Genomic DNA, 226907 nt, shown 5'->3' with positions numbered 1-226907 from the left:
CGGCAGGTCGTCGAGGCGCTGTCGGAGTTCCTCGACGCGCCGCAACTCCCCCTGGGTGTGCGACAGCTCGCTGGTGACCTTCTGCGCGCGCACCTGGTCGTCCCACAGATTCGGGTCGGAGGCCTCGTGCTCGAGCTTCTCGATGCGACCGCGCAGGCCTTCGACGTCGAGCACGCGCTCCACCGTCGTCAGGGTGGAGTCGAGGGCAGCGAGGTCGGCTTGACGGTCAGGATCCACGGGAGTTCAGGTTACCCGTGGGCCGATTCGCGCCGGTTCTGGCGACTGGCGGCAACGAGGCCCGTCGGCGTTCTAGCATCGGATGCGTAACCAGCCGGCCTCGACGCGACAGCCCCTTGCGCGAGGCCGGGCAGCGACGAGGAAGCTTCGACAAAAGGTGTCCATGCGCCCCTACCATGTGGCGATCGTCGGCTCAGGGCCTTCGGGTTACTTTGCCGCGGCGTCGTTACTCAAGTTCGCCGATTCCCAAGACGACTCCGATGTGCGCGTCGACATGCTCGAGATGTTGCCGACCCCGTGGGGGCTGGTGCGCTCGGGTGTGGCGCCCGACCATCCGAAGATCAAGTCGATCAGCGCCCAGTTCGAGAAGACGGCGTTGGACCCGCGATTCCGCTTCTTCGGCAACGTCGCGGTCGGCGAGCATGTGCACCCCGCCGAGTTGGCCGAACACTACGACGCGGTGATCTACGCGGTCGGCGCGCAATCCGACCGGGCGCTGGGAATCCCCGGTGAAGACCTGCCCGGCAGCGTCGCCGCCGTCGATTTCGTCGGCTGGTACAACGCCCACCCGCACTTCGAGGAGATCGCACCGGACATCTCCAGCGGTCGCGCCGTCGTGATCGGCAACGGCAACGTCGCGCTGGACGTGGCGCGGATCCTGGTCACCGATCCCGACGTGCTGGGTGCGACGGACATCGCCGACCACGCATTGAAGTCACTGCACGACCGCGGAGTGGAGGAGGTGCTCGTCGTCGGAAGGCGGGGGCCGTTGCAGGCGCCGTTCACCACGCTCGAGTTGCGCGAGCTCGGGCACCTCGAGGGGCTCGGTGACGTCGACGTCATCATCGACCCCGCCGACTTCGCCGACATCACCGACGATGATCTCGAGGCGGCGGGCAAGACCGTGCGCAACAACATCAAGGTGTTGCGCGGCTACGCGGAGCAGACGCCGAAGAATGCCAAGCGGCGCATCGTCTTCCGCTTCCGCACCTCCCCGATCGAGATCAAGGGAGACGGTCGCGTCGAATCGATCGTGCTGGGCCGCAACGAGCTGGTCGAGGAGAACGGCCGCGTCGTCGCCAAGGACACCGGGGAACGCGAGGAGGTGGCGGCCCAGCTCGTGGTGCGCGCCGTCGGATATCGCGGTGTGCCGACGCCCGGGCTGCCGTTCGACGAGCGCAGCGGCACGATTCCGCACACCCACGGGCGCGTCGAAGGCAGCCGCAACGAGTACGTCGTCGGCTGGATCAAGCGTGGGCCCACCGGCGTCATCGGCAGCAACAAGAGCGATTCGCAGGAGACCGTGGACACGCTGATCGCCGACCTGGCCGAAGCCCAACTCGCCGACTTCGACGAGGACCATTCGCGGCGGCTGGCCGAATGGCTGGTCGAGCGGCAGCCGAAGGTCGTCACGGACGACCACTGGCGGCTGATCGACGAATACGAGCGGTCAGCGGGGGAACCGCACGGGCGGCCGCGGGTGAAGCTGACCACCGTCGCCGCGATGTTGAAGATCGGGCACGGCTGAGCGTCGGCGCGTTTTTGCGCGGAGGGTTGTGGTCGGCGCGAATCGACGACCCTGGGTGCAAACTTCAGGAGTAGGGCCGCGGCGCGGGCGGCGGCATTGCGCCCGGTGGTGGGGCCTGCGGCGCGAATCGCCAGTTGTCCGGGTTCTTCGGCGAGTAGACGACGGGAAAGAGTTGGCCCATCGTCGGCCAGTCGTCGACGTCCACCTCGAGCCGCTGGTACACGACATGCTCGTTGACCGTGGGGCCGTTGATGACACCGGTGATCGTGACGTACTGCGGTCCGGTGACGTCAGTCGGCCGCGGGCTGACGCCGGTGACCAGCAGTTGACCCGACGGCCAGTCAGTCGGTGTACCGCGACGGCGCATCAGCATCGGTCTGGCCAGTAGCACCAGCGCACCGACCAGCAGCAGTATCACCGCGAATTCCCACATCCCGTCATGGTAGGACGACAGGCATGGATACCGAGGCGGACGACCTCACGCTGGCACTCTCCCTTGCCGACGAAGCCGATGCTCGGACCACGGCCCGCTTCGGCGCGGTCGACCTCGTCGTCGAGACCAAACCCGACCTCACCCCGGCCACGGACGCCGACCTGGAGGTCGAATCGATGATCCGCGCCCGACTCGACCGGGAACGACCCGACGATTCGGTGTTCGGCGAGGAGTTCGGCGGCACCAAGGCGTTCGTGGGCAGACAGTGGGTCGTCGACCCGATCGACGGAACCAAGAACTTCGTCCGCGGGGTGCCGGTGTGGGCGACGCTGATCGCGTTGCTGCACGACGGTGTACCCGTGCTCGGCGTGGTGAGCGCGCCCGCGTTGCACCGGCGGTGGTGGGCGCTGACCGGACGCGGGGCGTTCGCGCAAATGTCCAGGCAGTCGGAGCGGCGGCTCAGCGTGTCGAAGGTCGCCGACCTCGGCTCGGCGAGCCTGGCGTTCTCCAGCCTCTCGGGGTGGGCCGACCGCGGCATCCGCGACCGGTTCGTCGCGCTGACCGACGCGGTGTGGCGGGTACGCGGTTACGGCGACTTCTACAACTACTGCCTGGTCGCAGAGGGCGCCGTCGACATCGCGATGGAGCCGGAAGTCTCGACCTGGGACCTGGCACCGCTCGACGTCCTGGTGCGCGAGGCCGGCGGCCGCTTCACCAACCTCGCAGGTGAGACCGGACCGCACGGCGGCAGCGCGGTGGCCACGAACGGGCTGCTGCACGACGCCGTGCTGCGCGGTCTGTCGGGACCGGAGCTGTGAGTTCGACAACAACTTACTTGAGAGTCAGTTCGGATACCTTACTCTGGAGTCAGTTCGACGAGTTCGAACGTCACAAATCAAAGCGAGGCAGTCGAAATGAGTAAAGCCCTGCCGTCGAAAAACGGATCCAAGCCCAAGCGAAGCGACAAAGAAAGCGCGGTCGGCCTGAAGAAGCACAAGCGTTCCGCGACCGATCTCGGCCTGGCGCTGGTCACTCCCCTGGTCGGCCAGGAGTTCCTCGACCGCTACAACCTGCGCGACCCGCTCAACCGCGGATTGAAGTACGGCGTCAAGCAGGTCTTCTCGTTCGCCGGTGCGGCCAGTCGACAGTTCAAGCGGGTATCGGGCAACCAGAGCGGACCGACGCGGCTGAAGAAGAGCGGTTCGGATTACTTCGACCTCACCCCCGACGACGAGCAGCAGATGATCGTCGAGACGGTCAGCGAGTTCGCCGAGGAAATCATCCGTCCCGCGGCGCGCGACGCCGACGAGTCCGCCGACTACCCGGTCGACCTCGTCGCGAAGGCATCCGAACTCGGCATCACCGCGATCAACGTGCCCGAGGATTTCGAGGGCATCGCCGCGCACCGCGCAGCCGTCACCAACGTGTTGGTCGCCGAGGCACTGGCGTACGGCGACATGGGGCTGGCGCTGCCGATCCTGGCCCCTGCCGGTGTCGCGTCGGCGCTGACGCACTGGGGCAGCGCCGATCAGCAGGCCACCTATCTGAAAGAGTTTGCGGGCGAGAATGTTCCGCAGTCCTGCGTGGCGATCGCCGAACCGCGAGCACTGTTCGATCCCACCGCCTTGAAGACCACCGCGGTCCGGACTCCGAGCGGTTACCGCCTCGACGGGGTCAAGTCGCTTGTGCCCGCCGCCGCCAATGCCGAACTGTTCATCGTCGGGGCGCAACTCAACGGCAAGCCGGCGCTTTTCATCGTCGAATCGTCGTCGAAGGGCCTGACCATCACGCCCGATCCCGGGATGGGCATCCGCGGAGCGGCGATCGGGCAGGTCGAGCTCGACGGCGTCACAGTGCCGCTGTCGGCACGCCTCGGCGAGGAGGAGGCGCCACCGATAGAGACAGACCGGATCTACTCGGAGGCACTCGCGCTGTCGCGGCTCGGCTGGGCGGCACTGGCCGTCGGCACCGCCCACGCGGTACTCGACTACGTCGTCCCATATGTCAAGGAGCGGCACGCATTCGGTGAACCGATCGCACACCGTCAGGCGGTCGCGTTCATGTGCGCCAACATGGCGATCGAGTTCGACGGTCTGCGCTTGATCACGTGGCGCGGCGCGTCACGGGCCGACCAGGGCCTGCCGTTCGCCCGCGAGGCGGCGCTCGCCAAACGGTTGGGCACCGACAAGGGCATGCAGATCGGCCTGGACGGCGTGCAGCTGCTCGGCGGCCACGGCTACACCAAGGAACATCCCGTCGAACGCTGGTATCGCGATCTGCGCGCCATCGGCGTCGCCGAGGGCGTTGTAGTCATCTGAGCGAAAGAGCAATCATGGCAATCAATCTGGAGCTGCCGCGCAAGCTCGAAGCGGTCATCGAGAAGGCTCATCAGGGGGCAGCGGAGATGTTGCGCCCGATCTCGCGCAAGTGGGATTTGCGTGAGCACGAGTACCCGGTAGAGCTGGACACCCTGGCTACGCTCTTCGAGGGGATTCAGGGCGCAAAGACCGTTGCGTTCGCAGGCGCCGAGGCCTTCGCGGGCGGTGACGAGCCCAGGAACGCCAACCACAACGGCGCGAACATGTCCGCCGTGCTCAACGTGATGGAGATCAGTTGGGGCGACGTGGCTTTGATGCTGTCGGTGCCGCGCCAGGGGCTCGGCAACGCGGCGATCTCGAGCGTCGCCACACCCGAACAGCTCGAGCGACTCGGCAAGGACGTGTGGGCGGCGATGGCGATCACCGAGCCGGACTTCGGCTCGGATTCGGCAGCGGTGTCGACGACGGCACGGCTGGACGGCGACGAGTACGTGATCAACGGCGAGAAGATCTTCGTCACGGCCGGCTCCCGGGCGACCCACATCGTGGTGTGGGCGACGCTGGACAAGTCGCTGGGCCGCGCCGCCATCAAGTCGTTCATCGTTCCGCGTGAACACCCCGGTGTGACGGTCGAGCGACTCGAGGACAAGCTCGGCATCAAGGCCTCCGACACCGCGGTGATCCGCTTCGACAATGCCCGCATCCCCAAAGACAACCTGTTGGGCAGCCCGGAGATTCACGTGGAGAAGGGTTTTGCGGGGGTCATGGAGACCTTCGACAACACCCGGCCCGTCGTCGCCGCGATGGCCGTCGGCATCGCCCGCGCCGCCCTCGAGGAGGTGCGCAAGATCCTCACCGAGGCCGGCATCGAGATCTCCTACGACAAGCCGTCGCACGCTCAGAGCGCGCCCGCGGCGGAGTTCCTGCGGATGGAATCCGATTGGGAGGCGGCGTATCTGCTGATGGTCCGCTCGGCGTGGCAGGCCGACAACGACATTCCGAACTCGAAGGAAGCGTCGATGGGTAAGGCGAAGGCTGGTCGGGTGGCCAGCGACATCACGCTGAAGGCGGTCGAACTGGCCGGCACCGTGGGGTACTCGGAGGTCACCCTGCTGGAGAAGTGGGCCCGCGACAGCAAGATCCTCGACATTTTCGAGGGCACGCAACAGATTCAGCTGCTGGTGGTGGCCCGTCGCCTGCTCGGCTTGTCGTCGACCGAGCTCAAGTAGCGCCGGGCCCGTTTGTGAATGTGACGACGGAAATCGCCGAAAAGCGTCGCTGGCGTCACAATCGGCGGGTCTAGAAGCCGTCGTGCACGACCACCCGGGTGCGGCCGGTAACGCCGCCGCCGATGATCGTGCGCAAGGTGTGCGGCTCGGGCACCGTGGCATCCTTCCTGATGCGCGACCAAGGCGTTGACTGCGCTCACGACGCCCATTGTTCACCTGGGCCCACGCGCCAGCCGGCGAACGCAAAAGTCCCCGGACGCGCGGCGCCCGGGGACTCTTGACGTGCCTTAAGAACCGAGATGCGAGATCAGGTCAGGCTTCATCTCCTGCAACTGCGCACCCCAGTACTCCCAGCTGTGCGTGCCGTACGGCGGGAAGTTGAACACCCCGTTGTTGCCGCCCGCGGCGATGTAGTTGTCGCGGAACGCGATGTTCGTCCGGATCGTCAGGCCCTCGAGGAACTCGGCCGGCAGGTTCGCACCACCGAGCTCGTTGGGCGTGCCGTTGCCGCAGTACACCCAGAGGCGGGTGCCGTTGGCCACGATCGTGGGGATCTGGACCATCGGGTCGTTGCGCTTCCACGCGCTGTTCGGGTCCTCAGTCCTGCCCCACATGTCGTTGGCGTCGAAACCGCCCGCGTCACCCATGGCCATGTTGATCAGGAACGGCCACTGACCCTCGGAGGGGTTGAGGAACGCTGACAGCGCCCCGGCGTAGATGAACTGGTCGGGATGGTAGACCGACAGGATGATCGCCGAGTTGCCCGACATCGACAGGCCCACCGCGGCGTTGCCCGTGGTCGACACGCCCCTGTTGGCGGAAAGCCACTGCGGCAGCTCGCTGGTCAGGAATGTCTCCCACTTGTAGGTCTGGCATCCGGCCTTGCCGCAGGCCGGTGCGTACCAGTCGGAGTAGAAGCTGGACTGGCCGCCCACGGGCAGGACCAGCGACAGCGGGGTCTCGTAGAACCACTCGAACGCCTGGGTCTCCAGGTCCCAGCCGTTGTAGTCGTCGCGAGCGCGCAGGCCGTCGAGCAGGTACACCGCCTTGGAGCCGGTGCCCTTCTGGAACTGCACCTTGATGTCGCGTCCCATCGACGGGGACGGCACCATCAGGTACTCGACCGGCAGGCCGGGCCGGGAGAACGCCCCAGCGGACGCTGACTGGCCGGCCAGGCTCACGAAACCCGGTAGCAGGGCCGCCGCGATGGCCGCCACCGCGAAGCGCCGCGCCCATGGGCCGCGAATCTTGTCAATCAAGCTCATACTGCAAGTCCATCCATCTTCCGGTTTGCCACTTTGGAGGCCGTTCCGTCTGCGATCGAGCGATCGCCATCGACACCGCAGCAATGGTTGCACTGCGCTGTCATGCCCGCTCGACTGAGCCCGGGGCCGTCGAGCGGACCGAGAAAATTTCAGTTGTCGCGTGTGCAGTAAAACACGATGATCAGCGCAGGAGAAACCCAGGGCCGTGTCGCGCGCCGGATTTTCCGAGCAAATCAGCACTGACGGAAGCGTCGAAAAGCCCTCGACCGGGCATCGATGTGCGGATCACGGCACCCGTAGGCTGCGGTCATGGCACCGGCCCGTTCGCCGCGATTGTCGGTCGACGACTGGATTCAGGCCGGATACGAGCTCCTCGCTGAGCAGGGCATCAAGGCGCTCAAGCTGGACGCTCTGTGCGAGCGCGTGGGCGCCACCAAGGGCAGCTTTTACTGGCACTTCCCGGATATGGCCGGTTATCGATCCGCGCTGGTCCGGGCGTGGGGCGAGGTGCGCGACGACGATCGGCGGCATTTCGCGGCGCTGAGCGACCTGCCGCCCAGGGAGCGGCTCTCGCGAATGATGGGTGCGCTGGTGGACGCCCGGCACCGCACGCTGGAACGGGCGATGCGGGAGTGGGCGCGCACCGACGAAGAGGTCGCCGCGGGGGTGCGGGCGTCGGACCGGCGCGTCCTCGAAGCCGTGCGCCAGGCATTCATCGAGGACGGCTTCGACCCCGAGGAGGCCGACCTGCGTGCGAACGCCACTTTCGCAGCGGGGATTGGCTTCTTACATCTGTCGGGTGCGAAAGCCAGCACGAAGGCCGCGGCGCGGCGGGAGCGGTTCCTCGACATCATGCTCGCGCGGTAGTTCGCGGCTTCTCGGCGCGGACGAGCGTCCGCTGGGGGTCGGAATCCGGCGGCGAGTCGGGTACAGACACGGTCACTCGGCGTTCCGACGGTCCGGCCGACGCGGCCTACCATACAAAAAAGTATGGTAGCGTTCGGACCATGACGGCCGCTCCGGCTCTCCCCCTTGTCGACGCCGATTTCGTCGGTCGGCTCGCCGAACGGGCACCGGAGGCCGAGCGGCTGCGCCAACTGCCCGAAGCGACGATCGATGAACTGACCGCGTCGGGCCTCACCGACCTGCTGGTGCCCGCGCGGTACGGCGGCATGCAGGCACCGCTGCCGGCGATCTTCGATCCGGTCCGGCGGATGGCACACGGCTGCCCGTCGAGCGCATGGACCATCGGCTTCTACGTCCTGCACAACTGGATCCTGGCGTTGTTCGACGAGCGGGCCCAGTCCGAGGCGTTCGCGACGCGCCCGTTTCTCGCGCCCGCTCCCCTGGCTCCGACCGGTCGAGGGCTGCCCGTGGACGGCGGAATACGGCTGAGCGGTCGCTGGTCGTGGGCCACCGGCGTGATGCACGGGAACTGGATCATGGTCGGTGCGCTCTGTGGTCCCGACGACGCGATCTTCCCGGCGCTCGCGCTGCTGCCCATCGAGGACGTCGCGATCGAGGATGTGTGGCACACCGACGGTATGCGCGCCACCGGCTCCAACGACGTCGTGATCAGCGAGGCGTTCGTCCCGGAACACCGGTTGGTCCGCGTCGTCGACATCTACACCGGTACCGCGCCCGGCGCGACGGTGCACGACGCCGACACCTACCGCTGGCCGATGGTGCCCGCCCTGGCGCTGTTGGCGGCGATGCCGGCGCTGGGTGGCGCCGAACGTGTCGCCGAGATCTACGCCGAGCGGTTGTCGCAACGGGTGCTGGCCTACGAGGGCGTCATACAGAAGGACAAGCCGATCGCGCAGGCCCGCCTCGGAGAGGCCGAGGTGCGCCTGCGGGCGCTGCGCGGTCTGTTGAACGACACCGTCGACGAGATCGAGACCGTGGTCGCCGCCGGCGATCCCGTGCCGAGGCCGGTGCGCGGAGCAGCCCGGATGGCCGCGGCGCACATCGTCCACGAGTCGCGCCACGTGATCGGGCTGTTGCTCGAGGCGTCGGGCGCCAGCGCACATTTCGTCGACAACCCGCTGCAACGGATCAAGCGCGACGTCGACGTCGTGGCCGGACATGTGGTCTTCGACTACGACACCAGTCGCGAACTCGCCGGAGCGCTGAGACTGGGTATGAAGGTGTCGCGAACCGCGATGGTGTGAAACGAAGGGGGAACCATGGCCGAGGACTTGCGCGATCAGGTCACCAAGATGTTCCAGAAGAACGTCATGAACCCCATGATGCGGCTCCTGCCGTTCCAGACATTGCTGGAGACGACGGGGCGCAAGAGCGGCCAACCGCGCCGCACTCCGCTGGGCGGGCGGCGAGTGGGCAACGAGTTCTGGTTCGTCTCCGAGTTCGGCGAGAACTCGCAATACGTCAAGAACATCCAGGCCGATCCCGCGGTCAGAGTTCGATTGAACGGCAAGTGGCACAAGGGAACCGCGCACATTGTCGCCGACGACGACGCGCGCGAGCGGTTGCGCAAGCTGCCGCAGTTCAACAGCTTCGGCGTGCGGACCTTCGGCACGAACCTGCTCACGATTCGGGTCGATCTCGAGGATTGACTCGCGTCGTAACTAAAACTAAAGTCAGTTTTAGTTCTTGGTCGTGGTCTTCCGCGGCCCCGCCGTCATCGTCGATGGAGCGAATCATGGAATCGTTTATCCACCTGCGCAAAGGCCGCACCCCCAAACGCCTGCACGCCGACCTCGACGGCCTCAAGGACGACGAACTCGGCCGCGGCGGATTCGTCGGCCGCACCGCCAACATCTATCGCCGCCACGACCCCACCGCGTACCGGGCATCGGGACCGCTGCGGCCGGTCGACGTGATGACCAGCGAGCTCAAACCCGGCGACGCCACCGATGCCGCGGGCGCGCCGCTGCTGTTGTTCAGCAACCCGGACTGCCGGATCTCGCTGAGCCGGCGCAGCGAGGAGATGCCGTTCTACGTGCGGCACGTCGACGGGGATCTGCTGTCGTTCGTGCACCGCGGTTCCGGTCGGCTCGAAACGGAGTTCGGACCGCTGCCCTATCGCGAGGGCGACTGGGTCTACGTGCCGAAGGCGACGACCTGGCGTCAGATTCCCGACGACGAAACCACGCTGCTGATGATCGAGGCCACCGCCGAGTTCCGCGTGCCGCCGCCGGGGCCGCTCGGCAGGCACTTCCCGTTCGACCCGTCACAGGTCACCGTGCCCGAACCGCAGCCCATCGACGATGACGGCAGAACCGAATACGAAGTCCGCCTGGTTCACGACGGCGGCCCGACATCGCTGTTCTACCAACATAATCCGATCGACGTCGAAGGATGGCGCGGCGACAACTTCCCGTTCACCTTCAACATCGCCGATTACAACGTCATCGCCAGCGAGAGCGTGCACCTGCCGCCGACCGTGCACCTGTTCATGCAGGCGACGGGTGTGGCGGTGATGAACTTCCTGCCCCGGCCCGCCGAGAGCGTTCCCGGTACCGAGCGTCCGCCGTGGTACCACCGCAACGTCGACTACGACGAGGTCTCCTTCTTCCACGGCGGCGACCTGTTCGGTATTCCGATGCCGCCCGGCTTGGTCAGCCACGCCCCCCAGGGTGTGCACCACGGCGCACCGGAGAAGGCCCGCGAGCGCGCGCGGCGCAAGTTCGACGAACAGGACCGCGTCGGTTGGTATGTCATCTCCGTCGACACGACCCGGCGGCTGACCCCGTCAGCCGAGGTGCTGGCCAACGATCTGGGGCAGCACGCGTGACGACGGCCGTGAAACACGAGTACGACCGCATTCCGTATCTCGTTGCCTACCAGAACACGTCGGGCGTCCGCGACGTGTACGGCGGGGTGGCTGAGCTGGTGGTGCTCGAAAGCCACCTGTTGCGGCCCAAAGACAAACCCTCAGACACCGTGCTGGTGTTCATGCACCCGATCGGCGGCGGCGCCTACCTGCCGATGATGAACGGGTTGGCCCGGGCGGGACACCACGTCATCTACTGCAACAGCCGATTCCGCGGCACCGACTCGGCGCTGCTGATGGAGAAGGTCGTCGAGGACCTCGGCGAATGCATCAAGGACGCCAAGAACCGCTGGGGCTATTCGAAGGTCGTGCTGGCCGGGTGGAGCGGCGGCGGGTCGCTGTCGGTGTTCTACCAGCAGCAGGCCCAGCACCCCACGATCACCGCGAGCCCGTCGGGCGACGGGCCGGATCTCACCAAGCTCGGCCTCATCCCCGCCGACGGGTTGATGCTGCTGGCCGCCCACATCAGTCGCCACGGCACCCTGACCGAGTGGCTCGACGCGTCGATCCTCGACGAGTCCGATCCGACCAGGCGCGATCCGGAACTGGATCTGTACAACCCGGACAACCCCAACCAGCCGCCTTACACCCAGGAGTTCCTCGACCGCTACCGGAAAGCGCAGATCGACCGCAACCGGCGAATCACCAAGTGGGTCAAGGACAAACTCGCCGAACTCAAAGCCGCGGGCCGGCCGGATGACGAGTTCGCGTTCGTCGTGCACGGCACCATGGCCGACCCCCGATGGCTGGACCCCGCCGTCGACCCCAACGAACGCACCCCGGGAACGTGCTACCTGGGTGACCCCCAGGTGGTGAACAACAGCCCGGTCGGGCTCGCTCGGTTCTGCACCCTGCGCAGCTGGCTGTCGCAATGGAGCTACGACGACGCCAACGGCGACGCGGTGGCGTGCGGTCCGGACATCGCGGTGCCGACCCTGGTGATCGGCAACCTCGCCGACGACGCGTGCACACCGAGCCACACCCGCAGGCTCTACGAGGCGATCGGGCATCATGACAAGGAGATGCACGAGATCCCGGGCGCGAACCACTATTACGCGGGCGCCGACCAGCGCGACAAGCTGCGCGAAGCGGTCGGGGTCGTCACCGACTGGCTGCACAGGCACGGCTTCTCGCGATGAGCGTCACGGGTCCGCTGGACGGCATCCGCGTCATCGAGGTCGGCACATTGATCTCGGGGCCGTTCGCCGGACGCCTGCTCGGCGACATGGGGGCCGAGGTGATCAAGATCGAGTCGCCGGGCGCCCCGGATCCCCTGCGCACGTGGGGCCAGGCCGAGCTCGACGGCCATCACTTCTTCTGGACCGTGCACGCGCGCAACAAGAAAGCCGTCACGCTGAACCTGCGGACCGACGGTGGCCGCGCCCTGTTCCTCGACCTCGTCGAGCGCTCCGACATCATCGTCGAGAACTTCCGGCCGGGCACGCTGGAGAAGTGGAACCTGGGTTACGACGTGCTGCGCGAACGCAATCGCGGGATCATCCTCGTGCGCGTCTCCGGTTACGGGCAGACCGGGCCCGAGGCGCACAAGGCGGGCTACGCCTCGGTCGCCGAGGCCGCCAGCGGCCTTCGCCACATGAACGGCTTCCCCGGCGGCCCGCCGCCCCGACTGGCGCTGTCGCTGGGCGACAGCCTCGCGGGCATGTTCGCCGCACAGGGCGCGCTCGCCGCGCTGTACCGCCGCTCGGTGAGCGGGGACGGTCAGGTCGTCGACGCGGCGCTCACCGAGGCCTGCCTGGCGGTCCAGGAATCCACCATCCCCGACTACGACGTCGGTGGCGTGGTGCGCGGTCCGTCGGGCACGCGGCTGGAGGGTATCGCACCGTCGAACATCTACCGCAGCGCCGACGGAAGCTGGGTGGTGATCGCGGCCAACCAGGACACCGTCTTCCGTCGACTGTGTGAAGCGATGGGCCGCCCCGAACTGGCCACCGACGACCGGTTCGCCAACCACGTTGCCCGCGGACGCAATCAGGACGAACTGGACAAGATCATCGGCGACTGGGCCGCAGCACACCAACCCGCCGACATCATCGAAACCCTCAGTGCCGCAGGCGTGATCGCCGGACCGATCAACACCGTCGCCGAGGTCGTGGAGGATCCGCAGCTGCGGGCGCGCGGGATGCTCGTCGAGCACTGGGACGATCGGGTCGGACGGCCCGTGCTGGGTCCCGGCGTCGTGCCGGTGCTCTCGGAGACACCCGGGACCGTGCGCTATGCCGGGCCGGCCGCACCCGGCCAACACAACGACGAGGTCTACTGCGGCCTGCTCGGCAAGAGTCCCGCCGAACTCGACGCGCTCAGGGCGGAGGGAGTGCTGTGAACGAACTACCCGAACACGTGCAGATACGGGACGTTTCGCTGCGTGACGGCCTGCAAATCGAGGATCCGATTTCGTTGTCGGCCAAGCTCGAACTGCTGGCCGCCGTCGCCGCCACGGGGGTGCGCGAGATGGAGGCGACGGCGTTCGTCTCGCCGTCGAAGGTGCCCGCCCTGGCCGACGCCGCCGATCTCGCCACGCATCTGCAGGAGTACCGCGATTCGCACGGCATCGAATTCTCCGCGCTGGTGGCCAGCCCGAACGGCGCCAAACGAGCGATCGCGGCGGGGCTGTCGTCGATCGAGTACGTGGTGTCGGCCGCCGACGGCCACAGCCGCGCCAATGTGGGCCGCACGTCGGCAGAGTCGACGGCGTTGATTCCGGAGATCATCGCGATCGCGCACGACAGCGGGGCCAGCGTCGAGGTCATCGTCGCGACCACATGGGACTGTCCGTTCGACGGGCCGACACCGCATCAGCGGGTCGTCGACGTGATGACGACGGCGTTGTCGAGCGAGGTTGACCGGCTGGCGATCGCCGACACCATCGGTACCGCCACCCCGCGGCGGGTGACCGAGACGATCGAGGCGCTGCGCCCGATGGTCGGCGAGATCCCGCTCGGCGCACACTTCCACAACACCCGCGGGGCCGGGCTGGCCAGTGCCTATGCGGCGGTCACGGCGGGCATCACCCGGCTGGACGCGTCTGTGGGCGGGCTCGGCGGTTGCCCGTTCGCACCCGGCGCGAGCGGCAACATCGCCACCGAGGACTTGGTGTATCTGTTGCGCGACAGCGGGATCGGCGTCGATGTGGACCTGGTCGCCGCGATCGAAGCGGCGGGTGTGGCGCAACGCCTGGTCGGACACGATCTTCCGAGTTCGCTGCTGCGCGCCGGCGACCGAATCCTGAACTGAGCGCACGTGCCCACCGGACCGTCGGCAACGCTGAGCGCCAAGGGCCGCCAGACCCGCGAGGCCATCGAAAAGGCCGCGCGGAAGCTGTTCGCCGAACGGGGTTTTCACGGTACGACGCTCGGCGACATCACCTCGGCGGCGGGTAAGTCCCCGGCTTCCTTCTACCGCTACTTCACGGACAAGGAAGACCTGCTGGCGGTGCTCGCGCAGTCGTTCCTGCGCGAGGTGGTGGCACCGTCCGGCGGGGCGCTGGACCTACCGGAATCACCGGAGGACGACGCGTTCTTCCGCAGCGTGGTCACCGGCTACTGGAACATGTTCAAACAGAACATCGGGATCATGATCGCGGTGGCGCAACTGGCCGCAACCCAACCCCGGTTCGCCGCGGTGCAGAACGAGTTTCGCCGGCTGGGGATGGACGTCGTCGCCGCGTCGGTGCGCCGAGCACAGGAGCAGGGCTACGGCGCCGAACTCAATCCCGAGCACACCGCGGCGGCCATCGCGCTGCTGTTCGAGAACTTCACCACCGTCTTCGTCGGAACATCGGGCCTCGGCATCGAGCTGACCGACGAGGATGCGATCGCGACGCTGTCGAGGATCTGGAAGAAGACGCTGTACGGTTTCTGAACCCCGGAAAGGAAATCAACGTGGATTTCGCTCTGCCCGACCATCTGCCCCAACTCCTCGCCGACATGGACGCCTTCATCGAGGCAGAGATCAAGCCGCTGGAACGCGAGAACATCCAGTTCTTCGACAAGCGTCGCGAACATGCCCGTACGGACTGGGACAACGACGGGATCCCTCGCCGGGAATGGGAGGACCTGCTCGACGAGATGCGCAGGCGCGCGGACGCGGCGGGCTGGCTGCGCTACGGGCTGCCGTCGCGGTTCGGTGGCCGCGACGGAAGCAACATCGACATGGCCGTCATCCGCGAACATCTCGCGCACAAGGGCCTCGGGCTGCACAACGACCTGCAGAACGAGTCGTCGATCGTCGGCAACTTCCCGCAGGTCATCATGATGGACCGGTTCGGCACCGACGCGCAGAAAGCCGAGTGGACCGAGGCGTTGATCACCGGCAAACGGTCGATGGCCTTCGGCCTCACCGAGCCCGCACACGGGTCGGACGCCACCTGGATGGAGACCACCGCGGTGCGCGACGGTGACGAGTGGATCATCAACGGCGCCAAACGATTCAACACCGGAGTGCACCGCGCCACCCACGATCTGGTGTTCGCCCGCACTTCCGGAGAAGCCGGACAGGCCCGCGGCATCACCGCGTTCCTGGTGCCCACCGACGCCCCCGGATTCACCGTGCCGTACTACTGGTGGTCGTTCAACATGCCGACCGACCACGGCGAGGTCGAACTGAAGGACGTCCGGGTGCCCGCCGACGCGGTGCTCGGTGAGATCGACCGCGGCCTGGAGGTGGGCCAAACGTTCCTGCACGAGAACAGGATTCGCCAGGCGGCCAGCAGCCTCGGCGCCGCGCAATACTGCATCGACCGCGCCGTGCAGTACGCGGGAGACCGCAAGGTCTTCGGCAAGCCGCTGGCCGTGAACCAGGCCGTGCAGTGGCCTCTGGTGGAGTTGCAGACCGAAGCGCAGATGGTGCGGCTGTTGGTGTATTACGCGGCAACGGAGTTGGACCGCAACCACCACATGGAGGTCTCGGACAAGGTGTCGATGGCCAACTATCGTGCCAACCGGCTGGTCTGTGATGCCGCCGACCGCGCAATGCAGGTGTTCGGCGGCGTCGGCTACAGCAGGCACGAACCGTTCGAACACATCTACCGCCATCACCGGCGGTACCGGATCACCGAGGGAGCCGAGGAGATTCAGATCCGGCGGGTGGCACAGCGGCTGTTCGGGTTCGGCAAGCGTTGAGCCGCGAACTCGCCGACGCTCTCACCGGCGTCCTCGCCCCGGTGCTCGGCGAGGGCGTCGCCGTCGAGAATCTGCACGCGCTGACCGGCGGGGCGAGCCGCACGACGTGGGCGTTCGACGCGGTCACCGACACCCGTCGCGCCCTGATTCTGCGCACGGGCCCGCCCGACGACGTCCACGCGAGCATGGAACTGGAAGCCGCCGTTCAGCAACGGGCGGCCGCCGCGGGGGCGCCGGTGCCCCACATCCTCACCGCCGACAACTCCCCTGCCGCACTGGGTAATCCGTATCTGATCTGCGACGCCATCGGCGGTGAGACGATCGTGCGCAGGATTTATCGCTCGCTGGACGATCCCGGCCGCGAGCGGTTGCTGGTCCAGTGCGCTCAGGCGCTTGCTGCCATCCACCGCGCGGACCACCAGGGGATTGAGGTGCCGCCGTCGGATCAGCTGTCCGAATGGCGGGCTCGCCTCGACGAAATGGGCGATACCACAGCGACATTCGAATGGGCATTCCGCTGGCTCGAGGGCAACCGCCCGCCGTCGTCGCAGCACGTGCTGGTGCACGGTGACTTCCGGATGGGCAACCTGATTGTCGACGACACTGGGCTGGCGGCGGTGCTGGACTGGGAGCTCGTCCACATCGGGGAGGTCTATGAGGACCTGGCCTGGTTCTGTATCCGGGCATGGCGTTTCGGCGCGCCGGAGGATCGCGGTGCCGGCGGTTTGGGCAGCGTCGAGGACTTCCTGGTCGCCTATGAATCGGCCGCGGGCGTGACGCTGGACCGGGAGGCGTTCCGGTGGTGGTTGACCGTGGCCACCCTGCGGTGGGGCGTCATCTGCAGATACCAGGCCGAACGTCACCTGTCGGGGCAGACGGAGTCGGTCGAGCTGGCCGCGATCGGACGGCGGGTCAGCGAAACCGAGTGGGACGTGTTGGATCTGCTCGAAGGAGGAGGACCGCGATGAGCTGGCTGTACGGCCGACCGACGGCGGCTGAACTCGTCGCCGCCGTCGCCGGCTTCCTCGAGAAGGACGTCCGCAACGCCACCGGATCCGCCGATGCGGGCCAGGTCAACTTCCACGCCCGCGTCGCGGCCAATGTGTTGCGCATCGTCGAACGCGAACTACTCGACACGTCTTCCGGCGAGGTCACCGAAGCCCTGCGCGAACTCGGTTACCGCGACGAACCCGAACTGGCCGCCGCGATCCGCTCAGGCGAGCTCGACGGCCGCGCCGCAGAGCTGTTGCCCGTGCTGCGGACAATCGTGCGGCACCGCCTTGACGTCAACCACCCCGGCTACTGATGCGATTTGTGAGTGAAAACGATCGCTGAGCGAACGGAATCACGCACAAATCGCTCAGGAGGGGCGGCGGCGAATTCGGGCGAGCCACGCCGGTTCGTCGACGAGACTTCCGGCCGCCAATCCGATGGCATCGGCCTGGGCGGGGTGAACGACGCCACGGTAGGTGGTCTCCCCCAGCGACTCCAGCAGCCAACCGTCGCCGAACGCGTCGCGGATGTCGGATTCGCTGACCTGCGGGCCGAATCCGCGGCCGCGGTCGGAAAGCGCGAGCACGTGGACCACGCCGCCCGGCCGGCACGCCGCACGCAGACTGGCTACGTATCTGGCGCGGTCGGTCTCATCGAAGATGTGGAACAGCGCGCTGTCGACGATGGTGTCGTAGGTGGCCTTCCCGAGATCCATGGCATCGGCGACCTCGAACCGCGCGTCGACACCCTTTGCCTCGGCGTTTTTGCGCGCATGATCGACCGCCGACGGTGCGTAGTCGACGCCGAGCACGTCGTAACCGAGTCCGGTGAGCAGGATCGTGTGCTCACCGGCGCCGCAGCCGACGTCGAGCACCGTGCCACGGATCAGGCCGGAGCGTTCCAGTTTGACGATCGCCGGCTGCGGCTCGCCGATCACCCATGGTGCGGTCCCGCTCTTGTAGGCGTCGTCGAATAGCGAGAGAGTAGGTGTCACATCCATGCCGCCAGTGTTCAACCTCAATCGGCGTTGAGGTCAAGGAGGATCACGTGACCGTTGCCCACGACACCGTCACCGACGTGGCGGATCGCTTGTTCGCGGCCATCGAGTCCGGCGACCGCGACACGATTTCGCGGCTGTGGCACGACGACATCGTGGTCTGGAAGGTGGCCGACCGCGACCGCGACAAGGACCGGGCACTTCGAGTCCTCCACTGGTTCATCGACACCACCTCCCAACGCCGATACGAGGTCATCGATCGACAGCTGTTCGACGGGGGGTTGGTCCAGCAGCACATCCTGCACGCGGCAGGACACAACGGCGGCGTCATCGCGATGCGCGTCGGCATCATCATCAAGCTGGGCGCCGACGGCCTGATCAGCCGGATCGACGAGTACTTCGACCCGGCGGAGATCGCTCCACTGCTCGAGCCCGCGTAACGATCCGGCGGCGACGCCGAACATTCAACCAGGAGACGACATGGTAAGTCTGAGTGAGCTTTTCAGTGATCCCGCTTCGACGGGAACATGGACGCTGGACCCGGCCCAGTCCACGATCACGGTGCGCAGCAAGTCGATGTGGGGCCTCGTGCCCGTCAAGGGCCGGTTCACCGAATTCGGCGGTGACGGCCAATTATCCGCGCCACAAACCGTTTCCGGGCATATCGAGATCAAAGCCGCGTCACTGCGTACCGGTATCCGTAAACGCGATGAACACCTGCACTCCGCCGATTTTTTTGGAGCAGAGACCCATCCGGAGATCAGCGTGCTCATCACCGGAGCCGACGCGATCGACGGCGACACCATCGACCTGCGAGCCGAACTGACGATCAAGGGCACGACCCGACCGCTGACACTGCGCACCAAGGTCACACCGGTCGGCGACGGCGGGATGCGGCTGGCCACCAAGGCAACCATCAGCCGGCGGGACTTCGGGGTCGACGGAAACCTCGTGGGCATGATCGGCGACAAGTCGACGATCTCCGGCGACCTGGTGTTCCGGCACACCCGCTAGCCGTACGATCACGGCATGGCCGACTCATCGCGTCCGTTGCGGGTCCTCGTCTACAGCGACAACCCAAGGACCCGCGAAGAGGTACAACTCGCGCTCGGTAAGCGGGTGCATCCGGAGTTGCCAGAGCTGACCTACGTCGAGGTGGCGACGGGCCCCATGGTCATTCGCCAGATGGATGAAGGCGGGTTCGATCTGGTGATCCTCGACGGCGAAGCCACCCCCGTCGGCGGGATGGGAATCGCCAAGCAGCTCAAGGACGAGATCGCCGACTGCCCGCCGATCCTGGTGCTCACCGGCCGGCCCGATGACGCGTGGCTGGCCCGCTGGTCGCGCGCGGAAGCCGCCGTTCCCCATCCGATCGATCCGATCCGGCTCGGCGACGCCGTGGCATCGCTGATGCGCACCCTGGTGCAATAGCCAGAAAACACGTAAACACCTGTCGCACTTGCCTATTGGAGGCATGACGACATAGCCACGCGTTGCCAATAGCGATACTAACCAAAAGGTGTGGCGCGCATCCCAAAGGGCGCTAGGGTGTGGGTAAGCTCACATCGAACAGCCCACGAGGGAGCGTTTGCTCGGTATGGATTTGTACACGCCAATCCTGGTGCTTGGCGCTATTGCGGCTGCGTTCGCGGTCGGCTCGGTTGCCATTGCTCTGCTGGTCGGCCCGCGTCGCTACAACCGGGCCAAGCTCGAGGCCTACGAATGCGGCATCGAGCCGGTGCCGCACGGAGGTGCGTCCGGTCAGCCGACCGGCCAGCGGTTTCCGATCAAGTACTACTTGACCGCGATGTTGTTCATCATCTTCGACATCGAGATCGTCTTCCTGTACCCGTGGGCCGTCGCGTTCGACAGTCTGGGGCTGTTTGCCCTGGTAGAGATGCTGCTGTTCATGGCCGCGGTGTTCGTGGCCTACGCCTACGTATGGCGACGGGGAGGTCTGGCATGGGACTAGAGGAGAAGCTGCCGGGCGGGATCCTACTGTCGACCGTCGAGAAGGTGGCGGGTTACATCCGCAAGGGCTCGTTGTGGCCTGCGACGTTCGGGTTGGCCTGCTGCGCGATCGAGATGATGGCCACGGCCGGCCCGCGATTCGACATCTCCCGGTTCGGCATGGAGCGGTTCTCGGCCACGCCCCGCCAGGCCGACCTGATGATCGTGGCGGGGCGGGTCAGCCAGAAGATGGCACCGGTGCTGCGCCAGATCTACGACCAGATGGCCGAGCCGAAGTGGGTTTTGGCGATGGGGGTGTGCGCATCCTCGGGCGGCATGTTCAACAACTACGCGATCGTCCAGGGGGTCGATCACGTCGTCCCGGTGGACATCTACCTGCCCGGTTGCCCACCGCGCCCGGAGATGCTGCTGCACGCGATCTTGAAGCTGCACGACAAGATCCAGGAGATGCCGCTCGGCGTGCACCGGGAAGAGGCGATCCGCGAGGCCGAGCAGGCCGCGCTGGCCGTCACCCCGACCATCGAGCTCAAAGGGCTGCTGCGATGACCAGCGACTCGGGGGAAGAGCAGTCGAAGATGGGCGCGACGAACGGCAACGGCACCGGCGCGGGCGCACCGAAGATCATCGGCGTGCGCCGGGGGATGTTCGGGGCCAAGGGGTCGGGCGACACCTCCGGCTACGGGCGCCTGGTGCGACCCGTGGCGCTGCCCGGCAGCTCCCCGCGTCCGTACGGCCGCTATTTCGACGAGGTCGTCGATCGCCTCGCCGAGGTGCTCGGCGACGACGGTTATGCGGCATCGATCGAGCGCGTCGTGGTCTACCGCGACGAGCTGACCCTCGAGGTGCAGCGTGACCAGCTGCCTGTCGTGGCCCGCACGCTACGAGACGATCCGCAGTTGCGTTTCGAGTTGTGTCTCGGGGTGAGTGGGGTGCACTACCCCGACAAAGTCGGGCGAGAACTGCACGCGGTGTATCCGCTGATGTCCATCACCCACAACCGGCGGATCCTGATCGAGGTCGCCGCACCGGACGCCGACCCGCACATCCCGTCGCTGTTCGAGGTCTATCCCACCACCGACTGGCACGAACGCGAGACCTACGACTTCTTCGGCATCATCTTCGACGGGCATCCCGCCCTGACCCGGATCGAGATGCCCGACGACTGGGTCGGGCACCCGCAGCGCAAGGACTACCCGTTGGGCGGCATCCCGGTGGAATACCACGGCGCCGAGATTCCTCCGCCCGATCAACGGAGGGCCTACAGCTGATGAGCATTTCGCACGTCCCGCCCACGCCGGGCGGCGCTTCGTCCTCGGGCGCGTCGGACAACGAGACGGTAGTCGTTGTCGGCGGCCAGGATTGGGACCAAGTGGTCAAGGCCGCCAAGGACGCGGCCGCCGCGCACGCAGGTGAACGCATCGTCGTGAACATGGGGCCGCAGCACCCATCGACTCACGGTGTGCTTCGCCTGGTCCTCGAGATCGAGGGTGAGACGGTCATCTCCGCTCGCTGCGGAATCGGCTACCTGCACACCGGGATCGAGAAGAACCTCGAGTTCCGCAACTGGACGCAGGGCGTCACGTTCGTCACGCGGATGGACTATCTGTCGCCGTTCTTCAACGAGACCGCCTACTGCCTGGGTGTCGAGAAGCTGCTGGGTGTCACCGACGCGATCCCCGAGCGCGCCAGCGTCATTCGCGTGATGATGATGGAACTGAACCGGATCTCCTCGCATCTTGTCGCGCTGGCGACCGGCGGGATGGAACTGGGCGCGATGAGCGCGATGTTCTACGGATTCCGTGAGCGCGAGCAGATCCTGTCGGTGTTCGAGACCGTGACGGGCCTGCGGATGAACAGCGCCTACGTCCGTCCGGGCGGGGTGGCGATGGACCTGCCCGACGAGGCCATCCCGCAGATCCGTGAGGTGCTCGACCTGATGCCCAAGCGGCTCAAGGACCTCGAGGACCTGCTCAACGAGAACTACATCTGGAAGGCCCGCACGGTCGGCGTCGGTTATCTCGATCTGACCGGGTGCATGGCGCTCGGGATCACCGGGCCCTGCCTGCGATCCACCGGGCTGCCGCACGACCTGCGCAAGGCCCAGCCGTATTGCGGCTACGAGACATACGACTTCGACGTGATCACCGATGAGGGCTGCGACTCCTACGGCCGGTATCTGATCCGGGTCAAGGAGATGCACGAATCGCTGAAAATCGTCGAGCAGTGCCTGGATCGCCTTCGGCCCGGACCCGTGATGATCGAGGACAAGAAACTGGGTTGGCCGGCCGACCTGAAGGTCGGCCCGGACGGGCTCGGCAACTCCCCCGAGCACATCGCCAGGATCATGGGTCACTCGATGGAGGGGCTGATCCACCACTTCAAACTCGTCACGGAGGGAATCCGGGTGCCCGCCGGGCAGGTCTACGTCGCGATCGAGTCCCCCCGAGGCGAACTCGGCGTACACATGGTGTCCGACGGCGGCACCCGCCCCTACCGCGTGCATTACCGGGATCCGTCGTTCAACAACCTGCAGGCCGTCGCCGCGATGTGTGAAGGCGGCATGGTCGCCGATCTGATCACTGCGGTGGCGTCGATCGACCCGGTGATGGGAGGCGTGGACCGATGAGCGCTTGCGCGACGAGGACGAGGGCACCGATGAGCGCTTGCGCGAAGAGGCGAGGGCACCGATGAGCGCTTGCGCGAAGAGGCGAGGGCACCGATGAGCGTATTCCTCGAGCTCGGTCAGCGACCCGAGGAACCCGGCCCGCCGATCAACGGGCCGGCGTCGTATTCGGACGACGTCGTGGCGCGGCTCAGCGCCGACGCCGAGCGGATCATCTCGCGCTACCCGCAATCGCGTTCGGCGTTGCTGCCGTTGCTGCACCTCGTGCAGTCAGAGGACGGATGCCTGACCCCCGCCGGTATCACGTTCTGCGCCAAGCAGTTGGGGTTGACCGACGCGGAGGTCACGGCGGTGGCGACGTTCTACTCGATGTACCGGCGAACCCCGACCGGCGAGTACCTCGTCGGGGTGTGCACCAACACGCTGTGCGCGGTGATGGGCGGCGACGCGATTCTCGAAGCGCTGCAGGAACATCTGGGTGTGCACGCCGGCGAGACGACGCCGGACGGACGCATCACCCTCGAGCATGTCGAGTGCAACGCCGCGTGTGATTACGCACCGGTGGTGATGGTCAACTGGGAGTTCTTCGACACCCAGACGACGTCGTCGGCGCGCGACCTGGTCGACGCGCTACGCGACGGTGACCCTCCCGAACCGACGCGGGGTACGCCGCTGTGCACGTTCCGCGAGACCGCGCGCACACTGGCGGGCCTGCCGGACCCGCGCTCGGGTGGCAACAAGGTCGGCGAGGCCACGCTGGCGGGCCTACGGGTGGCGCGCGAACGCGGTATGCAGGCGCCCGACGCCGACGCCCCGGCCGCTTCCACCGAGACGCTCGACGACGAAACGGCGGGTGTCGAGGCCACCAAGAACGCGTCCGCACCTGGCCCCTCGGCAACCATCCCGCCGAAGTCGAACACCGTCGAAACCGATCCAGACACAACGGATTCACGCGCATGACAGATCTGACACCCGTGTTCAGCCGGTTCTGGGACGAGCCCGAACCATGGTCGATGGACACCTACCGTCGTCACGGCGGCTACCGCGCCCTCGAGAAGGCGCTGGCGATGGAGCCGGACGAGGTCATCAACCTGGTGAAGGAGTCCGGTCTGCGGGGTCGCGGCGGCGCGGGCTTCCCCACCGGCACGAAGTGGTCGTTCATCCCGCAGAGCGACACCGGCGCCGGAGCCAAGCCGCACTACCTGGTGGTCAACGCCGACGAGTCGGAACCCGGTACGTGTAAAGACATTCCGTTGATGTTGACGACCCCGCACTTCCTCATCGAAGGGGCGATTATCGCGGCCTACGCGATCCGGGCGCATCACGCCTTCATCTACCTGCGCGGTGAGGTGGTGCCGGTGCTGCGCAGGCTGCACGCCGCGGTCGCCGAAGCGCACGAGGCCGGTTTCCTCGGCAACGACATTCAAGGGTCGGGCTTCGACCTGGAACTGATCGTGCACGCGGGGGCGGGCGCCTACATCTGCGGTGAGGAGACCGCGCTGCTGGACTCGCTCGAAGGCCGTCGCGGACAACCGAGGTTGCGGCCGCCATTCCCCGCCGTCGCGGGGCTTTACGCCTGCCCGACGGTGGTCAACAACGTCGAGTCCATCGCCAGCGTCCCGCCCATCCTGCTCAACGGCATCGACTGGTTCCGGTCGATGGGCTCGGAGAAGTCGCCGGGCTTCACGCTGTATTCGCTGTCGGGTCACGTCACCAACCCCGGACAGTACGAGGCGCCGCTGGGCATCACGCTGCGCGAGTTGCTGGAGTATGCGGGCGGAGTCCGCGCCGGGCACCAGTTGAAGTTCTGGACACCCGGCGGGTCCTCCACTCCCCTGCTGACCGACGAACACCTCGACGTACCACTGGATTACGAGGGGATGGCCGGTGTGGGCACCATGCTCGGCACCAAGGCGCTGCAGATCTTCGACGAGACCACGTGTGTCGTGCGCGCGGTGCGCCGCTGGACCGACTTCTACGCCCACGAGTCGTGCGGCAAGTGCACACCGTGCCGCGAGGGCACCTACTGGCTGGCGCAGATCTACGAACGTCTCGAGACGGGCGCGGGCACGGAGGCCGACATCGACAAACTGCTCGACATCTCCGACAACATCTTCGGAAAGGCGTTCTGCGCGTTGGGGGACGGTGCGGCCGCCCCGATCATGTCGTCGATCAAGTTCTTCCGCGACGAGTACATCGCCCACCTCGACGGCGGGTGCCCGTTCGATCCGCACGCGTCCACGCTGATGGCGATGGAAGAGGTGGGCGTGTGATGGGGTGGCGAGCTAGGGGGATGATCCGATGACGCAGACGGCCGACACCGGGGCGGACACCGGCGTGGAGATGGTCCAGTTGTCCATCGACGGCGTCGATGTCAGTGTTCCGAAGGGCACGTTGGTGATTCGGGCCGCCGAACTGATCGGCATCCAGATCCCGCGGTTCTGCGATCATCCGCTGCTCGACCCGGTCGGGGCCTGCCGACAGTGCCTGGTCGAGGTCGAGGGTCAGCGCAAGCCGATGGCGTCGTGCACGACGACGTGCACCCCGGACATGGTGGTGCGCACGCAGTACACCTCGGCGGAGGCGGACAAGGCGCAGCAGGGCATCATGGAGTTCCTGCTGATCAACCATCCGCTGGACTGCCCGGTGTGCGACAAGGGCGGCGAGTGCCCGCTGCAGAACCAGGCGATGTCCAACGGCCGCGCCGAAACTCGCTTCGAAGACGTCAAGCGCACCTTCCCGAAGCCGATCAACATCTCCTCGCAAGTGCTGCTGGACCGCGAACGCTGTGTGCTGTGCGCGCGCTGCACCCGGTTCTCCGAGCAGATCGCCGGCGATCCGTTCATCGATCTGCTCGAGCGCGGTGCGCTGCAACAGGTCGGCATCGCGACCGGTGAACCGTTCGAGTCGTACTTCTCGGGAAACACCGTTCAGATCTGTCCGGTCGGCGCGCTAACCGGGGCGGCCTACCGCTTCCGGGCCCGGCCGTTCGATCTGGTGTCGAGTCCCAGCGTGTGCGAGCACTGCGCATCGGGATGCGCCCAGCGCACCGATCATCGGCGCGGAAAGGTCATGCGGCGCTTGGCCGGTGACGAACCTCAGGTCAACGAGGAGTGGAACTGCGACAAGGGTCGCTGGGCGTTCACCTACACCACGCAGGGCGACCGCATCACCACCCCGCTGATTCGCGACGAGGACGGCAAGTTGCGACCGACCTCGTGGTCAGAGGCCCTCGTGGTGGCAGGCAACGGGCTGGCGGCCGCGGCCGGAAGCGCGGGCGTGCTGGTGGGCGGCCGGATGACCGTCGAGGACGCCTACGCCTATTCCAAGTTCGCCCGGATCGTGCTCGACACCAACGACATCGACTTCCGGGCCCGGTCGCATAGCGCCGAGGAGGCCGAGTTCCTCGCCGCCCGTGTCGCGGGGCAGCCGATGACGGTGACCTACGCCGACCTGGAGAATGCGCCGGCGGTCCTGCTGGCCGGGTTCGAGCCGGAGGAGGAATCACCGATCGTGTTCCTGCGGCTGCGCAAGGCGGTGCGCAAGAAGGGGTTGCAGGTCGTCTCCGTCGCCCCCTTCGCCAGCCGCGCTTTGGTCAAGCTGCGCGGCCGCCTGGTCACCGCGGCCCCGGGGGACGAGGCCGGGGCCCTCGACGGGCTGGTCGACGACCCGCAGCTGCGGCTGCCGGGCGCGCTCATCATGATCGGTGAGCGTCTGGCCACATCGCCCGGAGCCCTCTCTGCGGCAAGCAGATTGGCCGAGGTGACGGGTGCCCGGCTGGCCTGGGTGCCGAGACGGGCGGGCGAACGAGGCGCGGCTGAGGCCGGTGCCTTGCCGAACCTGCTGCCCGGTGGCCGGCCGATCGCCGACAGCGCGGCCGTCGAGCAGACCGCGGCGGCATGGCACGTCAGCGCGCTGCCCACCGTGCCGGGCCGCGACACCACCGCGATTCTGGAGGCGGCGCGCAGCGGCGAACTGGGCGCCCTGCTCGTCGGCGGCGTCGAGGTCGACGACCTCCCCGATCCCGAAGCGGCGCTGGCCGCGATCGAGTCCACGCCGTTCGTCGTCAGCCTCGAGCTGCGGGAGAGCGCGGTCACGGCGGTCGCCGATGTCGTCTTCCCCATCGCGCCCGTGGTGGAGAAGGCCGGCTCGTTCCTGAACTGGGAGGGCCGACTTCGTCCGTTCCAGCCGTCACTGAAGACCAACGCCATCCCCGATCTGCGCGTCTTGAACTTCCTGGCCGACGAAATCGGCGTCGCATTGAACCTGCCGACCGCGGCGGCCGCCGGGGACGAGATGTCGCGCCTGGGCATGTGGGCGGGCCGACGTCCCGAGGCACCGAACGTCCCTGCGCCGAAGCGGACGCCGCCGGCCGAGGGACAAGCGGTGCTCGCGGGGTGGCGGATGCTGCTCGACGAGGGCCGGCTACAGGACGGCGAACCGCATCTGGCGGGCACCGCCCGGGTGCCGGTGGCGCGGCTCTCCGCCGCTACCGCAGCCGAAATCGGAGCTGCGGAGGGCGATCTGGTCACCGCGAGGACACCGCGTGGGACGATCACGCTGCCGTTGGCCATCACCGAGATGGACGACCGCGTGATCTGGCTTCCTCTGAATTCGGCGGGTTCGGCGGTGCACCGAAACCTCGGGGTGTCCACCGGTGACGTCGTGTCGATCGGACGGGCCGAACCGTGATCCATCCCGATCCCACCCTGTTCGGTCACGACCCGTGGTGGCTGATCCTGGCCAAGTCGCTCGCGATATTCGCGTTCCTGATGCTGTCGGTCCTCTCCGCGATCCTGATCGAGCGCAAACTGCTGGGCCGCATGCAGATGCGGTTCGGGCCCAACCGCGTCGGCCCCAAGGGACTTCTGCAGTCGCTGGTGGACGGTGTCAAGCTCGCGCTCAAGGAGGGTCTGGTTCCCGCCGGCGTCGACAAGTTCGTCTACCTTGCGGCACCGGTGATCTCCGCGGTGCCCGCCTTCATCGCGTTCGCCGTCATCCCGATGGGCGGCGAGGTTTCGATCTTCGGACACCGCACCGCGTTGCAGCTGACGGACATGCCCGTCGCGGTGCTGTACATCCTGGCGGCGACCTCCATCGGTGTGTACGGGATCGTGCTGGCCGGATGGGCTTCGGGGTCGACGTATCCGCTGCTGGGCGGGATTCGGTCGAGCGCGCAGGTGATTTCGTACGAGATCGCGATGGCGCTGTCGTTCGTGGCGGTCTTCATCTACGCGGGCTCGATGTCGACCTCCGGCATCGTGGCCGCACAGTACGGCACGTGGTTCATCTTCCTGCTGCTGCCGTCGTTCCTCGTCTACGTCATCTCGATGGTGGGCGAAACCAACCGCGCGCCTTTCGATCTGCCCGAGGCCGAGGGTGAGCTCGTCGGCGGGTTCCACACCGAGTACTCCTCGATCAAGTTCGCGATGTTCATGCTCGCCGAGTACGTCAACATGACCACGGTCTCCGCGCTGGCCACCACGATGTTCCTGGGTGGCTGGCATGCACCGTGGCCCATCAACATGTGGGATGGCGCGAACACCGGTTGGTGGCCCCTGCTGTGGTTCGTGGCCAAGGTGTGGGGCTTCATGTTCCTGTTCTTCTGGCTGCGCGCCACACTGCCGCGCATGCGCTACGACCAGTTCATGGCGCTGGGATGGAAGGTGCTCATCCCGTTCTCGTTGGCGTGGATCATGATCGTCGCCACGGCGCGCGCGCTCCGCAACGAGGGTTTCAGCCAGGTGACGACGACGCTGGCCTCGCTCGGCGCCATCGCGACACTGCTGGTCGCCGTGGCGTTGTGGCGGGCGGTGCGCCGACGCAACGTTCGCGCCATCCCGCGGCAGAAGCTGGATCCGGAGATCTTCCCCACCCCACCCCTGCCGAGCAGCACGGGCCAGACCGCAACCAAGGAGCCAGCCGATGCCTAAGTTCCTCGACGCGCTGAAGGGTTTCGGGGTCACCTTCGGCACCATGTTCAAGAAACCCATCACCGAGGAGTATCCGGAGAAGCCGGGGCCCGTCGCCAAGCGCTACCACGGCCGGCACCAACTGAACCGCTACCCCGACGGTCTGGAGAAGTGCATCGGCTGCGAACTGTGCGCTTGGGCCTGCCCCGCCGACGCCATCTATGTCGAGGGCGCCGACAACACCGAGGACGAACGGTATTCCCCCGGTGAGCGATACGGACGCGTCTACCAGATCAACTACCTGCGCTGCATCGGTTGCGGTCTGTGCATCGAGGCCTGCCCCACCCGGGCGTTGACGATGACCAACGAATACGAGATGGCCGACGACAACCGCGCCGACCTGATCTGGGGTAAGGACAAACTGTTGGCGCCGTTGCGGTCCGGCATGCTGCCGCCACCGCATCCGATGGCGCCGGGCACCACCGATGACGACTACTACCTGGGCAACATCGGGCCCGCCGAGCAAGAGACCCAGAAGGTCGCCGAGGACGTGCGATGAGGCTCGACCTGCTCGCGGCCATGGCCGCCGACAACCCCGGGCAGACCACGACCACCGAGGCCGTGCTGTTCTGGGTGTTGGGGATCGTGGCGGTACTCGGCGCGCTCGGGGTGATCGCCGCACCGAAAGCGGTGTACTCGGCGATGTTTCTGGCCACCACGATGATCGTGCTGGCCGTGTTCTACATCGCCCAGGGCGCACTGTTCCTCGGAGTCGTCCAGGTGGTGGTCTACACCGGCGCCGTCATGATGATTTTTCTGTTCGTGCTGATGCTCATCGGTGTCGACTCGTCGGACTCACTAGTGGAAACGATTCGCGGACAACGGGTTGCCGCTGTCGTTGTCGGTGTCGGCTTCGGCCTGCTGCTCATCGCGGGCATTGGCAACGTCTCCGTGGGCGGTTTCACCGGCTTGGCCCAGGCGAATGCGGGTGGCAACGTCGAGGGGTTGGCGGCGCTGATCTTCGTGCGCTACCTGTGGGCGTTCGAGTTGACCAGCGCGTTGCTGATCACCGCCGCACTCGGTGCGATGGTGTTGGCGCACCGGGAACGCTTCGGCCGCCGCAAGACCCAGCGCGAACTCGCCGAGGAACGGTTCAAACCGGGCGGCTATCCGACCACGCTGCCGAATCCCGGTGTCTTCGCGCGCAACAACGCCGTCGACATCGCCGCCCGGCTCCCTGACGGTTCCGGGTCCGACCTGTCCGTCAGCCCCATCCTGCAGAAGCGGACCGTCACCGTGACGAACGGCAGAGGAGGCGGGGAGTGAACCCCGACAACTATCTCTATCTGTCGGCGCTGTTGTTCACGATCGGCGCGGCTGGAGTGCTGTTGCGCCGCAACGCGATCGTGGTGTTCATGTGCGTCGAGCTGATGTTGAACGCGGCCAACCTCGCGTTCGTCTCGTTCTCCCGCATGCACGGCCACCTCGACGGCCAAGTGGTCGCGTTCTTCACCATGGTGGTCGCCGCCTGCGAGGTGGTGGTCGGTCTGGCGATCATCATGAGCATCTTCCGTGCCCGCCAGTCGGCTTCGGTCGACGACGCAAGCCTTCTGAAGAACTAGAGGCGCGATGACGATTCCAGTCTGGTTGACCATCGCGCTGCCGCTGGCCGGCGCGACGATCCTGCTCCTCGGGGGCCGACGGACCGACGCCTGGGGCCACCTGTTGGGCTGCGCCGCGGCCATCGGGGCGTTCGTCGTCGGAGTCGTGCTCTTCGTCGACATGCTGGGCCGCGACGCCGAACACCGCACGATCCACGAGGCATTGTTCTCCTGGGTTCCGGTCGGCGGGCTGCAGGTGGACTTCGGAATGCAACTCGACGCGCTTTCGATGTGTTTCGTGTTGCTGATCACCGGTGTCGGCTCGCTGATCCACATCTACTCGATCGGCTACATGGCCGAAGACCCCGGGCGGCGGCGGTTTTTCGCGTACCTGAACCTGTTCCTTTCGGCGATGCTGCTGCTCGTGCTCGCCGACAACTACCTCGGCCTCTACGTCGGCTGGGAGGGTGTCGGTCTGGCGTCCTACCTGTTGATCGGTTTCTGGGCGCACAAACCGTCGGCCGCGACGGCGGCCAAGAAGGCGTTCGTCGTCAACCGCGTCGGCGACATGGGCCTGGCCATCGCGATGATGGTGATGTTCGCCTACATCGGGTCCATCTCGTATGCGGGTGTCTTCGCCGCCGCGCCGGCCGCCGGCGAGGGCGTGCTGACCGCGATCGGGCTGCTGCTGCTGCTGGCCGCGTGCGGTAAGTCGGCGCAGGTGCCGCTGCAGTCCTGGCTGGGCGACGCGATGGAGGGTCCGACACCGGTGTCGGCGTTGATCCACGCCGCCACCATGGTGACCGCCGGGGTGTACCTGATCGTGCGCTCCGGACCGGTGTTCGATCTCGCGCCCACCGCACAACTGGGTGTCGTCATCGTCGGCGCCGTCACGCTGTTGTTCGGCGCGATCATCGGCTGCGCGAAGGACGACATCAAGAAAGCGCTTGCGGCGTCGACGATGTCGCAGATCGGGTACATGGTGCTGGCCGCCGGACTCGGCCCGGTCGGGTACGCGTTCGCGATCATGCACCTGCTCACCCACGGATTCTTCAAAGCCGGCCTGTTCCTGGGGGCCGGTTCGGTCATGCACGCGATGGACGACGAGGTCGACATGCGCCGCTACGGCGGCCTGCGGAAAGCGCTGCCGATCACGTTCGTCACCTTCGGCCTCGGCTACCTCGCGATCATCGGGGTGCCGCCGCTGGCCGGGTTCTTCTCCAAGGACGGGATCATCGAAGCCGCGCTCGGCGCGGGCGGCGTCAAAGGTCTGATCCTGGGCGGCGTGACGATCCTGGGCGCCGGTATCACCGCGTTCTACATGACCAGGGTGATGTTGATGACGTTCTTCGGCGAGAAGCGTTGGGCCGAACACGTACATCCGCACGAAGCCCCCGCGGTGATGACCTGGCCGATGATCCTTCTGGCCATCGGCTCCGTGGGCTCCGGGGCCGCGTTCGCGATCGGCGGCACACTGAAGCACTGGCTCGAACCGGTCGTCGGTGCGCATGAGGTACACCACGTCGCACCCGTCTGGGTGGTGACGACGGTGATCCTGGCCGTCGTCGCAGTCGGCATCCTCATCGCCTACCGCATGTACGGAACCAAGCCGGTGCCGGCGGAAGTCCCGGACGGTTCGGCGCTCACCGTCGCGGCACGCAGGGATCTGTACGGCGATGCGTTCAACGAGGCGGCGCTGATGCGGCCCGGCCAACTGCTGACCCGCGGTCTGGTCGAGATCGACGAGGAGGCGGTCGACGGCGCGGCCAGCGGGTTGGCCGGACTGGTCAGCCGCCTGTCGACGGGTCTGCGGCGTCTGCAGACGGGTTATGCCCGCTCCTATGCCCTTTCGATGCTCTCCGGTGCGGTTCTGGTGGTCGCGGCGATCCTGGCGGTGCAACTCTGGTGAACAACTTCCCCTGGCTCACGGTGCTGTGGGCGACGCCGACCGTCGGCGCCGCGCTGACGATCCTTCTGCCTGCCGCCCAGCGGGTGCTGGCCAAGTGGTTCGCGTTGGCCGTCTCGATCGCGGTCCTGGCGATCACCGCCGTTGTGGCGGTCGGCTTCCAACCCGGTGGCGAGCGGTACCAGTTCGTCGAATCCCACCGGTGGATCCCGTCATTCGGCACCGGTTACATCCTCGGCGTCGACGGCATCGCGCTGGCGATCATCGTGCTCACCGCGGTACTGGTGCCGCTGCTGATCATCGCGGGCTGGAACGACGCCGACGCCCAGACCGGCCTGCGCGGACGGTCGGTGCAGACCTACTTCGCGTTGACGCTGGCCGTCGAGGGCATGGTCCTCATGTCGCTGATGTCGCTGGACATCCTGCTGTTCTACGTGTTCTTCGAAGCGATGCTGATCCCGATGTACTTCCTCATCGGCGGCTTCGGCGGAAAGAACCGCGGCAAGGCGGCGGTGAAGTTCCTGCTGTACAACCTGTTCGGCGGGCTGATCATGCTGGCCGCGGTGATCGGACTGTACGTGGTGACCGCCACGAGCGACGCTTTCGCCGCGGGCACGTTCGACTTCCGCGAGATCGTCAACGCGGTGTCCAGCGGCGAGTTCGCCGTCGACCCCGCCGTGATGAACCTGCTGTTCCTCGGATTCATGTTCGCGTTCGCCGTCAAGGCGCCGCTGTGGCCGTTCCACCGGTGGCTGCCCGATGCTGCCGTCGAGGCCACCCCGGCCAGTGCGGTGCTGATGATGGCGGTCATGGACAAGGTCGGAACCTTCGGGATGCTGCGGTACTGCCTGCAGTTGTTCCCCGACGCGTCAACGTATTTCCAGCCGCTGGTGGTCACGCTGGCGGTGATCGGCATCGTCTACGGCGCGATCCTGGCCATCGGCCAGACCGACGTGATGCGGTTGATCGCCTATACCTCGATCTCGCACTTCGGCTTCATCATCCTTGGCATCTTCGTGATGACCAGCCAGGGCCAGTCCGGCTCGACGCTCTACATGATCAACCACGGACTGTCGACGGCCGCCCTGTTCCTGATCGCCGGATTCCTGGTGTCGCGCAGGGGCACCCGACTGATCCGGGCGTTCGGTGGCGTGCAGAAGGTGGCGCCGGTCATGGCGGGCACGTTCCTGGTCGCCGGGCTGGCAACGCTGTCGCTGCCCGGCCTGGCGCCGTTCATCAGCGAATTCCTGGTTCTCATCGGCACATTCACGCGTTACCCGGTGCTGGCGGTGTTCGCGGCCACCGCGCTGGTGCTGTCGGCGATCTACATCCTGTGGATGTACCAGCGGATGATGACCGGCGCCGTCACCGAGGGCAACGAGCGGGTGCGCGACCTGGTGCCGCGCGAACTCGTCGTCGTCGCACCGTTGATCGCGCTTCTGGTCGTGCTCGGGGTGTATCCGAAACCCGCTCTCGATGTCATCAATCCCGCGGTCGACCACACCCTGACGACCATCGACCAACCTGATCCCGTACCCAGAGTCGCGGAAGGGCCGAGACCATGACCCTCACCCCGCCGACCGTCGAATACGGTCTGGTCTGCCCGATGCTGATCGTGTTCGGGGTCGCCATCGCGGGGCTCCTCGTGGAGGCTTTCCTGCCGCGGCAGCACCGGTACGCGAGCCAGCTGGTGCTCTGCTTCGGTGGCCTGGCGGCCGCCCTGGTCGCCGTGGTGGTGCTCGCACGTGACCTGCACGGCACCATCGGGCGGTCGGCCGTGATGGGTGCGGTCGTCATCGACACCCCCGCACTGTTCCTGCAGGGCACCATCCTGCTCGTCGGTGTGCTCGGCGTCCTGCTGATCGCCGAGCGGCAGGTCGGTGCGGAGGTCGCCGTCGGTGCCCGGCGAGGCCTGGACGGATTCACCCCGCAGGCGTCGGCCGTGCCCGGCAGCGTCGACGAACAACTGGCCACCAAGGCCGGGGTGATCCAGACCGAGGTCTTCCCGCTGACGATGTTCGCCATCGGTGGGATGCTGCTGTTCCCGGCATCCGACGACCTGCTGACGATGTTCATCGCGCTGGAGATTCTGTCGCTTCCGCTGTACCTGTTGTGCGGTCTGGCTCGAAGGCGTCGCCTGCTGTCCCAAGAGGCCGCGCTGAAATACTTTCTGCTGGGCGCATTCTCGTCGGCGTTCTTCCTCTACGGCGTGGCCATGCTGTACGGATACGCCGGGACGCTGGATCTGGTCGGTATCGCCGAGGCCATCGCCGCCGGGTCGGGCAAGACATCGCTGGCGCTGATCGGTACCGGGCTGGTACTGGTGGGCGTGCTGTTCAAAGTCGGTGCCGTGCCGTTCCACAGCTGGGTCCCCGACGTGTATCAAGGTGCGCCGACCCCGATCACCGCGTTCATGTCGGCGGCGACGAAGATCGCAGCCTTCGGTGCGCTGCTGCGCGTGTTCTACGTGGCGCTGCCCGAACTGCGCGACGACTGGCGGCCGGTGCTGTGGGCGATCGCGATCCTGACGATGGTGGTAGGCACCGTGGCGGCGGTGACCCAGGCCGACGTCAAGCGGATGCTGGCGTATTCGGCGGTTTCGCACACCGGTTTCATCCTCACCGGTGTGATCGCCGCCAATGAGGCGGGGCTCTCCTCGACGCTGTTCTATCTGTTCGCGTACGGCTTCAGCAGCGTGGGGGCGTTCGCCGTGGTCGGCCTCGTGCGTGACGGGGCCGGCGAGGAGGACACCGCAATGGCCCGGTGGGCCGGGCTCGGGCGGCGTTACCCCATTGTGGGCGTGGTGTTTTCGCTGTTTCTCCTCGCGTTCGCCGGAATCCCGCTGACCAGTGGCTTCGTGGCGAAGTTCGCGGTCTTCAAGGCCGCCGGCGAGGGCGGGGCGATGCCGTTGGTGGTGGTCGGCGTCCTCGCAAGCGCGATCGCCGCGTACTTCTACGTGCGGGTGATCGTGTTGATGTTCTTCACCGATCCGCCCGAGAACGCCCCGACGGTGGTGGTGCCGAGCGTGCTCAGCACGACGGTCGTGACGGTCACCGCGGCGGTGACGTTCGCACTGGGCGCGCTGCCGCAACCGCTTCTGGATCTGGCCAACAACGCCGACCAGTTCCTGCGTTAGGTTGCCCGGGCCGCCTTTCCTGCTCGGCGGCCCCGGGCTACCGTCATCGCATGACCGATTCGCTCGTGCTCGTCGACGACCGTGGTCCCGTGCGGGTGCTGACCCTCAACCGGCCCGAGGCTCGAAACGCCTTGAGCCGCGGACTGATCAAGGCCACCTACAGCGCGCTGACCGAGGCCGACGCCGACGAGTCCGTCAACGCCGTCGTGCTCACCGGCACAGACCCCGCCTTCTGCGCGGGGGTTGACCTCAAAGAGGCGCAACGCGACGGCCTGGGCTATTTCGAGGAGTTCCGGTCGCAGAGTTGCATCGCCGCGACGGGCAACATGCGCACCCCGATCGTCGGCGCCATCAACGGCGCGACCTTCACTGGTGGGCTGGAGATGGCGCTCGGCTGCGATTTCCTGATCGCCTCCGAACGCGCCGTGTTCGCCGACACGCACGCCCGGGTCGGCATCCTGCCGGGAGGCGGTATGACCGCCCGGCTCCCCCAGGTGGTCGGGCTGGCCATGGCCCGGCGGCTGTCGATGACCGGTGAGGTCGTCGACGCGGCGCGCGCCGAGCGCATCGGCCTGGTCACCGAGGTCGTCGCCCACGACCGGCTGGTCGAGCGCGCCGTCGAGCTGGCCGCGCAGATTTCCGAGGTGCCTGCGTCGGTCATGCTCGGCCTGAAGGAGATCTACACGACGGGCGCGGCCGCGGTGATCGATCCCGCGCTGGCCGCCGAGGAGAAGATCGCGTTCGCCCAACACCGCGATTTCGCCGGCCTCGGCGACCGGTTCCAGGAGGTCTCGGAGCGCAACAAGCGCCAGATCGACAGCTGACGGGCAGGCCTCCCCCTGTGCCGCGCGACGGTGCGCGTCTGCTGACGACACGCGGGCGTTCTTCGGCGGTGTGCGCACGCTCGCGGGCGTCGACCGTGCGCACAGTGTCAATTTTTCGCGGCGTGGCGTGTGCAGACACGCACGCTGGCGGAAGAAAGTGCTAGCGCTGGCGGAAGAAAGTGCTAGCGCTGGCGCAGCAGGATGAATTCCACTGTGCGACTGCCGCCGAACTCGGGCCTTGGGCTCGTCGTCATCTCCACTTGCTTGCGCGCATGCATTGTGGTGGGGGTGTGCGGATCGAGCACCGACAGATAAACCCTGTGCTCGGCCAGGGACGTGACCGCACGCTCGAAGCTGCCGTCGTCGATCACCTCGACGTGCGTTGCCTCCGGCCCGTTCTGAAACAGCCAGCGCGGCGGATGCGGCAGGCTGTCGTAGGCCTCGACGACGGCCGCGGCGAACTCCATGTGGTCGCGCTGGTTGGGTGCGCCGGGCGACCACTCGCGGCCGCCGTAGATGCTGATCACCACATCCGGCTCCAGTTCGCTGATCGTCTCGACGATCCTGGCCCGCAGTTCCGGGCTGTTGCGGATCTCGCCGTCCGGGAACTCCCAGAACCGCACGCCGGCCACGCCGACGACCGCGGCCGACCGCAGCTGCTCGTGCTCCCGCAGCGGGCCGGCCTGTTCGAGCGCCACACCCGCGATGCCGGCTTCACCGCGACTGGCCAGCGCGTAATGGACCGTCCTGCCCTGGGACGTCCATTTCGCCACCGCCGCGGCGCACCCGTATTCGGGGTCGTCGGGATGCGGTACCAACACCAGCGCGGAACGCCAGTCGGAGGGGAATGCGTCGAACACGCCCTCTATGCCACCACACCGTGCACCACGATGGCGGTGGTCTGCTCAACCCAGTCGTCACCGAGCGGCTCGCCCGGCGACAGCAGCATCCGCAGCAGCGTCGCCCCACCGATCACCTCCACCAGCCGGTCCGGGTCGACATCGGGATAGACCTCGCCCCGCCGAACCGCGTCGGCCACCCGGTTGCGCACCGCCGCGAACACACCGGTGAACCGGTCCATGACGCGGACGTTGAGCTCGTCGTCGGCGACCATGTCGGCGATCAGACCGGGCAACGCCGCCCGCACGACCGGGGAGGCGAACACGTCTCGGGTGGCGGTGAGCATGGCGCGGATGTCGGCGGCGATATCCCCCGGCGGCGTGGCGATCGCGGTCGGCGCGGCGGGGAACGCCGCTTCGTGGACCAGTTCGGCCTTGCTCGACCACCGGCGGTAGAGCGCGGTCTTGGTGGTGCCCGCCCGCTCGGCCACCGCGGCGATCGTCAAATTCGAATATCCGATCTCCGCAAGGAGATCCGCCGTCGCGCGCAATATGGCAGCGTCGATGCGTGGATCCCGGGGTCGCCCGGCGCCCGGGGTCTTGTCAACCGATGACGCGTCTGGTTTCATAACGCTACCCACCGTATCGTAATTATCGGCGAAAGAAGAGACTGTGGCCAACGAACCGGCTGTCGAAGATGTCAGCCGCCTCGAACATTCAAGTCGCGATCTGTCCACCCTCCCCGGTGTGATGTCTCGGTGGCTGTCGACCGTCCTGCCGGGCGCGGCGGCACCGGAGATCACCGTGGAAAGTGGCGTCGACGCCAACGGGATGTCCTCGGAGACGATCATCCTGACGGGACGATGGTCGGCCGACGGGGAGCCGCAGGCCCAGAAGTGGGTGGCCCGGGTGGCGCCCACTCCCCAGGACGTGCCGGTGTTCTCCGAGTACCGCATGGATCACCAGTTCGACGTGATCCGGTTGGTGCAGGAGCACACCGACGTGCCGGTGCCGCAGGTGCGGTGGCTGGAGAACAGCGGCGACGTGCTCGGTACGCCGTTCTTCCTGATGGACTACGTCGACGGCCGGGTGCCGCCCGATGTCATGCCCTACACGTTCGGGGGGAACTGGTTCGCCGACTCCCCCGCCGAACAGCGCCGCGAACTGCAGGACGCCACCGTCGGCGTGATCGCCAAACTGCATTCGATTCCCGAACCCGAGAAGGTGTTCGGTTTCCTCGACGACGGATCCGATCGCAATGCATTGCGGCGCAACCTCAACTGGCTACAGGACTGGTATCAGTTCGCCGTCCCCGACATCGGCCGTTCGTCGCTGGTCGAGCGCGCCCTGGATTGGTTGGAGGCCAACTGGCCCGCCGACGCCGCGGGCAACGACCCCGTCCTGATCTGGGGGGACTCCCGCGTCGGCAACGTGCTGTACTCCGGCTACCAGCCGGTGGCCGTCTTGGACTGGGAGATGGCCACACTCGGGCCGCGCGAGATGGATGCGGCGTGGATGATCTTCGCCCACAATGTCTTCCAGGAGTTGGCCGGCCTTGCCGGATTGCCCGGGCTGCCCGACTTCATGCGTGAGGAGGACGTCAAGACCACCTATACGGCGCTGACCGGGGTCGGACTCGGCGACCTGCACTGGTTCTACGTCTATTCCGGCGTGATCTGGGCGTGTGTGTTCATGCGCACCAGCGCGCGACGGGTGCGGTTCGGCGAGATCGAGCAGCCCGAGGACGTCGAATCGCTGTTCTATCACGGTGCACTGCTGAAACGACTCATTGGAGATGACTCCTGATGCTCGGTCCCACCGACGAATTCCCGATTCACCAGATCCCCCAACCGATCGCGTGGCCGGGGTCGTCCGACCGCAACTTCTACGACCGGTCCTACTTCAACGCCCACGACCGCACCGGCGACATCTTCGTGATCACCGGGATCGGCTACTACCCGAACCTGGGCGTGAAGGACGCGTTCGTGTTGGTCAGGAGGGGCGACACCCAGACCGCGGTGCATCTGTCCGACGGCATCGACTCAGACCGACTCAACCAGCACGTGCTCGGCTACCGCGTCGAGGTCACCCAACCGCTACACAAGCTGCGCATCGTGCTCGAGGAGACCGAAGGCATCGCCGTCGACCTGACCTGGAACGGCCTGTTCGACCCCATCCAGGAGCAGCGCCACGTGCTACGCACCGGCACCCGAATCACGTTGGACGCCCAGCGGTTTGCGCAGGTCGGGTCCTGGAGCGGCACGATCGCGATCGACGGTGAAGAGATCACGGTGGACCCGGACGTGTGGATCGGCAGCCGCGACCGGTCGTGGGGTATCCGCCCGATCGGCGAGGCCGAGCCCGCAGGCCGACCCGCCGATCCCCCGTTCGAGGGGATGTGGTGGTTGTACGTGCCGATGGCCTTCGACGACTTCGGGATCTGCCTGATCATCCAGGAGGATCCGACCGGGTTCCGCAGCCTCAACGACTGCACCCGGATCTGGCGCGACGGCCGCGTCGAACAACTCGGCTGGCCGCGCGTGAAGATCCACTACACCTCGGGCACCCGAATCCCCTACGGCGCCACCATCGAAGCGACCACTCCGGACGGCGCGCCGGTGGTGTTCGAGGTCGAGTCGAAGCTGGCGGTACCGATCCACATCGGCGGTGGATACGGCGGCGACTCGGACTGGCTGCACGGCATGTGGAAGGGCGACAAATTCAGCGAACGCCTCACCTACGACATGACCGATCCGGCGGTCAACGGCCGCGCCATGTTCGGCGTCATCGACCACGTCGGCCGCGCCGAGTGCAAGGAAGGCGGCAATACCAGCGAGGGTTGGGGTTTGTTCGAACACGGTGCGCTCGGCCGCCATGACCCGTCGGGCTTCAACGACTGGCTCACCGTCGCCGACTGAGCGTGTCAGGCGGCCATGAACAGCGCCGCGGCGGCGACCGCCTCGACCAGAAAGTAGAACCAGTTCGGGTAGAACGACGTTCGTTGGTCGATGACCGCCGACACCACCCGACCGAAGGCCATCCCGGCCAGCGCGCCCCCGACCGTGATCACCGTGCCCGCGCGCAGCGCCCCGCCGTCGATGACCGCGTACGCCAGGACACAAGCGATGGCCACACCGAAGCCCCCGTACACCGCGCGCACCTCCGCGCGCGCCGCGGTGCCGCCGAGGGTGGTGCCGAACGGCCGGACAAGCGCCTCGGGCGCGGCCAGAGCGTAGGTTCCCATCCCGGCGAAGAACACCGCGATCATCACCACGACCACATCTGCCACGGTAGCCTCCCGTCAATCGATCAGGAGGCCAGCATGACCGCACACGCGGCTGACGCGCTTCCACAAACCTGCTGTCCGACGGTGTGGTTGTGGCCCGGCCAAGCCCTGTATGCCGGGCCGAGCCTCAAGCTCGCACCGCATTCCGGATCGGTGTGGTGTCTTGCGGTCGGTATCGGTGGACCGCTGACCGTCGAGCATCAACACAAGCGAGTCGACGCACGCAGCGTGCTCATTCCGCCGCGGCTCGCGCACCGACTGATCTGCCACGGCGCCGGTCTGGTCTCGTGCTACCTCGAGCCCATGTCGGATCGCGCCCGGAGTTGCCGCGCGAAGGTCGGCGAATGGCGCGGCGGCCTCGGGGCCGGGCAGGTCGACGAGGAGCGCCTGCAGTTCGTCCCGCGAGACGACGACGATGCGTCCCACTGGCTTGACGTAGCGGCACCCGCAGCCGACCGACGTATCGATCCTCGAATCGCTCGGGCTGCCAACAGGGTTCGCGAGGACCCGGCCGGATCGGTGGCGTCGTGCGACCTGGCCGCGGATGTGGGCCTTTCGGAGTCGCGGTTCCTTCACCTGTTCCGCGACGAGCTGGGCACCACTGTGCGCCGCTATCGGCTATGGCTGCGGTTGCTGGAGGCGGGCCGAGCGATCGCCGATGGCAAGAACCTGACCGACGCCGCGATGCAGACCGGCTTCTCCAGCCCGTCTCATCTGTCCGACCGCTTCAAGTCGACGTTCGGACTGTCCGCATCGACGCTCCTGGCCGCCGGTGTGGCGGTCAGGGTGCCGAATTAGCTTGCGCGATCAGGCGACCGGCGTCACCCGCACCGGTGCGCGGCCGAACACCATCGACTCCTCGATCCGGTCGAGGCGGTGGTCGATCGCGTCGAGCACATAGTTGTGCCGGACGTTCCACGGCCGGTGCGTGCCCGACTTCGGCAGCACATGCCCCGCGCGTTGTACGTAGCCGGCGTTGATGTTCCACGCCGGCTTCTCCGCCATGGGTTTGTCCCCGAGATGCGGGTATGCGTGCGTATACCCGTGAGAGTCCATGTAGGAGATCAGCTTTGCGAACGCCCGAGCGGTCAGGTCGGCACGCAACGTCCACGACGCGTTGATGTAGCCGACGCACCAGGCCAGGTTGGGCACGTCCTCGAGCATGTGCTCCTTGTAGACGAACCGGTCCTGCGGTTTGACCTCCTCGCCGTCGATGCTGATCAAAACACCGCCCAGCGCCTGCAATTGGATGCCGGTCGCGGTGATGATCACGTCGGCGTCGATGCGCTGTCCCGACTGCAGCACGACACCGGACGCATCGATGTGGTCGATCCGGTCGGTCACCACGTCGAGGCGGCCGGTGTTGATCGCGTCGTAGAAGTCGTTGTCGAGCATCGCGCACAACCGTTGGTCCCACGGGTCGTAACGCGGCTTGAAGTGCACGTCGACCGGATAGCCCTTGGGCAGATTGCGTTTGGCGTAATTGCGGATATAGCGCCTGCTGAGTTTGGGCGCCGCCTTGGCGAACGCGTAGATGAACACCGTGAAGATGGTGTTGTAGATGCGTGCACCCCAGTAACCGGCCCGGCCGGGCAGCACCTTGCGCAGCGCCTGCACGATGGGATTGATCCGCGGCCCCGACAGCATGTACGTGGGCGAGCGCTGCAGCATCGTCACGTGGCCGGCCTTCTCGGTCAGCGACGGGATCATGCTCACCGCCGTCGCGCCGCTGCCGATGACCACCATGCGTTTGCCGGTGTAGTCCAGCGACTCCGGCCAATGCTGCGGGTGTACGACCTCGCCGCCGAATTCGTCGAGGCCGGGGAATTCCGGACGGTAGGGCTCGTCGTAGTTGTAATAGCCGGTCCCGAAGAACAGGAAGCGACTGCGGTACGTCTTGGGTGCCCCGTCCTGTTCGGTGTGCACCGTCCACGTGTCGGTGGACGAGTCCCAGTCGGCCGACAGGACGCGGGTGTTGAACCGGATGTGTTCGTCGATGCCGTGCTTGCGGGCGGTCTGAACCAGGTAGTCGCGGATGTCGGGGCCGTCGGCCACGTTCTCCGGCCGCGTCCAGGGTTCGAACGGGTAGCTCAGCGTGAAGATGTCGCTGTCGGAGCGGATGCCCGGATAGCGGTGCAGATCCCAGGTGCCTCCGATGCGGGCCCGCCGCTCGAGCAGCGTGTAGGACGTGTGCGGGTTCTTCTCCTGCAGTCGGTATGCCGCGCCGATCCCCGAGATCCCCGCCCCGATGATCAGCACATCGGTGTAGTCGCCGTTCTGCTCATTGCCACTCATCCGCAACCTCCCTTGGTCCCGCTGAGTACCACCATAGGAGTCAAGCTGCCAGCGCGTCGACGATCTCGGCCAACGCGTCGATGGCGATGGGTCCGGGCTGGTATAGGCAGACGCGGTCGGACACCCCGGCCACGCGGTCGCGGATGTGGGCGGCGATCTCGGCCGGGGTGCCGCACGCGGCGATGGTGTGCAGAACCTCGTCGTCGATCAGGGTGCCCATCTCCTGCCAGCGGCCCTGTTTGGACAGCGCGTTGAGCTCTGGCTGCAGATCGCCCCAGCCGTGCACGTCGAGCACCGGACGGTAGGCCGGGGTGGAGCCGTAGAACGCCAACAGCCGACGGGTGGCGTCGTGGTCCGCGTCGTGCGTACCGACCGACACGATGATCTCGGGCACCAACGCGAAGTCGTCGAGGGACCGCCCCGCCTCCGACAGGCCGGCGCGCACCTGCGGCATCGTCGCCTCGTGCAGAAATCGCTTCGAGCCGAACGGCATGACCAGCAGGCCGTCGGCGACGGCTGCGGTCGCACGCGTCAGCCTCGGGCCGAGCGCACCGAGATAGATCGGCGGAGGACCGTACGGGTTCGGGCCGGGGTTGAACGTCGGGGTCATCAGCGTGTGCCGGAAGTACTCGCCGCGGAAGTCCAGACGTTCGCCGGTCTCCCACGCGGTGAACACCGCCCGCACCGAAGCGACCATCTCCTTCATGCGGGCGACCGGGCGGTCGAACGCCGCGCCGTATCGCTTCTCGACCTGCGCGCGCACCTGCGTTCCCAGTCCGAGTGTGAAGCGGCCCTCGGCGAGCACCTGATGGTCGTAGGCCTGGTGGGCGAGCTGAACAGGGTTGCGCGGAAACGCAATGGCGACGTTGGTCATCAGGTCCAGACCGCCCACCGTAGACGCCAACGTCAGCGGCGCGAACACGTCGTGCGGCCCTTCGAAGGTGAACACCCCGCTGGCGCCCGCGTCGCGCAGCAGTCGCGCCCGCTCGATCGCATCGGTTGGGCCGAACAACGCTGTCATGACCTTCACGGCGTGAGAGCCTAATCGCGTGGGGTTGCAAGGCAGTGCCGACGCGGTGGTGGTGGGCGCCGGGTTCGCCGGGTTGGCGGCGGCGCGCGAGTTGAATCGGCTCGGTCACGACGTCGTCGTCCTCGAAGGTCGCGACCGGGTCGGCGGACGGTCGGCGACGGCAACGATCGCCGGCGTACCCGTCGACCTCGGCGGCACCTTCATCGGACCGACGCAGGACGCCGTCGGAGAACTGGCAGCCGAATTGGGCTGTGCGACAGTGCCCACGTTCAGCGGTGGTAAGAACCTGATCCGGTGGCGGGGCCGAGTCCGCTCGTACCGCAGCACGATTCCCCGGTTGTCGATCATCGAACTGCTCGACGTGTCGCGCATCCAGTGGCGCTTCGAGCGGGCTTGTCGGCGGGTCGCCGTCGAAGCGCCCTGGACCGCCCCCCACGCCGACGCCCTGGACTCCCTGTCGCTCGACGGCTGGCTGAAGTCGGTGCACGCCAGCGCCGGAACACGGGACCTGATGGCGATCATGTCGAGGGTGACCTGGGGTTGTGAGCCCGACGCGGTGTCGATGCTGCACGCCGTGCGCTACGTCAGAGCCGCGGGCGGGCTTGACCGCATGCTCGACGTCGAGGGCGGTGCACAGCAGAGCCGCTTCCCGGGCGGCACCCAGCAGATCGCGATCCGGATGGCCGAGGAGCTGGGCCCGCGTGTCGTGCTCGACGCCCCGGTGCGCGGCATCGAACGCCACAGCGACGGCACGCTCACCGTGACATCCGATCGGGGCGCGGTGCGCACCAAGGCCGTCGTCGTCGCCATCCCTCCCGAACACCGCCAATCGATCGAGTTCTCACCCGAGCTGCCCGCCGAGTACGGCAAGCTCGCGCAGCACTGGCCCCAAGGCAACCTGAGCAAGGCCTACGCCGCCTACGACAAGCCGTTCTGGCGCGCCAAAGGGCTTTCGGGAGAGGCGCTTTCCGACGAGGGCCCGGTGTTCATCACGTTCGACGTCAGCCCCTCGGACTCGGCCGGCCCCGGCATCCTGCTGGGCTTTGTCGACGCCCGCTCGTTCGACGCGCTGCCGGCGGCGCAACGTCGGGAGCGCGCGCTTTCGGGTTTCGCGGGGCTGTTCGGCGACGCCGCACTCAGCCCGATCGACTATCTCGACTATTGCTGGGGCGCAGAGGATTTCGCGCCGGGAGGGCCGACGGCGGCCGTGCCACCCGGCTCGTGGACGACGTACGGTCCGTGGCTGCGCAAGCCGATCGACGGGATCTATTGGGCGGGAACCGAAACCGCTGACGCGTGGACGGGTTTCCTCGACGGCGCGGTCCGGTCCGGTCGGCGCGCGGCCGACGAGGTGCACCGCGCGCTCGCGGGTGACTAGGAGCTGATGCGGCGCTCGGCGGTCACCGACTCGACCAGCCCACGCAGGTGCCTGTTCACCTCGTCGGGGCGTTCCAGGATGGCGCAGTGACCGCCGGCCAACTCCACGAAATCGCGCAGGTTGGGCGCCGCCTCGGCGATCCGGCGAGACGACGTCAGCGGCAGCAGCCGGTCCTTCTGGCTGCCGATCACCAGCGTCGGCACGACCAGGTTGTGCAGCTCGATGTGCCGGGGACCGAGATGCTCGACGAGCGTACGGGCCCAGCCGCCGCGACCTACCGGCGAGGTCGCGGCGAACAGTTCGTGCACGAACGAGGCGATCGCCGGATCGGCGTCGCGGCCCACCGCCAGCATCGACACGAAGCGCTGATTCGGGCCGTGGATGGCGCGCGGCACGGGGAACGCGCCGAACGTCTTCAGGAAGGTTCCCGCGGTGCGAACCCGAACGTTGGCCAGCGGCGCGGGCACGGGCAGCAACTTGACGTTGCGCAACAGGTCGCCGGTGGTGGTGTTGATGAGCGCGACGCCGTCGGCGCGTTCGGTTACCCGCTCGGAGTAGCGCTCGGCCCAGGAGGTGATCGCGATGCCACCCATCGAATGGCCGGCGATGACCGCCCGTTCACCGGGGGCCAGCGTGGCTTCCAGGACGGAGTCGAGGTCGGCGGCCAGATGATCGAGGCTGTAGGCGCCGCGGCGGACCGGGACCGCGCTGCGGCCGTGGCCGCGGTGGTCGAATGCGATCACGCGGTAGTCGCGAGACAGGTCGGCGATCTGATGGGCCCACACCCGCAGCGCGCACGTGATGCCGTGCGCCAGGACGATCGGATAGCCGTCCTCGCGACCGAAGACCTCGGCGTGCAGGCGAATGCCGTCCCTCGAGCGCACCTCGACGGCGCGTCCGGATGGGAGGGACCGAGCGGGAGCGAAGGCCGAAACCCTCGACCGGCTGCGGGGACCACTGGTCATGTGCGCTCCGTTCGAACTCGGCAACGTTGCCGGATAAGTGAGCTTATCTAATAGTGTGCGCTTCCGGCGGCACCCCCCGCCGGGTTTTGGCGAGTATCGGTGCAGCGGCGGAGGCTCCGGCGTTCGAGTCGAGTTAAATGGCGGCATGCGCGCGATTCAGATTGCCAGCCTCGACGGACCTCAAGCCGCCAAGCTCGTCGACGTCGACGAGCCCGACGGCGACGGTGCTGTCGTCATCGATGTGCACGCGGCCGGGGTCGCGTTTCCCGATGTGTTGCAGTCGCGCGGGCTCTATCAGTACAAGCCCGAGATGCCCTATACACCCGGCGGTGAGGTCGCCGGCGTGGTGCGCAGTGCGCCCGACGGCGCACATGTGCAGGCGGGCGATCGCGTCGCGGCGCTGACGATGTTGTGCGGCGCGATGGCCGAGGTCGTCGCCCTGCCCGCCGAACGCGTCTTCAAGCTGCCCGACAACGTCTCCTTCGAGGCCGGCGCCGGGCTGCTCTTCAACGACCTCACGATGCACCACGCGCTGCGCACGCGGGGGCGGCTGGCCGAGGGCGAGACCGTGCTGGTGCACGGGGCGGCGGGCGGCATCGGAACCTCGACGCTGCGGTTGGCCCCGGCATGGGGTGCCTCTCGGGTGATCGCGGTGGTGAGTACCGAGGAGAAGGCCGCGGTGGCCAGGGCGGCGGGCGCAACCGACGTCGTACCGGTCGACGGGTTCAAGGACAAGGTGAAGGAGTTGACCGAGGGACGCGGGGTGGACATCGTCGTCGACCCGGTCGGCGGGGATCGGTTCACCGACTCGCTACGTTCGCTGGCCCCGGGGGGACGGCTGCTCGTGGTCGGGTTCACCGGCGGCGAGATTCCCACTGTGAAGGTGAACCGGCTGCTACTCAACAATGTCGACGCGGTCGGAGTGGGTTGGGGCGCTTGGACTTTCATTCATCCCAATTACCTCGCCGAGCAGTGGGCCGAACTCGAGCCGCTGCTGGCCTCGGGCAAGGTGTCCGCACCGCAACCGCAGGTGTTTGCGTTCGAGCGGGCCGCGGACGCGATTGCCGCGCTGGAGGATCGCTCGGCGAAGGGCAAGGTCGTCGTCGCCGTGCGGTGACGCGCGAATGCCTACAGGTACGGGTCGGCCCAGGCGCTGACGATGCGTGCCGCCCGCGCCGCCTGATCCTTTCCGGTCAGCAGGTGATCGGCGCCTTCGAGTGAGACGAAGCTACGCGGGTGACGCGCGGCCTGGAAGATCTCGCTGGCGTTGGCGATGCCGACGGTGTTGTCGGTCGGCGAATGCATCACCAGCAGCGCGCGGCGCAGGGTGTGTATGCGTTCGCGGAGGTCGGCGTCGCGGACGTCTTCGAGGAAGTGCCGCTTGAGCGTCAGCGCCTTGCCGCCGACGCGAAACTGCGCCTCCCCCTCTTCCTCGATGCGCTCGACGACCGCGTCGTAGATCCGCTCCACGTGCGCGGGCTCGTAGGGGGCCGCGACCGTCGCGACCGCCTTCACGGTCGGGCAGTCGTGGGCGGCGGCGATGACGGCCGAGCCGCCGAAGGAATGCCCGACCAGCAGGCGCACCTCGCGGCCTTCGGAGTTCATGAACTCCACGGCCCGCACGGTGTCGGCGACCTTGTGCGAGAACGACCCGTCACTCCAGTCGCCGTCCGAGTCGCCAAGCCCGAGGTTGTCGAACCGCAGCATGCCGATGCCCTCGGCGGCGAGTTGCTTGCAGATCCGACTGGCCGCCGGCGAGTCCTTGCCGAGCGTGAACCCGTGTGCGAACACACCCCAACCGCGCACGTCGCCGTCGGGCAGGTCGATCACGCCCGCGAGCGCGGGTCCGCTGGTGCTCGGGAAGCTGACGCGTTCACCCACGCGCGTCATCCTGTCACGCGGTCGACGGGCTCACTGCTGTTGCAGCAGGTCGCGTTTCACCTCGAGCCTGCGCAGCTTGCCCGACGAGGTACGCGGCAACGCGCCCGGCCGGACGAAGACCACCTCGCTGGGCACCACGCCGCATTCGGATGCGACGCGCTCGATGAGGTCGGCGCGGGACCGCGCCTCGTCGGGTCCTCGGAACTCGGCGACGATCGCGACACCCGGACGGATCGACCGCTCCCCCACGCCGACGGCCACCACGGCGCCTTCGCGCACACCGGCCGCGCCCGCGGCCACCCGCTCGACCTCTGCGGGAAAGATGTTGCGGCCGGCGACGGTGATCAGTTCCTTGGCGCGACCGCACACGACGAGGCTGCCGTCGACGAAGTAGCCGAGATCGCCTGTGGGGAACCAATCGTCGGGATTCAACGGTGCGTCGCCGCGGTATCCCGACATCATCGAGGTCCCGCGGATGTGTATCTCGCCGACCTCGTCGTCGTCGCGCGGTTCTAGGCGCACCGACATTCCGGGTATGGGTTCGCCGAGCAGTGCTTGACCATTGTCGTCGACGATCAGGCCGCGTCCTGGCTCGGGAACCGTTACCGCACAAGTGGATTCGGCCAAGCCGTAGGAGGGCGCGAGCGCACCGGCGGAGAATCCGAATCGGGCCATCTCCTCGGCGAACCGGGCGGTGAGCGCACAGTCGATGGGTTCGCCGCCGTTGAGCGCGAACCGCAGGTCAGAAAGGTCGACGTCGGTGACGCGTCGCGAGTACTTGCCGATCAAGCCGTAGGCCATGTTCGGCGCTGCGGTGATCGTGGCGCGACTCTCGGTGAGCCAGTTCAGCCACCGAAATGGCGACGCCTGAAACGCCGCGGTCGGCGCCTGCCAGACGTCGATGCCGGTCAACGCTCCGGCGAGCACGAAGCTCAGGCCCATGTCGTGATACAGCGGCAGCCAGGAACAGCCGACGTCGCCCTCTCCGACCCCGATCCGCGTGTTCAGGCCGTCGAGGTTGGCAAGCACCGCATCCGGCGATAGCTGCACGGCGCGCGGCACGCCCGTCGAACCGGCCGTGCCCTGCAGGATCGCGACGTCGGCCGCCCGATCGGGTCGCCGGAAGTTCGTCGATTTGGTCAGTGGAGCAACCGAATCCAAATCCTTGACCGTCGGGCCGCTCTCGACGAGGCCGAGTTGCTCCAGTTGCCGCCCCCTACTGAGCACGTGGCTGACGCCCATGCCCGCGAACCGGGCCACCGTCGATTGCGCCCACTTGTCGGCGTCGGCCCCTCGGACGGGGCCGGGCGCGATCGTCACCGGGACGCCGGCCTGGAAGGCGCCGAGGATGGCCGCGATGAGTTCGACGGTGGGCTCGTTGGCCAGGCCGAGTGCGGCGACCTCCTCGTTGAGCAGCCAGTCGGCGACGTTCTCCGAGCGGGCGTGCACCTCCGGCCAGGGGTGGCGGGTCCAGGTTCCGTCGTCGAAGACGTAGAGGCTGTTGTCAGTGCTGGTCAGCCGCTCGGCAAATGCCGTCGCCAACGTTTCCATGGACACCCTCGCACTGCTTACTCGCTCGAACGAGCGATCTTCGGTCTGGTCAATTCCGTCTAAGCTAACCGAAGCCAGTTTGCGAGCGGCGGCCGCCCGGTCAGCGGGTCAGACAGGCTTCCTCACCGTCGGGAGTACTTCAGGTAGAGATAGTCCCGGTGGTTCAGGACGTGGTCCAGCCGTAGCGCGGTCGGCGCGGAAAGCAGACCGTCTCCACCACCTGGGAGGCGGGCGCCGGCGAGCTTGGGCGCCAACGTCACACAGATCTCGTCGACGAGGTCCGCTCCCACGAGTTCGTCGAGCAACGTGGGGCCGCCTTCGCATAGGACCCGACCCAGTCCACGTTGTCGAAGCTCGATGACCATGGCCCTGACGTCCACGGTGTCGGTACCGGCGATCAATAGTTCCCAACGCTTCTCGCGATCCAATCCATGTTCGGATACCGCACGTGCGCTGGTCACCAGGATCGGACGTTGAGCAGGATCGGCCAGTAGCGAGTCCGGCAGTCGCCCGGATCGGCTCACCACGGCGATCCGGGCGGTGCTCCCGGTCGTCGTAGCTGATGGTTTCACGGGGCCATAGTTCTCGGCGCGTGCCGTTGCGGCGCCGACCAGGACGACATCGGCGAACCCGCGCAGGGCGACCAGCAGCCGTTGGTCGGTCGGGTCCGACAGCGACCCCACCCGCCCGCCGAACGCCGCCGCTCCGTCGGCACTGAAGATCATGTTGGCGCGCACCCCGATGGGTGCGGCGCGGTAGTAGTCGATCAGCTCGTCGAGGCCGGAGACCGCCCGCAGGGGAAGCTCTGCGCTCACGCCTCGTGTCCCGGTTCGATGTCGCGCACGTCGGCGAAGGTCACCCACTCGTCGAGGTCTTGGGGCGGCACACCGGCGACCGGTTCGAGCAGATGACCGACGTGGTCTCCGACGTCGAACCGACGGACCACTTCGCCGACGAACCATGCGGCGGCGTCGTCGAGAATCGGCATGTCTTCGGGGCCGGTGTGCCACGCGCACCGACCGAACTTGTTGGTGCGGTCGCCGGTTTCTCCGCCGAACAACTGCGCCAGTTCAAGGTGCTCGCGCGATACCAGATGTACCGCGAGGTGCGAGGCGGACTGCGCTATCCGGAAAGTCCGGTTGCGGCGGGACAAGCCGACCAGAAAGCGCGGCGGATCGATGCTCGTCTGGCTCGCGAAGCCCACCAGGCAGCCGGACCGCTCGTCGTCGGCATGGGTTGTGACGATGAACATCGGATAGTCCAACAGCGACACCATGTCTTCGAACGGCGACGCACCCGACTGCGCACTCACACAGGTCTCCCATCGGGTCGAAGCGCACCATGTCGGCGAAAAGCCGCGATGGTGGTCCGTCGGGCGCTGACGTCGGCTTCTCCCCGACAGAACCTACACCGGTACTTGCGTCCTCACCGGGTTGCGAGAGGGTGTGATTCGCGGGTTACGTCGACGGACGTTGGTGTCAGCCCGGGCATTTCAGCGCGTATCGGCCCACACGTCGGCGCGGTGCACCGGCAGACCGTGGCCCGGTAGCAGGTGCTCGACGGGCAGCGCCCGCATCCGCCGCTCACTGCGTGCCGCAGCGGTGTCGTCGACGGTCTCCGGGGTGAACCACGCGCGCCCGCCGGCACTGAGAACCGCGTCACCGGAGATCAGGGTCCGGCTGTCGGCATGCCAGAACGCGGTCGAGTCGTCGGTGTGGCCGGGCACGTGCAGCACCTCCCAGCTCGTGGCACCCGGTAGTGGCTGACCGTCGGCCAGCGGCTGAGCACTGCCCAGGGCGTCGCCGACCATCCCCTTGGCTCCGCCGTAACCGGCGATGCGAGCGCCGTCGACGAAGCCGCGCAGCCCGGTCAGGTCCAGCGGCTGGCTGATCAGGGTGGGCCAGATTTGGGCGACCTTGCTCAGCGCAGGGGTCCGAGGCTCCTGCGTGCCGTCGAGGTAGCCGAGAGTGACCTCGGGAAGATGCAGCGCCGCCCCGTACTCGGCGGCCAGTCGCGGCGCCCCGGCGACGTGGTCGCTGTGGCCGTGGGTGGCCACGACCGCACCGACGGTGCCTTCGTGGACCAGCAGCACACCCGCGACGTCGTCGGCGCTGCCGGGCATCCCCGCATCAACCACCACATAGGACTCTTCGCCACGGATCAGGTAGCAGTTGAAGATCCACCGGGAGAGGCGGATGACCCCGATATCGTCGAGCGGATCAATGACCAACGCCATCGCGGGCTCCTTCATTGCGAAACTTCAAGCAGTCTGCGGCGCTGGGCGAGGCGGCGGCAAGCACTCGTCGCATGAAGCACCGCCCGGGATCCCTGCACCGCTGATTACGATCACGGCATGAATGAACCCAAGCCTGCCTCTGCTGAAGCGTCGACGTCCATCGCGGCCGACCCGGCCGCGGTCTACGCGCTGATCACCGACCTTCCGACGCTGGCGTCGCTGGCTGAGGAAGCCGACCGGATGGAGTGGCGCAAGGGCGACCGCGTCGCTGTAGGCGCCGTCTTCAGGGGCCACAACAGCAACCGCGGCAAGGAGTGGACCACCACCTGCACCGTGACTGACGCGCAGCCGGGCCGGAGGTTTGGCTTCGACGTCAAGAGCTTCGTCATTCCGGTCGCACATTGGCGCTACGACATCACGCCCACCGACAGCGGCTGCACCGTCACCGAACGCACATGGGACAAACGGCCGGGGTGGTTCAAGACGATCGCGGGGATGGCGACCGGTGTGCGCGACCGCGAGACCGCCAACGCCGAACACATCAAGCTCACACTGAAGCGCCTCAAGGCGAAGGCCGAAGCGGCCGGCTGAGCGGTGTGATCTCGAGACCCGTTCGACATGCCAATGGAAACGGCCCCCGGAGTTTCCTCCGAGGGCCGTTCCACTTCGTAGCGGGGACAGGATTCGAACCTGCGACCTCTGGGTTATGAGCCCAGCGAGCTACCGAGCTGCTCCACCCCGCGTCGGGTGAACGCCACGTTACCGAAGGCTCTCGCGCAGTTCCAAATCGGGCGGTCACCAATGGCGGTGAGACCCGTCACGCCTGCGGTCGCGCGGCCGTCCGCACGGCGCGAGCGACCGAAAATGTACGCACTTTCGCGGCGTGTCGCCGTGCAGACGCGGTCGCTCGCGGCAGTGGCGGCTCAGCTCGGGGCAGTGGTGGCTTAGCTCGCGGCAGTGGCGGCCTCAGCTCGCGGACTGGTACTTCTCCATCGCGTCGTCGAGGCGTTGCAGCGCCTCGCCGTACTCGGCGAAGTTACCGCCCTGCTGGGCCTGACGCAGCCCGTCGAGCGCCGCGTTGACCTCTTGCAGCGCAGCGGCTTTCGCGCCCGACAGCTGGACCGGTCCACCCGGCGGCACCGCCGCGGGCGGCGGCGACTCCGGTGCCCGGCCCTGCTGGTTGGCCGGGGTGCGGGCCGGCGGTTCACCGTCGGCCGGCGGCTGGGCGGCGGGCTGCTGTCCGCCGGTGCCCGCGATCGGCGCGGGGCCGGTGGCGGTGGCGTCCGCGCCGGGTCCGAACAACTCGGTGAGCGCATCGCGCACCGTCGGGCCGTAACCGACCTTGTCGTTGTACATCATCGCCACACGGATCAGGCGCGGGTACGACGACGCGGCATCGCTGGCCCCGGGCGAGGCGTACACCGGTGCGACATAGAGCAATCCGCCCTCGGCGACCGGCAACGTCAGCAGGTTGCCCCACCGGATGCGGTTCTGGTTGTCGCGCCCGATCACACCGAGGTCCTGGGACACCGCGGTATCGGTGCTGATCGCGTTGAACGCCAGCTTGGGACCGTTGACCTGACCCGGAATGGTCAATACGGTGATCTTGCCGTAGGTCTCGGGGTCGGAACTGGCACTCATGAAGGCGGCCAGGAAGTCGCGCCGGAACCGGTTCATCGCACTGGTCAACTGGAACGACGCCGCACGGTCGTTTTCCGCGAGGTCTTTGGCCACGATGTAGTACGGCGGCTGATAGCTGCTCGCGGTCGGGTTGGGATCCAGCGGAACGTCCCAGAAGTCCGATGTCGAGAAGAACGTCACCGGATCGTCGACGTGGTACTTGGCCAGCAGCGCGCGCTGCACCTTGAACAGGTCTTCGGGATAGCGAAGATGCTCCTGCAGTTCGGCGGAGATCTCGCTCTTGGGCTTGACCGTACCCGGGAACACCTTCATCCATGCCTGCAGCACCGGATCCTGCTCGTCCTGCGCGTACAGCGACACCGTGCCGTCGTAGGCGTCGACGGTCGCCTTGACCGAGTTTCGGATGTAGGACACCTGCTTGTCGGGCTGCAACCGGTTGAGCGCCACTTCGTTGGAGTCGACGGTGGCCGAGGACAGCGTGGTCAACTCCGAGTACGGATAGTTGTCCAGCGTGGTGTAGCCGTCGACGATCCAGACGATCCGCTCGTTGACGATCGCCGGGTAGACGGTGGTGTCGGTGGTCAGCCACGGCGCCACCGCCTCGACCCGCTTGGCCGGGTCGCGGTTGAACAGCAGCTTGCTGTTCTCCCCGATGACGTTGGAGAACAGGAAGTTTCGTTCGGCGAACTTTGCGGCGAAGACGCTGCGCGTCAGCCAGTTGCCGATCGGAACGCCGCCCTCACCGGTGTAGGTGTAGTTGCGGGTCTCGACGTTGTTCTCGTAGTCGTATTCGCGCGGGGCGCCGTTTTCGCCGACGATGGCGTAGTCGGCCGGGGTGTTGGCGATGACCGGGCCGTAGTAGATGCGGGGTTGGGCCAGCGGGGCGGGCCCGGGCGAGATCACCTCACCGTTCGCGCCGACCACGCTGGACAGGAACTCCGGATATCCGCCGTTCTGGTTGGGGTCGTTGGCCACCCCGCGCACGGTGTTGGCCGGCGAAGCGATGAACCCGTTGCCGTGGGTGTAGACCGAGTGGCGGTTGATCCAGTCGCGCTGGTTGTCGATCAGCCGGTCGGGATTGAGTTCGCGCGCGGCGACGACATAGTCGCGCAAGTTGCCGTCGTCATCCCGGTACCGGTCCATGTTCAGTTGGTCGGGGAAGTAGTAGAAGTTCTTGCCCTGCTGGAACTGGGTGAATGCCGGGCTGACGATGTTGGGGTCGAGCACGCGGATGTTCGACGTCGTGGCGCGGTCAGCGGCCACCTGGGCTGCGGTCGCGGGGGCGTTACCCGGATAGTCGCGATAGCTCACCACGTCGTCGGTGAGCCCGTAGGCCTGTCTGGTCGCGGTGATGCTTCGGCTGATGTATTCGCTTTCCTTCTGCGCCGCATTGGGTTTGACGCTGAACTGCTCGACGACGAGCGGCCAGCCCGCGCCGACCACCAGCGACGAGAGCAGCAACAGCACCACGCCGATCGCCGGGATCCGCAGGTCGCGCAGCACGATCGCCGAGAACACCGCGGCCGCGCAGATCACGGCGATCGCCATCAGGATCAGCTTGGCGGGCAGCACCGCGTTGATGTCGGTGTAGCCCGCGCCGGTGAACGGCTTGCCGCCGCGGGTGTGGCTCAGCAGTTCGTAACGGTCCAGCCAGTACGCGATCGCTTTGAGCAGCATGAGGATGCCGACCAGGGTGATCAGCTGGATGCGCGCCGCACGGCTCAACGCACCGGCGCGCCCGGACAGCCGGATCCCGCCGAACAGGTAGTGGCCCAACAGGTTTCCGATGAAGGCCAGGAACGTCGCTACGAACAGGTAGTTCAGGACGAGCCGGTAGAACGGCAGGTCGAACGCGTAGAAGCCCAGATCCTTGCCGAATTGCGGGTCGGTGATCCCGAAGCTGTTGCCGTGCAGGAACAACTGGACGGTCTCCCACTGCCCGAGCGCGAACAGCCCGACGAACAGGCCGATGAGCGCGGGGACCCCGAAGCCGACGAGGCGCAGCCGCGCCATCACCGCGGTGCGGTAGGCCGCGACCGGGTCGTTGGGGCCGTTGGTCGGCACGAACACCGGCCGGGTCCGGTAGGCCAGCGCCAACCCCGCGAACAGGATCGAACCGATCAGCAGCGACACGACCAGAAACAACAGGATCTGCGTGAACAGCACCGTGGTGAAGACCGAGCGGTAGCCGAGTTCGCCGAACCACAGCCAGTCGACGTAGGTGTCGATCAGCCGCGGGCCGATCAACAACAGGAGCACGATCACGGCTCCCAGCGCGATGAGGATTCGGCTACGTCGTGTCAGCTTCGGCATTCGTGCCGCGGGCCGCATACCCACTCGTTGACTCCAGTTTCATTCGGCTACGTCGTGCTCGACGTGGCCCCAACTCTACGCAACGGCTTTTCGCCGGTGACCTAACAATGGGGGCGTTCGCCACCGGCGGACAAGGTCTTCAACGCGTCGACGGCCTGCGGCAGGGTTTCGACCTTGACCAGTTCCATACCGTCCTGCGGCGCCGTCTTGGCTTCTTCGCAGTTGTCGGCGGGCACCAGGAAGATGGTGGCGCCCTCCTCGCGCGCGCTAAGCATCTTGTGGGTGATGCCGCCGATCGAGCCGACCTCGCCGTCGCCGCTGATGGTTCCGCTGCCCGCGACGAACTTCCCGCCGTTGAGGTCGCCGGTGGTCAGCTTGTCGACCACCGCCAGCGAGAACATCAGCCCCGCGGACGGCCCGCCGATTTTCTCGAGGTTGAACTCGATCGAGAACGGCGCCCAGGGCGCGTCGAGGACGCCGATGCCGAGGAAACCCTGGTCGCGGTCGGGGTGCTTGCCCAGCGTGATGGTGGCGACGCCCGACGGTGCGTCCTTGCGCCGGTAGTCCAACCTCACGGTGTCCCCCGGTTTGGTGTCCTTCAAGAGGGCCTGGAACTCCTCGAGTTTGGTGACCGGCGTGCCGTTGACGGCGTCGATCGCGTCACCGTCGCGCAGCTTTCCCGCCGACGGGCCCGGGTCGTTGACGTTTTCCACCGTCACCGCCATCGGGAACTCCAGGAAATGCAGCGCGGCGTACTCGGCACTGCGTTCGGAGTTGCGGAAATCGGTGGTGTTGGCCTCGTCGACCTCTTCGCGGGTCTTGTCCGGCGGATAGACCAGGTCGCGCGGGACCAGCTGCTCGCGGCCCGACAGCCACAGCACCATCGCCTCGCCCAGCCTGAGCTGGTCGCGTTGCGACACCGTCGTCATGTTCAGATGTCCCGACGTCGGGTAGACGTCGGTGCCCTCGATCTCGACGACCGGCTTACCGTCGAACTCGCCGAGCGTGTTGAACGTCGGGCCCGGGCCCAGGGAGACGAATGGCACAATCACCGCCGACACCAGCACGCCGAACACCAGAATCGGCACGAGCGCGACGAGCAATGTCAAAGTCCGCCTGTTCACGCCGCCCAATCTAAAGGTTGCCCCGCGGGCGACCGTGCCCACGACGTCGCTCGCCGGGCGGTCACACCGGCGCGAGCGCTGCCGTCGCGCAGAAAAGGCGGTCCAGGGTCGGTTCGCTGTCAGCGTGAGACGCCCACCCACGAGACCCCATCCTGGTGAGTACCGTTGAGGGCATGGCTGACGTGCCTTTCGGCTTCTCCGCCGGCGACGACCCCGAGCGCGACAAGCGCAAGAAAGATCCCGACTCCGGATCCGGGGGCCCCGGCGACCCGTTCGGCATGGGCTTTCAAGGCGGCTCCGAATTCGACATGTCCCAGCTGGGGCAGATATTCAGCAAGCTCGGCGAGATGTTCAGCGGCGCCGGCAGCGCGATGGCCGGCGGGAAACACTCCGGACCCGTGAACTACGACCTGGCGCGCCAGTTGGCGTCGAGCCAGATCGGTTTCGTCGCACCCGTGCCGGAGAAGACGACTGAGGCGATCGACGGCGCCGTGCGCCTGGCCGAGACATGGCTCGACGGCGTGACAGCACTGCCCGCGGGAACCAGCAAGGCGGTCGCGTGGACGCCCACGGACTGGATCGACAACACCCTCGAGACGTGGAAGCGGCTGTGCGACCCGGTCGCCGAACAGATCTCGACGGTGTGGGTGTCGGCGCTCCCGGAGGAGGCGCGCACCATGGCCGGTCCGCTGCTGTCGATGATGACGCAGATGGGCGGCATGGCGTTCGGCTCGCAGCTCGGCCAGGCGCTGGGCAAACTGTCGCGAGAAGTGTTGACCTCCACCGACATCGGATTGCCGTTGGGCCCCAAGGGCGTGGCCGCGCTGATGCCCGAGGCGGTCGAGTCGCTGTCGGAGGGCCTCGAGCAACCGCGTAGCGAGATTCTGACCTTCCTGGCCGCCCGGGAGGCCGCCCACCACCGCCTGTTCAGTCACGTGCCGTGGCTTTCCAGCCAGCTGCTCAACGCGGTCGAGGCGTTCGCCCGCGGCATGAAGATCGACATGAGCGGCATCGAGGAACTGGCTTCCGGCCTCAACCCCGCCGCGCTGACCGACCCGGCCCAGATGGAGCAGCTGCTCAACCAGGGCATCTTCGAGCCGAAGGCGACGCCGGAGCAGACCGCGGCGCTCGAGCGGCTGGAAACGCTGCTCGCGCTGATCGAGGGTTGGGTGCAGACCGTCGTCTCCGACGCGCTCGGCGACCGCATCCCCGGCACCTCGGCGCTGGCGGAGATGCTGCGCAGGCGCCGCGCCACCGGCGGACCGGCCGAGCAGACGTTCGCGACGCTGGTCGGACTGGAACTGCGTCCACGCAAGATGCGCGAGGCCGCGGCGCTGTGGGAACGGTTGACCGAGGCGGTCGGGTCCGACCGCCGCGACGCGGTGTGGCAGCACCCCGACCTGCTGCCCAGCGCCAAGGACCTCGACGAACCGGCCGGGTTCATCGACCGGATGATCGGCGGCGACACCAGCGGCATGGACAGCGCCATCGAGGAGGCGATCGCCGACCTCGAGAAGGACATCCAGAAGCCGGACGACGACGACCGGTAGCGCTTCAGCCGGTGCCCCTGTGGATAACCGCGGGTGACCGGCGCGCGGCGTGGCACGCTCGATCGATGACGCGCTATGCGTTGAGCGCCGCGACGCCGGTGCTGATGCGACCGGACGGGGCTGTGCAGGTGGGCTGGGACCCGCGGCGCGCGGTCGTGATCCGTCCACCGGCGGGGATGTCGGCGGCCACGCTGGCCGACATGCTGCGCCGTCTGCAGACCGGCGCGCGACTGGCCGACCTCGCGGCGCTCGCCCCCGACGGCGCGCCCGTCGAGAACCTGCTGACGTCCCTGGTCGACGCCGGTGTGGTCACGACCGCCCCGCGACGGCGTGGCCGTTCGGCTGCGGTGCGCATCCACGGGCGCGGCCCGCTGTCGGATCTGCTCGCCTCGGCGCTGCGCTGTTCGGGTGCGCGCCTGACTCACAGCACCCGTACCGACACCGGTGCGCCGTCGGAGCCGACCGACCTCGTGGTGCTCGCCGACTACCTGGTGGCCGACCCGCGTATGGTGCGCGAGCTCCATGCCGTCGGCGTCGCCCACCTGCCGGTGCGCGTGCGCGACGGTGTCGGCCTGGTCGGGCCGCTGGTCCTGCCGGGGGTGACGAGCTGTTTGGCCTGCGCGGACCTGCACCGTAGCGACCGTGACGCGGCGTGGCCGGCACTCGCGGCCCAACTGCGCCACACCGTGGGCAGCGCAGACCGGGCCACGGTGCTGGCGACCGCGGCGCTGGCCCTCAACCAGGTCGACCGGGTCGTTCGCGCGGTGCGTGGCGGCGCCGACGTCGCCGGCTCCTCCGAACCGCCGCCGACGCTGGACACCACATTGGAGTTCGACGTCAACGTGGGTTCGGTGGTGGCACGGCGATGGTCGCGGCATCCTCGCTGCGCATGTTGACATCGGCCGTTGGCAAGTCGTTGCGCTGCGGGCAACCGCGTCATGGATGATGGTCTGGTGAGTGAGATCAAGCGGGGTCGGGCCGCGCGCAACGCCAAGCTCGCGAGCTTGCCGGTCGGGATGGCCGGCCGGGCAGCCTTGGGCTTCGGCAAACGGTTGACCGGACGGTCGAAAGACGAGGTCAACGCCGAACTGATGGACAAGGCCGCTCAACAGCTTTTCACCGTGCTCGGTGAGCTCAAGGGCGGGGCGATGAAGGTCGGTCAGGCGCTGTCGGTGATGGAGGCCGCGATCCCCGAGCAGTACGGCAAGCCGTACCGCGAGGCGCTGACCAAGCTTCAACGGGAGGCTCCGCCGCTGCCCGCGGCCAAGGTGCACAGGGTGCTCAACGCCCAATTGGGTACGAAGTGGCGGGAGCGGTTCGCGTCCTTCGACGACAAGCCCGTGGCGTCGGCCAGCATCGGTCAGGTCCACAAGGCGGTGTGGTCGGACGGTCGCGAGGTCGCGGTCAAGATCCAGTACCCGGGCGCCGACGAGGCGCTGCGCGCCGACCTGAAGACGATGCAGCGCATGGTGGGCGTGCTCAAGCAACTGTCCCCCGGCGCCGACGTCGACAGTGTGGTCAAAGAACTCATCGAGCGCACCGAGATGGAACTCGACTACCGGCTGGAGGCCGACAACCAGCGCGCGTTCGCCAAGGCCTACGAAGGCCATCCGCGCTTCGTGGTTCCCCGCATCGTGGCCAGCGCTCCCAAGGTCGTGATCCAGGAGTGGATCGAGGGCGTGCCGATGTCGGTGATCATCCGAGAGGGCACTCAGGAACAACGAGACCTGATGGGTACCAGGCTTTTCGAGCTGACCTACGATGCGCCTCGCCGGCTTGAGATGATGCACGGTGACACTCATCCGGGCAATTTCATGCTGCTGCCCGGCGACAAGATGGGTGTCATCGACTTCGGCGCGGTCGCCCCGATGCCCGGCGGTATCCCGATCGAGATCGGGTTGGCGACGCGGTATGCGCTCAACGACGACTACGACAACCTGCTCACCACCATGCAGAACATCGGCTTCATCCAGAAGGGCGAGCAGGTCTCCAAGCGCGAAATGGACGACATGATGCGCCAGTACGTCGAACCGCTCGAGGTGGAGGTCTTCCACTACAACCGCAAGTGGTTGCAGCGGATCACCACCGCGAACATGCGGCCCGAGCGCGCCGCCGGCCAGATCAAGGCCGCCCGGCAGATGGACATTCCGGCCAAGCTCGCCATCCCGATGCGGGTGATCGCGTCCAACGTCGCGATCGCGTGCCAACTCGATGCGCATGTTCCGGCGAGAAGCCTTGCCACCGAGCTGATCCCGGGCTTCGCCGACGAAGCCGCCTGAGAAACAGCACGTTTGGCGGGAAAAACCGGCAGCCGTCTATGCGGCTGCCGGGTTCCCGATGCCGTTCTTGCGCGGCCGGCCCCGTGGACGCTTGCGCGCGATGACGGTGCCCCGTTCGAGGATCTCGCCGCCCCAAACACCCCACGGCTCTTGCCGTTCCAGCGCTGCGGCCAGGCACTCACGCCGGATCGGGCACTGCACGCACAGCGCCTTGGCGCGTTCGAGTTCGACGGGATTCTCGGCGAACCACATATCGGGATCGCCCCTGTGACACGGCACCGCCAGCTTCGTCTTGTCTCGGCATGTCCCGAGTGACATGTCCAGTCCTTCCCTGGTCGTGGGTTTCGAAATCTCTTCCCTGTGGATCCGGGACCAGGGCTTTGGAGTGGTGTCCAAAAGACCAAGGCCACGGATCCGACTGCGGGTCCGTGGCCTTTTCGGCGAAATCGTGGGCTTACCTAGGTGGTGCCCCGATCGACGGACGACACAGTCGCGGCGGCGCGGCGCTTGCGCTGCGGGGTGATGGCAGCGGCGGCACCGGCGGCGTGCGCGGCGGCGAACGCGGGATGCGCCGCGGCGGCGGCGACATGGAGGGTCCGCGTCATACCAGCAACGGCTACGCCGGTGAATGCGTAGTTGCTACCCATGATGTCGGTCCCTCCTTTCGCGCAAAAGACACCCAAACAGTGTGATGTTGAGGCTAAGCGTAACAGCGGCGGCTGACAATTGATTTTTGACCAGCAGGTTTGGCGCGATCTTTACGACGTTTGGCCGTGAGGTCGCCGGCCTAGCGGCTTCGGCTCTTGACCATGGCGAGCACATCGGCGCCGTACTGCTCGAGCTTGCGCGCCCCGATGCCCGGGATCGCGACCAGCGCGGCGTCGTCGGTGGGCAGGGTCTCGGCGATCGCGATCAGCGTGTTGTCGGTGAACACCACATACGCCGGCACGCTCATCTCCTTGGAGGTGCGCAACCGCCAGTCCTTGAGGTCGCTGAGCAATTGCTCGTCGATGTCCGACGGGCAGGTTTCGCAGCGGCGCAACATGATTGCCGCCGGTGCGGTCAGCGCGCTGTTGCACACGCGACAGCGGGGGGTCGCGCCGCGGGGACGGCGGGGCTTGGTCGGTGTGTCGCTGGTGTTCGACGACTGCGGCGCGATGCCGTTGAGGAACCGCGACGGTTTGCGGCTCTGCCGTCCACCCGGAGCGCGGGCGAGCGCCCAACTGAGCGCCAAATGCACACGCGCCCTGGTGATTCCGACGTAGAGCAACCGCCGTTCCTCTTCGACCGCCTCGCTGTCGGGACCGTGCGCAAGGGCGTGGGAGATGGGCAGCGTGCCGTCGGCGAGGCCGACCAGGAACACCGCGTCCCACTCCAGCCCCTTCGCCGCGTGCAGTGAGGCCAGCGTGACGCCCTGCACGACCGGAGGGTGGCGCGCGTCGGCGCGCTGGCGCAGTTCGACGAGCAGTGCGCGCAGATCGAGGGTGGGGCGCAGCGCGACTTCCTCGTCGACGAGTTCGGCCAGCGACGTCAGCGCTTCCCACCGTTCCCTCGCTTTGGTGCCCGGCGGCGGCTCGGTGGTCAGCCCGAGTGGCTCGAGCACCGCACGCACCACCTCGGGCAGAGCTCTGTCGACGTCCGGTTCGGCACTGCGTTCGGCCGCGCGCTGCAACGCCACCAGCGCCTGGCGGATCTCCTGGCGGCTGAAGAAACCCTCGCCGCCGCGCACCTGGAACGGGACGCCGGCTTCGGTGAGCGCCTCCTCGTAGACCTCCGACTGGGCGTTGATGCGGTAGAGCACCGCGATCTCGGCCGGTTCGGTGCCGGATTCGAGAAGCCGTTTGATGTTCTTGGCCACCGCCTTGGCCTCGGCGACCTCGTCGGGGTACTCGGCGAACCGGGGCGCGGGGCCGGGATCGCGCTGACCGACCAGATGCAACTTGCTGCCCGCCATCCGGCCGCGCGCACCGGCGATGACCCGGTTGGCCAGCGACACCACCTGCGGGGTCGAGCGGTAGTCGCGTTCCAGGCGGACCACCGCCGCGTCGGGGAAGCGCCGGGAGAAGTCGAGCAGGTAGCGGGGGGTGGCGCCGGTGAAGGAGTAGATGGTCTGGTTGGCGTCGCCGACGACGGTGAGGTCGTCGCGCTCCCCGAGCCAGGCGTCGAGCACGCGCTGTTGCAGGGGCGTCACGTCCTGGTATTCGTCGACGACGAAGCAGCGGTAGCGGTCGCGGAACTCCTGCCCCACCGCGGCGTCGTTCTCGATGGCCGCGGCGGTGTGCAGCAGCAGATCGTCGAAGTCGAGCAGTGTGGTGCCGTCACTGCGGGCCTTGAGCGCCTCGTAGCCGGTGTAGACGGCCGCGACCTTCGCCGCGTCGAACGGGATGTCGCGGCCGACCTGTGCGACCGCGGCCGGATAGTCCTCGGGACTGATCAGCGATGCCTTGGCCCACTCGATCTCGCCCGCGAGGTCGCGCACGTCGTCGGTGCCGGTCGACAGGCGGGCCCGGTTGGCGGCTTGGGCCACCACCGCGAATTTGGTGTCGAGAAGTTCCCACGTGGTGTTGCCGACGACGCGGGGCCAGAAGTACGACAGCTGGCGACGCGCGGCGGCGTGAAACGTCATCGCCTGCACCGAACCGGTGCCGACACCGCCGAACGCCGCGTCGAGCGCACGCAACCGGGCGCGCATCTCACCGGCCGCGCGCTGGGTGAAGGTGACCGCGAGGACCTGCCCGGGCGCGACGTGGCCGGCCGCGACCAGGTGCGCGATGCGGCGGGTGATCGTGCGGGTCTTACCGGTGCCCGCGCCGGCGAGCACGCACACCGGCCCGCGCGGGGCGAGCACCGCCTCGCGCTGTTCGTCGTCGAGGTCGTCGACGGCGTCCGGGCGGCTGCCCACCGAAGCGACCTCTACCGACATGCGGTCCATCTTGGCAGGGGCCGGTGACAAATGACCGGTACGGCGTCGGGCATGTTCGGTCCATCCGATACGTTGAACGCCTTATGAGCGCAGCACAGACTCCCGTGATCATGTACACCACCACCTGGTGTGGCTACTGCGTGCGTCTGAAGAAGGCGCTGCAGGCCGAGGGCATCGAGTTCACCGAGGTCGACATCGAGAAGGATGCCGCGGCCGCGGAGTTCGTCGCCACGGCCAACGGGGGCAACCAGACCGTGCCGACGCTGAAGCTGCCCGACGGTTCGACGTTGACGAATCCGACCGCGCGCGAGGTCAAGGCCAAGCTGGCGGGTTAGTCCGGGGTTAGTCCAGCGCGGCCCAGGACTCGATGATCTCGCGCGCGATCGAGATCGATCCCGGAAGCAGCAGCCGTGACGGCGAGTCGCTGCTCCAGTCGCCGTGGTCGAGGGCCTCGCGGATCTCGGCCCGGGTGAACCAGGCGGCCTCGGCGATCTCACCGTCGTTGAACGCAAACTGCTGATCGGGATCGCCGATCGCGTGGAAGCCCACCATCAGCGACCGCGGGAACGGCCAGGGCTGGCTGCCCAGGTAGGTGACGTCGGTGACGGTCAGCCCGATCTCCTCGGCGATCTCGCGCACGACGCAACTCTCGAAGGACTCACCGGCCTCGACGAAACCGGCCAGGATCGAGAACAGCCGCTCCGGCCAGACCGTTTGACGGGCCAGCACGGCGCGGTCGTGTCCGTCGTGTACGAGGCAGATGACCGCGGGGTCGATGCGGGGATACTCCTCGTGGCCGTTGAGGGGGTTGACCCTCGCCCACCCGCCCTTGACGGGCTTGGTCGGTGAACCGTCGAGCGGGCTGAACCGGGCACTGTCGTGCCAGTTGAGCAGCGCGGTCGCGGTGGCGACGAGTTGTGCGCTGACGTCGTCGAACACCTGACCGGCCCGGCGCAGGTCGAGCACCTCGGTCTCGGTGTGCGGGTCCTCCGGCCCCTCGAGGGCAGCGCGGATCGCCCACACATGCCGACCGTCGTTGAGCCTGCCCAGGAAGACTGCGTTCTCCGGCGGGCGGTCGCCGAGCTTGGCCGCGTCGCCGAGCACCACGCTGCCCTCGGCGATCAACACCTGGTGGCGGCGGTCGACGCGCAGCACCAGCGCGTCGGGCCATCCGGCCAGAGCGGCGTCGATGTCGGTGCGCAGGGCATCGGCGCGGTCGGCGCCGACGCGGGACAGCAGCGGCACGTTGCGGAGGCGAAACCGGGTCATCGTTCGGTTGTCACTCGGCGTCCGCATTGCGGATGTAGAGCAGCCGATCGCCGGACTCGACCGTGTCCACCTCCGGTGAGTCGACGCGCAGCAGCTCCCCTCCACGGACGACGCCGAGGACGATGTCGTGTAGGTGGCGCGGGGAGCCGCCCACCTCCTTGGGCGTCACCTCCCGTTCGGCGATCGCGAAGCCGGCGTCCGGCGTGAGCAGGTCTTCCATGATCTGCACGACGCTGGGGGTCTGGGTGGCGATGCCGAGCAGTCGGCCCGCGGTCTCCGAGGACACCACGGTCGAGTCGGCGCCCGACTGCCGCAGCAGGTGCTGGTTGTCGGACTCGCGGGCCGCGGCGATGATCTTGGCGTTGGGCGCGAGCTCACGCGCGGTCAATGTGACGAGCACGGCGCTGGCGTCGTCGTCGGTGGCGACGATGATCGACTTCGCGTGCTGGGCGCTGGCCAGGCGCAGGATGTCGGCCTTGGTGGCGTCGCCGTGGACGGTGACCAGCCCGGCGCTGCGGGCGCGTTCGAGCGCGCCGGCGTTCTCGTCGACGACGACGATGTCGGCGGGGGCGACCTCGTCGCCGACCATCGCGGCGACCGCCGTCCTGCCCTTGGTGCCATAGCCGATGACGACGGTGTGGTTGCGCACTCTGCTCCTCCATCGCTGGATCTTCAATGCCGCGCGCGACTGGCTGGTCAGCGTCTCGACTGTGGTGCCGATGAGGACGATCAGGAAGGCGACGCGCAGCGGGGTGACCACCAGGACGTTGATCAACCGGGCTTCGGGCGTGAACGGGGTGATGTCGCCGTAGCCGGTGGTCGACAGCGAGACGGTCGCGTAGTACAGGCAGTCCAGAAACGACAGCTGGTTGTCCTGCACGTCGCGGTAGCCGTCGCGGTCCAGGTACACGATGAACACGGCCGCCATCAGCGCCAGCGTCGCGTAGATGACACGGCGGATGATCCGCTGGGTCGGGCTGACGAACGGTTCGGGAATCCGCAGGATGTCGACGAGCCGCGAGTCGGGCTGTGTAGTCAGGTCCTGTTCGATCGCGGCGAGCCGGCGCCGCAGCCTACCTTTTGCCACGAGGACCCGTTACCGGTCCCGCAGGGGTGTGCACGCCACAATGTAATCATGACCTCTCCCCCGCCCGAACTGCAGCAAATGGCCAGCCCGTCGCGCGCCTACCGGATGGCGGCCGGCCTGCTGGGTATCGGGACGCTGCACTTCGTGGCGCCCAAGCCGTTCGACGGCATCATTCCCGCCGAGCTGCCCGGCAGTCCGCGGTTCTACACCTACGCCTCGGGTGTCGCTGAGCTCGGGGTGGCGGGGTTGCTGCTGGTGCCGGGGACGCGACGTTTGGGTGCGTTGGCCGCGGTGGCACTGTTTGTCGCGGTGTTCCCCGGCAACGTCAACATGGTGCGGTTGTGGTGGGACAAGCCGTGGCCGATGCGGTTGATCGCGATCGCCCGCCTGCCGCTGCAGATTCCGATGATCGTCCAGGCCGTCAAGGTGTACCGCGAGTCTTAGGCCGCCTCCAGCAGGTCGGCGAGTTCGTCGACGTCGGGCAGCGGGTCAGGGGTGATGGTGACGCCGCTGCGCACGTAGTGAAACGCCGCCCGCACCGACTCGACGGGGCATCCGTGCAGGGCGGCCCACGCCACCCGGTACACCGCGAGCTGAATCGCGTTGTGCTGCATGGCTTCCGCAGTACTCGGAGGCTCGCCCGTCTTCCAATCGACCACGATGGCCCCGCCGTCGTCGTCGGCGAACACGGCGTCGATGCGTCCCCGGATCACCCGTCCGCCGATCACCATGTCGAACGGCACCTCGACGTCGATCGGGGTGCGCGCGGCCCACGGCGACACCGCGAACGCCGCCTGCAACTCAGCGAGTTCCTCGGCCACCGCGGTGTGATGGTCGACCGCACCGGGCAGATCGTCGAGGTCGAACAGGCGATCGGCGTGATAGAAGCGCTGCACCCAGTCGTGAAACGCCGTGCCCAGCAACGCATGTGGATCCGGACGCGTCGGCAGCCTGCGGCGCAGCCGCTGTGAGACGCCTTCGGGGTCTTTGCCGAGCTCCACCAGGGTGCTGACCGATACCTGAAGAGGCAGCGGTGGCGCCGACGGTTCGACCACCCGGGTGCGTTCGGCGATGAGCGCGTCGACGTCGGCCTCCCATCCTTCTCCGGACTCGACGGGTTCGTCGTCGCGGGCACCCGACATCGCCGCGGCCACAAGCGTTGCCCCGCGAGCCACATCGCCGCGACGCGCACCGGCAGGATCGGCGGGCCAGACGGCTTCGACCACCTTGTCCCGCAGCGGGTTCGGCTCGCCATCGGGTGGAGCGGGTGCCCACTGTTCGATCACGCCGCAGGGCTCACCCTCTTCGGCGGACTTGCCGATGATGCCTTTGAGCTCACAGAGGAACTCCGATGGCCCACGGGCCTTGCTTTCGGATGCTCCCCAGTGGTGCCCCGACAAGAACAGGGTGTCCTCGGCGCGGGTGAGCGCCACGTAGAGCAAGCGGCGTTCCTCGTCGATGCGGCGTTGTTCGAGGTTTCTCTTGTGCTCGCCGATCACGTCGGACAACCGCTTGCGGTCGTTGACGTCGCTGGTGTCGAGCACCGGGACGCCGTGCTCGGAGAGCGTGGCCCGGTCGCCGCGCAGCAGCGGAGGGAGGTCTCCCGCGTCGGTCAGCCAGGTGCGGGTGGTACCGGTCGAGGGGAAGACGCGACCGCTGAGGTGCGGAACGGCGACCACCTGCCATTCGAGTCCCTTTGCCGCGTGGACGGTCATGATCTGCACCCGGTCGGCCGCGACGGACCCCACGGCGGGAGCCAGGCCGTTCTCCACCTCTTCGGCGGCGTCGAGGTAGGCCAGCAGGCTGGTGACACCGGCGCCCGGGCGGCCGGCGAAATCGGCCACCACATCGGCGAACGCGTCGAGATGTTCGGTGCCCGACCAGCCCGCCGAGACGGGGCGGCGCGCGCGCACCTCGGTGTCGATGCCGAGCACGCGGCGCACCTCGGCGACAAGCTCGGGAAGCGGGTGTGACAGATGAGCCCGCAATGCGGTCAGCTCGCGGCCCAGTGCGACGATCCGCGCGTATCCCGTCGGCGAATAGGCCTCGGGCGCACCGGGGTCGGTGACCGCCTCGGCGATGCACGCGGTGTCGGCGTCGGGGGCCGCCTGGGCGGCAATGCGTTCGGCGGCCTCGGCGGGGGCGTCGGCTCGCCCGCTGTCGTCGAGCTGCACCGCGCGCCTCCACAGCGCGGTGATGTCGCGCCCGCTCAGTCGCCAGCGTGGCCCCGTGAGGACCCGCATGGCCGCGCTGCCCGCGGTCGGGTCGGCCATCATCCGCAACATCGCGACCACGTCGGCGACCTCGGGCACGCCGAGAAGGCCGGCCAGCCCCACGACTTCGACCGGCACACCGCGGGCCGTGAGCGCTTCAGCCATCGGCGCGGCGTCGGCGTTACGGCGCACCAGCACGGCCGTCGTCGGCGCCGGCACCCCGTCTTCGCGGGACCGCTCATAGATGTCGGCGATATGGCCTGCGAGCCACTCACGTTCGGCGGCAACGTCATTCAGCAGGGCACATCGGATTGTGCCCGGCGGGGCGTCCGGCCTGGGCAGCAGTGAACGCACCGCCACCGAACGACGCCGCGCCTGTGCCGACACCGCGTTGGCCAGATACAGCGTGCGGGGCGGATTGCGCCAGCTCGTACGCAGCTCCAAGGTGGGCGCCGGCGTGCCGTCCGAACGGGGGAAGTCGGTGGCAAAGCGCGGCAGGTTGGTGGCCGACGCACCGCGCCACCCGTAGATCGACTGGATGGGATCGCCCACCGCGGTCAGCGCGAGGTCGTCGTCGGCTCCCCCGCCGAACAACGACGACAAGGCGACGCGCTGCGCATGCCCGGTGTCCTGGTACTCGTCGAGCAACACCACCCGATACCGCTGGCGCAGTTGCTCACCGACATTCGGGAAGTTTTCGGCCAGCCGGGCGGCCGAGGCCATCTGCATACCGAAGTCCATCACTTTCTCGGCCCGCATCCGCTGATGAAGGGCGTCGATCAGCGGGACCAGCTCGGTGCGCTCGGTCTGGGTGGCCAGCAGCCGCAGCAGCCACTGGCTGGGGCCGCGGTCGCGTTGGTAGGGGCCGGCGGGCAGCGTGTGCACCAACCGCTCGAGCTCGACATGCGTGTCGCGCAACTGGTCGGTGTCGACGAGGTGCTCGGCGAGTTGACCCGCCAGCCGCAGCACCATCGAGGTGACCGCCGCCGGCGTCTTCTCGGTGTGCAGTTCGGGGTGCTCGCACACGACACGGAAGGCCAACTGCCACAGCTCGGTTTCGCTCAGCAGCCGGGTCTCGGACTCGACGGGCAGCAGCAGGCCGTACTCGCGCAGTAGGTTGCCGGCGAACGCGTGATACGTGCTGACGGTCGGTGGCTCGTCGATGGTGGCGCCGCCGTCGTGGGGGTATCTCCCGCCGGCAAGGGAGAGGCCGGCGCCCTCGAGTCGGGCGAGGCGGGTGCGGACCCTGCGCAGCAGCTGTCCGGCTGCCTTGCGGGTGAAGGTGAGGCCGAGAACCTCACCGGGGCGAGCGAACCCGTTGGCGACCAGCCACACCACCCGCGCCGCCATGGTCTCGGTCTTGCCGGCACCGGCGCCGGCGATGACCACGAGCGGTCCGGGCGGGGCCGCGATCACGGCGGCCTGCTCCTCGGTCGGCGCGAAAAGGCCGAGGGCCGCGGCGAGTTCGTGCGGGCTGTAGCGCGGGGTCATGGCTGTCCTCCAGTCGCGGCCTGGGCGGGACACATGGCCCGCACCGGGCAGTGGCCGCATCCGTCATTGATCCGCGCGACGAACTCCGGACCCTGGGTGGCTGCCGCCGCCGCGCGCACGGTGTCACGCCACTGGTCGCGCTTCTCGGGTGTCAGCGCGTCCTGTGTGCGCTCGGTCGGACCCGATGCGCAGGTTTTGCCGAGGTAGACCAATCGGCCGCCCCCCGGTGAGTCTCCTTGCGCGAGCAGACCTTCCGCGATGGCCAGCTGATACATCGCCAGCTGGGCGTGGTTTTGCGCATCGTCCTTGGTGACCGGGCTCTTGCCGGTTTTGAGGTCGACCACGACCAGCCGCCCCTCGCTGTCGCGTTCGAGGCGGTCGACACGTCCACGTACGCGTACGTCGAGCCCGTCGTCGCCGCCGTCGACCACGACACCGTCGACACCGATCTCGCTGCCCACCTCGGTGAGCTGGCCGCGGGTCTGCGCACGCCACCGCTCAAACGTCGCCAACATCTCCCGCTGCCGACCGAGTTCGTTGTCGGCATACCAGCGCGACTCGAACGGCAGATTGGGCCAGATCTTCTCGAGCTCGTTGATCATCTGGCTCTCGGTGCGCCCCGGGTCGGCGACGAGCGCATGCACCAGCGAGCCGACCGCCGAGCGCACGTCGCGACCGTCGGCGCCGCCGTGCCGCTCCAGCAGCCAGCGCAACGGACAGTCGGTGAGCATCTGCAGCGTCGACGGCGACAGCGTCACGGTGTGGTTGCCGACGTTCCACAGCGGGTCCTCACTGGACAGCGGAGTCATCGACTGCCACTGCGACGGGTCGGCTCCGGGCACGCCGGCCGCCGCCAACCGCGCCAACAGCGTTGCCGCACATGCCCTTACTGTGTCGTCGACCGCGCCGTCGGACGCGCACACCACGGCGCGCAGCCGTCCGACCAGCGCCGCGGGGGCCAGCACGCGCGGTGCGCTGACCGGCTCGGTCATGTCGGAACCGTCGTCTTGGGAGCGCGTGCTCAACTCGTAGCAGAACGCCGACGGGAGCAGCGACTCGTCGCCGCTGCTGTCGACCGCCGTCACCAGCAGGCGGCTGCGGGCACGCCCCATCGCGGCGATCAGCAACCGGCGTTCCTCGGCCAACAGCGGCGCCCGGGTCGACACGCTTTCTGCGTCCTGGGTGACGCCGTCGAGCAGGTCGACGAGCTGCTGGGTGGCCAATACGCCGCCACGCGGAACGGTGTTCGGCCACAGGCCTTCCTGCACGCCGGCGATGACGACGAACTCCCACTCGCGGCCCATCGCGGCGTGGGCGCTGAGCACGGCGACCGCGTCGTCGTCGGCGCGCTCGTCGCGGGCGGGCGACCCGAGATTCGCGACGTGGTCGATCAACCCGCGCAGCGTCGCGCCCGCGGTGCGGTTCACGTACTGCTCGGCGACGTCGAAGAGCGCGGTGACGGCGTCGAGGTCCCGGTCGGCCTGCGCACCGGATACGCCGCCGCGTTCGCTCGCGGCCAGCCAACGTCGTTGCAGCCCGGAACGCTGCCAGGCCTGCCACAGCGTGTAGCGCGGATCGCCCCCCGTCTCGGCACTGCGACGGGCGGCCGCCAGCACCTTGCGCACGCGGTCCACGGGCCGGCCAAGGCTCTCCGGCAATCCGTCGACGCCGTGCTCCAACGCCTCGACCAGCAGATCGCTGAAACCGCGCGGCGGTTGCGAGCCGTCGATCCGTCGTAGGGCGCGCCGCAGTTGACGCAGCGACACCGGATCGACGCGGCCGATCGGTCCCGTCACCAACGACGCCGCCTGGTCGGCGTCGAGACCGTGCGATGTCGCCGCCAAGACGGTGAGAAGGGCCCGCACGCCCGGCTGGTCGCCGAGCGGTGTCGCAGGCGATGGGCTATCCACCGGGACTCCGGCCGCGGCCAGCGTGCGCGCCAACGCCGCGCCCAGGCGGGGCACCGAACGCACGATGACAGCCATCTGCGACCACGGGACGCCGTCGACGAGGTGCGCCCGGCGCAGCGCGTCGGTGATCATCGCCGACTCCGCATGCGGCGAGGCGGCGATGCGCACGGCCACGGTGCCGTCGGGGCCGGGCGCACCGGTCAGCACGCGCCCCTGCTCGGCGCCGGGCAGCCGTCGTGCAACCTCGGTGATGGCTCCGGCGATCGCCGGTGCGCAGCGGTGTGACTCGGTCAGCACGATCGCCGGCTCCTCGCCGCGCAGCAGCGCCGGGTCGGCACCGCGGTAGCCGAAAACCGCCTGATTGGGATCACCTGCGAACACCGTGGTTTCGGCACCCTGAGCCAGCACCCGAACCAGGAGCGCGGCCTGCGGGTCGAGTTGCTGTGCGTCGTCGACGAGGAGGATCTTGATGCGTCCACGTTCGGCGGCCAGCAGCTCACCGTCGGTGGCCAACGCCTCCAGCGCCGCTCCCACCAGTTCGGCCGCGCCCAGTGCCGGGATGGTGGCCTGTGGAGCCGCCATTCCGACAGCCGAACGCAACAGCATGATCTGCTCATAGGCCTGGGCGAACTGGCCGGCCGCCAGCCACTCCGTCCTACCCGAGCGCCGCCCGATGCGTTGCAGTTCAAGGGGATCGACACCGCGTTCGGCGCACCGGGCCAGCAGGTCTCGCAGCTCGTTGGCAAAGCCGACCGTGCTCAACGCCGGGCGCAGATGGTGCGGCCACGCGGTCGCCGCGCGGTCGCCGTCCTCGACGTCGCCGGCGAGCAGTTCGCGGATGATTCCGTCTTGTTCGGCGCTGGTGATCAACCGCGGCGGCGGATCGCCGTTGCGCTGAGCGGCCAGCCGCAGCACCGCGAACGCATACGAGTGCACAGTGCGCACCAGCGGTTCGCGAACGACTGCGCGGGCACCGGCCTGCAAGAGCGTCGAGGTGATGCGGGCCCGCGCCTGCGCGCCGAGTCGAGCCGAACCAGTCAGCAGCAGAACCGATTCCGGATCGATGCCGGCGGCGATGTGCGCGACCGCCGTCTGGATCAGTAGCGAGCTCTTGCCGGTGCCGGGCCCTCCGATCACACGGAAAGCGCCGCGCGTGCCGGGATCGGTGAGCGCGCTCGGCGTGAGGTCGGTGTGCGGTGCGGACATGTGGGAATGACACCACGGGGGTCCGACACGTGGCCCTCACCCGAGGCTGGCAGCATCACAGCCGTGACCGAACCCCTGCACGTTCACCGTTACGGGCCGGCCGGGCCCGCACAGGTGTTGGCGATCCACGGGCTGACCGGGCACGGCCAGCGGTGGCAGACGCTGGCGACCCGCCACCTGCCCGAGTACGCGATCGTCGCACCGGACCTCATCGGGCACGGCCGCTCGTCGTGGGCGGCGCCGTGGTCGATCGACTCGAACACCACGGCGCTGGCCGCGCTGCTCGAGCGTCCCGCGGTGGTGGTCGGCCACTCCTTCGGCGGTGCGGTGGCGCTGAATCTGGCTGCCGCCCGGCCAGAGCTGGTGTCGCGGATGGTCCTGCTGGACCCGGCCGTCGGCTTGGACGGCGAGTGGATGCGCCAGATCGCCGACGACATGTTCGCCTCCCCCGATTACACCGACCGCGCCGAGGCGCGCGCCGAGAAGGCCAACGGGTCGTGGGGTGAGGTCGCATCGGCCGAGTTGGATCGCGAGCTCGACGAGCATCTGATCGATCTGCCGTCCGGGCGGGTCGGCTGGCGGATCAGCATCCCGGCGATGATGGCGTACTGGAGCGAGCTCGCGCGCCCGGTCACGGTGCCTCCCAAGGGGATTCCCACGACACTGGTGCGGGCCGCCCGCACCAGGCCGCCGTATGCGACCGACGAGATCGTCAGCACCCTCGCGCAGCGACTCGGCGCGGACTTCGGGCTCTTGGAGTGGGACTGCGACCACATGGTCGCCCAGGCCCGGCCCGCCGAGACCGCGGCGCTGATCCGCGAGCACCTCGAGTCCTAGCGATGGCGGCGGTCACCGACGAGCAGGTGGAGGCCGTGCGCGCACTGGTCGCTTCGATACCGCCGGGCCGGGTGTCGACGTACGGTGACATCGCCGATGCCGCCGGGCTTTCCAGTCCCCGCATCGTCGGCTGGATCATGCGCACCGACTCGTCAGACCTGCCGTGGCACCGGGTGATCACGGCGTCAGGGAAACCGGCTGCGCACCTGGCGACGCGCCAACTCGAGCGGCTCCGGGCCGAAGGCGTTCTCGCGCACGACGGTCGGATCCGGCTCGCCGAGGTGCGACACCGGTTCTAGCGCCGCGAGTGTGGGGTTGATGCACATCTGAGCGCCGAAAATGTGCGGGTAACCCACGTTCGCGCCACAGACTAGAGCACGAGGCGGACCAGCGCCGCCGTCCGCGCGAGACCGGGGAACGCGGCCGCCGTCGACCGCGGATGTAGGGCGTGCACGGCGATGCGGAACATCAACGCGCGCAACAACATCTGCGACCACTCCGGCAGCGGGCCCCAGCGTTCGATCAGTCCGTCGTCGGCCTCGCCCCAGGACAGCGCGTCGACCACGACGACGCCGGCTGCCCATGACGCCGGCCGCCAGTACGGGATGATGTCGGTGATCCCGGGTGCGGCGGTGCCCGCGAAAAGCACTGTGCCGTAGAGGTCGCCGTGGACCAGCTGGCTGGGGCTCTTCGTCGGCTTACGCAGGGTGGCAAGCTGATTGAGCAACTCGATCGAGCGCTGCCCGTCGGCCGACCCCGGGGACACCTTGGCGCCCGGCGGCAACGAGTGCAGCGGCCGTTCCTCCCAGGCTGCGCGGTCGGCCGCGATGAACACGTCGACATCGGCCCACGGCGCCACCGGTGGCTGCGTCAGGAATCTCGGGCGTTCGAGTTTGGCCGTCGCCTCATGCAGTCGCACCGCGGCCGAGACCACCTCGTCGTGGCGCGGTTCGGGAGTTCCCGCGACGAAGGTGTCGGCACGCCACCCGGCCACCACATAGCGCCCATCGGTCGACCGCACCGGACGCGCCAGGCGCACCCCGTCGACGAACAGCGTCTCGCGGACCTTGGCCGACCATGCCGCGCGCGCGTGGTCGGCGACCATCGACACCACCACTTCCCCGCAGCGCCAGCCGCCCTCCCAGCCCGGCCCGAGCGCAACGGGTTGCACACCGGACAGGCCGAACGCGGCCAGCACATGATCCGGTGGCCGTTCGACAGTCACCACCTCAGCGTAAGCGGAGTTTCGGCAAACCAGCCGTTAGTACATGACCATGTCGGGTTCGAGTTGTTTACCCCACGCGACGATTCCGCCCTGCACATGCATCGCGTCGGAGAACCCGGCGTTCTTCGCGATCGCCAACACCTCGGCTGAGCGCACACCGGTCTTGCAGTAGAACACCGGCGTCCGGTCGGTCGGCAACTTGGCCAGCGCCTCGCCGGATTCGAAGGCGCCCTTGGGGATCAGCTCCGCGCCTTGGATGCGGTTGATGTCCCACTCGACCTGTTCGCGTACGTCGATCAGGGCCAACGGCTTGCCCGAATCGATAAGCTCCTTGAGCTCACGGGGGGTGAGGGTCGAGTCGGCCGCGGCCTCGGCGGCGGCGTCGGACACCACGCCGCAGAATTCCTCGTAGTCGATCAGTTCGGTGATCTTCGGGGTCGACGGGTCCTTGCGGATCTTGATCGTGCGATAGGTCATGTCGAGTGCGTCGTAAACCATCAGGCGGCCCAGCAGCGTTTCGCCGATGCCGGTGATCAGCTTGATGGCCTCGGTGCCCATCACCGATGCCACCGACGCACAGAGGATCCCGAGCACGCCGCCCTCCGCGCACGACGGCACCATTCCCGGTGGCGGCGGTTCGGGGTACAGGTCTCGGTAGTTCAGACCCAACCCGTCGGGGGCGTCCTCCCAGAACACCGAGATCTGGCCCTCGAAGCGGTAGATCGACCCCCACACATAGGGCTTGTGGGCCAGCACGGCGGCGTCGTTGACGAGGTAGCGCGTCGCGAAGTTGTCGGTGCCGTCCAGGATCAGGTCGTACTGCTCGAACAGCTCGACCGCATTCTCGGGTTCGAGCCGGAACTGGTGCAGGTTGACCGTCACCAGTGGGTTGATGTCGAGAATCGAGTCACGCGCGCTCTCGGCCTTCGACCGGCCGATGTCGGATTGGCCGTGGATGATCTGGCGCTGCAGGTTGGACTCGTCGACCACGTCGAACTCGACGATCCCGATCGTGCCGACGCCTGCGGCGGCCAGGTACAGCAGCGTCGGGGAACCCAGCCCGCCGGCGCCGATGACCAGGACACGGGCGTTCTTCAGCCGCTTCTGCCCGTCCAGGCCGAGGTCGGGAATGATGAGGTGACGGCTGTAGCGCGCCACTTCCTCGCGGGTGAGTTCGGCCGCCGGTTCTACCAGCGGCGGCAACGGTGTCGACACCGTGTTTCTCCTTGATCCACCTGATTCGACGTCTATGACCATCACAGCAGTTACGACATTCAACAGCAACGAGCGACGATCGCTTCCCGCACGTTCGGTGGTCGGTCAGCGTGTACGAGCGACCGCTCTGGTACGTCCAGGCACGGCGTGTTGCCGCACAAACACGGCCGCTCGCGGAATCAAGGAAGCGACTCAGGCGATCGGGTACGGCCAGGGGTTGGGTTTGCAGATGTGGTTGTCGGGCTGCACCGACTGCGGGTCGAAGCGCGCTGCGTCGTTGTTGTTGGTGGAAAAAGTCTGCTGCATCATGACCGGTGCCAGTTGGTCGTTGCCCCCGCAGGGCTCGTGCCGTTGGTAGCCGATCGCGTGGCCGACCTCGTGGTTGATCAGGTACTGCCGATACGACCCGACGTCGCCTTGGAAGGGCACCGCACCACGCACCCACCGCGCCTCGTTGATGAACACGCGCGGCTGCCCGTCGCGGTAGGCCGGGTTGTAGCAGGACGCCTCCAGCTGGATGTCGTAGCCGCAGCCCTCGCGCACGGTCATCGGCGTGCTCAGCGACACCCGGAAGTCCGGTTCGATTCCCGACGTCCCGTCGATACGGGTGAAGGCGAACTGCGGGTTGTGGGTCCAGCTCTTGGGGTTGGCCAGCGTTTCGGTGACCATGCGGGCGAACGCCTCGTCGCCGCCGAATGTCGTGGTGTCGATGCCGTCCTCGACCTCGACCGTGTAGGTGAACACCTTCGCGGTGCCCTGGCCGACCTGCGAGGTGGCTCCCGGCACGACGTGCCACGTCTTGGCGCCGGCCTCGGTGAACGGGCCGCCCTGGGGCAGGATTCCGGTCGGCAGGTTCGCGTCGAACTGCGTCAACCCCTTGGGCGGCGCCCCGATGATCGCCGTGCTGGCCACGCCGATGGTCGGTGGGCCCTGCACCGGGCCCTCGGCCTGTTTCGGTGCCGGCGCGCCGGTGCCGGTGATGGTCTGGTAGACGACGACCCCGGTCAACACCATGAGGACGGGCAACGCGTAGGCCCGCCAGCCGTAGGTGGACACGAAGCGACCGAGCCACGACTGCTTGCGGAAGCCACGGTGCTCGTCGCGATTGGACCTCACCCGTCCCGAGCTCTCCGCGAGGGGATCGCGCTGGGCACGCAACGGCTCGCGCCATTCGTTGCGCAGCGCGGGCACGCGAACACCCCCGCCGTGTTCGGGACCCATCTGTCCTCCTCGCGTACGGGAGTCGTAGGTCACCGCAACAGGATGACACAGGCCGACGTCCTCTTACTTTCGGCGCGCCATCGACCGCCCCGAGCGCTGTGATCCGCGCCTCACCAGCATGCTTTATCAACGGTAGTAAGGTCATTGCGATAACCGGTGCCCGACGACGCAGATGAAGGATGTGATGAGCGATCTCGCCAACACCGCCGCGAAGAGAGGCGCGCAGCCGGGCGGCGAAGTGTTGAATCGGCGCGGCGGCAGACTGCCGCGCGATGAGCGCCGAGGGCAGCTACTGGTCGCTGCCAGCGAGGTTTTCGTCGACCGCGGCTACCACGCGGCGGGCATGGACGAGATCGCCGAGCGCGCTGGAGTCAGCAAACCCGTTCTCTACCAACATTTCTCGTCCAAGTTGGAACTTTACCTGGCGGTGCTGGCCAAGCATGTGGAGAACCTCGTCTCCGGTGTGCGTCAGGCGCTGCGCACGACAACCGACAACCGGCAGCGGTTGCGCGCCGCGGTCCAGGCGTTCTTCGACTTCATCGAGCACGACGGCCAGGGTTACCGCTTGATCTTCGAGAACGACTACGTCAACGAACCGCAGGTCGCCGCGCAGGTGAAGGTGGCCACCGAGGCGTGCACCGACGCGGTGTTCGACCTGATCAGCCGCGACTCCGGACTGGAAGCGCACCGCGCCAGGATGATCGCGGTCGGCCTGGTCGCCATCAGCGTCGACTCCGCGCGCTACTGGCTCAACAACGACCGTCCTATCTCCAAGGACGACGCGGTCGAGGGCACGGTCCAGTTCGCTTGGGGCGGACTGTCACACGTGCCGCTTACCCGGTCTTAGACCCGATCCCGACCCCGAAGCCGACACGCCGGACATCGGCCGCGCCGATCTCCACGTAGGCGATCTTGGATGTCTGCACGAGGAAGCGCCGGCCCTTCTCGTCGGTCAGAGCCAGCACACCCGAATCCTTGGCCAGCGCATCGGTGAACAACTGCTCCACCTCGCTGGGTGTCTGCGCGCTGTTGAAGCTCAGCTCGCGCGGGCTGTCCGTGACACCGATCTTGACCTCCACGCCGTGGGCCCCTTTCGTCTTTGCGAAGAACTTGAGCCAAGGCTAGTGGACGACCCGCCGGTCGCATCGCGCCGGTAGTTCGCGGTCAGCGAAGCACCGAGACCAACGGCGACCGAACCGAGTCCGGACCGTAACCAACACACCAGCTGGTGGACCTCATCTGTCACTTCTGTCTCGATAGCATCAGGCGCGGCAAGAACTTCTACGCTCAAGACGACCCCGGGAAAACCCACATGAACAGGTCTTACACCGCGCAGTCACCGTATTCGCTGGCCCCCACGGAGCGGATTCCCAGCTACTCCGATTATCCGGAGCCGCCGGCCGAAGACTTCGACTACGAGTACCCCGGTTCTGCCGAGTTCGACGACTACGACGACTACGAGCAGCAATACGACGAGGAGAGCATCGACCGGCGCTGGATGTGGGTCGCCGGTATCGCAGGGGTGATCCTGTTCATCGCGATCGGCACCACCGGCATCATCCTCGGCGGCGGCGACAGCGGTTCGGTTTCAGCCACCGCGACGTCGGACGCACCGGTGCCGTCGAGCGCGCCCGCCACCACTGCACCGAGTGCGGGCACGGCGGCGCCCGTCGTTCCCTCGCTGCCGCCGGAGACGGTCACGACGGTCACCCCCAGCGCCGAGACGACGCCACCGCCCGCGCCGAGCACGACAGCGCAGGCAGCCGTTCCGCCGCCCGCGCCGCCGTCACCGCGCACCGTCACCTACCGGGTGACCGGTAACCGCCAGCTGCTCGACCTGGTGACCGTCATCTACACCGACGGCCAGGGCGCACTGCGGACCGACGTCAACGTCGCGCTGCCGTGGGTCAAGCAGGTGGTCCTCGACCCCGGTGTGGAGTTGAAATCGGTCACCGCCACCAGCGTCGCCGGTCAGCTGAACTGCAGCATCCTCGACGCCGCGGGCACCTTGATCGCCGCGCAGAACAACAACTCGATGATCGCCACCTGCACCCAGTAGGTCAGGCGGCCGCGTCAGGCGAGGCCCAGCTCCTCCATCCGAGATGCGTGCGTTCGCTGCAGCCGGTCGAAGAACTCGGTCATCTGCGTGAGGCTTTCGCCGCTGGCCAGCACCAGGTCGACGAGTTCGTCGTGATCGGCCATGACGAACTGGGCCTGGGTGATGGCCTCACCGAGAAGCCGCCGCGACCACAGCGCGAGCCGGTGGCGCTGCCTGTCGCTGGCCGTCACCGCCGCGCGCACCTCTGCGACGACGAACTGGGAGTGGCCGGTCTCCGACAGCACCGCGCGCACGACGTCGGCGACCTCATCGGGCAGGGTGTGGGCGATCTCGAGGTAGAAGTCGGCAGCCAGGGCGTCGCCGACATAGGTCTTGACCAGTGCCTCGAGCCAGGTGCTCGGGGTGGTCAGCCGGTGGTAATTCTCAAGCGCCGACGCATATTTCGTCATCGCGGGCACGACGTCGACCCCGCGGCGCTCGAGCGCGTCGCGCAGCACCTCGTAGTGGTTCATCTCGGCGGCCGCCATGATCGCCATGTTGATGCGCCCGCGAAGGTTCGGGGCCATGCGCGCTTCGTCGGTGAGGCGGTAGAACGCCGCCACCTCGCCATAGGCCAGCAGCGCGAAAAGTTCGTTGACGCCGGGATGGTCGGCCGACGCACCCGTGGTCGCCGAGTCGGTTTGCCCGGGTGCCGGAGGCGTCGTGTTCATGGGCCCAACAATAAACGGCCACGGCGGGTCGCCCGTCGGGCGAGCACCGCCAGGTATGATGGGTCCGGGCGGTGGCAGTTTCACGGCTTTCGCAAGGTATTTTGCAAAGCCCGCCGCGACCCGAAGAAATGTGCGTGCACGCAGTCGGTCCGCCTACCTCAGTGCAGGGCCTTGGTCTTCACAGGCCATCTCTTGTCGAACTCGTGCGCGCGTGGAAGCCATGAGGACGACAATTGAAAGGCCTCGTTTTCGCGTATGACGCATCTCAACCCCACATTTGCTGAACTGGGAGTTCGCGACGAAATCGTCCGCGCCCTCGCCGAGGACGGCAAACAGCATCCCTTCGCAATCCAAGAGCTGACCATGCCGATGGCATTGGCCGGCGACGACCTGATCGGCCAGGCCCGTACGGGTATGGGCAAGACGCTGGCGTTCGGTGTGCCCCTGCTCCAGCGGATCACCACCGACCCCGACCGCCCCCTGACGGGCGTCCCGCGGGCCTTGGTCGTCGTGCCCACCCGCGAACTGTGCCTGCAGGTGTACGGCGACCTGGCGGCCGCCGCGAAGTACCTCACCGTCGGTGATCGCAAGCTGTCGGTCACGTCGATCTACGGCGGTCGGCCCTACGAGGGGCAGATCGAGGCGCTCGAGAAGGGTGTCGACGTGGTCGTCGGCACGCCGGGGCGACTGCTCGACCTGGCCCAGCAGGGGCACCTGAAGCTGGGCGGACTGTCCATGCTGGTGCTCGACGAGGCCGACGAGATGCTCGACCTGGGCTTTTTGCCCGACATCGAGCGGATTCTGCGCCAGATCCCCGACAGCAGGCAGTCGATGCTGTTCTCGGCCACGATGCCGGACCCGATCATCACGTTGGCCCGTACCTTCATGAACCAGCCGACGCACATCCGGGCCGAGGCCCCGCATTCGGCGGCCACCCACGACACCACCGAGCAGTTCGCGTACCGCGCGCATGCCCTGGACAAGGTGGAGATGGTCGCCCGCATCCTTCAGGCCGAGGGTCGTGGCGCGACGATGATCTTCACCCGTACCAAGCGCACCGCGCAGAAGGTCTCCGACGAACTCGCCGAGCGCGGGTTCAAGGTCGGCGCCGTGCACGGTGACCTCGGGCAGGGCGCGCGCGAGAAGGCGCTCAAGGCGTTCCGCACGGGCGAGATCGACGTCCTGGTCGCCACCGACGTCGCCGCGCGCGGCATCGACATCGACGACGTCACCCACGTGATCAACTACCAGATTCCCGAGGACGAGCAGGCCTATGTGCACCGCATCGGTCGCACCGGGCGGGCCGGCAAGACCGGTGTCGCGGTGACCCTCGTCGACTGGGACGAACTGGCGCGCTGGACGATGATCGACAAGGCGCTGAACCTCGGCTGCCCCGATCCCGCCGAGACGTATTCCAGCTCACCGCACCTTTACTCCGAGCTGGGCATCCCCGCCGAGGCCACCGGCACCGTCGGCGAACCGGTCAAGGTGCAGAGCAGCCGGCGCGCCCCCGCGGAGAAGTCGGCCGACCGCCCCGCGCGCAACCGGACGCGTCGCCGCACCCGCGGCGGCAAAACGGTCACCGGGCATCCGGAGGCGTCCACGGTGTCGTCCGATCAGGAGTCGGGCGAGACGGGCGAGGGATCCGGCGACACGGCTCCGGCCAAACGCAGGCGTCGCCGCCGGCCGCGCAAGGCCGCGGCCAGCACCGGCTAGCCCGGCACCTCCCCCGCGATGGTCAAACCCGAACGCCGCACCCGCACCGATGTGATGGTGGCGCTGGCGATTGGCGTCGTAGTCGTGGTGACGGCCGCGTTGGTGTGGTGGACCAGCGACGCGCGGGCGACGATCAGCAGGCCCGCCGCCGACCCGGTTCCGGCCCTGACTCCGGCCAAGGCGGTTCCGCAGTCGCTGCGGCAGGTGTGGAGCGCACCCAGCGCAGCCACCACTTTGCCGCTGGTCGTCGGCGGTGCGGCGGTGACCGGCGACGGCCGGGCCGTACAGGGGCGCGATCCGGCGACGGGGACCACGCTGTGGAGTTATGAGCGTGACCTCGACCTGTGCGGGGTCAGCTACGTCTACCAGTACGCGGTCGCCGTCTACCCCGACACACGCGGATGCGGTCAGGTCAGCACCATCGACGCCAAGACCGGCATGCGCGGTCCGGCGCGTTCGTCCTACGCCGACCCCTCGGTGCACCTGTCGTCGGACGGCACCGCGGTGCTCTCGGCGGGTGAGAACCGGCTGGAGTTGTGGCGTTCCGACATGGTCCGGATGCTCAGCTACGGCGCCCTGGACGCCCGTATCAAGCCGGATGTGCCCTCGCTGCCGCTGTGCCGCTTGGTGTCGGCGCAGGCGAGTTCGAGCGCGGTGTCGGTGCTCGAGGACTGCCCGCGGCAGCCCGAACTGCGGCTGACCCTGCTGCGGCCCTCCGATGAGGAGGACACCCCGGAGTTGAGGTACGTCCCGCAACCGGGCGTCGCGACGGATTCGGGCGCGCGGGTGGTGGCCGTCGCCGACACTATGACCGCGGTCTATGTGCCCACGCCCCAGCCTGTGGTCAACATCGTCGACGAGACGGGCGCGACGATCGCCAGCACCGGGGTGGCAAGTCCGCCGTCGCCGCAGGCAACGATGTCGCGGGCGGGCGACCTGATCACCTGGTGGACCGGCGACAGCGTAATGGTGTTCTCCGCCAACGGATTTGACTATCGCTACACCGTCACACCCGAGGGCCGGAACAAGCCGCTGGGGCCGGGGACGATCATGGCGGGGCGGTTGCTGGTCCCGGTCACCGACGGCTACGACGTGTTCGACCCCGCGACGGGGCGGGGCGAACGCCACATACCGCTGACACGGCCGCCGAGCGCCGCGCCGGTGGTGCCCGCGGTGGCCGGCTCGATGGTGCTCGAGCAGCGCGGCGACGAGTTGGTGGCGCTCGGCGGCTGAGCCGCCAATCCAACGTGGGCGGGACGTGATCTGGGTGTTCTAACAGTCGCTCACCGACTGTTTGAGCACCGAAATCCCTAGATCTCGGGGGCGAACGTCGGCATCGGCTTGCCGTTCTTCCAGTGCTTGAGCAGCGCCTTGGCCAGATCGCGGTAGGCACCGGCGCCCTTGTTCTTGCGGCTGGCCAGCACCGACGCGCCCGAGGCGCTGGCTTCGGCGAACCGGACGGTGCGCGGGATCGGCGGCGCCAGCACCGCCAGGTCGTAGCGGTCGGCGACGTCGAGCAGCACGTCGCGGCTGTGGGTCGTACGCGAGTCGTACAACGTCGGCAACGCGCCCAGCAGCTTGAGGTCGGGGTTCGTGATCGCCTGGACATCGGCGATGGTGCGCAGGAACTGCCCGACGCCGCGGTGCGCCAACGTCTCGCACTGCAGCGGCACGATCACCTCGTCGGCGGCGGTCAACCCGTTGAGGGTGAGCACGCCGAGCGACGGCGGACAGTCGACGATCACGACGTCGTAGTCGGCCCTGCCCGATGAGGACGATGCCGCATCTCGGCCCGATGTCGCCGGCGTTCCGGTTCCGACACCCAGCTTGCCCAGCGCCCTTTTGAGCGCGTACTCGCGCCCGGCGCGCATCAACAGCATGGCCTCGGCGCCCGCCAGGTCGATGTTGGAGGGCAGCAGAGTCATCCCCTCGGGCGTCTCCAGCAGGGCAACGTCGGGTTCGACCTCGCCGAGCAGCACCTCGTGGATCGACACCGCCAACTTGTCCGGGTCATGGCCCAGGGAGAACGTCAACGACCCCTGCGGGTCGAGGTCCACCAGCAGGACCCGCTTACCCGTCTCCTGAATCGCCGCACCCAACGACGCCACCGTCGTCGTCTTGGCTACCCCACCCTTTTGATTGGCGACCGCAAGTACTCGCGTCACGGTGCCCATCGTTGCATGGCCGGGCACGCCGCGACCGACCGTGCGGCAGAATCAGTGAGCGTGGCCCTAATGGAGCACCGTCTGATCCTGCTTCGTCACGGCGAGACGGAGTGGTCGAAGAGCGGTCGGCACACCAGCCACACAGACCTCGAACTGACTGCGACCGGCGTGGAACGCGCCAAGAGGGCCGCCGAGGCGCTGGCCGAACTCGAACTGGACAACCCGCTGGTGGTGTGCAGCCCACTGCGGCGCGCGGTGCAGACAGCCGAATTGGCCGGGCTGACCATCGACGACGTGTCGCCGCTCCTGCGGGAGTGGGACTACGGCCGCTACGAGGGGCTGACGACGCCCGAGATCCGCGAGACCGTGCCCGACTGGCTGATCTGGACGCACGGCGCCGACGACGGCGAGAGCGTGGAGACCGTCGCGCAGCGCGCCGACAGCGCCCTGGAGTTGGCGTCGACCCACATGGCGTCGCGCGACGTCGTGTTCGTGGGACATGCGCACTTCTCCCGCTCGATGATCGCGCGGTGGGTCGAACTGCCGGTGTCCAGCGGGATCCGCTTCGCGATGGCGCCCGCGTCCCTGGCCGTCCTCGGCTTCGAGCACGCGATACGTCAGATCATCGCCCAGGGACTCACCGGCCATCAGGATCCGTGTAAACCACGGTGACTCGCGAACCCTCCTTCGTCCTGGCCTCCCGCGGCGCCGTCGTCGCGGAGGGAGTGCACACCGCGTTTCCGAAGGTCGCCGACGCCCGGGCGGCGCTGGCATCGCACAGCGCCCCGATCATCGTGGGGGCGTTGCCTTTCGACATGACCAAACCGGCGGCGCTGATCCGACCGCAGAGCATCCAGTTCCTCGATGCGCTGCCGGACTGGCCGCTGCGTCCGATGCCCGGGGTGCAGATCGCCGAGGGGTTGCCGGATCCCGATGAGCACCGTGCGCGGGTCGCCACCGTCGTCGACCGGCTCACCAGCCCGTCGAGCGGACTGCACAAGGTGGTGCTCGCAAGAGCCCTTCGGCTCGCCGCCGACGGACCGCTGGACGCGCGCACCGTCCTGCACCGGCTCGTCAGCGCCGATCCCGCGGCCAACGGGTACCTCGCGGACCTGACCGCCGCGGGCGGGGGCTACTCGGGGAGCGTGCTGGTGGGCGCGAGCCCGGAGCTGCTGGTGGCCCGCCGCGGCGAGCAGGTGGTGTGCGCACCGTTCGCGGGCTCGGCGCCCCGCTCCCCCGACCCCGACACCGACGAGGCCAACGGCGCCGCGCTGGCCGCGTCGGCGAAGAACCTCCGCGAGCACCAATTCGTGGTCGATACGATCCGCGACGCACTCGACCCGCTGTGCGCTGAGCTCGAGGTGGCCGCCGAACCGGGGCTTCGCAAGACCGACTCGGTGTGGCACCTGGCCACCCGGATCACCGGTAAGCTCCGCGAAAGGTCGACCACCGCACTGGATTTGGCCATCGCACTGCACCCGACGCCGGCGGTCGGAGGGGTGCCCACCGCCGATGCGGCCGATTTGATCGCCGAACTCGAAGGCGACCGCGGCTTCTACGCCGGTGCCGTCGGCTGGTGCGACCAACGCGGCGACGGCCGATGGGTGGTGTCGATCCGCTGCGCTCAGCTGTCGGCGGACCGTCGTACGGCCGAGGCGTATTCGGGCGGCGGCATCGTCGCCGAATCGGATCCGGACGACGAAGTCGCCGAGACCACAACAAAATTCACGACGATCCTCACCGCCCTGGGCGTCACGACGTGAGCCAGCTGATCCGCAGGGTGCGCCCGGGCGACGAACGCGAATTGACCGCGATGGTCCACGAACTCGCGGAGTTCGAACACGCCGCGCACGAGTGCACGGTCACCGAAGAGCAGATGCGCCAGGCGCTTTTCGCCGAGCCGGCCGTCGTTTTCGGCCATATCGTCGAGGTCGACGGGCAGGCCGCCGCCTGCGCGCTGTGGTTCATCAACTTCTCTACGTGGGACGGTGTCGGCGGGATCTACCTCGAAGACCTGTACGTGCGCCCGCAGTTTCGCAGACGTGGACTGGCTCGGAAGTTGTTGGCCACCTTGGCCCGCGAGTGTTCGACGCACGGTTACACCCGACTGTCGTGGGCTGTCCTGGACTGGAATGTCAACGCGATCGCGCTCTACGACGCCGTCGGCGGCAAGCCGCAGACGGAGTGGATCACCTATCGGGTCTCGGGTCCCGAATTATCGGCGCTGGCCGCGGAGTCGCCATGAGCTCCAACCCATTCCAGGGTCGAGGGACTGAACAGCAGGATCAGCGTCACCACCGCCACCACGCCGATCGGCGCGGCGTACCACCACTGATGCGAACCGACCCCCATGTAGTAGACGACCGGTAGCAGCAGCAGTTGGGCGAACACGGCGATGCCGCGCCCCCACCGCCTGCCCGTCCACAGCGCCCACGCCGCGGCCAGCACACCCGCACCCATGATCGCGAACCACAGCGCGGTGCCGTACTTGTTCAGCCCGGACTCCTCGGCCCGGCCGAACCCGCTCACCACGTAGACGAACGCCGCGACCACGGCGGCCGCACCCTCCAGGGCGACGAGGACAGCGGCTTGGCGCACCGTCGTCGGAGATGGAACGATCACGCCCTCGAGCGTAGAGGGGTGCGCAGAACCCGTTCAGTAGGCTCGGACCCCGTGCGCGCCGTGCTGATCGTGAACCCGAATGCGACGTCGACGACCCCGGCCGGCCGTGATCTGTTGGCCCATGCGCTGGAGAGCCGGGTGAAACTGACCGTCGCGCACACCGATCACCGCGGACATGCCATCGAGATCGCCCGCGAATCGGCGCGCGACGGCGTCGACGTGCTGATCGTGCACGGCGGCGACGGCACGGTGAACGAAGTGGTCAACGGCATTCTCGAGGTCGGCGGGCCCGGCGCCGCCGCGCCTGCGGTCGGCGTGGTGCCTGGAGGCTCGGCCAACGTGTTCGCACGCGCCCTCGGCATCAGCCCCGACCCCATCGAGGCGACCAATCAGCTGATCGACCTGCTCTCGGAGTACCGCCGCCGCAAGACGTGGCGCCGCATCGGGTTGATGGACTGCGGTGAGCGCTGGGGCGTGTTCACGGCCGGCATGGGCGTGGACGGCGACGTGGTGGCCGCCGTCGAGGCGCAGCGCGCCAAGGGACGCGCGGTGACGGCATCCCGCTACGTGCGCGTCGCCATCCGCGAGGTGCTGGCCAGCACCCGCAAGGAACCGTCGCTGACGGTGCACCTGCCCGACCGCGAACCGGTCGGCGGCGTCCACTTCGCGTTCGTGTCCAACGCCAGCCCCTGGACGTACGCCAACGCCAGGCCGGTGTGGACCAACCCGATGACGACATTCGAGACCGGTCTGGGTGTTTTCGCCACGACCAGCATGAACGTGTGGGGCAACCTGATGCTGGTGCGGCGGATGCTGTCCAAGAAGGCCCGCATCCAGGCCAAGCATCTTCTCCGCGACGACGACCTGCCGTGGTTGCAGGTGACCAGCGAGGCGCCGGTCGCTTGCCAGATCGACGGCGACTATGTCGGATTACGTGATTCGATGATGTTCACCGCGGTCCCCGACGCGCTGGGCGTGTTGGCGCCCGCACCTGTAGAGGTCTCTGACCTGCGGTGACGGACTAGCGGAGTAGAATTTCGAGCGCAGTTGGATCGAGTCTAGTACAGACGAGTGGGTGGCGTGCGAAGCCACCCGGCTAGTGACATTGCGCACTTGTTAACTCGCGAGTATTGACATCTGTCCAGCCTGTGAAAGCATCGAAGCAACGTTGCAGAAACATTCAATGTGCACGCGTTAAACAGCCGAAGAATATGCCGTGCGCCGTGCTGCGCACAGGTGACGTATCTGACGAGGAGTTTGATCTAATGGATTGGCGCCACAAGGCGGTCTGTCGCGATGAGGATCCGGAACTGTTCTTCCCGGTGGGAAACAGCGGCCCGGCGCTCGCTCAGATCGCTGACGCGAAGCTCGTCTGTAACCGTTGCCCCGTCACCACGGAGTGCCTGACCTGGGCTTTGGAGTCCGGACAGGACGCCGGCGTCTGGGGCGGCATGAGCGAGGACGAGCGTCGCGCACTCAAGCGTCGCAATGCTCGCACCAAGGCTCGCAGCGGAGTCTGAGCCCTACCCGAGCCAAACATTTACGGCCCCGACATACGTCGGGGCCGTATCTTTCTGCAAATGCAATAGCGGCCGATTTGCGACGCGAATAGCCGATTTGCGAATTGCGAAGATTGCTACTGTGCGAGTCGGCGTTGCCGGCCCAGCGGCACCCGCAGCACCACATCGGTTCCGCCGGCCCGTCCCTCACGCATGCCCAGCGACCCGTCCAGTTCGGCCGACACCAGCGTGCGCACGATCTGCAGACCGAGCCGGTCGGACTTCTCCAGGCTGAACCCGTCGGGCAGACCCCGGCCGTCGTCGTGAACGACCACATCGAGCCACCGGGCCGAGCGCTCTGCCCGGATGGTGACACTGCCCTCGCGCACGCCGGGGTCGAAGGCGTGCTCGATGGCGTTCTGCACCAGCTCGGTGATCACCATGATCAGCGCGGTGGCGCGGTCGGCGTCGAGCACACCGAGATCGCCCACACGATAGATGCGGATCGGGCTGTCAACGGCGGCGACATCGTTCATCATCGGCAGGATCCGGTCGACGACCTCGTCGAGGTTGACCTCCTCGTCGACCGACATCGACAGCGCATCGTGGACCAACGCGATCGATGACACCCGCCGCACCGATTCCATCAGCGCTTCGCGGCCTTCGTCGTTGTTGGTGCGCCGGGCCTGCAGGCGCAGCAGAGCCGCGACGGTCTGCAGGTTGTTCTTCACGCGATGGTGGATCTCGCGGATCGTGGCGTCCTTCGACAGCAGGGCGCGGTCGCGGCGCTTGACCTCCGTGACGTCGCGGATCAGCACCGCTGCCCCCACCGGTTTGCCGTGCACGACCAGCGGCAGCGTGCGCATCAGCACGGCTGCACCACCCGCGTCGACCTCCATGCGCATGCTCGATCCGCCGGCCAGCGAGTCGCGCACGTGGTTGGCCAGTTCCTGCGCCTCGAACGGGTCGCCGATGAGCGGGCGCGTGACGGTGACCAGGTTGTGGCCGCCGAGCTCGGCGGCCAGGCCCATCCGGTGATAGGCGGAGATCGCGTTGGGGCTCGCGAAGGTGACCACCCCGGCCTCGTCGAGCCGGATGAACCCGTCGCCGACGCGGGGGCTCGAGCGCGACATCGCGATGTCTCCCACGTTCGGGAAGGTGCCCTCCGAGAGCATGTGCAAGAGATCGCCGGCGCAGTCGAGGTAGGCGGACTCCAGCGGGCTGGCCTTCCTGGACTCCAACGCGGTCTGATGCGTCAGCACCGCGACCACCTCGTCCTTGTACCGCACAGGAACCGCTTCCACGTTGAGTCCCGGCGAAACCTGTTGACCCGCACCGTCTCCCACGACGATTTCACCGGCCGTGAACGCCGTGGTGACCAGTGGCATCGCGTCGGCGTCGGCCAGCGTGGCGACCGCGTCGGCCAGCAGCACCGTCGGCGCCGTGTTGGGCCGCACCTGCGCCACGCAGACCAGGGCGCCGTCGTCACGGCGCACCCACATCAGGTAGTCGGCGAAGGACAGGTCGGCGAGCAGCTGCCATTCGCCGACGACCGCATGGAGATGGTCGACCGCGTTGCCGGGCAGCACGGTGTGCTCGGCGAGCAGGTCACCGAGGGTGGACATCGGGGGCTACTTCCGGCGGCCGTTCACGACGGGCGGATCAGCTGATCACCGCGATGAGGTCGCCGGCCTGGATCACGTCGCCGACCGAGACGCTGACCTTGCTCACGGTGCCCGCCACCTCGGCCAGCACCGGAATCTCCATCTTCATCGACTCCAGCAGCACCAGGGTGTCCCCCTCGCCGATCTGATCGCCCTCGCTCACCACGACCTCGAGCACACTGGCCACGATCTCAGCGCGAACGTCCTCGGCCATCATCACCCCATTACTCTTTCGCTGCTGTATGCGTTTCGGCCTACATCGAACCACACGACCGGCTTGTCAGCGCTGTCGCCGGGCCATGAGACAATGGTCGTCAACGCGCCCGCCGAGTACGGGCCGGACAATCCCCAGAGCATTCGGAGGTAGATCATGGCCAAGCGTGGCCGTAAGAAGCGTGACCGCAAGCACACCAAGGCCAACCACGGTAAGCGGCCCAACGCCGGTTCGAAATCGGTGCGCTGACGCGCCCAGGCGTGATCCCCGGCGCTAACCGCGCCGGATGATGGTGGTGCGGCTGATCTCGATGCGCAGCCGCTCGCGCAGGCTCTCCGGCGCTCTTTCACCGCCGCACTTCTTGGCGATCAGCTGCTTGACCCGTTCCTCGACGCCGTAGTGGCGCAGGCAGGCGGGGCACTCCTCCAGATGATGGCGCAACTTGTCGCGGGTTTCGGGGGTGCATTCACCGTCGAGCAGCGTCCACACCTCGGCGATCACCGCCGCACATTCGGGATGCTCGGGGTCGATGGGACCGACGGGGGGCTGCCATCGCTCTTCGTCAGAGAACGAGCTCACGACGAGACCTCCTCGGGCGTGTCCATCTGCTGTCCCCGAATGAACCCACGGTCGCGGGCCACACCGGCCAGCAGCTCGCGCAGCTGGCGCCTGCCCCGGTGCAGCCGGGACATCACCGTGCCTATCGGCGTGTCCATGATCTCGGCGATCTCCTTGTATGGGAAGCCCTCGACGTCGGCGTAGTAGACCGCCATCCGAAAGTCCTCGGGCAGCGCCTGCAGTGCTTCCTTGATCTCGTTGTCCGGCAGCAACTCGAGCGCCTCGACCTCGGCCGAGCGCAGTCCGGTCGAGGAATGCTCGGCGTTGGCCGCGAGCTGCCAGTCGGTGATCTCCTCCGTGGGGTACTCCGCCGGCTGACGCTGCTTTTTGCGGTAGCTGTTGATGTACGTGTTGGTGAGGATGCGGTACAGCCAGGCCTTGAGGTTGGTGCCCTCGCGGAACGAGCGGAAGCCGGCGTACGCCTTGACCATGGTTTCCTGCAACAGGTCCTCGGCGTCGGCGGGGTTGCGCGTCATCCGCAGCGCGCCGCCGTACAGCTGGTCGAGCAGCGGAATCGCGTCACGCTCGAAGCGCGCGGTGAGTTCGGCGTCGGTCTCCTGCGGTTCAGGAGCCGCCGAATCTGTTGACCCGTCGGAGTCGGTCATGGTGGGGAACACCGTCCCTTCTGTCGCGGTGCCAGCGTACAAACCCGGTAGATCGACCGGCAGCACTGGAAAGTCCGTAGCCAGCGTTGGCACCTGACCCCCTTCGCTCATCCTAGAGGTTGAGACCGACATGTTTTTGGCCGCGGATTCTCGTCGCGATGCAGCCACCGTCAACAACAGCGGCACCAGGCTCGATTGTTCCCCGAATCCCGACGTGAGAGCGCCGCTCGCGCCCGTCTCCCGCGAAATGGCATTCCAGCAGGAAAAGTTCGAGTGCGGACCTGCCGGAATGCCATTTCGCGGCGGTTAGGGTGAGGTCATGTCGCTCAACGGGAAGACCATGTTCATCTCCGGCGCGAGCCGCGGCATCGGCCTGGCGATCGCCAAGCGCGCCGCGGCCGACGGCGCCAACATCGCGTTGATCGCGAAGACCGCCGAACCCCATCCCAAGCTGCCCGGCACGGTGTACACCGCGGCCAAGGAGCTGGAGGACGCCGGCGGTCAGGCGCTGCCGATCGTCGGCGATGTCCGGGACGGCGACTCGGTGGACGCGGCGGTCGCCAAGACCGTCGAACAGTTCGGCGGCATCGACATCTGCGTCAACAACGCCTCGGCGATCAACCTCGGCTCGATCGAGGAGGTCCCCCTGAAGCGGTTCGACCTGATGAACGGCATCCAGGTCCGCGGTACCTACGCGGTGTCACAGGCCTGCATCCCGCACATGAAGGGCCGCGACAATCCGCACATCCTGACGCTGTCGCCGCCGATCCGGCTGGAGTCGCAGTGGCTCAAGCCGACGGCGTACATGATGGCGAAGTTCGGTATGACGTTGTGCGCGTTGGGAATCGCCGAGGAGATGCGGGCCGCCGGTATCGCGTCGAACACGCTGTGGCCCCGCACGATGGTGGCGACCGCGGCCGTGCAGAACCTGTTGGGCGGGGACGAGGCGATGGGGCGCGCGCGGAAGCCCGACGTCTACGCCGACGCCGCATACGTGATCCTCAACAAGCCCGCCCGCGAGTACACCGGGCAGACCCTGCTGTGCGAGGACGTCCTTGTGGAGTCCGGGGTGACCGACCTGTCGGTGTACGACTGCGTTCCGGGTGCGGAACTGGGCGTCGACCTGTGGGTGGACACCCCCAACCCGCCGGGATACGCGGGCCCCTGATCAGGTGACTACGCACGGGCGGCCGAACCGGGCCTGGACGCCCGTGGTGAACAGTGCCCGCAGCATCGGGCCCGCGGGGGTGACGCCGGCTGCGGCGACGAGATCGTCGCGCAGGTAAGTGATCTCGGCGGCGCACAGCGGCCAGGGGTCGTGTTCGTTGGGCACCCACCAGGTGCGGCCGGCCTTGCGGGTGTGCGCACCCCAGCGCGCGGTCAGCCACACCTCCAGCGGTCGGCGTCACTTCGTCGCCGACGCGCACGCTGACCACGCTGCGCAATCCGCGGTGCGGCCACCGCCGCTCGCTGGTGTAGGTGATGATGTCCGCCGTCCTGTCGATGCGCATCTTCGCCCAGGTGTAGGGAATGCCGAGGGTCAGGCGCAGGGTGGGCACGACCGCCAACCGCGCGGTCTCCAGCGAACGGAACACCACTCCGTGACGGCCGGACTCGTCGATCGAATACAGCCGGACATTCGTCTCGGCGAAGGTGCCGAGGTACGGCAGCGGAATCACCCGCCCGATCGTCGTATCACGCATCTGAAAGGGCACCAGGCCGACATAGGTGAAGCCGTCGCTGAAGACATCGGGGCGGGTGCCCGCCGGGTACAGCGACGTGACCGCATCGGGTCGCACCGGCCAGTGCACGAAAGTAAGGTCGCACCAACGTTGTTCGGAGAAGACCGGCCGCGGCACCGCTTCGGGCACGACGGGATACCCCGCGAGTGCGTCAGCGCCCGATGGTCGTGGATACATATGCCCGTCAGGCGAACTCGATGATGCCGCGGATGTTGCGTCCTTCGCGCATGTCGCGGAACGCGTCGTTGATCTGATCGAGCCGGTACCGACGCGTGATCAACTCATCGAGCATCAGGCTGCCGTTTCGGTACATCGATAACAGCATCGGCATGCTGGCACGCGGGTTCATCCCGCCGTACAACAGTCCCTTCAGTGTCTTACAAGACTGAATGAAGTCCACCAGCAGCAGCGGCACGATGTTCACGTCGAGCTTCGGGATTGCGGTCATCAGACACGTTCCACCCTTGCGGGTCAACATCATCGCGGGCGCCAGCAGCTCGGCCGGCAGCACACTCGGGGTCAAAACCACCCGATCCGCCATTACACCTGCTGTCAATTCGCGGACCATCGGGATGGCCTCCTCGGCGGAGGTCGCCGTCTCAGTGGCGCCGAAGAACTTGGCCGTATCTCTTTTGAAGCCCACGGGATCCACTGCGACGACGGAAACCGCACCGGCCGCCCGGGCTCCCTGCACAGCGTTGATGCCCACTCCCCCAGCGCCGATGATGACGACGGTGTCGCCGGGTTGCGTGCCCACACCGACCGTCGCCGAGCCCCAACCGGTCGTCACACCGCAGGACACCAGCGACGCTGCTTCCAGAGGGATCGACTCGTCGATCTTTATGACCGATTCCTCGGCCAGGACGGCGTATTCGGCGAACGTGCCGAGTTGCGTCATCGCCGTCAGGTCTTCCTCACCGACGTGGCGGCGGGATGTGCCGTCGGTGACCATGCCCTTGTCGAACATCATGGCGCCGTTGTCACACAAGTAGGTCATTCCCGACACGCACCACCGGCAGGCGCCGCAAGCGGGGATGAAGGAGGTCGCCACACGATCGCCGGGCTGCACCGTCCGCACGCCGGGACCAACCTCCACGACCACGCCGGCGCCTTCGTGCCCGCCGACCATGGGGAAGAAGTCGGGCACCACGCCGCCGGTCGCTTCGACGATCGCGACGAGCTGGTCGGACATCACCCCGTCGCCAGTCGAGTAGTGGTCGTCCGAATGACAGACTCCCGCGACCGCCATCTGCACCAACACCTCACCGTCACGCGGAGGGTCCAGCGTGATCTCCTCGATCTCCCACTCACGCCCGACGCCGCGCAGAACTGCGCCTCGGCACTTCATTTCCCGGCCCGCTTTGCTGAGAGACCGAACTGCGGGTCGCCGGACATCACCGGTTCCGAGGAGGCCTCGGCCCTCGGCTTACCGGTCTCTGGCTGCATCACATTGGCCAGGTGCTCAGCGTTGTCGATCGGGTCGTACCGCACGGCGGGCTCGATGGTGGTCATACGGGCTCCTTCCACGAGCGAAATCCACTCCGAATTGAGCGTCCCACCAGCAGAGCGCTGCGGGACGCGTATTGGCGTACGTCAGTCGTCGGTATTCGCCATCTCAATGAACCGCGGGTCGCACACGATGCGTCAGGGAACGCAGAGTTCGATGCCCAACAGGTTCGCCGGCCAGAACACCGCCGTCACCATGAACGCGCCGATGTCGGACCCGGCCGGTATCCGCGTGCGCAGCGCAGTGTCGATCAGCTGCACCTGCTCGGCGTCGAAGAAGGCCCATATCAGCCCGATCACCAGATACGGGATCGACAGCCACATGCCGGCCTCGATCATCGCCTCGACGCTGACCCGTCGACTGAGCAGCCGGCGAAGCCCCGTCATACCAGCGCCTTGTGCATACGGACCCGGCGGCGCACGTCGGCGAGCAGCACGTAGCTGCCGCCCTGGCGCAGGAACACCGGCATGAACCTGTTGACGAAAGCGACTGTGAGGAAGAGCCATTCGAACAGGAACTGGTGAAACCCGCTCCACCGCAAGCCCATCTGCTCACGGAACACCGGGGCGAGGAATCCGGTTGTCAGGAACTTCAGCAACGGCCGGAACGGCAGTCCCAGTAGCGGGTTGATCATGCGCAGATTGAGCATGTGCATCAGGTGGTCACGTACCCGGTCGTCGATCTTGACCCGCTCGCACGCGGTTCGCCAGTAGTCGTCGAACTCGGCGCGCGACGGCGGCCACTGGTCTTCGGTGACCTGCAGCGTGGTGCCCAGTGGCCATGCAGAGCGGTAGAACTGCTCGGCCTGCTGCGGTGTCATCTCACCGCGCAGCAGCTGATAGGTGTCCTCCAGCCCGACGAAAAGGCAAGCCGCCACCCACATCTGCAGGTCGCGATCGAAGGCGTTGTACCGCACGGGGCTCTCGGCGGTCGACTTGACGTGGCGGTGCGCGGTGTTGACCGCCTCCCGGAAGGCCGCGCGGTCATCGGGAGTCCCCAGCACCGAGACCGCGAGGTACTGGAACGTCGTGCGCGCCCGCTTCCACGGGTGTTTGAGCAGGTTCCCCGAATCGACCTTGCTCTCGGCGACGCCGTAACCGACCTCCGGCCAGGACAGTTGCATGACGACGTTGGCGGCGCCGCCGGCGAATGCCCAGAAGTCCATCGCGTCCCCGGCGGTCACGTCGGCCTCGGGGTCCCATCGGGCGGTGCGTCGTCGAACGGAGATGCGGTAGCGGTCGGTCATCCGACACACACCGCCGAGAAGACCAGCGCCGGCCAGAATGCGACCGAACCGACCGCCTGGATCAGCCAGGTCAGTCCGCTGCCGTCCAACCGGTCCAGGCGCAAGGCGGTCCAGCCTATGCCGACGACGACGTAGGGTGCGGCGAGGATGAGCCCGGTGCCGATCCATTCGGCGAGGGTCATCTCGAAGCTGAGAAGCTTCCTCACCGCACTGACCACACTCGACCCCCTCACTCGACCTACCCGCACTATGTTAATGCCCATTCCGAGCTGATCAGGCAAATGCGGTGAAACCGAGCATAGGCTGTGAGTGTCGGCGCCGGCTCAGGAGAGCATCGAACGCACGCTGTCGGCGAACGCGGCGGTGGTGAAGCAGGTGGGTTCGGCGAACTCTTCCAGGGTGAGGGCGTCGGACCAGTCGGCGTCGGCGGCCGCCCGCAGCAGCGGCTTGCTCATTGCGACGGCGTGCGGCGGGAGTGCGGCGATGCGCGAACACCATTCGTCGGCGACCCCGAGCAGACGGTCGTGTTCGACGACCTCCTGCACCAGGCCCAGCCGCAGCGCCTCGCGGGCGTCGATGTGTTCGCCACGCAGGTAGTAGGCGAGTGTCGCCTGGTAACCCAGGCGCCGGGTCAGGGCCCAACTGGTGCCGACCTCGGGGATCAATCCCAGCTTGGCGAATGCGGGCACCACGACGGCGCGTTCGCTGGCGATCACGAGGTCGCAGGTCAGCGCCCAGGCCAACCCGACGCCTGCCGCTGCTCCGTTGAGCGCGGCGACGAAGATCGTGTCGGATCCGGCGATCAGCCGCGCGATGCCGCCGAACTCGCGGCGAATCCAACGCCAGATATCGGCCGCGCCCTCCGGTGCGTCGAGTCGGTCGATCGCGGCGTCCATCATGCGTAGGTCGCCTCCGGCGCTGAAGCCGGGGTCCGCGCCGGTGAGCACGACCGAACGGATTCCCGGGTCGGCGTCGAGGTCGGCCAGCGCCCGTCGCAGCTGGCGCACCAACGGCGCGGACAGCACGTTGAGCCGTCGTGGCTCGTCGAGCGTGACGACGGCCCTGTCCCCTCGGTGCTCGACGCGCACCCGATGCGGCGCGTCGGGCTCGTCGCCGCTGGCCACCATGGTCCGGTACAACGAATCGGTCATGACGGGTCCTCCTCGGTGTCGTTGGTGCGCAACGCCTTCCACGCGGCATCGGCGAAAGTCTTGATTGTTTGCGGTGGTATCCGCCTGGCCGCCCCGGCAATCCAGTACCGGCTGTACTCCTGGGCGGGGCCGAGCCACAACGCTGCGGTCACCCCGGCGCGCATCGGCTGCAGCGCGCCGTAGCCGTGATGCGGACGCCACCAGTCGCGGATGGTCGCGAAGAAGATCTCGTTGTGCGATCGCAGTTCGGCACTGTCGAGCCTGGGACCGAGCAGTAGGCCGGCCTCGCCGCGATGCGCCGAAACCCACCGCAGGTGATGGGTGACACCGCCGCGAATGCCGCCCTCGGCGGTGTCGTGTGCGCGCAGCATGGTGAGGAAGCCGGCCTGGTACTCGGCGAGCACCTCGGCGAAGACGGCGGTGGCGAGCGAAAACTTGTCGGGGAAATGGTGATACAGCGCGCCGACACTCACCTCGGCTTCGCGGCGAACCTCGTCGAGGGTGGCCGAGAGAGCGCCGTCGGCCGCGAACCGGCGGCGCGCGACGGCGAGCAATCGGCTCCGCGCATCGGGCCGCGTACGCGAGGGCACGAGGATTACTCTAATCGAACCGAGGAATCCTCTGTCAAGGGTCAGTGGGCCTAAAAGAGGATGCCCCGCCCCACCGCCTCCCGCACGACGGGCAGCGCGGCCCCCGCCAGGGCGTCGGCGTCGACACCGTGAACGGTTGCGAGCAGGTCGATCAGCGTTCCCAGCGGCACCTCGCCGCGGCATCCGGCCAACAGCGCTCGGCCGATCTCGTCGATGCCGATGACCGCTCCGGGCCCACCGGGGCGACGCACGGCCGCACCGACGACCTGCCAGCCGTCGGGCCCCGGAAGCGACTGCTCCTCGAGGAAGACGGGCGCCGTCGACAACCTCGCGGCAAGCAACTGCTCGTCGGTGGTGTCGTGCAGGTACTCCCGGCGCGCGAAGAACGCGTCGACCTCATCACCGGTGAGGGCTTCGTCCGCGCCGGTGATCTCCTCGAGGATGTGCTCAGGCGCGCGACGCTCACCGGATCGTGGTGCGCGCAAAGCGATCACACCCATGCCGATACCGGCGATGCCCTCGTCGGCAAACCAGTCGAGCCACTGCCCTCCGCGGCGCGCCGCCCCCTCCCGGTCCTCCCCGGCGTCGGCGGTCCACAGCGACACATAGCTGACCGGGTCGGCGAGTTCGCGCTGCACCACCCACGCGTGCAACCCGGTGCCCGCCAACCAACCTCGAACCCGGTTGCGCCAGTCGTCGCGACGAACGATCCAGTTGGCCATGACCAGCGCCGTGCCCCCGGGCTCCAGATGGTCACAGACTTGCTCGATCAGATTGCGACATAGGGCGTCTCCCGCAAGACCCGAGTCGCGGTAGAGGTAGTCGCAGCCACCCGCGCCCACCACGAACGGCGGATTGGAGACGATGAGGTCAAAGCGCTCACCGGCGACCGGCTCAAACAAGCTGCCGCGCCGCAGATCCCAAGACATGTCGTTGAGGCGCGCGGTCGCCGCCGCGAGCGCGAGTGCACGCTCGTTGGTGTCGGTGGCCACGATGTGCGCGCAGTGCCCGTTTAGGTGCAGGGCTTGCACACCGCACCCTGTGCCAAGGTCGAGCGCGCGGGCGACCGGCGGGCGCACGACCGCGCGGGCCAGCGAGACCGACGCACCGCCGATGCCCAGGACGTGGTCCCGGCGCACCGGCCCCGAACGCATCGAGGCGTCCAGGTCGGAGACGACGAAGAAGTCGTTGGCGCCGTCGCTGTGGGGCCGGATGTCCAGTGCGGCGCGCGCGGTGCCGTCGGCCGCCCACCCCAGCACGGCGTTGGCCACCAACGCGTCGATGTCGACGGAGCCGAACGCGTGGGTGACGCGTTCGGCGGGTTCGGCCGAACCCAGCAGGAACAGACGCACCAGTACCGCCAGCCGTCGCTGCTGTGCTGTCCCGCTGTGCAGGACGCGATCGGTGGCCCGCAGCGCCGGCCACCACGCTCCCCTGGCGAACGCGGCATCAGCGTCGTCGCCGAGTAGAACGGCCACCCCGTCGGTGCTGTACCCCGCGCTGCGCAGGTCGGCGGCCAGCCCGTCGATGACGGCGGCGGAGTGCAGCGGCCCGGACGAATCCGGCCGCGTCAAAGCAGGGTGCCTTGTTCGGCCGAGGGTTCGACGGGCTCGATCAACTCCGGGCCGTTGTTGCGGACGCTGTTGACCAACCGGGACACCTCGCGGATCTCGATGCGGTCGAGGTCTCCGTGGCCGCGCAACAGTCCCTCGTCGATCGGCGCGTCGGGGTCCAACCAGCGGTCCCAGTCGCGCTCGCTGACGGTCAGCGGCATGCGGTCGTGGATCTCGGCCAGCGGACCGGCGGCGTCGGTGGTGATGATCGTGCAGCTGAGCAGCGGGTTGGCGTCCTTGGGCGCGTCTTTCGGCCGCCACGTCGACCACAACCCCGCCATGAACAGCGGCTCACCGTCGCCCGCGTACATGAAGAAGGGCGTCTTGGCGCCTCGCTCGCCCTGCCACTCATACCAGCCGTCCATCGGAACCAGGCAGCGCTTGTTCTTGGCCGAGTGACGGAAGGCCGGCGACGTGGTCAGCTTGTCCGAGCGCGCGTTGATCAGCAACGGCCCCTTGGTCTCGGGGCTGCCGTCCTCTTTAGCCTTCACCCACGGCGGCACCAGGCCCCAGCGCATCGACCGCAGCCGCCGGGTGGCTTCGTCGTCGGGTTCGCTGTGGCGCTTGACCAGGGTGCTGACGGTCGTGGTCGGGGCGACGTTGTAATTCGGCGCCGACGCATCTTTACCGCCGGCAGAGGCCGCCGTCGTCTCGTCGATCGCCTTGATCTTCTCGGCCAGTAGCGCCGGGTCCGTGGTCACCGCGAAACGTCCACACATGAATCCCATGGTGGCACGGCGAGCCGACAGGGGAAGATGGAGCAGTGAGCGCGCCCGGACCCCACCAACGCCAGGCCTGGCCTGCACCGTCGACGACAACTCCGGTGCATGCCACTGTCACCGTTCCCGGCTCGAAATCTCAGACGAACCGGGCGCTGGTGTTGGCGGCGCTGGCCACGGCCAACGGCGATTCGACGATCCGCGGGGCGTTGCGCAGCCGCGACACCGACCTGATGATCGGGGCGCTGACCGCGCTCGGCGTGACGGTCGAGGGTCACGCCGACGACCTGTCCGTCAGCGGCCGGATCGCGCCGAGCGACGGGGCGCGCATCGACTGCGGACTGGCCGGCACGGTGTTGCGGTTCGTGCCGCCGGTGGCCGCCCTGGGCACCGCCACGGTCATGTTCGACGGTGACGAACAGGCCCGCGCCCGTCCCATCGCGCCCCTCCTCGGCGCGTTGCGCGGCCTCGGGGTCGACATCGACGGCGATGGGCTTCCCTTCGCTGTGCGGGGCGCCGGATCGGTCGCCGGCGGAACCGTGGAGATCGATGCCTCGGCGTCGTCCCAGTTCGTTTCGGGGCTGCTGCTGTCGGGAGCGGGGTTCCGCGACGGGCTGACCGTCGTGCACACCGGCGGCTCGGTGCCCTCGGCACCGCATGTGGCGATGACGGTCGCGATGCTGCGCGACGCCGGAGTCGACGTCGACGACAGCCGGGACAACCGATGGCAGGTGTCGCCGGGGCCGGTGGCTGCCCGGCATTGGGACATCGAGCCCGACCTGTCCAACGCGGTCCCGTTCCTGGCGGCGGCGGTGGTCAGCGGGGGCAGCGTGCGGTTGATGGGCTGGCCGCGGGTGAGCACGCAGCCGGCCCACACGATCGTCTCGATCCTGGAGAAGTTGGGATCCGTTGTACAACATGGCGATACATACCTCGAAGTGAGTGGCGCCGAGGTGTACGGCGGTATCGACGTCGATCTGCACGAGGTCGGTGAGCTCACGCCCGCCGTCGCTGCGCTGGCAGCGCTGGCCTCCCCCGACTCGGTGTCGAAGCTGTCGGGTATCGCGCATCTGCGTGGACACGAGACGGACCGGCTCGCGGCACTGTCGGCGGAGATCAACGGTCTCGGCGGTCAGTGCGAGGAGACCGAGGACGGACTGGTGATCACGGCCCGACCGCTGCACGGCGGGCTGTGGCGGTCGTATGCCGACCACCGGATGGCCACTGCGGGCGCGATCGTGGGGCTTCGGGTGCCGGACGTCGCGGTGGAGGACATCGACACCACCGCCAAGACGTTGCCCGGCTTCCCGCAGTTGTGGGCCGACATGCTCGCGGGGCAGACGACGGAGGTCGACCCCGCTTGAGCCGACGCGAGTACGACGAGTCCGATGTCCGGGTGCGGCCCGGCCGAGGCTCGCGGCCGCGGACCAAGATTCGTCCTGAGCACGCCGACGCGCAAGAAGCGATGGTGGTGACAGTCGACCGGGGGCGGTGGGGGTGCGCGCTCGGCGGGGACCCCGGCCGCCGCGTGGTCGCGATGCGTGCCCGAGAGCTGGGACGCACCCCGATCGTCGTCGGCGACGAGGTCGGCATCGTCGGTGACCTGTCGGGTCGGCCCGACACCCTGGCCCGCATCGTGCGCCGCGGCGATCGACGAACCGTGTTGCGCCGCACCGCCGATGACACCGATCCGACGGAGCGGGTGGTGGTCGCCAACGCCGACCAGCTGTTGATCGTCGTCGCGCTGGCCGATCCGCCGCCGCGCACAGGGTTGGTCGAGCGCGCGCTGATCGCCGCCTACGCCGGCGGGCTGGAACCGATCCTGTGCCTGACCAAGACGGATCTGGCGCCGCCGCAGCCGTTTGCGGCGCAGTTCGCCGACCTCGATCTGACGATCACCACGGCTGGCCGCGACGATCCGCTCGACGCCGTGGCCCCGATGCTGGCGGGACGGGTCACCGTACTGCTCGGCCATTCGGGGGTCGGCAAGTCAACGTTGGTGAATCGTCTTGTCCCCCAGGCTGAACGGGCTACCGGCGAGGTGACCGATATCGGGAAGGGCAGACATACGTCGACCCAGTCGGTGGCACTGCCGCTGGAGCTGGGCGGGTGGGTGATCGATACGCCCGGTATCCGGTCGTTCGGACTGGCGCACATCGAACCCGACGATGTGCTGCTGGCGTTTTCGGATCTGGCCGAGGCGATCAAGGACTGCCCCCGCGGATGCGGGCACATGGGTCCGCCCGCCGATCCGGAGTGTGCGCTGGACACGCTGAGCGGCGCCGCGGTCGACCGCGTCGCCGCGGCGCGCAGGTTGCTGGCCGCGCTCCACGAATCGGCGGCCTACTAACTCTCTCTCTGCGCGAGCGTGCGCGTCTGCACACGACACGCCGACGAAAATCGCCACTTTACGCACGCTCGCACTCGACGACAGTGCGCAATGCAAGTCGCTCCGGCTCACGCCACAACCGAACATGCCACTCTCAGAGGCTTCCCCATCGGGCTCCCGAGTCGGCCGCCCGAGTCGGCCTTAGCCGCGGACGCACGTTCACCGCGCCGCGAGCGTGCACAAACTCACGAAAAACAGCGGTGTGTCGTGTGCAGACTCGCACGCTCGCGCCAAATGGGAGTTACGCCGCGCGCTGAATTCGGGCCTGTTCGCGGCTGGCGCGCTTCTCGCGACGACGTGCCCGCACGGCCGCGATCGACGACTTGAGACCACGCCGCTGGGCCGGCTCCAGTTCGGCGAACATCCGCTCGCTGCGCGTCTCCGGCGCATCGTCGGCGGTGTCGCGCAGATACTTGTCCGGCAGCGACAGCTTGGCGATGGTCCGCCACGTCTTGCCGTACTGCACCAGGAACGAACCGGTCGTGTAGGGCAGGTCGTATTTGTCGCACACCTGTCGCACCCGCACCGAGATCTCGTGCAGCCGGTTACTCGGAAGGTCCGGATACAGATGGTGCTCGATCTGGTGGCACAGGTTGCCGCTCATGAACCGCAGCACCGGGCCGTTCTCGAAGTTGGCGCTGCCGAGCATCTGGCGCAGATACCACTGGCCCTTGCTCTCACCGGCCATGTCGGTCTTGGTGAATTTCTCTGCGCCGTCAGGGAAGTGGCCGCAGAAGATGACCGCATTCGACCAGACATTGCGGATCACGTTCGCGACCGCGTTGGCCGTCAGCGTCGACCGGAACGTCGCCGCGGGCGACAGCGAGGTCAATGCGGGGTAGGCGACGTAGTCCTTGACCACCTGCGCGCCCGCCTTCGCGGCGAACTCCCGCGCCCGGGTCTTGCTCTCGTCGCGATTGTCCCTGCCCTTGAAGATCTTGCCCAGCTCCACGTGCTGCAGACCGACGCCCCACTCGAAGCCAAGCGCGAGAATCGTGTTGTAGAGCAGGTTTCCGAGGTTGAACGGCTTCCACTTCGTGTCGCGGGTAACCCGCAACAGCCCGTAGCCCACGTCGTCGTCCATGCCCAGAATGTTGGTGTACTTGTGATGCATGAAGTTGTGGGTGAAGCGCCAGTGCTTGGACGAGCCACTCATGTCCCACTCCCATGTCGAGGAGTGAATCTCAGGATCGTTCATCCAATCCCACTGGCCGTGCATGACGTTGTGGCCGATCTCCATGTTCTCGATGATCTTGGCCACGCCCAGGGTGACGGTTCCGGCCCACCATGCCGAGCGGCGTGAACTCGCGGCCAGCATCAGGCGGCCGGCGACCTCCAGCGCACGCTGGGCGGCGATAGTGCGGCGGATGTAGCGCGCATCGCGCTCACCACGGGAGTCTTCGATGTCCTGCCGGATCGCGTCCAGTTCCACAGCCAGACTCCCGATGTCCGCGTCGGTCAGATGCGCGAATTCGGGAACGTCGGTTATTGCCATCGTCAAGCCTCCTCTCGCATGCCTACGCTACCGTAACCTACGTACCCGTAGGTTACCAGCCAGTAAACCTCAGACATCGAGCACACAATCGCCGGATGCCGCAGAGACACACGTCTGCACCCGGCTGCCCGGCTCGTGCTCGACACCGGTGCGCAGGTCGCGGACATGTCCCTCGACGAGCCCCACCACACATGACTGGCAGATACCCATCCGGCAGCCGAACGGCATCTGCACACCGACCTGCTCCCCGGCCTCCATCAGCGGCGTCGCGGCGTCCACCGTGGCCGTCTTGCCGCTGCGCGCGAACTCGACGGTGCCGCCCTGCCCGTGCACGGCTGCCTTGGACACCGCGAAACGCTCGAGGTGCAGGCGTTCGGCGAGGCCGGCCGTCGACCAGCAGCGCTGGGCGGCATCGAGCATGCCCTCGGGGCCGCACGCCCAGGTCTGTCGTTCGCGCCAGTCGGGGACCTCGTCGTCCAGGCGCGACAGGTCCAGGCGGCCCTGACTGCGCGTCGCGCGGGTCCGCAATCGATAACCGTCGTGCGCACGGGCCAGGTCGGCGAGTTCCGAGGCGAACATGACATCGGATTCCGTTGGCGCGGAATGCAAGTGGACGATATCGGTGATCTGCTCACGCCGAGCCAGCGTCCGCAGCATCGACATCACCGGCGTGATACCGGAGCCGCCGGTGAGGAACAGCACCTTGGGCGGAGCCGGGTCGGGCATCACGAAGTTGCCCTGCGGCGCAGCCAACCGCACGATCGTGCCCGGCGCCAGTCCGTCCACCAGGTGCGTCGACAAGAACCCTTCGGGCATTGCCTTGACCGTGATGGTGATGGTTCGGGCGGTGCGCGACGGTGGTGAGGTCAGGGAATACGACCGCCAGCGCCAACGACCGTCGATCTGCACGCCGATCCCGATGTACTGGCCGGGCCGGTAATCGAACGAGAAGCCCCATCCCGGCTTGATCACCAGCGTCGCGGAGTCCTCGGTCTCGCGCCGGACGCCGAGCACCCGGCCGCGCAGCTCGCGCGCCGACCACAACGGGTTGGCGAGTTTGAGGTAGTCGTCGGGCAGCAACGGCGTGGTGATTCGCCCCACGATGGTCCGCAGCGCGTGTAAGCCCGGATTCCTGATCCCGGCGACCGTAGGCCGCACCGTGTCGACGACGTTGGCCGACACCTTGATGGAGTTCTTGGCCATGAACCTACGGTACCGTAACCTACGGTCCCGTATCCAGCCGGGATCACGGCCGATGCGCGGATCAGAGCAGTTCGAGCAGGAACGGCAGTTCCTGCGGCGCGTACCAGGCCAGGTCGTGGTCCTGGGCATCCCCGACGACGAATTCGGCATCCTCGTCGCCGAGATCCGCCTCGTCGACGGCCTCGATCGCCGCCAACACCGCGGACTCGGCGTCGGCATTGTCGACATACGCGGCGATGACGTCCTCGAAGGCGACCGGACCGGCCAGCCGCACCACCGCGTCGTCGAGATCGGGGCGCGGCGTCACGCCGTCGACCTCGGCCTCCACCACCACGCGCCGCGGCGGCAGCTCCCCCACTCCCTCACCGGCGAGCAGTCGCAGCGATGCCAGCGCGGCTTCCCGGCGTGCGACCTCGGCGAGTTCTTCGTCGTCGCCCTCGGCGTAGGACTCGCGCAGGGCCGGCGTCAGCGCGAACGCCGTACCGCTGCGGGCATGCAGCACCCGGTCGGCCACGAGCTGCTGCAGCACGGTCAGGGTCGCGGGGATGTAGACGCGCACCAGGCGAGATTAGTCGTCAGGCGATTTCTCGCTCGCCGGATCCTTTTCCACCGAGATGACGAAGTCGTCGCCGTGCTCGGTGACACCCTGGATGACCGCGGTGTCGACGGCCTCCCTCGCATACTGCCTGCGGACCATCAGCGGGTCCCGACGCAGGTCCTTGACCAGCCCCACCGCCATGCCGACCATCACGACGACGAACGGCAGCGCCGCGATGATCGTGATGGTCTGCAACCCGGTCAGCGCGTCCTGTCCGCCGACCAGCAGCATCACCGCGGCCACGGCACCGGTGGCCACCCCCCAGAAGATCACGGTGGCTCTACCGGGTCTGATCGTGCCGCGTTCGGACAGCGATCCCATCACCACCGACGCCGCGTCCGCGCCGGAGACGAAGAAGATTCCCACCAGCAGCATCACCAGCACACTGGCGATCGCCGCGATCGGATACTGGTCGAGCAGGCCGAACAGCTGGGCCTCGATGCTGCCCTCACCGGCGAGGTCGGTGCCCTCCTCCTGCACGCGGATCGCCGAACCGCCGAACACCGCGAACCACACCAGCGACACCAGGCTGGGCACCAGCAACACGCCGGTGACGAACTGACGGATGGTGCGGCCCCGCGAGATCCGCGCGATGAACATGCCGACGAACGGCGTCCACGACACCCACCACGCCCAGTAGAAGATCGTCCACGACTGCAACCACTCGTTGACGTCGGCGCCTTCGGCGCCGGTGCGCGCGGACATCATCGCGAAGTCGGCCATGTAACTGCCCAGCGATGTCGGCAACAGGTTGAGGATGAAAACCGTTGGCCCGACGACGAATACGAAGCACGCGAGCACCATCGCCAGCACCATGTTGATGTTGGACAACCACTGGATGCCGCGCGCAACCCCGGAGACCGCCGACAGCACGAACGCCATCGTGAGCACCGTGATGATGACGATGAGGATGGTGTTGCCGGTTTCTCCGATACCGCCGACGATCTGCAGACCGCTGCGGATCTGCAGCGCACCCAACCCGAGTGAGGCGGCCGAGCCGAACAGCGTGGCGAAGATCGCCAGCATGTCGATGACCTTGCCCCACGGGCCGTTGGCGCGCGAGCCCAGCAGCGGTTCGAACGCCGCGCTGATCAGCTGCAACCGACCCTTGCGGTAGACGCCGTAGGCGATCGCCAGCCCGACCACCGCGTAGATCGCCCACGGGTGCAGCGACCAGTGGAACAGCGTGGTGGCCATTGCGGTCTGCACGGCCTCGGGGTTGCCCGGTTCGCCGGTACCCGGAGGCGGTGTCGCGAAGTGCGAAAGCGGTTCGGCCACCCCGAAGAACATCAGCCCGATCCCCATGCCGGCGCTGAACATCATCGCGACCCACGACACCCCGTGGAACTCGGGTTCCTCGTCGTCGCGACCCAGTGGGATCGCGCCGAAGCGGCCGATCGCGAGCCACAGAATGAAGACCACGAAACCGGAGGCCGTCAACACGAACAGCCACCCGGTGTTGTCCATCACCCATGTCAGCGCACTACCGGAGGCCGAGGCCAGCGACTCCGTACTGACGAAGCCCCACGCCAGGAAGGCGATGGCGATGACGGCGGTGACCCCGAAGACGATCCAATCCACCCCGCGCGACCGGGTGATGGCGTCATCTCCTGGCGGCAGATCCAGCGCCGGGTGGGGCACGACGGAATCAGTCGGCGATTCGAGCGCGCGCCGCGTCGCGGTCCTGGCTTTTCCTGGCGTCTCGTTCTCTGCGCTCGTCGTCATGGTGACCCAATTCGACCCCGCTGGCGGCGAGAGAGTCAATCCCGCAAACGCATAGACGGTGTTATTGGGCCGCCTCTAGCAGTTCTTCCAGCGATTCGCGCAGCAGGCTCGGCAAAACATCGACGTCGCTCATGGCGTCGCGGTCGGCATTGATGCCGAAGTAGACCATGCCGTTGTAGGAGGTCACCCCCAGGGCCAGCACCTGGTTGCTCAACAGCGGCGGCACCGCGTAGGTCTCCAGCAGTTTGGTGCCCGCGATGTACATCTGATGCTGCGCGCCCGGCACGTTGGTGATCAGCAGGTTGAACTGGCGCGCCGAGAACGTGGTCGCCACCCGGATGCCCATGGCGTGCAAGGTCGGCGGAGCGAACCCCGACAAAGTCACGATGGTTCGCGCGTCGACCAGGCTCGAGGCGGTGGACGCCGACTCCGTGGCGTGCGCGATCTGCGAGAGCCGCACCACCGGGTTGCCCTCCCCGACGGGAAGGTCGACGAGGAACGGCGTCACCTCGCTGATGGCCTGGCCCGGGCCGGTCGCGTCGAGTTCGGCATCCGGATACACCGACATGGGCGCCATTGCCCGCACCCGCGCCGTGGACGTCACCGGTTCACCGCGCGACATCAGCCAATTGCGCAACGCACCGGCCACCACGGCCAGCACCACGTCGTTGACGTCGCAGTCGTAGCGGGCGCGCACGGTTCGGAAGTCCTCGAGTTGCCCGCAGGCGACCGTGAACCGCCGGTTGCGCGACACGGTGGTGTTCAGCGGGCTGTTCGGCGCGGTGCCGCGCGCCACGGTGCGGGCCACTTCGAGGGCCCGCCGGCCCATGTCGACCAACTGGCCCGCGTTGGTCGCGACGTCGACGACGGCGGATCGGACCGCACCGATCTGCTCGGCGGGCCGCATGATCCACTCGCCGAGCGCACCGAGCAGCAACTGGCGATCGCTGGGCTCGCGCAACGGGATCCAGATGTCTTCGCCGAACTCCGGCGGCTTCTGGGTGCGGTCGGCGATGACGTGGCCGATCTCCAGGGCCGTCATTCCGTTCACCAGCGCCTGATGCGACTTCGTATAGATCGCCAGGCGGTTCTTGGCCAGGCCTTCGATCAGGTACATCTCCCACAGCGGCCGCGACCGGTCCAGTGGCCGCGACCCCAGCCGTGCGATGAGTTCGTGCAACTGGGCGTCGCTACCCGGAGACGGCAGTGCGGAGCGACGGATGTGATAGGTGATGTCGAAGTCGCGGTCGTCCACCCACACCGGACGCGCCAGGCCCAGCGTCACCTCGCGGACCTTCTGCCGGTAGCGGGGTATCTGCGGCAGCCGCTGTTCGACGGTGGCCAGCAGGGCTTCGTAGCTCAGGCCGCCGCGGGGTTTGCGAAGGATCGACAGCGAACCCACGTACATCGGCGTCGACGTGTTCTCCAGGTGGTAGAACGACGCGTCCGCCGTCGACAACCGGGTGACCATCGCGACGTCGTCCCTCCCCTGTACTGCCGCGGCCCGACCGCGTGCGTCGAAGTCCCCGTCACGCTATAGGCAAACCCTGCGGATGCGCATCACGGGTGCCTATCGCTGTCTGTGGGCCACCGCGGGCCGTGCGATCATGGTGGTGTCTGCCACTCTCCAGCAGACGGGTTCTGTCTCGTCGAGTAGCTGGAGAACGCGTTGTGACATCATTCTGCACCCGTGCCGAGGCTGCGCTGGTGGCGCCCGTGATCGACTGTGAACCGCCACCCCTCGGTGCCGTCGCCTGTCCACCACCGTCGCCGAAAGCGTTGCGCCGCCGAATATCCGGCAGGCCTGGCGCCTCACCGGGCGAGCGGCACCCACAACGGCCGGTGCCGATCCCCGGGGAGCCGGCCCCGCCGCGCGCCGCGGTCGTATTCGCCGATGCGGCGTTGCGGCGCGTGCTCGAGGTGATCGACCGGCGTCGCCCCGTGGCGCAGTTGCGCCCGCTGTTGGCGCCGGGGCCGATCGAAACCGTGCTCGCGATGACCCGGCATCCGCAGTCGACCGTTGCCACCCTGCGCCGGGTGAGGGTGCGCGTCACCGATGACGAGGCCGCGGAGGTATTCGGCACTTACAGTCGCGGACAGCGCATCCGCGCGATCGCGGCGCGCATCGCGTTCGACGGACGACGCTGGCGGGTGGTCGCGTTGCAGATCGGTTGAGCGCTAGCCTGCTCGGCGTGCAGGGAAACTCGATCAGCGTGCAGCGTCTCATCAAGGCGCCCCCGGCCCCAATTTTCGCGTTGCTCGCCGACGCCGCCAGGCATCCGGCTTTCGACGGCTCGGGCACTGTCGCGCACGCCCCCGGTGAGAAGTCCCAACCTCTTTGTGCCGGTGCGACATTCGGCATGGCGATGCGCGGAAGGCCGGAGTCACTGTTCGTTCCGTACCGGACCACCAACACCGTCGTCGAATTCGAACCCGACCGCCGCATCGCGTGGAAGACGACGATGGGGCCCCTCGGGCTGATCGGCGGGCGCATCTGGCGCTACGAACTCGAACCGATCTCCGAGGGCACGCTGGTGCGCGAAACCTGGGACGTATCCGAGGACCGGCAACGCCTGCTGCTCAAGAGGGGCGGTACACCCAAGCAGGCCGAGGACGGGATGCGGGCCACGCTGGGCCGGATCGCCGCCCTCGTCGAGACCTGACGCCAGAGCTAACGCCTGCGCATGGCCTTCTGCTCGCGGGCCTGCTGGCGCGCGGCTTCTCGCCGTTGCTTGCGGGTGCCGCCGCTGGAGGCCGCAGGACGTGGCGCGCCGCTGCCGTTGCCGGACCGCTGCACCTCGGCCGAGCCGTCCTCCGACGGCCCGGTGTAGGTCAGGGGACGCGATTCGTCGTCGATTCCCTTGGCGCGCAGGCCGGTTCCGGTGGGCCGTTCCTTGGTCGCCACACCACCCTGCGCCTGCGCGGCGGCGGCCTCGGCGAACTCGCTCAGACCCGCCGGTGCTGCGATCGGGGCGACGGCGGGCTGCGGCGCGGGTTCGACCGCGACGTTGAACAGGAATCCGACCGATTCCTCCTTGAGTCCCTCGAGCATGCCGATGAACATGTCGTAGCCCTCGCGCTGGTATTCGACCAGTGGATCGCGCTGTGCCATCGCGCGCAGGCCGATGCCCTCCTTGAGGTAGTCCATCTCGTAGAGATGTTCGCGCCACTTGCGGTCCAGCACGTTGAGCAGCACGTTGCGTTCGAGCTGGCGCATCGCGCCCTCGCCCGCGATCTCCTCGATCTGCTTCTCCCGCTCGGCGTAGGCGCGGTCGGCGTCGGCGATCAACGCCTCGAGCAGCTCCTCGCGAGTCAACTCGCCGGGCTCACCGATGGCGTCGGAGTCGATCAGGTCGTGGTGGTCGATGCCGACGGGGTAGAGCTGCCGCAGCGCGGTCCAGAGCTGTTCGAGATCCCAGTCCTCGGAGTAACCCTCGGCGGTGGCGCCGTCGATGTAGGCGGTGATCACGTCGACGAGCATGTTGCGGGCCTGTTCGGCGAGGTTCTCGCCCTCGAGGATGCGCCTGCGCTCCTCGTAGATGACCACGCGCTGCTTGTTCATCACCTCGTCGTACTTGAGGACGTTCTTGCGGACCTCGAAGTTCTGCTGCTCGACCTGCGTCTGCGCGCTCTTGATGGCGCGGGTGACCATCTTCGCCTCGATCGGCACGTCGTCGGGCAGGTTGAGACGGGTCAGCAACGCCTCAAGGGTGGCGCCGTTGAACCGTCGCATCAGCTCGTCGCCCAGCGACAGGTAGAACCGGGATTCGCCGGGGTCACCCTGACGCCCGGAGCGGCCGCGCAGCTGGTTGTCGATACGGCGGGATTCGTGCCGTTCGGTGCCCAGCACGTACAGGCCGCCCGCGGCGATCACGTCCTCGGCCTCGCGCGCGCACTCGGCCTTGACCGCCGACAGCGTCTCGTGCCAGGCCTTCTCGTACTCCTCGGGCGTCTCCACCGGGTCCAGGCCACGTTCGCGCAACCGCTTGTCGGTGAGGAAGTCCGGGTTTCCGCCGAGCACGATGTCGGTACCGCGGCCCGCCATGTTCGTCGCGACGGTGATCGCGCCCAGCCGGCCGGCCTCGGCGATGATGGAGGCCTCCTGCTCGTGGTACTTCGCGTTGAGCACGTTGTGCGGGATGCGGCGCTTGGTGAACTGGCGCGACAGGTACTCCGAACGCTCCACGCTGGTGGTGCCGATCAGGACGGGCTGGCCCTTTTCGTAGCGCTCGGCGACGTCGTCGACGACCGCGATGTACTTGGCCTCTTCGGTCTTGTAGATCAGGTCGGACTGATCGGCGCGGATCATCGGTTTGTTGGTCGGGATGGGCACCACGCCGAGCTTGTAGATCTCGTGCAGCTCGGCCGCCTCGGTCTGCGCGGTGCCGGTCATGCCGGCCAGCTTGTCGTAGAGGCGGAAGTAGTTCTGCAGCGTGATCGTGGCCAGCGTCTGGTTCTCGGCCTTGATCTCGACGCGCTCCTTGGCCTCGATGGCCTGGTGCATGCCCTCGTTGTAGCGACGGCCCACCAGCACGCGACCGGTGAACTCGTCGACGATGAGCACGTCACCGTCGCGCACGATGTAGTCCTTGTCGCGCTGGAACAGTTCCTTGGCCTTCAGGGCGTTGTTCAGGTAGCTGACCAGCGGCGAGTTGGCCGCCTCGTAGAGGTTGTCGATGCCCAGCTGATCCTCGACGAACTCGACGCCGAGTTCGTGCACGCCGACGGTGCGCTTGCGGATGTCGACCTCGTAGTGGACGTCTTTCTCCATCAGCGGCACGATCCGCGCGAACTCGGTGTACCACTGCGACGCGCCGTCGGCGGGGCCGGAGATGATCAGCGGGGTGCGGGCCTCGTCGATGAGGATCGAGTCGACCTCGTCGACGATCGCGAAGTTGTGCCCGCGCTGGACCAGGTCGGCCAGGGAGTGCGCCATGTTGTCGCGCAGGTAGTCGAAGCCGAACTCGTTGTTGGTGCCGTACGTGATGTCGGCGGCGTAGGCGGTGCGGCGCTGGTCCGGGGTCATCTGCGCGAGGATCACGTCGACCTCCAGGCCGAGGAACCGGTGCACACGGCCCATCCACTCGGCGTCGCGCCTGGCCAGGTAGTCGTTGACGGTGACGATGTGCACGCCCTTGCCGGACAGCGCGTTGAGGTAGGCCGGGAGCACACCGGTCAGCGTCTTGCCTTCACCGGTCTTCATCTCCGCCACGTTGCCGAAGTGCAGCGCCGCGCCGCCCATCAGCTGCACCTTGAACGGCTTCTGGTCCAACACCCGCCAAGCCGCCTCGCGCGCGACGGCGAACGCCTCGGGCAGCAGGTCGTCGAGGCTTTCGCCGCCCTCCACGCGCTTTTTGAACTCGTCGGTCTTGGCCCGCAGTTCAGCGTCGGTCAGCTTCTCGACGTCGCCTGCCAGGGAGTCGACGTAGTCGGCCACCCCCTTGAGGCGTTTGACCATCCGGCCCTCGCCGAGACGCAGCAACTTTTGCAGCACGCTAGTTCCCCTATGGGTTTGGAAGTCTTGAGCTGAACCCATGGTAGGCGACATGCGCCCCGACCCGGCCCCGCTACGTCAGGCCAGGCGAAATAGTGGTCGGTCCGGCTCAGGCGAGCCGAATCAGGCCCCGGTTCAGGCGAGCCGAATCAAGCCCCCGGCTCAGGCGAGCCGAATCAAGCCGTAGTCGTAGGCGTGCCTGCGGTAGACCACGGACGGCAGGTCGCTCTCCTTGTCGTGGAAGAGAAAGAAGTCGTGGCCGACCAGTTCCATCTGCGACAGCGCGTCGTCGACGGTCATCGGTGTGGCCGGATGCTCCTTGATCCGCACGATGCGTCCTGGCTCGTGCTCGTCGAGCGCGGCCCCGTCGTGTTCGGGCGGGCTGGCGGTCAGCGGCTCAGGCGGTGCGGTGACCGCGGTGGCCTTGGCAACCGAGACCGGGGTCTTGTCGCCGTAGTGGATCTTGCGCCGGTCGCGCGCGCGACGCAGCCGTTCGGCAAGCTTGTCCACCGCGGATTCCATCGCGCCGTAGAAGCTGTCGGCACAGGCTTCGGCGCGGACCACCGGGCCGCGTCCGCGGGCGGTGATCTCCACGTGTTGACAGTTCTTGCGTTGACGACGGTTGCGCTCGTGGTCGAGCTCGACGTCGAACAGATAGATCGTGCGGTCGAATCGTTCCAGGCGTGACAGTTTCTCTGCGACGTACTTGCGGAAGTGGTCGGGGATCTCGACGTTGCGGCCGGTGACCGCGACTTCGGCGCGCGGTCGGGGTTCGGACGTTTCGTCCTCGATCACCATCGTTCGGGAGTCCAGGGATTGGCTTGACATGCTTGGCAACTCGTTTCTTCGGCGTCCGCACGCGTCAGCGTGCCCGGTTGTCGTGGATCCGCACCGACGGGGCTTGCATGTCTCGCCGCTCGCCGGTGCAAGGTGTCGTCTACTCACCTCCTACCGCGTCGGCGATGCTGGCGCTTCGATCTTCAGCGCCGGCCGTGAGTCATTCACGGGTGTTGAAGCCGACGGTAGCCGCGTTCACCCGGTAGTGCCAGTGAAACCGGGTACCTGTTTCCAGTTCTTCACCTCGGTCTGATATGTCGGGCCTGACACCTGGGCTCACGGCGCCGGTCACGCGTTTGCCACAACCAGCACGGCCGCCACGCGCGCCCCAATGGTGTGCAGCACGCGAACCGACTCAGCGGCTGTGGCGCCGGTGGTGACGACGTCGTCGACGACGAGCACTTCGCCCGCGACGGGCCGCACGAGCCGGAGCCGGCCGCCGATGTTGCGCTGCCGGTCGGCGCTGGACAGTCCCACCGAATCCGCCACGAACGCGCGCGTACGCAGCGCTTGGACGACGGCCACCGCCGGGAGGCCGGCCGCGGCGGTACGGGCCATCCGGGTCACCGGGTCACCCCCGCGCCGCCGGGCCGACCACCGGCGGGTGGGTGCGGGGACGACCGTCAGCGGGGTGTCCACCAGGCCCCAGGTGAGCAGGTGCAGCAGGCCGGTCCGCAGCGCGCCGGCGAGTGGCCCCAGCAGATCGGCCCGGCCATGTTCTTTGACCGCGATGACGGCGGCCCGCCGCGGCCCCGCGTAACGGCCCAGGGAGTACACCGGAACGCCGGGGTCCGCTCGCGGCGAGACGATGTGCGGGTCGTCGGCCCTGACGGTCAGCGTCGCCGCGCACGCCGCGCACCACCGCGTCGACGGCGCGCCGCAACCGCCGCACTGTAGCGGGAGAACGAGATCGAGCACGCCGACAGTGTGGCGGTGATCGGTGACACCGGGACGGGTACTCGGTGTCCATGCAGGACCAACGGGAGTCGTTGATCGTCGATTGCCTGGTGAGCGCGTTCGCCGATCTGATGAAGGCCGATCCGGATGCGTTCCGGACGAAGTTCCGCAAGATGGCGGCCGAACCCTTCGCCTTCTTCCGCGGCAGCGCCTGCGTCTTCTACGGTGACGTCGCCGCGCGTGAGGACCGTTGGGTCGACGAGCGCACCAGCCGGGTGTGGATTCAAGGCGATCTGCACACCGAGAACTTCGGCACCTACATGGACGGCGCGGGCCAGCTGATCTTCGACGTCAACGACTTCGACGAGGCCTACATCGGGCACTTCACGTGGGACCTGCAGCGGTTCGCCGCCAGCGTCGCGCTGATGTGCTGGCAGAAGGCTCTGTCGGATCACGAAATCAGCAGGCTGATCGACACTTTCACGCGTGCCTACGTCGATCAGGTGCGCTGGTTCCTCCACGCCGACGATGACGCGAGCTTTTCGTTGAATCTCGACACGGCGCGCGGCGCCGTCCTGTCCGCCTTGCCGAGCGCCCGGTTGTCGACCAGGGCCGAGATGTTGAACCGCCTCACCACGGTGGACGACTGGGACAGACGCTTCCGGGACGCCGCGGGCGTGAGACGACTCGAGGACTCCGAACGCGACAAAGTCGAGGCCGCCTTCGCCAATTACCTTGAGACCATTCCGAAAACCAAACGGTTCCAGGGGATCACCTACGACATCAAGGATGTGATCGGCAAGACGGGGCACGGTATCGGCAGCGCGGGCCTGCCGACCTACACCGTGCTGATCGAGGGATTCAACCAGGCGCTGGACAACGACGCCGTGCTCTCGATGAAGCAGGGCAATATCGCCGCGCCCAGCCGCGTCGTCGACGATGGAAGCCTGAGTCGGCACTTCACGCACCACGGCCACCGAACAGCGGTGTCTCAACGCGCACTGCAGGCGCACGCCGATCCGCTGCTCGGCTACACCGACATCGACGACGTCGGGTTCGTCGTCAGCGAGATATCCCCGTATGCGGCCGATCTCGACTGGAGCGAGTTGACCGAACCGGACGAGTTGGCCGAGGTGATCGAACAGTTGGGCCGGGCGGTGGCAAAGGTGCACTGCGTCGGGGATGCCGACAGTGACCAGAAGGTGGTCGAGTTCCAAACGGAGGAGGCGATCGACGCGGTCATCGGTGACCATGTCGACGAGTTCTCGGCCGATCTCGTGGAGTTCGGGCTCGAGTACGCCGGCATCGTGCGCGACGATCACCGCCATTTCGTCGAAGCGTTTCGCGAAGGTCGCATTCCCGGCGTCACGTCAACCTGACCTGCTCAGCTCAGAATGATCGAATCTTCCCGCAGTTGAATTGGTTTCGACTCCAAAGCACGAGTTGCCGGTCCGTTGGCCACCGTGCCGTCGAGGTTGAACCTGCTGCCGTGGCAGGGACAGTTGATGGTGCCGCCCGCCACGTCGCGCACCGTGCACCCGGCGTGAGTGCAGGTGGCAGAAAATCCCTTGAAATCCCCTGGCGTCGGTTGCGTCAACACCGTCTGGTCGACGATGACACCTCCGCCGACCGGAACGTCGGCGACCTTTGCGAGGACCACAGCCGGTGCCGCCACGCCACCGGTCGTCGTCACGGCCGGCTCCTCGGCGGGCTGGGGATCCTTGCCATAGGTGCTGCAGGCGGCCAGCGCGCCCGTCGCGATACCGAGCCCGGCGCCCACGAGAAACTGTTTGCGTTGCATGGCGATTCCCTTCCTCAGAATCTCAGTCCGCTGGTCTGGAAGAACCACAGCGCCGAGGTGAGCCAGACATACACCAACCCGAAGAACACCAGTCCCCCGACGATGGGAAGCACCCAGCCGCGGAGCCCACCGCGCGTCAGCAGGATCATCTTGGTGACGAAGACCCCGTAGAAGAAGCAGCCGAACAGCGAATGGAACAGCACCCGGCTGTCCGTGTCGGCAGAGCCCAGCGCGTAGAGGCAGTGCACGGCCACCGGCACGGTCGCCAGCACCGCCAGCCGCCCCGACCATACATGGGCCGTCGCGATCCACGCCGGTGCGCGCCCCCCGGGTGTCAACCGGTACATCACGAACGCCGAGAACAACTGTAACAGCGCCAACAGAACCGCAAGGGTGGCCAGCCACGACTTCACCGCCGTCCCGCTGGAGAAGCCCGCCACATTGATCGAAAAGAATTGCGGCTCATGGACTCTGCCGAACACTCCGAGTGCCACGGCGACCAGTGCGCCCAGGCCGACAGCGATCAGGATTCCCGCCGTCCCGGTGTTGCGGGTGGCCATCACCTCAGAAGCGGAATCAGGCATCGCCGCCACCCACGCGAACAGCCCTGACCCGCTGCCCGTCGATGACCGCAGTCCCGTCGGTGGCGAGAACCGGTGCGGGACCGAGGGATCCGTCGCTGCGGCGCAGCACTCCGGTGACATCACCATCCGCGTCGACGATCCAGCTGCTCCGCACGCCCTCCCGCTCGTAGCGGTAGAGGCCCGCGGGTGCCTCGGCGGCCGGCGCGGTGAACACCCAGTTCTTCTCGCCGATGGTCAGCGACCCCACCATCGCATTGCCTTCGAGGTGGCCGTCGAGAACGCCGGTCTTGTCCTTGCTCGTCAGGTTCACGACACCGTCTGCGGCGGCGCCCCTCAGCCACACCTCCACCGAGTCGCCGTCACAGGCATATGCGATCGCCTGGTCGCCGTCGACCGAGATCTCCAACGTGATCTCGCCGGTCGCCGTCGGCACGGTTCCGAGGTAGTCGGCCCTGACCGGAAAGCCCGTCGCGGGCGGTTGCGGCGCGCTCGCCGGCGGCGGAGCGCTCGACGTGGCGACCGATTCGGTCGCCGGGACGGCCGCGGGCGCTGGTTCCTGAGAAACGTTGCCGAGCCACAGCGCGGCCGCCAGCGCGGCGACCGCGCCCAACGTGATCAACGGACCGCGAGTCCTCATCTTCACTCCTTGGCTGATAGCAAACGCCTGCGGGCGTCGTTCTGTCAGCACAACGGGTGACACCGGAGGTCGGTTCACATCGATTTCTCGCGAACGCAACACCAGGGTCGTGACGAGGGTGGTGTCCGCAACCCTGGTGTTGCTTTCGCGAGCCGGCTCTAGCCCGGCAACACGGGTTCGGCGCCCGGCACCAGCAGCGGGCGCACCTCGGCCCACGCCGGATCGTCCTCGGCCACCGAACCGGACAGTTGCACGACCCCGCGGGCATCGGCCACGTACACCGTCGACGGGTTGGCCGCCACGGTGGTGACCGGCATCAGCAGGTTGCGGCTCGGCCCGTCGGAGTTGACGCCGTCGAGGTTGACGTAAGAGACCGGATGCTGCGGATCGGTGCGGCTGACCACGATGTCGTCGCCGGTACGCCATGACAACGACACCACGGTGTTGCCAAGGCCGTACCCCAGCCGCCGCGGGTAGGTCAACGCATAGCCGCCGCCGGGGGTCTGCTCGACGCCGGCCAGGACCACCCGGCCCTCGATGACCATCGCCGCGCGCGTGCCGTCACGCGACAACTGCAATTCGGTGATCACGCCGGGAAACCTGCTCGACACCAGCGTGGAGTCGATCGGTATACGAGCCGGCTGGCCCGACGCGTCCTGGATGACACGCACGACGTTGTTGCCGTCGATCACCACCCAAACCGCGTTGTCGAGCGACCAACTCGGCCGCGACAGGCTTCGCGCATCCAACACCTGCGACGCCGCCCCGCCGAGCGCGCCCACCCACATCGACGACGCCATGTCCGGTGCACCCGGGCGCACCGTGACGATCGACGCCACCTCCTGACCCGTGCGGGACACCGCCGCCGACGTCTGGTTCGGCATCTGCCCGAACTGTCCGGGAACCCGCGGCGCGCGCAGGCCGTCGAGCGCGACGAGCGAACCGTCCACCAACGCGTGCAGGCCCGCCGCCACTCCCGAGGCCGCGCCCGGATCGGTGGCCGCCACGTCGGAGGTCTCCCAACCGTCGGTGAACCGGTCGTCGAGGGCGGCGCCGTCGGCGTTGATCACGTACGGCCCATTGACCCCCGCGCGTGACAATGTCCAGATGAGTTGTGCCGCAAGCAGTTGCCTGCTGTGCGGATCGGTGGTCGACAGGTTGTCCACATCGATTCTGGCCCCGCCATAGCCCCGGCCGACGCCCATCTTGCCGCCGTCGGCGCGCGTCACCGGGCCCCGCAGTTTCAGCGGCGGTTCGAGGAGATTGCGGACGGTCTTGGCCATCTCCGGTCGCGGTCCGGCGATCAGCTTGCTCACCAGTTCGGTGGCCAACTGGTCGGGATCGGACACCGCGACATAGCGCGGATCGGGCACCACGGTGCCGCCGGTGGGGTCGACGAAATACAGGGTGTTGCGCCGATAGGTGGCCTGGAACTGTTGCCAGTCGAGGAAGACGCCGTTGGGCAGCTTGTCGATGCGCCAACCGTCGGCGGTCTTGATCAGTTCGATCGGCCCCGGGTCGGGTAGCGCGCCCTCTCCCGTCTCGAACACACCCATGTCCGACAGCGACCCGAGGATGTCGGCGCGCATGGTCACCGACACCCGGTCGGGCCCGCGCGTCTCGACGAACACCACGTTGTCGATCAGCAATGCGCTGCCCGCATCATCCCAAGCCTGGGAGGCGGATTCGGTGAGGAACTGGCGTGCGGCCAGATGCCGGTTGGCGGGATCGGCGGTGGCTTTGAGGAATTCGCGCAGCAACACGTCCGGGTCCATGCCCGGAGTCGGCTCGGGCAGGCTGGGCGGGGCGGGCCGGTCGACGGTTCCGATGGCTTGCGGCGAGGACGAACTCGGCACGCCGGCGCAGCCGGTGAGAACCAACGCCAGCGCACTCAGTACGGCCAGCAGGGTTCTCACACGGACTCCTGCGCGGGTTCGCGATCGCGGCTGCGCGGCGGCACCTCGTCGGGCCCAACGGGTTTCAACGGCAACGGGCTGGTGGTCACCTTGTGCCCGCGCACGAGCGGCAGCGTGAGCCGGAAGCAGGCACCCTTACCCGGCTCCCCCCACGCCTCCAGCCTGCCCTGGTGCAGGCGGGCGTCCTCGATGCTGATCGCCAAACCGAGACCGGTGCCACCGGAACGACGCACCCGCGAGGGATCCGACCGCCAGAACCGGCTGAACACAAGTTTCTCCTCGCCGGGCCGCAGCCCGACCCCGTGGTCTCGGACGGTGACCGCGACGGTGTCGTCGTCGGCGGCCATCCGGATGCGGACGGGTTTGTGCTCGGCGTGGTCGATGGCGTTGGCGATCAGGTTGCGCAGGATGCGCTCCACGCGCCGCGGATCGACCTCGGCGATGACCTCCTCGGTGGGCATGTCGACAACCAGTTCGACGTCGGCGTCGGCCGCGAGGTGCCCGACGTTGTCCAACGCGCTTTGCACCGTCGACCGAAGATCCAGCGACTCGACCGACAGTTCGGCGACACCGGCGTCGTGGCGGGAGATCTCCAACAGATCGTTGAGCAGCGTCTCGAACCGGTCGAGTTCGCTGACCATCAACTCGGTGGACCGGCGCAGCGCGGGATCGAGATCCTCGCTGTGGTCGTAGATCAGGTCGGCGGCCATGCGCACTGTGGTCAGCGGGGTGCGCAGTTCGTGGCTGACGTCGGAGGTGAACCGGCGCTGCAGGTTGCCGAACTCCTCGAGCTGGGTGATCTGGCGGTGCAGGCTCTCGGCCATGTCGTTGAACGAGACGGCCAGGCGGGCCATGTCGTCCTCGCCGCGCACCGGCATGCGTTCGGTGAGGTGGCCTTCGGCGAACCGCTCGGCGATGCGCGACGCGGACCGCACCGGCAGCACGATCTGGCGCGCCACCAGCAAGGCGATCGCAGCGAGCAGACCGAGCAGCACCACGCCGCCGGTGGCCATCGTCCCGCGCACCAACGCGATCGTGGACTCCTCGTTGGTGAGCGGGAAGATCAGGTAGAGCTCGAGGTTCGTCACCGACGACGACGTCGGACTGCCCACGATCAGCGCGGGCCCGGAGAAGCCGTCGGTGTGCACGGTCGCGTACTGATAACTGACCTGGCCGGCCTTGACGAACTCCCGCAGCGTGTTGGGCACCTGCTGGACCGGGCCGGCCGCGGTCGCCGCGCGGGGTCCGTCGCCCGGCACCACCAGCACCGCGTCGTAGGTTCCCGCGAGGCCCGGTTCGGCATCGGCGCTGCGATCGATCAGCGTGTTGCGCGCCAGCTGCAGGCTGCTGTCCAGCGAGCGGGTCTCCTCACCGCCGACGATTCCGCTGACGGTGGTGCGTGCGCGATCGATCTGCTCGGTCGCCGCGCGCACCTTGACCTCGAGGATGCGATCGGTGATCTGGCTGGTCAGAACGAACCCGAGCACCAGGATCACGGCCAGCGACAGGCCCAACGTCAACGAGACGACGCGCAGCTGCAACGAGCGCCGCCACGCGAGGCTCAACGCCCGCCCCAACGCCCCCAGCCCGCGCACCAGCGGCGCCGAGCGCCGATGGATGCGTCGTCTGGAGCTGAAGATCACGGCGCCCGCCGAGCGGTCAACACGGCGACCGTCAAACGGTCGGGATCACGACCACGGCCGAGAGCCGTGCATGTCACGGCGGTCCGGCCTTGTACCCCACTCCTCGAACCGTGAGCACCACCTGCGGGTTTTCGGGATCCTTCTCGACCTTGGCCCGCAACCGTTGGACATGCACGTTCACCAAACGGGTGTCCGCGGGGTGGCGATAACCCCACACCTGTTCGAGCAGCACATCACGAGTAAACACCTGCCGCGGTTTGCGCGCCAACGCCACCAACAGGTCGAACTCCAGAGGGGTCAGCGAAATCTGTTCGCCCTGGCGGGTGACCTTGTGCGCGGGCACGTCGATGTCGACGTCGCCGATCGAGAGCATCTCGGCAGGCTCGTCCTCGTTGCGCCGCAGGCGGGCCCGCACCCGCGCGACGAGCTCTTTGGGTTTGAACGGTTTCATCACGTAGTCGTCGGCGCCGGACTCCAGGCCCAGTACGACGTCGACCGTGTCGGTCTTGGCGGTCAGCATGACGATCGGCACGCCGGAGTCCGCGCGGAGCACCCGGCACACGTCGATGCCGTTCATCCCGGGCAGCATCAGGTCGAGCAGGACCAGATCGGGCCGCAGCTCGCGGACCGCGGTCAGCGCTTGGGTGCCGTCACCGATGACCGCGGTGTCGAAGCCTTCGCCCCGCAGCACGATGGTGAGCATCTCGGCGAGCGACGGGTCATCGTCGACAACCAGAATCCTTTGCCTCATGGAGACCATGGTGTCACCGAATTGCGATAAACCCCGGCTACCACACGGCGCGTTTCGCGCTTTGACCGGCGAATCGTGCCGAACGGGGCTAGTGAGCGCCCAGTTCGGCGGCGAGCGCGGCCGGATCGACGTCGGGTCCGGCGACCTTCCAGCGTCCGCACCACTGCGATGCGGCCAGTGCGGCGTAGACGTCGGAGGTGCGTTGCTGCAGCCCGCCGTCGCGTTCGTAGGCGTCTTTGGCCCGGTCGACCTCGGTGTTGGCGCGCCGCTCGGCGCGCTGGGCCGCCAGTTCGATCGGGACGGCCAGCAGCACCTGGGCGTCCGGCCGCGGTAGCGCGAGGCGCTCGTACTCCAGTGCACGCACCCACTCGACGACCTCGCCGTCGGCGCCCTGATGAAGGCGCGCGGCGCTGTAGGCGGCGTTCGAGGCGACGTAGCGGTCCAGGATGACGACGTCGTAGGCGTCCTGCAGACGTTCGATCTCGGCTCGGGCGCGGGCACGGTCGAGCGCGAACAGCACCGCCATCGCGTACACGGAATCGGCGAGGTCGCCGTGGGATCCGTGCAGCGCCTCGGCGGCCAGGTCGGCCTCCACCGATCGGCCGTAACGCGGGAAGGCCAGGCTCGTCACCGTCCTGCCGTCGGCTTCGAACGCGGTTCGCAGACCGTTGGTCAGCGTGCGCTTACCGGCTCCGTCGACCCCCTCGATGACCATCAGCACGGCTGTGAGACTAGCGATGTCCGATCGCCGGCCGCGGCATCAGACGTCGTGTTCGGCCGGATCGGTGTTTCGCGAGATCGCCTCCAGACGTTCCAGATCGGCCGGGTGAAGGCCGGGTTGCTCCGCCATGGCGTCCATCAACAGTCGGATCTGGCGATCCAGCGCGGGTATCAACTCCCCGCGGCCCTCGCTGCGAGCGTGCTCGATGAGCATGCGGAGCACGCGCAGCACGGTGGCCACCACGTTGGGCTGGCCGACCGAGCTCTGGCGGATCTGGTCGAAGGCGTGCGCGACGTACTCCTCGTGCGACAGATCCCAGGGGCGAACGAGGATCCTGTCGTCGGGTCCGCAGACCGACTGCGGCGGCATGTCCGCCGTCAGCAGTTTGCGCATGAGGCTGCCGAGTCTCAGCACCACGTCGGCCGCGGTGGTCGGGTCGTTGATGGCGGGGCTGAGCGCACGCAGCGCGATGTCGACCAGTTGGCGGATCCCGAAGTCGACGTCCTGCTGCATGGTGCGGATGTCGGCCACTTCGACCGTCGACATCAGCCTGCGCTCGACGCGTTCGGCGTCGGGGGGAACCGGCCACAGCGTCATCAGCACCTCACCCTGGTGGATGTAGGCGCCGGTCCGGGTTTCGAGCCGCACCACGGTCGCGGGCGGGACCGCCGCCAGGATGTACCTGCTGGCCGACTGGGTGACCCAGCCGTCGCTGCCGGCGTGAACCGTCAGATGTTGTTCGGAGTCCGGTGTCGGCGGGTGTGGGGCCGGTGTCTCCATCCGCGTCTGCCGCGCCTGCTCGTCGATGACCTCGTCGGCCTCCGTGGCAATGGTGCGCACCACCTCCCCGACCTGCAGACCGTATGCCAATCGGTTGAGGTAGGCGATGATCAGCAGCACCGTCACCACCGCCAGTACGACCGCCGTCGTCATCGACACCCGCGGCGCATTCGACATCGGGTCCCCGCTGATATGGCGAAGGGTCAGCACACAGAAGACGAAGGTGCCCACCAGCAGGCCGATGACCAATTGGCTGAGCCGGTCGCGGATGAACGACCGCATCACACGTGGTGAGAACTGGCTGCTGGCCAATTGCAGGCTGACCACCGTGAGCGAGAACACCACCCCTGCGGTGGTGATGGTGGCGCCGGCGACGGTGCTCAGTAGCCATGTCGCCGCGTTGCTGTTCATTTCGAGGGTCAGCGGGAGTGAGGTGTTCACGCCCACGATGTCGTCGAGGTAGGCCGTCGCCTCCGCCAGGGCAATGCCGCCCAACAGGACCAGCGCGGGCAGCGCGAACAGACTTTCGCGAAAGTGGTAGAGCGCTGTGGAGATCCGCAGTGCCGAACGCGGAGCGGGACGGCGCATCATCCCGACGTTTCCGAGTGACGTTGCACCGCAACGGGTTCCAGGTTGTCGGCGACGGGGGTTTCGTAGGGCACGGCTAGCTCCGGTGCCCGATGAAAGGGTCGACCAGACGCTGTGCGTCCACATCCGGCCGTTGAGGTGAGGAACTGCTCGGGGTCACCATGAATCCTCCCGGGGTCAAAAGCACGTGTTTCACCGGATACCCGGCAGCGGCGGTGGGTACCACGTTTTCGATCATGCTCGGAAGTGTCGACGACCAGGCTGCGGGTAGTCCTCGAAAGCCAAGCCGAAACCGAACGCGAAGGGGATCCGTGATGTCTGACTGGCAGTCGTTTTTCGTTCCCGCCGTCCCCTTGCTCGACGGTGTCCTGCGCGGCACCGTCACCTTTCTCGCGCTGCTCGTCCTGATGCGGATCGTCGGCCAGCGCGAGTCCGGGGGCCTTGGCATCACCGACGTGCTAATCATCGTGCTGGTCGCCGAAGCCGCGGCGCCGGCGCTGTACACAGACGAGACGACACTCATCGACAGTTTCGTCGTGATCGTCACGATCCTGTTCTGGAGCGTGGCGGTCGATGCCATCGCGTACCGGTTTCCGTTGTTCGCCCGCGTCGTCAAGGCGCATCCCAAACCACTGATCCGTGACGGGAAGCTGAACCGCCATACCATGCGTCGCGAGTTCATGAGGCGCGACGAAATCGAGTCGCAGCTGCGACTGCATGGGATTTCCGACGTCGAAGGCGTACAGCGGGCTTATCTCGAACCCAACGGAATGATCAGCGTGCTGCGGCGGGACGGCGCCGAGAACGGACCCGTCGAGAAGCCCGAGGCGCTCTGATTTCTCTACCGGTCCGCCAGGCGGTCGGCGACGGCGATCACCCGTTGGGTCATGTGCTCGAGTGCGGCGTTGACGGCATCGTTGACGGGGGACTTGTTGTCCGGTCCGGTGATGTGGCTGACGCCGTACGGGTTTCCATCGGCGAACTTGAGCTCGTTGGTGTACCCGGGCGGAACGATGATGCCGCCGAAGTGCATCAGCGTCACGTAGAGGTTGATCAACGTGGTCTCCTGGCCACCGTGCGCGGTCTGCGACGACGTGAACCCGGCGTAGACCTTGTCGGCGAGCTTGCCCTGTGCCCACAGCCCACCCAGCGTGTCGATGAAGGTGCGGAAAGGCGCTGCGGGAGAACCGAATCGGGTCGGTGAGCCGAAAATCACCGCGTCGGCCCACACGATATCGTCCCCCGTCGCCGACGGAAGGTCCTTGGTGTCTTCGTAGTTGGCCGACCAGGCGGGGTTGTTCGCGAACGACTGGGGATCGCGGGTTTCGGCGACAGGGCGGAACCGGACCTCGGCGCCGGCCTTCTCCCCGGCCTCGGCAACGGTGCGCGCCATCGCGGTGCCGTGCCCCGTCGCGGAGTAGTAGATCACTGACAGTTTCACCATGATTGGCTCCTTCCGATCGATGTGTGATTGATGAGGGTTCCTCTTTCACCGCCGTCTAATCCACGGTGCTGCGCGCCGACGCAGCCGCTCGCGGGATCTCGCCCGACGACGTGAGGTCTCGGGCGAACCGGACCAAAAGCGTGGCGAGGTCCCGCCGGTCGCCTTCGGGCCAGTGCGCGAATGCGCGCGCGACGACATCGGTGCCCGCGACGTCCATGCGTTGACAGGTCCGGCGCCCCTTGGCGGTCGCGGTGAGCAGTGCGGCCCGTTGGTCGGCGGGATCCGGGCGCCGGCGGATCAGATCACGCTGTTCGAGCCTTCGAACCTGCAATGACATCGTGGACTTGTCCACGCCCTGCCAATGAGCGAGGTCGGAGATCCGCACCGGACCGCTGGAGACGATGGCGCGCAACAGATCCACGTCGATCGGCGAGAAATCCTGTCCGGCCCGTCCGAGCAGCGCGGCGCGCGCATCGGGGCGGTTGGACCACCGCGCGATCTGCCTGATCGCCTCGTACACGGCCCGGTCTTCGCCCTCTTCGTGTTTGGCCACCGCGTCCACACCTGCCTAATAGTTGGTATCTACCAACCAAACATACTATAGTTGGGTAGTACCAACCAACTAGATCAGATAGGAGAGTTTCATGACAGCGACGTTGAACAGAAACCCGCTGGAGTCGATGGTGCTGCGCGTGTACCCGACCTACGAGGAGGCGCAGCGTGTGGTGGATCGACTGTCGGACGAGGGCTTCCCCGTCGAACGTGTGCGCATCATCGGCCACGGCGTCGACAGCATCGAGCAGGTGACCGGCCGGATGACCAATGGCAAGGCCACGCTGACAGGCGCCGCGGCGGGGGCCGGATTCGGTCTACTGTTCGGGCTGCTTTTCAGCCTCTTCGTGCTCGTCCCGACCGGTGTGTTGCTGACGCTGCTGGGCAGCCTGTTGATCGGCGCCTTCTGGGGCGGTGTCTTCGGCTTCATCGCGCACTGGACCACCGGTGGCCGGCGTGACTTCTCGAGCATCTCGGGCCTCGTGGCCAAGAGTTACACGGTGCAGGTCGACGCCCCCTACTTCGACGAGGCCGTTCGCATCGCCGACGGGATCTGAACCGCTCGACGACCGGTTTGTGCCGAACCGCCGGGGGTAGCCCTTCGGCGGCGGCACCCCCTGATCTCGAAGCGATCTAGAGGAGAAAGGACACGAATATGACCCGATATGTCCTCGAGGCCACCGGTTGGGTGGTCACGTGACCAAACCACAGACCTTGATCAGCGCCGTGGCCCTGGCGGTGGGCGTGGGTGCGGTGATCGCGTCCCTGGTGGCCACCGACACCGACGTCGGCGCCGGCCTGACCTTCGGCTTCGGCGCGTTCATCGCGTTCTTCGCCCTGTTGTCGCTACTGGTGCGCAACCGGGCGCCCGACTACTTCGGACTGCTGGTGGTGGGCGTGATGACGTTCCTGCTGCCGTTCCTCGGCGAGGCGTTCGTCAGCGACCGCGGCGCCGCGTGGACCGCCTGGGTCGCGGGCTTCGTCGCGATGGTGCTCGGCGGCGTGGGTTGGCTGCGCTCGACACCACCGGCCGGTCTCGTCGCCCCTGGAGCGCACCCGGCGGATCCCGGTGGGCGCCGCCGCTTCTCCGGCTGGATCGGCAGGCTCGCCCTGGTCGTCGGCCTTGGGACCGCGGTACTGGCCGCAACGGTCGTGCGCTCCTCGACCGTCGGCATCATCGTCATCATCGGCCTGAGCGGCATGGCAGCGGTGATCGGGTTGTGGTCGCTGCTGGCCGTCGACCCGACGCGCGACTATCTGACGCTTGCCGTCGTGGGATTCGCGCTCTTCCTGTCACCGTGGGTGGTCAGGTTCTCCGGAGAGTCCGCGGGCTGGACGGCTTGGCTGTCCGGTGCGTTGCTGACCGCGCTCGGTGTCGCCGGCTACCTCACCGGTGAGTCGTCCGATGCCGCCGCCCCTGCAAGCCGCAACATCACCGAGGCCCGCTGACCGACGCCTCTGCCGCCAGCCCGGTCGGGGCCGCCTCGACAGCGTCCTGCGATACCGGCACCGGCTCGGGTATACACCAAGCAATGTCGACCGAAACGCCTCTGCTGCTGGTGCTCGACCTCATCGGCACGTTCGCGTTCGCTCTCAACGGTGCGCTGGTCGCGCTGCGCGCAACGCGTCTGGACATCTTCGGCGTCGTGACGGTCGGCATGCTCACCGGTCTGGGCGGTGGCGTCATCCGCGACATCCTCTTGGATTCGCTTCCGCCGGCGACCTTCGTCGACTGGCGCTACCTGGCCGTGGCAGCGGGCGGCGGCGCGATCGCGTTCGCGCTCAGCCCCGTTCTCGAGCGATTCACCATGCCCATCACCGTCGCCGATGCCGTGGGGTTGAGCGTGTTCGCGGTGCTTGCCGCGTACAAGGCGCTGAACCTCGACTTCGGCGTGCTGCAGGCGGTCGTCGTCGGCACCATCACCGCCGTGGGCGGCGGGACCATCCGCGATATGGCGATCGGGCAGGTACCCACGGTGTTCCGCAGCGAGCTCTACGCGATTCCGGCGATGATCGGCGCAGCCGCTGCTGCGCTGCTCTACGGCCTGGGCGTCCAAAACATCGCGGCGACCCTGGGCGCCGCGGCCGTGTGCTTCGTGATCCGCATGGTCGGGGTGCGGTTCGATATCAACGCCCCACGGCCCCCCTGGCAACGTTGACGCCGCCGCGAAGGACCTCGGCCCCTTATCGAAGGCGGGAGATCCGGCTAGCTTGGATACGGTGACACAGTCAGGGCGCGCAAACGGAGAGCGCAGACGCGAATCGTCCGCGGCATCGAGGCCGTCGAAGATCGAGGACCCCAAACCGTGGCGCACGGAGGGGCTGCCCAACCAGAGCGAGGACGACGGCGGGAACCGTCCGCGGCCGCGCTGGTGGATCGTGCTGATGTACCTCGGTCTCGGTTATCTGGCGGTATTCGGGCTGCTGTCATTCCAGGACTCGCTGGGCGGTCCGGTCACGGTGCCGTATACGGAGTTCACCACACAAGTGGAGCAGCGCAACGTCGCCGAGGTCTTCTCCCAGGGCGAGTCCATCCAGGGCACCCTGCGTGAGGCCAAACCCATTCCGGGTCAAGATGACTCGTCAAAGACCTACGAGCAGTTCACCACCGAACGTCCGACGTACGCCCAGGACGACTTGCTCACCCAGTTGGAGCAGGGCGGCGCCACGGTTTCGGCGGAACCGCTGAGCACCGACCGCGGGATCTTCTGGAACCTGCTGCTGTCCTTCGCCCCGATCCTGCTGCTGTTCGGGTTCTGGTTCTGGCTGTTCAAGCGCGCCCAGAAGATGGGGGCCGGCGGCGGCGGCGGACTGTTCGGCGTGAACTCGCGCAAGCGTGAGCCCGTCGACCCGGAAACGGTCCGGGCCACCTTCGATGACGTCGCAGGCATCGACGAGGTCAAGGCCGAGATCAACGAGATCGTCGACTATCTGCGCCAACCGGAGAAGTACCGCAAGCTCGGCGCCAAGGTGCCCAAAGGTGTGCTGCTGACCGGCCCACCGGGCACCGGTAAGACGCTGCTTGCGCGGGCGACCGCCGGCGAAGCGAACGTCCCGTTCTTCTCCGCCAGTGGCGCCGAGTTCATCGAGATGATCGTCGGCGTCGGCGCCTCCCGGGTGCGGGAACTGTTCGAGGAGGCCCGCAAGGTCGCCCCGTCGATCATTTTCATCGACGAGATCGACACCATCGGCCGGTCGCGCGGCGGCGGTGCCAGCGTCGGCGGGCACGACGAACGCGAGCAGACGCTCAACCAGATCCTCACCGAGATGGACGGTTTCAGCGGATCCGAGGGAGTGGTGGTGCTCGCCGCGACGAACCGCCCCGATGTCCTGGACCCGGCGCTGCTGCGGCCGGGGCGGTTCGACCGCACGGTCACCGTCAACCCGCCCGACCGCAAGGGCCGCGTCGCCATTCTGCGGGTGCACACCCGCTCGGTGCCGCTCGCCGACGACGTCGACCTCGACAAGGTGGCCGCCGCGACACCCGGCATGACCGGCGCGGACCTGGCCAACCTCGTCAACGAGGCGGCGTTGGCCGCCGCCCGCGACGGGCTGACCCACGTGACGGACCGCTACCTGTCCGACGCTCTGGAGAAGGTCCAACTCGGGACTGCCCGCAACGTGGTGGTCTCCGAGGAGGAACGTCGTCGCACGGCCTATCACGAGGCCGGACACGCGTTGCTCGGCATGCTGCAACCGGGTGCCGACCCGGTGCGCAAGGTGTCGATCATTCCGCGTGGCCACGCGCTGGGCGTCACCTGGTCCACGCCGGAGGAGGACCGCTACGGATACACCGCCGACTATCTGCGCGGGCGCATCATCGGCGCCCTGGGCGGGATGGCCGCGGAAGAGGAGATTTTCGGGGTGGTGACCACGGGTTCTGAAAGCGACCTCGAGACGGCCACCACGGTCGCCCGCAGCATGGTCGGAAGATGGGGCATGTCCGAGCGGATCGGCCCGGTATCGGTGCTGCCCAGGGAAGGCGACCCGCGGATGGGTGGCGTCTCGGACTCGATGCTCGGCGCCGTCGACCAGGAAATCCGTCGACTCATCGACGAGTGCTACGTCGAGGCACGGCGGTTATTGCGCGACAATCGGCGGCGGCTCGAGGGCATCGTCGCGGAGTTGCTTGCCCAGGAGACCCTCGACGAGGCCCAGGTGTACGAGGCCGCCGGCATCTCCAGGGCGGCCACCGCAACGGTGTGACCTCTCAGACGTCGCGCTCGCCGTCCGGTTCGTCGCGTGGCTCGCGCGCAGGTTGGCTGCGACGGTCGGCGGAGCGGGCGATGGCGTGACCGGCGGCCGGCGAGGAAGCCACCATGAAGGCGATGGCCAGAATCGCGAACGCGATGATCGCGGCGTTCTCGGTGGCGATCGAGGACGCCAGCACCGCGATCACTCCGGGACCGGTGGCCAGGCCCTGGGCGTGCAACTGGCTCAAGGTGTCCGGTATCCGCAGCAATCCGTAGACACTGACCGTCAGCAGCACCAGTCCCGCGAACAGCAGCGCCGCACCGACGATGTCGAGCACCAGGGAGATCACTCGAACGGCCCTCCGGATCCGAGGTAGCGCGCGGTCGCGACGGTCGCGACGAACGCGAGCAACGCGAGCGCCACCGCCGCGTTCAGGTAGTAGGGCACGTCGCGCAGATAGCTGACCAACGCCAGCAGCGCCACCAGGAGCACCGCCAGCAGGTCCAGTGCGATGACGCGTTGGAGCACATCGCGCGCCCGCAGCAGTAACAGTCCTCCCGCGACGGTCAGCAGGGTGGTCCAGATCAGGGCGACGACGAGCAACACGGTGGGCATGGCGATCACGGAAAGACGCGGCGCTGCGCGCGCTCGTAGGAAACGGTCTGCTCGCGACGGATGGCGTCGGGGTCGCGGGCGTCCAGGACGTGCAACACCAGCGTGCCCTTCTCGTCGTCGACGTCGACGACGACGGTGTCCGGCGAGAGCCCGACGCGTATCGCCCAGGCCGTCGCCGACGCCGGTGAGCCGGGACGGATCGTCATCGTCACCTGACCGGGCGCCATCGGCCGCAGGCCCAGACAGTGCCGCGACACCGTCCAGCTCGCGCGGCACATGTCGAGCACCGTGACGCCGATCAGCGCGGGCACCCCGGCCATCCGGCGCCACGGCGTCGTGCCGGCCGGCCGGTCCGGCTGCCAGCCCTGTTTCCGCATGGCGGTTCCCGCCAGCACGATCAGGGTCGCGAGCAGCGCCCCGATGAGAATGTCGGCGGGCTCGACGCTGCTGAGCACCATCAGGTAGACGGCGGTCAGCAAGACGATCCGGACCATCGCGGCAATCATGTGGACCTCCCGGTGAGGACTTCGGCGGCGGTGTTGCTGAGGATCAGTAACGGCTCGGGCCACAAGCCCGTGACCACGACGAGAAGAGCGAAGGCGGCCACCAAGGTGCGCGCCGAAACAGGGCTCACCGCAACGGGTTCGGCGGGCGTGAGATCGGTGCGCCAGAACCGCCGCTGGTAGCTGGGGAACATGTAGACCAACGACAGCACGCTGCCGATGAGGAGCAGTACGACCAGGGCCGCACTGTCGGCGGCGATCGCGGTGCGGAACAACTCGAGCTTGCCGACGAAACCGAGCGCCGGTGGCACGCCGGCGACACTGAATGCTCCGATCGCGAACGCGGCGGCCACCATCGGCCCACGCAGTCCGTCGGCCAGAAACAGCAGTCCCTTGTTGAGCGCGTTGACCACGCTGTAGAGGACGGCCGCGGCGAGCCCGATCGGACCGCCCACGCCGAGCGCGACGAGGACGTAGCCGACCTGTCCGATCGCCGAGTAGGCCAGCGTCTCGCCGATGTCACCGCGCGACACCGAGACCACCCCGCCGTAGAGGATCGACGCGACACCGAGCACCACGAGTGCGGTCGCCGCGAACCGCAGTTCCTCGCCGAAGATTCCGGCGCCGAAGCGCAGAAGTCCATAGCCGCCGATGTTGGCGACCGCGCCGCTGAGGATGGCGGCCACGGCGGGCCGGGTTCCCGCGTACACCGTCGGCAGCCAGAAATGGAACGGGAAGAGCCCGAGTTTGACGCTGAACGCGACGAAGTAGCCGACCGCAACCAGCAATGTCGCGTTGGCGCCGACGCCGTGGATGCGCTCAGCGACGTCGGCCATCGCCAACGCACCGGTGATGCGGTACGTTCCCGCGACCGCGATCAGGAACAAGAACGACCCCAGCAGGTTCACCGAGGCGAAGATCAGCGCCGCGCGCAGCTGACGGGCACCGCCGCCGTAGGTGGCCAGAGCGTAAGACGCCATCATCGAGATCTCGAAGAAGACATAGAAGTTGAACACGTCGCCGGTGAAGAACAGCCCCGTCAGGCCTGCCGCCAGCAGCACCACCAACCCGGGAAAGGTGCGGTTCCGCACGCCGACGATGGCTTCGTTGCAGGCCGCGACGAGCAGCACGAGAACCGAGATCAGCGCGAACGTGGCCCCGAGCGCGTCGGCATTCAGCACGATGCCCACTCCGGCCGGCCAGCCGCCGGTCGTCAACTGCCGTCCGCCGTCGGTCACCACCTGCACGGTGAGGACGGCGAGCACGGTCAACGTCGCCGCCAGTGCGGCCACCGCCGACCACGCGACCCAGCGGCGCCGACCGTCCAACGCAACGAGCACCGCACCCGTCGCCCACGGGATGAGCAGGGCCAGCGACAGCGACAGCGAGACCGACATCAGCGCATCACGTCATCTCACTGCTGTCGCGTCGACGGTCGCGCTCGAGTACCTCGTCGTGCGCGATCTCCTGGGCGGCGAGTTCGTCGTGATGCGCTGTGCGCGAGGCGATGACCGCGCGGTGCACGAGGGCGAGCAGCAACGCCAGGGTCGCCAACCCGATGACCAGCGCGGTCAGCACCAGCGCCTGGGGCACCGGATCGCTGACCGGTGCGCCGGCCGGGGGGTCGATCGGAGCCCGCCCGCGTGACAGCCCGGCGCCGATGAGCGTCACCACGGCGGACTGCGAGACGAGCGCGACGCCGACGACGATGCGGATCAGGTCGCGTTGCAGGAGAAGGTAAGCGCCGCAACCGAAAAGCATGGCCGCGGCGACGGCGAACGCCAGGGTCACGACTCCTTATCCCTTCCGTCGTCGGCGGTATCGGTGGCGTGGGCATCGGGTTCGGCCATCTGGTGGAGCAACACCGTCATCACGCCCACGACGAGAAGGAATATGCCGAGGTCGAAGATCAACGGCGTGAACAACTCCAACGATCCGAACGTGGTGACGCGTTCACCGGGGCCGGGTTCATGGCTGAACAACGGCGCGTTGTACAGCACCGGGAAGAACCCGACGGCCAGCGACAAGAGCAGCCCGCCGACCGCACAGTGCGGTGAGTATCGGAGCGGGGGCAACAGGCGCTCGGCGTCGGTGGCTCCGAAAGCCACGTAGCACAAGGCAATTGCGAGCGCGACCACCATACCGGCGGCGAAGCCGTCGCCGACGTCGGTGTAACCCTTGACGATCAGCGCGGCCGCCACCATGATGCTGGGCCCGAGCAGAAGCCGCGCCACCACCCGCAACACCACGCTCGTCCGCCTCACCAGAGTCTGCCTCTCCGCAGCAGAGTCGCCACCCCGACGACGGCGACCAGCAGCACGGTGATCTCCCCGAGCGTGTCCAGGCCGCGGAAATCGCTGATGATCACGGTGACGACGTCCTCGCCGTGTGCGCTCGGCGTGCGCCGGATGTACTCCTCGGCCACCCCGGACATTTGCGTCGGCGCGGACAGGAATCCCCAGATGCTGACGAACGCAGCGATACCCGCGACCCCACCGGCAATCACGTTGCGCCACTGACGAATCCGCTCCGCGCGGTTCGGCGGCGTCGGCTCGACCGGGCCGCTGGACGGGACCCGTTTGGGCAACCGGTTGAACGCGGCGATGAAGACCAGAGTGATCATCGTCTCGACCAGGACCGCCACCAGCGCGATGTCGGGTGCCGCAACCAGGGCGTAGACGGCGGCCAGCGCGAATCCGACCACTGACAGCGCCAGCACCATCCCGACCCGCGTGCCGATCCGGGCGGTCGCCAGTGTGGCGATGGCGACCAGCCCCAGCAGCGGCAGGATCAGCCAGTCGCTTCCGCGTACCGCGCCCACCGCGTACTCGCCGGCCGTCGGCGTCACCGCGAACGCCAACGCGGTCAGCACGCCCGCGGGCACGAGCACGGCTGCGACGCTGCTGCGCAGATCGCGCACCTCCCGGTCGTGGATGGCAGCAGAGATACGCCCCAGCGCGCGAAGGCTTCTGGTGTAAATGCGCAGCGACCCCGCGCGTTCGCCCGCCCGGGCCAGAGCCCGCGCCAGGCTGCCGCGCACCCGGGGCGTGGCGAGCAGCACCGCCGCCAGCGCCCATACGCTCAGCGCCATCAGGTTCGCCGGGCGCGCGTCGAGATGGTAGGCCGGCGACAGGTGCACCGGGGCGGCGTTGGTGACCGAGCCGGCGTCCGCGGCCAGTCCGCTGGCCAGCTGCGGCACCAGCCCTCCGGCCACACTGACCACCGCAAGGACGACGACGGGTGCGGTGAGGACGACAGACACCGCCCGCGGCTGTGCCCGGGTCGGGCCCAGGAACAGCATCATCCAGAAGCGGCCGATGTACGTCAGGGTGAGTACCGCCGCAAGGATGGCGAGCGCGGTCGGTACCGCTCCGGCCGCACCGGCGGCGTCGAAGAAGAGTTCGTCTTTGAAGAACCCGGCCGTCAGGGGCAGCCCCGCCAGGCTCGCGGCCGCGATACCGGCCGCAACGGCGAGCACGGGTTGGCGCCGGCCCAGCCCACCGAGCCGGGACAGTCGATCCTCCCCCGTCGCCATCGTCACCGCGCCCGCGGTCATGAACAGCGCGCTCTTGGCCACACCGTGCGCCAGTACGTAGAACGCGGCCGCGCCCGCCGCGGCCCCGCCGCCGATGCCGTAGAGCATCACGACGTAGCCGTACTGCGAGATCGTCGAGTAGGCCAGCACCTGCTTGAGAACGTCCTGACCCAGCGCGAGCACCCCTCCGACGACGATGGATGCGACGCCGACGACGAACAGGCCGGTCAGCACGACGTCGCTGCGCGCCAGCAGCGGATGTACCCGGCCCAGCACGAGCACGCCCGCCGCCACCATCGCCGCCGAATGTAGATAGGCCGAGACCGGCGTCGGCGCCGCCATCGCCTTGGGCAACCAGAAGTGCAGCGGCACCTGCGCGCTCTTGGCCAGGGCCGCCACTGCGAGCAGCACCGCGGCGACTGTCGTCGTCGTCCCGGGCTCGACCCGCTCGAGCAACACCGGAATCGAGAAGGTTCCGTAACCCGCGTACAACAGCACCGCGGCGATCAGCATCGCCACGGCGCTGGCGACCGTGATCACCAGCGCCATCAGCGCCGCTCGACGCGCCTTCTGTTCGCCCCGGTCGAACCCGATCAGAAAGTACGAGCAGATCGCCGTGATGTCGAAGAAGACGAACAACAGCACGAGATCCTGCGCGGTGGCCAACCCGACCATCGACACGGCGAACAGCACCATCCACGGCCAGAACCGCCACCGCTCCCGCGCCGGCCGGCCTTCGTGCGCCAGGTGCAATGACAGGTACCCGGTCCCGTACCAGAACACGAGCGCACCGATGCCGCACGCCAGCATCGAATACAGGGCGGCCAGACCGTCGAACGAGAAGCTCAGATGCAGGTCCAGCGACGGCACCCACGACACCGTGAACGACCCGCCGCCCGCGAGCCACCCCCACAGGCAGAGCACGAACCCGACGAGCGCGATCGCGCCCGACGCCCATCCCTGCCAGTCCAGCGGCATCCGCGGACGGTTCGACGCGACACCGATCCCCCCGCTGCTGGAGGTTTTGGCCACGAGGTGCTCCTCGTCGACGGACGGACGGACTCCGGGCGGTACCGCTTACATCGCCTCATCATCATTACCCGCGCCGCCGGAATCTACGCGGGCAAACCCCACCGCGACGGCAGTCCGACGAACTAGTGTCCAGGTACCGGCAATCACCGCCCCAGCGATCTCACGATCGCGTGACGAGGAGTTGGCCTTGGCGACAGCCTCCGAGCCGATCGGCGCGCCCGCCGCGATCGGCGACCCCTACGCCTTGGACCCCGCGAAAATCAAAGAGCCGCCGAAGGGTTGGGGACCGAGCGTCCGCTTCCTCGGGCCGGGGATGATCACCAGCGCCGCCGTGGTGGGCTCCGGTGAGCTGATCACCGCCACGACTCTGGGCGCCGAAGTGGGCTTCCTGCTGCTGTGGCTGGTCTTCGTCTCGACGTTCGTCAAGGTGGCCGTTCAGATCGAAGTGGCCCGCTGGTCGATCTCCACCGGGCAGTCGGCCATCGAGGGCTACAACCGGGTGCCGCCGCGGTTCCTCAAGCGCGGCTGGGTCTCCTACCTTGCGGTGCTGATGTTCCTGCAGTTCCTGACCAGTCAGGCCGGTGTGTTGAGCGCCGCGGGCCTCGCACTGTCGCTGCTGGTGCCGATCGGGGGCGACTCGCCGAGCACCGCATCGGTCGGCTTCTGGGTGCTGGTGATGGTGGTGGTCGCCATCGCCATCCACATCGCGAACCGGTACGGGATCGTCGAGAAGGTGTCGACGGTCCTGGTCGTGATCGTCACCGCGGCGGTGGTCGTCCTGGTGTTCGGCATCCAGGCCACCCCGTTCGCGTGGAGCATCTCGGACCTGGCCGGTGGCATGCAGTTCCAACTCGCCGCAGGGACCATGGGAGTCGCGCTGGCGATGTTCGGCCTCACCGGCGTCGGAGCCGGCGAGATCACGTCGTACTCGTTCTGGTGTGTGGAGAAGGGCTACGCCGCCTGGACCGGCCCCAACGACGGATCCGAGGCCTGGGTACGGCGGGCGCGCGGCTGGATCTCGGTGATGAAGAAGGACGTCTGGGTCGCCTGGGTCATCTACACCACCTCGACCGCGTCGTTCTACATCCTCGGCGCGGCGGTGCTGAATCCGCAGGGGTTGGTGCCCGCCGGAAACGAAGTGCTGACGACGATCTCACGGATCTTCACCGACACCGTGGGCGACTGGGTCGGCGTCGTGTTCCTGGCGTTCGCCGCGCTGGCGCTGTACAAGACGATCCTGGCCAACGTCCCCAGCCTCAGCAGGCAGGTCGCCAACGCGATCGCGGTGTTCGGCGTCTTTGACTGGAAGGACTCGACGTCCCGCGACCGGTGGCTGCGCGGCCTGATGGTGGTCCAGCCGATCCTGTGGGGTGTGCTCGGGGTGGTGGCCGCCTCGCCGCTGGCACTGGTGATCCTCGGCGGCATCCTCAACGCCCTGTACCTGGTGGCTGTTTCGGTGGCTAGCCTGTACCTCTCGTTCAGGGAGACCGACCCGCGGATCAAGGACGGCCGGATGTTCACCGTCTATCTGGTCGTCTCCGCCATCGCGATCTTCGCGGTCGGGGCGATCTCGCTCTACGACATGTTCTGACGGGGCCCGGTGACGACTGCCGGCCGCCGCGCCTGGATCGACGCGACCGCGGGAGTCGCCGGCGACATGCTGCTCGGTGCGCTGGTCGACGCGGGCGCCGCGCTGCCGTCGGTGCAGCGCGCCGTGGCCGCCGTCGTTCCCGGTGAGGTGGAGATCGGTACCCACACCACCCGTCGCGCCGGTCTGCGGGCCGTCCGCGCGCAGGTCACCAGCCGCGCGCACGACCACCCGCACCGCCGCTGGGCCGACATCCGCCTACTGCTCGAACGGGCACCGTTGACCATCGGTATCCGGGAGTCCGCGCTGGCGGTGTTCGCTCTGCTCGCCGACGCCGAGGCGCGCGTCCACGGGGTGCCCACCGACGAGGTGACGTTCCACGAGGTGGGCTCGTGGGACGCGATCGCCGACGTCGTCGGCGTGTGCGCCGCGTTGGCCGACCTGGGTGTCACCGAGGTGACCGCAAGCCCGGTCGCGCTCGGATCCGGGCGGGTGAACGCCGCCCACGGCGAGTTGCCCGTGCCCGCACCCGCGGTGCTCGAGTTGTCCCGCGGCTGGCAGGTGTCCTCCGGCGGTGAGGGTGAACTGGCCACGCCGACCGGGATGGCCCTGATCCGAGGGTTGGCGGCGCGGTGCGGCCCCATACCCGAGATGACGGTGACGGCGGTGGGCGTGGGTGCCGGAAGCCGCGACGTGGCGGGCCGGCCCAACGTGGTGCGTGCCGTCCTCGGCGAACAGGAATCCGACGCCGCGATGTCGACGATGTGGGTGCTGGAAACCAACGTCGACGACATCGACCCGCGCGTGTGGCCGTCCACGCTCACCGCGCTCCTCGACGCGGGCGCGGCGGACGCGTGGCTGGTGCCGATCGTGATGAAAAAGGGTCGACCCGCGCACACCCTCTGCGCGCTGGCAGCCGAGGACAAGCGCGATACGCTGCGCTCGGAGATCTTCGCTCTCACAGGGACTTTGGGTGTCCGCGAAGCTCCGGTGCACCGGACCGCACTGGAGCGCGTCGTGGTTCCGGTCACCGTCGAGGGCGGCTCGATCCGGGTCAAGATCGGGTTGCGGGGCGGGACCGTGGACGTGGCCACTCCCGAGTTCGACGACGCGGCGGCGCTGGCACAGCAGCGCGCGGTGCCGGTGCGGCAGGTTCTCGAGGAGGCGATCGCGGCGGCCGCCTCGCGCGGACTGCGGCGTGGAGCGCCATGGCCGGTCGGTGGCGACCCTCAGGCCGGGGCCGCGATCTGAGCCGCCAAATGACCTGCGCCATAACCGTTGTCGATGTTGACCACACCCACACCAGGCGCACAGCTGTTCAGCATGCCCAGCAACGCCGCCAACCCGCCGAACGCGGCGCCGTACCCGGTGGAGGTCGGCACGGCCACCACCGGTGCGCTGACCAGACCCGCGACGACCGCGGGGAGGGCTCCGTCCATGCCGGCGACGACGACGATCACGCGGGCCGCGCGAAGCGCCTCCTGCTTGGCGAGCACCCGGTGCAGCCCCGCGACGCCGACGTCCATGATCAGCTCGGCCGGCCTGCCGAGATGGCGCGCGGTCAGCAGTGCCTCGCGTGCGACAGCGTGATCGGCGGTGCCCGCGGCGACGACGAGCACCAGGCCTCCGACCGGCTGCGGCGGCTGCGCCGGCCACGCCAGCAGGCCGCACTCGTCGGCGCAGAAGACGTCGGGCAGTTCGGCTCGGACGGCCCGGGCATGTTCGGGTGTGGCGCGGGTGAACAACGCGCGGGCGCCGTGCTCGCGCAGTGCCGCGGCGATGGCACGGACCTGTTCCGGCGTTTTGCCTTGGCACAGAACGGCTTCGGGGTAGCCGCGACGCCGGGCGCGGTCGAGGTCCAGCTCGGCGACGGTATCGGGCGCGTCGGGTTCGTCAGTCACCGCGAACGACCATGAGCGGGACGGTGAAGGCGCCGGACTGGATCCCCGCCAGGTCCACGGCCACGAAGCGGAAGCCCGCCGACGTGACGGCGTGGTGTACCTGCGTGCGCAGCTCGCCGGTCGCGCGGCCGATGTCGGCCTGGGGCAGTTCAACTCGGGCGACGTCACCGTGGTGGCGGACTCGGCAATCGTCGAATCCCAGTCGGAACAACTGTCTTTCAGCGCTCTCGATCTGCGCCAGCTTCTGCGCGGTCACGGGCTCGTAGTGCGGGATCCTGGACGCCAGGCACGGCCGGGCCGGTTTGTCGGCACACGGCAGCGACATCACCCGCGCGATGCGGCGCACCGCCGCCTTGTCGAGTCCCGCGTCGGCGAGAGGACGCAGCACACGATGCTCGACCGCGGCTCGCGCACCTGGACGGTCTTGCCGGACAACGTCATCGGCGTTCTCACCGTAGGCGATGGCGTCGAGCCCATGACGCTCGCACACCTCGCTGCCGATGCGGGTGAACAGCTCGTCCTTGCAGTGATAGCAGCGATCCGGGCCGTTGGCCCGGTATTCGGGGCGCTCCCCCTCGCGGGTCTCGACCTCCACCACCGATGCGCCGAGAAAGCGCGCGACATCGTGAGCGGCCGCGCGTTCGTCGTCGGCGAGGCTGGGCGAGACGCCGATGACCGCGAGCACGCGGGACGGCCCCAGCGCGCGGATCGCGAGCCCGAGCAGTGTCGCCGAATCCACCCCGCCCGAGTACGCCACACCGAGTCGGCCGATTCCGTCCAGCTGCGCCGTCACCCGGTCGACTCCCGCCTGGTCGTCCCCGAACACCATGCCCAAAATCCTAGAGGCTCAACTCACGTGCGAGGGTCGCGACGGCGTCACGCAACCGCTCGTCGCCGACGCCGAGGCGGGCCAGCACGCGGTCCACGGCGTCGTCGATCCCGGCTCCGGCGGCAAGCGCGGTGAACTCCTCGGCCGCGACGTCGTCCACGGGAGCGCCCTGACCGCGCAGGTGGCACACCCACGCCGCCAGGATGCGCGCCGCGCCGACCGGTACCCGGCCTGCGGCGAGTTCGGCCCGCACGATGGGCAGCACCCGGATCGGCAGCTTTTGTGAGCCGTCGGCGGCGATCTGGCTCAGCCGGTGGCGGATGCGTGGGTTCGCGTAGCGCTCCCGCAGCGCGTCGCGGTAGGCGGCGATCTCCGCATCGGGCAGCGGCAACTGCCGTGCGGCGTCGTCCCACCACTGCTCCACCCAGCCGAGCACCACCGGATCCGACACCGCCTCGTCCACGGTGTGATGACCGCGCAACGTCGCGGCGTAAGCCATCAGCGAATGAGACCCGTTGAGCAGCCACAGTTTTCGCGCCTCCCATGGCGCGATGTCGTCGACGACGCGGGCTCCTGCCGCCTCCCAACGGGGCCGCCCCCGCGGAAACTCGCCACACAACACCCATTCGGCATACGGCTCGGTGACCACCGCGGCCGGGTCGTGCGCCGCCGCACGGTCCTCGTCGGTGGCGCGCGGCGTGATCCGGTCGACGACGGTGGAGACATAAGCGATTTGCGCAGCGATCCATTCGGCAAGACCCGGGTCCACGGCCTCGGCCAGTTCCGCGATGACCCGCGCGGCCATCGCCCCGTTGTCCGGGACGTTGTCGCACGGTATGAGCGCCAGTCCGGGCAGACCGAGACCGCGCCGCACCGCGAAGCCGAGGACGAACTTGCCGGGCGCGGTGACCACCTCGGCGGCCGAGCCGTGGCCGCGCAACGCGGCGATATCCGCGGCGACCTCCGCGTCGGCGCGGTCCAGGCCACCATCTCCTGCGCGCCGGTAGCCGGCCTCGGTGACGGTCAGCGTCGCCAGCGCCAACTCCGGGAGCGCGAAACAGCGACGCCAGTCGTCGAGGTCCGCGGACACGCTGGTGAGCGAGGAGATGATCTCCGGCCGGTCGCCATCGGCGCCGCGGACCAGCAGTGTGTAGAGCCCGTCCTGTGCGGCCAGGTGACGTGCGGTGGCACCGGATCGGCCGGCGAACGCCGCGATCCCCCAGTCCGCGCCGTCACCGGCGTGCTCGGTGTACCAGGCCTGGTGCGCTCGGAAGAAGTTGCCGGTTCCCAGGTGAGCGATGCGCACCGGCCGCACCGGGAGGTCGCCGTCGCGCTTCGTTCCGAGCTGCCCGACGTCGGTCATCCGTCGATTGTGCGTCGGGTGTGCACCACAGTGCCAACTTGCCAACACCTCCTTGCCAACGCGTCGCGCGGGCCACAGGATCGAGTCATGACGCTGATCGGTGAGGTTCCGCCCGGGTTGGCCGCGACCGCAGCGCGGATCGGCGGCGCGACCACCGTGCTCACCGAGGACGAGGTCACCCAGTTCGTCCACGAGCAACTCGGTGCGCACGCCTTCGACGGGCGCAGTGTCTGTGTCCTCGTCCCCGACGCGACCCGCACGTGTCCGCTGCCGCTGCTGCTGCGTGCGGTGCACGGTGCGTTGTACGGACGGGTGAGCCGGCTGACGGTCCTGATCGCGTTGGGCACGCACGCCAAGATGAGCGAGGAGGCGCTCGCCGAACACCTCGGATACCCGGCCGGCCGACTGGCGGAGAACTATCCGGGCACCACGGTGATCAACCATGAGTGGTGGAAGCCGGAGAGCTTCGTCGACCTCGGCACCATTCCCGCATCGCGCATCGCGGAGCTGTCCGAGGGTCGGATGAACCTCGACGTGCCGGTGCTGCTCAACCGGGCCGTCGTCGACCACGACGTCGCTCTGGTGCTCGGGCCGGTCCTGCCGCACGAGGTGGTCGGCATCTCCGGCGGCAACAAGTATTTCTTCCCGGGTGTCGGCGGCCAGAAGATCATCGATGTCTCGCACTGGCTGGGCGCCCTGATCACCTCGGCCGAAATCATCGGCACGACGGGCATCACCCCGGTGCGCGCGCTGATCGATGACGGGGCGGCATTGATCCCCAGCGAGAAGCTGGCACTGTGCGCGGTCACCGCCGAGACCGCCGACGGCGCGACCGACAGCGCCGTGGGCAGCGCCGTGCGATCACCGGTACAGACCAGCGGCCTGCATTCGCTGTCGTTCGGCGACACCGTGGCGTCCTGGGCGTCGGCGGCCGAGGTGTGTGCGGCCACCCACGTCACTTACCTCGATGCGCCCGTCCGACGGGTGTTCTCGATCGTCCCGCAGATGTATGACGACATCTGGACCGCAGCCAAGGGCTTCTACAAGGTCGAGCCGGTGGTCGCCGACGGCGGCGAGGTGATCCTCTACGCCCCGCATGTCACGGAGCTGTCCGCCTCCCACCCCGAGATCTACGAGATCGGCTACCACTGCCGCGATTACTTCGTCAAACAGTGGGACCGCTTCGCGGCGGTGCCCTGGGGCGTGCTGGCCCACTCGACGCACCTTCGCGGTGCGGGCAGCTATGACGCCGAGACCGGCGAGGAGCGGCTGCGCGTGCAGGTCACCCTCGCCACGCGAATCCCCGAAAATGTCTGTCGCGCCGCGAATCTGGGCTATCTGGATCCGGACTCGGTTAATCCGCAGGCCTACGCCGAGGACGCCGACACGTTGGTGGTGCCGCGCGCGGGAGAGATGCTCTTCCGGCTGCGTTGACCGTCGGCTACGTCGGCCTCGTGGCTCAGCCGAGATACGCCAGCGTTGCGGCGATCGCGGCTTCGGTGCCGGTGCGTAGCGTCGGCTGGATCGCGGGTGCGAACTCCGGGTTGTGGTTCGCCACGACGTGCTGGCCCGGCAGGAACCCGCCGTTGCTCCAGTAGGTGTAGGGCACCCCGAAGGCATCGGGGATACGGCTGAAGTCCTCAGATGCGGTAGCCGGCTCCAGTTCGTGCACCCTCTCGGCCCCGAAGGCCTGGGTGAAGGCCTGCGTCACGGCGTCTGTCACCTGTGGGTCGTTCACGGTGCGCGGGAAAGTGGCGATCGTCTCGAAGGTGGGCTCCTTCGGTGAGCCCGAGGCTTCGCACTCCGCTCGCACGATCCTGTCGATGGCACCCAGGATCGTGTCCCGCACCGCTGGGTCGTAGGTGCGCACATTGAGCAGGAGCTCGGCCCGGTCGGCGATGACGTTCGGGGAGTCACCGACCCGAACCGACCCGACGGTGACCACACCGAAGTCACCGGGCGCGATCTCTCGGGAGACGATGCCCTGCAGCCGCATGACGATGGCCGAGGCCAGCACCGCGGGGTCGACACCCAAATGCGGCATCGAGCCGTGCGAGCCCTGCCCGAAGACGGTCACCTTGAGGCTGTCTCCGGCAGACAGCACCGCGCCGCTCCGGGTGGCGACATGGCCGGCTTCGGGCGCCGTCAGGACGTGCTGGCCCAAGCACACGTCGGGTTTGACGTCGGCGAGCTTGTCGACAAGCCCGTCGTCGACCATCGCCTGCGCGCCTTTCCCGGTCTCTTCGCCGGGTTGGAACAACGCCAGATAGGTACCTGACCATTCGCTCTTGTTCCTCGCCAGCAGCGCGGCGGCACCCAGTGCGGATGCCACATGGGCGTCGTGGCCGCAGGCATGCATCTTTCCCGGTTCCGTGGAGGCGTACTCCAAGCCGGTCGCCTCCGTCACCGGGAGGGCATCCATGTCCGCGCGGAAGAGAACACTGCGGCCTTCGCGGTTGCGGATGACGCCGACAACCCCGCCGCCGATCTGCAGGATCTCCTCGACACCGACCTCCCGGAGCTTGTCGGTCACCTTGCCCGCGGTGCGCGCTTCTTCGCCCCACACGTCGGGGTGGCGGTGGAGGTCCTTGTAGAACTCCTCCTGCCACGGCTGAACCTCGTCGATTCCTGCCATCGCGTCGCCGAGCTTCGCCGGGCTCATCGACGGGTCCACCGAGGGTCCGGCCGCTTCGACCGCAGTGCGGGGCGGGGTGGGTTCATGGGGTTGCGAGTAGCCGATCGCAGACGCCTTAACCATTTGCCCGGAGCGACTCCGCGTCCCGCGTCAGAACCGCCCGCAGTTCGACGCCGTGGGCACACCCTTGAACCGGTCGGCGATCCACTGCATGGCGGGTTCGCCGTCGACCAGCATGGGCAGGCCGTGGTTGACCATCGCCTTGTTGAGGAACGGCGGCTGCTCGTTGGTGCGCGCCTCGACGTCTGCGCCCTGGGCGCACCAGTCGCGACCCATTTGCATCGCTGGCGCCCAAGGCACCAGCGGGTCGTATCGGTTGGCGTTGATGAGTACGGGCGCATTGGGTTTCGTGCGGCCCAGCTTCTGCTCGTCGAACAGCGACTTGAACGGCTCCTGCTCGACGAGTTCGAAGATGTCCTGATTGAAGTAGGGCTGAAGGTGCCGGAACATGAACTTCGTCAGCGTCTCGGCGACGCACTGGTCCTGCACCTTGAACAGCATGTCGGCCCCGCGCGGTGTCAGCGTCGCCCGGATCGCCGCCTCGTGTTCGGGGTAGGCCGCCATCACGCCGTTCAGCGCATAGCCGACCGCTCCGATCAGCATGCTGCCGTCGATGAACGGGAACAGCGCCTTGAGATCGGCCGGCGGCGCCCCGGCGTAGGCGCCGACGATGTCGAGTTCGGGCGCGTACGACTCGGCCATCTCCGCTGCGGACGCCGCGGCGCCACCGCCCTGCGAGTAGCCCCAGAACGCCAGCGGACCGTCCGGCTCCAGCGAGGTGCCGGGCAGGTTCTTGGCGGCCCGCGCCGCGTCGAGCATCGCGTGGCCCTGCGACACCCGGTTCGCGTACGTGTGCAGCCCCGGGGTGCCAAGACCCTCGTAGTCGGTCATGACGATCGCGAAGCCGCGCGCGACCATCGTCGCGACGAACAACTCCTCGTAGTTGAACGCGAGGTCGAGGTACGGTGACCAGTGGATGCCCTGATTGAACTGCCGTGACGGCGCGCACTGATCGCCCTGGCCCTGCGTGCCTGGGCCGTAGACGATCAGTGGCCGCGGCCCGCCGAACGGCCACGGCGCGTGCGGTTCGAAGTAGGTACCGGTGACGACGTTCGGGTTCCCCCGAGCATCATTGCTGCGGTACATGATTCGCGTGCCGTCGGCCATGATCATGCCGAGTTCGCCGGACGGTTCGAGCACTAGGCGCGACGGCTCCGTGCGCACCAGATCGCCGGGCTTGCCAGGCGGCAACGGATCAGGAGGCGTATAGAACGCCTGGTATTCGTCCTCGTTGAAATAGGGGTGGTGATCGTCGATCGTCGGGTCGTCGGCCGCCGCGGGCACCGCGGTTCCCCACACCAATGCGAGTACGAACGCGATGACCAACCCGCGCACGCCGCGACCCACGCGCCGACCCTAACAAGAACCACTACCGCTCGGCGGCAACTAGCTGCCGTACCGCCGGGGCGACCTCCGCGGCGTAGCGTTCGGTGGTGGCGGTGTCGTCGGAGGCCAGTACGAAGCCGCTGACGCCGAAGGCCAGCGCGACGTCGGTGAGCTCCTCGGCCCACTGCCGCGGAGGCCCCTGCAAAAAGCCCGATCCGGAAAAGCTGCCGCCGATGTTGAGCAGCCGGCGGATCGCGCGCGGTTCGCGTCCGGCGGCCGCCGCCGCGTCGTCGATGTGGCGGTTCAGCGCCGCGAGGTCGGCGACGCCCCCGGGGAGATACTGCAGCGAGGGCAGCCACCCGTCGGCTTCGCGGCCGATCAGCCGCAGCATCCGCGGCCGGTAGGCGCCCAGCCAGATGCCGACGTCGTGCGCCGGTGCGGGTCCGCGTTTGGCGCCGCGCACGCGGTAATGCGCTCCGTCAACGGTCAGCACACCGGTGGCGTCGACGTCCCACATGCCGCGGATGATCGCGATGGCCTCCTCCAGCGCCGCCACCGACTCCCCCGCGCCGCGGCGCGGTCGACCCATCGCGGCCACCCCGTCCCAGAACGCGCCCGCACCCAGGCCCAGCTCGACTCGACCAACGGTGAGCAGATCGAGGCTGGCCACCGAACGGGCCAGCACCGCCGGCGGGCGCAGCGGCAGGTTGATCACGTTGGCGCTCAGCCGGATTCGTTCGGTTTGCGCGGCGACGTAGGACAGCAACGTCCAGGTGTCGTGAAACCTCGCCACGTACGGGTGGTCCTGGTAGGTGATCAGGTCCAGGCCGGCCCGCTCGGCAACGACGGCCTGGTCGACGGCCTGACGGGCGGGGCTGTTGTTCGGCGTGACGAAAGTGCCGAAGATCAGGTCGTGTCCGTAGTCGGTCATGGCATGACCCGCATGTCCGGGTCGCGCAGTTGCGGCAGTGCGGCCTCGATCGCGGCCCGGTCCGGCTCCAGCCACGGCGGCAGCTTCAGCGCCCGACCCAGTTCCATCAGCGGTTCGTCGACGGTGAATCCCGGAGTGTCGGTGGCCATTTCGAACAGCACTCCGCCGGGTTCGCGAAAGTAGATGGACTGGAAGTAGTTGCGGTCCAGGATCGGTGTGACGTTGAGCCCGTTGCCCAGCAGGAGTTCGCGCCAGCGCTGCTGGTCGGTGCCGTCGGGGACCCGCCAGGCGATGTGGTGCACGGTGCCGGCGGCGACGAGGCCTCGTGGCGCCTCCGGGGAGCACACCACATCGAGCCGCGAGCTCGCGCCGCCGTCGCCGGTGCGGAACCGGAACCGGTTGCCCGACTCGTCGACATAGCGGAATCCCATTGTGTCGGTGAGCAGTTCGGCGGTGCTCTCGAAACCGGCCTCGGTCAGCGTGACCGAGTGCAGCCCGCGGATCGCGTGCTCGGCAGCGACCGGCCCCTGTTCCCACACCGGTTCGTCGGCGGCTTCGGGGTGGGCGGCAAGTTTTAGGCATAACCCGTCGGGGTCGCGCACGGTCATGGCGTCCTCCCCGTTGCGGGTGCCCGGCTCACCGACCGCGACATCCAAGGCCGTCAGCCGGTCCCCCCACCAGCCCAGCGACGCCTGCGGCACCGACAGCGACACGGTGGTGGCCTGCCCGGTGCCGCGGCGCCCGGGCGGGAGGCCGGGCCATGGAAAGAAGGTGATCAGCGTTCCGGGTCGGCCGAACTCGTCGCCGAAGTACAGGTGGTAGCCGTCGGGGGCGTCGAAGTTGACCGTCTTCTTCACCAGCCGCAGGCCCAGCACCTCGCGGTAGAAGTCGACGTTGCGCTGCGGGTCCGCGGCGATCGCCGTGACGTGGTGCAGACCCGCCGATGATTCGGGTCTGGTCGTCATGGTCTCTCCCGGGGCAGCATTGGGCTCTCACGGCAATGAATACCCACCGCGCCAACGAGTACGCCCCGGCGGGTCGAGCGATGAGTTCACGCGCCGGCGCGAGTCTGCCTAGCCGAATGCTCACGTGACGAGGAGGAAGTTGGGAATGACGACTCATGCGGTCGGGACGCGTGACCAGTGGCGAGCGGCCTACGAGCGACAGTTGGCCAACGAGAAGGAGCTCACCCGCAGAGCCGCCGAGCTGGCAAAGGAGCGGCAGGCACTGCCGTGGGTGCGGGTCGACAAACTCTACGAGTTCGACACCACCGCGGGACGTCGCACGCTCGCCGAACTGTTCGACGGCCGATCACAGCTGATCGTGCGGCACTTCATGCACGGGCCGAAGACGCCGGAAGGGTGTCCGGGCTGCACCTTCGAGACCGACAACCTGGTCGGCGCGGTTCCGCACCTGGCGCGGCGCGACGTCACGTTCATTCTTTCGTCGCGTTCGCCGCTACCGGTTCTGCTCGCCTACAAGCAGCGGATGGGCTGGGAGGTGGAATGGGTGTCCTCCGCGGACAGCGATTTCGACGCCGACTTCTTCGGCTACATGCACGTTCCGACGCCGCGCCGCGACTTCGGGTCGGGCAGCGGCAGCATGCTCGACGTCATGGAGCTGATGGCGCTGAGCTGTTTCGCGTTGGAAGACGGCGTCGTCTACCACACCTACTCGACGTACGACCGCGGCACCGAAGCGCTGAACGCCACGTGGCAGCTGTTGGACCGGGCGCCCAAGGGCCGCGGCGAGGACTTCTCCGACTGGCCGCGCAAGCGCGACGAGTATCCGGAGTAGGGCCCGCGCCGCTTGCGGGTTTCTGGGCGGCTCCTGTGAACCTGCTTGGGACGCAGAGCATCAACGGTCGCCCGGTTCCACACTGGCACTCGCACCCTGACCGAAGGAGTCCGTCCGATGTCCGGAACCCGTAGGGCATACCCGCTTTCGTTGGCCGTCGTCGCCGGGGCCGCACTGCTCGGCTTGTCCCCGTTGGCCAGCGCCGAACCGGCGAACTGCACCAGCGCCGACCTCGAAGGCGTCCGCGCCGGGGTCGACGCGTCAACGTCGGCCTATTTGTTCACCCACCCCGATCTCAACGGCTTCATGAGCACGCTGCGAGGCATGTCGCGTGAGGGGGTGGCCGAGCAGGTGAAGGGATACATGGCCGGCCATCCGCAGGAGAGCGCCGAGATGGCGAGTATCCGGCAGCCGCTCATGGATCTGAAGAACCACTGCGGAGGCTTGGACCCGACACCCTGAACCCTGCAGGAAACCCCGCCGTGACCGATACATGCGGCAACGAAAAGTCCCCGGCACGCGGATGTGCCGGGGACCTCCGGGTGACGATCAGTAGCGGTAGTGCTCGGGCTTGTACGGGCCCTCGACGTCGACTCCGATGTATTCGGCCTGCTCCTTGGTGAGCTTGGTCAACTGGCCGCCGAGTGCCTCGACGTGGATGCGCGCGACCTTCTCGTCGAGGTGCTTGGCCAACCGGTACACCGCGTTGTCGTACTCGTCGTTTTTCGTCCACAGCTCGATCTGGGCGATGACCTGGTTGGAAAAGCTGTTGCTCATCACGAACGACGGGTGTCCCGTCGCGTTGCCCAGGTTGAGCAGCCGGCCCTCGGAGAGCACCACGATCGACTTGCCGTCGTCGAAGATCCACTGGTCGACCTGCGGCTTGATGTTGAGCTTCTTGGCCCCCGAGCGCTCCAGGGCGGCGATGTCGATCTCGTTGTCGAAGTGGCCGATGTTGCCCAGGATGGCCTGGTCCTTCATCGCGCGCATGTGCTCGAGCGTGATGATGTCCTTGTTGCCCGTGGCCGTGATGACGATGTCTGCCTGGCCGATCCCGTCCTCGACGGTCACCACGTCGAACCCGTCCATCAGCGCCTGCAGCGCGTTGATCGGGTCGATCTCGGTGACGGCCACGCGCGCGCCCTGGCCGGCCAGCGACTCCGCGCAGCCCTTGCCGACGTCGCCGTAACCGCAGATCAGTACCTTCTTGCCGCCGATCAGCACGTCCGTGCCGCGGTTGATGCCGTCGATCAGCGAGTGCCGGGTGCCGTACTTGTTGTCGAACTTGCTCTTGGTGACCGAGTCGTTGACGTTGATCGCCGGGAACGGCAGTTCACCGACGGCCTCGAACTGATAGAGACGCAGCACGCCGGTCGTCGTCTCCTCGGTGACACCCTTGACCGATTCGGCGATCTTCGTCCACTTCGTCTTGTCGGTGTCGAAGCGCTGGCGCAGCACACCGAGGAAGACCTTCCACTCCGCCGGATCGTCGTCCTCGGCGGGCGGGACCACGCCCTGCTTCTCGTATTGCGCGCCGCGCAGCACCATCATCGTGGCGTCGCCGCCGTCGTCGAGAATCATGTTCGCCGGCTCGCCTTCCCAGGTGAGCATCTGCTCGGCGGCCCACCAGTACTCCTCGAGCGTCTCGCCCTTCCACGCGAACACCGGGGTGCCCTTCGGCTCCTCCGGGGTGCCGTGCGGGCCGACGACGACGGCAGCGGCGGCGTGATCCTGAGTGGAGAAGATATTGCAGGAAGCCCATCGAACTTCAGCACCCAGCGCCGTCAGCGTCTCGATCAGCACCGCCGTCTGCACGGTCATGTGCAGCGAGCCCGAGATCCGCGCACCTTTGAGCGGCTGAACGTCGTGGTACTCCTCGCGCAGCGCCATCAAACCGGGCATCTCGTGCTCGGCCAGGCGGATCTCCTTGCGGCCGAAGTCGGCCAGAGACAGGTCGGCGACCTTGTAGTCGATCCCGTTACGGGAGTCGGCCTTCAGCTCAGTCATGTAGAGCCCCTTTTCGTTCGTCTTGTCTATGAGCATTGCCTATGAGCGCACAGATGTGCGCACGGCGACATCTGAGTAGACATCCATAGCCTGCGGGCTCGCGGGACAGGCGCTTGTGCGGTGGAACCAGCCGTGGCGCTCTGACAGCTAAGGAATATCGATAACACCGTAGCGTTCGGCGAAGGGCGTCATCAATCGGGCCAGGTCACGCGCCACGTCGTGGCCGCGAGCGGGTGATGCGGCCGGGTCGGCTTCGGGCGGCATGGAGACGTAGCTCATCGCAAGCCGGACGATGGCCCTGGCCAGCACTCCGGCATCCTCTTCGCTGGCCTTCACCCAGCTGTCGACGAACGTCTGGGTCAGCCGCCGGCTGCAGTGGATGATGATCGGCCCGCTGTCGGTGGTGATGAGCTGCAGTAGGTCGGGTTTGGCCTCGCCCGTCAGCAACGAGATGACCAGCGGGTCGGCCGCGGACTCGGTGAAGAAGTCGCGGAAGCCCTGGTGGAACGCGGCGAAGACATCGCCGACGTTGCCCTCGATGGCGTCGTCGATTTGGTCGACGAGCCGGTCGGCCAGGCGCATGGCGTACGCCTGCGCCAGTCCCAGGCGCGAGCCGAACTCGTTGTAGATGGTCTGGCGGCTGATGCCTGCCGCCTTGGCGACGTCGGCGAGGGTGATCGCCGACCAGTCACGGGTGAGCAGGAGTTCGCGCATCCCGTCCAGGATGGAATCGCGCAGCAGCACCCTCGACGCTTCGGCGTACGGGATCCGCTGCGCGGTCCGGCGCGGGCTGTTCACACGCGCGACCTTAGTCTTTCTTTCCCGTCGCTTCGCTCGCCCACAACGTCTTTCTTTCCCGTCGCTTCGCTCGCCCACAACGTCTTTCTTTCCCGTCGCTTCGCTCGCCCAGCGCGTCGTCACGGACGGGCGACCTCGACCATCTCGAAGTCGGACTTGGCCGCGCCGCAGTCCGGGCAACTCCAGTCGTCGGGAATCTCGTCCCAGCGCGTGCCGGGGGCGATACCGTCCTCCGGCCAGCCCTTCTCCTCGTCGTATTCGAATCCGCACTGCACGCAGACGAACAGTTTGTACGGCTCGCTCATCGGTAGTTCCTTTCTCACTCAGACGGTCTCGAAGTCGACCTTCTCGCGCACCGCGCAGTCGGGGCAGCACCAGTCGTCCGGAATCTCGCTCCAGGCTGTGCCGGGCGGAAAGCCTTCCCGCGGAGCGCCTTTGGCTTCGTCGTAGACGTAGTCACAGCCCGGGCAGCGAAAGGCGGTCATGCGTGCACCCCGTGGCGGGCCAACACCTTGTCGCGCACGCGGGGGTGCACGTTCACCCGGGTGATGTCACCGTCGTAGTGGTCGAGCACCCGGTGGTCCATCACCTTGCGCCACAGCGGCGGAAAGTACGTCAGCGCGATCATCGACGCGTAACCGCTGGGCAGGTTCGGCGCACCCTCCATGCTGCGCAGCGTCTGGTAGCGCCGGGTCGGGTTGGCGTGGTGGTCGCTGTGGCGCTGCAGGTGGTACAGGAACAGGTTGGTCACGATGTGGTCGGAGTTCCAGCTGTGCACCGGCGCGCACCGCTCGTAGCGACCGGATTCGAGTTTGCCCCGCAGCAGGCCGTAGTGCTCGAGATAGTTGACGGTCTCGAGCAGCGTGAAGCCGAACACCGCCGAGATGACGATGTAGGGGATCAACGCCCAGCCGAACACCGCGATCAGCACGCCGTAGAACACCACCGACATCGCCCACGCGTTGAGCACGTCGTTGGACCAGTGCCACTTGGTCTTTCCCGCCCGCTCGAGCCGCTTGGCCTCCAGCTCCCACGCCGACTTCAGCGACCCGAACACGCTGCGCGGCAGGAACTCCCAGAACGTCTCCCCGAAACGGGCCGATGCCGGGTCCTCGGGCGTTGCGACCCGGACGTGGTGCCCGCGGTTGTGCTCGATGTAGAAGTGGCCGTAGCAGGTCTGCGCCAGCGTGATCTTGGCGAGCCACCGCTCGAGCGAGTCCTTCTTGTGCCCCATTTCGTGGGCGGTGTTGATGCCCACCCCGCCCAGCAGGCCGACCGACAGCGCCAGGCCGATCTTGGCGGGCCAGCCCAGTCCGCCGTCGAAGCCGAGCCAACTCAGGTCCGACGCGGTGAACAGGTAGGCGCCGAGGATCACGCTGGCGTACTGGAACGGGATGTATGCGTAGGTGCAGTAGCGGTAGTACTTGTCGTTCTCCAACCGCTCCATCATCTCCTCGGGCGGATTCTGCCCGTCCGGCCCGAACCGCAGGTCCAGCGCCGGCAGCAGGATGTAGAGCAGGATCGGCCCGATCCAGAACGGCACCTGCGCGGCGGCATGCCAACCCCACTGGTTGAACGCCCACACCAGCGGCAGCATCACGAACAGCGCGGTCGGGGCGATCAGGCCCATCAGCCAGAGGTAGCGCTTTCTGTCGCGCCACTGGGCGATGTTCGGTTCCTGCGTCTGCATGGCCATTGCCAAGCCTCCTGATGTGAGTGCCATCACGTCCGCAGTTGACTATAAGGCTGGATTTGTCGGTTGTCTAGACATAAAGCCGTAGTTTGTAAATCAACTGCGGGCTCGACCGCGCAGCCTTGTACGGCCGATGCCCGAAATGTGTACAAGGCTGCGCACTCGGCCGCCGTGGGAACGTGCAGAAGGGCTACGCCGAGATCTCTTGGCGTTCGCGGCGGCCGAGCACCGAGTGGCGACGGCCGTACAGGAAGTAGATGGCGACGCCGATCGCCATCCAGATCAGGAAGCGGATCCACGTCAGCGCGGTGAGGTTCAGCATCAACCACACGCAGGCCACGATCGAGGCGATCGGCAACCACGGCACGCCGGGCACCCGGAAGCCGCGTTCCAAGTCGGGGCGGGACCGTCGCAGCACGATCACGCCCGCGGACACCAGCACGAACGCGAACAACGTGCCGATGTTGACCATCTCCTCGAGCCTGCCGATCGGGAACACCGACGCCGTGATGGCCACCAGCGCGCCGACGATCAGCGTGATGCGCACCGGCGTGCCGTGGCGCCCGGTCCTGGCCAGTCCACGAGGAATCAACCCGTCGCGCGACATCGCGAAGAACACCCGCGTCTGGCCGAGCACCAGCACGATGACCACTGTCGTCAGGCCTGCGAGTGCACCGATCGAGATCACCTTCGCTGCCCAGTCGATCCCATTGGCGCTGAACGCCGTTGCGAGGTTGGCCTTCTCCCCCGCCTCACGCAGTTCGGTGTAGTGCACCATGCCGGTCAACACCAAAGCCACCGCGACGTAGAGCACCGTCACGATCCCGAGCGAGGCCAGGATGCCGCGGGAGACGTCGCGCTGCGGGTTCTTGGTCTCCTCCGCAGTGGTGGCCACGACGTCGAACCCGATGAACGCGAAGAACACGATGGAGGCGCCGGCCAGCAGGCCGTACCACCCGTAGCTGCTGCCCTCGGCGCCGGTGATCAGCGAGAGCAGCGACTGGTCGGTACCCCGTCCGCCTTCGCCAGGTTCGGCCGGCGGCACGAAGGGCGAGTAGTTGGCCGCCTTGATGTAGAACGCGCCGACGGCGACCACGAGCAGCACCACCGCCACCTTGATCGCGGTGATCGCCAGGCTGACCCCGGCGGAGAGCTTCGTCCCCAGGGCCAGGATCGTGGTGACGAACGCGATGATCAGCAGCGCGCCCCAATCTAATTGCACGACACCGAGATCCGCGGTCCCGCCACCGAACTCGAAAACCTCGCCGAGGTAGCTCGACCATCCCTTCGCGACCACCGCAGACGCGACCGCGAACTCGAGGATCAGGTCCCAGCCGATGATCCAGGCGACGAACTCGCCGAACGTCGCATAGGAGAACGTGTAGGCACTGCCCGCGACCGGCACCGTCGAGGCGAACTCCGCGTAGCACAGCGCAGCCAGCCCGCACGCGATCGCGGCGAGGACGAACGAGATCGAGATCGCGGGGCCGGTGATGTTACCGGCGGTCGAGGCGGTGATGGTGAAGATGCCCGCCCCGATCACCACGGACACCCCGAACACGGTGAGGTCCCACCAATTCAGGTCCTTGCGTAGCCGGGTGTCGGGTTCATCGGTGTCGGCGATGGACTGCTCCACCGACTTCGTCCGCCGAGCCATCGCAGGTCCTCCTGTTGGGTCCGTTCGGGCAATCTACCGAGTACCGTGCACCCAATGGGGCGGAGTTATAAACACGTGGCCGTGATCGGGGGCAGTCTCGCGGGCATGTGTGCGGCCAGGGTGCTCTCTGACGTCAGCGATCGAGTCACCATCTACGAACGTGACACGCTGCCCGAGGATCCCGGCAACCGCGCGGGCGTGCCGCAGGGCCGTCACGTCCACCTGCTGATGGCCCGTGGCGCCGCGGAGTTCGAGAGCCACTTCCCCGGTCTGCTCGCGGACATGGTGGCCGACGGTGTTCCGATCCTGGAGAACCGGCCCGACTGCATCCACTTCGGCGCGGCCGGCCACGTGCTCGGTACCGCACACCGGTTGCGTGACGAGTTCACCGCCTACGTGCCGAGCAGGCCGCAACTGGAATGGCAGATCCGCAAGCGGGTGAAGGACATCGACAACGTCGACTTCGTGCACGCCGGCGTCACCGAACCCGTCTACGACGCCGCGCGCGAGACGGTGACCGGTGTGCTGCTCGATTCGGGTCAGATCGTCGACGCCGATCTGGTGGTGGACGCCGCCGGTCGGGGTACCCGCCTGCCCGCGTGGCTCGCGAAGTGGGGTTACGCGCGTCCGGCCGAGGAAACGGTCGACGTCGGCATCTCGTATGCCAGCCACCAGTTTCACGTCCCTGACGGTCTGCTGGCCGAGAAGGTCGTAGTCGCCGGCGCTTCGCGAGAACAACCGCTCGGCATCGGCATGCTGTTCTACGAGGACGGCAACTGGAACGTCACAGCCTTCGGGGTGGGCAAGGCGCCCCCGCCGCGGACCGTCGAGCAGATCCTCGACCTGGCCGACGAGATCTTGCCCCCGCACGTGTCGGCCGCCCTACGACAGGCCACACCGCTGGGCGAGATGGCTTTCCACCGCTATCCGACGAGTCGGTGGCGCCGCTACGACACCCTGGAACGCTTCCCCGCAGGCATCATCCCGTTCGGGGACGCCGTCGTCAGCTTCAACCCGACGTTCGGCCAGGGCATGACCATGACGGCGATCCAGGCCGGAAACCTGCGCTCGGTGCTGGCATCCGGTGAGGGGGACGTGGCCGGTCGTCTCGCGAAAGCGACCGCCAAGACGACGTGGCCGGTGTGGGTGATGACGGCCATCGGCGACCTGACGCTGCACAACGCGACCGGCGAGGCCAAGTGGTGGTACAAGCCTGTCGGGGGGCTCTTCGACCAGTTTCTCGGCGCCGCGGAGACCGATCCCGTTCTCGCCGAGTGGTTTCTGCGCCGGTTCAGCCTGCTCGACAGCCTCTACATGGTCCCGTCTCCGCGGCTGGTGGGCCGCACCATCCGGCACAACCTGCGGTTGTGGCTGGCCGGAAAGCGGGCGGCCAAACATCCGGCCGCGGTGCCTCAATCGGCGTGAACCAGGCGCGAGCGGGTAATTTCTTGCCTATGACGAGGACGCGATGAGCGCAGGACTGTTCGGGCTTCTCGACGACGTCGCGGTGCTGGCGCGCATGGCCGCCGCATCGGTCGACGACATCGGGGCGGCCGCGGGCCGGGCGACCGCCAAGGCCGCGGGCGTCGTCGTCGACGACACCGCCGTGACGCCGCAGTACGTTCACGGACTGGCCGCAGAGCGCGAACTGCCGATCATCAAGCGCATCGCGATTGGCTCACTGCGCAACAAGCTGCTGTTCATCCTGCCCGCTGCGCTGCTGCTCAGCCAGTTCCTGCCGTGGCTGCTGACACCGCTGCTGATGCTCGGCGCGACATATCTGTGCTACGAGGGCGCGGAGAAGGTGTGGGGCCGCATTCGGGGCCACGACCACCACTCCGCGCCCGTCGCGACAGCGGGTGAGGACGCCGAGAAGTTCATGGTGACCGGCGCCATCCGCACCGATTTCATCCTGTCGGCGGAGATCATGGTGATCGCGCTGAACGAGGTGGCCGATCAGTCGTTCTGGCCGCGGCTGATCATTCTCATCGTCGTGGCGATCGTGATCACGATCGCGGTGTACGGCGTCGTCGCAGGCATCGTGAAGATGGACGACATCGGACTGCGCCTCGCGCAGCGCAGTTCGAAGTTCGCGCAGAAGATCGGCCGCGGTCTGGTGGCCGGGATGCCGAAACTTCTTGCCGCGCTTTCGGTCATCGGCACGGTGGCGATGCTGTGGGTGGGCGGTCACATCCTGCTGATCGGAACCAACGAAGTGGGCTGGCACCTGCCCTACAGCCTCGTGCACCACCTCGAGGAGATCGTCCACCACGCCGTCGGCGGTGTCGGCGGCGTGCTGGCGTGGCTGGTCAACACGGCCGCGTCGGCGGTCATCGGCCTGGTGGTCGGCGCGGTCGTCGTCGCCGTGATGCATGTGTTGCCGTTCGGCCAGGGCGCCAAGGAGAAGACGGCCCACTGAGCAGCTAGATGCCGACCGTGGCGCGGAACAACTTGGTCGGCTCCGTGGCCGCCAGCCGGATCGGCCCCTCGTCGGCGGGCACCCACGCCGCAGATCCCCGGTTCAGCGTGACGGTGCCGCCCTTGGCGTGCACCACGGTCGAACCCTCGGCGCACAGCAGCAGCTGCGGACCGTCGTGTCGCGTGGGCGCGTCGATCTCATGACCGACGCGGTCGGCGTCGATGTCGAGCACCGACAGCGAAAACTCCTGTGCCGGTGTGCGGTAGACCCATTCGATGCCGTCTTCGACTTTCTCGGGACGGACCACCACGTTCTCGGCGGGCGTGAAGTCGAGCACCCGCAACAACTCCGGGACATCGACGTGTTTGGGTGTCAGCCCACCACGTAACACGTTGTCGGAGTTGGCCATCACTTCGACACCGACACCGCTGAGATAGGTGTGCAGGTTTCCCGCAGGCAGATAGATGCCCTCGCCGGGGGTCAGCGTGATGCGGTTGAGGAGCAGGGACGCCAGCACACCCGCGTCGCCGGGATAGCGCTCGCCGAGTTCGAGCACGGTCTTCGCCTCGGCCGCGAACTCGTCTCTGCCCGAACACACGTAGTGGATGGCCCCGTCGATCACCGCGGGCACCAAGACGTCGAGATCGGGTTGCGGCGCGGTGATCCAGGTCGTGAACAGCGCGCGCAGTCCGTCGCCGTCCGGTTGGCCGGAGAGCAGGTTGACGAACGGGTCGAGATCGCTGACCTCGAGCGCACGCATCAACTCGATGGTCCGCCCGACCGGCCGGAAACCGGCGAGCGCCTCGAATGGCCGCACAGCGACGATCAATTCGGGCTTGTGGCTGGGGTCACGGTAATTGCGGTTGGGTGCCGAAACGGGGATGCCCAGCCTGTTCTCCCGTTCGTAGCCCTCGACGGCCTGCTCGGCGCTGGGGTGCGCCTGCAGCGACAACGGCTCGTCGGCGGCCAGCACCTTGACAAGAAACGGCAGCGCCTCGCCGAAGCGTGCGCAGACCGCGGCGCCCAACTGCCCCTCGGGATCGTCGCGCAGCGCATCCAGCAGCGAAAGCTCTCCGATTCCGGTCTTCAGCATGGCCGGGTCACCGGGATGGGCTCCGAACCAGAGCTCAGCCTCGGGATGTGCTGTGGGACTGGGCCTTCCAGTGAACTCGGCAATGTCCGTGCGGGAACCCCAGGCATAGGTCCGCACCGCTCCCTGTAGCAAGTGCACTTGGCTAACCTCGAACTAACTTCAGGTAGACGGCGGTCATCTCCAAGCGGACGGCGAGCATGGCCAACTGTTGTTCCATGCTGCCCGCCGCGGTCGACGCGTCCGGCACCGCTGATGCCTCCGGCAGTTCGGGCACGTCTTGGGCGCTGAGCACATCGACGTCGTCCAGATCCGCTGCCCGGGCAGCGACGATCGGCTGCTCCGCGTCGGTGGTGAGCACGAACGTCCGCATACGCCTCGGAAGCGGGCCGTCGATCTGTTCGTCGTGGAACATCGACCGCTCCCGGTCGGCCGCCGACGTGCCCCCCATGCCGCCGCGCAGCACCACCAGCGCATCGGCGAAGCCGGCCGCGGCGACGACTCGGTGAGCGATGCGCAACAGGATGGCCGCACAGTGCCGAGCCACCGCCAGCGTCGCCGCGCTGTCGCCGGCCAGCACCACTTCGCGGTCCGACATCCGTTCGGCCAGCGTCTTGGCCGGGTTCGTGAACAGCTCTCGGTTCGCGCTGTTGCGCAGCGCCTCGGCGTCGAGTTCGTCGGCCAGCGCGTCGAGATCGACGTGCATCGTCGGATCGACGGCGTCGAGTGTGGCCAGCCCGGCGGCGAGGTAGCGCACGAACGCGAACTCGTCGGGCACCCACACCCTGGGCGGCAACACCGCCGCCCGCCCGGCCGCGACGTCGCGTAGCGGCCCCTCATACGGCGCAACCACCACCACTCGCGCGCCGCGACGCACGCCGGTGGCGGCCGCGTTCACCAGAGCGGGATCGCCTGGGTCGTCACCCGCGACGACCAAGACGTCCAACGGACCGATCCACGGCGGAACCTCGGAGGCGACGACGATGGGTGCGGCCACCGACCCGCCCCACGCCGAAGCGAGCAGCGATCCGGCCGTCTCCGCATTGCCGCGACCGGCGACCCAGATCAACGTGCGCGGTGTGCCGTCGCTGCGCAGCGATTCGAGTTCGCCCTCCGCGAGTGCGGCGGCGGTGGAGCGCACCTGGGCGCCCGCCATCGACGCCGCGCGCAGCAGACCGTCGCGGTCGGCCCCGAGCAGGGCGTCGACGTCGTCGAGGTCGATGGTCGCGGCCGAGGAAGACGGGCCGGTGGTCATGTGACCACCTCAGAGCCCGAAGGGACCCGCCCACGAACGGTGTCTGAGACCTGTCCGACGATCTGGTCGACCTCGTCGGTGGTGCGGGCTTCGACGTTGAGCCGCAGCAGCGGCTCGGTGTTGGACATCCGCAGGTTGAACCACGCGCCCTCACCGAGATCGACGGTCACACCGTCGAGGTGGTCGATCGAGTGGATCCGGTTGCCGAACGCCTTGAGCACCTCGTCCACACACCGCTCGGCGTCGGCGACGGTGAAGTTGATCTCGCCGGACGCCTCATAGCGCTGATAGTCGGCCATCATCTCCGACAGCGGCCGGTGTTGTTCACCGAGCGCGGCCAACACGTGCAGGGCCGCCAGCATGCCGGAGTCGGCACCCCAGAAGTCGCGGAAGTAGTAGTGCGCCGAGTGCTCGCCGCCGAAGATCGCACCTGTCTCGGCCATCAGCGCCTTGATATAGGAGTGCCCGACGCGGCTGCGGACCGGCGTACCGCCCCGCTCCGTCACCAGTTCGGGCACCGCCCGCGAGGTGATCAAGTTGTGAATGACCGTGGCGCCGATCTCCCTGTTGAGTTCCCGCGCGGCGACCAACGCGGTCACCGCTGACGGCGAGACCGGATGCCCCTTCTCGTCGACCACGAAACACCGGTCGGCGTCGCCGTCGAACGCCAGGCCGATATCGGCGCCGGTTTGCAGGACGAACGCCTGCAGATCGGTCAGGTTGGCCGGATCCAGCGGATTTGCTTCGTGATTGGGGAAGGTGCCGTCGAGCTCGAAGTACAGCGGCGCCAGTGTGATCCCCGAGATCGGACCCAACACCGCGGGCGTGGTGTGGCCGGCCATGCCGTTGCCGGCGTCGACGGCGACCTTGAGCGGTCGCAGATCGGCCAGGCTCACCAGCGAGCGCAGAAACTCGCCGTAATCGGCCAACACGTCGCGGTCGCTGATCGTGCCGTGCGCACCGTCGTGTCCGGGGACACCGGCGATCACCTCGTCGGCGATGGTCGACAGCCCGGTGTCCTTGCCCACCGGTTTGGCGCCGGCACGACAGAGCTTGATGCCGTTGTAAGCGGCCGGGTTGTGGCTGGCGGTGAACATCGCGCCGGGACAGTCCAGAAGACCCGACGCGAAGTACAGCTGGTCTGTCGAGGCGAGTCCGATCCGCACCACGTCGAGGCCCTGGGCGGTCACGCCGTCGGCGAACGCGTCCGCCAGTGCGGGTGAGCTGGCCCGCATGTCGTAGCCGATGACCAGCTGCGACGCGTTGTCCCGCACGAGACGGGCGAAAGCGCCGCCGACGTCGGCGACGAACGACTCGTCGAGCTCGGTACCGACCAGGCCGCGCACGTCATACGCCTTGATGACGCGATGAACCGCCGCGGCGGGCCGGGACGGCGATGAGCGCTTGCGCGAAGAGCGCACGGGTGGGAACTCCTTGTGACATGGACTACTGCTGGCGCAAGCCTATCGGTCCGGCCAGACGCGTACGTCGTCTAGTCGGTGGGGTCCGGCAGCACCCGCAGATGGCCTCGGCGACGGCCGTTGGACTCCGGTCGCCTGGCGGGCGGCGCCATCAGCGAGCCTCCGGGCGCACCGGTCACGGGGTCGGAGAACCCGGTCGCCATCCGGTTGATCGGCGGAGCGACGTCGCGCCCCTCCCGGACCGCATCGGCGAGCGCGACGAGATCGTCTTCGTCGGGGTGTGAGGGCAGCGGGCCGGCGTGGCGCACCAGTTCCCAGCCGCGGGGCGCGGTGACGCGGCCGGCGTGCACGACGCACAGGTCCCATGAGTGCGGTTCGGCCACCGTCGCGAGGGGGCCGACGACCGCCGTGGAGTCGGCGTAGACGAATGTCAGCGTCGCGACCGCATAGTGCGGACACCCGGGCCGGCAGCAGCGACGGGGAACGTTCACAGCGGAAGGCTATCGTGGCCGCACTCCGCACGCCGCCGGACACGCGCAGCCTGCCGACGGCCGATCTCGAACCGTTACGATCCAGTTCATCGCGCACGAAAGGAGCACCCAAGCGGTGGCCAAGCGTGGACACATGCGCGCGCGCCGGGGTCGCGAGTTGCGCGGGCCGTTACTCCCCCCGACGGTGCCGGGCTGGCGCAGTCGCGCCGAGAAGTTCGACATGGCGGTGCTGGAGGCTTACGAGCCGATCGAGCGGCGTTGGCAGGACCGGCTTGCGCAACTCGACGTGGCGGTCGACGAGATACCACGGATCGCGCCGAAGGATCCCGACAGTGTGCAGTGGCCACCGGAGGTGATCGCCGACGGGCCGATCGCACTGGCCCGGCTGATCCCGGCGGGCGTGGACGTCAGGGGGAACGCCACACGCGCGCGAATTGTGCTGTTTCGCAAGCCAATCGAGCGGCGGGCCAAGGATTCCGTCGAACTCGAGGAGCTGCTGCATGAAATCCTGGTGGCTCAGGTCGCCACATATCTGGGCGTCGAGCCTTCCGTCATCGACCCGACGATCGACGACGATTGAGCGCGCGGCTCAGATGATTCCGCGCTTGAGGCGGCGACGCTCGCGCTCGGACAGGCCGCCCCAGATCCCGAAGCGCTCGTCGTGCGCCAGGGCGTACTCCAGGCAGGCATCGCGCACTTCGCAGCCCTGGCAGATGCGCTTGGCTTCGCGCGTCGAGCCGCCCTTCTCCGGGAAGAACGCCTCGGGGTCGGTTTGGGCGCACAGCGCCTTCTCCTGCCAGAGTTCGTCCTCCGGTGTCAGCGCCGGCGCCATATCGATCGGATCGGGCACCAAACTCAGCTGGGGACGCCGCGGCGTCTCGAGCGGTACCGGTTCCGAATGGGCGTGCGGCGCGCTGTCTACTGAGCCGAAGACTCGGCTGTCGAACCGAACCAGACGATCGAAATCGCCGTACTCAAAAGACATCTTCCGCCTCCTCACCTGGTCTCGTTGATCCCCTATAAGTGGCCCACCGGAACGTGGAACACTTCCAATTCGAACAAGTGATCGAATCTCGGTCTGCGGCACCGGAACCGGATGGCCTACCGGGAAATGACACTGCTGTGATTACACACGCGTCAGTCGCCCTGGTCAAGCTCTAGAACAGGAATTCATACCATTCCGTGATCGAAATACGGCGAGTCGTGACCTCGGCGTGTCCATCACACTCCCGTCCGCCAGGCCGACGCCCACTCCTGCCCGTAGCGGATTCGCTTGGACGGCCTACCCTCGATCGATGTGAAGGTCACCGTACTGGTCGGCGGCGTCGGTGGCGCCCGCTTCCTGCTCGGGGTGCAACACCTGTTGGGGCTGGGGCAATTTGGTGGCGCCCACGGTACTGCTGAGACTGATGATACTGCTGAGCACGAAGTCACTGCAGTGGTCAATGTGGGCGACGACGCATGGATGTTCGGCGTGCGGATCTGTCCGGATCTCGACACCTGCATGTACACCCTCGGTGGTGGTATCGATCCCGAACGCGGCTGGGGCCACCGCAATGAAACCTGGCATGCCAAGGAGGAACTCGCGGCCTACGGCGTGCAACCCGACTGGTTCGGACTCGGCGACCGGGATCTGGCGACACATCTCGTGCGCAGCCAGATGTTGCGTGCGGGGTATCCGCTGTCGCAAGTGACCGAGGCGCTGTGCGCGAGGTGGGCGCCCGGGGCCCGGCTGCTGCCGGCCAGTGACGACCGCAGCGAAACACACGTCGTGATCACCGATCCCGGACCCGGCCAGTACGCCGGCGAGAAGCGCGCGATCCACTTCCAGGAGTGGTGGGTGCGGTACCGCGCGAAAGTGCCAACGCACAGCTTCGCTTTCGTCGGGGCGGAGAAGGCCACCGCCGGACCGGGCGTCGCCGAGGCCGTCGACTCGGCCGACGTCGTCCTCATCGCGCCCTCGAACCCGGTGGTGAGCATCGGGGCGATCCTCGCCGTACCCGGTATCCGCGGGGCGCTGCGATCGACAGCGGCGCCGGTGATCGGCTACTCCCCGATCATCGGCGGAAAGCCGTTGCGGGGCATGGCCGATGAATGCCTGTCGGTCATCGGTGTGCCGAGTACGTCGCAAGCCGTCGGCGGGCACTACGGCGCACGCTCCGGTGTCGGGATCCTCGACGGTTGGCTGGTGCACGAGGGGGACGGCGCTCAGATCGACGGTGTCGAGGTCCGCGCGGTGCCGCTGCTCATGACCGATCCGCAAGCCACCGGCGAGATGGTCCGCGCCGGAATGGCTTTGGCGGGCGTGAAGCCATGAGCGAATCTTCGGCGCCCCGTGCCGACCATGGCTCCGCGGCCGCTGTCGAGCTGTTACCCGTTGCAGGCCTACCCGAGTTCCGGCCCGGCGACGACCTCGCGGCCGCTATCGCCGCGGCCGCGCCGTGGCTGCGCGACGCCGACATCGTCGTGGTCACGAGCAAGGTGATGTCGAAGTGCGAGGGCCGCATCGTCGACGCGCCGATCGACCCCGAGGAACGCGACGTGCTGCGGCGCAGGCTCATCGACGCCGAGGCGGTCCGCGTGCTGGCGCGCAAGGGCCGCACGCTGATCACCGAGAACGCGATCGGCCTGGTTCAGGCCGCCGCTGGCGTCGACGGCTCCAACGTCGACTCCGCTGAACTCGCGCTGTTGCCAACCGATCCCGACGCCAGCGCCGCCACACTGGCCTCGGCTCTGCGCGAGCGGCTCGGCGTGACGGTCGGCGTCGTCGTCACCGACACCATGGGCCGGGCGTGGCGCAACGGACAGACCGACGTCGCGATCGGCGCGGCGGGCGTGGCCGTGCTGCACAATTACGGCGGTTCGGTCGACCGGCACGGCAACGAGCTGATCGTCACCGAGATCGCGGTCGCCGACGAGATCGCCGCGGCCGCGGATCTGGTGAAAGGCAAGCTGACCGACATCCCGGTCGCGGTGGTGCGCGGGCTGCGGCTGCCCGACGACGGTTCCACCGCGCGCCGGCTGGTACGGGCAGGCGAGGAGGACCTGTTCTGGCTCGGCACCGAGGAGGCCATCGCGCTCGGCAGGAGCCAGGCGCAACTGCTGCGCCGGTCGGTGCGCCGGTTCGCGGCCGAGCCCGTCGACCCCGCGATCGTGGAATCGGCTGTCGCCGAGGCACTCACCGCGCCGGCACCGCATCACACCCGACCGGTGCGGTTCGTGTGGTTACAGGATCCCGCCCGACGGTCGATGCTGCTGGATCGGATGAAGGACAAATGGCGCGCCGACCTGTCCGCCGACGGGCGTCCCGCCGACGCCGTCGAACGTCGTGTCGAGCGCGGCCGAATCCTCTACGACGCGCCCGAAGTGCTCATCCCGTTCCTGGTGCCCGACGGTGCGCACAACTACCCGGACGCCGACCGCACGGCCGCAGAGCACACGATGTTCACCGTTGCGGTCGGCGCGGCGGTGCAGGCGCTGCTGGTGGCGTTGGCCGTCCGCGGTGTCGGCAGCTGCTGGATCGGGTCGACGATCTTCGCCCCCGACATCGTCCGTGAGCAGCTAGACCTGCCCGAAGACTGGGAACCGTTGGGCGCCATCGCGATCGGGCACCCCCAGGATGGGACGCCGTCCGGCCCGCGGTCTCCCGTGCCGACCGACGGACTGCTGGTTCGCAAGTGAGCCTGCACGCATCGGCGGTCGACGTCCTGACCCGTTGGCACGCACCGGATCCCGCACAGGACACCCTGCGGCACGCGGTGTTGGCGTTCCTGGCGGCCAGACCCGACGGTTGTCTGCGCGAATGCGCTCCCGGCCACGTCACCGGGTCGGCACTCGTGCTCGACCACACCGGCACGCGCGCCCTGCTGACCCTGCACCCCCGGTTCGGCCGATGGCTGCAGCTCGGCGGGCATTGCGAGCCGACCGATTCCGATGTCGTGGCGGCCGCGCTGCGAGAAGCCACCGAGGAGTCCGGCATCGGGGGCCTCAGGATCGACCCGACCATGGCCGCGCTGCACGTCCACCCCGTCAGGTGTTCGCTCGGCGTGCCGACCCGTCACCTCGACATGCAGTTCATCGTGCACGCCCCCGCCGATGCCGAAATCGCGGTGAGCAACGAGTCTTTGGACCTGCGGTGGTGGCCGCTGGACGCGCTGCCCGAGGATTGCGATTTCGGCCTCACCCAGTTGGCGGCCACGGCACGCTGCAGGTGATTTCGGTGTCCAAACGCTCGCTCAGCGACTGGGCGAGCACCGAACTCACTCCGCTATACGTCGGTCGAGAATCGTATTCCGCCGTCGGGAATCGTCACCCCCGGCCACACGCGGGCACCGCGAAGGAGTTCACAGCGGGCGCCGATGTCGGCGCCGTCGCCGATCACGCCGTCGCGGATCAACGCACGCGGACCGATTCGGGCACCGAACCCGACGATCGAGCGTTCGATCACCGCACCGGCGCCCACCCGCGCGCCGTCGAAGATGACCGCACCGTCCAACCGTGCGCCACCGGCGATCTCGGCGCCGCGACCGACCACCGCGCCACCGATCAACAGCGCCCCGGGGGCGACGCTGGCACCGTCGTGCACCAGCTTCTCACCCCCGTGCCCGCCCAGCGCGGGTGACGGCGCGATACCGCGCACCAGATCCGCCGACCCCCGCACGAAGTCCTCCGGTGTGCCCATGTCGCGCCAGTATGTGGAGTCGACGTAACCGCATACCCGAAGCCCGTCGGAGAGCAGGCCGGGAAACACCTCGCGTTCGACCGAAAGCGCCCGACCCTTGGGTATGCGCTCGATCACTTCGCGCTTGAACACATAGCAGCCCGCGTTGATCTGATCGGTCGGCGGGTCTTGCGTCTTCTCGAGGAACGCGGTGACCATGCCATCGGAATCGGTTGGCACGCAACCGAATGCGCGCGGGTCACCGACGCGCACCAAGTGTAGCGTCACATCGGCGGCGTTGCTCTCATGCGAGTCCAGCAGCGCACGCAGGTCGGCCCCGGACAGCACGTCGCCGTTGAACACCAGCGCGGTGTCGTGACGCAACTTTCCGGTGACGTTCGCGATGCCGCCGCCGGTGCCCAGAGGTTCGGTCTCGACGACGTATTCGATCTGCAGACCGAACTTGGAGCCGTCCCCGAACTCCGATTCGAACACCGCGGCCTTGTACGACGTGCCCAGTACGACGTGTTCGATACCGGCCTCGGCGATGCGCGACAACAGGTGTGTCAGGAACGGCAGGCCGGCCGTCGGCAGCATCGGCTTGGGCGCCGACAGGGTCAACGGTCGCAGCCGGGTGCCCAGACCGCCGACGAGGATGACGGCGTCGACGTGTGCGGGGTTCACTGGCGCCGTCCTTTCGCCCGTTTGCGTCGTGAGTTGCGGACCACCAGGCCCGCACGCGCGGCGAGCGAGCTTCGGATCGTCCACCGCAGCGGACCCTGCCACCACCTGGGGTATCGATCCGCGAGGAAAGTGTAGGTGCTGGTGTGATGGGCGGCCAAGTTGCGCGCGGGGTCCTTGCCGGTCGCGTGACCCTTGTCGTGCAAAACCTCGGCGGCCGGGACGTACACGTTCTGCCAACCCGCCCGTGACAGCCGATCACCGAGGTCGACGTCCTCCATGTACATGAAGTAGCGCTCGTCGAAGCCCGAGATCTCCTCGAACGCCGACCGGCGCAGCAACAGACACGATCCCGACAGCCAGCCGACGGCGCGTTCGCTGGGCTCCCGGCGCTCCTGACGGTATTCGGCGGTCCACGGGTTGGACTTCCAGAACGGCCCCACGACGGCGTGCATCCCACCGCGCACCAGGCTGGGCTGGTGCCGGGCCGACGGGTAGACCGAACCGTCCGGGTCGCGGATCAGCGGGCCGAGCGAACCGGCACTCGGCCACCGGGCGGCGGCCTCCAACAGGATGTCGATGCTGCGCGGGCCCCACTGCACATCGGGGTTGGCCACGATGAAGAAGTCGTTGTTGTCCGAGTCCTTCAGATACTCGGCGACGGCGCGGTTCACCGCGCTGCCGTACCCGAGATTGCCGCCGGTGGGCAGCAATCGGGCGTTGGGATAGCGCGCGAGCGCCTCTTCGGGTGCGCCGTCGGTGGAGCCGTTGTCGGCCATCACGACTGTCACCGGCCGGTCAGTGGCGTGCGACAGCGACGCCAGGAACCGGTTGAGGTGCGGGCCCGGCGAGTACGTCACCGTGACGACGACCAACTCGTCATTCATGTGGCACCAGTTCCGAACTCACGGCGTCGAGGGTATCGGGCCGCCACGCCCGTACCGCGACAGCGCATCGGCCAACGCCTCGCGCCACGGGCGCAGCGGCGTGAGGCCCGCCTCGACCGACCGTCGACCCGACAACGCCGTATACCGTGGGCGCCGCGCGGGCCGCGGCTTGTCGGCGCCGGCGACGGGCCGTACCCGCTCGGGGTCGGCGCCGACGGCCTCGAAAACCGCCCTCGCCTGGTCGTAGCGGCTGGCCTCACCGACGTTGGCGGCGTGCAGCACCGGTGCATGGATCGCGCCGTCAGCGATCTCCAACAGCGCCGAGGCGAGATCACCGGCGTAGGTCGGCGATGCGGTCTGGTCGGCCGCCGCATCGACCGGGTCGTCACCGGCGGCCTTGCGGCGCATGGTCGCGGCGAAGTCGGTTCCGTCGGCGCCTTCGTACACCCACGACGTTCGCACGACGTGCGCGCCGGGCAGGGCGGCCAACACGGCCCGCTCCCCTTCGAGTTTGGTGCGGCCGTAGACGTTCACCGGTCCCGTCTCGTCGTCGATCTCATACGGGTGGCGCGCTGTGCCGGAGAACACGTAGTCGGTCGAGATGTGGATCAGGCGGGCGCCGAGGGTGGCGCATGCCCGCGCGAGATGAGCCGGCCCGTCCGCGTTGACCGCGTGCGCACGGTCTTGCTCGGCCTCGGCCGCGTCCACGTCGGTGACCGCGGCGCAGTTGATCACCACGTCACCGGCTTCGATGACACGCTGGGCGGCGGCCGGTTCGGTGATGTCGAACTCCGACGACGTCAGCGCCAGTACCTCGCGGCCCTGCTGACGAGCTTGACCTGCAAGAACCCGACCGACCATGCCGCCTGCGCCGGGTATGACGATCCTGCCGGGTCCGCGAGAAGTCATGGTCACGAGTCTGGCACGCCGACGCGCGCTACCCGCTTAGCGCCCATCTCGCCAGTAGCCTGGGCTGATGCCCGGTCGAATGCTCCGTGTCATCGCCGTGTCCGCGGCCTTGGCGATCGTGGTCGGTACCGGAGTCGCGTGGGGCAAGATCCGCTCGTTCGAGTCCGGCATCAACCACATCTCGTCGATCGCGCTCGGAGAGGGCGGCGAAGACGGCGCGATCGACATCCTGCTCGTCGGTATGGACAGCCGCACCGACGCGCACGGCAATCCGCTGTCCCAGGAGGAACTGGCGACGCTGCGGGCGGGCGACGACGAAGCCACCAACACCGACACGATCATCCTGATCCGCGTCCCCAACAACGGGAAGTCCGCCACCGCGATCTCGATCCCCCGCGACTCCTACGTCGAGGCGCCGGGTATCGGCAAGATGAAGATCAACGGCGTCTACGGCTCGGAACACCTCGAGAAGATGACCGAGCTCGTCGAGCAGAAGGGCATGGACCCGACCGAGGCCCAGCCGAAGGCGACCGAAGCCGGGCGCGAGGCCCTGATCAAGACCGTGGCCAACCTCACCGGCGTCACCGTCGACCACTACGCCGAGGTCGGCCTGCTGGGCTTCGCACTGATCACCGATGCCCTCGGCGGCGTCAACGTATGCTTGAAAGAGCCTGTGTACGAACCGCTCTCGGGCGCCGACTTCCCTGCGGGCTGGCAGAAGCTGAGCGGTCCGCAGGCGTTGAGCTTCGTCCGGCAGCGCCACGATCTGCCGCGCGGCGACCTCGACCGGGTCACGCGCCAGCAGGCAGTGATGGCTTCCCTTGCGCACGAGGTGATCTCGGGCAAGACGCTGTCGAGTCCGGCCACCTTGAACCGGCTGCAGGACGCCGTGCAGCGCTCCGTCGTGCTCTCCGACGGTTGGGACGTCATGCAATTCGCCGAGCACCTGCAGAAGCTGGCCGCCGGCAACGTCGCGTTCGCCACCATTCCGGTGTTACAGGAGAATGGCTGGAGCGACGACGGGATGCAGAGCGTCGTGCGGGTCGACCCCACCGAGGTCAAGAGTTGGATCGAAGGCCTGCTGCACGAGCAGGACGAGGGTAAGACCGAGGAGATCGCCTACACGCCCGACAAGACCACCGTCGAGGTCGTCAACGCCACCGAGGTCAACGGTCTGGCCGCCGCGGTGTCGCAGGTGCTGACCAACAAGGGGTTCACCCCCGGCGCGACGGGCAACCACGAAGGTGACCCGGTGGCCAGCAGCCAGGTGCGTGCCAACAAGACCGATGACCTTGGCGCACAGGCCGTCTCGAAGGATCTGGGCGGATTGGCAATCGTCGACGACCCGTCGGTGGGCCCGGGGCACGTGCGCGTCGTGCTGGCCGACGACTACACCGGTCCCGGTTCCGGTCTGGACGGCAGCAACGTTCCGACGCTCACGTCCGATACCGTGGCCGTCGGTTCGACCGAGACCGCCCCGCCTCCGTCGCCGATCCTGACCGCCGGATCCGACGATCCGGAATGCGTCAACTAACGTCGAGCAGCGTGACGACAGTCAGCGGGGCCATCCTCGACCCGCTCATGGCCTCTGACCCCGCCGGCCCCCGCATCACCTACTACGACGACGCGAGCGGCGAACGCATCGAGTTGTCGGCCGCCACGCTGGCGAACTGGGCGGCCAAGACGGCCAACCTGTTACGCGACGAGTTGGGCGCGGGCCCGTCGTCTCGCATCGCGGTTCTGCTGCCCGCGCACTGGCAGAGCGCCGCCGTGTTCTTCGGTATCTGGTGGATCGGCGCCGAAGCGGTGCTGGGTTCCGGGGAGTCCGCCGACGTCGCGCTGTGCACCGCGGACCGGTTGGCCGAGGCCGACGACGCGGTCGGGATGGGTGGCGGAGTAGGTGAAGTCGCGGTGCTGTCGTTGGATCCGTTCGGCAAGCCCGCCGCCGATCTGCCGGTCGGCGTCACCGACTACGCCACCGCCGTACGGGTACACGGCGACCAGATCTCACCGGAGCGTATGCCCGGCCCGGCGCTCAACGGTCGCGGCGTCGACGAGGTCCTCGCCGCGGCCCGCCAATCCGCGGCGGCACAGGGTCTCACCGCATCCGACCGCGTGCTGTCCAGCGCCGGATGGGACACCGCCGACGAACTCGTCGACCACATGCTGGCCGTTTTCGCTGTCGGCGCCTCGCTCGTGCAGGTGGCCAATCCCGACGCCGCGTTGGCCGACCGCCGGCGGGCAACCGAGAAGGTCACCAAGGGTTGAGCGGCCAGCGCGGCGACTACTTCAGCAGCGCGCGCGACATCACCACGCGCTGAATCTGGTTGGTGCCCTCGTAGATCTGGGTGATCTTGGCGTCGCGCATGAACCGTTCGACGGGGAAGTCGGTGGTGTAGCCGTAACCACCGAACAGTTGGACCGCGTTGGTGGTCACCTCCATCGCGACATCGGAGGCAAAGCACTTCGACGCCGAGGAGATGAACCCGAGCTCGGACTCGCCGCGTTCGGCCCGCGCGGCGGCGGAGTAGACCGTCAGCCGGGCGGCCTCGATCTTCATCGCCATGTCGGCGAGCATGAACTGCACCGCTTGGAAGTCGCCGATCGGCTTGCCGAACTGCTTGCGCTCCTTGACGTATGCGATCGAGGCGTCGAGCGCGCCCTGCGCGATGCCGACGGCCTGCGCGCCGATCGTCGGCCGGGTGTGGTCCAAGGTGGCCAGCGCGGTCTTGAACCCGGTGCCCTCGTCACCGATGATCCGGTCGGCGGGGATCCGGCAGTCCTCGAAGTACAACTCGGTGGTGGGCGAGCCCTTGATCCCCATCTTCTTCTCCTTGGCGCCGATGGAGAAGCCGGGATCGTCTTTGTGCACCACGAACGCCGAGATGCCGTTGGCCTTCTTGTCCGGATCGGTCACCGCCATCACCGTGTACCACGTCGACTGGCCGCCGTTGGAGATCCAGCACTTGGCGCCGTTGAGCACCCACTCGTCGCCCTCGCGGCGGGCCCTGGTGCGCATCGAGGCGGCGTCGCTGCCCGCCTCGCGCTCCGAAAGCGCGTACGAGGCGACGGCCTCACCGGCGGCGATCGACGGCAGCACCTGCTTTTTGAGTTCCTCGCTGCCGCGCAGCAACAGCCCCATGGTGCCGAGCTTGTTGCAGATCGGGATCAGCGACGACGACGCGCACACCCGCGCGACCTCTTCGATCACGATGCACGCCGCGATCGAGTCCCCGCCCTGACCGCCGTACTCCTCGGGGATGTGGATGGCGGCCATGCCCGAAGCGGTCAGCGCCTCGAGAGCTTCACTGGTGTAGCGCGCCTTCTCGTCGACGTCGGCCGCGTGCGGGGCGATCTCCTTCTCGCACAGGTCGCGCAGCACCGCACGCAGTTCGTTGTGCTCGTCGGAGAGCTGAAAAAGGTCGAATGACGGGTTGCCGATGGCCATGAAAACTCCTTGCTACTCGCCGGTAACCCTACTCTCGCGGGTCCCGGTCGACCTAGTCGCCGAGGAGGCGGTCGCGCAGCGCCGCATCCTTCTGCAGCACCGTGTCATGCAGGTCTGCCTGGAACTGTAGGACCCGTTTGCGTAGGGCCGCGTCCGCCGTCGCGAGGATCCGCACCGCCAGCAAGCCCGCGTTGCGGGCGCCGCCGATCGACACCGTGGCCACCGGCACCCCGGCGGGCATCTGCACGATCGACAGCAGCGAGTCCAGGCCATCGAGCTTGGCCAGCGGCACCGGAACGCCGATGACGGGCAGCGGGGTCGCCGAGGCCACCATGCCGGGTAGATGCGCCGCCCCGCCGGCCCCGGCGATGATCACTTCGATGCCGCGGTCCGCGGTGCTCTGGGCGTACTCGAGCATGCGCACCGGTGTGCGGTGCGCGGAGACGACGCCGACCTCGAAGGGCACATCGAACTCGGCCAGCGCGTGGGCGGCGTCCTCCATCACCGACCAGTCGCTGTCGCTGCCCATGATCAGGCCGACCCGCGGCGCAGGAGCACTACTCATGTGGATCCCATCCGTCCGTCCATTGCGCGTGCGACAACCAGTGTGCCGCCCTGGCCGCGCGTTCGCGCACATCGGCGACGAACGCGTCGTCGTCAAGAGAACCGGTGGCCGCGCCCAGGACGTTGACGTGACCGATCTTGCGGCCTGGGCGCTCGCCCTTGCCGTACAGATGCACCTTCGCGTCGGGCATCCTCGCGAACAGGTGGTGCAGCCGTTCGTCCATCGTCATCGTCGGTGTCTGTTGTGCGCCAAGCACATTGGCCATCACCGTGACTGGGACGATCTGCGCGGTGTCGCCGAGCGGATAGTCGAGTACCGCGCGCAGGTGCTGTTCGAACTGGCTGGTCTGCGCACCGTCCATGGTCCAGTGACCGGAGTTGTGCGGACGCATGGCGAGCTCGTTGACCAGCAGGGCGCCGTCGACGGTTTCGAACAACTCGACCGCCAGCACCCCGACGACCCCGAGTTCGGAGGCCAGCCGCAGACCCAATTGTCCTGCTGCGCAGCGCAATTCGTCATCGAGGCCCGGCGCCGGTGCGATCACCTCGACGCAGATGCCGTCGCGCTGCACGGTTTCCACCACCGGCCACGCCGCGCCCTGCCCGAATGGGGAACGCGCCACCAGGGCCGCCAGTTCGCGCCGCATCGCGACCCTCTCCTCGACCATCACATCAGCCCCGCCGTCCAGGTAACGCTGCGCGGCCTCACGCGCTTCGCCGACGTCGCCGGCCAGCGTGACCCCGCGGCCGTCGTAACCGCCGCGCACGGTCTTGACGACGACGGGACCGTCGATGCGTGCGGCGAACGCGTCGATGTCGGACAGGTCGTCGACCGCTGCGAACCGCGGTACCGGCGCGCCGAGCGCCTCCAGCCTGCGGCGCATCACCAGCTTGTCCTGGGCGTGGATCAGCGCCGACGGTGGTGGGGCCACGTTCACACCGTCGGCCAGCAGTTTTTCCAGCAGCTCGGCGGGCACGTGCTCGTGGTCGAAGGTCAGCGCGTCGGCGCCGGAGGCGACACGGCGCAGCGCGTCGAGGTCGGTGTGTGTGCCCAACACCACATCCGGGCTGACCTGCGCGGCCGGGTCGCCGGAGTCGACGGCGAGGACACGCAGCGTCTGGCCGAGCGCGATCGCGGCCTGATGGGTCATCCTGGCCAGCTGACCACCGCCGACCATGGCCACCACAGGCGGCCCTTTGGGGTTCTGTGACACGTCCTCATGGTGTCATGACCACGCGGTGGGCCTGGTTCCCGTGTATCGGCTGCGACCTGCATGAGTACACGTAGAGTGCGGTATTTCCGTACACTGCCCTGTTGTGTCCTTTACCGATGCGACGATCGCACGGCTGCCCGGTCCGGTACGGCCGTACTTCGAGCGGCATCACGAACTGATCAAGTTCGCGATCGTCGGCGCGACGACGTTCATCATCGACACGTCGGTCTTTTACACGCTCAAGCTCACCGTTCTCGAGCCCAAGCCGGTGACGGCCAAGATCATCGCCGGCATCGTCGCGGTGATCGCGTCCTACATCCTGAACCGCGAGTGGAGCTTCCGCGACCGCGGTGGACGGGAGCGTCATCACGAGGCGCTGCTGTTCTTCGGCGTCAGCGGGGTCGGTGTGCTGTTGAGCATGGCCCCGCTGTGGATCTCGAGCTATGTGTTGATGCTGCGGGTGCCCGAAGTCAGCCTGACGGTGGAGAACATCGCCGACTTCATCTCCGCCTACATCATCGGCAACCTGCTGCAGATGGCGTTCCGATTCTGGGCGTTTCGGCGCTGGGTGTTTCCCGACGAGTTCGGCCGCAATCCGGACCGGGCGATGGAGTCGCTCACCGCGGGTGGGCTCGCCGAACTCCTCGAGGACCATCACGAGGGCGTCGCCGCCGAGCACGCCGAGGGCAACGTCACCCCGCTGCGCCGCCCCGGCCGACGCGCCGGCCGCGCCGCTCAGCTGGGCGACTCCTCCGAGCCCAGGGTGTCGAAGACCTCGTGATACAGCAGCGAGTGGACCCGTTCCACTCGCGGGATGTCGTGAAACTCGAGCGGGTCCTGCGCCGCTGACTCGATGATCAACGTGCCGGTCCGCAGCATCCGGTCCAGCAATCCGTGCCGAAACTCCACGCTGTTGATTCTCGCCAGCGGGATGTCGATACCCGAGCGGGTCAGCACCCCGTGCCGGAACATCACCCGACGGTCGGTGATCACAAAGTGCGTCGTCCACCAGTTCAGGAACGGCCAGATCGTCAGCCACCCGACGACCAGCAGCCAGATCGCGCCGATCACGATCAGCACGACGTTGCGGGCTGTCTGATCCCAATCCATCGTGTTGACGTATCCGGCCCCGAACGCGGCAAGCGCCGTCACCAGCAGCAACACCAGGACCGGCCCGATCAGCCGTTTCCAATGCGGATGGCGGTGAAGCACCACCTGCTCGTCGGAGGCGAGCACGTTGTCGGGGTAACCCATGCGATGACTTTAGAGCGAAATCACTGGTCGGGCCGTAGATGGACGATGTCGCCCGCGGAGACCGTCACCGACCGCCCGTCGGCTTCGATGACCAGCCGGCCCTGCTCGTCGACGTCTCGCGCCACGCCGACGACCTCCTGATCCCCGGGCAGGAGGGCGCGGACCCGCCGCCCCAGCGTGAGGCTGCGGGCGCGGTAGTCGACGGCCAGGCCGGCGTCGGCGCCTGCGGCGCGGGTCCACGATTCGACGCGGTTGCCCAGTTCGTGCAGGAGTCGGACGAGCAGGCGTTGCCGGTCGGGTGCCGGGACGCCGAGGTCCACCAACGACGTAACCCCCTCGACGCCGACGTCCTCGCCGCTCAGCGAGACGTTGAGCCCGACGCCGATCACGACGGCCTGCTGACCGCCGGCGACCTCGGCCAGGATTCCCGCCAGCTTGCCGCCTCCGGCGAGGACGTCGTTGGGCCACTTCAGGCCCGCGGTCACACCCGTGTCGGCAACCGCGTCGACGACGGCGACCCCGGTCGCCAGCGGCAACCATCCCCACGCGGAGCTGGGCACCCCGGTCGCGTCGAGGCCCACCGACATCGTGATCTGCGCGTACGGCACCGCCGACCAGCTGCGGCCCCGGCGGCCACGGCCCGCGGTCTGGTTCTCGGCGATCAGGACGGCGCCGGCGATGTGCTCGCCGCGCCCGGCGGCCGCGATCAGGTCGGCGTTGGTCGAGCCGGTCTCGGCCACCACGTCGATACGCCGCCACACGCGCGACCCGGCGGACACCTGCTCCCGCAGCGCCTTGACATCGAGCGGAGCCCGGTGCGCGGTCATCGGAATCGAACTCCCATCTTGAGACTCGTTCGGCCCTCACTACTACCACCGACGGCTGCGCGCGCGGTGCGCAAGGCAGCTTAAGGGGACCTTAAGGACGCGCCGTCGGTCGCGCACCGGGCGTTCGTTAGCATCGACCACCATGACCTCCGTTCAGAAGCCGTCGGTCGAGCCGTCAGGCGAACACGAGATCGACATCCACACCACCGCGGGCAAGCTGGCCGATCTGCGCAGGCGCACCGAGGAGACCTTGCACCCGGTCGGCGAGGAAGCGGTCGAGAAGACACACGCCAAGGGCAAGCTCACCGCTCGCGAACGCATCCTGGCGTTGCTCGACGAGGGGTCCTTCGTCGAACTGGACGCGCTGGCCCGGCACCGCAGCACCAACTTCGGGATGGAGGCCAACCGTCCGCTCGGTGACGGCGTGGTGACCGGTTACGGCACCATCGACGGCCGCGAGGTGTGCATCTTCAGCCAGGACGCGACGGTCTTCGGCGGCAGCCTCGGCGAGGTGTACGGCGAGAAGATCGTCAAGGTCCAGGAACTGGCGATCAAGACCGGCAGGCCGTTGATCGGCATCAACGACGGTGCGGGCGCGCGCATCCAAGAGGGCGTCGTCTCACTTGGCTTGTACAGCAACATCTTCCACAACAACATCCTGGCCTCCGGCGTGATCCCGCAGATCTCGCTGATCATGGGCGCCGCGGCGGGTGGCCACGTGTACTCCCCCGCGCTGACCGACTTCGTGATCATGGTCGACCAGACCAGCCAGATGTTCATCACCGGACCCGACGTCATCAAGACCGTCACCGGTGAAGAGGTGACGATGGAGGAGCTCGGCGGCGCTCACACCCACATGGCGAAATCGGGGCTGGCGCACTATGTGGCCTCCGGCGAGCAGGACGCGTTCGACTATGTGCGCGAACTTCTTTCGTACCTGCCGAGCAACAACCACGCCGATCCGCCGCGCTACCCGGAGGCGGTGCCCGAGGGGCCGATCGAGGACAACCTCACCGACGAGGACATCGAGCTGGACACGCTGATTCCGGACTCCCCGAACCAGCCCTACGACATGCACGAGGTCATCACCCGCATCCTCGACGAGGACGAGTTCCTCGAGGTGCAGGCCGGCTACGCGCAGAACATCATCGTCGGGTTCGGCCGCATCGAGGGCCGCCCTGTCGGAATCGTGGCCAACCAGCCGACCCAGTTCGCCGGCTGCCTGGACATCAACGCCTCGGAGAAGGCCGCGCGTTTCATCCGGACGTGTGACTGCTTCAACGTCCCCATCGTGATGCTGGTCGACGTGCCGGGCTTCCTGCCGGGCACCGGCCAGGAGTACAACGGCATCATCCGGCGCGGCGCCAAGCTGCTCTACGCCTACGGCGAGGCCACCGTCGCCAAGATCACCGTGATCACCCGCAAGGCCTACGGCGGCGCCTACTGCGTCATGGGGTCCAAGGAGATGGGCGCCGACGTGAACGTCGCCTGGCCGACCGCCCAGATCGCGGTGATGGGCGCCTCGGGCGCCGTGGGCTTCGTGTACCGCTCGAAGCTCAAGGAAGCGGCCAAGAACGGCGAGGACGTCGACTCGTTGCGGCTGGAGCTGCAGCAGGAGTATGAGGACACGCTGGTCAACCCGTACATTGCGGCCGAACGCGGTTATGTCGACGCGGTCATCCCGCCCTCGCACACGCGCGGCTATGTCGCCAATGCACTGCGGCTGCTGGAGCGCAAGATCACGCAGATTCCGCCCAAGAAGCACGGGAACATTCCACTGTGAGCGGGGCGAACAATTCAGCCGGTGTGAGCCGGGCGAACAATTCAGCGACTGTGAGCGGGGCGACCGAGAGCGACGTGGAGGCCGACGTGACGGACAGCGGCGCGCAGCAGGATCACGAGGCGCACATCCAGGTCGTCAGGGGTGAGCCGAGCACCGAGGAGCTGGCCGCGCTGATGGCGGTGCTCGCCGCCGCGTCGAGCGCGCCGTCCGAGCCGCGCGAGCAGGAAGAGAACCTCTGGGGTCATCCGGTGGACCGGTTGCGGTACACGCCGTTCAGCTGGCAGCGGGTGACGCTCGTGGAACGGGCGCACATGCGCCGTCGATGACGCGCGTCGTCCTCGCCTCGGCGTCCTCCGGCCGCCGAAAAGTGCTGCGGCAGGCCGGAATCGATCCCCTGATCGTGGTGTCCGGTGTCGACGAGGACGCGGTCGTCGCCGAGCTCGACGACGTGGCGACACCGGCGCAGGTGACGGTCGCCCTTGCCACGGCCAAGGCCGACGCGGTGGTCGCCGAGCTCGATCCGACGGTCGGTGCCGACTGCGTCGTGATCGGGTGCGATTCCATGCTGTTCCGCGACGGGACGTTGGCCGGCAAGCCCGCAACGGCGGAGGCCGCGCTTGCCGGCTGGCAGCAGATGGCCGGCTCGGCCGGTCAGCTCCACACGGGGCACTGCGTGATCCGCTTGCAGCACAACAGGATTGTGTGCCGGCTCGCCGAGACCGAGAGCACCACCGTGCACTTCGCGTCGCCGTCGACGGCCGATCTGGAGGCCTACGTCGCCAGCGGGGAGCCGACGGCGGTGGCGGGAGGATTCACCCTCGACGGTCTGGGCGGCTGGTTCATCGAGGGCGTGGTTGGCGACCCGTCGTCGGTGATCGGCATCGGGCTGCCCCTGGTCCGTCGCATGTTCGAGCGCGCCGGGCTGTCGCTGGCGGACCTGTGGCGCGATAACCCGCTCACCTGATCCCACGCGGTATGCGCGCCTCGGTAGGCTCGGGTTTGTGCCTCTGCCTGCCGATCCAGACCCCGCCCTGCAGTCATACGCCCATCCCGAGCGCCTCGTCACCGCCGACTGGTTGTCGGCGAACCTGGGCCGGCCGGGACTGGCCATCGTGGAGTCCGACGAGGACGTACTGCTCTACGACACCGGCCACATACCGGGTGCGGTCAAGATCGACTGGCACACCGACCTGAACGATCCCCACGTGCGCGACTACATCACCGGCGAACAGTTCGCCGACCTGATGAACCGCAAGGGCATCGCCCGCGACGACACGGTGGTGATCTACGGCGACAAGAGCAACTGGTGGGCGGCATACGCCCTCTGGGTGTTCACGTTGTTCGGCCACCCCGACGTCCGGCTCCTCAACGGCGGTCGCGACCTGTGGATCTCCGACGGCCGCGAGACCACGCTCGACGTGCCGAACAAGACGAGCACCGGCTACCCCGTCGTCGAGCGCGACGACGCGCCGATCCGCGCGTTCAAGGAGGACGTGCTCGACGCGCTCGGGAAGGCGCCCCTGATCGACGTCCGCTCGCCCCAGGAGTACACCGGGGAACGCACCCACATGCCCGACTATCCCGAGGAGGGCGCGCTGCGGGGCGGCCACATACCCACCGCACGTTCGATTCCGTGGGCCAAGGCGGCCGACGACAGCGGCCGGTTCCGCAGCCGTGCCGAGCTCGAGGAGCTGTACGGCTTTTTGACTCCCGACGACGAGACGATCGTCTACTGCCGCATCGGTGAGCGTTCGAGCCACACCTGGTTCGTGCTGACCCATCTGCTGGGCCTGCCCGGCGTCCGCAACTACGACGGATCGTGGACCGAATGGGGCAACGCGGTCCGGGTGCCCGTCACCGCCGGGTCCGAACCAGGGGATGTGCCGGGCTCCTCATGAGTGCAATGCCGGCCGCACTGGCGGAGGTGGTGTCGGACTTCAAAGAGGTGCAGGGGCAGGACAAGCTGCAGCTGCTTCTGGAGTTCGCCAACGAGCTGCCTGCGCTGCCCGCCGACCTCGAAGAGGCCGCGATGGAACCGGTGCCCGAATGCCAGTCGCCGCTGTTCCTCCATGTCGATGCCGACAACCGCGACCATGTCCGGCTGTACTTCAGCGCGCCCGCCGAAGCGCCGACGACACGCGGATTCGCCGCGATCCTGGCCGCGGGCCTGGACGACCACTCCGCCGACGAGATCCTGGCGGTGCCCGACGACTTCTACTCCGAACTGGGGCTCGCCGCTTTGATCAGCCCGCTGCGGTTGCGCGGGATGTCGGCGATGCTGGCCCGCATCAAGAAGCGGCTGCGCTGACGCCACTTGGCCGAGCGATCGCTGGTGTAGAGAATGCGGAGCCGAAAACGTACCTGGGTGAGCGCTCACGGATCTGTGGCAGCAACTGTCGTTTATTACTCGCGGGTATAGGGACCGGCTCGCCGAGACCTCAGCAGGGCCGCATAAACTCCGTCCGTTAGATTCTTAAAGACGTTTCTTAGACATGCCACCAGGAGGCGCAGTGCCCAGTCACGCCAGCTCGAAGATCTCCAAGGTGCTGGTCGCCAACCGCGGAGAGATCGCGGTCCGGGTGATCAGGGCCGCCAAGGACGCCGGGCTGCAGAGCGTGGCGGTGTACGCCGAACCCGACGCCGACGCTCCACATGTACGGCTGGCGGACGAGGCCTTCGCATTGGGCGGGCAGACCTCGGCCGAGTCGTACCTGGTGTTCGAGAAGCTGCTCGACGCCGCCGAGAAGTCCGGAGCCAACGCGATTCACCCGGGCTACGGGTTCCTCTCCGAGAACGCCGACTTCGCGCAGGCGGTGCTCGACGCCGGCCTGATCTGGATCGGCCCCAGCCCGCAGTCGATCCGCGATCTCGGTGACAAGGTGACCGCCCGCCACATCGCCGCGCGCGCCAAGGCGCCGCTGGTGCCCGGCACCCCGGAACCGGTCAAGGACTCCGACGAGGTCGTCGCGTTCGCCGAGGAGTACGGCGTGCCGATCGCCATCAAGGCCGCGTTCGGCGGCGGTGGCCGCGGTATGAAGGTGGCCCGCACAATCGAGGAGATCCCCGAGCTCTATGAGTCGGCGGTCCGCGAGGCCGTCGCGGCGTTCGGCCGCGGTGAGTGCTTCGTCGAGCGCTATCTGGACAAACCGCGCCACGTCGAGGCGCAGGTCATCGCCGACCAGCACGGCAACGTCGTGGTGGCGGGCACCCGCGACTGCTCGCTGCAGCGCCGCTTCCAGAAGCTGGTCGAGGAGGCGCCCGCACCGTTCTTGACCGATGCTCAGCGCAAAGAGATCCACGAGTCGGCCAAGCGCATCTGCAAGGAGGCCGGTTACTACGGCGCCGGCACCGTCGAGTACCTCGTCGGCCAGGACGGGCTGATCAGCTTCCTCGAGGTCAACACCCGCCTGCAGGTCGAGCATCCGGTGACCGAGGAGACCTCGGGTATCGACCTGGTGCGCCAGCAGTTCCGGATCGCCAATGGCGAACCGCTCGACATCACCGAGGACCCGACACCTCGCGGCCACTCCATCGAGTTCCGCATCAACGGTGAGGACGCCGGTCGCGGCTTCCTGCCCGCCCCCGGCCCGGTCACCACGTTCGTGCCCCCGACCGGCCCCGGTGTGCGGCTGGATTCCGGCGTCGAGAGCGGTTCGGTCATCGGCGGCCAATTCGACTCGATGCTGGCCAAGCTGATCGTCACCGGCGCCAACCGCCAAGAGGCCCTCGAGCGGTCCCGGCGCGCACTCGCCGAATTCACCGTTGAGGGCCTGGCGACGGTCATCCCGTTCCACCGGGCGGTCGTGTCGGACCCCGCCTTCATCGGCGACGACAACGGCTTCACCGTGCACACCCGCTGGATCGAGACGGAGTGGGACAACACGATCGAGCCGTTCACCGGCAGCGATCCGATCGAAGAAGAGGACACCGTCCCGCGGCAGACCGTGGTCGTCGAGGTCGGCGGCCGCCGGCTGGAGGTGTCGCTGCCCGGCGACCTGGCGCTCGGTGGTGGCGGCGCTCCCGCGGCGGGGGGCAATGTCGTCCGGAAGAAGCCCAAGGCCCGCAAGCGGGGTGGCGGCGGCGGAGCGGCCGCCTCCGGTGACGCGGTGACCGCACCGATGCAGGGCACCGTGGTCAAGGTCGCGGTCGAGGAAGGCCAGGAGGTCTCCGCCGGTGACCTCGTCGTGGTGCTCGAGGCGATGAAGATGGAGAACCCGGTGACCGCGCACAAGGACGGCACGATCACCGGCCTGGCGGTCGAGCCCGGCGCGGCGATCACCCAGGGCACCGTCCTCGCCGAGATCAAGTGATTTCGGTGCGCAATCGATCGCGCAGCGAGCGTTAGCGCACCGAAATCGCCATGGAGCCCGTCGAGATCAACGCCGGCGCATGGTATCTGCGCGCGCCGCGCGATGACGAGTTGATCGACGACGGCCCCGCGCTCGCCGAGATGGGCGAGACCGATCCCGGCTACATCGCTCGCTGCCGCGCGCAGTGGGCCTCCGACACCGCATACACCTGGGCGGTGTGCGAACCGACGACGGGCGAGATGCTGGCCGAGATCAGGCTCGACCCGCGGGCCGCGCTACTGCGTACGCGATGCCGCGACGGGTACGCCGATGCGGCCACGATCGCTGAGCATTCCGTGCGCCGCTTCGCGACGGCGATGCTGGGTCTCACGGTCCACTGACGTCAGCTCACGTCGATGTCGCGACCCGTCGCCAGATCCGCACAATCCACCGCGACGACGTCGTCGCGGGCCGCCAGGAACGAGCGTGCGCCCTCGTCGCCATGGACTCCTTCGAGCAGCGCTGCCCAGTGCCTGCGCGCGATCACCACCGGGTGGCCCGGCGATCGCCCGTAGCAGGCACGCGCGAGACCCGACTCGGTGGTCACCGCCGCGGTGACCACCCGGCGCACCACGTCGGCTCCCACATCGGGCGTGTCGACGGTGTGCAGCACGGCGTAGTCGGCGTCGACCGCCGAGAGCCCGGCCCGCAGCGATGCCGACAAACCGTCTGCCCAGGCCTCGGCGACCACGGCGCGCGCAGGCCGCGGGACCTCGACCACCGCCGCGCCCAACACCACCACCACGTCACCACATCCACCGTCGCTCAAGGCGTCCACCGCCGCCCGGAGCCATTCACCTTGAGCGGCAAGCACTTTCGGCATTCCGTAACGGGTACCCGCACCTGCGGCCAGCAGCACACCGGCGACTTTCGGCGTCATCGCACCGGCCTGCGGTGTGGCTCGAGTTTCGACAAATTTGTCATATGTTCGGCGGTCTCGGCGGCTGTGACCAGCGGTTACGACGGTGGTCTTGATAGCGATTGTGCATGATCGTTGAGCAGCGTAGGGTTCAGTTCAGGTTGAGTTGACAGCCGAGCTGAAACGTCATCGACGTGCAAGGGTAGAGAACTCCCGCCTCTGCTGCGAAGGCTTTGAATACGCAGGGCCCCAAATTTTTGACGTGAGCCACAGTACGAATGACACATTCACTGATGGAGTCACACATGTCCAATCCTGATTTGACTGTCGCTGATGAAGCGCAATCCGACGACAGCCGCGACTGCCACACCGCGCACTTCGCCACCCGGCGGGTGCACCCCGCCACCGCGATCGTCTCCGCCCACGGTGAGATCGACGCCGCGAACTCCCAGGAGTTCGTCGACTACGCGCTGCGCCACGCCACAGAGCTCGAGCGCATCGTGGTCGACCTGTCGGGGGTCGAATTCTTCGGCACCGCAGGCTTCTCCGCGCTGCACACGCTCAACGTGCGCACCGCGGGCGAGAAGATCGAGTGGGCGCTGTTGCCGAGCGCATCGGTCAGCCGCTTGTTGCGCATCTGCGATCCGGATGCCGCACTACCCATCTGCGACAGCATCGAGACAGCGCTCGGGAATGGCAAGAACACCAGGCCGCTACTGCAACTGGTCCCGGAGTCGAGCTAGCGACTTCGCGAGCAGACGCGACACGTGCATCTGTGAGATGCCAACGCGCTCAGCGATTTGCGTCTGAGTGAGGGATTCGAAGAAGCGCAGCAACAACACGGTTCGTTCGCGCTCCGGCAGCGCGGCGAGCAAGGGCCGCAACGCTTCCCGGTTCTCGATCTGGTCGAGACCGAGGTCGACGTCGCCCAGCGTGTCGGCGATCGCGGGGGCGTCCTCGGTTCCGCTGCCACCGCTGTCGATCGACAGCGTGTTGTAGGAGCTTCCGGCCACCAGGCCCTCGACGACCTCGTCGCGGTCCATGCCCAGCTCCGCGGCGAGCTCCGATGCCGTGGGGGCGCGGCCGAGCCGCTGCGACAACTCCGCGGTGGCGGCGCCGAGTCGCAGATGCAGTTCCTTGAGTCGCCGCGGCACCTTGACCGACCAGCTGTTGTCGCGGAAGTGCCGTCGGACCTCCCCCATGATGGTGGGCACCGCGAACGAGACGAAGTCCGAGCCGGCCTCGACGTCGAAGCGGATCACCGCATTGACCAACCCGACGCGGGCCACCTGGACCAGGTCTTCGCGTGGCTCGCCGCGCCCGTCGAAGCGGCGCGCGATGTGGTCGGCCAGGGGCAGGCAGCGCTCGACGATGCGGTCACGCTGCCGCTGGAATTTCGGCGAGTCCTCCGGCACGTTCTTCAGCTCGCGGAACATGTCGGCGACATCCGCGTACTCAGAGTTCGAACGCGACGACGAACCCTGTGACGTCGACGGCGTCACTGCAGCGTCGCTCGTCTCGTCGTCATGGAGATCCCGAACACCTGGGCGTTCTCGGGTCCCTGTCCATTCTCGAAGGTCGTCACTTCGTCGGTCAGTGAACTCAGCACGTGCCAGCTGAAGCTGCCGGGCGCCAGGATGTCAGAACTCTTACACGTGGTGGACGCGTCGATGACGACGGCGTCGTCGCGCGGGGCGATGACGAGCAGGAGCACGGAGTTGGGTACCGCGGACCGGATCAGCCTCGTGCACGCCTCGTCGACCGCAAGACGCAGGTCGGCGACGGCATCGAAGTCCAGATCCTCGAAGGTCGCCACCGCGGCGACCAGGGTGCGCAGCACCGCAAGATTCTCGAGTTCGGCGGCGACCCGGAGTTCCACCGACCGCGCGCCGTGCCCGTGCCCATTGTTCTTGTTGGCCCTGGTGTTGGCAGTGTCGGCCATTTGACCTCCCGGCAATGTCGAAGCGAGATTACCCCAGGTCGGATCCCACCTAACCACGAGTACTCCGGTGACCCGCGAATGACGACGTGTGCCGCACGCCGACGCGGGTATTTACCCGGTCATGGAGAAGTTCCCACCCAGCGCGCAACGGCTCGGGCCGACGGAACAGCGAACACGACTGTGACGAGCGGCATTTTGACGGCGCGACAAAGTAAGACTTCTCCATGGTGGGGGTTCAATACCCCCAGGCGCTCGGGACCCAAACATGCGACTTCGCCGTAGCGTCGTCAGCGGACCCGGCCTGCGCCGGTTGCGCCGCGGCCGCGGATTCTCCTACCAGCATCCCGACGGCAGCCCGGTCACCGACGAGAAGACCCTGCAGCGCATCAAGGAGCTCGTCATCCCGCCGGCATGGAGGAAGGTGTGGATCTGCCCGTATCCCAACGGGCACATCCAGGCGGTCGGTACCGACGCCGCCGGCCGGCGCCAGTACCTGTACCACCAGAGGTGGCAGGAGGAGCGCAACGAGGAGAAGTTCGACCGGGTCCTGGAGATGTCGGCCGCGTTGCCCGAGATGCGCAGACGCATCGCCGCGGACATGCGTGGCCGCGGCCTGAACCGCGACCGGGTGCTGGCGCTGGCGCTGCACCTGGCCGATCTCGGCTACTTCCGCTCCGGCTCGGAGCAGTACGCCGAGGAGAACAACTCGTACGGCATCGCGACGCTGCGCTGCGAGCACGTGACACTGCAGCGCAACGCGATCGAGTTCGACTTCCCCGCCAAGAGCGGGGTGCGACGGACACTGCTGATCGACGACCCAGAAGCGGTCCGCTCGGTCCGCGCTCTGTTGCGCCGCCCCGACCGCACCGAGCGGTTGCTGGTGTGCCGCAACAGTTCGGGCTGGATCGACATCCACGCCGATGACCTGAACACGCGGTTCAAGGAGCTCGTCGGGGATCGGTACACGGTCAAGGACCTGCGCACCTGGCACGGCACGGTGCTGGCAGCGGCCGCCTTCGTCGACGCCGACCCACCGGTGAACAAGACCGTGATCAAACGGGTCGAGTCCGCGGTGATGAAGGAGGTCGCCGAGGAACTCGGCAACACACCCGCGGTGGCGCGAGGCTCCTACGTCGACCCGCGAGTCGTGGTGGGCTACGAGTCCGAGCTGACCATCGCCTCAGCCGCGCGGCGTGCCGCGAAGATGAAGACCGTCGCCGAACGCCAAGAGGTGCTCGACCGCGCCACGGCGCGCCTCATCCGTAAAGTGGCCAAAGGTCAGTAGCCCGACGGGGTTCCGTTCCCCAGATAGGCCAATCCCAGGTCGGTGAGCAGCGCCGCATCGAGCAGGTTGCGGGTGTCCACGACGACGGCTGTCGGCGCGTGCTCGGCGATCAGACCCCAGTCGAGTTCGCGGAACTCCGGCCACTCGGTGAGGACGACGATCGCGTCGGCATCTTTTGCGGCCAGATACGGATCGTCGACGGCGACGATCGACGAGGCCCGCAACCGCGACCAGTCCATCGCCGAGAGCCTCGGGTCGTATCCCGTGACCTGCGCACCGGTCCGGCCCAGGTCAGCGCAGATCGTCAGCGCCGGTGAATCGCGCAGATCACTGGTGCCCGCCTTGAACGTCAGGCCCAGGGCGGTGATGCGCGCCCGGCCGAGCGGAGTGACCATGGACCGACCCAGCGTCGACGCGATTCGCGCGGACTGCGTGGCATTTGTCACACGAGCCGATTCGATCTCCGGCAGGTCGACGCCGGCGGCTCTGCCGGTGTGCAGGATGGCCGCGGTGTCCTTCGGCAGGCACGATCCGCCCCACCCCGGCCCGGGCTGCAGGAAGTGGGGGCCGATGCGCACGTCGGCGCCCATGCATCGGGTGACGTCAATGATGTCGGCACCCATCCGCGCGCACAGCTTCGCCAGCGAGTTGGCGTAGGAGATCTTCACCGCGAGAAAGGCATTGCTCGCGTACTTCGCCAATTCGGCGCTTTCCGGGCTCATCCGGAAGGTCTGCGCGTGGTTTCCGTACACGCGCGAGACCAGGTCGGCGGCGTCGGCGTCGTCGGCGCCGATGACGATGCGGTCCGGGTTGCGGAAGTCGTAGATGGCGTGGCTCTCCCGGAGGAACTCGGGATTGGAGACCGCGCGAATGCCGGCGTGCCGCACCCGCTGTCCGATCCGCCGGGTGGTGCCGACCGGAACCGTCGACTTGAGCACCAGCACCGAACCCGGGCGCAGCACGGTGGCGAGCCGCTCGACCGCCGCGTCGACCGCCGACAGGTCTGCCGATCCGTCCGGTCCGCCGGGCGTCGGCACACAGATGAACACCACGTCGCACTCGACCAAATCGGGATAGGCGACGGTGAATTCGAGCTTTTCGGTGTCCAGGCCGTGACGAAGCAGCTCGGCCAGACCGGGCTCGTCCAGCAGGGGGACCCCGCTGCGGAGCTGTTCGATCCGGCAGACGTCGACGTCGACGCACACCGTGTCATGACCGCGTTCGGCCAGGCACACCGCTGTCGTCAGGCCGACGTAGCCCGCACCGATCACCCCGGCTCGAATGGTTTTCATGCACAGTCCTTCAAGAGGTTCTCGCTGGCATCGAGCACACGGCCGACCGTGATCAGCAGCAAGCCTTTATGCGGTCGGTCGGCGTGTGGGTCGCCCTTGTCGCCGGCCCACACCGCGATGTGCGGACCCGTTCCCCTCGGACCCCACCGGTTCGGTGGTGTCGGACCGAACAGCAGCACCGACGGAGTGCCGGTCGCGGTCGCGATGTGTCCGACGCCGGTGTCACCACAGATCAGCAAGCGGCAGTCGTGGATCAGCGCGACGAGTTCGAGCAGACCGAGAGTGCCTGCGAGCACGCTGGATCGGGGTAGTCCGGCGGCGTCGGCCACTGACCGGGCGAGGCCGACTTCACCGTCGTCGCCGGTGATGACGACGTCGTGGCCGCGGTTTCGGAGCGCGGCGGCGACCTGTGCGAAACGCTCGGGCGGCCATCGCCGCGCTGCGTATGCGGCGCCCGGATGGATCACCACCGCCGAGGTGCGGCTCGGGAAGGCGTCCGGCCGCGGGATCGCCAGACCCTGTGGGTCACAGGTGATTCCGGCCCATTCGAGTAGCGCGCACCATCGGTCGACCTCGTGCAGCTCGGCCCGCCACGGCGGACCCTCGACCTCGGGATACGCGGGATGCCGGTGGCTGATCAGGCTTCGGGGCCGCACCGCGAGCAGGTCGGCGATGCTCTCGGGACCGCTGCCGTGCAGGTTCACCGCGAGGGCGGGCGGTTCGCTTCGGGCACGGAGCCGGCCGAGACCGGGGGTCGGGTCGACGTCGTCGACCGCACCGGAGAGCATCGCCAGATCGCGGTAGCGTTCGGGCGCGGCGAGCACGATGTGGGCGTCGGGGTGCGCCCGCCGCAGCCCACGCAACGCCGGGATTCCGGTGAGCAGATCGCCGAGGCCAAGCGCGCGCAGGACAACGACGGTCTTCGGGCTCACGGCCACGAAGACTCCGTCGACGCGCAGACCACCAGTTCACGCACCTCGCAACCCGCCGGCTGGGACAGGGCGAACACGACGGTGTCGGCGACGTGTTCGGGCTGGTTGAGCTTGGCGTCCGGCGGCGGCTTGTACTGCTCGTCGCGGCTGTCGAAGAACGCCGTGTGCATACCGCCCGGGATCAGCGTCGTGACTCCCACCTCCCCCGCCAGTTCCGCGGCCAACGCACGGGAGAATCCGATGACCCCGAATTTGGAGGCGCAGTACGCGGTCGCGTCGCTGACGGCCTTGATCCCCAATGTCGATGCGCACGTGACGATCCGGCCACCCGTGCTCTTCAGGTAGGGCAACGCCGAGCGGATCACCGCCGCGGTGCCCAGCAGATTGACGTGGATGACGCGTTCCCAGTCCTTGACCGCGACATCGGCGAGCTTGCCGCACATGTCGGTGCCTCCGGCGGTGAACACGCCGTGGATCTGACCGTCGACCTGCTCGGCCAACTCGCGCACCGCGGCGTCGACCGCATCGGTGTCGGCGAGGTCGGCCCGAGCGAAGACCACTCCGGGTTTCGGGTCGTTGCGGTCGATCACCAGCGGCGTACCACCCCGGCGCGCAACCGCTTCCACGGTAGCCGCGCCGAGTCCCGACGCACCGCCGGTGATGATGATGTTGCCAAGAGCCATTGGCGTTTCCTTTCGGTTCACGACCGCGCCGCGGCGATCAGATTTGACGATGAGTAACCGGCGACGGTCGGCAGCAGCACGACCTCACCGCCGTGGCGGCGGACCACGTCGGCCTCGGGAAGGTCGGCCTCGGTGTAGTCGCCGCCCTTGACCCAGACGTCGGGTCGCAGTTGCTCCAGCGCCGCTTCGGGTGACAGTTCGTCGAAGATCACCACCGCGTCGACACACGCCAGCGCGCCCAGCACCCGCGCCCTGTCCTGATCCGCCACGACGGGTCGGCGCGGCCCCTTCAGCGCGCGGACCGAGGCGTCGGAGTTCAAGAGCACCACCAACGCGTCACCGAGATCGCGGGCCTGGCGCAGCAGCCGGACATGACCGGTGTGCAACAGGTCGAAGCAGCCGCCGGTGGCGACCAGCCTGCCACCGCGCCGGCGCAGGCGGTCCCGGACCTCGACCATGCCGCCGGTGATGGCGGTCGACGTTGCCGCCGAATGTGTTCCACCCACCGCGGCCGCGCTCGACACGCCGACCGCGCCGCCCGCGGCGACGAACCTGCTGGCGGCTTCGACGGCGTCGGCGACGGCGTCATGGACGTCCTTACCCTTCGCAAGCGCCATGGTGGCAGCGATCGCGAACCGGTCCCCCGCGCCGCAGGTGTCGGCGTGGTCGGCCCGCGCGGCCGGAGCCCGCACGCGGTGGTGCTCGCTACCGGCGCCGGTGGCCACGAGCGCACCCTTCGAACCGAGGGTCACGCACACCGCTCGTGCCGCCCATTGTTCGCGCAGCGACTCCGCCGAGCGTCCTGCCGCCTCGTCTTGATTCGGCGTGATAAGCCAGCAGCCCGGTACGGGCTCGCTCCCGCGGGGATGCGGGTCCCAGACCGTCGGCACCCGCTGCGCGGCCGAGATGATGAGATCTCGGACCCCACCGTGTGCGGTGATGCCGCGCCCGTAGTCGGCCACGCAGACCGCGGCGGCCTGCCCGAGCACCTCGGCCACCTCGGCGGGCACCGCGTCGTCCGTGGCCGATCCGTCGCCGTGGTCGAGCCGCAGCATCGATTGCCCCGCGGCGCGAATCCTGGTCTTGCACACCGTATTACCGGTCATCGGTAAACCGATGATCCGCACGCCGGCGTCGCCCAGCAGCTCGGTCAGCGCCTGACCTTCTGCGTCGTCGCCGACCGCGGTCACCAGCACCACATCGCAGCCCGTCCGCGCAGCGAGCACGGCAGCCAGTCCCGCGCCGCCCGGGCGTCGCCATATCCGTTCGGTGTCAACGACCGGGACGGGCGCCTCGGGGCTGAGCCGCGTGGCGGTGCCCTCGATGTCGACGTCGAGCATCGAATCGCCGATGACGACCAAAGGCTCATTCATGTGACGCCCCCAGCAGAACCTCGTCGACGGCGATGCACAGCGCATGCACGAGCAGCAGGTGGACCTCCTGGACCGTCGCGGTGGTCGGCGCTTCGACGCAGACGGCGTCGTCGCACATCGCGGCCAGGGGATTGGGGTCCGGCCCGGTGAACGCCCATGTGGTGAGGCCGGTTTCGTGGGCGGCCTTGACCGCGGCGAGCACATTCGGGCTCGTGCCGCTGGTTGACAGCGAAACCAGTACGTCACCCGCCCTGCCGTGCGCCCGCACGCCTCTGGCGAATATCTCGTCGATCCCGTAGTCGTTGCCGATCGCGGTGAGGGCCGAGGTGTCGGCGTGTAACGAGATGGCGGACATGGGCATTCGCTCGTCGCGGAAACGGCCGACCAGTTCAGCGGTCAGATGCTGCGCCTCGGCCGCGCTGCCACCGTTCCCGCAGGCCAGTAGCCGGCCACCCGTGGTGAGGACATCGGCGAGGCGCCGCCCCCACGTGGCCAGCCTGGGCGCCTCTGGCGCGAGGTGATCGGCCGCGTATGACAGCGCGGAGAAGTGGGTTTGGATCATCGGGATCATTGCCGTCCTCCAATTCGGTTGACCGCCTCGAGCAGTTCGCCGTCGCCGATGCCGTCCAGGCACGGATGCCCGGGCACGGGACAGACGCGGGCCCGGGTGAGCCGGCACGGGGCCCGCTGGTCTCCGAGCCGGATGACAGTGGCCCCGTACGGGCTCCATTGCGAAGCGGATACGACGGGAGCGAACAGCGAGACCACCGGTGTGCCGACGGCCGCCGCCAGGTGGGCGGGCCCGGTGTTGGGTGCGATCACCACCCGCGCCGCGGCGTAAACCGCCGCCAATGTCTCCAGGGTGGTGCGTCCCCCGAGGTCGATGGCCGACTCGCCGGCCACCGCCGCGGTCAGTTCGCGTTCGGCGGGGTCGCCGGTGACGACGATGCGATGTCCGGCGGCGACGAGCGCCTCGACCATGCCGGCACTGCGCTGGGTGGTCGGTCGGCGCGCGGGCACGGCGGCTCCGGGATGGAAGACGACGAACGGTGCGTCGCCGAGCGATTCGGCGACATCCGCGGGCGGGGGCGGTGGTTGCCGCACCCGCAGCGTGCCGTCGTCGCCCTCGGGCAGCTCACAACCGGCCGCCCTGGCCAAAGACAGCGCCCGCTCGGGTTCGGGTATGCCGTCGGGAACGTGGTGCCGCAGGTCGAGCAGTGTTCCGGGATAGTCCTCGCTGATCGCCCCGACCCACGGCGCCGAAGCCATCCGGCAGATCAACGCCAGCGGCAGCGGGGACTGATGGAAAGACGTGAAGATGTAGACCCGCTCGGGGGCGACGTCGCGCAACTGTTTGACCAACGCCTCGACGTGTCCTGCGGTCAGTTCGGGCGAGTCGAAGTCCACCCACGGCGCCTGCCACTCGATGACGTCGTCGACGCCGGGCAGCAGCTCGGCGGCGGCCCGCCCGCGCGGGCCCGCGAGAAAGGTGACCGCATCGTGGGTTTGCGCTACGGCGCGGACCGCGGGACCGGTGATCAACACGTCCCCGGCGCTGTCCAACCGCGCAACCACCGCCCGGCTCATCGGCAGTCCCTGAGCACCATGGACACCGCTGCGTCGAGCCTCGGCGCGACGCGCGCCCGGATCCGGGCTTCACCGATCTCGTGGCGCAGCGTGCGGTCGGTGGGCACGAGTATCGCGTCGGCGCCCGCGGCCAGCGCCGCCTCGACGTCTGCACCGGTGTCGCCGATCATCACGCACCGCGAGGGGTGAACACCCAGCGCGGCGGCGGCATCCTCGACCATGCCGGGCGCGGGTTTACGGCAGCGGCATTCGTCGTGGGCGTCGTGCACGCACAGGTGCCACGAGTCGAACGGACCCAGCGCCGAGTCGACCTGGGCATTGACGGATTCGAGTTGTCGCGTGGTGATCAATCCCTTGGCCACCCCGGACTGGTTGCTCACGATGGCCAGCAGTAACCCGTTGCGACGCAGGCGATCCAACGCGTGGTGCGCGCCCGGCAGCGGGCGAACACCCGCCGGATCGTTGAGATAGGGTCCGTCCGCGATGATCGTGTCGTCACGGTCGAGCAATACCGCCAGCGGCGGGTCGGGCCGGGCCGTGCGGAACGTCCACTCCCCGGCCAACCGGTGCCACACCGCAACCGGTGGGATCAGCGCGCTGGTGAGCGCCATGCGACCGGCCTCACCGAGTGTCCGCGGGCCGCACCAGAACCGGCGGAGCGCGAACTCCCCCGTCAGCAGCGCCCAGGCCGTGGCGGCGGTGCGCGCGACGCGCCAGCGGCCCGCCCCTGCGCTCACGACCGCGAGGAGGGCCGCGGCCGTGGTCACCGCGTGCGCCGGGAGTCGGCCCCGGCCCTCACCGATCGCCGAGCGCCACCGCCTACCGAACTTGCGGCGAAGCAGGGCGTTGTCCCGGTTGCCGACCTGGGCCCACACGCTGCTCATCAGCGCGGCGTTCGCGACGGGATGGGTGCAACGGCGGGCCCCGCGCACAATGCCATTGCCAATGCCGTTGTCCGCCTGGATGATTCGCAGCGCGATGTCCGAATCCTCGCGGTATGCGCGTGGGAATCGTTCGTCGAAGCCGCCGATGTCGACGAGGACATCGCGCCGGAACGCCATATCGGCGGTGATCCACTTGGCCTCGGCCAGCCGCTGGGTGCGCCGTTCATCGTCGGTGGCCTTGCGCCCACCCACCCGCGGCACCTCGATCACCGCTTGCGAGCCGGCGGCCGACTCAACCTCGGCCTTGGCCAGGTCCTCGGCCAAGGCGGTGAACCAGTCAGGCTGCGGCACAACGTCGTCGTCGAGGAAACAGACCCAGTCGGCTCGGGTGGCACGCCAGCCCTTGTTGCGAGCGGCCGCCGGTCCTCGTCCCCCGCTGCACAGCACCGTGACCGGAAGACGCGAGTCCACCTCCAAGGGCGGAGCGGGCTGGGGCCGGTCGTCGACGACGATCACCACCGCCGGCGCCGGCCCGGCGGACCCGTCGAGTTCTGCGAGCAGGCGGTGCAGCGACGGCCGCCCGACCGTCGGCACCACGACCGCGAACGACGGCGTCATACCGGCCGCCTCACGATGAACGGACCGAGCGCCAACACGTCTATCGGTGCGCTGCCGAAACATTCGAGCGCGTCGCGCGGGCTGTCGACCATGGGCCGCCCGGCGGTGTTGAAGCTGGTGTTGACGATCACCGGGACCCCGGTGCGGGTGGCGAACCTGGTGATCGTGTCGTGCAGCAGCGGTTGGCTGCGGTCCACGGTCTGAATGCGCGCGGTGCCGTCGACGTGGGTCACCGCGGGAATACGGTTACGCCACTCGGCGGCGACGTCATGCACGAACAGCATGTACGGACTCGGAATCGGTCCGCCGGCGAAGATCTCGTCGGCCCGTTCGGCGAGCACCATCGGGGCGACGGGCCGGAACTGCTCGCGTCCCTTCACGGTGTTGAGTCGCTCCAGGTTCTCGATGCGACGGGGGTCGGCCAGCAGTGACCGCTGACCGAGCGCGCGCGGCCCGAATTCGGCGCGGCCCTGAAACCAGCCGACGAGTTTGTTGTCGGCCAACGCATCTCCGACCGCGACGGCCAGATCCGCTGGCCTCTCATGGGGTACCGCCGCTTCGGTGAGCGCCGCGGCGATCTCGTCGTCGGTGAACCCGCGGCCCAACGCCGCCGAGGGCATCGGCGCGATCGGTTCACCGGCGTCTCCCGCCAAAGCCAGTGCCGCACCGAGCGCGGTTCCGGAGTCACCCGCGGCCGGTTGCACCCACACATTCGAAAACCCGCCACGGGAAGAGATCTTCGAGTTCGCCACGCAGTTGAGAGCGACTCCACCTGCGAGACAGAGGCTTTCGTGGTCGGTGCGGCCGCGAAGCCAGCCGACGAGGTCGAGCAGCACTTCCTCGACGACGGTCTGGACGCTGCACGCGAGGTCGGCGTGCTCGGGCTCGGGCCGGTCCAGCGCATGCCCCTTCCCGGCGCCGGGTGCGCGGGCGGGTGTGATCGATCTCCAGTCCACCGGTTCGGTGCGGAAACCACCGTCGGCGCATGCGTAGACCGCTTCGCGGAACCTGTCGGCGTACCGCGGTGTCCCGTAGGACGCCATCGCCATCACTTTGTACTCGTCGCTGGAGCGCTTGAAACCGAGGTGCTCGGTGAGGCTTTCGTAGAGCAGACCCAGCGAGTGTGGAAGCGACTGAGTCGCGAGCACGTCGAGCTTGTGGTCGCGATAACTGCCGGCCAGCATCGAGGACCGCTCGCCGCGGCCGTCCACGACCAGTACCGCGCAGTCGGGGTGGGGGGAGGCGAGCGCGGTGGATGCGGCGTGCGCGACGTGATGGCGGACGTGCCGCACGATGCCCGGGTCGAGGCCGGGCAGGGCGGACTGGAGGAAACGGGGGGCCCGGTCGGCGTAGAGCGTGCGCAGGTACTCCCAGTCGCGGTCCAGGCCTGCGAGTCCGTCGGTGGACTCGTCCATCAGGCGCGGGTCGTAGGAGTACCCGACCAGGTCCAGCTCCGACGGTTTCAGCCCCGCCTGCTCGAGGCACCAACGTGCCGATTCCACCGGCAATTCCCACGTCGAGAACGGCACGGCCTGTTTGCCGTGCTTGCGGCGGGTGAACCGCTCCTCCTCGGCGGCCGCGACGATCTGACCGTCCACCACGAGCGCGGCAGCCGGATCGTGGAACACCGCGTTGATCCCGAGAATGCGCATGACTTTCCTCAACTCCCCTGCAGTGCAACGGTTGCCGACTGCCGGCGGAACCAGTCGACGGTCATCGACAGGCCATCGGTGTAGCTGACTCGCGGATACCACCCCAGCAGCTCGCGGGCCAGCGAGATGTCGGGGCACCGGCGTTGCGGGTCGTCCTGCGGCACTGGGCGGAACTCGATCGGTGAGTCGCTTCCGGCCAGATCGCGGATGAGCTCGGCGATGCGCAGCACCGTCAGTTCGTCGGGATTGCCGACGTTGACGGGCCCGGCGCAATCGGATTCGCCCAGGGCGATCAGCGCCGCGACGGTGTCGCCGACGAAACACAACGACCGGGTCTGGGTGCCCGTTCCGTTGACCGTGATCGGCTCGCCCGCCAATGCCTGCTGGCAGAAGGTCGGCACGACGCGGCCGTCGTCGGGCCGCATGCGCGGTCCATACGTGTTGAAGATCCGCGCCACTCCGATGTCGGCGGACCGCTCACGTCGATAGGCGAACGTCAACGCCTCGGCGAACCGCTTCGCTTCGTCGTACACGCTGCGCGGCCCGATGGGATTGACGTTGCCCCAATATGATTCGCGCTGCGGATGTTCCAGCGGATCGCCGTAGACCTCGCTGGTGGAGGCCAGCACCAGCCGTGCACCGCACTTCTGCGCGAACTCGAGCATGTGCGAGGTGCCGAGCGCCCCCGTGCGAAGCGTCTGGATCGGCAGCTGTAGATAGTCCGCCGGTGAGGCCGGCGATGCGAGGTGGAAAACGGTGTCGATTCCCGACGGCAGATCGGGCAGCGGCCGGCTGATGTCGTGCGCGACGAACCGGTATCCGGGCCGGTCCACGAACAGATCGGCGGCGGTCGGCGCGCTGGTGGACAGATCGTCGAGGCAGGTCACTTCCACACCGCTGTCGAGCAGTCGCTCGCACAGGTGCCCGCCGAGAAACCCTCCGCCGCCGGTGACCAGCGCGCGTTTGATGTCATGCATCGTTTGCCTTCCCGATCCGCGGGTAGCCGTCAGGGTCATGCAGGGCCCAGCCTCCACCGACGTCTCGTTCGTGATAGCCAGCCAGAATCGCGCCAAGGAGTTGGTGGCCGTGGTGGCCAGGCTGCTGGACACCACGCCGTGCCCGATCGTCGTGGTGGACAACGCCTCCACCGACGACACCGCGACGCTCATCAACGGTATGGCGGCACGGTCGGCCGGCCGCCTCGAGCTCGTCGAGCTTGAGACCAACCTCGGTGCGGTCGGCCGCAACGTCGGGGTAGCGGCGTGCCGCACACCGTACGTGGCGTTCTGCGACGACGACTCCTGGTGGACGCCCGAATCCCCCGCGATCGGCGCGGAGGCATTCGAACGGCACCCGTCGGTGGGACTGCTCGCCGCGCGCACGATCGTCTGGCCGCAGCGCCGGGAGGATTCGTTCTCCGCTCAGCTCGCCGACAGTGCGCTCGGCCGACGGCCGGACCTGCCGGGCCCGTCGATCCTCGGCTTCATGAGTTGCGCGGCCATGGTGCGCAAGCGGGCGTTCGAACAGGCGGGTGGCTTCAGCGACATCCTGCACTTCCGCGGGGAGGAGCAACTGCTGGCGCTCGATATGGCCGCGGCGGGCTGGGACCTCTGCTACGACCCCGAACTGCTGGCCATTCACCAGCCGTCCAAGGTGCGCGCCACGTCCGCTGCCCAGGCCGCCAGGGTGTTGCGCAACGATGTGCTCACCACCTGGCTGCGACGCCCATTTCGCCACTGCCTCAGTGCAAGTGGGCGCCTGGCCGTGGCGGCGCTGCGCGACCGTGACCATGCCAGGGGGGCGGTCGAGGCCGTGGCGCGGATTCCCGCGGTGGTCGCTCAGCGCCGGCCGCTGCCCCGCGAGATCGAGGAAGCGGTGACCCTGCTGGAGTCGGGCTGAGCCGGTCATCCGGACGACAGGCTCGTCGCCGGCTCCGGCCGCGCGACCCGCACAGGCACCAACCGGTCGTAAATTCGCTGGCTGTCGGCGGCGACCCGATCCCATGAGTAGCGGGCCCGCGCGCGGTCCCGTCCGGCGGCACCCATACTCTGCCTGAGGAAGTCGTCGCGAAGCAGACTGGTCACTGCCTTGGCCACCTCATCGGGCCGCTGGGGCTTGACCAGGTGTCCGGTCACGTCGTGGACGACGGTGTCGAGCATGCCGCCGACCGCCGACGCCACCACGGGCACGCCGCACGCCATCGCCTCGAGCGGCACTATGCCGAACGGTTCGTACCACGGGGTGCACGCCACCACGTCGGCAGACCGAAGAATGGCCGGCATGTCCGTCCGGGACACCGAGCCGTACAGTTCCACTCGGTCCGCGACGCCCAATTCCGTTGCCAGACAGAGCAGCCGACGTGCCTCGGGATCCGACCCGAGTTGCGACTGGTCGGGTCCGCCGACAATCACCAGCTCGGTGTCGGGAAGGTGGGGCATCGCGCGCACGACGACGTCGAAACCCTTGCGGGGGACGAACCGGCCGACGCTGACGACGCGGCGCCTGTCGGATCGCGGCGCCACGGGTCCCTCCGGGTTGAACAGGTCGAGATCCACCCCGCACGGCACCACGGAGATCCGGTTGCGGGACCGACCCATCCGCATCAGCTCGAACACCTCGTCGGTGCAGGTGGCCGCGACCCAGGTCGCAGAACGGGCCACTGTCGCTTCCAGACGCAGCCGATCCGGCGGGCTGGTGTCCTGTGCCCCCTGGTGCCGCCGCTTCACCACACCCAATGCGTGAAAGGTCTGAACCGCAGGCAGATTGAGATGGCGCGCGGCCAGTTGCGTTGCGATACCGGACATCCAGAAGTGTGCGTGCGCGACATCGGGTCGGTCCGCCGCCCACTCGGCGTCGAGGAACTGGGCGAAGGGACCCATGTAGGAGAGGAGTTCGTCCTTGGGCATCGGCTCGGCCGGGCCTGCCGGAACGTGCACCACGGTGTAACCCTCGGGTGTGACCACGCGGTCGGGCAGGTCCCGGTTGTCCCTTCTGGTGTAGACGGTCACCTGATGACCGTGTCTGGCCAGTGCGGCCGACAACTCCGCGACGTGTACGTTCTGCCCACCGGCGTCGACGCCGCCGAGCGCGGCAAGCGGGCTGGCGTGCTCAGACACCATGGCGATCTTCATCCGGCGCCCTCCTTCCGTTGTCATCGACAGCACTCGTCGATGAGGTCGTCCCATTGCGCGAGAAAACGATCGATTCCGAACTGCGCCTTGGCGAAATCCCGCGCTGCCTTACCCGCCGCAACGGCGGCCGCGCCGTCTGCGACGAACGACGACAGAGCGCACGAAAGCGTGTCCATATCGGCGCTCACCACGCCCGCCTCGGGCGGCACCACCAGCGGCGCCATCGTCGAGGCGACGGCGACCACCGGCATCCCGATGAACATCGCCTCGATCAGCGACAGCCCCAGCGAGGTCCATCGGGCGGTGTGCAGGAACACGCGGCGGCGGGCCACCTCGGGCAGCAGGGCCGCGGCGGGCAGGTCGCCCCGTCCGCGGACCCGCGGGCTCGTGATGCATTCGAAGAGCACGTCGGTGCCGATGCCCCACACGTCGATCGGCACCGTTTCGGAGAACGCGGTCAGCAAATCCGCGCCGACCGTGCGCCAGCGCCGGCACGGTTCGTTGATCATCGTCGCGGCGGCCGCGACGTCACCCCGGTAGAGCAAGCCTGGATCGACGATGCCGTGCGTGATGACGCGCGTGGGCGCGACGCCGTTGTTCCACATGAGCCGGTTGAAATCGGTCACGTGCACGATCGGGATGTCGCGACGGTCGGCAAGCGGGTGGACGCTGTCGACCGCGAACGGTCGTGGCGCGTTGTGCTCCACGTACACGGCGGGAATGTCTCGGCCCGGTCGCCGCCCCAGCCAACGGCTGGTCAGTTCGATCTCTTCGGGCCGCTGCAACACCACCATGTCGATGTGCTCGCCATCCAGTTCGTCAGACGAAACCTCGTGCGCACGTGGCCAATTCCGGCCGCAGCGTCCGCGACCGTCGGCATCCCTTGCGGGATTCACAGGCAACACACAGCGATGCCGGCCCGCGACGAAGGACTCGGTCCAGGACCCGTGCACATGCCACAGCAGCACCGAACGTGAATTCGAGACGACCGACATGTGGGCCGCCTACCCGAGCACTTCTGGGACAAACGGTTCTCCGAACGACTCTTCGCATAGCGGACAAGTGCTGGTTCGTATTGCGGACCCCCCACTTCGCGCAACGGATCTGGCACGACGCCGCCACCGTTTCGTCCAGCAAGCCCGGGGTACACCGAGGGGCGTGTCAGAGCGCGAAAGCCTGCCCGACGACGTCCCCGAGGCCGACGCGGTGGAACAGCAGCGTGCCGCCAGCGAACCGGTCCTCGACGAGGAGGCGTCCGCCGATTCGGACCCGAATCCGCCACTCGAGGCGTCGCCCGCCGACTGGCAGGAGCAGCTGGAGACGGTGGAGATCGATCCCGAGGACGACGCGGCCGCGGAGTGAGCCCGGTCGGGCGAGCGTTTAGTCGTTCAGGCCCTCGGGAACCCGACACCTGCGCGGGGAAGTTCCTCGTGATTGGACTGATGCACTGCACTGCGGAAGGTGAACATGACCGAGAAGAACAGTGGCCCTGAAGAAGGCATCAAGGGCGTCGTCGAAGACGTGAAGGGCAAGACCAAGGAGACGGTCGGCACCGTCACCGGCCGTGACGACATGGTTCGCGAAGGCAAGGCCCAGCAGGACAAGGCCGACGCCCAGCAAGACGCCGCCAAGAAGGAAGCCGAGGCGGAATCCGCACGCGCCGGCGCCGAGGCCGCCGAGAAGCGCCAGGAAAACGAGCAGTAATTCGATTCAACAACAGAAAGGCCCAGCCGAAACGGCTGGGCCTTTCACTTCGGTGCGTCAGCTACTCGGCTTTTGCCGTTGCGCATCGGGATGTTCTGCGTACCAACGTTCTTCGATCTTGCGCACCCGCATGTGCTCGGCGAGCAGCCATCCACCGCCGATGACGAACAACGCAGCGGACCCGCTGCCCAGTCCGATACCGACGCCGTGGTGGCCGGCGCCGTGGGCTGCCAGCGCCGAGACGAACAGCACCAGGGCAACTCCGATGAGGATCAGCCCCGGCATGTTCTTGGTGTCCTTCATCGACTCCCCGGCGTGTGGACGGGTCGTTCTCGCGTGGTCGACGGGATCCTTCGGGCTTTTCATCGGTACTCCTCTCTCGGCATACCTGGGCCCGGACATGGGCTACTGACAACGCTAGAACTACCCGACCACGAAGGGACGAAAACCGGCCGTCACTGGTAGGGCGGGTACTGGTCAGCCCGCAGGGCTCTGGCCAGATGAGCGGCGTTACGGGCCAATGCGGCAGTCGTCGACGCGACGGGCTCGGGCACCTCGTCGAGGTCCTTGTAGTCCTTGCTCTGCATCGCTTCGCCGGTCCAGTAGGTGCCACCCTGGGCCGGGATCGTGTAACCGATGTCGTTGAGGCCTTGGAAGCAGTCGGCGATCACTTTGTGCGCGCCGTCCTCGTTGCCGACGACGCCGACGACCGCGACCTTGCCGACCATGGTCGGCCGGCCCGTGTCGTCGGTGTTCGACAGTTCCGCATCGAGCCGCTCCAGCACACGCTGCGTCACGCTGGCCGGATGCCCCAGCCAGATCGGGGTGGACAACACCAGGATGTCGGCGCGTAGCAGCTTCTCGCGGATACGGGGCCACTCGTCGCCGTCGCCCATGTCAGCCTCGACGCCCGGTGCGATCGCGTAGTCGACGCAGCGCACCACCTCGGTCTCGACACCCGCACCGCGCAGGTTCTCGCAGATGTGTTCGGCCATCAACGCGCTGCTCGACTCGGCGGGGCTGGGCTTGAGGCTGCACACCAAAGCCACGGCGGTCAACGGTGGATCAGCGTCGGCCGACGCGCTCATCCGCCGAACACCGCGAAACCGGTGAGTGCGGGCATGCTCGTCATCAGCACCAGCAGCATCGACGTCAGCAGGAACCATCCCGCGCCTTGCCATGCCGACGACATGTCGCCCCTGCGCCAGTTCTGATAGGCGCGGAAGAACGCCCGCAGCCCGCCGGCGAACAGGACAGCGGGCGACGCGAGCGCCAGAAGCGTTCGCTGCGGCACCCCGCAGGCCAAGCTGTCGGCCGTCGCGCCCTGGCACGTACTCACCCACACCATTGCACCGATCAGGAAGATCGCGCCGGTGGCGCCGATCCCGAGGGCGAAGCGCGCCGCGTCGCGGATACCGGTGTCGACTTGTCTCAGCTCGCTGGGACTGTGGTACACGACGAGAGACTCCCGAAATTTGCTGCTGAATCAGCGGAGTGGCTTTGACGCAGCGCAGAGTTCCCGGCCGAAACCTCCGGTAAACCTCAATTTTCGACGCGATGATGTGCGGTGAGCAGCAGCCTGTCGTAGGTGGAACGCGGGGGCAACTCCTCCTCATAGTTGAGCCCGAGGAAATCCCTGGCGATTTGCTCGGCCAAGATCCGCAGCTTGGTGTTGGTCTCCTGCGAACGCCACCGGAGTAACTCGAACGCCGAATCGGCGGAGATCCGGTAGATGAGCATCAGCATTCCCTTGGCCTGCTCGATCGGGCCGCGAGCCTCCGCCATCTCGGTGACCGCGGCACTGAACGCCCTGTCGTGCCGCTGCAGCGTGGACGGGGTGACGTCGACATAGAACCCGTGGGTGCCCACCACCTGGTCGTCGTCGTCGAAGAGTTGATCGCCGACGACGACGACGTGGTGCACCTCACCGTTAGTGTCGATGATCCGGTGGCGGGTGGAGAACGCGCCCGACGTCCGGCGGATCTCATCCAACGTCGCCGCCACCTGGCGATAGTCGTCGGGATGTTTGTGTGACAACACGAGTTCGGTGGTCGGCTCCGTCGTACCCGGCTCGTAGCCGTGCATTCGTTCGACTTGCGGCGACCACTCCCAGCGTTCGTCGGCGAAGTAGAAACGGAACCAGCCGACCCGGTGAGGGTCGCCGCCCGCGAGGGCCTGCTCGACAGGTGTCTGCCCGTCTGCATCGGGCAGCTCGTCAGTCATGATCGCGGGTCGAATTCCGGTGATCGCACACGTGTATTCCAGCACGATCGTCGGTTCGTTGATCGGACAAGCAACGGATCGGCGGGCGCGGGGGTGTCGGGGTGGCGTCTTACGCTTCGCCTCGTGACCGTAAAGCTGTACCTGGCTTCGGCGTCGGTGGCGGGGTTCGGGGCGTGGCTGCTCGGGGTGGTCCCGCAGTGGAGCCTTGCCCTCGGACTCGTCGCGCCACTGGTACTCGCCGCGCTCCCACGCTTCGTGGCCGGCACCCTCGTCGGCGTCACCACTCCCGGCGCACGCGAGGACGTCACCGCCGCGATGTCGGGGCCGGAGTTCGAAGATCACGTGGCGCGGGTCGCCCGGTCCTGCGGGGCGCCGGTGATCATGACCGCGATAACGGGAGACTGGGGAGTCGACATCATCGTCGGCAAGCGACCGGATCGTCTTGCCATCCAGTGCAAACGCCAGTCGCGTCCCGTCGGTGCGAGCGCCGTGCAGGAAGTGGTGGCAGGTGCGCCGATGCAGGATTGCACCAGGACGATGGTCGTCACGAACCACGAATTCACCGCCGCCGCACGCAAACTCGCCGAGCTTCACGGATGCGAGCTGGTCGGCGGGGCCGACCTCCCGCGGTTACGGTCGACGATCCGACGCCTGCTCGAGCCGTCGGCGTCCTGACTGCCCCGATCGTCCCGACTGCCCGAATTGCCCCGAACGTGCCGTTTCATCCGCGACACGCCGGTAGAAGCGTATGAGACCGCACATTCGCGGCGGTGAGGCTGTGGATAACGTGGGCTCTCACCCCGAAAAGATGTCATGGCGGGGCGCGACCGTTGCGGCCATGGAAGATCTCGACTGGCCGTTCCGAGCAAGCGAGGCGCTCGACGCGGGACTACTGACGTTTCGCGAGCTGCGGCGATTTCACGCCGGCATCTATCCCGGCGTATGGGCGCCGCGGGGCGTCGAGTTGTCGGCCGTCGACCGGGCCAGGGCCGCCTGGCTGTGGTCGCGCCGACAAGGTGTACTGGCAGGCCTATCGGCGTCGGCGTTGCTCGGCGCGAAATGGGTCGAGCCTGACGCCGCCGCCGAACTCGTGCTGTCGAATCGGCGACCGCCGCCAAGAATCATCGTCCACAGCGACACACTGTTGCCCGAGGAGATCGTGACGCGCCACCAGATGCCCGTGACGACGCCGGAGCGCACCGCGTTCGACCTCGGCCGCCGGCTTCCGCTCGTGGAAGGGGTTCAGCGCATCGACGCGCTGATGAATGCGACGGACATCAAGCCCGCCGACATCGACGAGGTGGCGCAGCGGCATCCCGGCGTGCGCGGCTTGCGGCAGCTACGCCAGACACTGGAACTCGTCGACGGCGGCGCGGAGTCGCCGTACGAATCACTGACCCGACTACTGCTGGTGCAGGCCGGATTTCCGCGTCCGGAAACCCAGATACGGGTGCTCGACCGGTCAGGGCGTGTGGTCGCACGCATCGACCTGGGATGGTCGCAGTATCGCGTCGGCGTGGATTTCGAAGGCGCACACCACTGGACTGACCCGCGACAACGTACCGCCGATGCCGAACGCTATTGGTTGCTGCCGCGGCTCGGCTGGAACGACATCAGGCTGACCAGCGGAATGTTGCACAACCAGCCGCGCGTATTTCTCGAGCGAGTCGGCGAGGCACTAATCGCCCGCGGCTGCCCGAAAACATGGTGAACGTGCGGTTTCATCCGCCAATCCGGCGTGTCGCGGATGGAACCGCACGATCGGCGGTCAAGCGCCCCGCTAGAGAATCGGCCTGCCGCCGGTCACCGCGATCCGCGCACCCGTCACGTAGCTCGCCTCGTCGGACGCCAGCATCACGTAGACCGGCGCCAACTCGACCGGTTGACCGGCACGGCCCAACGGCGTGTTCTCGCCGAACTGCTTGACCTTCTCCGGCGGCATCGTCGACGGGATCAACGGTGTCCAGATCGGGCCCGGCGCGACGCTGTTGGCGCGAATACCCTTCTCGCCCAACATCTCCGCCAGGCTCGCGGAGAAGTTGGCGATCGCGGCCTTGGTGGCCGCGTACGGCGCCAGCTTCGGGTTGGGCATGTCGGAGTTCACCGAGGAACTGCCGATGATCGACGCACCGGCGCCCATGTGCGGCAGCGCGGCCTTCACGAGGTAGAAGTACGCCCCGACGTTGAGCCGGAACGTGTAATCCCACTCCTCGTCGCTGATCTCGTCGAGGGTGTCGTGCGTCATCTGGTAGGCGGCGTTGTTGACGAGCACATCGATCCCGCCGAATTCCTGTACGGCGCGGTCCACGACGGCGCGGCAGTGCGCCGGGTCGGAGAGATCGCCGGACATCAACACACATTTGCGCCCGGCGTCCTCGACATACTTCTGGACCTCCTTGGCGTCGCCGTCCTCGTTCAGGTAGGCGATCAGCACGTCGGCACCCTCGCGCGCGTAGGCGATCGCGACCGCGCGACCGATTCCGCTGTCGCCTCCGGTGATGACCGCGCGCTTACCGGTCAGCCGGCCCGACCCCTGATAACTCGTCTCGCCGCAGTCGGGGGTCGGGGTCATCTCGCTCTGCACACCGGGCGGGGACTGCTGCTGTTCTGGAAAACTCATCGATGGCCTCTCGTGGGATGTCTGTTCTTGCGCGGGGTTACCCCGCAGCCGTCCGAATACTCCGGACGATCCGCTGTTTGACATGTGTTCACTACGATGAAGCTCATGGCCGAGTCCCGACGGCGGCTCTCCCCCGCCGACCGACGCAGCGAACTGCTGACGCTCGGTGCCGAGGTGTTCGGTCAGCGGCCCTACGACGAAGTTCGCATCGACGAGATCGCCGAGCGCGCGGGAGTGTCCCGGGCGTTGATGTACCACTACTTCCCGGACAAGCGGGCGTTCTTCGCCGCGGTGATCCGCGCCGAGGGTGAGCGGCTGTTCGAGGCCACCAACGTGCCACCGCGGCCCGGGCAGAGCCTCTTCGACCAGGTGCGTGAGGGGGTGCTCGCCTATCTGCGCTACGACGACGAGCACCCACATGGCGCATGGGCCGCCTACGTGGGATCGGGCCGCTCCGATCCCGTGCTGCGCGGCATCGAGGACACCGACAACGACCGTCAAGCCAGCCGCATCCTCGGCCGCATCCACGCCGCCGTCGGCGACGACCTGGACGACAAGGTGGAGCGCGACCTGCGCATCACCGTCTACGGCTGGCTGGCCTTCACCTTCGAGATGTGCAGGCAACGGCTGATGGACCCGTCCATCGAGGCCGGTCCCGTGGCCGACGCGTGCGCACACGCCCTGTTCGACGCCATCGGACGCGTCCCCGGTATCCCTTCTCCCCTGCGCGAAGCGGTGTCACCGAATCGTCGCTGACCTGTGATTTCGGCGCGCCAACCATCGCTGGGCGATAGCTGAGGCACCGCAACCGCCGAGGACTTGTCGGTGGTGGGGTGCACCATGGACGTCGATGAGCACATCCCCCCTCGCCCGGTTCAGCGACCTGACCCGGGAGTGGTTCACCGGCACGTTCGCCGAGCCGACGCCCGCCCAGGTCGAAGCCTGGTCGGCGATCGCCGATGGGGACAACACGCTCGTCATCGCGCCGACCGGGTCCGGTAAGACGCTCGCGGCGTTCCTGTGGGCAATCGACCAGTTGGCCTCCGCCCCCGCCGAACCACGAGCCGGCACCAAAGTGCTGTACGTCTCGCCGCTGAAGGCGCTCGCCGTCGACGTGGAGCGCAACCTGCGCACCCCGCTCACCGGTATCGCCCGCATGGCCGAACGGCGCGGCGTGCCCGCCCCGCAGATCAGCGTGGGCGTGCGCTCCGGCGACACCTCCCCCGCGCAGCGGCGCGAACTGATCGCCCGACCGCCCGACATCCTGATCACCACGCCCGAATCGCTGTTCCTGATGTTGACCTCGGCGGCGCGCGACACGCTGGCCGACGTCCGGACCGTCATCGTCGACGAGGTGCACGCCGTCGCGGCCACCAAACGCGGCGCCCACCTCGCGCTGTCGCTCGAGCGGCTGGATCAACTTCTCGACGCGCCCGCCCAGCGGATCGGGCTGTCGGCCACCGTCCGTCCCCCCGAGGAGGTGGCGCGGTTCCTGTCCGGTCAGGCGCGCACGACGATCGTGGCCCCACCGGCCGCCAAGACGTTCGACCTGTCGGTCCAGGTGCCGGTGCCCGATATGGCCAACCTCGAGAACAACACCATCTGGCCCGACGTCGAAGAGAAGATCGTCGACCTGATCGAATCGCACAATTCGTCGATCGTGTTCGCCAACTCGCGCCGCCTCGCCGAACGACTCACGTCGCGGCTCAACGAGATCCACGCCGAGCGCACCGGCCAGGAGCTCGAGACGGGACCCAACACCGGAGTCGCAGGCGGCTCACCCGCGCACATCATGGGCAGCGGGCAGGCGTCGGGCGCGCCCACACTGCTGGCCCGCGCACACCACGGCTCGGTCAGCAAGGAACAGCGGGCGATCGTCGAGGACGACCTCAAGAGCGGCCGGCTCAAGGCCGTCGTTGCGACCTCGAGCCTGGAGCTCGGAATCGACATGGGCGCAGTCGATCTGGTGATCCAGGTGGAGGCCCCGCCCTCGGTGGCCAGCGGGCTGCAGCGCATCGGCCGCGCCGGCCACCAGGTCGGCGAGATCTCCCAGGGTGTGTTGTTCCCCAAGCACCGCACCGACCTCATCGGCTGCGCGGTGACGGTCAAACGGATGCTCTCCGGTGAGATCGAGACCATGCGGGTGCCGACCAACCCGCTCGACGTGCTGGCCCAGCACACGGTCGCCGCGTGTGCGCTCGAACCGCTCGACGCCGACCGCTGGTTCGACGCGGTGCGGCGCAGCGCCCCGTTCGCGACCCTGCCGCGCAGCGCGTTCGAGGCGACGCTGGATCTGCTGTCGGGTAAGTATCCGTCAACCGAGTTCGCCGAGCTGCGGCCCCGCCTGGTGTACGACCGCGACACCGGCACGCTGACGGCTCGGCCCGGAGCGCAGCGGCTGGCGGTCACCAGCGGCGGCGCGATCCCCGACCGCGGCCTGTTCACGGTCTATCTGGCCACTGATTCCGAAAAGCCTTCCCGCGTCGGGGAACTCGACGAGGAGATGGTGTACGAGTCGCGGCCGGGCGACGTCATCTCCCTGGGCGCGACGAGCTGGCGGATCACCGAGATCACCCATGACCGGGTCCTGGTGATCCCGGCGCCCGGTCAGCCGGCGCGACTCCCGTTCTGGCGCGGCGACGGCGTCGGCCGCCCGGCCGAACTGGGCGCCGCGGTCGGGGCGTACACCGGCGAACTGGCCCGCCTCGGTCGCGACGAGTTCGATCAGCGTTGTCACGCAATGGGTTTTGACCAATTCGCCACCGACAACCTGTGGCAGCTGATCGACGACCAGCGCCAGGCGACCGGCGTCGTGCCCTCGGACACCACATTCGTCGTCGAACGGTTCCGCGACGAACTCGGCGACTGGCGCGTCATCCTGCACTCGCCCTATGGCTTGCGCGTGCACGGGCCACTCGCGCTGGCGGTGTCGCGGCGGCTGCGCGAGCGGTACGGCATCGACGAGAAGCCCACCGCCTCCGACGACGGCATCATCGTGCGCTTACCCGACACCGAGGACGCACCCCCGGGTGCGGATCTATTTGTGTTCGACGCCGACGAGATCGAGCCGATCGTCACCGCCGAGGTGGGCGGTTCGGCGTTGTTCGCCTCCCGTTTCCGTGAGTGTGCGGCCCGCGCATTGCTGCTGCCGCGCCGCCATCCGGGCAAGCGCTCCCCGCTGTGGCATCAACGCCAGCGCGCCGCGCAATTGCTTGACGTCGCGCGCAAGTACCCCGACTTCCCGGTCGTGTTGGAGGCCGTGCGGGAATGCCTGCAGGACGTCTACGACGTGCCCGCGCTGACCGAGCTGATGCACCGGGTCGCCCAGCGCCGGCTGCGCATCGTCGAGGTGGAGACCACCACGCCGTCGCCGTTCGCCGCGTCGCTGCTGTTCGGCTACGTCGGCGCATTCATGTACGAGGGCGACAGCCCCCTGGCCGAACGCCGCGCCGCCGCACTGTCTTTGGACAGTGTGCTGCTCGCCGAGCTGTTGGGCCGGGTCGAGCTGCGCGAGCTGCTCGACCCGCAGGTGATCACGAGTACGAACCGACAGCTGCAGCATCTGAGCGACGACCGCAAGGCGCGCGACGCCGAGGGCATCGCCGACCTGCTGCGGCTGCTGGGCCCGCTGACCGAGGCCGAGATCGCCGACCGCGCCACGACTTCCGACATCGGCGGCTGGCTCGACGGCTTGCGCGCCGCCAAACGGGCGTTGACCGTGTCCTTCGCCGACGAGACCTGGTGGATCGCCATCGAGGACATCGGCCTGTTGCGCGACGGCGTCGGTGTGGCCGTGCCGGTCGGGGTGCCGACGGCGTTCACCGAATCGGTCGACGACCCGCTGGGTGAGCTGCTGGGCCGCTACGCGCGCACGCGAGGCCCATTCACCACACACGACGCGGCGGCCCGGTTCGGCCTGGGTCTGCGCGTCACCGCCGACGTGCTGGGCCGGATGGCCATCGACGGCAAGCTGATTCGCGGTGAGTTCACCGATCTGCCGGTCACCGACCCGATCGCCGCCGAGCAGTGGTGTGACTCCGACGTGCTCAAGATCCTGCGGCGCCGGTCGCTGGCGGCGCTGCGGGCGCAGATCGAGCCGGTCAGCACGGCGGCCTACGGGCGTTTCCTGCCGGCGTGGCAGTCGGTCGGCTCGGCGCACAGCAGCGGCGTCGACGGGCTCGCCGCCGTGATCGATCAGCTTGCCGGCGTGCCGATTCCGGCTTCGGCCGTCGAGCCGCTGGTGTTCGGTCAGCGCGTCCGCGACTACCAGCCGGCGATGCTCGACGAACTGCTGGCCTCCGGTGAGGTCACGTGGTCGGGGGCCGGCCAGATCGGTGGCGGCGACGGGTGGATCGCCTTCCACTCCGCGGACTCGGCGCCGCTGACGTTGAGCGCCCCCACCGAGATCGAGCTCACCGACAGCCACCGGGCGATCCTCGAAACACTCGATCGCGGCGGCGCTTTCTTTTTCCGTCAGCTCACCGACAATCCGACCGAAGACCACAAGAACGCGCTGTGGGATCTGATCTGGGCGGGCTGGGTCACCGGCGACACGTTCGCGCCGGTGCGCGCGAAGTTGATGGGTACCCGCGGGGCATCGGGACGGCGGAGCGCTCCCGCGCACCGGCAGCGGCGACGGGCGCCGCGGTTGAGCAGCTACAGCGTCGCGCACGCCCAGACCCGTAACGCCGATCCCACGGTGGCGGGCCGGTGGTCGGCGCTGCCGGCCGCCGAACCGGAATCGACTGTGCGCGCGCACTTTCAAGCCGAACTGCTGCTCGGGCGCCACGGGGTGCTGACCAAGGGTGCCGTCGGCGCGGAAGGCGTGCCCGGTGGCTTCGCCATGCTCTACAAGGTGCTGACGGCGTTCGAGGACGCCGGCCGCTGCCAGCGCGGCTATTTCGTCGAGTCACTCGGCGGCGCCCAGTTCGCCGTCGCATCCACGGTGGACCGGTTGCGGTCCTATCTGGATAGCGTCGACTCCGATCACCGCGAGTATCACGCAATAGTCCTGGTGGCCGCCGATCCGGCCAACCCCTACGGCGCCGCGCTCCCGTGGCCGACGAAGCGATCCGACGACGACGTCACCCACCGCCCGGGCCGCAAGGCTGGCGCACTGGTCGCGATGGTCGACGGTGAACTGGTGTGGTTCCTCGAACGTGGCGGACGTTCGCTGTTGAGCTTCACCGGCGACACCGAAGCGCACATCGCCGCCGCCGCGGCTCTGGCCGACCTGGTCAGTAGTGGTCGGGCCGGATCGTTCCTCGTCGAGAAGGTCAACGGGGTTCCCGTGCTCGAACCGGGCGCCGAGGGTGAGCGCGCTGCGGTGCACGACGCCCTGCTCGGCGCCGGGTTCGCCCGGACACCGCGCGGCCTACGGTTGCGGTGATGAGAGCCTGCACGAAGAACACGAGGCCCTGACGCATGCCCGAAGGCGACACGGTCTACCGCACGGCCACCAAACTTCGCGAGGCATTGGTGGGCAAGCAGCTCACCCGCTGCGACGTGCGGGTGCCCAAGTTCGCGACGGTCGACCTGACGGGTTGTGTCGTCGACGAGGTGATCAGCCGGGGTAAGCATCTGTTCATCCGCGCCGGTGACGCCAGCATCCACTCGCATTTGAAGATGGAGGGCGCCTGGCTGATCGGCGGCCAGATTCGGCGGGTGCCCGAGTACAAGATCCGGATCCTGTTGCACACCAGTGACTCCCGCGCCGCCGGTGTCGACCTCGGGGTGCTGGAGATCCTGCGGCGCGACCACGATATGGAAGCCGTCGCTCACCTCGGCCCGGACCTGCTCGGCGACGACTGGGAACCGGCCGTCGCCAGGGCCAACCTCGTCGAGGATCCGCAGCGGCCGCTGGCCGAGGCGCTACTGGACCAGCGGGTGATGGCGGGCGTCGGCAACGTCTACGCCAACGAGCTCTGCTTCGTCACCGGCTACCTGCCCATAACCCCGGTCGGCAGCGTCAAGGACCCGCTGCGGATGGTTCAGCGGGCACGAGACATGCTGTGGCTGAACAGGTCCCGCGTCAACCGGACCACGACCGGCGACACCCGCGGCGGGCGCGACCTGTGGGTCTACGGCCGGCGTGGCCGACCGTGCCGCCGGTGCGGCACGCCCATCGAGTCGGACTCCCCGCGCCCCGGCAGCCCGGGCGATCGCGTGTCCTACTGGTGTCCGGTCTGCCAGACCTGACCCGCGCCCGAAGCGCGCCGAGACTGCGGTTTCTGACGGATTTCGGCCGATTCCCATCAGATACCGCAGTCTCGCCGCGGCCGGGGTCGCTACGGCAACGCCAACCGGACGATCTTGCGCACCACCGTCGCGAACTGCCGCGGCAGCGATCCCGCGTTGTACGGAATGCCGTAGCGGGTGCAAATGTCTTTGACCTCTTCGGAGATCTCGGCCAGGCGGTGCGCCGGGATGTCCGGGAACAGATGGTGCTCGATCTGGAACGACAGGTTGCCGCTCAAGATGTGAAACAGCTTGCCGCCGGTCAGGTTCGCCGAGCCCAGCACCTGCCGGAAGTACCACTGTCCCCTCGTCTCGGCCTTGGTCTCCTCCACGGAGAACTCCTGCACGTCGTCGGGGAAGTGACCGCAGAAGATGATCATGTACGCCCACACGTTGCGCATCAGGTTCGCGGTCAGGTTCCCCGCGACCACCCACGGCGCGAACGGCCCGGCCAACAGCGGAAACGCGACGTAATCCTTGAGTGTCTGGCGTTTGGTCTTGCGCCAGATGCCCTCGAGGATTTCGCGCTTGTCTGCGATCGTGATCTCACCGGCGCGGATGCGCTCGGTCTCCAGTTCATGCAGCGCGACGCCGTACTGGAACAGCACCATCAGCAGGAAGGCGTAGACGGGGTTGCCGAGGAAGTACGGCGTCCACTTCTGGTCCTTACTCATTCGCAGGATGCCGTAACCGACGTCGCGGTCCATGCCGACGATGTTGGTGTAGGTGTGGTGCATGTAGTTGTGCGAGTGGCGCCACTGCTCGCCCGGGCACGCGGTGTCCCACTCGAAACCCCGGCTGGAGATGTTCGGATCGCCCATCCAGTCGTATTGACCGTGCATGACGTTGTGTCCGATCTCCATGTTGTCGAGGATCTTCGACAGTCCCAGCAAAGCGGTGCCCGCCAGCCAGAACGGCGGGAACACCCCGCCGAACAGCAGGGCCCGGCCGCCGATCTCGAAAGCTCGCTGCGTCTTGATGATTCGGCGGATGTAGGTGGCGTCGCGCTCGCCGAGGTCGGCGATCACGCGCTCCTTGAGTGCGTCGAGTTCGCGGCCGAACGCCTCGGCCTGCTCGGCGGTCAAACTGATCTTCTTGCCCGCCACCGTCTTTTCGAGGGTGGGCGGTTTCGAAGTGATGTCGGTGATGACGGTCATGTCGAACTCCTTTCGGATCTACAGCGCGAGGTCGACGTCGCCGACGGGGGCCGAGACGCAGATCTGCACGTCTTCCTCCTCCGCGGCGGACATCGCGCCGGTGACCAGGTTCTTCACCACGCCGCGCGTCTTGCGGCGGGTGCAGCTGTGGCAGATGCCCATTCGGCATCCGCTTTCGGGGGCCAGGCCCGCATCTTCGGCCTGCTCCAATAGCGGGCGACCGTCGTCGGTCACCGCCACCCCGCTGTCGGCGAACGTGATCGTGCCGCCGGAGGGTTCGGCGGGCACGGTGTACGTCGGGGGCACGAAGCTCTCCGAGCGCACGTTCGTGCAGTGCTCACGCACGGCGGAGACGAGTTCGGGCGGGCCGCAGACGAACACCGCGTCAGGGTCGGGCATCGCCGCCGCCAGATGTGCGGGACCGAATCGGCCTGCCAGGTCGGACCCGGTCGCCGACCGCGTGTAGCCGTGCAGCACCCGCACGCCGGTCATCGCGTCGAGCTCGGCGCGGTAGCACGCCTCCTCGGCGGAGCGGGCGTAGTGGACGAACGCGGTCTCGCCGCGGAACCCGCGGGCGCGCAGCGTGCGCAGCATCGACATCACCGGGGTGATGCCGCTACCGCCGGACACGAACAGGATGCGTCGCGGAGGGTCATCGGGAACCACGAAGTCGCCGCCGACCGAGTCCAGACCCACCACCATGCCGGGGTGGGCGTGGTCGCAGAGGTAGCCGGAGACCAGGCCGCCGTCGTGGCGGCCCACCGTCAGCTCGAGGTAGCGGTCCCCCTCGGCGTTGGCCGGTGAGTACGGCCGGGTGCGACGGCGACCGTCGATCTCCATCGTGAGGTTGATGTGCTGTCCGGCGCGAAAACCGGTGAACGCCTGATTCGGCTCCAGGGTGAGGGTGACGCTGCGCGGGGTCTGCCGCCGCACCGCGACGACTTCCGCTCGAGCGTCTCCCCGCGTCCAGGTGGGCGCGACGAGCTCGGTGTATCGGTCCACCCCGTGGGGGCCGGTGAGCAGGTCGACCAGCGGCGACCCGAGCACCCTGTCCCGCAGGCCACGCGTCAAAGTTTGAGTGAACATATGTACACCGTGCAGCGGTGTGCAGCACCTCGTCAACCCATTCAGCCAGGTTGTGGTAGGTTTCACACAGTGAACAGTCGTACGCCTGGCTCACGGTCGAGCCGGTCGGGACGGTCACGTTCGCGCGAGCACCCGCGGGCGACCATGTCCCGCGAGGAGCGCAAGGAGGCAACCCGGCAGGCGATTGTCGCGGCCGCCCTCAAGCTGCTCGAGGAGCGCAGCTTCTCCGCGCTGAGCCTGCGGGAGGTGACCCGCGAAGCCGGCATCGTGCCCGCGGCGTTCTACCGGCATTTCGAGTCGATGGAAGCCCTGGGCCTCGTCCTCATCGACGAGTCGTTCCGCAGCCTGCGCGACATGCTGCGCGGGGCCCGCGCGGGCAGGCTCGACCCCAAGCGGGTGATCGAGTCCAGCGTCGACATCCTCATCGACGGCGTGAACGAACGCCGCGAACACTGGCGGTTCATCGGCCGTGAACGAAACAGCGGTGTCACCGTTCTGCGTTACGCCATCCGCACCGAGATCCGGCTGATCACCTCCGAGCTCGCGATCGACCTGGCCCGCTTCCCGAACCTCAACACGTGGAGCAGCGAGGATCTCAACATCCTGGCGAGCCTGTTCGTCAACGCGATGATCGTGATCGCCGAAGCCATCGAGGACGCCCACGACCAGGCCGCGCTCAACGAGATCAAACGGGTGGCCGTCAAACAGTTGCGGATGATCGCGGTCGGGGTCGCCGGATGGCGCAGCTCCATGTGATACCGGGTTAGCGTGTGCGCATGCCGCACCTCGAAGTTGCCTACCCCCGTCCCGACATCGCCGTGCTCACGCTGAACCGGCCCGAGAAACTCAATGCGCTGTCCTACGAACTCGTCGAGGACCTCCACGCGACGCTGGAGCAGATCGGTTCCAACAACGACTGCCGCGTCGTCGTGCTCACCGGCGCCGGACGGGGCTTCTGCTCGGGGCTCGACCTGACCGATCCGAATCCGCAGCAGACAGGCCAGGGCACGGAGTTTCCGCGTTCGGGTATGCGCTGGCAGGAGCGCATCGCCGACCTGACCGCCCGCATCCACCGGCTGCGCCAACCCGTGATCGCCGCCGTCAATGGGGTCGCGTACGGCGGTGGGATGGGCATCGCGCTGGCCTGCGACATCCGGATCGCCTCGGAGTCGGCGCGCTTTTGCACCCAGTTCATCAAGCTGGGTCTCGGCGGCTGCGACATCGGGGTCAGCTACACGCTTCCCCGGATCATCGGCGCGGGCCCCGCATTCGACCTGATCCTGACCGCCCGGGCGGTCGACACACCGGAAGCGCTGCGGCTCGGCCTGGTGTCGCGGGTGTCGACCGACGAAGCGCTACTCTTCGACGCCATGGCGATCGCCGAGACGCTCGGCGACTACGGCAAGTTCGGCCTCGAGTCGACGAAGCAGGTGCTGTGGGCAAATCTCGAGGCGTCGAGCCTGGAAGCGGCCCTGCATTTGGAGAACCGCAGCCAGATCTTGGCCTCGACCAGCGGCGAGATGCGCGAAGCTAGCGAGGCGTTCCGCCGCCGTCCACGATCATGACCGTACCGGTGATGTAGCTGCCGGCATCCGAGGCCAAGAGCAGGGCGGTGCCGACCATTTCGTCGGGTGATGCCAGCCGTTTGAGGAACGTGCTGCGGGCCATCCCGTCGACGACCTCCTGCGGGTTGTTGCGCATCATGTCGGTGTCCACCGGTCCGGGGGCGATCGCGTTCACCCGGATGCCCGACGGCGCGAACTCGGCGGCCATCGACCTGGTGAACGACATCAGCGCGGCCTTGTTGGCGGAGTAGATCGAGGTCAACGCCGAGAAGTTGAACGCCCCGACTGAAACCATGTTGATCACACTGGCTTTCGCGCTGGCTTTGAGATGAGGCAGGGCCGCCTGCACCAGGAACACCGGCCCGCGCAGGTTGACCTCGAAGGACTTCGTCAACGCGTCGGGCGTCATGTCACCCAGGGGTTGCGCCAGGGCATTGGCGGCGTTGTTGACCACCACGTCGATTCCGCCGTACTCGTCGACGGTCCGCTGCACCAGTGCCTCGAGGGCGTCGACCTCACCCAAATGGGTGGGCACGCCGACGGCCTGTCCCCCGAGACCGCGCAGATGCTGCGCGGCCTGTTCGCAGGCGTCGGGTTTGCGGCTGGCCACCACGACGCGCGCGCCGGCCAGGACGAAGCCCTCGGCCAGCGCAAGGCCGATGCCCCTGGTGCCGCCCGTGACGATCACGGTGCGGCCGGTCATATCGAAGAGACGGTCGAACGAAGCGCGGTCCACGGCCGTCAGTCAAGCAGACCGGTGCGTGGTCAGATGCAGCCGCTCACGCTGACCCGACGCCCGACGTTGACGCACGCGCTGACGTTCGGCGCCGGGCCCGCCGGTGTACGTTCCGCTGCCGCCGACCGAACCGCAGAGCGTCGCCTCGGCACTCGGCGGGTTCGCGGTCACCAATCCCCCGGCGAACAGGGCCGCAGCAGCGCACAGCAATACCTTGCGCACATCTTCTCCCTTCGGCGACGTGCCAAGCGCCGTCGCCGACCCGATTGTGGCAGTCCGGCGCGCGACTCGGGACAGAACACGGAATCGGCGAGTCGCCGTAACGAACCCCTCAGCCGCATCGATGTCTACTGCGATGCCCGAACCATTCCTTCCTGTATGGTGGCCGCATCCGGCGACGACAGGACCCTCAGCCGTACCTCTAGCTCCTCTACTCACCGTTTGCTCAAGTGCGGCTTCTCCGCTGAGCGCCGTGCGATGACGGCGGCCTTCGAGAACGCCGTTCACGGGAGCGCGCATCCGCGACGACTGTGGCGACGGCCAGCAAGCGATGCTAAGCTGGACGCGCGTGCAGAATTTGCATTAACGCTGTGGCACAACAGCTCTCGTACATCATCGCGTCCTTGACCGACTCCCTGGTCAATACGCCGATGCCTGAAACAATGCAGTCGTTCCGCATGCCGATGCAAAACATAGGGAAACACCTGATTCATCGCGACCTGTCGCTGACTAGGTTTGCCATGGCGTCCGGTGCGCAGCACCCGAACCGCATTTCGTCGATGGTTTCCAGCAGGGGGGACTAGCAGTCGTGGCCGTGAACACCGAGTTGTCGAACAACCGGCACCGTGTGCGCAAGATAATCAGCCGGATGACGGCCCTACCCCTCGCTCTGGCGGCGGGCTTCGCGATCTGCACGGCCCCGGCGAACGCGGCCGAGGCGTGGCAGCGGGAGAGCCCGCCGCTGTCGACGCCGTGGACGCATCTCGTGGGGCCCAACAACGCCCTGCCGGAGTATCCCCGTCCGCAGATGACGCGGGCGCGGTGGCTGAACCTGAACGGGGTGTGGGCCTACACGGGCCGTTCACAGGACACCGCGGTGACGACACCGCCGTTCGCCAAGGAGTTCGACGAGAAGATCCTGGTCCCCTACCCCACGGAGTCGGCGCTGTCGGGGATCAAGCGTCATGACGACCAGATGTGGTACCGCAAGAATTTTCAGCTGCCCGGCACCTGGCGCGGGCAGCGGGTGCTGCTGCACTTCGGCGCGGTCGACCAGACCGCGACGGTGTGGGTCAACAACAAACGCGTCGTCCACCACGAGGGCGGTTTCACCGCGTTCAGCGCGGATATCACCGATGCGCTGCGCTGGACGGGCACACAGGAGATCGTCGTGCGCGCCGAGGACCGCAACGAAGCCGCACCGTTCGCCGTCGGCAAGCAACGCAACGATCCCGGGGGTCTCTTCTACACCGGTGCGTCTGGCATCTGGCAGACCGTGTGGTTGGAACCCGTGCGCGCCGCACACGTCGAGAAGCTCGACGTCACGGCGGATTTGACGGGTTTCACCGTCACGACGCGCTCCACGGGGACCACCGACGAACGCGCCGAGGTGATCGTGTCGGCTCCCGACGGTCCGACGCTGGCCCGCAACCACGGGGAACCGGGCAACCCGGTGCGTGTGCAGGTTCCCGATCCGCGCCTGTGGACACCGGGCGACCCGTACCTCTACGACCTGACGGTGCGGCTGGTCACGCCCGAGGGCAAGGTCGTCGACGAGGTTGCCAGCTACGGCGGTCTGCGCACCATCAGCACGGTCAGGGATCCGCGGGGTCGGCCGCGAATCGCGTTGAATGACAAGATCACGTTCCTGCACGGCCCGTTGGACCAGGGTTACTGGCCCGACGGCATCTTCACCGCTCCCACCGACGATGCACTGAAGTTCGACCTCGAACGAACCAAGGCGCTCGGCATGAATTTCGTGCGCAAGCACGCGAAAGTCGAACCGGCGCGCTGGTATTACTGGGCGGACAAGCTCGGGTTGATGGTGTGGCAGGACATGCCGTCGCTGAACGTGTCCCTCGACATTCCGGTCGGCCCGGCGCCGGACCCGTCGCCGCAGGCGAAGGCCAACTTCGAACGCGAACTCGTCGAGATGATCGACCAGTTGCGAAGCGTCACTTCGATCGTCGGCTGGGTTCCGTTCAACGAGGGGTGGGGCGAGTTCGACACCGCGCGGATCGCGGGAGTGGCCAAGGCCGCCGACCCGACCCGGATGGTGAACGCCAACAGCGGGGTCAACTGCTGCAAGTCCAGGCCCGACAGCAGGGCCGGCGACGTCTACGACGACCACACCTACGTCGGTCCGGGCCGCCCGGTCCTTCACGACAATCCGGCGACCCCGCGCGACGAGCGGACGATGCTCGGCAACCGTCCGATTCCGCTCGAACACCGGGTGGTGGTGAACGGCGAGTACGGCGGGCTCGGGTTGATCCCCCACGGCAACCGCTGGCCGGGCAGACCGCAGGCCTACGAAATGACCGACAGCCGAGCACGATTGACCGAGCGCTACGTCCAGGTGAGCCGCGCGCTGGAAGACGAGGTCCGAAAGGGCGGCCTGTCCGGGGCCATCTACACCCAGACCACCGACGTCGAAAACGAGGTCAACGGGTACATGACCTACGACCGCTGGCTGGTCAAGATGTCGCTGCGAACCGTCGCCGAACGCAACCGCGCCGTGATCTCCGCGGGGGCCAAGGTGAACGAGCCGGTCGAGCAGCGTCGCTGAGTCACACGGAACGGTTGCTGACGAAATCGCGTGAACGTCCGCTGAGCGGGTCGCTGAACTCGAGGCGTTGCGCCAGAAGTTGCAGCGGGCGCGAGAAGTCGTCCGGTGCAACGTCGGTCACCTCTGGGTATAGCGGATCGTTGACGATCGGCAGGCCCAGCGAGGCCATGTGCACCCGCAGCTGGTGCGTCCGTCCCGTCCGCGGCGTCAACCAGTACAGACCGCCGCGGTGCTCGACCACCGTCTCGGCGTTCGGCTCACCCGGCTCCTCCACCGCCTGTAACTGCCCGCGCCGCTTGACGATTCGACTGCGCACCGTCATCGGAAACATCAGCTCCTGATCGACACCGGCCCTTGCTAAGTACGTCTTGCGCACCTCGCCTCGCGCGAACATCGTCTGGTAGGCGCCACGCAACTCGCGGCGGGTCGTGAACAGCAGCACACCTGCGGTCAGCCGGTCCAACCGATGTGCAGGTGACAACTCCGGCAGGTCCAATTCACGCCGAAGCTTCACCGTCGCCGTCTGCGCGACATGGCGACCGCGCGGCATCGTCGCAAGGAAGTGCGGTTTGTCGACCACCACGATGTCGTCGTCACGGTACAGCACAGGGATGTCGAACGGCACCGGAACCTCGTCGCGCAGTTCGCGGTAGAGGTACACGAACGCACCGGGCGGCAGCACGGTCCCCGCGGTCACGACGTCACCATCGGCCGTCACGACCTCGCCCGCAAGCACTTTGGCCGCGGCCGCTTCGCCGAACCGGTCCGCCAGCTCGACCAGCACCGCATCGCCCCGCAGCCGCACCCGCGCCGGCCCCAGTCCGTCGCGCACGGGCAACGGTGCTGGGCGCCTCAATGCCCGCACCTCAATTGAGGGGGACGGGTTCGAGGATCTCGGCGCGTGCCTCCGGCGCCGCCGCGCGTAACGCATCGGCCGACTCGTCGTCGGGTTCCTGCTGCGAGCGGATCTCCGCGTCCACCCGCGCCAGATACGTGTTGACCTCGCGGTCGATGTCCTCGTCGCTCCAACCCAGCACAGGCGCAACCACTTCGGCGACCTCACGCGCGCAGTCCACGCCGCGGTGGGGATACTCGATCGAGATCCTCATCCGCCGGGCCAGGATGTCCTCCAGATGCAAGGCGCCCTCGGCGGCCGCGGCGTAGAAGGCCTCGACCTTCAGGTAGACGGGCGCCTCGGTGATGGGGGTCAGCAGTTCTGGATTACCCTCGGCCATCTGCAGCACCTCGCCGATCAGCGAGCCGTACCGGTCCAGCAGGTGGCGCACCCGGTACGGATGCAGATCGTAATGCTTTCCGACGCTTTGAGTCTGGTTGACCAGCGCGAAGTAGCCGTCGGCGCCCATCAGGGGAACCTTCTCGGTGATCGACGGCGCCACCCGCGCCGGAATGTACTCCGCGGCCGCGTCGATGGCGTCCTCGGCCATCACGCGGTACGTCGTGTACTTGCCGCCGGCGATCGCGACCAGGCCCGGAGCGGGCACCGCGACGGCATGCTCACGCGACAGCTTGGAGGTCTCCTCGCTCTCGCCGGCCAGCAGCGGTCGCAGCCCGGCGTATACGCCGTCGATGTCGTCGTGGGTCAGCGGCGTCGCCAACACCGTGTTGACGGTTTCGAGCAGGTAGTCGATGTCGACCTTGGTGGCCGCGGGGTGCGCCAGGTCCAGATTCCAGTCGGTGTCGGTGGTCCCGATGATCCAGTGCGTACCCCAGGGGATCACGAACAGCACCGACTTCTCGGTGCGCAGGATGATCGCCACCTCGCTGACGATCCGGTCGCGCGGCACCACGATGTGCACACCCTTGGACGCGCGCACCCGAAATCGCCCGCGCTGCTTGGACAACGCCTGGATCTCGTCGGTCCAGACACCGGTGGCGTTCACGACAACGTGCCCGTGCACCTCGGTCACTGCGCCGCTCTCGGAGTCGCGGACCTCGACCCCGGTGACGCGGTCGCCTTCCCGGAGCAACGCGACCACCTGTGTCGACGTGCGCACCACGGCGCCGTAATGCGCGGCCGTGCGCGCCACGGTCATCGTGTGGCGTGCATCGTCGACCACCGTGTCGTAATAGCGGATGCCGCCGATCAACGACGACCGCTTGAGCCCCGGCGCCAGGCGCAGCGCCCCTGACTTCGTCAGATGCTTTTGCGCGGGAACCGATTTGGCACCGCCGAGCTGGTCGTAGAGGAAGATGCCCGCGGCGACGTACGGACGCTCCCACCAGCGATTGGTCAGCGGAAACAGAAACGGCAGCGGCTTGACCAGATGCGGCGCCAACGTCGTCAACGACAGCTCGCGTTCGTGCAACGCCTCGCGCACCAACCCGAACTCCAACTGCTCGAGATAGCGCAGCCCGCCGTGGAACATCTTCGACGACCGGCTCGATGTGCCCGAGGCGAAGTCGCGCGCCTCCACGAGCGCGACCTTCAAACCCCGCGTGGCCGCATCCAGTGCCGCACCTGCGCCGACGACTCCCCCGCCGATCACGACGACGTCGAACTGCTCGCTGCCGAGCCGCGCCCAGGCTTCGGCCCGCTGCTGGGGACCCAGAAGCGTCTGCCCGTTCGCCGGGATCGGGTCGGTCACCGGAATGGCTCCTCGTTACTCGTCGGTACGTTCGCGCATCCCAGGCTACGTGGAACTAGTCCAGATCGTCGTGCGCCATCAGCCGGCGGCCCGCTTCGGTGATCGAACCCGACAGCGACGGGTAGACCGAGAACGTCTGCGCCAGATCCTCGACGTCGTTGCCGTTCTGCACCGCCAACGCGATCGGCATGATCAGCTCCGAGGCGATCGGAGCGACCACCACACCGCCGATCACCACGCCCGTCGCCGGGCGGCAGAAGATCTTGACGAAACCGCGCCGCAGGCTCGACATCTTGGCGCGGGCGTTGGTGTGCAGCGGCAGCGTGATCGTTCGCGCGGCCACCGACCCGTCGTCGATCTTGGACTGCGGCACCCCCACCGCGGCGATCTCGGGCCGGGTGAACACCGCCGCGGCCACCGTCCGCAACCTGATCGGTTCGAGTCCCTCGCCCAGCACGTGGTACATCGCGATGCGGCCCTGCATGGCGGCCACCGAGGCCAGCAGCATCAGGCCGGTGCAGTCACCCGCGGCGTAGATGCCGGGTACCCCGGTGCGCGACACCCGGTCGACCTTCAGATAGTCGCCCTGACCGAGTTCGATGCCGACCCGTTCGAGGCCCAGGCCGCTGGTGTTGGGCACCGACCCGACCGTCATCAGCGCGTGGCTGCCCTCCACGGTGCGGCCGTCGGTCATCGTGACCAGCACACCCGAACCGTTGCCGGTGACCGACTGGGCACGCGCATTCTTGACCAACGTCACCCCGCGGTCGCTCAGCGCGTCCTCGAGCACCGCGGCGGCCTCGGAGTCCTCGTGCGGCAGGATCTGGTCGCGGCTGGCCACCACCGTCACCTTGACCCCGAGTTCGGTGTAGGCGTTGACGAACTCCGCGCCGGTGACACCGGAACCGACGACGACGAGGTGCTCGGGCAGGTCGTCGAGGTCGTAGAGCTGACGCCAGTTGAGGATACGTTCGCCGTCGGGTTCGGCGCCGGACAGCACGCGGGGGCTGGCACCGGTCGCGATCAGCACGACGTCGGCCTTGATCGTGCTGACGGCGCCGTCGTGCTCGGTCACCTTGACCGTGTGCGTGGCCATGCCGGGCATGTCGTCGACGAGTTCACCACGACCGGCGATCAGCGTGACGCCGTCGTTGCGCAGCCGTTCGGCGATGTCGGCCGACTGCGCGGCGGCCAGCCTCTTGACCCGCTGGTTGATCTTGGACAACGAGATCTCGGCGTCGGAGAACTCCAGCGCATAGCCGAGATCGGGCGCGCGACGCAGTTCGGTGCGCACACCCGTAGACGCGATGAACGTCTTGGACGGGACGCAGTCCCACAGCACGCACGCCCCCCCGATGCCGTCGGAGTCGACGACGGTGACCTCGGCAACTTCGGGTCCACGGGCCGCGGCGACCAGTGCCGCCTCATAGCCGGCGGGCCCGCCGCCGATGATCACGATGCGGGTTGCCACGCCCCCAACCTAACGAAGCGGGAGGTCGATCGCCCACGCGGCGCGCGAACGCTTAGTCTTTCTGGGTGCCGCTCTACGCCGCCTACGGATCGAACATGCATCCGGAGCAGATGTTGCAGCGCGCACCTCATTCTCCGATGGCGGGAACGGGCTGGCTGTACGGCTGGCGTCTGACGTTCGGCGGGGAGGACATCGGCTGGGAGGGTGCGCTCGCCACCGTCGTCGAGGATCCGACGTCGAAGGTCTTCGTCGTGCTCTACGACATGACCAAGGACGACGAGGCCAACCTGGACCGCTGGGAGGGCTCGGAACTCGGTTTCCACAAGAAGATCCGCTGCCGGGTGCATCGCATCTCGTCGGACACCGACTTCGAGCCCGTGCTCGCCTGGCTGTACGTGGTCGACGCGTGGGAGGGCGGTCTGCCGTCGGCGCGCTATCTCGGGGTGATGGCCGACGCCGCCGAAATCGCAGGTGCGCCAGCCGAGTACGTGCACCATCTGCGCACTCGACCCGCACTCAACATCGGACCGGGGTCCTAGCCTCTCCTCTGTGCCGCGAGCCTTGGTGCCGCGAGCGACCGCGTCTGTCCGCCGACACGCCGTTTCTCGCGGACAATTTGCGGTCGCTCACGCCGCGCGAGCGCGACGAAGCTGTCGGTCGATGCGGTCGACGAACTGCCACTGCCGATGACGGACATCGTCGTAAACGATCGCTATCACCGTCCAGCCGACATCCAGCAGAGCGGCTGCACGCCTGCGGTCACGCCGCATGGCCTCGGGGTCGCTGTGCCAGTCGACGCCGTCGTACTCGACGGCCACGTGCACGTCGGGCCACGCGAAGTCCAGGCGACGCACCTCCCCGTTTCCGTCGACGACCGCATACTGCAACTCCGGTGTCGGCAGGCCACCGTCGATCATCGCCAGCCGCGCTTCGCTCTCCATCGGCGATTCCGAGCGGGCATCGGCCAGGGCGATCAACTCCCGGACGACGACGATTCCGCGCCGTCCGGCCTGGGCGACGGCGGCACGCCACAACTCGGTTCGACTGCAGGAGCCGCTTCGGAGCGCGGCGTCCAAGGTGGCCAGCGCCCTGGGCCGGCGTTGCGACCGGGCCACCTCCACGGCGGTCCAAGCCGGCGTCGTTGCCGGCCTGCCGTTGACGACGGTCAGCGGCGCACCCTCACGACGGTGTACCACCAGCCCGTCGGTCGACCGCAACCGTGACCCCGGTGGGCTGAGCACATGGAGATCGGCCGGCTCCGCCGTATCGAAGCCGTACATCGCCGCCGCGGTGTGAAGACACGCAGCGACCGGCCTTCCGCAGCGGAAGTCCAGTCCCCGCAGCCGCAAGATGTCGTCCGGTTCCTCCAAGCAGTAGACGCCCGGCCAGAGTCGTTGCAGTGGGCCGGTTTCGAGCGCCGCCTCGAAGCCCCGTCTCGTCATGTGTTGCAGAATCTGGCCGCTGGTCGCCAGTCCTGCCTGGGCGCTGAAAAGTCGCAGCAACTCTGGGTTCACACGCCGATCGTCGACGACCGAGGACGACCGGCCGCGGGCGTCGCACGCGAATGTGGATGAAGTGCGGTTTGGGGACAATCAACGCGCGCGAGCGACCGCCCATTGCCCGGTCATCGCGGCGTGTCGCGGGGCAAACACGGTCGCTCGCGGCAGTTAGAACGCGGCGGCCTGGTCGATGATGTTGACCAGGACCCGCACTCCGACCGCGAGCGCCCGCTCGTCGAGGTCGAACGTCGGCTGATGCAAATCCAGTTGGGGGCCTCGACCCGTCCACACTCCCAACCGGGCCATGGCTCCGGGCACTTCCTCCAGGTACCACGAGAAGTCCTCGCCGCCACCGGACTGCCGAGTGTCGGCCAGCACGTCGGGGCCGATCGCTTCGATCGCGTGGGTGAGGATGCGGGTCGAGATCTCCTCGTTGACCACCGGTGGCACACCGCGACGGTACTGCACCGTGTACTCGATGTGCAGCGGCGCCAACAGCGACGAAATGATCTCCTGCACAATCGTTTCGAGCGTTTCCCAGGTGTCGCGGCTCGCGGTCCGGATGGTGCCCGCCAACGTCCCGGTCTGCGGGATCGCGTTCGCGGCGACGCCCGCGTTCACCGCGCCCCACACCATCACGGTGCTGTTGCGCGGATCGATGCGGCGCGACAGCACGCCCGGCACCCCGGTGATCAACGTGCCGAGCCCGTAGACGAGGTCGCCGGTGAGATGCGGCCGCGAGGTGTGACCGCCAGGCGAATGCAGCGTCACCTCGAGCTGATCGGCGGCCGACGTGATGGGCCCGGGCCGCATCGCCACCTTTCCCACCGCCAGCCGCGGGTCGCAGTGCAACGCAAAGATCCGCGAGACCCCCGACAGTGCGCCCGCAGCGATCGCGTCGATCGCGCCGCCCGGCATCAGCTCCTCGGCGGCCTGAAAGATCAGCCGCACCCCGACGGGAAGTTCGGGCACCGACGCCAACGCCAACGCGGTGCCCAGCAGGATCGCGGTGTGCGCATCGTGTCCGCAGGCGTGTGAGACCCCCGGCACCAACGACGCGTACGGGGCGCCGGTGCGGTCGGCCATCGGCAATGCGTCCATATCGGCGCGCAGCGCGATCCGCGGCTCCTGCTCGGGTCCGAAGTCGCACGTCAGGCCGGTGCCACCGGGCAACACCTTCGGGTTCAGGCCCGCGTCGGCCAGCCGCGATGCGACGAACTGCGTGGTGGCGAACTCCTGTCGCCCCAACTCCGGGTGCATGTGGATGTGGCGGCGCCACTCGACGAGGTCGTCGAAGTGGGCCGACAGCCAGCGAGCGGCAGCGTGGGGCAGCACACTCATGACGCCCGCCTCGCCTGTAGTTCCAGCACCCGGTCGCGTTCGCCGGGCGTCTCCGCCAACCGCACCACCGTGCGCGCAAGCATGACCGCGCCCTCGACCACCGCTTTGTCGGCGCTAGGGCTCGCGGCGGCCTCGGTGAACGCGGGTTGGTGGACCGACGCGCCGCCCGCGTCGATGCCGACGATCGGATGGATTCCGGGCATCACCTGCGTGACGTTGCCCATGTCGGTGCTGCCCAGTGGCAACGCCGCCTCCAGTTCGGGAGAAACCGGCTCGCGGCCCATCCGCTGCATCTCCGCGCGGAACGTCTCGGCCAGCCAGGTGTCCGGAGTCAATTCGTGGTAGCTGGGTTCGGTCTCGGTGACGTCGTGCCCGCAACCGGTGGCCACCGCCCCGGCCAAAAAGCAGTCCGCCATCCGCTGTTCGAGTTCGCGCAGCGAGGCGGCGTCGTTGGCCCGCATCGTGTACTGCATCTCGGCGCGTGCCGGGATGACGTTGGTGGCCTGGCCGCCGTCGGTCACGATGCCGTGCGCCATCTGGCCCGGCGCCATCTGCTGGCGTAGCAGCCCGATCGCCACCTGCGCGACGGTGATCGCGTCGACGGCGTTGATGCCGAGGTAAGGCGCGACGGCGGCGTGGGCCTCCCTGCCCTCGTACCGGACGGCGACCTGCGACAGCGCCAGCGACCGCGCGGCGGCGATGTCTAGCGGACCGGGGTGCAGCATCACCGAGGCGGCGATGTCGTCGAACGCGCCCGCGTTCAGCAGCAGCACCTTCCCGCCGCCTGCCTCCTCGGCAGGCGTGCCGAGAAGCACCACCGTCAATCCCAGTCGGTCGGCCACCTCCGCCAGAGCCAAGGCGGTGCCGACGGCGGACGCAGCGATGATGTTGTGCCCACAGGCGTGCCCGATACCGGGCAGCGCGTCGTATTCGGCGCAGACGCCGATGACCAGCGGCCCGCTGCCGTATTCGGCCCGAAACGCCGTCTCGAGCCCCGCGGGCGCCTGCGAGACCTTGAATCCGTACTCGGCGACCAACGCCTGCGTCTTCGCGCAGCTGCGGTGTTCGGCGAACGCGAGTTCGGGCTCGGCGTGGATGGAATGCGAAAGTTCGACCAGGTCGTCACGGCGTCGGCGGACGGCGTCTTCGACGGCGTCCGACGCGGTGAGTGCTGGCATCTTGGCAGTATCTCACTGCGCCATCTCATCGGGGCCGGGCGTCGGGGTCCGACAGATAAGCTCGCCCACTGTGACCGATGCCCAGGCAGTGGCCGCCGAATCGGCCGAAGCGCTCGCCGAGCGCACCGGCGTCGAGCGCCATGACGTCGCGGTCGTGCTCGGTTCGGGCTGGGCGCCGGCGGCGCAACGGCTAGGTGATCCGGTCGCCGTGGTTCCGGTCGCGGAGTTGCCGGGTTTCACGCCGCCGACCGCCGAAGGGCACGGCGGCCAGGTGTTGTCGATGCGCATCGCCGAGCACCGTGTGCTGGTCTTCGTGGGCCGCATCCACCCCTACGAGGGGCACGACCTGCGTCATGTCGTGCATCCGGTCCGCGCCGCCTGCGCCTGCGGTGTGCACACGGTCGTGGTGACCAACGCCGCGGGTGGGTTGCGCGAGGACTTCACCGTCGGACAGCCCGTGCTGATCAGCGATCACCTCAACCTGACCGGCCGCTCACCGCTGGTGGGTGCGCGGTTCGTCGACATGGTCGACGCGTACTCACCGCGCCTGCGTGAGCTCGCCCGCGAGATCGACCCGACGCTCGTCGACGGGGTCTATGCCGGCCTACCGGGGCCGCAGTACGAGACGCCCGCCGAGATCCGGATGCTGCGCACGGTGGGCGCCGACCTCGTCGGCATGTCGACGGTGCACGAGACCATCGCCGCCCGCGAAGCCGGTGCCCAGGTGCTGGGCGTCTCGCTGGTGACGAACCTCGCGGCGGGGATGACCGGAGAGCCGCTGAACCACGAGGAGGTGCTGGAGGCGGGGCGGCAGTCCGCGACGCGGATGGGCGCCCTCCTCGCCGCGGTCATCGCCCGGCTCTGAGGTCGAAGTCGCCGGAATACGCGGCTCCGAAATTGGGCACACTACCCGCATGTCTGTGTCGCCGGCCACAAACACCGCGCAGGAGTGGATCTCTCACGACCCGGATCCCAAGACCGCCGCCGAGCTCTCGGAGTGTTCCGGAGAAGAGCTCGAGCAGCTGTTCGCACACCCCTTGACGTTCGGCACCGCCGGACTGCGCGGGCCGTTACGGGCAGGCCCCGGCGGGATGAACCTTGCCGTGGTGCTGCGGGCCAGCTGGGCGGTGGCCAAGGTGCTCAAGGATGGAGGCCTGGCCGGCCAGGACGTGATCGTCGGCCGTGACGCCCGGCACGGGTCTGACGACTTCGCCCTGGCAGCCGCTGAAGTGCTTGCCGCGCAGGGCTTTCCCGTAACCTTGTTCCTCACCGCCGTACCCACGCCCACCCTCGCGTTCGCCGTGCGCCATCGCCCCGC

Annotated in this window: 229 protein-coding genes, 1 tRNA gene and 1 pseudogene (2 of these 231 cut by a window edge); 105 read left to right on the top strand and 126 right to left on the bottom strand. The window is 67.9% G+C overall.

Translation table 11 applies throughout. From position 1 onward, the window contains the following. Window positions 1-237, bottom strand: the 5' portion of a protein-coding gene (gene prfB / locus AU198_RS03060) for a peptide chain release factor 2 (protein ID WP_064345944.1). It extends 870 nt beyond the left edge of the window; only the first 237 of its 1107 coding nucleotides appear in the window; it begins with the start codon at window positions 235-237; the stop codon falls past the left edge of the window. Window positions 238-400: 163 nt separating this feature from the next. Here prfB and AU198_RS03055 point away from each other — a divergent pair, with 163 nt between their 5' ends. Continuing rightward, window positions 401-1765: an FAD-dependent oxidoreductase gene (locus AU198_RS03055; RefSeq protein ID WP_064345943.1), complete on the top strand. Its 1365-nt coding sequence runs from the start codon at window positions 401-403 to the stop codon at window positions 1763-1765. Between the two features lie 64 nt (window positions 1766-1829). Here the strand turns inward: AU198_RS03055 and AU198_RS03050 are convergent, their stop codons facing one another. Next, entirely contained in the window at window positions 1830-2198 is a 369-nt protein-coding gene (locus tag AU198_RS03050) for a hypothetical protein (RefSeq protein WP_064345942.1), read from the bottom strand. A 23-nt stretch (window positions 2199-2221) separates the two neighbouring features. On the opposite strand from AU198_RS03050, the gene hisN reads away from it, so the two are divergent. The 3 genes from hisN to AU198_RS03035 all read left to right on the top strand — a co-directional run bounded on the left by hisN (window position 2222) and on the right by AU198_RS03035 (window position 5745). Continuing rightward, window positions 2222-3016 carry a histidinol-phosphatase gene (hisN, locus tag AU198_RS03045; protein ID WP_064345941.1) on the top strand — a complete coding sequence of 265 codons (795 nt, stop codon included), beginning with the start codon at window positions 2222-2224 and terminating at the stop codon, window positions 3014-3016. Window positions 3017-3112: 96 nt separating this feature from the next. Beyond that, the gene (locus AU198_RS03040) at window positions 3113-4516 is read left to right on the top strand and encodes an acyl-CoA dehydrogenase family protein (protein ID WP_064345940.1); all 1404 of its coding nucleotides are present in this window, start codon (window positions 3113-3115) and stop codon (window positions 4514-4516) included. Between the two features lie 14 nt (window positions 4517-4530). After that, entirely contained in the window at window positions 4531-5745 is a 1215-nt protein-coding gene (locus AU198_RS03035; protein WP_064345939.1) for an acyl-CoA dehydrogenase family protein, read from the top strand. Window positions 5746-6032: 287 nt separating this feature from the next. Here AU198_RS03035 and AU198_RS03030 read toward each other — a convergent pair whose 3' ends face one another. Beyond that, window positions 6033-7010: an esterase family protein gene (locus AU198_RS03030; RefSeq protein WP_064345938.1), complete on the bottom strand. Its 978-nt coding sequence runs from the start codon at window positions 7008-7010 to the stop codon at window positions 6033-6035. A gap of 309 nt (window positions 7011-7319) precedes the next feature. Here AU198_RS03030 and AU198_RS03025 point away from each other — a divergent pair, with 309 nt between their 5' ends. The 11 genes from AU198_RS03025 (at window position 7320) to AU198_RS02975 (ending at window position 17250) form a co-directional block, all read left to right on the top strand. Beyond that, a complete protein-coding gene (locus tag AU198_RS03025) occupies window positions 7320-7877 on the top strand; it encodes a TetR/AcrR family transcriptional regulator (RefSeq protein WP_064345937.1) in 558 nt (185 codons plus the stop codon). A 140-nt stretch (window positions 7878-8017) separates the two neighbouring features. Continuing rightward, window positions 8018-9181 (top strand): acyl-CoA dehydrogenase family protein, encoded by a 1164-nt coding sequence (locus AU198_RS03020; protein WP_064345936.1) that lies wholly within the window; start codon window positions 8018-8020, stop codon window positions 9179-9181. 15 nt (window positions 9182-9196) lie between these two features. Then, entirely contained in the window at window positions 9197-9586 is a 390-nt protein-coding gene (locus AU198_RS03015; RefSeq protein ID WP_064345935.1) for a nitroreductase/quinone reductase family protein, read from the top strand. An 86-nt stretch (window positions 9587-9672) separates the two neighbouring features. Further along, a complete protein-coding gene (locus AU198_RS03010) occupies window positions 9673-10767 on the top strand; it encodes a homogentisate 1,2-dioxygenase (protein WP_064346043.1) in 1095 nt (364 codons plus the stop codon). Further along, the gene (locus AU198_RS03005) at window positions 10764-11945 is read left to right on the top strand and encodes an alpha/beta hydrolase family protein (RefSeq protein ID WP_064345934.1); all 1182 of its coding nucleotides are present in this window, start codon (window positions 10764-10766) and stop codon (window positions 11943-11945) included. The genes AU198_RS03010 and AU198_RS03005 overlap by 4 nt, the downstream gene beginning before the upstream one ends. Then, complete coding sequence (locus AU198_RS03000; protein ID WP_064345933.1) at window positions 11942-13147, top strand: CaiB/BaiF CoA transferase family protein; 1206 nt, start codon at window positions 11942-11944, stop codon at window positions 13145-13147. The genes AU198_RS03005 and AU198_RS03000 overlap by 4 nt, the downstream gene beginning before the upstream one ends. Next, window positions 13144-14058, top strand: a complete 915-nt coding sequence (locus AU198_RS02995) for a hydroxymethylglutaryl-CoA lyase (protein ID WP_064345932.1) — start codon at window positions 13144-13146, stop codon at window positions 14056-14058. The genes AU198_RS03000 and AU198_RS02995 overlap by 4 nt, the downstream gene beginning before the upstream one ends. Before the next feature lie 6 nt (window positions 14059-14064). Further along, a complete protein-coding gene (locus tag AU198_RS02990) occupies window positions 14065-14685 on the top strand; it encodes a TetR/AcrR family transcriptional regulator (protein ID WP_064345931.1) in 621 nt (206 codons plus the stop codon). Window positions 14686-14705: 20 nt separating this feature from the next. Next, window positions 14706-15944, top strand: coding sequence for an acyl-CoA dehydrogenase family protein (locus AU198_RS02985; RefSeq protein WP_064345930.1), 1239 nt, complete (start codon window positions 14706-14708; stop codon window positions 15942-15944). Next, window positions 15941-16912, top strand: a complete 972-nt coding sequence (locus AU198_RS02980) for a phosphotransferase family protein (protein WP_064345929.1) — start codon at window positions 15941-15943, stop codon at window positions 16910-16912. Before AU198_RS02985 ends, AU198_RS02980 begins: the two co-directional genes overlap by 4 nt. After that, window positions 16909-17250: a DUF6285 domain-containing protein gene (locus tag AU198_RS02975; RefSeq protein WP_064345928.1), complete on the top strand. Its 342-nt coding sequence runs from the start codon at window positions 16909-16911 to the stop codon at window positions 17248-17250. The genes AU198_RS02980 and AU198_RS02975 overlap by 4 nt, the downstream gene beginning before the upstream one ends. 54 nt (window positions 17251-17304) lie before the next feature. Here AU198_RS02975 and AU198_RS02970 read toward each other — a convergent pair whose 3' ends face one another. Then, entirely contained in the window at window positions 17305-17937 is a 633-nt protein-coding gene (locus AU198_RS02970) for a class I SAM-dependent methyltransferase (protein WP_064345927.1), read from the bottom strand. A gap of 47 nt (window positions 17938-17984) precedes the next feature. Here AU198_RS02970 and AU198_RS02965 point away from each other — a divergent pair, with 47 nt between their 5' ends. The 18 genes from AU198_RS02965 to AU198_RS02880 all read left to right on the top strand — a co-directional run bounded on the left by AU198_RS02965 (window position 17985) and on the right by AU198_RS02880 (window position 35907). Continuing rightward, the gene (locus AU198_RS02965; RefSeq protein ID WP_064345926.1) at window positions 17985-18374 is read left to right on the top strand and encodes a nuclear transport factor 2 family protein; all 390 of its coding nucleotides are present in this window, start codon (window positions 17985-17987) and stop codon (window positions 18372-18374) included. A gap of 40 nt (window positions 18375-18414) precedes the next feature. Next, window positions 18415-18948: a YceI family protein gene (locus tag AU198_RS02960; protein ID WP_064345925.1), complete on the top strand. Its 534-nt coding sequence runs from the start codon at window positions 18415-18417 to the stop codon at window positions 18946-18948. A 15-nt stretch (window positions 18949-18963) separates the two neighbouring features. Further along, window positions 18964-19365: an Rv3143 family two-component system response regulator gene (locus AU198_RS02955; RefSeq protein WP_064345924.1), complete on the top strand. Its 402-nt coding sequence runs from the start codon at window positions 18964-18966 to the stop codon at window positions 19363-19365. Window positions 19366-19531: 166 nt separating this feature from the next. Beyond that, complete coding sequence (locus AU198_RS02950; protein ID WP_064345923.1) at window positions 19532-19906, top strand: NADH-quinone oxidoreductase subunit A; 375 nt, start codon at window positions 19532-19534, stop codon at window positions 19904-19906. Beyond that, window positions 19897-20451 (top strand): NuoB/complex I 20 kDa subunit family protein, encoded by a 555-nt coding sequence (locus AU198_RS02945; RefSeq protein WP_015305533.1) that lies wholly within the window; start codon window positions 19897-19899, stop codon window positions 20449-20451. Before AU198_RS02950 ends, AU198_RS02945 begins: the two co-directional genes overlap by 10 nt. Further along, the gene (locus tag AU198_RS02940; RefSeq protein ID WP_286141426.1) at window positions 20448-21173 is read left to right on the top strand and encodes an NADH-quinone oxidoreductase subunit C; all 726 of its coding nucleotides are present in this window, start codon (window positions 20448-20450) and stop codon (window positions 21171-21173) included. The genes AU198_RS02945 and AU198_RS02940 overlap by 4 nt, the downstream gene beginning before the upstream one ends. Beyond that, window positions 21173-22531, top strand: a complete 1359-nt coding sequence (nuoD, locus tag AU198_RS02935) for an NADH dehydrogenase (quinone) subunit D (protein ID WP_064345922.1) — start codon at window positions 21173-21175, stop codon at window positions 22529-22531. The genes AU198_RS02940 and nuoD overlap by 1 nt, the downstream gene beginning before the upstream one ends. Before the next feature lie 93 nt (window positions 22532-22624). Then, window positions 22625-23488 (top strand): NADH-quinone oxidoreductase subunit NuoE, encoded by an 864-nt coding sequence (gene nuoE / locus AU198_RS02930; protein WP_064345921.1) that lies wholly within the window; start codon window positions 22625-22627, stop codon window positions 23486-23488. Beyond that, the gene (gene nuoF, locus AU198_RS02925) at window positions 23485-24801 is read left to right on the top strand and encodes an NADH-quinone oxidoreductase subunit NuoF (protein WP_064345920.1); all 1317 of its coding nucleotides are present in this window, start codon (window positions 23485-23487) and stop codon (window positions 24799-24801) included. The genes nuoE and nuoF overlap by 4 nt, the downstream gene beginning before the upstream one ends. 28 nt (window positions 24802-24829) lie before the next feature. After that, complete coding sequence (locus AU198_RS02920) at window positions 24830-27220, top strand: NADH-quinone oxidoreductase subunit G (protein WP_064345919.1); 2391 nt, start codon at window positions 24830-24832, stop codon at window positions 27218-27220. After that, window positions 27217-28461, top strand: a complete 1245-nt coding sequence (gene nuoH / locus AU198_RS02915) for an NADH-quinone oxidoreductase subunit NuoH (RefSeq protein WP_064345918.1) — start codon at window positions 27217-27219, stop codon at window positions 28459-28461. Before AU198_RS02920 ends, nuoH begins: the two co-directional genes overlap by 4 nt. After that, window positions 28454-28999, top strand: a complete 546-nt coding sequence (nuoI, locus tag AU198_RS02910; protein WP_064345917.1) for an NADH-quinone oxidoreductase subunit NuoI — start codon at window positions 28454-28456, stop codon at window positions 28997-28999. Before nuoH ends, nuoI begins: the two co-directional genes overlap by 8 nt. A gap of 20 nt (window positions 29000-29019) precedes the next feature. Continuing rightward, window positions 29020-29766: an NADH-quinone oxidoreductase subunit J gene (locus AU198_RS02905; RefSeq protein ID WP_502689260.1), complete on the top strand. Its 747-nt coding sequence runs from the start codon at window positions 29020-29022 to the stop codon at window positions 29764-29766. Then, window positions 29763-30062, top strand: coding sequence for an NADH-quinone oxidoreductase subunit NuoK (gene nuoK, locus AU198_RS02900; protein ID WP_064345915.1), 300 nt, complete (start codon window positions 29763-29765; stop codon window positions 30060-30062). Before AU198_RS02905 ends, nuoK begins: the two co-directional genes overlap by 4 nt. A 7-nt stretch (window positions 30063-30069) precedes the next feature. Beyond that, window positions 30070-31950: an NADH-quinone oxidoreductase subunit L gene (gene nuoL / locus AU198_RS02895; protein WP_064345914.1), complete on the top strand. Its 1881-nt coding sequence runs from the start codon at window positions 30070-30072 to the stop codon at window positions 31948-31950. Next, on the top strand, window positions 31944-33512 hold the full coding sequence (locus tag AU198_RS02890) for an NADH-quinone oxidoreductase subunit M (RefSeq protein WP_064345913.1): 1569 nt from the start codon (window positions 31944-31946) through the stop codon (window positions 33510-33512). The genes nuoL and AU198_RS02890 overlap by 7 nt, the downstream gene beginning before the upstream one ends. Continuing rightward, window positions 33509-35083, top strand: coding sequence for an NADH-quinone oxidoreductase subunit NuoN (gene nuoN, locus AU198_RS02885; protein ID WP_064345912.1), 1575 nt, complete (start codon window positions 33509-33511; stop codon window positions 35081-35083). Before AU198_RS02890 ends, nuoN begins: the two co-directional genes overlap by 4 nt. A 50-nt stretch (window positions 35084-35133) precedes the next feature. Continuing rightward, window positions 35134-35907, top strand: a complete 774-nt coding sequence (locus AU198_RS02880; protein ID WP_064345911.1) for an enoyl-CoA hydratase — start codon at window positions 35134-35136, stop codon at window positions 35905-35907. A gap of 182 nt (window positions 35908-36089) precedes the next feature. On the opposite strand, the gene AU198_RS02875 is transcribed toward AU198_RS02880, so the two are convergent. Further along, entirely contained in the window at window positions 36090-36767 is a 678-nt protein-coding gene (locus tag AU198_RS02875) for a PIG-L deacetylase family protein (RefSeq protein ID WP_064345910.1), read from the bottom strand. Window positions 36768-36772: 5 nt separating this feature from the next. Beyond that, window positions 36773-37375, bottom strand: coding sequence for a TetR/AcrR family transcriptional regulator (locus tag AU198_RS02870; protein WP_064345909.1), 603 nt, complete (start codon window positions 37373-37375; stop codon window positions 36773-36775). Between the two features lie 43 nt (window positions 37376-37418). On the opposite strand from AU198_RS02870, the gene AU198_RS02865 reads away from it, so the two are divergent. Together AU198_RS02865 and AU198_RS02860 are read left to right on the top strand one after the other, a co-directional pair. After that, entirely contained in the window at window positions 37419-38552 is a 1134-nt protein-coding gene (locus AU198_RS02865; RefSeq protein ID WP_064345908.1) for a phosphotransferase family protein, read from the top strand. Then, window positions 38552-39664, top strand: a complete 1113-nt coding sequence (locus AU198_RS02860) for an Rv3169 family protein (RefSeq protein ID WP_064345907.1) — start codon at window positions 38552-38554, stop codon at window positions 39662-39664. The genes AU198_RS02865 and AU198_RS02860 overlap by 1 nt, the downstream gene beginning before the upstream one ends. 5 nt (window positions 39665-39669) lie before the next feature. On the opposite strand, the gene AU198_RS02855 is transcribed toward AU198_RS02860, so the two are convergent. Beyond that, window positions 39670-40035, bottom strand: a complete 366-nt coding sequence (locus tag AU198_RS02855; RefSeq protein WP_231744546.1) for a DUF4345 domain-containing protein — start codon at window positions 40033-40035, stop codon at window positions 39670-39672. A gap of 33 nt (window positions 40036-40068) precedes the next feature. Between AU198_RS02855 and AU198_RS02850 the strand changes: the two genes are divergently transcribed. Next, window positions 40069-40830, top strand: a complete 762-nt coding sequence (locus AU198_RS02850) for a helix-turn-helix transcriptional regulator (RefSeq protein WP_064345906.1) — start codon at window positions 40069-40071, stop codon at window positions 40828-40830. A gap of 9 nt (window positions 40831-40839) precedes the next feature. Here AU198_RS02850 and AU198_RS02845 read toward each other — a convergent pair whose 3' ends face one another. Next, window positions 40840-42327, bottom strand: a complete 1488-nt coding sequence (locus tag AU198_RS02845) for a flavin-containing monooxygenase (RefSeq protein ID WP_064345905.1) — start codon at window positions 42325-42327, stop codon at window positions 40840-40842. Between the two features lie 40 nt (window positions 42328-42367). After that, a complete protein-coding gene (locus AU198_RS02840; protein ID WP_064345904.1) occupies window positions 42368-43357 on the bottom strand; it encodes a TIGR03617 family F420-dependent LLM class oxidoreductase in 990 nt (329 codons plus the stop codon). A 19-nt stretch (window positions 43358-43376) separates the two neighbouring features. Between AU198_RS02840 and AU198_RS02835 the strand changes: the two genes are divergently transcribed. Continuing rightward, the gene (locus AU198_RS02835; protein WP_064345903.1) at window positions 43377-44735 is read left to right on the top strand and encodes a flavin monoamine oxidase family protein; all 1359 of its coding nucleotides are present in this window, start codon (window positions 43377-43379) and stop codon (window positions 44733-44735) included. Here AU198_RS02835 and AU198_RS02830 read toward each other — a convergent pair. Next, complete coding sequence (locus tag AU198_RS02830) at window positions 44732-45700, bottom strand: alpha/beta fold hydrolase (protein ID WP_064345902.1); 969 nt, start codon at window positions 45698-45700, stop codon at window positions 44732-44734. The two genes, AU198_RS02835 and AU198_RS02830, sit on opposite strands and share 4 nt — an antisense overlap. 145 nt (window positions 45701-45845) lie before the next feature. Between AU198_RS02830 and AU198_RS02825 the strand changes: the two genes are divergently transcribed. Further along, complete coding sequence (locus AU198_RS02825; RefSeq protein ID WP_064345901.1) at window positions 45846-46817, top strand: NADPH:quinone oxidoreductase family protein; 972 nt, start codon at window positions 45846-45848, stop codon at window positions 46815-46817. Window positions 46818-46828: 11 nt separating this feature from the next. Here the strand turns inward: AU198_RS02825 and AU198_RS02820 are convergent, their stop codons facing one another. From AU198_RS02820 to AU198_RS02800, 5 genes are all read right to left on the bottom strand, one after another. Then, window positions 46829-47581 (bottom strand): alpha/beta hydrolase family protein, encoded by a 753-nt coding sequence (locus tag AU198_RS02820; protein WP_064346040.1) that lies wholly within the window; start codon window positions 47579-47581, stop codon window positions 46829-46831. Window positions 47582-47611: 30 nt separating this feature from the next. Beyond that, window positions 47612-49132: a long-chain-fatty acid--ACP ligase MbtM gene (mbtM, locus tag AU198_RS02815; protein ID WP_064345900.1), complete on the bottom strand. Its 1521-nt coding sequence runs from the start codon at window positions 49130-49132 to the stop codon at window positions 47612-47614. A gap of 122 nt (window positions 49133-49254) precedes the next feature. Next, window positions 49255-49947 carry a pyrimidine reductase family protein gene (locus tag AU198_RS02810; protein ID WP_064345899.1) on the bottom strand — a complete coding sequence of 231 codons (693 nt, stop codon included), beginning with the start codon at window positions 49945-49947 and terminating at the stop codon, window positions 49255-49257. Then, entirely contained in the window at window positions 49944-50408 is a 465-nt protein-coding gene (locus AU198_RS02805; RefSeq protein WP_064346039.1) for a flavin reductase family protein, read from the bottom strand. The genes AU198_RS02810 and AU198_RS02805 overlap by 4 nt, the downstream gene beginning before the upstream one ends. A 216-nt stretch (window positions 50409-50624) precedes the next feature. Beyond that, a complete protein-coding gene (locus AU198_RS02800) occupies window positions 50625-51368 on the bottom strand; it encodes an MBL fold metallo-hydrolase (RefSeq protein WP_064346038.1) in 744 nt (247 codons plus the stop codon). A 117-nt stretch (window positions 51369-51485) separates the two neighbouring features. Here AU198_RS02800 and AU198_RS02795 point away from each other — a divergent pair, with 117 nt between their 5' ends. Next, window positions 51486-51959 carry an SRPBCC family protein gene (locus tag AU198_RS02795; protein WP_064345898.1) on the top strand — a complete coding sequence of 158 codons (474 nt, stop codon included), beginning with the start codon at window positions 51486-51488 and terminating at the stop codon, window positions 51957-51959. A gap of 78 nt (window positions 51960-52037) precedes the next feature. Here AU198_RS02795 and AU198_RS02790 read toward each other — a convergent pair. From AU198_RS02790 to AU198_RS02780, 3 genes are all read right to left on the bottom strand, one after another. Beyond that, window positions 52038-52111: transfer RNA gene (locus AU198_RS02790), tRNA-Met, on the bottom strand. A 223-nt stretch (window positions 52112-52334) separates the two neighbouring features. Next, window positions 52335-55346: a UPF0182 family protein gene (locus tag AU198_RS02785; RefSeq protein ID WP_064345897.1), complete on the bottom strand. Its 3012-nt coding sequence runs from the start codon at window positions 55344-55346 to the stop codon at window positions 52335-52337. 77 nt (window positions 55347-55423) lie between these two features. Continuing rightward, window positions 55424-56446 carry a YlbL family protein gene (locus AU198_RS02780; protein WP_064345896.1) on the bottom strand — a complete coding sequence of 341 codons (1023 nt, stop codon included), beginning with the start codon at window positions 56444-56446 and terminating at the stop codon, window positions 55424-55426. 155 nt (window positions 56447-56601) lie between these two features. Between AU198_RS02780 and AU198_RS02775 the strand changes: the two genes are divergently transcribed. The 3 genes from AU198_RS02775 to AU198_RS02765 all read left to right on the top strand — a co-directional run bounded on the left by AU198_RS02775 (window position 56602) and on the right by AU198_RS02765 (window position 60275). Next, window positions 56602-57996: a zinc-dependent metalloprotease gene (locus tag AU198_RS02775; protein WP_197416000.1), complete on the top strand. Its 1395-nt coding sequence runs from the start codon at window positions 56602-56604 to the stop codon at window positions 57994-57996. A gap of 65 nt (window positions 57997-58061) precedes the next feature. Continuing rightward, window positions 58062-58892, top strand: a complete 831-nt coding sequence (locus AU198_RS02770) for a hypothetical protein (RefSeq protein WP_064345894.1) — start codon at window positions 58062-58064, stop codon at window positions 58890-58892. Between the two features lie 42 nt (window positions 58893-58934). Continuing rightward, a complete protein-coding gene (locus AU198_RS02765; protein WP_064345893.1) occupies window positions 58935-60275 on the top strand; it encodes a macrolide-binding ATPase MABP-1 in 1341 nt (446 codons plus the stop codon). A gap of 36 nt (window positions 60276-60311) precedes the next feature. On the opposite strand, the gene AU198_RS02760 is transcribed toward AU198_RS02765, so the two are convergent. From AU198_RS02760 to AU198_RS02750, 3 genes are all read right to left on the bottom strand, one after another. Further along, the gene (locus AU198_RS02760; protein ID WP_064345892.1) at window positions 60312-60593 is read right to left on the bottom strand and encodes a WhiB family transcriptional regulator; all 282 of its coding nucleotides are present in this window, start codon (window positions 60591-60593) and stop codon (window positions 60312-60314) included. A gap of 140 nt (window positions 60594-60733) precedes the next feature. Next, the gene (locus tag AU198_RS02755) at window positions 60734-60922 is read right to left on the bottom strand and encodes a hypothetical protein (RefSeq protein ID WP_064345891.1); all 189 of its coding nucleotides are present in this window, start codon (window positions 60920-60922) and stop codon (window positions 60734-60736) included. 140 nt (window positions 60923-61062) lie between these two features. Further along, window positions 61063-63198: an ATP-dependent DNA helicase UvrD2 gene (locus tag AU198_RS02750; protein ID WP_064346037.1), complete on the bottom strand. Its 2136-nt coding sequence runs from the start codon at window positions 63196-63198 to the stop codon at window positions 61063-61065. A gap of 83 nt (window positions 63199-63281) precedes the next feature. Between AU198_RS02750 and AU198_RS02745 the strand changes: the two genes are divergently transcribed. After that, window positions 63282-63533, top strand: a complete 252-nt coding sequence (locus tag AU198_RS02745) for a mycoredoxin (protein WP_064345890.1) — start codon at window positions 63282-63284, stop codon at window positions 63531-63533. Window positions 63534-63540: 7 nt separating this feature from the next. On the opposite strand, the gene nudC is transcribed toward AU198_RS02745, so the two are convergent. Both nudC and AU198_RS02735 read right to left on the bottom strand, forming a co-directional pair. Then, window positions 63541-64467 carry an NAD(+) diphosphatase gene (gene nudC, locus AU198_RS02740; RefSeq protein WP_064346036.1) on the bottom strand — a complete coding sequence of 309 codons (927 nt, stop codon included), beginning with the start codon at window positions 64465-64467 and terminating at the stop codon, window positions 63541-63543. 10 nt (window positions 64468-64477) lie between these two features. Next, entirely contained in the window at window positions 64478-65554 is a 1077-nt protein-coding gene (locus AU198_RS02735; RefSeq protein ID WP_064345889.1) for a potassium channel family protein, read from the bottom strand. A 48-nt stretch (window positions 65555-65602) separates the two neighbouring features. Here AU198_RS02735 and AU198_RS02730 point away from each other — a divergent pair, with 48 nt between their 5' ends. Further along, window positions 65603-65998: a DoxX family protein gene (locus AU198_RS02730; protein WP_064345888.1), complete on the top strand. Its 396-nt coding sequence runs from the start codon at window positions 65603-65605 to the stop codon at window positions 65996-65998. On the opposite strand, the gene AU198_RS02725 is transcribed toward AU198_RS02730, so the two are convergent. Next, window positions 65995-69318, bottom strand: coding sequence for an ATP-dependent DNA helicase (locus tag AU198_RS02725; protein WP_082690824.1), 3324 nt, complete (start codon window positions 69316-69318; stop codon window positions 65995-65997). The two genes, AU198_RS02730 and AU198_RS02725, sit on opposite strands and share 4 nt — an antisense overlap. Then, the gene (locus AU198_RS02720) at window positions 69255-72374 is read right to left on the bottom strand and encodes an ATP-dependent helicase (protein WP_064345886.1); all 3120 of its coding nucleotides are present in this window, start codon (window positions 72372-72374) and stop codon (window positions 69255-69257) included. The genes AU198_RS02725 and AU198_RS02720 overlap by 64 nt, the downstream gene beginning before the upstream one ends. Window positions 72375-72380: 6 nt before the next feature. Between AU198_RS02720 and AU198_RS02715 the strand changes: the two genes are divergently transcribed. Further along, a complete protein-coding gene (locus AU198_RS02715; RefSeq protein ID WP_064345885.1) occupies window positions 72381-73211 on the top strand; it encodes an alpha/beta fold hydrolase in 831 nt (276 codons plus the stop codon). Between the two features lie 2 nt (window positions 73212-73213). Beyond that, window positions 73214-73510: an MGMT family protein gene (locus tag AU198_RS02710; protein ID WP_064345884.1), complete on the top strand. Its 297-nt coding sequence runs from the start codon at window positions 73214-73216 to the stop codon at window positions 73508-73510. 71 nt (window positions 73511-73581) lie between these two features. Here AU198_RS02710 and AU198_RS02705 read toward each other — a convergent pair whose 3' ends face one another. From AU198_RS02705 to AU198_RS02695, 3 genes are all read right to left on the bottom strand, one after another. Then, complete coding sequence (locus AU198_RS02705) at window positions 73582-74436, bottom strand: TIGR02569 family protein (RefSeq protein WP_064346035.1); 855 nt, start codon at window positions 74434-74436, stop codon at window positions 73582-73584. 36 nt (window positions 74437-74472) lie between these two features. Further along, window positions 74473-75651: an adenylyltransferase/sulfurtransferase MoeZ gene (gene moeZ / locus AU198_RS02700; RefSeq protein ID WP_064345883.1), complete on the bottom strand. Its 1179-nt coding sequence runs from the start codon at window positions 75649-75651 to the stop codon at window positions 74473-74475. A 192-nt stretch (window positions 75652-75843) separates the two neighbouring features. Beyond that, window positions 75844-76665: a DUF3152 domain-containing protein gene (locus AU198_RS02695; RefSeq protein WP_502689259.1), complete on the bottom strand. Its 822-nt coding sequence runs from the start codon at window positions 76663-76665 to the stop codon at window positions 75844-75846. 391 nt (window positions 76666-77056) lie between these two features. On the opposite strand from AU198_RS02695, the gene fasR reads away from it, so the two are divergent. Continuing rightward, complete coding sequence (gene fasR, locus AU198_RS02690) at window positions 77057-77719, top strand: HTH-type transcriptional activator FasR (protein WP_064346034.1); 663 nt, start codon at window positions 77057-77059, stop codon at window positions 77717-77719. On the opposite strand, the gene AU198_RS02685 is transcribed toward fasR, so the two are convergent. Continuing rightward, entirely contained in the window at window positions 77706-77951 is a 246-nt protein-coding gene (locus AU198_RS02685; RefSeq protein WP_064345881.1) for a DUF3107 domain-containing protein, read from the bottom strand. The genes fasR and AU198_RS02685 overlap by 14 nt on opposite strands. A 233-nt stretch (window positions 77952-78184) precedes the next feature. On the opposite strand from AU198_RS02685, the gene AU198_RS02680 reads away from it, so the two are divergent. Next, window positions 78185-78931: a hypothetical protein gene (locus AU198_RS02680; RefSeq protein ID WP_064346033.1), complete on the top strand. Its 747-nt coding sequence runs from the start codon at window positions 78185-78187 to the stop codon at window positions 78929-78931. Window positions 78932-78945: 14 nt separating this feature from the next. Here the strand turns inward: AU198_RS02680 and AU198_RS02675 are convergent, their stop codons facing one another. After that, entirely contained in the window at window positions 78946-79641 is a 696-nt protein-coding gene (locus AU198_RS02675; protein WP_064345880.1) for a ferritin-like fold-containing protein, read from the bottom strand. Window positions 79642-79896: 255 nt separating this feature from the next. Here AU198_RS02675 and AU198_RS02670 point away from each other — a divergent pair, with 255 nt between their 5' ends. Both AU198_RS02670 and AU198_RS02665 read left to right on the top strand, forming a co-directional pair. Further along, window positions 79897-81357 carry a DEAD/DEAH box helicase gene (locus AU198_RS02670; protein WP_064345879.1) on the top strand — a complete coding sequence of 487 codons (1461 nt, stop codon included), beginning with the start codon at window positions 79897-79899 and terminating at the stop codon, window positions 81355-81357. An 18-nt stretch (window positions 81358-81375) separates the two neighbouring features. After that, window positions 81376-82590 carry an Rv3212 family protein gene (locus tag AU198_RS02665; protein WP_064345878.1) on the top strand — a complete coding sequence of 405 codons (1215 nt, stop codon included), beginning with the start codon at window positions 81376-81378 and terminating at the stop codon, window positions 82588-82590. Between the two features lie 77 nt (window positions 82591-82667). On the opposite strand, the gene AU198_RS02660 is transcribed toward AU198_RS02665, so the two are convergent. Next, window positions 82668-83531, bottom strand: a complete 864-nt coding sequence (locus tag AU198_RS02660; protein WP_064345877.1) for a ParA family protein — start codon at window positions 83529-83531, stop codon at window positions 82668-82670. A 60-nt stretch (window positions 83532-83591) separates the two neighbouring features. On the opposite strand from AU198_RS02660, the gene AU198_RS02655 reads away from it, so the two are divergent. From AU198_RS02655 to AU198_RS02645, 3 genes are read left to right on the top strand one after another with little or no spacing between them, the layout of a single operon-like run. Continuing rightward, entirely contained in the window at window positions 83592-84194 is a 603-nt protein-coding gene (locus tag AU198_RS02655) for an acid phosphatase (protein WP_502689255.1), read from the top strand. After that, window positions 84191-85285 (top strand): isochorismate synthase, encoded by a 1095-nt coding sequence (locus tag AU198_RS02650; protein ID WP_064345876.1) that lies wholly within the window; start codon window positions 84191-84193, stop codon window positions 85283-85285. The genes AU198_RS02655 and AU198_RS02650 overlap by 4 nt, the downstream gene beginning before the upstream one ends. Beyond that, window positions 85282-85767: a GNAT family N-acetyltransferase gene (locus AU198_RS02645; protein ID WP_064345875.1), complete on the top strand. Its 486-nt coding sequence runs from the start codon at window positions 85282-85284 to the stop codon at window positions 85765-85767. The genes AU198_RS02650 and AU198_RS02645 overlap by 4 nt, the downstream gene beginning before the upstream one ends. On the opposite strand, the gene AU198_RS02640 is transcribed toward AU198_RS02645, so the two are convergent. Next, entirely contained in the window at window positions 85716-86144 is a 429-nt protein-coding gene (locus AU198_RS02640) for a hypothetical protein (protein WP_064345874.1), read from the bottom strand. The genes AU198_RS02645 and AU198_RS02640 overlap by 52 nt on opposite strands. Window positions 86145-86195: 51 nt before the next feature. Here AU198_RS02640 and AU198_RS02635 point away from each other — a divergent pair, with 51 nt between their 5' ends. Both AU198_RS02635 and whiB1 read left to right on the top strand, forming a co-directional pair. Next, entirely contained in the window at window positions 86196-87161 is a 966-nt protein-coding gene (locus AU198_RS02635; protein ID WP_064345873.1) for a diacylglycerol/lipid kinase family protein, read from the top strand. A gap of 248 nt (window positions 87162-87409) precedes the next feature. Further along, entirely contained in the window at window positions 87410-87664 is a 255-nt protein-coding gene (gene whiB1 / locus AU198_RS02630) for a transcriptional regulator WhiB1 (protein ID WP_014208822.1), read from the top strand. Between the two features lie 116 nt (window positions 87665-87780). Here whiB1 and AU198_RS02625 read toward each other — a convergent pair whose 3' ends face one another. Continuing rightward, entirely contained in the window at window positions 87781-89268 is a 1488-nt protein-coding gene (locus AU198_RS02625) for a sensor histidine kinase (protein ID WP_064345872.1), read from the bottom strand. Window positions 89269-89305: 37 nt separating this feature from the next. Further along, entirely contained in the window at window positions 89306-89521 is a 216-nt protein-coding gene (locus AU198_RS02620) for a biotin/lipoyl-binding carrier protein (protein ID WP_043414713.1), read from the bottom strand. Between the two features lie 156 nt (window positions 89522-89677). On the opposite strand from AU198_RS02620, the gene AU198_RS26970 reads away from it, so the two are divergent. Continuing rightward, on the top strand, window positions 89678-89770 hold the full coding sequence (locus AU198_RS26970; protein ID WP_090355725.1) for a 50S ribosomal protein bL37: 93 nt from the start codon (window positions 89678-89680) through the stop codon (window positions 89768-89770). Window positions 89771-89794: 24 nt separating this feature from the next. Here AU198_RS26970 and rsrA read toward each other — a convergent pair whose 3' ends face one another. Both rsrA and AU198_RS02610 read right to left on the bottom strand, forming a co-directional pair. After that, window positions 89795-90052, bottom strand: coding sequence for a mycothiol system anti-sigma-R factor (rsrA, locus tag AU198_RS02615; RefSeq protein ID WP_231744556.1), 258 nt, complete (start codon window positions 90050-90052; stop codon window positions 89795-89797). A gap of 44 nt (window positions 90053-90096) precedes the next feature. Further along, window positions 90097-90744 (bottom strand): sigma-70 family RNA polymerase sigma factor, encoded by a 648-nt coding sequence (locus AU198_RS02610; RefSeq protein WP_197415998.1) that lies wholly within the window; start codon window positions 90742-90744, stop codon window positions 90097-90099. Between the two features lie 319 nt (window positions 90745-91063). On the opposite strand from AU198_RS02610, the gene AU198_RS02605 reads away from it, so the two are divergent. Beyond that, window positions 91064-91912, top strand: coding sequence for an SDR family oxidoreductase (locus AU198_RS02605; protein WP_064345869.1), 849 nt, complete (start codon window positions 91064-91066; stop codon window positions 91910-91912). Here AU198_RS02605 and AU198_RS02600 read toward each other — a convergent pair. The 10 genes and pseudogenes from AU198_RS02600 to AU198_RS02560 form a co-directional block, all read right to left on the bottom strand. Continuing rightward, window positions 91913-92663: pseudogene (locus tag AU198_RS02600) on the bottom strand (YqjF family protein). Window positions 92664-92670: 7 nt separating this feature from the next. Next, on the bottom strand, window positions 92671-93834 hold the full coding sequence (locus AU198_RS02595; protein WP_064345868.1) for an NDMA-dependent alcohol dehydrogenase: 1164 nt from the start codon (window positions 93832-93834) through the stop codon (window positions 92671-92673). Then, window positions 93831-93998 carry a hypothetical protein gene (locus AU198_RS26060; RefSeq protein ID WP_156431454.1) on the bottom strand — a complete coding sequence of 56 codons (168 nt, stop codon included), beginning with the start codon at window positions 93996-93998 and terminating at the stop codon, window positions 93831-93833. Before AU198_RS26060 ends, AU198_RS02595 begins: the two co-directional genes overlap by 4 nt. A gap of 132 nt (window positions 93999-94130) precedes the next feature. Next, entirely contained in the window at window positions 94131-94379 is a 249-nt protein-coding gene (locus AU198_RS02590; RefSeq protein WP_064345867.1) for a hypothetical protein, read from the bottom strand. Beyond that, on the bottom strand, window positions 94376-95239 hold the full coding sequence (locus AU198_RS02585; protein ID WP_064345866.1) for an oxygenase MpaB family protein: 864 nt from the start codon (window positions 95237-95239) through the stop codon (window positions 94376-94378). The genes AU198_RS02590 and AU198_RS02585 overlap by 4 nt, the downstream gene beginning before the upstream one ends. Continuing rightward, window positions 95236-95445, bottom strand: coding sequence for a hypothetical protein (locus tag AU198_RS02580; RefSeq protein WP_082690838.1), 210 nt, complete (start codon window positions 95443-95445; stop codon window positions 95236-95238). Before AU198_RS02580 ends, AU198_RS02585 begins: the two co-directional genes overlap by 4 nt. Before the next feature lie 117 nt (window positions 95446-95562). Further along, window positions 95563-96390 carry an enoyl-CoA hydratase/isomerase family protein gene (locus AU198_RS02575; RefSeq protein WP_064345864.1) on the bottom strand — a complete coding sequence of 276 codons (828 nt, stop codon included), beginning with the start codon at window positions 96388-96390 and terminating at the stop codon, window positions 95563-95565. Beyond that, window positions 96387-96980: a TetR/AcrR family transcriptional regulator gene (locus AU198_RS02570; protein ID WP_064345863.1), complete on the bottom strand. Its 594-nt coding sequence runs from the start codon at window positions 96978-96980 to the stop codon at window positions 96387-96389. Before AU198_RS02570 ends, AU198_RS02575 begins: the two co-directional genes overlap by 4 nt. Window positions 96981-97030: 50 nt before the next feature. Further along, on the bottom strand, window positions 97031-98554 hold the full coding sequence (locus AU198_RS02565) for a DUF7782 domain-containing protein (protein ID WP_064345862.1): 1524 nt from the start codon (window positions 98552-98554) through the stop codon (window positions 97031-97033). Beyond that, window positions 98551-99312, bottom strand: a complete 762-nt coding sequence (locus AU198_RS02560; RefSeq protein WP_197415997.1) for an SOS response-associated peptidase — start codon at window positions 99310-99312, stop codon at window positions 98551-98553. The genes AU198_RS02565 and AU198_RS02560 overlap by 4 nt, the downstream gene beginning before the upstream one ends. A gap of 44 nt (window positions 99313-99356) precedes the next feature. Between AU198_RS02560 and aroA the strand changes: the two genes are divergently transcribed. Together aroA and rsgA are read left to right on the top strand one after the other, a co-directional pair. Beyond that, window positions 99357-100676, top strand: coding sequence for a 3-phosphoshikimate 1-carboxyvinyltransferase (gene aroA / locus AU198_RS02555; RefSeq protein ID WP_064345860.1), 1320 nt, complete (start codon window positions 99357-99359; stop codon window positions 100674-100676). Further along, complete coding sequence (gene rsgA, locus AU198_RS02550) at window positions 100673-101662, top strand: ribosome small subunit-dependent GTPase A (RefSeq protein WP_064345859.1); 990 nt, start codon at window positions 100673-100675, stop codon at window positions 101660-101662. The genes aroA and rsgA overlap by 4 nt, the downstream gene beginning before the upstream one ends. 280 nt (window positions 101663-101942) lie before the next feature. On the opposite strand, the gene AU198_RS02545 is transcribed toward rsgA, so the two are convergent. The 5 genes from AU198_RS02545 to AU198_RS02525 form a co-directional block, all read right to left on the bottom strand. Further along, complete coding sequence (locus AU198_RS02545; protein ID WP_064345858.1) at window positions 101943-103196, bottom strand: fatty acid desaturase family protein; 1254 nt, start codon at window positions 103194-103196, stop codon at window positions 101943-101945. 69 nt (window positions 103197-103265) lie between these two features. Further along, window positions 103266-104399, bottom strand: a complete 1134-nt coding sequence (locus AU198_RS02540; RefSeq protein WP_064345857.1) for a ferredoxin reductase — start codon at window positions 104397-104399, stop codon at window positions 103266-103268. Window positions 104400-104460: 61 nt separating this feature from the next. Continuing rightward, window positions 104461-104961: a DUF6912 family protein gene (locus AU198_RS02535; RefSeq protein WP_502689258.1), complete on the bottom strand. Its 501-nt coding sequence runs from the start codon at window positions 104959-104961 to the stop codon at window positions 104461-104463. A gap of 6 nt (window positions 104962-104967) precedes the next feature. Further along, a complete protein-coding gene (locus AU198_RS02530; RefSeq protein ID WP_064345855.1) occupies window positions 104968-106722 on the bottom strand; it encodes a BCCT family transporter in 1755 nt (584 codons plus the stop codon). Window positions 106723-106783: 61 nt separating this feature from the next. Then, complete coding sequence (locus AU198_RS02525) at window positions 106784-108193, bottom strand: WS/DGAT/MGAT family O-acyltransferase (RefSeq protein WP_064345854.1); 1410 nt, start codon at window positions 108191-108193, stop codon at window positions 106784-106786. A 236-nt stretch (window positions 108194-108429) separates the two neighbouring features. Here AU198_RS02525 and AU198_RS02520 point away from each other — a divergent pair, with 236 nt between their 5' ends. Both AU198_RS02520 and AU198_RS02515 read left to right on the top strand, forming a co-directional pair. Further along, on the top strand, window positions 108430-108897 hold the full coding sequence (locus tag AU198_RS02520; RefSeq protein WP_231744545.1) for an Rv3235 family protein: 468 nt from the start codon (window positions 108430-108432) through the stop codon (window positions 108895-108897). A 17-nt stretch (window positions 108898-108914) separates the two neighbouring features. After that, window positions 108915-109385 (top strand): SRPBCC family protein, encoded by a 471-nt coding sequence (locus AU198_RS02515; RefSeq protein ID WP_064345852.1) that lies wholly within the window; start codon window positions 108915-108917, stop codon window positions 109383-109385. Window positions 109386-109393: 8 nt separating this feature from the next. Here the strand turns inward: AU198_RS02515 and secA are convergent, their stop codons facing one another. The 3 genes from secA to AU198_RS02500 form a co-directional block, all read right to left on the bottom strand. Next, window positions 109394-112216 (bottom strand): preprotein translocase subunit SecA, encoded by a 2823-nt coding sequence (secA, locus tag AU198_RS02510; RefSeq protein WP_064345851.1) that lies wholly within the window; start codon window positions 112214-112216, stop codon window positions 109394-109396. Between the two features lie 162 nt (window positions 112217-112378). After that, on the bottom strand, window positions 112379-113014 hold the full coding sequence (gene hpf / locus AU198_RS02505; protein WP_197416010.1) for a ribosome hibernation-promoting factor, HPF/YfiA family: 636 nt from the start codon (window positions 113012-113014) through the stop codon (window positions 112379-112381). Between the two features lie 327 nt (window positions 113015-113341). Further along, on the bottom strand, window positions 113342-113971 hold the full coding sequence (locus tag AU198_RS02500; protein WP_064345849.1) for a ComF family protein: 630 nt from the start codon (window positions 113969-113971) through the stop codon (window positions 113342-113344). A gap of 50 nt (window positions 113972-114021) precedes the next feature. Here AU198_RS02500 and AU198_RS02495 point away from each other — a divergent pair, with 50 nt between their 5' ends. Further along, window positions 114022-115329: a DUF2252 domain-containing protein gene (locus AU198_RS02495; protein WP_064345848.1), complete on the top strand. Its 1308-nt coding sequence runs from the start codon at window positions 114022-114024 to the stop codon at window positions 115327-115329. 5 nt (window positions 115330-115334) lie between these two features. Here AU198_RS02495 and AU198_RS02490 read toward each other — a convergent pair whose 3' ends face one another. From AU198_RS02490 to AU198_RS02455, 8 genes are all read right to left on the bottom strand, one after another. Further along, window positions 115335-115751 carry a QcrA and Rieske domain-containing protein gene (locus tag AU198_RS02490; protein WP_064345847.1) on the bottom strand — a complete coding sequence of 139 codons (417 nt, stop codon included), beginning with the start codon at window positions 115749-115751 and terminating at the stop codon, window positions 115335-115337. A gap of 14 nt (window positions 115752-115765) precedes the next feature. Further along, window positions 115766-116311 (bottom strand): DUF6529 family protein, encoded by a 546-nt coding sequence (locus AU198_RS02485; protein ID WP_156431468.1) that lies wholly within the window; start codon window positions 116309-116311, stop codon window positions 115766-115768. 16 nt (window positions 116312-116327) lie between these two features. Then, window positions 116328-116972, bottom strand: coding sequence for a hypothetical protein (locus AU198_RS02480; protein WP_064346030.1), 645 nt, complete (start codon window positions 116970-116972; stop codon window positions 116328-116330). Between the two features lie 158 nt (window positions 116973-117130). After that, window positions 117131-118888, bottom strand: coding sequence for an MtrAB system accessory lipoprotein LpqB (lpqB, locus tag AU198_RS02475; RefSeq protein WP_064345846.1), 1758 nt, complete (start codon window positions 118886-118888; stop codon window positions 117131-117133). Beyond that, window positions 118885-120531 (bottom strand): MtrAB system histidine kinase MtrB, encoded by a 1647-nt coding sequence (mtrB, locus tag AU198_RS02470; RefSeq protein ID WP_064345845.1) that lies wholly within the window; start codon window positions 120529-120531, stop codon window positions 118885-118887. Before mtrB ends, lpqB begins: the two co-directional genes overlap by 4 nt. Window positions 120532-120604: 73 nt before the next feature. After that, on the bottom strand, window positions 120605-121291 hold the full coding sequence (gene mtrA / locus AU198_RS02465) for a two-component system response regulator MtrA (RefSeq protein ID WP_064345844.1): 687 nt from the start codon (window positions 121289-121291) through the stop codon (window positions 120605-120607). 79 nt (window positions 121292-121370) lie between these two features. Continuing rightward, window positions 121371-122003, bottom strand: coding sequence for a dTMP kinase (locus AU198_RS02460; RefSeq protein ID WP_064345843.1), 633 nt, complete (start codon window positions 122001-122003; stop codon window positions 121371-121373). A gap of 39 nt (window positions 122004-122042) precedes the next feature. Then, window positions 122043-123374, bottom strand: coding sequence for a DUF2254 domain-containing protein (locus AU198_RS02455; RefSeq protein WP_502689254.1), 1332 nt, complete (start codon window positions 123372-123374; stop codon window positions 122043-122045). 311 nt (window positions 123375-123685) lie between these two features. Between AU198_RS02455 and AU198_RS02450 the strand changes: the two genes are divergently transcribed. Next, entirely contained in the window at window positions 123686-124207 is a 522-nt protein-coding gene (locus AU198_RS02450; RefSeq protein WP_064345842.1) for a DUF421 domain-containing protein, read from the top strand. A gap of 5 nt (window positions 124208-124212) precedes the next feature. On the opposite strand, the gene wrbA is transcribed toward AU198_RS02450, so the two are convergent. Together wrbA and AU198_RS02440 are read right to left on the bottom strand one after the other, a co-directional pair. Continuing rightward, the gene (gene wrbA, locus AU198_RS02445; protein WP_064345841.1) at window positions 124213-124815 is read right to left on the bottom strand and encodes an NAD(P)H:quinone oxidoreductase; all 603 of its coding nucleotides are present in this window, start codon (window positions 124813-124815) and stop codon (window positions 124213-124215) included. Window positions 124816-124870: 55 nt separating this feature from the next. Next, complete coding sequence (locus tag AU198_RS02440) at window positions 124871-125368, bottom strand: MarR family winged helix-turn-helix transcriptional regulator (protein WP_197415995.1); 498 nt, start codon at window positions 125366-125368, stop codon at window positions 124871-124873. Window positions 125369-125459: 91 nt separating this feature from the next. Here AU198_RS02440 and AU198_RS02435 point away from each other — a divergent pair, with 91 nt between their 5' ends. The 4 genes from AU198_RS02435 (at window position 125460) to ftsH (ending at window position 129573) form a co-directional block, all read left to right on the top strand. Continuing rightward, window positions 125460-125924 (top strand): YflT domain-containing protein, encoded by a 465-nt coding sequence (locus AU198_RS02435; RefSeq protein WP_064345839.1) that lies wholly within the window; start codon window positions 125460-125462, stop codon window positions 125922-125924. A gap of 139 nt (window positions 125925-126063) precedes the next feature. Further along, on the top strand, window positions 126064-126816 hold the full coding sequence (locus AU198_RS02430; RefSeq protein WP_064345838.1) for an SPW repeat domain-containing protein: 753 nt from the start codon (window positions 126064-126066) through the stop codon (window positions 126814-126816). Window positions 126817-126899: 83 nt separating this feature from the next. After that, window positions 126900-127526, top strand: coding sequence for a trimeric intracellular cation channel family protein (locus tag AU198_RS02425; RefSeq protein WP_064345837.1), 627 nt, complete (start codon window positions 126900-126902; stop codon window positions 127524-127526). Window positions 127527-127587: 61 nt separating this feature from the next. Then, a complete protein-coding gene (ftsH, locus tag AU198_RS02420; RefSeq protein ID WP_064345836.1) occupies window positions 127588-129573 on the top strand; it encodes an ATP-dependent zinc metalloprotease FtsH in 1986 nt (661 codons plus the stop codon). A 4-nt stretch (window positions 129574-129577) separates the two neighbouring features. Here the strand turns inward: ftsH and AU198_RS02415 are convergent, their stop codons facing one another. Genes AU198_RS02415 through mbhE form a run of 7 tightly spaced genes read right to left on the bottom strand, consistent with a single transcriptional unit; the run spans window position 129578 to window position 135246 of the window. Then, window positions 129578-129910, bottom strand: a complete 333-nt coding sequence (locus tag AU198_RS02415) for a cation:proton antiporter (RefSeq protein WP_064345835.1) — start codon at window positions 129908-129910, stop codon at window positions 129578-129580. Then, window positions 129907-130176 (bottom strand): monovalent cation/H+ antiporter complex subunit F, encoded by a 270-nt coding sequence (locus tag AU198_RS02410; protein ID WP_064346028.1) that lies wholly within the window; start codon window positions 130174-130176, stop codon window positions 129907-129909. The genes AU198_RS02415 and AU198_RS02410 overlap by 4 nt, the downstream gene beginning before the upstream one ends. A gap of 5 nt (window positions 130177-130181) precedes the next feature. After that, window positions 130182-130670 (bottom strand): Na+/H+ antiporter subunit E, encoded by a 489-nt coding sequence (locus AU198_RS02405; protein WP_197415994.1) that lies wholly within the window; start codon window positions 130668-130670, stop codon window positions 130182-130184. A gap of 8 nt (window positions 130671-130678) precedes the next feature. Further along, window positions 130679-132076, bottom strand: a complete 1398-nt coding sequence (locus tag AU198_RS02400; protein ID WP_064345833.1) for a complex I subunit 5 family protein — start codon at window positions 132074-132076, stop codon at window positions 130679-130681. A 7-nt stretch (window positions 132077-132083) separates the two neighbouring features. After that, the gene (locus AU198_RS02395) at window positions 132084-132470 is read right to left on the bottom strand and encodes a sodium:proton antiporter (protein WP_064345832.1); all 387 of its coding nucleotides are present in this window, start codon (window positions 132468-132470) and stop codon (window positions 132084-132086) included. Next, on the bottom strand, window positions 132467-132943 hold the full coding sequence (locus AU198_RS02390) for an MnhB domain-containing protein (RefSeq protein WP_197415993.1): 477 nt from the start codon (window positions 132941-132943) through the stop codon (window positions 132467-132469). The genes AU198_RS02395 and AU198_RS02390 overlap by 4 nt, the downstream gene beginning before the upstream one ends. After that, complete coding sequence (mbhE, locus tag AU198_RS02385) at window positions 132940-135246, bottom strand: hydrogen gas-evolving membrane-bound hydrogenase subunit E (RefSeq protein ID WP_197415992.1); 2307 nt, start codon at window positions 135244-135246, stop codon at window positions 132940-132942. Before mbhE ends, AU198_RS02390 begins: the two co-directional genes overlap by 4 nt. A gap of 187 nt (window positions 135247-135433) precedes the next feature. Here mbhE and AU198_RS02380 point away from each other — a divergent pair, with 187 nt between their 5' ends. Together AU198_RS02380 and larC are read left to right on the top strand one after the other, a co-directional pair. Next, window positions 135434-136837, top strand: a complete 1404-nt coding sequence (locus AU198_RS02380; protein WP_197415991.1) for an Nramp family divalent metal transporter — start codon at window positions 135434-135436, stop codon at window positions 136835-136837. A gap of 9 nt (window positions 136838-136846) precedes the next feature. Next, complete coding sequence (larC, locus tag AU198_RS02375; protein WP_231744544.1) at window positions 136847-138085, top strand: nickel pincer cofactor biosynthesis protein LarC; 1239 nt, start codon at window positions 136847-136849, stop codon at window positions 138083-138085. Here the strand turns inward: larC and larB are convergent. Genes larB through AU198_RS02360 form a run of 3 tightly spaced genes read right to left on the bottom strand, consistent with a single transcriptional unit; the run spans window position 138064 to window position 140927 of the window. After that, window positions 138064-138735 (bottom strand): nickel pincer cofactor biosynthesis protein LarB, encoded by a 672-nt coding sequence (gene larB, locus AU198_RS02370; protein WP_064345831.1) that lies wholly within the window; start codon window positions 138733-138735, stop codon window positions 138064-138066. The genes larC and larB overlap by 22 nt on opposite strands. Beyond that, window positions 138728-139564, bottom strand: a complete 837-nt coding sequence (larE, locus tag AU198_RS02365) for an ATP-dependent sacrificial sulfur transferase LarE (protein ID WP_064345830.1) — start codon at window positions 139562-139564, stop codon at window positions 138728-138730. Before larE ends, larB begins: the two co-directional genes overlap by 8 nt. 10 nt (window positions 139565-139574) lie before the next feature. Continuing rightward, window positions 139575-140927 (bottom strand): mannitol dehydrogenase family protein, encoded by a 1353-nt coding sequence (locus tag AU198_RS02360; protein ID WP_064345829.1) that lies wholly within the window; start codon window positions 140925-140927, stop codon window positions 139575-139577. A gap of 87 nt (window positions 140928-141014) precedes the next feature. Between AU198_RS02360 and AU198_RS02355 the strand changes: the two genes are divergently transcribed. Next, the gene (locus AU198_RS02355) at window positions 141015-142361 is read left to right on the top strand and encodes a lactate racemase domain-containing protein (RefSeq protein WP_064345828.1); all 1347 of its coding nucleotides are present in this window, start codon (window positions 141015-141017) and stop codon (window positions 142359-142361) included. 25 nt (window positions 142362-142386) lie between these two features. Here the strand turns inward: AU198_RS02355 and AU198_RS02350 are convergent, their stop codons facing one another. The 4 genes from AU198_RS02350 to AU198_RS02335 are packed head-to-tail and all read right to left on the bottom strand — an operon-like array spanning window position 142387 to window position 146904. After that, window positions 142387-143685 carry an amidohydrolase gene (locus tag AU198_RS02350; protein ID WP_353612076.1) on the bottom strand — a complete coding sequence of 433 codons (1299 nt, stop codon included), beginning with the start codon at window positions 143683-143685 and terminating at the stop codon, window positions 142387-142389. Between the two features lie 27 nt (window positions 143686-143712). Next, window positions 143713-145029, bottom strand: coding sequence for a lipase family protein (locus tag AU198_RS02345; RefSeq protein ID WP_502689253.1), 1317 nt, complete (start codon window positions 145027-145029; stop codon window positions 143713-143715). Window positions 145030-145051: 22 nt separating this feature from the next. Next, window positions 145052-145939 carry an LLM class flavin-dependent oxidoreductase gene (locus AU198_RS02340; RefSeq protein WP_064345827.1) on the bottom strand — a complete coding sequence of 296 codons (888 nt, stop codon included), beginning with the start codon at window positions 145937-145939 and terminating at the stop codon, window positions 145052-145054. Beyond that, window positions 145936-146904, bottom strand: a complete 969-nt coding sequence (locus AU198_RS02335) for a ring-cleaving dioxygenase (protein ID WP_064345826.1) — start codon at window positions 146902-146904, stop codon at window positions 145936-145938. Before AU198_RS02335 ends, AU198_RS02340 begins: the two co-directional genes overlap by 4 nt. Before the next feature lie 145 nt (window positions 146905-147049). On the opposite strand from AU198_RS02335, the gene AU198_RS02330 reads away from it, so the two are divergent. Further along, window positions 147050-147736 carry a DUF899 domain-containing protein gene (locus tag AU198_RS02330; RefSeq protein ID WP_064345825.1) on the top strand — a complete coding sequence of 229 codons (687 nt, stop codon included), beginning with the start codon at window positions 147050-147052 and terminating at the stop codon, window positions 147734-147736. A 117-nt stretch (window positions 147737-147853) separates the two neighbouring features. Then, window positions 147854-148198 (top strand): heme-binding protein, encoded by a 345-nt coding sequence (locus AU198_RS02325; protein WP_064345824.1) that lies wholly within the window; start codon window positions 147854-147856, stop codon window positions 148196-148198. Between the two features lie 87 nt (window positions 148199-148285). Here the strand turns inward: AU198_RS02325 and ahcY are convergent, their stop codons facing one another. The 6 genes from ahcY to AU198_RS02295 all read right to left on the bottom strand — a co-directional run bounded on the left by ahcY (window position 148286) and on the right by AU198_RS02295 (window position 153891). After that, on the bottom strand, window positions 148286-149743 hold the full coding sequence (gene ahcY, locus AU198_RS02320) for an adenosylhomocysteinase (protein ID WP_064346021.1): 1458 nt from the start codon (window positions 149741-149743) through the stop codon (window positions 148286-148288). A gap of 147 nt (window positions 149744-149890) precedes the next feature. Beyond that, window positions 149891-150541 (bottom strand): TetR/AcrR family transcriptional regulator, encoded by a 651-nt coding sequence (locus tag AU198_RS02315; RefSeq protein WP_064345823.1) that lies wholly within the window; start codon window positions 150539-150541, stop codon window positions 149891-149893. A gap of 119 nt (window positions 150542-150660) precedes the next feature. Then, window positions 150661-150846: a rubredoxin gene (locus AU198_RS02310; protein ID WP_064345822.1), complete on the bottom strand. Its 186-nt coding sequence runs from the start codon at window positions 150844-150846 to the stop codon at window positions 150661-150663. Between the two features lie 18 nt (window positions 150847-150864). Next, entirely contained in the window at window positions 150865-151026 is a 162-nt protein-coding gene (locus tag AU198_RS02305; protein ID WP_064345821.1) for a rubredoxin, read from the bottom strand. Next, window positions 151023-152237 (bottom strand): alkane 1-monooxygenase, encoded by a 1215-nt coding sequence (locus AU198_RS02300; protein ID WP_156431453.1) that lies wholly within the window; start codon window positions 152235-152237, stop codon window positions 151023-151025. The genes AU198_RS02305 and AU198_RS02300 overlap by 4 nt, the downstream gene beginning before the upstream one ends. Before the next feature lie 187 nt (window positions 152238-152424). Further along, on the bottom strand, window positions 152425-153891 hold the full coding sequence (locus AU198_RS02295; RefSeq protein ID WP_064345820.1) for an amino acid permease: 1467 nt from the start codon (window positions 153889-153891) through the stop codon (window positions 152425-152427). Window positions 153892-153945: 54 nt separating this feature from the next. On the opposite strand from AU198_RS02295, the gene AU198_RS02290 reads away from it, so the two are divergent. Both AU198_RS02290 and AU198_RS02285 read left to right on the top strand, forming a co-directional pair. Further along, window positions 153946-155316, top strand: a complete 1371-nt coding sequence (locus AU198_RS02290; protein WP_064345819.1) for an FAD-dependent oxidoreductase — start codon at window positions 153946-153948, stop codon at window positions 155314-155316. A 43-nt stretch (window positions 155317-155359) separates the two neighbouring features. After that, window positions 155360-156310 carry a DUF808 domain-containing protein gene (locus AU198_RS02285; protein WP_064345818.1) on the top strand — a complete coding sequence of 317 codons (951 nt, stop codon included), beginning with the start codon at window positions 155360-155362 and terminating at the stop codon, window positions 156308-156310. A 4-nt stretch (window positions 156311-156314) separates the two neighbouring features. Here AU198_RS02285 and manA read toward each other — a convergent pair whose 3' ends face one another. From manA to AU198_RS02265, 4 genes are all read right to left on the bottom strand, one after another. Further along, the gene (gene manA / locus AU198_RS02280; protein WP_064345817.1) at window positions 156315-157541 is read right to left on the bottom strand and encodes a mannose-6-phosphate isomerase, class I; all 1227 of its coding nucleotides are present in this window, start codon (window positions 157539-157541) and stop codon (window positions 156315-156317) included. Between the two features lie 4 nt (window positions 157542-157545). Further along, a complete protein-coding gene (locus AU198_RS02275; protein WP_064345816.1) occupies window positions 157546-158655 on the bottom strand; it encodes a hypothetical protein in 1110 nt (369 codons plus the stop codon). Next, window positions 158652-160076 (bottom strand): phosphomannomutase/phosphoglucomutase, encoded by a 1425-nt coding sequence (locus tag AU198_RS02270; RefSeq protein ID WP_064345815.1) that lies wholly within the window; start codon window positions 160074-160076, stop codon window positions 158652-158654. The genes AU198_RS02275 and AU198_RS02270 overlap by 4 nt, the downstream gene beginning before the upstream one ends. 71 nt (window positions 160077-160147) lie before the next feature. Beyond that, a complete protein-coding gene (locus tag AU198_RS02265; RefSeq protein ID WP_064345814.1) occupies window positions 160148-160567 on the bottom strand; it encodes a DUF3499 domain-containing protein in 420 nt (139 codons plus the stop codon). Window positions 160568-160724: 157 nt separating this feature from the next. On the opposite strand from AU198_RS02265, the gene AU198_RS02260 reads away from it, so the two are divergent. Next, the gene (locus AU198_RS02260; RefSeq protein WP_064346019.1) at window positions 160725-161147 is read left to right on the top strand and encodes a metallopeptidase family protein; all 423 of its coding nucleotides are present in this window, start codon (window positions 160725-160727) and stop codon (window positions 161145-161147) included. A 9-nt stretch (window positions 161148-161156) separates the two neighbouring features. On the opposite strand, the gene AU198_RS26365 is transcribed toward AU198_RS02260, so the two are convergent. Beyond that, on the bottom strand, window positions 161157-161399 hold the full coding sequence (locus tag AU198_RS26365; RefSeq protein ID WP_172798283.1) for a WhiB family transcriptional regulator: 243 nt from the start codon (window positions 161397-161399) through the stop codon (window positions 161157-161159). A gap of 465 nt (window positions 161400-161864) precedes the next feature. Between AU198_RS26365 and cofD the strand changes: the two genes are divergently transcribed. From cofD to AU198_RS02240, 3 genes are read left to right on the top strand one after another with little or no spacing between them, the layout of a single operon-like run. After that, window positions 161865-162884 (top strand): 2-phospho-L-lactate transferase, encoded by a 1020-nt coding sequence (cofD, locus tag AU198_RS02250; protein WP_064345812.1) that lies wholly within the window; start codon window positions 161865-161867, stop codon window positions 162882-162884. Beyond that, on the top strand, window positions 162881-164248 hold the full coding sequence (locus tag AU198_RS02245) for a coenzyme F420-0:L-glutamate ligase (RefSeq protein WP_064345811.1): 1368 nt from the start codon (window positions 162881-162883) through the stop codon (window positions 164246-164248). The genes cofD and AU198_RS02245 overlap by 4 nt, the downstream gene beginning before the upstream one ends. Then, window positions 164245-164781 (top strand): NUDIX hydrolase, encoded by a 537-nt coding sequence (locus tag AU198_RS02240; RefSeq protein ID WP_064345810.1) that lies wholly within the window; start codon window positions 164245-164247, stop codon window positions 164779-164781. Before AU198_RS02245 ends, AU198_RS02240 begins: the two co-directional genes overlap by 4 nt. A gap of 53 nt (window positions 164782-164834) precedes the next feature. On the opposite strand, the gene manB is transcribed toward AU198_RS02240, so the two are convergent. From manB to rfbD, 3 genes are read right to left on the bottom strand one after another with little or no spacing between them, the layout of a single operon-like run. Continuing rightward, complete coding sequence (gene manB / locus AU198_RS02235) at window positions 164835-165911, bottom strand: mannose-1-phosphate guanylyltransferase (protein WP_064345809.1); 1077 nt, start codon at window positions 165909-165911, stop codon at window positions 164835-164837. Next, complete coding sequence (locus tag AU198_RS02230; RefSeq protein WP_064345808.1) at window positions 165908-166795, bottom strand: glycosyltransferase family 2 protein; 888 nt, start codon at window positions 166793-166795, stop codon at window positions 165908-165910. The genes manB and AU198_RS02230 overlap by 4 nt, the downstream gene beginning before the upstream one ends. Before the next feature lie 18 nt (window positions 166796-166813). Beyond that, complete coding sequence (rfbD, locus tag AU198_RS02225) at window positions 166814-167704, bottom strand: dTDP-4-dehydrorhamnose reductase (protein WP_064346018.1); 891 nt, start codon at window positions 167702-167704, stop codon at window positions 166814-166816. Window positions 167705-167771: 67 nt separating this feature from the next. On the opposite strand from rfbD, the gene AU198_RS02220 reads away from it, so the two are divergent. Both AU198_RS02220 and AU198_RS02215 read left to right on the top strand, forming a co-directional pair. Then, window positions 167772-169238 (top strand): LCP family protein, encoded by a 1467-nt coding sequence (locus tag AU198_RS02220; RefSeq protein WP_064345807.1) that lies wholly within the window; start codon window positions 167772-167774, stop codon window positions 169236-169238. Continuing rightward, window positions 169226-169972, top strand: a complete 747-nt coding sequence (locus tag AU198_RS02215) for a TIGR03089 family protein (RefSeq protein WP_064345806.1) — start codon at window positions 169226-169228, stop codon at window positions 169970-169972. The genes AU198_RS02220 and AU198_RS02215 overlap by 13 nt, the downstream gene beginning before the upstream one ends. Before the next feature lie 16 nt (window positions 169973-169988). Here the strand turns inward: AU198_RS02215 and AU198_RS02210 are convergent, their stop codons facing one another. Genes AU198_RS02210 through AU198_RS02200 form a run of 3 tightly spaced genes read right to left on the bottom strand, consistent with a single transcriptional unit; the run spans window position 169989 to window position 172894 of the window. After that, window positions 169989-171152: an acyl-CoA dehydrogenase gene (locus tag AU198_RS02210; RefSeq protein WP_064345805.1), complete on the bottom strand. Its 1164-nt coding sequence runs from the start codon at window positions 171150-171152 to the stop codon at window positions 169989-169991. A 52-nt stretch (window positions 171153-171204) separates the two neighbouring features. After that, complete coding sequence (gene purE, locus AU198_RS02205; RefSeq protein WP_064345804.1) at window positions 171205-171717, bottom strand: 5-(carboxyamino)imidazole ribonucleotide mutase; 513 nt, start codon at window positions 171715-171717, stop codon at window positions 171205-171207. Further along, window positions 171710-172894 (bottom strand): 5-(carboxyamino)imidazole ribonucleotide synthase, encoded by a 1185-nt coding sequence (locus AU198_RS02200; protein ID WP_064346017.1) that lies wholly within the window; start codon window positions 172892-172894, stop codon window positions 171710-171712. Before AU198_RS02200 ends, purE begins: the two co-directional genes overlap by 8 nt. A gap of 139 nt (window positions 172895-173033) precedes the next feature. On the opposite strand from AU198_RS02200, the gene AU198_RS02195 reads away from it, so the two are divergent. After that, a complete protein-coding gene (locus AU198_RS02195) occupies window positions 173034-173711 on the top strand; it encodes a GtrA family protein (RefSeq protein ID WP_064345803.1) in 678 nt (225 codons plus the stop codon). Here the strand turns inward: AU198_RS02195 and AU198_RS02190 are convergent. Then, complete coding sequence (locus tag AU198_RS02190) at window positions 173666-174184, bottom strand: PH domain-containing protein (RefSeq protein ID WP_064345802.1); 519 nt, start codon at window positions 174182-174184, stop codon at window positions 173666-173668. The genes AU198_RS02195 and AU198_RS02190 overlap by 46 nt on opposite strands. A gap of 20 nt (window positions 174185-174204) precedes the next feature. Beyond that, window positions 174205-175011 (bottom strand): biotin--[acetyl-CoA-carboxylase] ligase, encoded by an 807-nt coding sequence (locus AU198_RS02185; RefSeq protein WP_064345801.1) that lies wholly within the window; start codon window positions 175009-175011, stop codon window positions 174205-174207. Window positions 175012-175153: 142 nt separating this feature from the next. On the opposite strand from AU198_RS02185, the gene AU198_RS02180 reads away from it, so the two are divergent. The 7 genes from AU198_RS02180 to AU198_RS02150 all read left to right on the top strand — a co-directional run bounded on the left by AU198_RS02180 (window position 175154) and on the right by AU198_RS02150 (window position 181484). After that, entirely contained in the window at window positions 175154-176794 is a 1641-nt protein-coding gene (locus AU198_RS02180; protein WP_064345800.1) for an acyl-CoA carboxylase subunit beta, read from the top strand. An 86-nt stretch (window positions 176795-176880) separates the two neighbouring features. After that, complete coding sequence (locus AU198_RS02175) at window positions 176881-177120, top strand: acyl-CoA carboxylase epsilon subunit (protein WP_231744543.1); 240 nt, start codon at window positions 176881-176883, stop codon at window positions 177118-177120. Continuing rightward, window positions 177117-177758, top strand: a complete 642-nt coding sequence (locus AU198_RS02170; RefSeq protein WP_064345799.1) for a Maf family protein — start codon at window positions 177117-177119, stop codon at window positions 177756-177758. Before AU198_RS02175 ends, AU198_RS02170 begins: the two co-directional genes overlap by 4 nt. Before the next feature lie 37 nt (window positions 177759-177795). Then, on the top strand, window positions 177796-178692 hold the full coding sequence (locus AU198_RS02165; RefSeq protein ID WP_064345798.1) for a sulfurtransferase: 897 nt from the start codon (window positions 177796-177798) through the stop codon (window positions 178690-178692). Continuing rightward, complete coding sequence (locus AU198_RS02160) at window positions 178689-179102, top strand: SufE family protein (RefSeq protein ID WP_064345797.1); 414 nt, start codon at window positions 178689-178691, stop codon at window positions 179100-179102. Before AU198_RS02165 ends, AU198_RS02160 begins: the two co-directional genes overlap by 4 nt. 202 nt (window positions 179103-179304) lie before the next feature. After that, window positions 179305-181104 (top strand): acetyl/propionyl/methylcrotonyl-CoA carboxylase subunit alpha, encoded by a 1800-nt coding sequence (locus AU198_RS02155; protein ID WP_064345796.1) that lies wholly within the window; start codon window positions 179305-179307, stop codon window positions 181102-181104. 50 nt (window positions 181105-181154) lie between these two features. Next, window positions 181155-181484 carry a hypothetical protein gene (locus AU198_RS02150; protein ID WP_064345795.1) on the top strand — a complete coding sequence of 110 codons (330 nt, stop codon included), beginning with the start codon at window positions 181155-181157 and terminating at the stop codon, window positions 181482-181484. Window positions 181485-181486: 2 nt separating this feature from the next. Here AU198_RS02150 and AU198_RS02145 read toward each other — a convergent pair whose 3' ends face one another. Beyond that, window positions 181487-182023 (bottom strand): nucleotidyltransferase family protein, encoded by a 537-nt coding sequence (locus AU198_RS02145; protein WP_064345794.1) that lies wholly within the window; start codon window positions 182021-182023, stop codon window positions 181487-181489. 284 nt (window positions 182024-182307) lie between these two features. Between AU198_RS02145 and AU198_RS02140 the strand changes: the two genes are divergently transcribed. Then, entirely contained in the window at window positions 182308-182745 is a 438-nt protein-coding gene (locus AU198_RS02140; RefSeq protein WP_064346015.1) for an STAS domain-containing protein, read from the top strand. Here AU198_RS02140 and AU198_RS02135 read toward each other — a convergent pair. Both AU198_RS02135 and AU198_RS02130 read right to left on the bottom strand, forming a co-directional pair. After that, a complete protein-coding gene (locus AU198_RS02135; protein WP_369816186.1) occupies window positions 182716-183438 on the bottom strand; it encodes an RNA polymerase sigma factor SigF in 723 nt (240 codons plus the stop codon). The two genes, AU198_RS02140 and AU198_RS02135, sit on opposite strands and share 30 nt — an antisense overlap. Before the next feature lie 62 nt (window positions 183439-183500). Next, on the bottom strand, window positions 183501-183944 hold the full coding sequence (locus AU198_RS02130) for an ATP-binding protein (protein WP_064345792.1): 444 nt from the start codon (window positions 183942-183944) through the stop codon (window positions 183501-183503). 265 nt (window positions 183945-184209) lie between these two features. On the opposite strand from AU198_RS02130, the gene AU198_RS02125 reads away from it, so the two are divergent. After that, entirely contained in the window at window positions 184210-185229 is a 1020-nt protein-coding gene (locus AU198_RS02125; protein WP_064345791.1) for a DNA topoisomerase IB, read from the top strand. Here the strand turns inward: AU198_RS02125 and AU198_RS02120 are convergent. Genes AU198_RS02120 through AU198_RS02080 form a run of 9 tightly spaced genes read right to left on the bottom strand, consistent with a single transcriptional unit; the run spans window position 185223 to window position 195227 of the window. After that, the gene (locus AU198_RS02120) at window positions 185223-186521 is read right to left on the bottom strand and encodes a UDP-glucose dehydrogenase family protein (protein WP_064345790.1); all 1299 of its coding nucleotides are present in this window, start codon (window positions 186519-186521) and stop codon (window positions 185223-185225) included. The two genes, AU198_RS02125 and AU198_RS02120, sit on opposite strands and share 7 nt — an antisense overlap. After that, on the bottom strand, window positions 186518-187453 hold the full coding sequence (locus AU198_RS02115) for a glycosyltransferase family 9 protein (protein WP_231744542.1): 936 nt from the start codon (window positions 187451-187453) through the stop codon (window positions 186518-186520). Before AU198_RS02115 ends, AU198_RS02120 begins: the two co-directional genes overlap by 4 nt. Then, the gene (locus tag AU198_RS02110; RefSeq protein ID WP_064345788.1) at window positions 187450-188136 is read right to left on the bottom strand and encodes an SDR family oxidoreductase; all 687 of its coding nucleotides are present in this window, start codon (window positions 188134-188136) and stop codon (window positions 187450-187452) included. Before AU198_RS02110 ends, AU198_RS02115 begins: the two co-directional genes overlap by 4 nt. Before the next feature lie 17 nt (window positions 188137-188153). Beyond that, window positions 188154-189509 (bottom strand): PfkB family carbohydrate kinase, encoded by a 1356-nt coding sequence (locus AU198_RS02105; RefSeq protein WP_064345787.1) that lies wholly within the window; start codon window positions 189507-189509, stop codon window positions 188154-188156. Beyond that, window positions 189502-190071 carry a D-sedoheptulose-7-phosphate isomerase gene (locus AU198_RS02100; RefSeq protein WP_064346014.1) on the bottom strand — a complete coding sequence of 190 codons (570 nt, stop codon included), beginning with the start codon at window positions 190069-190071 and terminating at the stop codon, window positions 189502-189504. The genes AU198_RS02105 and AU198_RS02100 overlap by 8 nt, the downstream gene beginning before the upstream one ends. Window positions 190072-190076: 5 nt before the next feature. Continuing rightward, window positions 190077-191096, bottom strand: a complete 1020-nt coding sequence (locus AU198_RS02095; protein ID WP_064345786.1) for a glycosyltransferase family 9 protein — start codon at window positions 191094-191096, stop codon at window positions 190077-190079. After that, window positions 191093-192598 carry an HAD-IIIA family hydrolase gene (locus AU198_RS02090; protein ID WP_064345785.1) on the bottom strand — a complete coding sequence of 502 codons (1506 nt, stop codon included), beginning with the start codon at window positions 192596-192598 and terminating at the stop codon, window positions 191093-191095. The genes AU198_RS02095 and AU198_RS02090 overlap by 4 nt, the downstream gene beginning before the upstream one ends. Further along, complete coding sequence (locus tag AU198_RS02085) at window positions 192595-194250, bottom strand: carbamoyltransferase family protein (protein ID WP_064345784.1); 1656 nt, start codon at window positions 194248-194250, stop codon at window positions 192595-192597. The genes AU198_RS02090 and AU198_RS02085 overlap by 4 nt, the downstream gene beginning before the upstream one ends. Before the next feature lie 8 nt (window positions 194251-194258). Continuing rightward, window positions 194259-195227 carry an NAD-dependent epimerase/dehydratase family protein gene (locus AU198_RS02080; protein ID WP_064345783.1) on the bottom strand — a complete coding sequence of 323 codons (969 nt, stop codon included), beginning with the start codon at window positions 195225-195227 and terminating at the stop codon, window positions 194259-194261. A gap of 37 nt (window positions 195228-195264) precedes the next feature. On the opposite strand from AU198_RS02080, the gene AU198_RS02075 reads away from it, so the two are divergent. Then, entirely contained in the window at window positions 195265-196149 is an 885-nt protein-coding gene (locus AU198_RS02075) for a glycosyltransferase family 2 protein (RefSeq protein ID WP_064345782.1), read from the top strand. A 5-nt stretch (window positions 196150-196154) separates the two neighbouring features. Here the strand turns inward: AU198_RS02075 and AU198_RS02070 are convergent, their stop codons facing one another. After that, complete coding sequence (locus AU198_RS02070) at window positions 196155-197381, bottom strand: glycosyltransferase (RefSeq protein ID WP_064345781.1); 1227 nt, start codon at window positions 197379-197381, stop codon at window positions 196155-196157. A 20-nt stretch (window positions 197382-197401) separates the two neighbouring features. Further along, window positions 197402-198376 (bottom strand): glycosyltransferase, encoded by a 975-nt coding sequence (locus tag AU198_RS02065; RefSeq protein WP_064345780.1) that lies wholly within the window; start codon window positions 198374-198376, stop codon window positions 197402-197404. 163 nt (window positions 198377-198539) lie between these two features. Here AU198_RS02065 and AU198_RS02060 point away from each other — a divergent pair, with 163 nt between their 5' ends. Both AU198_RS02060 and mbp1 read left to right on the top strand, forming a co-directional pair. Beyond that, window positions 198540-198743, top strand: a complete 204-nt coding sequence (locus AU198_RS02060) for a hypothetical protein (RefSeq protein WP_064345779.1) — start codon at window positions 198540-198542, stop codon at window positions 198741-198743. 105 nt (window positions 198744-198848) lie between these two features. Further along, window positions 198849-199085, top strand: coding sequence for a microaggregate-binding protein 1 (gene mbp1, locus AU198_RS02055; RefSeq protein WP_064346013.1), 237 nt, complete (start codon window positions 198849-198851; stop codon window positions 199083-199085). Between the two features lie 57 nt (window positions 199086-199142). On the opposite strand, the gene usfY is transcribed toward mbp1, so the two are convergent. From usfY to AU198_RS02035, 4 genes are all read right to left on the bottom strand, one after another. Further along, on the bottom strand, window positions 199143-199451 hold the full coding sequence (usfY, locus tag AU198_RS02050) for a protein UsfY (RefSeq protein WP_064345778.1): 309 nt from the start codon (window positions 199449-199451) through the stop codon (window positions 199143-199145). An 89-nt stretch (window positions 199452-199540) separates the two neighbouring features. Then, on the bottom strand, window positions 199541-200173 hold the full coding sequence (locus tag AU198_RS02045) for a flavodoxin family protein (RefSeq protein WP_064345777.1): 633 nt from the start codon (window positions 200171-200173) through the stop codon (window positions 199541-199543). Beyond that, window positions 200170-200541 (bottom strand): hypothetical protein, encoded by a 372-nt coding sequence (locus AU198_RS02040; RefSeq protein WP_064345776.1) that lies wholly within the window; start codon window positions 200539-200541, stop codon window positions 200170-200172. The genes AU198_RS02045 and AU198_RS02040 overlap by 4 nt, the downstream gene beginning before the upstream one ends. Before the next feature lie 86 nt (window positions 200542-200627). Then, window positions 200628-201308, bottom strand: a complete 681-nt coding sequence (locus tag AU198_RS02035) for a PAS and ANTAR domain-containing protein (protein ID WP_064346012.1) — start codon at window positions 201306-201308, stop codon at window positions 200628-200630. A 123-nt stretch (window positions 201309-201431) separates the two neighbouring features. On the opposite strand from AU198_RS02035, the gene AU198_RS02030 reads away from it, so the two are divergent. Together AU198_RS02030 and AU198_RS02025 are read left to right on the top strand one after the other, a co-directional pair. Then, a complete protein-coding gene (locus AU198_RS02030) occupies window positions 201432-201983 on the top strand; it encodes a restriction endonuclease (RefSeq protein ID WP_064345775.1) in 552 nt (183 codons plus the stop codon). A 163-nt stretch (window positions 201984-202146) separates the two neighbouring features. Continuing rightward, complete coding sequence (locus AU198_RS02025) at window positions 202147-203019, top strand: type IV toxin-antitoxin system AbiEi family antitoxin (RefSeq protein WP_064345774.1); 873 nt, start codon at window positions 202147-202149, stop codon at window positions 203017-203019. 69 nt (window positions 203020-203088) lie between these two features. Here the strand turns inward: AU198_RS02025 and AU198_RS02020 are convergent, their stop codons facing one another. Continuing rightward, complete coding sequence (locus tag AU198_RS02020) at window positions 203089-203928, bottom strand: SDR family oxidoreductase (protein ID WP_064345773.1); 840 nt, start codon at window positions 203926-203928, stop codon at window positions 203089-203091. 105 nt (window positions 203929-204033) lie between these two features. Here AU198_RS02020 and AU198_RS02015 point away from each other — a divergent pair, with 105 nt between their 5' ends. From AU198_RS02015 to nei2, 3 genes are all read left to right on the top strand, one after another. After that, window positions 204034-204684, top strand: a complete 651-nt coding sequence (locus AU198_RS02015) for a TetR/AcrR family transcriptional regulator (RefSeq protein ID WP_064346011.1) — start codon at window positions 204034-204036, stop codon at window positions 204682-204684. A 94-nt stretch (window positions 204685-204778) separates the two neighbouring features. Continuing rightward, window positions 204779-209317 (top strand): ATP-dependent helicase, encoded by a 4539-nt coding sequence (locus tag AU198_RS02010; RefSeq protein ID WP_064345772.1) that lies wholly within the window; start codon window positions 204779-204781, stop codon window positions 209315-209317. A gap of 35 nt (window positions 209318-209352) precedes the next feature. Further along, window positions 209353-210126 carry an endonuclease VIII Nei2 gene (gene nei2, locus AU198_RS02005; RefSeq protein WP_064345771.1) on the top strand — a complete coding sequence of 258 codons (774 nt, stop codon included), beginning with the start codon at window positions 209353-209355 and terminating at the stop codon, window positions 210124-210126. 89 nt (window positions 210127-210215) lie between these two features. Here nei2 and AU198_RS02000 read toward each other — a convergent pair whose 3' ends face one another. Next, on the bottom strand, window positions 210216-211322 hold the full coding sequence (locus AU198_RS02000; RefSeq protein WP_064345770.1) for a fatty acid desaturase family protein: 1107 nt from the start codon (window positions 211320-211322) through the stop codon (window positions 210216-210218). Between the two features lie 18 nt (window positions 211323-211340). After that, entirely contained in the window at window positions 211341-212408 is a 1068-nt protein-coding gene (locus AU198_RS01995; protein ID WP_064345769.1) for a ferredoxin reductase, read from the bottom strand. A gap of 69 nt (window positions 212409-212477) precedes the next feature. On the opposite strand from AU198_RS01995, the gene AU198_RS01990 reads away from it, so the two are divergent. Beyond that, window positions 212478-213164, top strand: coding sequence for a TetR family transcriptional regulator (locus tag AU198_RS01990; protein ID WP_064345768.1), 687 nt, complete (start codon window positions 212478-212480; stop codon window positions 213162-213164). Between the two features lie 20 nt (window positions 213165-213184). Continuing rightward, a complete protein-coding gene (locus tag AU198_RS01985) occupies window positions 213185-213973 on the top strand; it encodes an enoyl-CoA hydratase/isomerase family protein (RefSeq protein WP_064345767.1) in 789 nt (262 codons plus the stop codon). On the opposite strand, the gene AU198_RS01980 is transcribed toward AU198_RS01985, so the two are convergent. Then, window positions 213939-214709 (bottom strand): SDR family NAD(P)-dependent oxidoreductase, encoded by a 771-nt coding sequence (locus AU198_RS01980; protein WP_064345766.1) that lies wholly within the window; start codon window positions 214707-214709, stop codon window positions 213939-213941. The genes AU198_RS01985 and AU198_RS01980 overlap by 35 nt on opposite strands. 9 nt (window positions 214710-214718) lie before the next feature. Continuing rightward, window positions 214719-214931: a hypothetical protein gene (locus tag AU198_RS01975; protein ID WP_064345765.1), complete on the bottom strand. Its 213-nt coding sequence runs from the start codon at window positions 214929-214931 to the stop codon at window positions 214719-214721. A 401-nt stretch (window positions 214932-215332) separates the two neighbouring features. On the opposite strand from AU198_RS01975, the gene AU198_RS01970 reads away from it, so the two are divergent. Both AU198_RS01970 and AU198_RS01965 read left to right on the top strand, forming a co-directional pair. Continuing rightward, window positions 215333-215512, top strand: a complete 180-nt coding sequence (locus tag AU198_RS01970) for a hypothetical protein (RefSeq protein WP_156431451.1) — start codon at window positions 215333-215335, stop codon at window positions 215510-215512. Between the two features lie 65 nt (window positions 215513-215577). Further along, window positions 215578-217494: a glycoside hydrolase family 2 protein gene (locus AU198_RS01965; RefSeq protein WP_064346010.1), complete on the top strand. Its 1917-nt coding sequence runs from the start codon at window positions 215578-215580 to the stop codon at window positions 217492-217494. A gap of 1 nt (window position 217495) precedes the next feature. On the opposite strand, the gene AU198_RS01960 is transcribed toward AU198_RS01965, so the two are convergent. Genes AU198_RS01960 through AU198_RS01950 form a run of 3 tightly spaced genes read right to left on the bottom strand, consistent with a single transcriptional unit; the run spans window position 217496 to window position 221571 of the window. Continuing rightward, window positions 217496-218359 (bottom strand): pseudouridine synthase, encoded by an 864-nt coding sequence (locus AU198_RS01960; RefSeq protein ID WP_502689252.1) that lies wholly within the window; start codon window positions 218357-218359, stop codon window positions 217496-217498. Between the two features lies 1 nt (window position 218360). Beyond that, window positions 218361-220100 carry a glycerol-3-phosphate dehydrogenase gene (glpD, locus tag AU198_RS01955; RefSeq protein WP_064345762.1) on the bottom strand — a complete coding sequence of 580 codons (1740 nt, stop codon included), beginning with the start codon at window positions 220098-220100 and terminating at the stop codon, window positions 218361-218363. Window positions 220101-220155: 55 nt separating this feature from the next. Beyond that, window positions 220156-221571: an NAD(P)H-quinone dehydrogenase gene (locus tag AU198_RS01950; protein ID WP_064345761.1), complete on the bottom strand. Its 1416-nt coding sequence runs from the start codon at window positions 221569-221571 to the stop codon at window positions 220156-220158. 65 nt (window positions 221572-221636) lie between these two features. Here AU198_RS01950 and AU198_RS01945 point away from each other — a divergent pair, with 65 nt between their 5' ends. Beyond that, a complete protein-coding gene (locus AU198_RS01945; protein WP_064345760.1) occupies window positions 221637-222110 on the top strand; it encodes a gamma-glutamylcyclotransferase family protein in 474 nt (157 codons plus the stop codon). 87 nt (window positions 222111-222197) lie between these two features. On the opposite strand, the gene AU198_RS01940 is transcribed toward AU198_RS01945, so the two are convergent. The 3 genes from AU198_RS01940 to AU198_RS01930 form a co-directional block, all read right to left on the bottom strand. After that, window positions 222198-223085, bottom strand: coding sequence for a type IV toxin-antitoxin system AbiEi family antitoxin (locus AU198_RS01940; protein ID WP_064345759.1), 888 nt, complete (start codon window positions 223083-223085; stop codon window positions 222198-222200). Between the two features lie 153 nt (window positions 223086-223238). Next, a complete protein-coding gene (locus AU198_RS01935; protein ID WP_064345758.1) occupies window positions 223239-224411 on the bottom strand; it encodes an amidohydrolase in 1173 nt (390 codons plus the stop codon). Next, window positions 224408-225589, bottom strand: a complete 1182-nt coding sequence (locus tag AU198_RS01930) for a M20 family metallopeptidase (RefSeq protein ID WP_064345757.1) — start codon at window positions 225587-225589, stop codon at window positions 224408-224410. The genes AU198_RS01935 and AU198_RS01930 overlap by 4 nt, the downstream gene beginning before the upstream one ends. 70 nt (window positions 225590-225659) lie before the next feature. On the opposite strand from AU198_RS01930, the gene AU198_RS01925 reads away from it, so the two are divergent. Both AU198_RS01925 and AU198_RS01920 read left to right on the top strand, forming a co-directional pair. Further along, the gene (locus AU198_RS01925; protein ID WP_064345756.1) at window positions 225660-226454 is read left to right on the top strand and encodes a purine-nucleoside phosphorylase; all 795 of its coding nucleotides are present in this window, start codon (window positions 225660-225662) and stop codon (window positions 226452-226454) included. A 49-nt stretch (window positions 226455-226503) separates the two neighbouring features. Next, window positions 226504-226907, top strand: the start of a protein-coding gene (locus AU198_RS01920) for a phospho-sugar mutase (protein ID WP_064345755.1). Its footprint extends 1225 nt past the window's final position; only the first 404 of its 1629 coding nucleotides appear in the window; the start codon lies at window positions 226504-226506; its stop codon lies beyond the right edge, outside the window.

Origin of the sequence: Mycobacterium sp. GA-1199, assembly GCF_001500045.1 — a bacterium.
Taxonomy (GTDB): Bacteria; Actinomycetota; Actinomycetes; order Mycobacteriales; family Mycobacteriaceae; genus Mycobacterium.
The sequence above is the reverse complement of the archived record's forward strand: the minus strand, read 5'-3'. Positions and strand labels throughout refer to the sequence as shown.

Excerpts from the sequence above, each read along its gene's own strand:
- AU198_RS03055 (WP_064345943.1), top strand. The coding sequence starts at position 401 with ATGCGCCCCTACCATGTGGCGATCGTCGGCTCAGGGCCTTCGGGTTAC.
- AU198_RS03050 (WP_064345942.1), bottom strand. The coding sequence starts at position 2,198 with ATGTGGGAATTCGCGGTGATACTGCTGCTGGTCGGTGCGCTGGTGCTA.
- hisN (WP_064345941.1), top strand. The coding sequence starts at position 2,222 with ATGGATACCGAGGCGGACGACCTCACGCTGGCACTCTCCCTTGCCGAC.
- AU198_RS03040 (WP_064345940.1), top strand. The coding sequence starts at position 3,113 with ATGAGTAAAGCCCTGCCGTCGAAAAACGGATCCAAGCCCAAGCGAAGC.
- AU198_RS03035 (WP_064345939.1), top strand. The coding sequence starts at position 4,531 with ATGGCAATCAATCTGGAGCTGCCGCGCAAGCTCGAAGCGGTCATCGAG.
- AU198_RS03030 (WP_064345938.1), bottom strand. The coding sequence starts at position 7,010 with ATGAGCTTGATTGACAAGATTCGCGGCCCATGGGCGCGGCGCTTCGCG.
- AU198_RS03025 (WP_064345937.1), top strand. The coding sequence starts at position 7,320 with ATGGCACCGGCCCGTTCGCCGCGATTGTCGGTCGACGACTGGATTCAG.
- AU198_RS03020 (WP_064345936.1), top strand. The coding sequence starts at position 8,018 with ATGACGGCCGCTCCGGCTCTCCCCCTTGTCGACGCCGATTTCGTCGGT.
- AU198_RS03015 (WP_064345935.1), top strand. The coding sequence starts at position 9,197 with ATGGCCGAGGACTTGCGCGATCAGGTCACCAAGATGTTCCAGAAGAAC.
- AU198_RS03010 (WP_064346043.1), top strand. The coding sequence starts at position 9,673 with ATGGAATCGTTTATCCACCTGCGCAAAGGCCGCACCCCCAAACGCCTG.
- AU198_RS03000 (WP_064345933.1), top strand. The coding sequence starts at position 11,942 with ATGAGCGTCACGGGTCCGCTGGACGGCATCCGCGTCATCGAGGTCGGC.
- AU198_RS02975 (WP_064345928.1), top strand. The coding sequence starts at position 16,909 with ATGAGCTGGCTGTACGGCCGACCGACGGCGGCTGAACTCGTCGCCGCC.
- AU198_RS02970 (WP_064345927.1), bottom strand. The coding sequence starts at position 17,937 with ATGGATGTGACACCTACTCTCTCGCTATTCGACGACGCCTACAAGAGC.
- AU198_RS02960 (WP_064345925.1), top strand. The coding sequence starts at position 18,415 with ATGGTAAGTCTGAGTGAGCTTTTCAGTGATCCCGCTTCGACGGGAACA.
- AU198_RS02955 (WP_064345924.1), top strand. The coding sequence starts at position 18,964 with ATGGCCGACTCATCGCGTCCGTTGCGGGTCCTCGTCTACAGCGACAAC.
- AU198_RS02950 (WP_064345923.1), top strand. The coding sequence starts at position 19,532 with ATGGATTTGTACACGCCAATCCTGGTGCTTGGCGCTATTGCGGCTGCG.
- AU198_RS02945 (WP_015305533.1), top strand. The coding sequence starts at position 19,897 with ATGGGACTAGAGGAGAAGCTGCCGGGCGGGATCCTACTGTCGACCGTC.
- AU198_RS02940 (WP_286141426.1), top strand. The coding sequence starts at position 20,448 with ATGACCAGCGACTCGGGGGAAGAGCAGTCGAAGATGGGCGCGACGAAC.
- nuoD (WP_064345922.1), top strand. The coding sequence starts at position 21,173 with ATGAGCATTTCGCACGTCCCGCCCACGCCGGGCGGCGCTTCGTCCTCG.
- nuoE (WP_064345921.1), top strand. The coding sequence starts at position 22,625 with ATGAGCGTATTCCTCGAGCTCGGTCAGCGACCCGAGGAACCCGGCCCG.
- nuoF (WP_064345920.1), top strand. The coding sequence starts at position 23,485 with ATGACAGATCTGACACCCGTGTTCAGCCGGTTCTGGGACGAGCCCGAA.
- AU198_RS02920 (WP_064345919.1), top strand. The coding sequence starts at position 24,830 with ATGACGCAGACGGCCGACACCGGGGCGGACACCGGCGTGGAGATGGTC.
- nuoI (WP_064345917.1), top strand. The coding sequence starts at position 28,454 with ATGCCTAAGTTCCTCGACGCGCTGAAGGGTTTCGGGGTCACCTTCGGC.
- AU198_RS02905 (WP_502689260.1), top strand. The coding sequence starts at position 29,020 with ATGGCCGCCGACAACCCCGGGCAGACCACGACCACCGAGGCCGTGCTG.
- nuoL (WP_064345914.1), top strand. The coding sequence starts at position 30,070 with ATGACGATTCCAGTCTGGTTGACCATCGCGCTGCCGCTGGCCGGCGCG.
- nuoN (WP_064345912.1), top strand. The coding sequence starts at position 33,509 with ATGACCCTCACCCCGCCGACCGTCGAATACGGTCTGGTCTGCCCGATG.
- AU198_RS02880 (WP_064345911.1), top strand. The coding sequence starts at position 35,134 with ATGACCGATTCGCTCGTGCTCGTCGACGACCGTGGTCCCGTGCGGGTG.
- AU198_RS02870 (WP_064345909.1), bottom strand. The coding sequence starts at position 37,375 with ATGAAACCAGACGCGTCATCGGTTGACAAGACCCCGGGCGCCGGGCGA.
- AU198_RS02860 (WP_064345907.1), top strand. The coding sequence starts at position 38,552 with ATGCTCGGTCCCACCGACGAATTCCCGATTCACCAGATCCCCCAACCG.
- AU198_RS02850 (WP_064345906.1), top strand. The coding sequence starts at position 40,069 with ATGACCGCACACGCGGCTGACGCGCTTCCACAAACCTGCTGTCCGACG.
- AU198_RS02845 (WP_064345905.1), bottom strand. The coding sequence starts at position 42,327 with ATGAGTGGCAATGAGCAGAACGGCGACTACACCGATGTGCTGATCATC.
- AU198_RS02830 (WP_064345902.1), bottom strand. The coding sequence starts at position 45,700 with ATGACCAGTGGTCCCCGCAGCCGGTCGAGGGTTTCGGCCTTCGCTCCC.
- AU198_RS02825 (WP_064345901.1), top strand. The coding sequence starts at position 45,846 with ATGCGCGCGATTCAGATTGCCAGCCTCGACGGACCTCAAGCCGCCAAG.
- mbtM (WP_064345900.1), bottom strand. The coding sequence starts at position 49,132 with ATGGAAACGTTGGCGACGGCATTTGCCGAGCGGCTGACCAGCACTGAC.
- AU198_RS02805 (WP_064346039.1), bottom strand. The coding sequence starts at position 50,408 with ATGGTGTCGCTGTTGGACTATCCGATGTTCATCGTCACAACCCATGCC.
- AU198_RS02800 (WP_064346038.1), bottom strand. The coding sequence starts at position 51,368 with ATGGCGTTGGTCATTGATCCGCTCGACGATATCGGGGTCATCCGCCTC.
- AU198_RS02795 (WP_064345898.1), top strand. The coding sequence starts at position 51,486 with ATGAATGAACCCAAGCCTGCCTCTGCTGAAGCGTCGACGTCCATCGCG.
- AU198_RS02770 (WP_064345894.1), top strand. The coding sequence starts at position 58,062 with ATGACGCGCTATGCGTTGAGCGCCGCGACGCCGGTGCTGATGCGACCG.
- AU198_RS02765 (WP_064345893.1), top strand. The coding sequence starts at position 58,935 with ATGGATGATGGTCTGGTGAGTGAGATCAAGCGGGGTCGGGCCGCGCGC.
- AU198_RS02760 (WP_064345892.1), bottom strand. The coding sequence starts at position 60,593 with ATGTCACTCGGGACATGCCGAGACAAGACGAAGCTGGCGGTGCCGTGT.
- AU198_RS02755 (WP_064345891.1), bottom strand. The coding sequence starts at position 60,922 with ATGGGTAGCAACTACGCATTCACCGGCGTAGCCGTTGCTGGTATGACG.
- AU198_RS02750 (WP_064346037.1), bottom strand. The coding sequence starts at position 63,198 with ATGTCGGTAGAGGTCGCTTCGGTGGGCAGCCGCCCGGACGCCGTCGAC.
- AU198_RS02745 (WP_064345890.1), top strand. The coding sequence starts at position 63,282 with ATGAGCGCAGCACAGACTCCCGTGATCATGTACACCACCACCTGGTGT.
- nudC (WP_064346036.1), bottom strand. The coding sequence starts at position 64,467 with ATGACCCGGTTTCGCCTCCGCAACGTGCCGCTGCTGTCCCGCGTCGGC.
- AU198_RS02730 (WP_064345888.1), top strand. The coding sequence starts at position 65,603 with ATGACCTCTCCCCCGCCCGAACTGCAGCAAATGGCCAGCCCGTCGCGC.
- AU198_RS02725 (WP_082690824.1), bottom strand. The coding sequence starts at position 69,318 with ATGCGGCCACTGCCCGGTGCGGGCCATGTGTCCCGCCCAGGCCGCGAC.
- AU198_RS02720 (WP_064345886.1), bottom strand. The coding sequence starts at position 72,374 with ATGTCCGCACCGCACACCGACCTCACGCCGAGCGCGCTCACCGATCCC.
- AU198_RS02715 (WP_064345885.1), top strand. The coding sequence starts at position 72,381 with ATGACACCACGGGGGTCCGACACGTGGCCCTCACCCGAGGCTGGCAGC.
- AU198_RS02710 (WP_064345884.1), top strand. The coding sequence starts at position 73,214 with ATGGCGGCGGTCACCGACGAGCAGGTGGAGGCCGTGCGCGCACTGGTC.
- AU198_RS02695 (WP_502689259.1), bottom strand. The coding sequence starts at position 76,665 with ATGGTGTTGACCGGGGTCGTCGTCTACCAGACCATCACCGGCACCGGC.
- fasR (WP_064346034.1), top strand. The coding sequence starts at position 77,057 with ATGAGCGATCTCGCCAACACCGCCGCGAAGAGAGGCGCGCAGCCGGGC.
- AU198_RS02680 (WP_064346033.1), top strand. The coding sequence starts at position 78,185 with ATGAACAGGTCTTACACCGCGCAGTCACCGTATTCGCTGGCCCCCACG.
- AU198_RS02675 (WP_064345880.1), bottom strand. The coding sequence starts at position 79,641 with ATGAACACGACGCCTCCGGCACCCGGGCAAACCGACTCGGCGACCACG.
- AU198_RS02670 (WP_064345879.1), top strand. The coding sequence starts at position 79,897 with ATGACGCATCTCAACCCCACATTTGCTGAACTGGGAGTTCGCGACGAA.
- AU198_RS02665 (WP_064345878.1), top strand. The coding sequence starts at position 81,376 with ATGGTCAAACCCGAACGCCGCACCCGCACCGATGTGATGGTGGCGCTG.
- AU198_RS02660 (WP_064345877.1), bottom strand. The coding sequence starts at position 83,531 with ATGGGCACCGTGACGCGAGTACTTGCGGTCGCCAATCAAAAGGGTGGG.
- AU198_RS02655 (WP_502689255.1), top strand. The coding sequence starts at position 83,592 with ATGGAGCACCGTCTGATCCTGCTTCGTCACGGCGAGACGGAGTGGTCG.
- whiB1 (WP_014208822.1), top strand. The coding sequence starts at position 87,410 with ATGGATTGGCGCCACAAGGCGGTCTGTCGCGATGAGGATCCGGAACTG.
- AU198_RS02625 (WP_064345872.1), bottom strand. The coding sequence starts at position 89,268 with ATGTCCACCCTCGGTGACCTGCTCGCCGAGCACACCGTGCTGCCCGGC.
- AU198_RS02620 (WP_043414713.1), bottom strand. The coding sequence starts at position 89,521 with ATGGCCGAGGACGTTCGCGCTGAGATCGTGGCCAGTGTGCTCGAGGTC.
- AU198_RS26970 (WP_090355725.1), top strand. The coding sequence starts at position 89,678 with ATGGCCAAGCGTGGCCGTAAGAAGCGTGACCGCAAGCACACCAAGGCC.
- AU198_RS02610 (WP_197415998.1), bottom strand. The coding sequence starts at position 90,744 with ATGACCGACTCCGACGGGTCAACAGATTCGGCGGCTCCTGAACCGCAG.
- AU198_RS02605 (WP_064345869.1), top strand. The coding sequence starts at position 91,064 with ATGTCGCTCAACGGGAAGACCATGTTCATCTCCGGCGCGAGCCGCGGC.
- AU198_RS02595 (WP_064345868.1), bottom strand. The coding sequence starts at position 93,834 with ATGAAGTGCCGAGGCGCAGTTCTGCGCGGCGTCGGGCGTGAGTGGGAG.
- AU198_RS26060 (WP_156431454.1), bottom strand. The coding sequence starts at position 93,998 with ATGACCACCATCGAGCCCGCCGTGCGGTACGACCCGATCGACAACGCT.
- AU198_RS02590 (WP_064345867.1), bottom strand. The coding sequence starts at position 94,379 with ATGACGGGGCTTCGCCGGCTGCTCAGTCGACGGGTCAGCGTCGAGGCG.
- AU198_RS02585 (WP_064345866.1), bottom strand. The coding sequence starts at position 95,239 with ATGACCGACCGCTACCGCATCTCCGTTCGACGACGCACCGCCCGATGG.
- AU198_RS02575 (WP_064345864.1), bottom strand. The coding sequence starts at position 96,390 with ATGACCGATTCGTTGTACCGGACCATGGTGGCCAGCGGCGACGAGCCC.
- AU198_RS02560 (WP_197415997.1), bottom strand. The coding sequence starts at position 99,312 with ATGTGTGGACGTTTCGCGGTGACCACGGACCCGGCGCTACTGGCCGAG.
- AU198_RS02545 (WP_064345858.1), bottom strand. The coding sequence starts at position 103,196 with ATGGCAATAACCGACGTTCCCGAATTCGCGCATCTGACCGACGCGGAC.
- AU198_RS02540 (WP_064345857.1), bottom strand. The coding sequence starts at position 104,399 with ATGGCCAAGAACTCCATCAAGGTGTCGGCCAACGTCGTCGACACGGTG.
- AU198_RS02530 (WP_064345855.1), bottom strand. The coding sequence starts at position 106,722 with ATGACGACGAGCGCAGAGAACGAGACGCCAGGAAAAGCCAGGACCGCG.
- AU198_RS02525 (WP_064345854.1), bottom strand. The coding sequence starts at position 108,193 with ATGGTCACCCGGTTGTCGACGGCGGACGCGTCGTTCTACCACCTGGAG.
- hpf (WP_197416010.1), bottom strand. The coding sequence starts at position 113,014 with ATGGTGATCGAGGACGAAACGTCCGAACCCCGACCGCGCGCCGAAGTC.
- AU198_RS02495 (WP_064345848.1), top strand. The coding sequence starts at position 114,022 with ATGCAGGACCAACGGGAGTCGTTGATCGTCGATTGCCTGGTGAGCGCG.
- AU198_RS02490 (WP_064345847.1), bottom strand. The coding sequence starts at position 115,751 with ATGCAACGCAAACAGTTTCTCGTGGGCGCCGGGCTCGGTATCGCGACG.
- AU198_RS02485 (WP_156431468.1), bottom strand. The coding sequence starts at position 116,311 with ATGGCCACCCGCAACACCGGGACGGCGGGAATCCTGATCGCTGTCGGC.
- AU198_RS02480 (WP_064346030.1), bottom strand. The coding sequence starts at position 116,972 with ATGAGGACTCGCGGTCCGTTGATCACGTTGGGCGCGGTCGCCGCGCTG.
- mtrA (WP_064345844.1), bottom strand. The coding sequence starts at position 121,291 with ATGGTCTCCATGAGGCAAAGGATTCTGGTTGTCGACGATGACCCGTCG.
- AU198_RS02455 (WP_502689254.1), bottom strand. The coding sequence starts at position 123,374 with ATGATGCGCCGTCCCGCTCCGCGTTCGGCACTGCGGATCTCCACAGCG.
- AU198_RS02450 (WP_064345842.1), top strand. The coding sequence starts at position 123,686 with ATGTCTGACTGGCAGTCGTTTTTCGTTCCCGCCGTCCCCTTGCTCGAC.
- wrbA (WP_064345841.1), bottom strand. The coding sequence starts at position 124,815 with ATGGTGAAACTGTCAGTGATCTACTACTCCGCGACGGGGCACGGCACC.
- AU198_RS02435 (WP_064345839.1), top strand. The coding sequence starts at position 125,460 with ATGACAGCGACGTTGAACAGAAACCCGCTGGAGTCGATGGTGCTGCGC.
- AU198_RS02425 (WP_064345837.1), top strand. The coding sequence starts at position 126,900 with ATGTCGACCGAAACGCCTCTGCTGCTGGTGCTCGACCTCATCGGCACG.
- AU198_RS02410 (WP_064346028.1), bottom strand. The coding sequence starts at position 130,176 with ATGCCCACCGTGTTGCTCGTCGTCGCCCTGATCTGGACCACCCTGCTG.
- AU198_RS02405 (WP_197415994.1), bottom strand. The coding sequence starts at position 130,670 with ATGGTCCGGATCGTCTTGCTGACCGCCGTCTACCTGATGGTGCTCAGC.
- AU198_RS02400 (WP_064345833.1), bottom strand. The coding sequence starts at position 132,076 with ATGTCGGTCTCGCTGTCGCTGTCGCTGGCCCTGCTCATCCCGTGGGCG.
- larE (WP_064345830.1), bottom strand. The coding sequence starts at position 139,564 with ATGGTGTTCGGGGACGACCAGGCGGGAGTCGACCGGGTGACGGCGCAG.
- AU198_RS02360 (WP_064345829.1), bottom strand. The coding sequence starts at position 140,927 with ATGACCGACGTCGGGCAGCTCGGAACGAAGCGCGACGGCGACCTCCCG.
- AU198_RS02355 (WP_064345828.1), top strand. The coding sequence starts at position 141,015 with ATGACGCTGATCGGTGAGGTTCCGCCCGGGTTGGCCGCGACCGCAGCG.
- AU198_RS02350 (WP_353612076.1), bottom strand. The coding sequence starts at position 143,685 with ATGGTTAAGGCGTCTGCGATCGGCTACTCGCAACCCCATGAACCCACC.
- AU198_RS02340 (WP_064345827.1), bottom strand. The coding sequence starts at position 145,939 with ATGACCGACTACGGACACGACCTGATCTTCGGCACTTTCGTCACGCCG.
- AU198_RS02335 (WP_064345826.1), bottom strand. The coding sequence starts at position 146,904 with ATGACGACCAGACCCGAATCATCGGCGGGTCTGCACCACGTCACGGCG.
- AU198_RS02330 (WP_064345825.1), top strand. The coding sequence starts at position 147,050 with ATGACGACTCATGCGGTCGGGACGCGTGACCAGTGGCGAGCGGCCTAC.
- AU198_RS02325 (WP_064345824.1), top strand. The coding sequence starts at position 147,854 with ATGTCCGGAACCCGTAGGGCATACCCGCTTTCGTTGGCCGTCGTCGCC.
- ahcY (WP_064346021.1), bottom strand. The coding sequence starts at position 149,743 with ATGACTGAGCTGAAGGCCGACTCCCGTAACGGGATCGACTACAAGGTC.
- AU198_RS02310 (WP_064345822.1), bottom strand. The coding sequence starts at position 150,846 with ATGAGCGAGCCGTACAAACTGTTCGTCTGCGTGCAGTGCGGATTCGAA.
- AU198_RS02305 (WP_064345821.1), bottom strand. The coding sequence starts at position 151,026 with ATGACCGCCTTTCGCTGCCCGGGCTGTGACTACGTCTACGACGAAGCC.
- AU198_RS02300 (WP_156431453.1), bottom strand. The coding sequence starts at position 152,237 with ATGGCCATGCAGACGCAGGAACCGAACATCGCCCAGTGGCGCGACAGA.
- AU198_RS02295 (WP_064345820.1), bottom strand. The coding sequence starts at position 153,891 with ATGGCTCGGCGGACGAAGTCGGTGGAGCAGTCCATCGCCGACACCGAT.
- AU198_RS02290 (WP_064345819.1), top strand. The coding sequence starts at position 153,946 with ATGGGGCGGAGTTATAAACACGTGGCCGTGATCGGGGGCAGTCTCGCG.
- AU198_RS02285 (WP_064345818.1), top strand. The coding sequence starts at position 155,360 with ATGAGCGCAGGACTGTTCGGGCTTCTCGACGACGTCGCGGTGCTGGCG.
- AU198_RS02275 (WP_064345816.1), bottom strand. The coding sequence starts at position 158,655 with ATGACCACCGGCCCGTCTTCCTCGGCCGCGACCATCGACCTCGACGAC.
- AU198_RS26365 (WP_172798283.1), bottom strand. The coding sequence starts at position 161,399 with ATGGCGCCGGCGCTGACACCGGAGGACGAACTCTGGCAGGAGAAGGCG.
- AU198_RS02245 (WP_064345811.1), top strand. The coding sequence starts at position 162,881 with ATGAGCGAATCTTCGGCGCCCCGTGCCGACCATGGCTCCGCGGCCGCT.
- AU198_RS02230 (WP_064345808.1), bottom strand. The coding sequence starts at position 166,795 with ATGAATGACGAGTTGGTCGTCGTCACGGTGACGTACTCGCCGGGCCCG.
- rfbD (WP_064346018.1), bottom strand. The coding sequence starts at position 167,704 with ATGACTTCTCGCGGACCCGGCAGGATCGTCATACCCGGCGCAGGCGGC.
- AU198_RS02220 (WP_064345807.1), top strand. The coding sequence starts at position 167,772 with ATGCCCGGTCGAATGCTCCGTGTCATCGCCGTGTCCGCGGCCTTGGCG.
- AU198_RS02215 (WP_064345806.1), top strand. The coding sequence starts at position 169,226 with ATGCGTCAACTAACGTCGAGCAGCGTGACGACAGTCAGCGGGGCCATC.
- AU198_RS02210 (WP_064345805.1), bottom strand. The coding sequence starts at position 171,152 with ATGGCCATCGGCAACCCGTCATTCGACCTTTTTCAGCTCTCCGACGAG.
- purE (WP_064345804.1), bottom strand. The coding sequence starts at position 171,717 with ATGAGTAGTGCTCCTGCGCCGCGGGTCGGCCTGATCATGGGCAGCGAC.
- AU198_RS02200 (WP_064346017.1), bottom strand. The coding sequence starts at position 172,894 with ATGGTCGGCGGTGGTCAGCTGGCCAGGATGACCCATCAGGCCGCGATC.
- AU198_RS02190 (WP_064345802.1), bottom strand. The coding sequence starts at position 174,184 with ATGGGTTACCCCGACAACGTGCTCGCCTCCGACGAGCAGGTGGTGCTT.
- AU198_RS02185 (WP_064345801.1), bottom strand. The coding sequence starts at position 175,011 with ATGACCGCGCACCGGGCTCCGCTCGATGTCAAGGCGCTGCGGGAGCAG.
- AU198_RS02180 (WP_064345800.1), top strand. The coding sequence starts at position 175,154 with ATGACCTCCGTTCAGAAGCCGTCGGTCGAGCCGTCAGGCGAACACGAG.
- AU198_RS02170 (WP_064345799.1), top strand. The coding sequence starts at position 177,117 with ATGACGCGCGTCGTCCTCGCCTCGGCGTCCTCCGGCCGCCGAAAAGTG.
- AU198_RS02160 (WP_064345797.1), top strand. The coding sequence starts at position 178,689 with ATGAGTGCAATGCCGGCCGCACTGGCGGAGGTGGTGTCGGACTTCAAA.
- AU198_RS02150 (WP_064345795.1), top strand. The coding sequence starts at position 181,155 with ATGGAGCCCGTCGAGATCAACGCCGGCGCATGGTATCTGCGCGCGCCG.
- AU198_RS02145 (WP_064345794.1), bottom strand. The coding sequence starts at position 182,023 with ATGACGCCGAAAGTCGCCGGTGTGCTGCTGGCCGCAGGTGCGGGTACC.
- AU198_RS02140 (WP_064346015.1), top strand. The coding sequence starts at position 182,308 with ATGTCCAATCCTGATTTGACTGTCGCTGATGAAGCGCAATCCGACGAC.
- AU198_RS02135 (WP_369816186.1), bottom strand. The coding sequence starts at position 183,438 with ATGTTCCGCGAGCTGAAGAACGTGCCGGAGGACTCGCCGAAATTCCAG.
- AU198_RS02130 (WP_064345792.1), bottom strand. The coding sequence starts at position 183,944 with ATGGCCGACACTGCCAACACCAGGGCCAACAAGAACAATGGGCACGGG.
- AU198_RS02125 (WP_064345791.1), top strand. The coding sequence starts at position 184,210 with ATGCGACTTCGCCGTAGCGTCGTCAGCGGACCCGGCCTGCGCCGGTTG.
- AU198_RS02120 (WP_064345790.1), bottom strand. The coding sequence starts at position 186,521 with ATGAAAACCATTCGAGCCGGGGTGATCGGTGCGGGCTACGTCGGCCTG.
- AU198_RS02110 (WP_064345788.1), bottom strand. The coding sequence starts at position 188,136 with ATGGCTCTTGGCAACATCATCATCACCGGCGGTGCGTCGGGACTCGGC.
- AU198_RS02105 (WP_064345787.1), bottom strand. The coding sequence starts at position 189,509 with ATGAATGAGCCTTTGGTCGTCATCGGCGATTCGATGCTCGACGTCGAC.
- AU198_RS02100 (WP_064346014.1), bottom strand. The coding sequence starts at position 190,071 with ATGATCCAAACCCACTTCTCCGCGCTGTCATACGCGGCCGATCACCTC.
- AU198_RS02095 (WP_064345786.1), bottom strand. The coding sequence starts at position 191,096 with ATGAGCCGGGCGGTGGTTGCGCGGTTGGACAGCGCCGGGGACGTGTTG.
- AU198_RS02090 (WP_064345785.1), bottom strand. The coding sequence starts at position 192,598 with ATGACGCCGTCGTTCGCGGTCGTGGTGCCGACGGTCGGGCGGCCGTCG.
- AU198_RS02085 (WP_064345784.1), bottom strand. The coding sequence starts at position 194,250 with ATGCGCATTCTCGGGATCAACGCGGTGTTCCACGATCCGGCTGCCGCG.
- AU198_RS02080 (WP_064345783.1), bottom strand. The coding sequence starts at position 195,227 with ATGCATGACATCAAACGCGCGCTGGTCACCGGCGGCGGAGGGTTTCTC.
- AU198_RS02075 (WP_064345782.1), top strand. The coding sequence starts at position 195,265 with ATGCAGGGCCCAGCCTCCACCGACGTCTCGTTCGTGATAGCCAGCCAG.
- AU198_RS02070 (WP_064345781.1), bottom strand. The coding sequence starts at position 197,381 with ATGAAGATCGCCATGGTGTCTGAGCACGCCAGCCCGCTTGCCGCGCTC.
- AU198_RS02065 (WP_064345780.1), bottom strand. The coding sequence starts at position 198,376 with ATGTCGGTCGTCTCGAATTCACGTTCGGTGCTGCTGTGGCATGTGCAC.
- mbp1 (WP_064346013.1), top strand. The coding sequence starts at position 198,849 with ATGACCGAGAAGAACAGTGGCCCTGAAGAAGGCATCAAGGGCGTCGTC.
- usfY (WP_064345778.1), bottom strand. The coding sequence starts at position 199,451 with ATGAAAAGCCCGAAGGATCCCGTCGACCACGCGAGAACGACCCGTCCA.
- AU198_RS02045 (WP_064345777.1), bottom strand. The coding sequence starts at position 200,173 with ATGAGCGCGTCGGCCGACGCTGATCCACCGTTGACCGCCGTGGCTTTG.
- AU198_RS02035 (WP_064346012.1), bottom strand. The coding sequence starts at position 201,308 with ATGACTGACGAGCTGCCCGATGCAGACGGGCAGACACCTGTCGAGCAG.
- AU198_RS02025 (WP_064345774.1), top strand. The coding sequence starts at position 202,147 with ATGGAAGATCTCGACTGGCCGTTCCGAGCAAGCGAGGCGCTCGACGCG.
- AU198_RS02020 (WP_064345773.1), bottom strand. The coding sequence starts at position 203,928 with ATGAGTTTTCCAGAACAGCAGCAGTCCCCGCCCGGTGTGCAGAGCGAG.
- AU198_RS02015 (WP_064346011.1), top strand. The coding sequence starts at position 204,034 with ATGGCCGAGTCCCGACGGCGGCTCTCCCCCGCCGACCGACGCAGCGAA.
- AU198_RS02010 (WP_064345772.1), top strand. The coding sequence starts at position 204,779 with ATGAGCACATCCCCCCTCGCCCGGTTCAGCGACCTGACCCGGGAGTGG.
- nei2 (WP_064345771.1), top strand. The coding sequence starts at position 209,353 with ATGCCCGAAGGCGACACGGTCTACCGCACGGCCACCAAACTTCGCGAG.
- AU198_RS02000 (WP_064345770.1), bottom strand. The coding sequence starts at position 211,322 with ATGACCGTCATCACCGACATCACTTCGAAACCGCCCACCCTCGAAAAG.
- AU198_RS01995 (WP_064345769.1), bottom strand. The coding sequence starts at position 212,408 with ATGTTCACTCAAACTTTGACGCGTGGCCTGCGGGACAGGGTGCTCGGG.
- AU198_RS01985 (WP_064345767.1), top strand. The coding sequence starts at position 213,185 with ATGCCGCACCTCGAAGTTGCCTACCCCCGTCCCGACATCGCCGTGCTC.
- AU198_RS01965 (WP_064346010.1), top strand. The coding sequence starts at position 215,578 with ATGACGGCCCTACCCCTCGCTCTGGCGGCGGGCTTCGCGATCTGCACG.
- AU198_RS01935 (WP_064345758.1), bottom strand. The coding sequence starts at position 224,411 with ATGAGTGTGCTGCCCCACGCTGCCGCTCGCTGGCTGTCGGCCCACTTC.
- AU198_RS01930 (WP_064345757.1), bottom strand. The coding sequence starts at position 225,589 with ATGCCAGCACTCACCGCGTCGGACGCCGTCGAAGACGCCGTCCGCCGA.